The organism is Luteimonas granuli, assembly GCF_007795095.1.
Classification (GTDB): Bacteria; Pseudomonadota; Gammaproteobacteria; order Xanthomonadales; family Xanthomonadaceae; genus Luteimonas; species Luteimonas granuli.
Window position 1 is genome coordinate 628,749 of sequence record NZ_CP042218.1, and the last position, 225,169, is coordinate 853,917.

Annotated in this window: 207 protein-coding genes, 3 tRNA genes, 11 pseudogenes and 2 riboswitches (2 of these 223 only partly in view); of the genes and pseudogenes, 91 read left to right on the forward strand and 130 right to left on the reverse strand. The window is 70.5% G+C overall.

Annotated elements, in window-relative coordinates; genetic code table 11:
- The 3 genes in view from FPZ22_RS02790 to FPZ22_RS02800 are tightly spaced (at most 53 nt apart) and all read left to right on the forward strand, a layout consistent with a single transcriptional unit that may run on beyond the window.
- Positions 1-1,162, forward strand: partial view of a diguanylate cyclase gene (locus FPZ22_RS02790; RefSeq protein WP_425463030.1) — the 3' portion only. 251 nt of this gene lie to the left of the window's left edge; only the last 1,162 of its 1,413 coding nucleotides appear in the window; its start codon lies beyond the left edge, outside the window; the stop codon is at positions 1,160-1,162.
- 53 nt (positions 1,163-1,215) lie between these two features.
- A complete protein-coding gene (mutS, locus tag FPZ22_RS02795; RefSeq protein ID WP_144890048.1) occupies positions 1,216-3,816 on the forward strand; it encodes a DNA mismatch repair protein MutS in 2,601 nt (866 codons plus the stop codon).
- Positions 3,813-4,565: an MOSC domain-containing protein gene (locus FPZ22_RS02800; protein WP_144890051.1), complete on the forward strand. Its 753-nt coding sequence runs from the start codon at positions 3,813-3,815 to the stop codon at positions 4,563-4,565. Before mutS ends, FPZ22_RS02800 begins: the two co-directional genes overlap by 4 nt.
- A 29-nt stretch (positions 4,566-4,594) precedes the next feature.
- On the opposite strand, the gene FPZ22_RS02805 is transcribed toward FPZ22_RS02800, so the two are convergent.
- The 14 genes and pseudogenes from FPZ22_RS02805 to moaA all read right to left on the reverse strand — a co-directional run bounded on the left by FPZ22_RS02805 (position 4,595) and on the right by moaA (position 14,255).
- On the reverse strand, positions 4,595-5,011 hold the full coding sequence (locus FPZ22_RS02805; RefSeq protein WP_144890053.1) for an RNA-binding S4 domain-containing protein: 417 nt from the start codon (positions 5,009-5,011) through the stop codon (positions 4,595-4,597).
- Between the two features lie 178 nt (positions 5,012-5,189).
- Positions 5,190-5,618: a 50S ribosomal protein L19 gene (rplS, locus tag FPZ22_RS02810; protein WP_144890056.1), complete on the reverse strand. Its 429-nt coding sequence runs from the start codon at positions 5,616-5,618 to the stop codon at positions 5,190-5,192.
- 126 nt (positions 5,619-5,744) lie between these two features.
- The gene (trmD, locus tag FPZ22_RS02815) at positions 5,745-6,539 is read right to left on the reverse strand and encodes a tRNA (guanosine(37)-N1)-methyltransferase TrmD (protein ID WP_144893875.1); all 795 of its coding nucleotides are present in this window, start codon (positions 6,537-6,539) and stop codon (positions 5,745-5,747) included.
- A 26-nt stretch (positions 6,540-6,565) separates the two neighbouring features.
- Positions 6,566-7,078, reverse strand: coding sequence for a ribosome maturation factor RimM (gene rimM / locus FPZ22_RS02820; protein ID WP_144890059.1), 513 nt, complete (start codon positions 7,076-7,078; stop codon positions 6,566-6,568).
- 40 nt (positions 7,079-7,118) lie between these two features.
- Positions 7,119-7,382 (reverse strand): 30S ribosomal protein S16, encoded by a 264-nt coding sequence (gene rpsP / locus FPZ22_RS02825; protein WP_144890062.1) that lies wholly within the window; start codon positions 7,380-7,382, stop codon positions 7,119-7,121.
- Positions 7,383-7,500: 118 nt separating this feature from the next.
- Entirely contained in the window at positions 7,501-7,830 is a 330-nt protein-coding gene (locus FPZ22_RS13920) for an aminotransferase class IV (protein WP_144890065.1), read from the reverse strand.
- A complete protein-coding gene (locus tag FPZ22_RS13925) occupies positions 7,722-8,231 on the reverse strand; it encodes an aminotransferase class IV (RefSeq protein ID WP_144890067.1) in 510 nt (169 codons plus the stop codon). Before FPZ22_RS13925 ends, FPZ22_RS13920 begins: the two co-directional genes overlap by 109 nt.
- A 5-nt stretch (positions 8,232-8,236) precedes the next feature.
- Complete coding sequence (gene ffh, locus FPZ22_RS02840; protein WP_144890069.1) at positions 8,237-9,604, reverse strand: signal recognition particle protein; 1,368 nt, start codon at positions 9,602-9,604, stop codon at positions 8,237-8,239.
- A 187-nt stretch (positions 9,605-9,791) separates the two neighbouring features.
- Positions 9,792-10,175 (reverse strand): hypothetical protein, encoded by a 384-nt coding sequence (locus tag FPZ22_RS02845; RefSeq protein WP_144890072.1) that lies wholly within the window; start codon positions 10,173-10,175, stop codon positions 9,792-9,794.
- A complete protein-coding gene (locus FPZ22_RS02850) occupies positions 10,172-10,750 on the reverse strand; it encodes a molybdenum cofactor biosynthesis protein MoaE (protein WP_144890075.1) in 579 nt (192 codons plus the stop codon). Before FPZ22_RS02850 ends, FPZ22_RS02845 begins: the two co-directional genes overlap by 4 nt.
- A gap of 2 nt (positions 10,751-10,752) precedes the next feature.
- Positions 10,753-11,013, reverse strand: coding sequence for a MoaD/ThiS family protein (locus FPZ22_RS02855; protein ID WP_144890077.1), 261 nt, complete (start codon positions 11,011-11,013; stop codon positions 10,753-10,755).
- Positions 11,010-12,272: a molybdopterin molybdotransferase MoeA gene (locus FPZ22_RS02860; RefSeq protein ID WP_144890080.1), complete on the reverse strand. Its 1,263-nt coding sequence runs from the start codon at positions 12,270-12,272 to the stop codon at positions 11,010-11,012. Before FPZ22_RS02860 ends, FPZ22_RS02855 begins: the two co-directional genes overlap by 4 nt.
- Positions 12,269-13,236: pseudogene (moaCB, locus tag FPZ22_RS02865) on the reverse strand (bifunctional molybdenum cofactor biosynthesis protein MoaC/MoaB). Before moaCB ends, FPZ22_RS02860 begins: the two are co-directional and overlap by 4 nt.
- 38 nt (positions 13,237-13,274) lie before the next feature.
- Complete coding sequence (moaA, locus tag FPZ22_RS02870) at positions 13,275-14,255, reverse strand: GTP 3',8-cyclase MoaA (RefSeq protein WP_144890083.1); 981 nt, start codon at positions 14,253-14,255, stop codon at positions 13,275-13,277.
- Positions 14,247-14,386, reverse strand: a riboswitch (molybdenum cofactor riboswitch). Its footprint overlaps the gene before it by 9 nt.
- An 87-nt stretch (positions 14,387-14,473) precedes the next feature.
- Between moaA and FPZ22_RS02875 the strand changes: the two genes are divergently transcribed.
- Positions 14,474-15,256 (forward strand): cytochrome C assembly family protein, encoded by a 783-nt coding sequence (locus FPZ22_RS02875; protein ID WP_144890085.1) that lies wholly within the window; start codon positions 14,474-14,476, stop codon positions 15,254-15,256.
- 61 nt (positions 15,257-15,317) lie between these two features.
- Here the strand turns inward: FPZ22_RS02875 and radA are convergent, their stop codons facing one another.
- The 3 genes and pseudogenes from radA to FPZ22_RS14370 form a co-directional block, all read right to left on the reverse strand.
- Positions 15,318-16,709 (reverse strand): DNA repair protein RadA, encoded by a 1,392-nt coding sequence (gene radA / locus FPZ22_RS02880; protein WP_144890088.1) that lies wholly within the window; start codon positions 16,707-16,709, stop codon positions 15,318-15,320.
- Positions 16,710-16,832: 123 nt separating this feature from the next.
- Positions 16,833-17,123 carry an acyltransferase family protein gene (locus tag FPZ22_RS02885; RefSeq protein ID WP_144890090.1) on the reverse strand — a complete coding sequence of 97 codons (291 nt, stop codon included), beginning with the start codon at positions 17,121-17,123 and terminating at the stop codon, positions 16,833-16,835.
- A gap of 91 nt (positions 17,124-17,214) precedes the next feature.
- Positions 17,215-17,901 (reverse strand): annotated as a pseudogene (locus FPZ22_RS14370) (acyltransferase family protein); the annotation flags it as partial.
- A 197-nt stretch (positions 17,902-18,098) separates the two neighbouring features.
- On the opposite strand from FPZ22_RS14370, the gene FPZ22_RS02895 reads away from it, so the two are divergent.
- Positions 18,099-18,174: transfer RNA gene (locus FPZ22_RS02895), tRNA-Thr, on the forward strand.
- A gap of 71 nt (positions 18,175-18,245) precedes the next feature.
- On the opposite strand, the gene ispH is transcribed toward FPZ22_RS02895, so the two are convergent.
- The 5 genes from ispH to murJ form a co-directional block, all read right to left on the reverse strand.
- Positions 18,246-19,196, reverse strand: a complete 951-nt coding sequence (ispH, locus tag FPZ22_RS02900; protein WP_144890093.1) for a 4-hydroxy-3-methylbut-2-enyl diphosphate reductase — start codon at positions 19,194-19,196, stop codon at positions 18,246-18,248.
- Positions 19,197-19,223: 27 nt separating this feature from the next.
- Positions 19,224-19,721: a signal peptidase II gene (lspA, locus tag FPZ22_RS02905; protein WP_144890096.1), complete on the reverse strand. Its 498-nt coding sequence runs from the start codon at positions 19,719-19,721 to the stop codon at positions 19,224-19,226.
- Positions 19,712-22,495, reverse strand: a complete 2,784-nt coding sequence (gene ileS, locus FPZ22_RS02910; RefSeq protein ID WP_246120984.1) for an isoleucine--tRNA ligase — start codon at positions 22,493-22,495, stop codon at positions 19,712-19,714. The genes lspA and ileS overlap by 10 nt, the downstream gene beginning before the upstream one ends.
- 56 nt (positions 22,496-22,551) lie before the next feature.
- On the reverse strand, positions 22,552-23,502 hold the full coding sequence (locus FPZ22_RS02915) for a bifunctional riboflavin kinase/FAD synthetase (RefSeq protein WP_144890101.1): 951 nt from the start codon (positions 23,500-23,502) through the stop codon (positions 22,552-22,554).
- 122 nt (positions 23,503-23,624) lie between these two features.
- The gene (gene murJ / locus FPZ22_RS02920) at positions 23,625-25,139 is read right to left on the reverse strand and encodes a murein biosynthesis integral membrane protein MurJ (RefSeq protein ID WP_246120993.1); all 1,515 of its coding nucleotides are present in this window, start codon (positions 25,137-25,139) and stop codon (positions 23,625-23,627) included.
- A gap of 308 nt (positions 25,140-25,447) precedes the next feature.
- Here murJ and rpsT point away from each other — a divergent pair, with 308 nt between their 5' ends.
- Positions 25,448-25,717 (forward strand): 30S ribosomal protein S20, encoded by a 270-nt coding sequence (gene rpsT / locus FPZ22_RS02925; protein WP_144890104.1) that lies wholly within the window; start codon positions 25,448-25,450, stop codon positions 25,715-25,717.
- Positions 25,718-25,939: 222 nt separating this feature from the next.
- Here the strand turns inward: rpsT and cgtA are convergent, their stop codons facing one another.
- The 3 genes from cgtA to rplU all read right to left on the reverse strand — a co-directional run bounded on the left by cgtA (position 25,940) and on the right by rplU (position 27,666).
- The gene (gene cgtA, locus FPZ22_RS02930; protein WP_144890106.1) at positions 25,940-26,983 is read right to left on the reverse strand and encodes an Obg family GTPase CgtA; all 1,044 of its coding nucleotides are present in this window, start codon (positions 26,981-26,983) and stop codon (positions 25,940-25,942) included.
- Positions 26,984-27,075: 92 nt separating this feature from the next.
- Positions 27,076-27,336 carry a 50S ribosomal protein L27 gene (gene rpmA, locus FPZ22_RS02935; RefSeq protein WP_144890109.1) on the reverse strand — a complete coding sequence of 87 codons (261 nt, stop codon included), beginning with the start codon at positions 27,334-27,336 and terminating at the stop codon, positions 27,076-27,078.
- 12 nt (positions 27,337-27,348) lie between these two features.
- Positions 27,349-27,666 (reverse strand): 50S ribosomal protein L21, encoded by a 318-nt coding sequence (rplU, locus tag FPZ22_RS02940; RefSeq protein WP_144890112.1) that lies wholly within the window; start codon positions 27,664-27,666, stop codon positions 27,349-27,351.
- 268 nt (positions 27,667-27,934) lie between these two features.
- Between rplU and uvrA the strand changes: the two genes are divergently transcribed.
- Together uvrA and FPZ22_RS02950 are read left to right on the forward strand one after the other, a co-directional pair.
- Entirely contained in the window at positions 27,935-30,895 is a 2,961-nt protein-coding gene (gene uvrA, locus FPZ22_RS02945; RefSeq protein WP_144890115.1) for an excinuclease ABC subunit UvrA, read from the forward strand.
- Entirely contained in the window at positions 30,892-31,311 is a 420-nt protein-coding gene (locus FPZ22_RS02950; RefSeq protein ID WP_144890118.1) for an acyl-CoA thioesterase, read from the forward strand. The genes uvrA and FPZ22_RS02950 overlap by 4 nt, the downstream gene beginning before the upstream one ends.
- Before the next feature lie 6 nt (positions 31,312-31,317).
- Here the strand turns inward: FPZ22_RS02950 and FPZ22_RS02955 are convergent, their stop codons facing one another.
- Positions 31,318-31,794, reverse strand: coding sequence for a copper chaperone PCu(A)C (locus FPZ22_RS02955; RefSeq protein ID WP_144890121.1), 477 nt, complete (start codon positions 31,792-31,794; stop codon positions 31,318-31,320).
- A gap of 43 nt (positions 31,795-31,837) precedes the next feature.
- Between FPZ22_RS02955 and FPZ22_RS02960 the strand changes: the two genes are divergently transcribed.
- Positions 31,838-32,596, forward strand: coding sequence for an enoyl-CoA hydratase/isomerase family protein (locus FPZ22_RS02960; RefSeq protein ID WP_144890124.1), 759 nt, complete (start codon positions 31,838-31,840; stop codon positions 32,594-32,596).
- A gap of 10 nt (positions 32,597-32,606) precedes the next feature.
- Here FPZ22_RS02960 and FPZ22_RS13745 read toward each other — a convergent pair whose 3' ends face one another.
- The 3 genes and pseudogenes from FPZ22_RS13745 to FPZ22_RS02975 all read right to left on the reverse strand — a co-directional run bounded on the left by FPZ22_RS13745 (position 32,607) and on the right by FPZ22_RS02975 (position 35,129).
- Positions 32,607-33,467 (reverse strand): sulfurtransferase, encoded by an 861-nt coding sequence (locus FPZ22_RS13745; protein ID WP_144890127.1) that lies wholly within the window; start codon positions 33,465-33,467, stop codon positions 32,607-32,609.
- Positions 33,464-34,285, reverse strand: a pseudogene (locus FPZ22_RS13750) (CoA pyrophosphatase). The gene FPZ22_RS13745 and the pseudogene FPZ22_RS13750 overlap by 4 nt, the downstream one beginning before the upstream one ends.
- Positions 34,286-34,418: 133 nt before the next feature.
- Positions 34,419-35,129: an FKBP-type peptidyl-prolyl cis-trans isomerase N-terminal domain-containing protein gene (locus FPZ22_RS02975; RefSeq protein ID WP_144890130.1), complete on the reverse strand. Its 711-nt coding sequence runs from the start codon at positions 35,127-35,129 to the stop codon at positions 34,419-34,421.
- Positions 35,130-35,305: 176 nt separating this feature from the next.
- Between FPZ22_RS02975 and FPZ22_RS02980 the strand changes: the two genes are divergently transcribed.
- Genes FPZ22_RS02980 through nth form a run of 3 tightly spaced genes read left to right on the forward strand, consistent with a single transcriptional unit; the run spans position 35,306 to position 37,214 of the window.
- Positions 35,306-36,085, forward strand: a complete 780-nt coding sequence (locus FPZ22_RS02980) for an enoyl-CoA hydratase-related protein (protein ID WP_144890133.1) — start codon at positions 35,306-35,308, stop codon at positions 36,083-36,085.
- A gap of 2 nt (positions 36,086-36,087) precedes the next feature.
- On the forward strand, positions 36,088-36,543 hold the full coding sequence (locus FPZ22_RS02985) for a hypothetical protein (protein WP_144890136.1): 456 nt from the start codon (positions 36,088-36,090) through the stop codon (positions 36,541-36,543).
- 29 nt (positions 36,544-36,572) lie between these two features.
- Complete coding sequence (gene nth, locus FPZ22_RS02990) at positions 36,573-37,214, forward strand: endonuclease III (protein ID WP_144893879.1); 642 nt, start codon at positions 36,573-36,575, stop codon at positions 37,212-37,214.
- Between the two features lie 22 nt (positions 37,215-37,236).
- Here nth and FPZ22_RS02995 read toward each other — a convergent pair whose 3' ends face one another.
- Both FPZ22_RS02995 and FPZ22_RS03000 read right to left on the reverse strand, forming a co-directional pair.
- Entirely contained in the window at positions 37,237-37,923 is a 687-nt protein-coding gene (locus FPZ22_RS02995; protein WP_144890139.1) for a TonB family protein, read from the reverse strand.
- 70 nt (positions 37,924-37,993) lie between these two features.
- Complete coding sequence (locus tag FPZ22_RS03000) at positions 37,994-38,818, reverse strand: 2OG-Fe(II) oxygenase (protein ID WP_144890142.1); 825 nt, start codon at positions 38,816-38,818, stop codon at positions 37,994-37,996.
- 263 nt (positions 38,819-39,081) lie between these two features.
- On the opposite strand from FPZ22_RS03000, the gene FPZ22_RS03005 reads away from it, so the two are divergent.
- The 20 genes and pseudogenes from FPZ22_RS03005 to mfd all read left to right on the forward strand — a co-directional run bounded on the left by FPZ22_RS03005 (position 39,082) and on the right by mfd (position 62,528).
- Positions 39,082-40,590 (forward strand): hypothetical protein, encoded by a 1,509-nt coding sequence (locus FPZ22_RS03005; RefSeq protein WP_144890145.1) that lies wholly within the window; start codon positions 39,082-39,084, stop codon positions 40,588-40,590.
- 90 nt (positions 40,591-40,680) lie between these two features.
- Positions 40,681-43,413 (forward strand): TonB-dependent receptor domain-containing protein, encoded by a 2,733-nt coding sequence (locus FPZ22_RS03010; protein WP_144890147.1) that lies wholly within the window; start codon positions 40,681-40,683, stop codon positions 43,411-43,413.
- 213 nt (positions 43,414-43,626) lie between these two features.
- Positions 43,627-44,433, forward strand: coding sequence for a type II secretion system protein N (locus tag FPZ22_RS03015; protein ID WP_168198915.1), 807 nt, complete (start codon positions 43,627-43,629; stop codon positions 44,431-44,433).
- Positions 44,430-46,499 carry a type II secretion system secretin GspD gene (gene gspD / locus FPZ22_RS03020; protein WP_144890153.1) on the forward strand — a complete coding sequence of 690 codons (2,070 nt, stop codon included), beginning with the start codon at positions 44,430-44,432 and terminating at the stop codon, positions 46,497-46,499. The genes FPZ22_RS03015 and gspD overlap by 4 nt, the downstream gene beginning before the upstream one ends.
- The gene (gene gspE / locus FPZ22_RS03025; protein WP_144890156.1) at positions 46,496-47,992 is read left to right on the forward strand and encodes a type II secretion system ATPase GspE; all 1,497 of its coding nucleotides are present in this window, start codon (positions 46,496-46,498) and stop codon (positions 47,990-47,992) included. The genes gspD and gspE overlap by 4 nt, the downstream gene beginning before the upstream one ends.
- Complete coding sequence (gene gspF, locus FPZ22_RS03030) at positions 47,979-49,184, forward strand: type II secretion system inner membrane protein GspF (protein ID WP_144890158.1); 1,206 nt, start codon at positions 47,979-47,981, stop codon at positions 49,182-49,184. The genes gspE and gspF overlap by 14 nt, the downstream gene beginning before the upstream one ends.
- Positions 49,185-49,294: 110 nt before the next feature.
- Positions 49,295-49,678 carry a type II secretion system major pseudopilin GspG gene (gene gspG / locus FPZ22_RS03035; protein ID WP_246120995.1) on the forward strand — a complete coding sequence of 128 codons (384 nt, stop codon included), beginning with the start codon at positions 49,295-49,297 and terminating at the stop codon, positions 49,676-49,678.
- Between the two features lie 9 nt (positions 49,679-49,687).
- Entirely contained in the window at positions 49,688-50,140 is a 453-nt protein-coding gene (locus tag FPZ22_RS03040) for a GspH/FimT family pseudopilin (RefSeq protein ID WP_144890164.1), read from the forward strand.
- 13 nt (positions 50,141-50,153) lie between these two features.
- Entirely contained in the window at positions 50,154-50,528 is a 375-nt protein-coding gene (gene gspI / locus FPZ22_RS03045; protein WP_144890167.1) for a type II secretion system minor pseudopilin GspI, read from the forward strand.
- Positions 50,525-51,151, forward strand: coding sequence for a type II secretion system minor pseudopilin GspJ (gene gspJ, locus FPZ22_RS03050; protein ID WP_144890170.1), 627 nt, complete (start codon positions 50,525-50,527; stop codon positions 51,149-51,151). The genes gspI and gspJ overlap by 4 nt, the downstream gene beginning before the upstream one ends.
- Positions 51,148-52,161 carry a type II secretion system minor pseudopilin GspK gene (gspK, locus tag FPZ22_RS03055; RefSeq protein WP_144890173.1) on the forward strand — a complete coding sequence of 338 codons (1,014 nt, stop codon included), beginning with the start codon at positions 51,148-51,150 and terminating at the stop codon, positions 52,159-52,161. Before gspJ ends, gspK begins: the two co-directional genes overlap by 4 nt.
- A complete protein-coding gene (gspL, locus tag FPZ22_RS03060; protein WP_168198917.1) occupies positions 52,158-53,252 on the forward strand; it encodes a type II secretion system protein GspL in 1,095 nt (364 codons plus the stop codon). Before gspK ends, gspL begins: the two co-directional genes overlap by 4 nt.
- The gene (gene gspM / locus FPZ22_RS03065) at positions 53,249-53,734 is read left to right on the forward strand and encodes a type II secretion system protein GspM (RefSeq protein ID WP_144890178.1); all 486 of its coding nucleotides are present in this window, start codon (positions 53,249-53,251) and stop codon (positions 53,732-53,734) included. The genes gspL and gspM overlap by 4 nt, the downstream gene beginning before the upstream one ends.
- A complete protein-coding gene (gspN, locus tag FPZ22_RS03070) occupies positions 53,731-54,510 on the forward strand; it encodes a type II secretion system protein N (RefSeq protein WP_168198918.1) in 780 nt (259 codons plus the stop codon). Before gspM ends, gspN begins: the two co-directional genes overlap by 4 nt.
- 8 nt (positions 54,511-54,518) lie before the next feature.
- Positions 54,519-55,649: an OprO/OprP family phosphate-selective porin gene (locus FPZ22_RS03075; protein WP_246120910.1), complete on the forward strand. Its 1,131-nt coding sequence runs from the start codon at positions 54,519-54,521 to the stop codon at positions 55,647-55,649.
- 86 nt (positions 55,650-55,735) lie between these two features.
- Positions 55,736-56,887, forward strand: a complete 1,152-nt coding sequence (locus FPZ22_RS03080) for a glycosyltransferase family 4 protein (protein WP_144890187.1) — start codon at positions 55,736-55,738, stop codon at positions 56,885-56,887.
- Entirely contained in the window at positions 56,865-57,416 is a 552-nt protein-coding gene (locus FPZ22_RS03085) for a phosphatase PAP2 family protein (protein ID WP_144890189.1), read from the forward strand. The genes FPZ22_RS03080 and FPZ22_RS03085 overlap by 23 nt, the downstream gene beginning before the upstream one ends.
- A 44-nt stretch (positions 57,417-57,460) precedes the next feature.
- Complete coding sequence (locus FPZ22_RS03090) at positions 57,461-58,318, forward strand: 23S rRNA (adenine(2030)-N(6))-methyltransferase RlmJ (RefSeq protein ID WP_144890192.1); 858 nt, start codon at positions 57,461-57,463, stop codon at positions 58,316-58,318.
- A 405-nt stretch (positions 58,319-58,723) separates the two neighbouring features.
- On the forward strand, positions 58,724-58,951 hold the full coding sequence (locus FPZ22_RS14375; protein WP_425463031.1) for a hypothetical protein: 228 nt from the start codon (positions 58,724-58,726) through the stop codon (positions 58,949-58,951).
- A gap of 60 nt (positions 58,952-59,011) precedes the next feature.
- Positions 59,012-62,528, forward strand: a pseudogene (gene mfd, locus FPZ22_RS03100) (transcription-repair coupling factor).
- A gap of 37 nt (positions 62,529-62,565) precedes the next feature.
- On the opposite strand, the gene FPZ22_RS03105 reads toward mfd, so the two are convergent.
- The 5 genes from FPZ22_RS03105 to FPZ22_RS03125 all read right to left on the reverse strand — a co-directional run bounded on the left by FPZ22_RS03105 (position 62,566) and on the right by FPZ22_RS03125 (position 67,243).
- Positions 62,566-63,231 (reverse strand): DNA-3-methyladenine glycosylase family protein, encoded by a 666-nt coding sequence (locus FPZ22_RS03105; protein WP_144890198.1) that lies wholly within the window; start codon positions 63,229-63,231, stop codon positions 62,566-62,568.
- 4 nt (positions 63,232-63,235) lie between these two features.
- Complete coding sequence (locus FPZ22_RS03110) at positions 63,236-63,625, reverse strand: DUF423 domain-containing protein (RefSeq protein WP_144890201.1); 390 nt, start codon at positions 63,623-63,625, stop codon at positions 63,236-63,238.
- A 17-nt stretch (positions 63,626-63,642) separates the two neighbouring features.
- Complete coding sequence (locus FPZ22_RS03115) at positions 63,643-64,785, reverse strand: polyketide cyclase (RefSeq protein ID WP_144890204.1); 1,143 nt, start codon at positions 64,783-64,785, stop codon at positions 63,643-63,645.
- A 557-nt stretch (positions 64,786-65,342) separates the two neighbouring features.
- Positions 65,343-66,020: a response regulator gene (locus FPZ22_RS03120; RefSeq protein ID WP_144890207.1), complete on the reverse strand. Its 678-nt coding sequence runs from the start codon at positions 66,018-66,020 to the stop codon at positions 65,343-65,345.
- Positions 66,017-67,243, reverse strand: coding sequence for a sensor histidine kinase (locus tag FPZ22_RS03125; protein WP_144890209.1), 1,227 nt, complete (start codon positions 67,241-67,243; stop codon positions 66,017-66,019). The genes FPZ22_RS03120 and FPZ22_RS03125 overlap by 4 nt, the downstream gene beginning before the upstream one ends.
- Positions 67,244-67,430: 187 nt before the next feature.
- On the opposite strand from FPZ22_RS03125, the gene FPZ22_RS03130 reads away from it, so the two are divergent.
- From FPZ22_RS03130 to FPZ22_RS03155, 6 genes are read left to right on the forward strand one after another with little or no spacing between them, the layout of a single operon-like run.
- On the forward strand, positions 67,431-68,027 hold the full coding sequence (locus FPZ22_RS03130) for a GNAT family N-acetyltransferase (protein ID WP_144890212.1): 597 nt from the start codon (positions 67,431-67,433) through the stop codon (positions 68,025-68,027).
- The gene (minC, locus tag FPZ22_RS03135) at positions 68,027-68,824 is read left to right on the forward strand and encodes a septum site-determining protein MinC (protein WP_144893881.1); all 798 of its coding nucleotides are present in this window, start codon (positions 68,027-68,029) and stop codon (positions 68,822-68,824) included. Before FPZ22_RS03130 ends, minC begins: the two co-directional genes overlap by 1 nt.
- A gap of 23 nt (positions 68,825-68,847) precedes the next feature.
- Complete coding sequence (gene minD, locus FPZ22_RS03140; RefSeq protein ID WP_144890215.1) at positions 68,848-69,657, forward strand: septum site-determining protein MinD; 810 nt, start codon at positions 68,848-68,850, stop codon at positions 69,655-69,657.
- 3 nt (positions 69,658-69,660) lie between these two features.
- Positions 69,661-69,924: a cell division topological specificity factor MinE gene (gene minE / locus FPZ22_RS03145; RefSeq protein WP_144890217.1), complete on the forward strand. Its 264-nt coding sequence runs from the start codon at positions 69,661-69,663 to the stop codon at positions 69,922-69,924.
- 7 nt (positions 69,925-69,931) lie between these two features.
- Positions 69,932-70,429: a hypothetical protein gene (locus FPZ22_RS03150; RefSeq protein WP_144890220.1), complete on the forward strand. Its 498-nt coding sequence runs from the start codon at positions 69,932-69,934 to the stop codon at positions 70,427-70,429.
- A 43-nt stretch (positions 70,430-70,472) separates the two neighbouring features.
- Entirely contained in the window at positions 70,473-72,431 is a 1,959-nt protein-coding gene (locus FPZ22_RS03155) for a M2 family metallopeptidase (RefSeq protein WP_425463032.1), read from the forward strand.
- Positions 72,432-72,444: 13 nt separating this feature from the next.
- Here the strand turns inward: FPZ22_RS03155 and FPZ22_RS03160 are convergent, their stop codons facing one another.
- Positions 72,445-73,692 (reverse strand): multidrug effflux MFS transporter, encoded by a 1,248-nt coding sequence (locus FPZ22_RS03160; protein ID WP_144890225.1) that lies wholly within the window; start codon positions 73,690-73,692, stop codon positions 72,445-72,447.
- Between the two features lie 188 nt (positions 73,693-73,880).
- A riboswitch (glycine riboswitch) is annotated at positions 73,881-73,983 on the forward strand.
- Positions 73,984-74,030: 47 nt separating this feature from the next.
- Here FPZ22_RS03160 and gcvP point away from each other — a divergent pair.
- The 4 genes from gcvP (at position 74,031) to egtD (ending at position 81,414) form a co-directional block, all read left to right on the forward strand.
- A complete protein-coding gene (gene gcvP / locus FPZ22_RS03165) occupies positions 74,031-76,937 on the forward strand; it encodes an aminomethyl-transferring glycine dehydrogenase (protein WP_144890228.1) in 2,907 nt (968 codons plus the stop codon).
- Positions 76,938-77,026: 89 nt separating this feature from the next.
- Entirely contained in the window at positions 77,027-79,195 is a 2,169-nt protein-coding gene (locus tag FPZ22_RS03170) for a catalase (protein ID WP_144890231.1), read from the forward strand.
- A 96-nt stretch (positions 79,196-79,291) separates the two neighbouring features.
- A complete protein-coding gene (gene egtB / locus FPZ22_RS03175) occupies positions 79,292-80,455 on the forward strand; it encodes an ergothioneine biosynthesis protein EgtB (protein ID WP_425463033.1) in 1,164 nt (387 codons plus the stop codon).
- Complete coding sequence (gene egtD / locus FPZ22_RS03180) at positions 80,452-81,414, forward strand: L-histidine N(alpha)-methyltransferase (RefSeq protein ID WP_144890233.1); 963 nt, start codon at positions 80,452-80,454, stop codon at positions 81,412-81,414. Before egtB ends, egtD begins: the two co-directional genes overlap by 4 nt.
- 44 nt (positions 81,415-81,458) lie before the next feature.
- Here the strand turns inward: egtD and FPZ22_RS03185 are convergent, their stop codons facing one another.
- The gene (locus FPZ22_RS03185) at positions 81,459-82,073 is read right to left on the reverse strand and encodes a hypothetical protein (RefSeq protein ID WP_144890236.1); all 615 of its coding nucleotides are present in this window, start codon (positions 82,071-82,073) and stop codon (positions 81,459-81,461) included.
- Positions 82,074-82,185: 112 nt separating this feature from the next.
- Here FPZ22_RS03185 and arsC point away from each other — a divergent pair, with 112 nt between their 5' ends.
- A complete protein-coding gene (gene arsC, locus FPZ22_RS03190) occupies positions 82,186-82,551 on the forward strand; it encodes an arsenate reductase (glutaredoxin) (RefSeq protein ID WP_144890239.1) in 366 nt (121 codons plus the stop codon).
- Here the strand turns inward: arsC and FPZ22_RS03195 are convergent.
- The 3 genes from FPZ22_RS03195 to FPZ22_RS03205 form a co-directional block, all read right to left on the reverse strand.
- Complete coding sequence (locus tag FPZ22_RS03195; protein WP_144890242.1) at positions 82,541-84,445, reverse strand: FUSC family protein; 1,905 nt, start codon at positions 84,443-84,445, stop codon at positions 82,541-82,543. The genes arsC and FPZ22_RS03195 overlap by 11 nt on opposite strands.
- A 37-nt stretch (positions 84,446-84,482) precedes the next feature.
- Positions 84,483-86,543 (reverse strand): TonB-dependent copper receptor, encoded by a 2,061-nt coding sequence (locus FPZ22_RS03200; protein WP_144893885.1) that lies wholly within the window; start codon positions 86,541-86,543, stop codon positions 84,483-84,485.
- A 114-nt stretch (positions 86,544-86,657) separates the two neighbouring features.
- Positions 86,658-87,041 carry a DUF2946 family protein gene (locus FPZ22_RS03205; RefSeq protein WP_144890245.1) on the reverse strand — a complete coding sequence of 128 codons (384 nt, stop codon included), beginning with the start codon at positions 87,039-87,041 and terminating at the stop codon, positions 86,658-86,660.
- Positions 87,042-87,240: 199 nt separating this feature from the next.
- Here FPZ22_RS03205 and nirK point away from each other — a divergent pair, with 199 nt between their 5' ends.
- The 5 genes from nirK (at position 87,241) to FPZ22_RS03230 (ending at position 93,068) form a co-directional block, all read left to right on the forward strand.
- Positions 87,241-88,617 carry a copper-containing nitrite reductase gene (gene nirK / locus FPZ22_RS03210; protein WP_210412698.1) on the forward strand — a complete coding sequence of 459 codons (1,377 nt, stop codon included), beginning with the start codon at positions 87,241-87,243 and terminating at the stop codon, positions 88,615-88,617.
- Positions 88,618-88,757: 140 nt separating this feature from the next.
- The gene (locus tag FPZ22_RS03215; RefSeq protein ID WP_144890248.1) at positions 88,758-89,477 is read left to right on the forward strand and encodes a hypothetical protein; all 720 of its coding nucleotides are present in this window, start codon (positions 88,758-88,760) and stop codon (positions 89,475-89,477) included.
- Positions 89,478-89,537: 60 nt separating this feature from the next.
- Complete coding sequence (locus tag FPZ22_RS03220; protein ID WP_144890251.1) at positions 89,538-89,948, forward strand: hypothetical protein; 411 nt, start codon at positions 89,538-89,540, stop codon at positions 89,946-89,948.
- On the forward strand, positions 89,945-91,426 hold the full coding sequence (locus FPZ22_RS03225; protein ID WP_144890253.1) for an ATPase domain-containing protein: 1,482 nt from the start codon (positions 89,945-89,947) through the stop codon (positions 91,424-91,426). The genes FPZ22_RS03220 and FPZ22_RS03225 overlap by 4 nt, the downstream gene beginning before the upstream one ends.
- A gap of 25 nt (positions 91,427-91,451) precedes the next feature.
- Positions 91,452-93,068, forward strand: a complete 1,617-nt coding sequence (locus FPZ22_RS03230) for a diguanylate cyclase domain-containing protein (RefSeq protein WP_144890256.1) — start codon at positions 91,452-91,454, stop codon at positions 93,066-93,068.
- A gap of 23 nt (positions 93,069-93,091) precedes the next feature.
- On the opposite strand, the gene FPZ22_RS03235 is transcribed toward FPZ22_RS03230, so the two are convergent.
- Together FPZ22_RS03235 and FPZ22_RS03240 are read right to left on the reverse strand one after the other, a co-directional pair.
- Positions 93,092-94,522, reverse strand: a complete 1,431-nt coding sequence (locus FPZ22_RS03235) for an MFS transporter (protein ID WP_144890259.1) — start codon at positions 94,520-94,522, stop codon at positions 93,092-93,094.
- Between the two features lie 76 nt (positions 94,523-94,598).
- Positions 94,599-95,222 carry an HD-GYP domain-containing protein gene (locus tag FPZ22_RS03240; protein ID WP_246120917.1) on the reverse strand — a complete coding sequence of 208 codons (624 nt, stop codon included), beginning with the start codon at positions 95,220-95,222 and terminating at the stop codon, positions 94,599-94,601.
- Between the two features lie 203 nt (positions 95,223-95,425).
- On the opposite strand from FPZ22_RS03240, the gene FPZ22_RS03245 reads away from it, so the two are divergent.
- Positions 95,426-96,184, forward strand: coding sequence for a spermidine synthase (locus tag FPZ22_RS03245; protein ID WP_168198919.1), 759 nt, complete (start codon positions 95,426-95,428; stop codon positions 96,182-96,184).
- A gap of 37 nt (positions 96,185-96,221) precedes the next feature.
- Here FPZ22_RS03245 and FPZ22_RS03250 read toward each other — a convergent pair whose 3' ends face one another.
- The 16 genes and pseudogenes from FPZ22_RS03250 to rlmE all read right to left on the reverse strand — a co-directional run bounded on the left by FPZ22_RS03250 (position 96,222) and on the right by rlmE (position 110,648).
- The gene (locus FPZ22_RS03250) at positions 96,222-96,554 is read right to left on the reverse strand and encodes a thioredoxin family protein (RefSeq protein ID WP_144890264.1); all 333 of its coding nucleotides are present in this window, start codon (positions 96,552-96,554) and stop codon (positions 96,222-96,224) included.
- 26 nt (positions 96,555-96,580) lie between these two features.
- Positions 96,581-96,889 (reverse strand): hypothetical protein, encoded by a 309-nt coding sequence (locus FPZ22_RS03255; RefSeq protein WP_144890267.1) that lies wholly within the window; start codon positions 96,887-96,889, stop codon positions 96,581-96,583.
- 88 nt (positions 96,890-96,977) lie between these two features.
- Positions 96,978-97,616, reverse strand: coding sequence for a helix-turn-helix transcriptional regulator (locus tag FPZ22_RS03260; RefSeq protein ID WP_144890270.1), 639 nt, complete (start codon positions 97,614-97,616; stop codon positions 96,978-96,980).
- A gap of 10 nt (positions 97,617-97,626) precedes the next feature.
- Entirely contained in the window at positions 97,627-98,343 is a 717-nt protein-coding gene (locus tag FPZ22_RS03265) for a hypothetical protein (RefSeq protein WP_144890272.1), read from the reverse strand.
- A gap of 155 nt (positions 98,344-98,498) precedes the next feature.
- Entirely contained in the window at positions 98,499-99,005 is a 507-nt protein-coding gene (locus FPZ22_RS03270) for a protein tyrosine phosphatase family protein (protein WP_246120918.1), read from the reverse strand.
- A gap of 121 nt (positions 99,006-99,126) precedes the next feature.
- Complete coding sequence (locus FPZ22_RS03275) at positions 99,127-100,419, reverse strand: adenylosuccinate synthase (RefSeq protein ID WP_144890278.1); 1,293 nt, start codon at positions 100,417-100,419, stop codon at positions 99,127-99,129.
- Positions 100,420-100,525: 106 nt separating this feature from the next.
- A complete protein-coding gene (locus FPZ22_RS03280; protein ID WP_144890281.1) occupies positions 100,526-100,711 on the reverse strand; it encodes a DUF2065 domain-containing protein in 186 nt (61 codons plus the stop codon).
- Between the two features lie 13 nt (positions 100,712-100,724).
- Positions 100,725-101,588 (reverse strand): protease modulator HflC, encoded by an 864-nt coding sequence (gene hflC, locus FPZ22_RS03285; protein ID WP_144890284.1) that lies wholly within the window; start codon positions 101,586-101,588, stop codon positions 100,725-100,727.
- Positions 101,585-102,730, reverse strand: a complete 1,146-nt coding sequence (gene hflK, locus FPZ22_RS03290; RefSeq protein ID WP_144890287.1) for an FtsH protease activity modulator HflK — start codon at positions 102,728-102,730, stop codon at positions 101,585-101,587. Before hflK ends, hflC begins: the two co-directional genes overlap by 4 nt.
- 97 nt (positions 102,731-102,827) lie before the next feature.
- A pseudogene (hflX, locus tag FPZ22_RS03295) lies at positions 102,828-104,136 on the reverse strand (ribosome rescue GTPase HflX).
- Positions 104,137-104,207: 71 nt separating this feature from the next.
- The gene (hfq, locus tag FPZ22_RS03300) at positions 104,208-104,492 is read right to left on the reverse strand and encodes an RNA chaperone Hfq (protein ID WP_144890293.1); all 285 of its coding nucleotides are present in this window, start codon (positions 104,490-104,492) and stop codon (positions 104,208-104,210) included.
- A gap of 171 nt (positions 104,493-104,663) precedes the next feature.
- Positions 104,664-105,632, reverse strand: coding sequence for a tRNA (adenosine(37)-N6)-dimethylallyltransferase MiaA (gene miaA / locus FPZ22_RS03305; RefSeq protein WP_144890296.1), 969 nt, complete (start codon positions 105,630-105,632; stop codon positions 104,664-104,666).
- On the reverse strand, positions 105,622-107,100 hold the full coding sequence (putP, locus tag FPZ22_RS03310; RefSeq protein WP_144890299.1) for a sodium/proline symporter PutP: 1,479 nt from the start codon (positions 107,098-107,100) through the stop codon (positions 105,622-105,624). The genes miaA and putP overlap by 11 nt, the downstream gene beginning before the upstream one ends.
- A 63-nt stretch (positions 107,101-107,163) precedes the next feature.
- Positions 107,164-108,060, reverse strand: coding sequence for a dihydropteroate synthase (gene folP / locus FPZ22_RS03315; RefSeq protein WP_144890301.1), 897 nt, complete (start codon positions 108,058-108,060; stop codon positions 107,164-107,166).
- Positions 108,061-108,065: 5 nt separating this feature from the next.
- Positions 108,066-109,985 carry an ATP-dependent zinc metalloprotease FtsH gene (gene ftsH, locus FPZ22_RS03320; RefSeq protein ID WP_144890304.1) on the reverse strand — a complete coding sequence of 640 codons (1,920 nt, stop codon included), beginning with the start codon at positions 109,983-109,985 and terminating at the stop codon, positions 108,066-108,068.
- A gap of 30 nt (positions 109,986-110,015) precedes the next feature.
- Positions 110,016-110,648, reverse strand: coding sequence for a 23S rRNA (uridine(2552)-2'-O)-methyltransferase RlmE (gene rlmE, locus FPZ22_RS03325; RefSeq protein WP_144890306.1), 633 nt, complete (start codon positions 110,646-110,648; stop codon positions 110,016-110,018).
- A 69-nt stretch (positions 110,649-110,717) separates the two neighbouring features.
- Here rlmE and yhbY point away from each other — a divergent pair, with 69 nt between their 5' ends.
- Together yhbY and FPZ22_RS03335 are read left to right on the forward strand one after the other, a co-directional pair.
- Positions 110,718-111,023 carry a ribosome assembly RNA-binding protein YhbY gene (gene yhbY, locus FPZ22_RS03330; RefSeq protein WP_144890309.1) on the forward strand — a complete coding sequence of 102 codons (306 nt, stop codon included), beginning with the start codon at positions 110,718-110,720 and terminating at the stop codon, positions 111,021-111,023.
- 18 nt (positions 111,024-111,041) lie between these two features.
- On the forward strand, positions 111,042-111,419 hold the full coding sequence (locus FPZ22_RS03335; RefSeq protein ID WP_144890311.1) for an Mth938-like domain-containing protein: 378 nt from the start codon (positions 111,042-111,044) through the stop codon (positions 111,417-111,419).
- Positions 111,420-111,461: 42 nt separating this feature from the next.
- Here the strand turns inward: FPZ22_RS03335 and FPZ22_RS03340 are convergent, their stop codons facing one another.
- The 4 genes from FPZ22_RS03340 to surE are packed head-to-tail and all read right to left on the reverse strand — an operon-like array spanning position 111,462 to position 114,417.
- Positions 111,462-112,259 (reverse strand): peptidoglycan DD-metalloendopeptidase family protein, encoded by a 798-nt coding sequence (locus tag FPZ22_RS03340; RefSeq protein ID WP_144890314.1) that lies wholly within the window; start codon positions 112,257-112,259, stop codon positions 111,462-111,464.
- 36 nt (positions 112,260-112,295) lie between these two features.
- The gene (locus FPZ22_RS03345) at positions 112,296-112,937 is read right to left on the reverse strand and encodes an exopolysaccharide biosynthesis protein (protein WP_246120919.1); all 642 of its coding nucleotides are present in this window, start codon (positions 112,935-112,937) and stop codon (positions 112,296-112,298) included.
- A gap of 14 nt (positions 112,938-112,951) precedes the next feature.
- Positions 112,952-113,635, reverse strand: a complete 684-nt coding sequence (locus tag FPZ22_RS03350; RefSeq protein WP_144890320.1) for a protein-L-isoaspartate(D-aspartate) O-methyltransferase — start codon at positions 113,633-113,635, stop codon at positions 112,952-112,954.
- Complete coding sequence (surE, locus tag FPZ22_RS03355) at positions 113,632-114,417, reverse strand: 5'/3'-nucleotidase SurE (protein WP_144890323.1); 786 nt, start codon at positions 114,415-114,417, stop codon at positions 113,632-113,634. The genes FPZ22_RS03350 and surE overlap by 4 nt, the downstream gene beginning before the upstream one ends.
- Before the next feature lie 55 nt (positions 114,418-114,472).
- Between surE and FPZ22_RS03360 the strand changes: the two genes are divergently transcribed.
- Positions 114,473-115,021 (forward strand): Smr/MutS family protein, encoded by a 549-nt coding sequence (locus tag FPZ22_RS03360; RefSeq protein ID WP_144890325.1) that lies wholly within the window; start codon positions 114,473-114,475, stop codon positions 115,019-115,021.
- 1 nt (position 115,022) lies between these two features.
- On the opposite strand, the gene FPZ22_RS03365 is transcribed toward FPZ22_RS03360, so the two are convergent.
- The 10 genes from FPZ22_RS03365 to FPZ22_RS03410 form a co-directional block, all read right to left on the reverse strand.
- Positions 115,023-115,271: a hypothetical protein gene (locus tag FPZ22_RS03365; RefSeq protein ID WP_144890326.1), complete on the reverse strand. Its 249-nt coding sequence runs from the start codon at positions 115,269-115,271 to the stop codon at positions 115,023-115,025.
- Positions 115,272-115,379: 108 nt separating this feature from the next.
- Positions 115,380-116,420, reverse strand: coding sequence for a tRNA pseudouridine(13) synthase TruD (truD, locus tag FPZ22_RS03370; protein ID WP_144893891.1), 1,041 nt, complete (start codon positions 116,418-116,420; stop codon positions 115,380-115,382).
- Between the two features lie 62 nt (positions 116,421-116,482).
- Complete coding sequence (ispF, locus tag FPZ22_RS03375) at positions 116,483-116,962, reverse strand: 2-C-methyl-D-erythritol 2,4-cyclodiphosphate synthase (protein WP_144890329.1); 480 nt, start codon at positions 116,960-116,962, stop codon at positions 116,483-116,485.
- The gene (gene ispD, locus FPZ22_RS03380) at positions 116,959-117,660 is read right to left on the reverse strand and encodes a 2-C-methyl-D-erythritol 4-phosphate cytidylyltransferase (protein WP_144890332.1); all 702 of its coding nucleotides are present in this window, start codon (positions 117,658-117,660) and stop codon (positions 116,959-116,961) included. Before ispD ends, ispF begins: the two co-directional genes overlap by 4 nt.
- On the reverse strand, positions 117,657-117,989 hold the full coding sequence (ftsB, locus tag FPZ22_RS03385; RefSeq protein WP_144890334.1) for a cell division protein FtsB: 333 nt from the start codon (positions 117,987-117,989) through the stop codon (positions 117,657-117,659). The genes ispD and ftsB overlap by 4 nt, the downstream gene beginning before the upstream one ends.
- A gap of 10 nt (positions 117,990-117,999) precedes the next feature.
- Complete coding sequence (eno, locus tag FPZ22_RS03390; protein ID WP_144890337.1) at positions 118,000-119,286, reverse strand: phosphopyruvate hydratase; 1,287 nt, start codon at positions 119,284-119,286, stop codon at positions 118,000-118,002.
- Between the two features lie 195 nt (positions 119,287-119,481).
- On the reverse strand, positions 119,482-120,315 hold the full coding sequence (kdsA, locus tag FPZ22_RS03395) for a 3-deoxy-8-phosphooctulonate synthase (RefSeq protein ID WP_144890340.1): 834 nt from the start codon (positions 120,313-120,315) through the stop codon (positions 119,482-119,484).
- Positions 120,312-120,491, reverse strand: coding sequence for a hypothetical protein (locus tag FPZ22_RS03400; protein WP_144890343.1), 180 nt, complete (start codon positions 120,489-120,491; stop codon positions 120,312-120,314). Before FPZ22_RS03400 ends, kdsA begins: the two co-directional genes overlap by 4 nt.
- The gene (locus FPZ22_RS03405) at positions 120,488-122,152 is read right to left on the reverse strand and encodes a CTP synthase (RefSeq protein WP_144890345.1); all 1,665 of its coding nucleotides are present in this window, start codon (positions 122,150-122,152) and stop codon (positions 120,488-120,490) included. The genes FPZ22_RS03400 and FPZ22_RS03405 overlap by 4 nt, the downstream gene beginning before the upstream one ends.
- Before the next feature lie 149 nt (positions 122,153-122,301).
- Positions 122,302-122,808 (reverse strand): globin, encoded by a 507-nt coding sequence (locus FPZ22_RS03410; protein ID WP_210412699.1) that lies wholly within the window; start codon positions 122,806-122,808, stop codon positions 122,302-122,304.
- Between the two features lie 144 nt (positions 122,809-122,952).
- On the opposite strand from FPZ22_RS03410, the gene parE reads away from it, so the two are divergent.
- A complete protein-coding gene (gene parE, locus FPZ22_RS03415) occupies positions 122,953-124,842 on the forward strand; it encodes a DNA topoisomerase IV subunit B (protein WP_144890348.1) in 1,890 nt (629 codons plus the stop codon).
- A gap of 22 nt (positions 124,843-124,864) precedes the next feature.
- Here the strand turns inward: parE and FPZ22_RS03420 are convergent, their stop codons facing one another.
- Positions 124,865-125,239: a YciI family protein gene (locus tag FPZ22_RS03420; RefSeq protein WP_144890351.1), complete on the reverse strand. Its 375-nt coding sequence runs from the start codon at positions 125,237-125,239 to the stop codon at positions 124,865-124,867.
- A gap of 151 nt (positions 125,240-125,390) precedes the next feature.
- Here FPZ22_RS03420 and FPZ22_RS03425 point away from each other — a divergent pair.
- Positions 125,391-125,814, forward strand: a pseudogene (locus tag FPZ22_RS03425) (YciI family protein).
- A gap of 64 nt (positions 125,815-125,878) precedes the next feature.
- Complete coding sequence (locus FPZ22_RS03430; protein ID WP_246120920.1) at positions 125,879-127,135, forward strand: RNA polymerase sigma factor; 1,257 nt, start codon at positions 125,879-125,881, stop codon at positions 127,133-127,135.
- Positions 127,136-127,156: 21 nt separating this feature from the next.
- On the opposite strand, the gene hutG is transcribed toward FPZ22_RS03430, so the two are convergent.
- The 4 genes from hutG to FPZ22_RS03450 are packed head-to-tail and all read right to left on the reverse strand — an operon-like array spanning position 127,157 to position 131,107.
- Positions 127,157-127,936: an N-formylglutamate deformylase gene (gene hutG / locus FPZ22_RS03435; protein WP_144890354.1), complete on the reverse strand. Its 780-nt coding sequence runs from the start codon at positions 127,934-127,936 to the stop codon at positions 127,157-127,159.
- 18 nt (positions 127,937-127,954) lie between these two features.
- Complete coding sequence (gene gorA / locus FPZ22_RS03440; protein WP_246120921.1) at positions 127,955-129,319, reverse strand: glutathione-disulfide reductase; 1,365 nt, start codon at positions 129,317-129,319, stop codon at positions 127,955-127,957.
- Positions 129,316-130,566: an NAD(P)/FAD-dependent oxidoreductase gene (locus FPZ22_RS03445; RefSeq protein ID WP_144890357.1), complete on the reverse strand. Its 1,251-nt coding sequence runs from the start codon at positions 130,564-130,566 to the stop codon at positions 129,316-129,318. Before FPZ22_RS03445 ends, gorA begins: the two co-directional genes overlap by 4 nt.
- A 28-nt stretch (positions 130,567-130,594) precedes the next feature.
- The gene (locus FPZ22_RS03450) at positions 130,595-131,107 is read right to left on the reverse strand and encodes an FKBP-type peptidyl-prolyl cis-trans isomerase (RefSeq protein ID WP_144890360.1); all 513 of its coding nucleotides are present in this window, start codon (positions 131,105-131,107) and stop codon (positions 130,595-130,597) included.
- 116 nt (positions 131,108-131,223) lie between these two features.
- Between FPZ22_RS03450 and FPZ22_RS03455 the strand changes: the two genes are divergently transcribed.
- Both FPZ22_RS03455 and FPZ22_RS03460 read left to right on the forward strand, forming a co-directional pair.
- On the forward strand, positions 131,224-131,721 hold the full coding sequence (locus FPZ22_RS03455; RefSeq protein ID WP_246120922.1) for a C40 family peptidase: 498 nt from the start codon (positions 131,224-131,226) through the stop codon (positions 131,719-131,721).
- Between the two features lie 113 nt (positions 131,722-131,834).
- Entirely contained in the window at positions 131,835-132,506 is a 672-nt protein-coding gene (locus FPZ22_RS03460; protein WP_168198920.1) for a C40 family peptidase, read from the forward strand.
- 94 nt (positions 132,507-132,600) lie between these two features.
- Here FPZ22_RS03460 and FPZ22_RS03465 read toward each other — a convergent pair whose 3' ends face one another.
- From FPZ22_RS03465 to FPZ22_RS03475, 3 genes are all read right to left on the reverse strand, one after another.
- Positions 132,601-134,025 carry a M16 family metallopeptidase gene (locus FPZ22_RS03465; protein WP_144890365.1) on the reverse strand — a complete coding sequence of 475 codons (1,425 nt, stop codon included), beginning with the start codon at positions 134,023-134,025 and terminating at the stop codon, positions 132,601-132,603.
- A gap of 10 nt (positions 134,026-134,035) precedes the next feature.
- Positions 134,036-135,424 (reverse strand): M16 family metallopeptidase, encoded by a 1,389-nt coding sequence (locus FPZ22_RS03470; RefSeq protein ID WP_144890368.1) that lies wholly within the window; start codon positions 135,422-135,424, stop codon positions 134,036-134,038.
- Positions 135,425-135,495: 71 nt separating this feature from the next.
- Positions 135,496-136,830 carry a dicarboxylate/amino acid:cation symporter gene (locus FPZ22_RS03475; protein WP_144890371.1) on the reverse strand — a complete coding sequence of 445 codons (1,335 nt, stop codon included), beginning with the start codon at positions 136,828-136,830 and terminating at the stop codon, positions 135,496-135,498.
- Positions 136,831-136,973: 143 nt separating this feature from the next.
- On the opposite strand from FPZ22_RS03475, the gene FPZ22_RS03480 reads away from it, so the two are divergent.
- Positions 136,974-138,659 carry an alkaline phosphatase family protein gene (locus tag FPZ22_RS03480; protein ID WP_144890374.1) on the forward strand — a complete coding sequence of 562 codons (1,686 nt, stop codon included), beginning with the start codon at positions 136,974-136,976 and terminating at the stop codon, positions 138,657-138,659.
- Positions 138,660-138,754: 95 nt separating this feature from the next.
- On the opposite strand, the gene FPZ22_RS03485 is transcribed toward FPZ22_RS03480, so the two are convergent.
- Positions 138,755-139,207: a CopD family protein gene (locus tag FPZ22_RS03485; protein WP_144890377.1), complete on the reverse strand. Its 453-nt coding sequence runs from the start codon at positions 139,205-139,207 to the stop codon at positions 138,755-138,757.
- 97 nt (positions 139,208-139,304) lie between these two features.
- On the opposite strand from FPZ22_RS03485, the gene FPZ22_RS03490 reads away from it, so the two are divergent.
- The 3 genes from FPZ22_RS03490 to FPZ22_RS03500 all read left to right on the forward strand — a co-directional run bounded on the left by FPZ22_RS03490 (position 139,305) and on the right by FPZ22_RS03500 (position 142,711).
- Positions 139,305-140,645 carry an MFS transporter gene (locus FPZ22_RS03490; RefSeq protein WP_144890380.1) on the forward strand — a complete coding sequence of 447 codons (1,341 nt, stop codon included), beginning with the start codon at positions 139,305-139,307 and terminating at the stop codon, positions 140,643-140,645.
- Between the two features lie 30 nt (positions 140,646-140,675).
- Complete coding sequence (locus tag FPZ22_RS03495; protein ID WP_168198921.1) at positions 140,676-141,266, forward strand: class I SAM-dependent DNA methyltransferase; 591 nt, start codon at positions 140,676-140,678, stop codon at positions 141,264-141,266.
- A 113-nt stretch (positions 141,267-141,379) separates the two neighbouring features.
- A complete protein-coding gene (locus FPZ22_RS03500) occupies positions 141,380-142,711 on the forward strand; it encodes a polyhydroxyalkanoate depolymerase (RefSeq protein ID WP_144890385.1) in 1,332 nt (443 codons plus the stop codon).
- Here the strand turns inward: FPZ22_RS03500 and FPZ22_RS03505 are convergent.
- A complete protein-coding gene (locus FPZ22_RS03505) occupies positions 142,670-142,915 on the reverse strand; it encodes a GNAT family N-acetyltransferase (protein WP_144890387.1) in 246 nt (81 codons plus the stop codon). The two genes, FPZ22_RS03500 and FPZ22_RS03505, sit on opposite strands and share 42 nt — an antisense overlap.
- Positions 142,916-142,989: 74 nt before the next feature.
- On the opposite strand from FPZ22_RS03505, the pseudogene FPZ22_RS14215 reads away from it, so the two are divergent.
- Together FPZ22_RS14215 and FPZ22_RS03515 are read left to right on the forward strand one after the other, a co-directional pair.
- Positions 142,990-143,303 (forward strand): annotated as a pseudogene (locus FPZ22_RS14215) (DUF1153 domain-containing protein).
- Positions 143,303-144,121: an IS3 family transposase gene (locus FPZ22_RS03515; protein WP_168198922.1), complete on the forward strand. Its 819-nt coding sequence runs from the start codon at positions 143,303-143,305 to the stop codon at positions 144,119-144,121. The pseudogene FPZ22_RS14215 and the gene FPZ22_RS03515 overlap by 1 nt, the downstream one beginning before the upstream one ends.
- A 245-nt stretch (positions 144,122-144,366) precedes the next feature.
- Here the strand turns inward: FPZ22_RS03515 and FPZ22_RS03520 are convergent, their stop codons facing one another.
- Together FPZ22_RS03520 and FPZ22_RS03525 are read right to left on the reverse strand one after the other, a co-directional pair.
- Positions 144,367-144,639 (reverse strand): type II toxin-antitoxin system TacA family antitoxin, encoded by a 273-nt coding sequence (locus FPZ22_RS03520; protein ID WP_168198923.1) that lies wholly within the window; start codon positions 144,637-144,639, stop codon positions 144,367-144,369.
- Positions 144,640-144,801: 162 nt separating this feature from the next.
- Positions 144,802-145,925, reverse strand: a protein-coding gene (locus tag FPZ22_RS03525; protein ID WP_425463012.1) for an IS3 family transposase whose coding sequence is annotated in 2 segments (ribosomal slippage) — positions 144,802-145,673 and positions 145,673-145,925 — 1,125 coding nt in all. Because the reading frame shifts where the segments join, the coding sequence is not laid out codon by codon here.
- Between the two features lie 24 nt (positions 145,926-145,949).
- On the opposite strand from FPZ22_RS03525, the gene FPZ22_RS03530 reads away from it, so the two are divergent.
- A complete protein-coding gene (locus tag FPZ22_RS03530; RefSeq protein ID WP_144890396.1) occupies positions 145,950-146,132 on the forward strand; it encodes a hypothetical protein in 183 nt (60 codons plus the stop codon).
- On the opposite strand, the gene FPZ22_RS03535 is transcribed toward FPZ22_RS03530, so the two are convergent.
- The 6 genes from FPZ22_RS03535 to FPZ22_RS03560 form a co-directional block, all read right to left on the reverse strand.
- Positions 146,113-146,757, reverse strand: coding sequence for a hypothetical protein (locus tag FPZ22_RS03535; protein WP_144890399.1), 645 nt, complete (start codon positions 146,755-146,757; stop codon positions 146,113-146,115). The genes FPZ22_RS03530 and FPZ22_RS03535 overlap by 20 nt on opposite strands.
- Positions 146,758-146,819: 62 nt before the next feature.
- Entirely contained in the window at positions 146,820-147,728 is a 909-nt protein-coding gene (locus tag FPZ22_RS03540) for an RHS repeat-associated core domain-containing protein (RefSeq protein ID WP_144890401.1), read from the reverse strand.
- Positions 147,728-151,393: a wall-associated protein gene (locus FPZ22_RS03545; protein ID WP_210412700.1), complete on the reverse strand. Its 3,666-nt coding sequence runs from the start codon at positions 151,391-151,393 to the stop codon at positions 147,728-147,730. The genes FPZ22_RS03540 and FPZ22_RS03545 overlap by 1 nt, the downstream gene beginning before the upstream one ends.
- A gap of 149 nt (positions 151,394-151,542) precedes the next feature.
- On the reverse strand, positions 151,543-153,474 hold the full coding sequence (locus FPZ22_RS03550; RefSeq protein WP_144890407.1) for a hypothetical protein: 1,932 nt from the start codon (positions 153,472-153,474) through the stop codon (positions 151,543-151,545).
- A 258-nt stretch (positions 153,475-153,732) separates the two neighbouring features.
- A complete protein-coding gene (locus tag FPZ22_RS03555; RefSeq protein WP_144890410.1) occupies positions 153,733-154,653 on the reverse strand; it encodes a sensor domain-containing protein in 921 nt (306 codons plus the stop codon).
- Positions 154,653-155,033 carry a PadR family transcriptional regulator gene (locus FPZ22_RS03560; RefSeq protein WP_144890412.1) on the reverse strand — a complete coding sequence of 127 codons (381 nt, stop codon included), beginning with the start codon at positions 155,031-155,033 and terminating at the stop codon, positions 154,653-154,655. The genes FPZ22_RS03555 and FPZ22_RS03560 overlap by 1 nt, the downstream gene beginning before the upstream one ends.
- Positions 155,034-155,127: 94 nt before the next feature.
- Here FPZ22_RS03560 and FPZ22_RS03565 point away from each other — a divergent pair, with 94 nt between their 5' ends.
- Both FPZ22_RS03565 and FPZ22_RS03570 read left to right on the forward strand, forming a co-directional pair.
- A complete protein-coding gene (locus tag FPZ22_RS03565) occupies positions 155,128-156,075 on the forward strand; it encodes a peptidylprolyl isomerase (RefSeq protein ID WP_425463013.1) in 948 nt (315 codons plus the stop codon).
- A 92-nt stretch (positions 156,076-156,167) separates the two neighbouring features.
- On the forward strand, positions 156,168-156,464 hold the full coding sequence (locus tag FPZ22_RS03570) for a hypothetical protein (RefSeq protein ID WP_144890416.1): 297 nt from the start codon (positions 156,168-156,170) through the stop codon (positions 156,462-156,464).
- Between the two features lie 175 nt (positions 156,465-156,639).
- Here FPZ22_RS03570 and FPZ22_RS03575 read toward each other — a convergent pair whose 3' ends face one another.
- A complete protein-coding gene (locus FPZ22_RS03575; RefSeq protein WP_144890419.1) occupies positions 156,640-158,229 on the reverse strand; it encodes a serine hydrolase in 1,590 nt (529 codons plus the stop codon).
- Between the two features lie 148 nt (positions 158,230-158,377).
- Between FPZ22_RS03575 and FPZ22_RS03580 the strand changes: the two genes are divergently transcribed.
- Positions 158,378-159,208: a DUF72 domain-containing protein gene (locus FPZ22_RS03580; RefSeq protein ID WP_425463034.1), complete on the forward strand. Its 831-nt coding sequence runs from the start codon at positions 158,378-158,380 to the stop codon at positions 159,206-159,208.
- A gap of 84 nt (positions 159,209-159,292) precedes the next feature.
- On the opposite strand, the gene FPZ22_RS03585 is transcribed toward FPZ22_RS03580, so the two are convergent.
- Entirely contained in the window at positions 159,293-160,138 is an 846-nt protein-coding gene (locus FPZ22_RS03585) for a DMT family transporter (RefSeq protein WP_246120998.1), read from the reverse strand.
- A gap of 184 nt (positions 160,139-160,322) precedes the next feature.
- On the opposite strand from FPZ22_RS03585, the gene FPZ22_RS03590 reads away from it, so the two are divergent.
- The 7 genes and pseudogenes from FPZ22_RS03590 (at position 160,323) to FPZ22_RS03615 (ending at position 166,628) form a co-directional block, all read left to right on the forward strand.
- Positions 160,323-161,222, forward strand: coding sequence for a LysR substrate-binding domain-containing protein (locus FPZ22_RS03590; protein ID WP_144890427.1), 900 nt, complete (start codon positions 160,323-160,325; stop codon positions 161,220-161,222).
- Positions 161,223-161,248: 26 nt separating this feature from the next.
- Positions 161,249-162,190, forward strand: coding sequence for a DMT family transporter (locus FPZ22_RS03595; protein WP_144890430.1), 942 nt, complete (start codon positions 161,249-161,251; stop codon positions 162,188-162,190).
- Positions 162,191-162,236: 46 nt separating this feature from the next.
- A complete protein-coding gene (locus FPZ22_RS03600; protein WP_144890433.1) occupies positions 162,237-162,464 on the forward strand; it encodes an RNA-binding S4 domain-containing protein in 228 nt (75 codons plus the stop codon).
- 152 nt (positions 162,465-162,616) lie between these two features.
- Positions 162,617-162,715: pseudogene (locus FPZ22_RS14380) on the forward strand (hypothetical protein); the annotation flags it as partial.
- Positions 162,687-163,013 carry a LemA family protein gene (locus tag FPZ22_RS13935; protein WP_246120923.1) on the forward strand — a complete coding sequence of 109 codons (327 nt, stop codon included), beginning with the start codon at positions 162,687-162,689 and terminating at the stop codon, positions 163,011-163,013. The pseudogene FPZ22_RS14380 and the gene FPZ22_RS13935, both read left to right, overlap by 29 nt.
- Positions 163,010-164,776: a DUF2207 domain-containing protein gene (locus tag FPZ22_RS03610; RefSeq protein WP_144890435.1), complete on the forward strand. Its 1,767-nt coding sequence runs from the start codon at positions 163,010-163,012 to the stop codon at positions 164,774-164,776. The genes FPZ22_RS13935 and FPZ22_RS03610 overlap by 4 nt, the downstream gene beginning before the upstream one ends.
- 19 nt (positions 164,777-164,795) lie before the next feature.
- Entirely contained in the window at positions 164,796-166,628 is a 1,833-nt protein-coding gene (locus tag FPZ22_RS03615) for an ABC transporter ATP-binding protein (protein WP_144893903.1), read from the forward strand.
- Positions 166,629-166,712: 84 nt separating this feature from the next.
- On the opposite strand, the gene FPZ22_RS03620 is transcribed toward FPZ22_RS03615, so the two are convergent.
- From FPZ22_RS03620 to lexA, 5 genes are all read right to left on the reverse strand, one after another.
- Complete coding sequence (locus FPZ22_RS03620; RefSeq protein WP_210412702.1) at positions 166,713-167,891, reverse strand: COG3904 family protein; 1,179 nt, start codon at positions 167,889-167,891, stop codon at positions 166,713-166,715.
- Between the two features lie 82 nt (positions 167,892-167,973).
- On the reverse strand, positions 167,974-171,579 hold the full coding sequence (locus FPZ22_RS03625; protein ID WP_246120924.1) for an error-prone DNA polymerase: 3,606 nt from the start codon (positions 171,577-171,579) through the stop codon (positions 167,974-167,976).
- A 28-nt stretch (positions 171,580-171,607) separates the two neighbouring features.
- Positions 171,608-173,089 (reverse strand): Y-family DNA polymerase, encoded by a 1,482-nt coding sequence (locus tag FPZ22_RS03630; protein ID WP_144890438.1) that lies wholly within the window; start codon positions 173,087-173,089, stop codon positions 171,608-171,610.
- A gap of 7 nt (positions 173,090-173,096) precedes the next feature.
- The gene (imuA, locus tag FPZ22_RS03635; protein WP_168198924.1) at positions 173,097-173,825 is read right to left on the reverse strand and encodes a translesion DNA synthesis-associated protein ImuA; all 729 of its coding nucleotides are present in this window, start codon (positions 173,823-173,825) and stop codon (positions 173,097-173,099) included.
- The gene (gene lexA, locus FPZ22_RS03640; RefSeq protein WP_144890441.1) at positions 173,822-174,442 is read right to left on the reverse strand and encodes a transcriptional repressor LexA; all 621 of its coding nucleotides are present in this window, start codon (positions 174,440-174,442) and stop codon (positions 173,822-173,824) included. Before lexA ends, imuA begins: the two co-directional genes overlap by 4 nt.
- A 190-nt stretch (positions 174,443-174,632) precedes the next feature.
- On the opposite strand from lexA, the gene FPZ22_RS03645 reads away from it, so the two are divergent.
- Positions 174,633-174,872, forward strand: coding sequence for a type II toxin-antitoxin system ParD family antitoxin (locus tag FPZ22_RS03645; RefSeq protein ID WP_144890444.1), 240 nt, complete (start codon positions 174,633-174,635; stop codon positions 174,870-174,872).
- A complete protein-coding gene (locus FPZ22_RS03650) occupies positions 174,869-175,168 on the forward strand; it encodes a type II toxin-antitoxin system RelE/ParE family toxin (protein ID WP_144890447.1) in 300 nt (99 codons plus the stop codon). Before FPZ22_RS03645 ends, FPZ22_RS03650 begins: the two co-directional genes overlap by 4 nt.
- A 10-nt stretch (positions 175,169-175,178) precedes the next feature.
- On the opposite strand, the gene FPZ22_RS03655 is transcribed toward FPZ22_RS03650, so the two are convergent.
- The 6 genes from FPZ22_RS03655 to FPZ22_RS13570 all read right to left on the reverse strand — a co-directional run bounded on the left by FPZ22_RS03655 (position 175,179) and on the right by FPZ22_RS13570 (position 178,342).
- Positions 175,179-175,778, reverse strand: coding sequence for a YdeI/OmpD-associated family protein (locus FPZ22_RS03655; protein WP_144890450.1), 600 nt, complete (start codon positions 175,776-175,778; stop codon positions 175,179-175,181).
- Positions 175,765-175,968 carry a hypothetical protein gene (locus FPZ22_RS03660; RefSeq protein ID WP_144890453.1) on the reverse strand — a complete coding sequence of 68 codons (204 nt, stop codon included), beginning with the start codon at positions 175,966-175,968 and terminating at the stop codon, positions 175,765-175,767. Before FPZ22_RS03660 ends, FPZ22_RS03655 begins: the two co-directional genes overlap by 14 nt.
- Positions 175,969-176,064: 96 nt before the next feature.
- Positions 176,065-176,448 (reverse strand): fluoride efflux transporter CrcB, encoded by a 384-nt coding sequence (gene crcB, locus FPZ22_RS03665; protein WP_144890456.1) that lies wholly within the window; start codon positions 176,446-176,448, stop codon positions 176,065-176,067.
- A 1-nt stretch (position 176,449) separates the two neighbouring features.
- Positions 176,450-177,550 carry an alpha/beta hydrolase gene (locus FPZ22_RS03670; RefSeq protein WP_144890459.1) on the reverse strand — a complete coding sequence of 367 codons (1,101 nt, stop codon included), beginning with the start codon at positions 177,548-177,550 and terminating at the stop codon, positions 176,450-176,452.
- A gap of 9 nt (positions 177,551-177,559) precedes the next feature.
- Complete coding sequence (locus FPZ22_RS03675; RefSeq protein ID WP_246120925.1) at positions 177,560-178,009, reverse strand: carboxymuconolactone decarboxylase family protein; 450 nt, start codon at positions 178,007-178,009, stop codon at positions 177,560-177,562.
- Positions 178,010-178,078: 69 nt separating this feature from the next.
- A complete protein-coding gene (locus FPZ22_RS13570; RefSeq protein ID WP_281287425.1) occupies positions 178,079-178,342 on the reverse strand; it encodes a GNAT family N-acetyltransferase in 264 nt (87 codons plus the stop codon).
- Here FPZ22_RS13570 and FPZ22_RS14220 point away from each other — a divergent pair.
- The 3 genes and pseudogenes from FPZ22_RS14220 to FPZ22_RS03695 form a co-directional block, all read left to right on the forward strand.
- Positions 178,334-178,647, forward strand: a pseudogene (locus FPZ22_RS14220) (DUF1153 domain-containing protein). The gene FPZ22_RS13570 and the pseudogene FPZ22_RS14220 sit on opposite strands and share 9 nt — an antisense overlap.
- Positions 178,647-179,465 (forward strand): IS3 family transposase, encoded by an 819-nt coding sequence (locus FPZ22_RS03690; protein ID WP_168198922.1) that lies wholly within the window; start codon positions 178,647-178,649, stop codon positions 179,463-179,465. The pseudogene FPZ22_RS14220 and the gene FPZ22_RS03690 overlap by 1 nt, the downstream one beginning before the upstream one ends.
- Positions 179,466-179,492: 27 nt before the next feature.
- Positions 179,493-179,723 (forward strand): annotated as a pseudogene (locus FPZ22_RS03695) (integrase core domain-containing protein); the annotation flags it as partial.
- Between the two features lie 575 nt (positions 179,724-180,298).
- On the opposite strand, the gene FPZ22_RS03700 reads toward FPZ22_RS03695, so the two are convergent.
- From FPZ22_RS03700 to FPZ22_RS03710, 3 genes are all read right to left on the reverse strand, one after another.
- Entirely contained in the window at positions 180,299-181,396 is a 1,098-nt protein-coding gene (locus FPZ22_RS03700) for a RelA/SpoT domain-containing protein (protein ID WP_144890465.1), read from the reverse strand.
- 72 nt (positions 181,397-181,468) lie between these two features.
- Entirely contained in the window at positions 181,469-183,052 is a 1,584-nt protein-coding gene (locus FPZ22_RS03705) for an AAA family ATPase (RefSeq protein ID WP_144890468.1), read from the reverse strand.
- 176 nt (positions 183,053-183,228) lie between these two features.
- Positions 183,229-186,945: a class I SAM-dependent DNA methyltransferase gene (locus FPZ22_RS03710; protein ID WP_246120926.1), complete on the reverse strand. Its 3,717-nt coding sequence runs from the start codon at positions 186,943-186,945 to the stop codon at positions 183,229-183,231.
- A 92-nt stretch (positions 186,946-187,037) separates the two neighbouring features.
- On the opposite strand from FPZ22_RS03710, the gene FPZ22_RS03715 reads away from it, so the two are divergent.
- Entirely contained in the window at positions 187,038-187,361 is a 324-nt protein-coding gene (locus FPZ22_RS03715) for a YnfA family protein (RefSeq protein ID WP_210412730.1), read from the forward strand.
- Positions 187,362-187,396: 35 nt separating this feature from the next.
- The gene (locus FPZ22_RS03720; protein ID WP_144890472.1) at positions 187,397-187,777 is read left to right on the forward strand and encodes a DUF1761 domain-containing protein; all 381 of its coding nucleotides are present in this window, start codon (positions 187,397-187,399) and stop codon (positions 187,775-187,777) included.
- Here the strand turns inward: FPZ22_RS03720 and arsN2 are convergent.
- A complete protein-coding gene (gene arsN2 / locus FPZ22_RS03725; RefSeq protein ID WP_168198926.1) occupies positions 187,740-188,210 on the reverse strand; it encodes an arsenic resistance N-acetyltransferase ArsN2 in 471 nt (156 codons plus the stop codon). The genes FPZ22_RS03720 and arsN2 overlap by 38 nt on opposite strands.
- A 54-nt stretch (positions 188,211-188,264) precedes the next feature.
- On the reverse strand, positions 188,265-189,527 hold the full coding sequence (gene chrA / locus FPZ22_RS03730) for a chromate efflux transporter (protein WP_144890478.1): 1,263 nt from the start codon (positions 189,525-189,527) through the stop codon (positions 188,265-188,267).
- 23 nt (positions 189,528-189,550) lie between these two features.
- Here chrA and FPZ22_RS13575 point away from each other — a divergent pair, with 23 nt between their 5' ends.
- The 4 genes from FPZ22_RS13575 to FPZ22_RS03750 are packed head-to-tail and all read left to right on the forward strand — an operon-like array spanning position 189,551 to position 193,205.
- Positions 189,551-189,904 carry a hypothetical protein gene (locus FPZ22_RS13575; RefSeq protein WP_168198927.1) on the forward strand — a complete coding sequence of 118 codons (354 nt, stop codon included), beginning with the start codon at positions 189,551-189,553 and terminating at the stop codon, positions 189,902-189,904.
- A gap of 60 nt (positions 189,905-189,964) precedes the next feature.
- Entirely contained in the window at positions 189,965-191,014 is a 1,050-nt protein-coding gene (locus tag FPZ22_RS03740) for an NAD(P)-dependent alcohol dehydrogenase (protein ID WP_144890483.1), read from the forward strand.
- Between the two features lie 23 nt (positions 191,015-191,037).
- Entirely contained in the window at positions 191,038-192,375 is a 1,338-nt protein-coding gene (locus FPZ22_RS03745) for an APC family permease (protein ID WP_144890486.1), read from the forward strand.
- Positions 192,372-193,205: an SAM-dependent methyltransferase gene (locus tag FPZ22_RS03750; RefSeq protein ID WP_144890489.1), complete on the forward strand. Its 834-nt coding sequence runs from the start codon at positions 192,372-192,374 to the stop codon at positions 193,203-193,205. Before FPZ22_RS03745 ends, FPZ22_RS03750 begins: the two co-directional genes overlap by 4 nt.
- Positions 193,206-193,224: 19 nt before the next feature.
- Here the strand turns inward: FPZ22_RS03750 and FPZ22_RS03755 are convergent, their stop codons facing one another.
- The 3 genes from FPZ22_RS03755 to FPZ22_RS03765 form a co-directional block, all read right to left on the reverse strand.
- Positions 193,225-195,102, reverse strand: a complete 1,878-nt coding sequence (locus FPZ22_RS03755; protein ID WP_168198928.1) for a GGDEF domain-containing protein — start codon at positions 195,100-195,102, stop codon at positions 193,225-193,227.
- Positions 195,103-195,190: 88 nt separating this feature from the next.
- Positions 195,191-196,690, reverse strand: coding sequence for a catalase (locus tag FPZ22_RS03760; protein ID WP_144890494.1), 1,500 nt, complete (start codon positions 196,688-196,690; stop codon positions 195,191-195,193).
- Positions 196,691-196,790: 100 nt separating this feature from the next.
- A complete protein-coding gene (locus FPZ22_RS03765) occupies positions 196,791-197,735 on the reverse strand; it encodes a glutathione S-transferase family protein (protein WP_144890496.1) in 945 nt (314 codons plus the stop codon).
- Between the two features lie 180 nt (positions 197,736-197,915).
- Between FPZ22_RS03765 and FPZ22_RS03770 the strand changes: the two genes are divergently transcribed.
- The gene (locus FPZ22_RS03770; protein ID WP_144890499.1) at positions 197,916-199,508 is read left to right on the forward strand and encodes a M20/M25/M40 family metallo-hydrolase; all 1,593 of its coding nucleotides are present in this window, start codon (positions 197,916-197,918) and stop codon (positions 199,506-199,508) included.
- Between the two features lie 548 nt (positions 199,509-200,056).
- Here FPZ22_RS03770 and FPZ22_RS03775 read toward each other — a convergent pair.
- Positions 200,057-201,039: pseudogene (locus FPZ22_RS03775) on the reverse strand (NAD(P)H-quinone oxidoreductase).
- Positions 201,036-201,428: a hypothetical protein gene (locus FPZ22_RS03780; RefSeq protein WP_144890502.1), complete on the reverse strand. Its 393-nt coding sequence runs from the start codon at positions 201,426-201,428 to the stop codon at positions 201,036-201,038. The pseudogene FPZ22_RS03775 and the gene FPZ22_RS03780 overlap by 4 nt, the downstream one beginning before the upstream one ends.
- A gap of 160 nt (positions 201,429-201,588) precedes the next feature.
- On the opposite strand from FPZ22_RS03780, the gene FPZ22_RS03785 reads away from it, so the two are divergent.
- Positions 201,589-202,149: a BON domain-containing protein gene (locus FPZ22_RS03785; RefSeq protein WP_168198929.1), complete on the forward strand. Its 561-nt coding sequence runs from the start codon at positions 201,589-201,591 to the stop codon at positions 202,147-202,149.
- 637 nt (positions 202,150-202,786) lie between these two features.
- Here FPZ22_RS03785 and FPZ22_RS03790 read toward each other — a convergent pair.
- The 5 genes from FPZ22_RS03790 to FPZ22_RS03810 all read right to left on the reverse strand — a co-directional run bounded on the left by FPZ22_RS03790 (position 202,787) and on the right by FPZ22_RS03810 (position 209,753).
- Positions 202,787-204,589, reverse strand: a complete 1,803-nt coding sequence (locus tag FPZ22_RS03790; protein ID WP_144890507.1) for a DUF885 domain-containing protein — start codon at positions 204,587-204,589, stop codon at positions 202,787-202,789.
- Positions 204,590-204,634: 45 nt separating this feature from the next.
- Positions 204,635-205,660, reverse strand: a complete 1,026-nt coding sequence (locus FPZ22_RS03795; protein WP_144890509.1) for an ROK family protein — start codon at positions 205,658-205,660, stop codon at positions 204,635-204,637.
- A 5-nt stretch (positions 205,661-205,665) separates the two neighbouring features.
- A complete protein-coding gene (locus FPZ22_RS03800; protein ID WP_144890512.1) occupies positions 205,666-206,151 on the reverse strand; it encodes a pyridoxamine 5'-phosphate oxidase family protein in 486 nt (161 codons plus the stop codon).
- A gap of 177 nt (positions 206,152-206,328) precedes the next feature.
- The gene (locus FPZ22_RS03805) at positions 206,329-207,282 is read right to left on the reverse strand and encodes a ribonuclease H-like domain-containing protein (RefSeq protein ID WP_144890515.1); all 954 of its coding nucleotides are present in this window, start codon (positions 207,280-207,282) and stop codon (positions 206,329-206,331) included.
- Positions 207,279-209,753, reverse strand: coding sequence for a DEAD/DEAH box helicase (locus tag FPZ22_RS03810; RefSeq protein ID WP_425463014.1), 2,475 nt, complete (start codon positions 209,751-209,753; stop codon positions 207,279-207,281). Before FPZ22_RS03810 ends, FPZ22_RS03805 begins: the two co-directional genes overlap by 4 nt.
- 162 nt (positions 209,754-209,915) lie before the next feature.
- Between FPZ22_RS03810 and dbpA the strand changes: the two genes are divergently transcribed.
- Positions 209,916-211,304 (forward strand): ATP-dependent RNA helicase DbpA, encoded by a 1,389-nt coding sequence (dbpA, locus tag FPZ22_RS03815; protein WP_144890522.1) that lies wholly within the window; start codon positions 209,916-209,918, stop codon positions 211,302-211,304.
- Between the two features lie 968 nt (positions 211,305-212,272).
- Here the strand turns inward: dbpA and FPZ22_RS03820 are convergent.
- Positions 212,273-213,793, reverse strand: a complete 1,521-nt coding sequence (locus FPZ22_RS03820; protein ID WP_144890527.1) for an amino acid permease — start codon at positions 213,791-213,793, stop codon at positions 212,273-212,275.
- A 122-nt stretch (positions 213,794-213,915) separates the two neighbouring features.
- Positions 213,916-214,176, reverse strand: coding sequence for a hypothetical protein (locus FPZ22_RS03825; RefSeq protein ID WP_144890533.1), 261 nt, complete (start codon positions 214,174-214,176; stop codon positions 213,916-213,918).
- Positions 214,177-214,355: 179 nt separating this feature from the next.
- Here FPZ22_RS03825 and FPZ22_RS03830 point away from each other — a divergent pair, with 179 nt between their 5' ends.
- A complete protein-coding gene (locus FPZ22_RS03830; protein ID WP_144890535.1) occupies positions 214,356-214,883 on the forward strand; it encodes a DnrO protein in 528 nt (175 codons plus the stop codon).
- A gap of 71 nt (positions 214,884-214,954) precedes the next feature.
- Here the strand turns inward: FPZ22_RS03830 and hutU are convergent, their stop codons facing one another.
- The 3 genes from hutU to FPZ22_RS03845 form a co-directional block, all read right to left on the reverse strand.
- On the reverse strand, positions 214,955-216,619 hold the full coding sequence (gene hutU, locus FPZ22_RS03835) for a urocanate hydratase (protein WP_144890538.1): 1,665 nt from the start codon (positions 216,617-216,619) through the stop codon (positions 214,955-214,957).
- 159 nt (positions 216,620-216,778) lie between these two features.
- Entirely contained in the window at positions 216,779-217,090 is a 312-nt protein-coding gene (locus FPZ22_RS03840) for a hypothetical protein (RefSeq protein WP_144890540.1), read from the reverse strand.
- Between the two features lie 81 nt (positions 217,091-217,171).
- Positions 217,172-218,872: a type IV secretory system conjugative DNA transfer family protein gene (locus FPZ22_RS03845; RefSeq protein WP_144890541.1), complete on the reverse strand. Its 1,701-nt coding sequence runs from the start codon at positions 218,870-218,872 to the stop codon at positions 217,172-217,174.
- A 205-nt stretch (positions 218,873-219,077) separates the two neighbouring features.
- Here FPZ22_RS03845 and FPZ22_RS03850 point away from each other — a divergent pair, with 205 nt between their 5' ends.
- On the forward strand, positions 219,078-219,512 hold the full coding sequence (locus FPZ22_RS03850; protein ID WP_144890544.1) for a hypothetical protein: 435 nt from the start codon (positions 219,078-219,080) through the stop codon (positions 219,510-219,512).
- Between the two features lie 46 nt (positions 219,513-219,558).
- Here FPZ22_RS03850 and FPZ22_RS03855 read toward each other — a convergent pair whose 3' ends face one another.
- The 3 genes from FPZ22_RS03855 to uvrB all read right to left on the reverse strand — a co-directional run bounded on the left by FPZ22_RS03855 (position 219,559) and on the right by uvrB (position 222,666).
- On the reverse strand, positions 219,559-220,416 hold the full coding sequence (locus FPZ22_RS03855) for a PA4780 family RIO1-like protein kinase (RefSeq protein ID WP_144890546.1): 858 nt from the start codon (positions 220,414-220,416) through the stop codon (positions 219,559-219,561).
- Between the two features lie 91 nt (positions 220,417-220,507).
- Positions 220,508-220,582 (reverse strand) — tRNA-Val (locus FPZ22_RS03860).
- Between the two features lie 47 nt (positions 220,583-220,629).
- Positions 220,630-222,666: an excinuclease ABC subunit UvrB gene (gene uvrB, locus FPZ22_RS03865; RefSeq protein ID WP_144890549.1), complete on the reverse strand. Its 2,037-nt coding sequence runs from the start codon at positions 222,664-222,666 to the stop codon at positions 220,630-220,632.
- A gap of 169 nt (positions 222,667-222,835) precedes the next feature.
- On the opposite strand from uvrB, the gene FPZ22_RS03870 reads away from it, so the two are divergent.
- Positions 222,836-222,912: transfer RNA gene (locus FPZ22_RS03870), tRNA-Asn, on the forward strand.
- On the opposite strand, the gene FPZ22_RS03875 is transcribed toward FPZ22_RS03870, so the two are convergent.
- The 3 genes in view from FPZ22_RS03875 to FPZ22_RS03885 are tightly spaced (at most 57 nt apart) and all read right to left on the reverse strand, a layout consistent with a single transcriptional unit that may run on beyond the window.
- Positions 222,875-223,192, reverse strand: coding sequence for a hypothetical protein (locus FPZ22_RS03875; RefSeq protein WP_144890552.1), 318 nt, complete (start codon positions 223,190-223,192; stop codon positions 222,875-222,877). The genes FPZ22_RS03870 and FPZ22_RS03875 overlap by 38 nt on opposite strands.
- 57 nt (positions 223,193-223,249) lie before the next feature.
- The gene (locus FPZ22_RS03880) at positions 223,250-224,023 is read right to left on the reverse strand and encodes a LytR/AlgR family response regulator transcription factor (protein ID WP_144890555.1); all 774 of its coding nucleotides are present in this window, start codon (positions 224,021-224,023) and stop codon (positions 223,250-223,252) included.
- Positions 224,016-225,169, reverse strand: partial view of a sensor histidine kinase gene (locus FPZ22_RS03885; protein WP_144890559.1) — the 3' portion only. The gene runs 97 nt beyond the window's last position; the window shows 1,154 of its 1,251 coding nt (coding positions 98-1,251); its start codon lies beyond the right edge, outside the window; its stop codon occupies positions 224,016-224,018. Before FPZ22_RS03885 ends, FPZ22_RS03880 begins: the two co-directional genes overlap by 8 nt.

Consider the following 225,169-nt stretch of genomic DNA (forward strand, 5'->3'; position numbering starts at 1 on the left):
AGTCGAAGCCCTGCACGCCACCCAGGAGCACGTGGGGCACGTCCATGCCCGCATCGGCATTCCAGTGGACCTGGTCAGCCGCGGTGCACGCAGGCTCAAGGACGACCTCCACGCCGGCATCCGCCAGCGCGCCGGCAGCGAAGGGCTCGCCCTGGAGGCCATCCTCTGCGCCGACGGCCTGGTGGACATCGCCCTGGAATCGATGACCCGCGCCTACAGCCGCTCGCGCGACGCCGCCGGACAGGTCGACGGCGCCTTCCGCCTGTTCTCGCTGATCCAGAACATCGGCACCGAGCGCGAGCGCCAGCGCGCCCTGCTGCTGACCTGGGAGAACGCCCTGCTCTACGCCCTGACGTCGGACGCACCCGGCCCCGCGGCGCCGCTGCAGCTCTCGCGCTCGGAGTTCGGGCTGTGGTTCCTGCACAAGGGCATGGCCAGCTTCGGCGACACCGCCGAGACCCGCGAGGTCAACCTGATCGCCGCGCGCATGGACAGCACCCTGCGCGCCCGCCTGCCCGAGGCCACCACGGCCGCCGCGCGCCGCGAACTGCTGGACGAACTGCGCGCGGGCGCCGACGCCATCCGCAGTCTGGTGACGATGATGTTCGACGGCATCGGCGACCTCGAGTCCGGCCGCGACGCGCTGACCCGCCTGCTCAACCGCCGTTTCCTGCCCACCATCCTCCGCCGCGAGATCGCGCTGCAGGCCAATACCGGGCGCCAGTTCGCGGTGCTGATGCTCGACCTCGACCACTTCAAGTCGATCAACGACACCCACGGCCACGAGGCCGGCGACCGCGCCCTCAAGCATGTCGCCGCGCTGCTGGTCGAAAACACGCGCGGCAGCGACTACCTGTTCCGCTACGGCGGCGAGGAGTTCGTGGTGGTGCTCGGGTCCGTGTCCCTGGACGACGCCATCGCCATCGCCGAGGGCCTGCGCAACGCCATCGCGTCCTCGCCGGTGGTCCTGGCCGACGGCACATCGCTGCCGCTCACCGCCAGCATCGGCGTCGCCGTGCAGGACGGCCACCCGGACTATGAGCGCGTGCTCGCCCGCGCCGACGCGGCCATGTACCAGGCCAAGCGCGGCGGCCGCGACCGCGTGGTGGTGGACGACGGCGGGCTGCCCGATCCGCCGGGCGTTCGCGCCCTGCGCGGCTGATCGGCCCGGCCCACCCGGCTACAATCCGGGGCCCCTGCGCGCGAGCGCGCGCCATGCCGCCCGGACGAACGACGCTGGACAAGACGCCCGAACACACCCCGCTGATGAAGCAGTTCTTCGCCGCCAAGGCGGAGCACCCGGACGTGCTGCTGTTCTTCCGCATGGGCGACTTCTACGAGCTGTTCTACGACGACGCCCGCCGGGCGGCGAAGCTGCTCGACATCACCCTGACCCAGCGCGGCAGCTCCGGCGGCGCGCCGATCCCGATGGCCGGCGTGCCGCACCATTCGGCCGAGGGCTACCTCGCGCGGCTGGTCGCGCTGGGCGAGAGCGTCGCCATCTGCGAACAGGTCGGCGATCCCGCCACCAGCAAGGGCCTGGTCGAGCGCCGGGTCGTGCGCATCGTCACCCCGGGAACCGTCACCGACGAGGCACTGCTGTCCGAGCGCCGCGACACCCTGCTGCTGGCGCTCAGCCGCGGCCGCTCCGGCTATGGCCTGGCCTGGGCCGACCTCGCCGGCGGGCGCTTCCTGGTCAACGAGGTCGCCGGCGACGATGCGCTGGAGGCCGAACTGGCGCGCCTGGATCCGGCCGAGGTGCTGCTGCCTGACGAGGAGGGCTGGCCGCCCTGCGCCACCGCCCGCGGCGGCCTGCGCCGGCGCGCGCCCTGGCTGTTCGACGCCGACAGCGGTCGCCGCCAGCTGCTGCGCTTCTTCGGCCTGCACGACCTCGGTGCCTTCGGCATCGAGGACCGGCCGCAGGCGATCGCCGCGGCCGGCGCCCTGCTCGGCTACGTGGAAGAGACGCAGAAGCAGCGCCTGCCACATCTCACCTCAATCGCGGTGGAGTCCAGCGACGGCGCCATCGCCATGAACGCCGCTACCCGCCGCCACCTGGAACTCGACACCCGGGTCGACGGCGAGCAGAAGCACACCCTGCTCGGCGTGCTCGACAGCACGGTGACGCCGATGGGCGGGCGCCTGCTGCGGCGCTGGCTGCACCGGCCGCTGCGCGACCGCGGGGTGGTCGGCCAGCGCCAGCATGCGGTGGCGGCACTGATCGACGGAGGGGAGGAACGCGACCTGCGCGAGCGTTTCCGCGCGCTCGGCGACGTCGAGCGCATCCTGTCGCGCATCGCACTGCGCTCGGCGCGACCGCGCGACCTGTCGACGCTGCGCGACGCGCTGGACATGCTTCCGGACGTTCGCGCGCTGCTGGCGCCGGTGGACTCGCCGCGGCTGCAGGCGCTGGTCGACAGCCTGGGCGAGCACGCCGCGCAGGCCGCCCTGCTGGCGGACGCGCTGGTGGAGCAGCCACCGGTGCTGGCCCGCGACGGCGGCGTCTTCGCGGACGGCTTCGACGTCGAGCTCGCCGAGCTGCGCCGGCTGTCCACGCACGCCGACCAGTTCCTGCTCGACCTCGAGGCGCGCGAACGCGAAGCCACCGGCATCGCCACGCTCAAGGTCGGCTACAACCGCGTGCACGGCTATTACATCGAGGTCGGCAAGGCCCACGCGGCGAAGGCGCCGACGCACTACACGCGGCGGCAGACGCTCACCAACGCCGAGCGCTACATCACCGAGGAGCTCAAGGGCTTCGAGGACAAGGTGCTGTCCGCGCGCGAGCGTGCCCTCGCACGCGAGCGCCTGCTGTACGAGCAGTTGCTGGACGAACTGAATTTGCACCTGGAATCGCTGAAGCGCTGCGCCGCGGCCCTGGCCGAACTGGACGTGCTGGCAGGCCTGGCCGAGCGCGCGCAGGCGCTGGACTGGGCGCGGCCGGAGCTGGTCGACGCGCCCTGCCTCGAGATCGAGCGCGGCCGCCATCCGGTGGTCGAGACGGTGCGCGAGGAGCCCTTCGAGCCCAATGACCTGGTGCTCGACGGCGATCCCGCCGGCGACCGCCCGCGCATGCTGGTGATCACCGGCCCGAACATGGGCGGCAAGAGCACCTACATGCGCCAGAACGCGCTGATCGTGCTGCTGGCGTACATCGGCAGCTTCGTGCCGGCGGCGCGCGCGCGCATCGGCCCGATCGACCGCATCCTGACCCGCATCGGCGCCGGCGACGACCTCGCCCGCGGCCAGTCGACCTTCATGGTCGAGATGAGCGAGACCAGCCACATCCTCCACCACGCCACCGCCCAGTCGCTGGTGCTGATGGACGAGATCGGCCGCGGCACCTCGACCTACGACGGCCTGGCGCTGGCCGAGGCCTGCGCGCGCCACCTGGCCGAGCACAACCGCTGCTACACGCTGTTCGCAACCCACTACTTCGAGCTGACCGCGCTGGCCACGCCGGGTAGTGGCATCGCCAACGTGCACCTGGACGCGGTCGAGCATGGCGATGCGCTGGTGTTCATGCATGCGGTCAAGCCCGGTCCGGCCAACCGCAGCTTCGGCCTGCAGGTGGCGGCGCTGGCGGGGCTGCCGAAGCCGGTGCTGCGCCAGGCGCGCGCGCGGCTGGCGGAGCTGGAGCAGCAGGGGCCGGCCGCCTCGCCGCCAATGTCGCCGGAGACGCTGGACGCACCGCAGCAGTTCGGGCTGTTCGCGCCCTCCTCGGCTGCGCTCGAGGCGCTGGCCGGCATCGATCCCGACGAACTCACGCCGAAGCAGGCGCTGGAAGCGCTGTACCGGCTCAAGGCGCTGTCATGAACGGACAGCCGCCGGCGGCACCCTCCACCGGCCGCCGCACCGTCAGCGGGCCGACTGATGTGGCCGTGCGCATCGACGCGCTGCTCACCGGCGTCGCCGTGCCCTACACCCGCCCGGGCAGCCGCAGCGCCATCGCCAAGTCGCCGCGCGGCGGCCCGGTGCGGATCGGCGAGCTGGGCCTCGAGGGCGACGAACAGGGTGACACGCGCGTCCATGGCGGCGTCGACAAGGCCGTCCACCATTACCCCTTCGAGCACTACGCCGCCTGGCGCGCCGAACTTGGAGGGCCGCCGGTGCCGGAAGCGCCCGGCGCCTTCGGCGAGAACATCAGCGGCACGGGGCTGGACGAAGGCACCGTCTGCCTCGGGGACCGGTTCACCCTGGGCGGCGCGCTGCTGGAAGTCAGCCAGGGCCGGCAGCCCTGCTGGAAGCTCAACGACCGCTTCGGCGTGCGGGACATGGCGCGCCGCGTGCAGGACAGTGGGCGCACCGGCTGGTACTACCGGGTGCTGCGGCCCGGCGTCGCGCAGGCCGGCGACCTGCTCGCGCTCGTCGAACGCCCGTGGCCGGACTGGCCGCTGCAGCGGCTGATGCGCCTGCTGGCGACGCGCAGCACGGATCCGGAGCTGCTGCGCGCGGCGCTCGCGCTGCCGCTGGTGCCCTCGTGGCGGATGCTGATCGAGCGCCGGCTGGAATCCCGCCAGGCCGAAGACTGGACCCGCCGGATCGAAGGCCCACCCGGTCACTGAGGACACGCAAAGGGGGGAGCCCGGGCGCCCTAGGACGCGTCGATGTCCCCCAGCGCCCGGATCAGCCGCCGCGCGCGCTTGTCCGGCCTTCCCTCCGGCGGCCTGAAACCGTCGCGAGCCGCCTTGCGCAGCTCCAGCGCCTCCTCGCGCGCTGTGCGCGAAGCCTCCGATTCCCTGTACAGCGCCTGCGCGACGGGTGCCGGACCACGATCGTCCGACAGTCCCAGCACCTCGACCTCGAACACATCGTCGCCGCGGACCACGCGCAGGGCGTCTCCCACGCGCACGGCGCGCGAGGGCTTCGGCCGCTGGCCACCCAGCTCGACCTTGCCGGTTTCCACCGCCTGTCTGGCCAGCGTCCGCGTCCGGAAGAAACGCGCCGCCCAGAGCCAGACATCGATGCGCACGGAGACCCCGGCGGCCTGTCCGCTGTGTGCTGCAGTCATCGTGGGATTCTAACGCCGTCGTCCTCGCACCTGACGCGATCCCACCCAGGCCATCGGGGCGCAAGCGATCCCCTGCGGAGAGTCACGCACTCCCGCGCGACGTCGCAGACGTTCGCGATCCCGCAACGAAAACGGCCGCCCGATGGGCGGCCGTCAGTGACGCGTCGAAGCGGCCGGCTTACTTGGCAGCCGACTCCGCGGCGGCGGCGGCTTCGGCAGCGGCCTTCGCGCGCGCCTTGGCGTTGCCCGCCAGGTCTTCCTTGATGCGCGCCTTGCGGCCTTCCAGCTCGCGCAGGTAGTACAGCTTGCCGGCGCGCACGGCGCCGCGGCGCTTGACCTCGACCGAGTCGATCGCGGCGCTGTGGCTCTGGAACACGCGCTCCACGCCGTAGCCGTGGGAGATCTTGCGCACGGTGAACGAGGAGTTCAGGCCGGCGTTCTTCTTGGCGATGACCACGCCCTCGTAGGCCTGGACGCGCTCGCGGTTGCCCTCCTTCACCTTGACGTTGACGATCACGGTGTCGCCCGGGCCGAAGACCGGAAGCTCGCGGGTCGCCTGCTCGGTCTCGAAGTTCTGGAGCAGCGTGTTGAGGGAGGGCTTGTTCATGGTGGTGGGTGCCTGTTGGTAGTGCCCTGTGGGCTGTTCTAGCGCGAGTGCACGTGGACCCGCGTCTTGGCGTGGTTACAGCTAGCCGCGCATTGTAACCCGGTTTTCCCCTTCGGTGCCAGCGGCCTAGCCTGCGTCCGGGGGCAGCACGGCCGGTGGCAGGCCGGCCTCGGCCAGGGCCTCGTCGAGCAGGCGGCAGTCGGCTTTCGACAGCGCACCGGGGTCGATCAGGTCCGGTCGCCGCTGCCAGGTGCGCAGCAGCGACTGCTGCCGGCGCCAGCGGGCGATGCCGGCGTGGTTGCCCGACAGCAGCACCGGCGGAACGGCACCCAGCGGGTGCTCGACCGGGCGGGTGTAGTGCGGGCAGTCCAGCAGCAGCGGCCCGCCCGCTTCGCCCTCCGGCGCCTCGAAGCTGTCCTGGGCGGCGGACTCGGCGTCGTTCAGCGCGCCCGGCAGCAGCCGCGCCACCGCGTCGACCACCACCGCCGCGGCGAGCTCGCCCCCGGACAGCACGTAGTCGCCGATCGAGAGTTCCTCATCCACCTCGGCCGCCAGCAGGCGCTCGTCGACACCCTCGTAGCGCCCGCACAGCAGCACCAGCCGCGGCAGGCCGGCCAGTTCGCGGACCTTCGCCTGGTCGAGCGGCCGGCCCTGCGGGCTCATGTAGACCACGCGAGCGGGCGCGGGATCGGCGGCACGGGCCGCGGCCAGCGCAGCGCGCAGCGGGTCGATCAGCATCACCATGCCCGGTCCGCCGCCGAAGGGGCGGTCATCGACGCGGCGATAGTTGCCTTCGGCGTAGTCGCGCGGATTCCAGCCGTGCAGCGACAGCAGGCCGCGCTCGCCGGCGCGGCCGACCACGCCGTGCCCGGCCACCTGGGCGACGAAATCGGGGAAGAGGCTGACGACGTCGATGCGCATCGGCGCCGTGGCGTCGGCCGCCATGGCTAGAACTCCGGATCCCAGTCGACCGTGACCAGGCCGGCCTCGAAGTCGACCGAGACCACGTAGTCGGGCGTGACGAAGGGGATCATCCGCTCGCGGTCGCCCTGCGCCACCAGCACGTCGTTGGCGCCGGTGGAGAACAGGTGCGAGACCGTGCCGAAGTCGACGCCCTCGACGTTGGCCACGCGCAGGCCCTCGAGATCGACCCAGTAGTACTCGCCCGGGGCCGGCGGGGGCAACGCCGAGCGCGGCACCCAGACCTCGGTGCCGCGCATGGCCTCGGCGGCGTCGCGGTCCTCGATGCCGGGCAGCGTCGCCACAAGGCCTTTGCCGCCTTCGCGGCCCCGCGCGCCCGCGAGCTCGCGTTCGCGGCCCTGGGCGTCGCGCAGGATCCAGGGCTGGTAGCGGAAGATCGCCCGCTCCGGATCGGTGAACGACTCCAGCTTCAGCTCCCCACGCACGCCGAAGGCGCCGTGGACCCTGCCCAGCAGGATGCGGCGCCCTTGGGTGTCCATGATGCAGGATGCGGCCGCGCCCGGAGGCGCGGCCCGGGCATCAGGCGGCGGCTGCCGCCGACGCCTTGGCCGCTTCCTTGTACAGGTCGCTGACCTTGTCGGTCAGCTGCGCGCCCTGCGCGACCCAGTGGTCCACGCGGGCGGTGTCGAGCACCACGCGCTGCTCGGCGCCCTGGGCGACGGGGTTGTAGTAGCCCACGCGCTCGATGTTGCGGCCGTCCCGCGCGCTGCGCGAGTCGGTGACGATGATGTGGTAGAAGGGGCGCTTCTTGGCGCCGCCGCGGGTGAGGCGGATCTTGACCATGGTGATTTCCGTGTTGCCCAGTCGCCAGGATGGCGAGGTAAGCCGCGAATTGTAGCGCAGGGCGTTGCCATGTGCGACATCCTGCCGGCAGGGCGCAGGACCGCCCCCGGGCGGTGGTTCAGAAGGGCTCCCAGGGCGATGCCGCCAGCAGCGCACGCAGCCATGCGCCGAAGCGTGCGTCGCCGCCGAACACATGGCCGTCGATGGCCGCGATGTCCTGGATGCCCGTCGAGTTCAGCGCGAAGGCGGCACGGTACGCGCCGATCGCGTCGAGTCTCACGGGAATACTGCGCTGCGGGATCGCGGCCTGTGCCAGCGCCTGCCGGAGCAGGGACAGGGTCACGCCCGCAAGCACGGGGCCTTCCGGCCAGGTCGCGGTCTCGCCATCCCAGAGCGCGATGTTCCAGAACGTGCCTTCGGCGATGGACCCGTCGGCGGTGACGAACAGCGCATCGTCGCAGCCCCCTCCTGCGCCGCCCGGCGCGCTTCGAGCTGGTGGTCGAGGGCGAGGTGCTTGACCTCGGGCAGCGCGCGCGGCCCCGGGTGCGCACGCACCCGCAGCGGCTGCGGCGACGCATGCCGCGGCGGTTCGATGTCGACGTCGACCTGCAGCGCATCGCCCACGGACTGGATGCGGATGCGGAGGGTGCAGTCGCCTTCATCCATGCCCGCGGCGGCGAGGGCCCCGCGGGCACGCGAGCGCAGCGCGTCCGGTCCCGGTGCGGTTCCGTACATCCGCAGCGAGGCCTGCCGCAGCCGGTCGACGTGCAGGTCGCGCCCCTGCACGCAGCCCCCGCGCACCTGCAGGGTGGTGAAGTGGCCGGCCGCCGCCGGATCCCGTCCGGCCATCGGGCTCAGCGGAACGGCATCGCGCCGCGCCCGCCCATCATCCCCTGCAGGCCGCGCATCATGCCCTTCATGCCGCCGCGGCCCAGCTTGCCCATCATCTTTTCCATCTGCTGGTACTGCTTCATCAGCTTGTTGACGTCGGCCGGAGTGACACCGGAGCCGGCGGCAATGCGCTTGCGCCGCGAGCCGTTGAGCAGCGCCGGGTTGCGGCGCTCCTTCTTCGTCATCGAGTTGATGATGGCGACCATGCGCGGCACTTCCTTGCCGGTGACCTGGTTCTTCACCGCATCGGGGATCTGGCCCATGCCCGGCAGCTTGTCCATCAGGCCGTGGATGCCGCCCATGTTCTGCATCTGCTCGAGCTGGTCGCGCATGTCGTTCAAGTCGAACTTCTTGCCCTTGGCGACCTTCTCGGCGAGCTTCTGCGCCTTGTCCCTGTCGACCTGGCTCTCGACCTGCTCGACCAGCGACAGCACGTCGCCCATGTCGAGGATGCGGCTGGCGATGCGGTCGGGGTGGAAGACGTCCAGCCCGTCGACCTTCTCGCCGGTGCCGATGAACTTGATCGGCCGGCCGGTGATGTAGCGCACGCTGAGCGCGGCACCGCCGCGGGCGTCGCCGTCGGTCTTGGTCAGCACCACGCCGGTCAGCGGCAGCGCCTCGCTGAAGGCCTTGGCGGTGTTGGCCGCGTCCTGGCCGGTCATGGCGTCGACCACGAACAGGGTCTCGACCGGCTTGACCGCGGCGTGCAGCTCCTTGATCTCGGCCATCATCGCTTCGTCGATGGCGAGGCGGCCGGCGGTGTCGACCAGCAGCACGTCGATGAAGGACTTCCTCGCGTCCTCGACCGCGGCCCGGACGATGTCGGCCGGCTTCTGCGAGGCGTCCGACGGGAAGAAGCGCACGTCGACCTGGTCGGCCAGGGTCTTCAGCTGCTCGATGGCGGCCGGACGATAGACGTCCGCGCTGACCACCATCACCTTTTTCTTCCGCTTCTCCTTCAGGAGCTTGGCGAGCTTGCCGACGGTGGTGGTCTTGCCCGCGCCCTGAAGGCCGGCCATAAGGATCACCGCCGGGGCCGGCACGTTGAGGTTGAGGTCGGAGGCGGCCGCGCCCATGACCGCGGTCAGCTCGTCGCGCACGACCTTGATCAGGGCCTGCCCGGGCGTCAGCGACTTCAGCACTTCCTGGCCGACGGCGCGCACCTTGATGCGCTCGATCAGGGCCTGCACCACCGGCAGCGCGACGTCGGCCTCGAGCAGCGCGATGCGGACCTCGCGGGTGGCCTCGCGGATGTTCTCCTCGGTCAGCCGGCCGCGGCCGCGCAGGCGCTCGATGGTGCCGGAGAGGCGCTGGGTGAGGGATTCGAACATGCGGGGACCCGGTGCGTGGGAATGCGGACCGGCAAGTATAGCTTTCGCCCCCTCGGGAGCCGTCGCGCGCCCTGTGGGAGCCGTCGCGCCCTGTGGGAGCCGTCGCGCCCCGTGTGGGAGCGGCTACAGCCGCGATGCCCTGGGCCGATCGCGGCTGTAGCCGCTCCTACAAAAAGGGGGGGGCGGCTCAGTCGGCCTCGGGTTTCCGCCGCCGCGCCGGCGGACCGCGGCGGCGGACGCTGTCGCGGACGTCGACTTCGAAGGACAGGGCCAGAGGGGCGTCGCCGTCGCCATCGCTGTCGCCGGCCGGGAGCGTGAATTCCAGGGCGTCGCGGCACGGAAGACGCGAGACGTACCCGCGCACCGCCGCCTCGGGCAGGCCGAAGTCCCAGCCCTCGTCGCCTGCACTGAAGGCCGGTGCTTCGCCGGCAACCATCCGCAGCCGCTGCCGCAGCACCGCGCCGGCGCCGGCGGCAGTCGCATTCTCGACGCGCTCCCCGGCCAGCAGTCGCGCGAGTTCGTCCTCGCCGATGCGCAGCCGCAGCGACTGGCCCTGGAGCTGGACCTTCATCGCGTCCCCGGGGCGGAGCGCTGCTCCGCGTCCGACGCTCGCCCGCCAGCATGCCCGTGCGAATGACCATCGTGCGAATGGTCGTGGGACCCATCCGCGACTGCTGCTTCGTTCTGCCCGGCCTCATCGACGCCACACAGCGAGCAGCCTTCGCTCCAGACGCTGTCGCCGTCCTCGTAGTGCTCCTGCTTCCAGATCGGGCTGGTGTGCTTGACCCGCTCGATCAGCTCGCGGCAGGCACGGAAGGCCTCGTCGCGGTGCGGGGTGCCGGCGGCGATCACCACCGCCAGGTCGCCCACGCCCAGCCGGCCCTTCGCGTGCGCGACGTAGAGCTTCACTTTCGGCCCGAAGCGGGTGTCCATGTCCTCGCAGATGTCGCGGAAGCCGTTCAGGGCCAGCGGCTCGAACATGTCGTAGCTGACGCCGGTCACCACGCGGCCGTGGTTCAGGTCGCGCACCCGACCGACGAACATCGTCATGCCGCCGAAGCCCGGATCAGAGACGAATCCCATCGCCGCCGCCGGATCCAGCGGCCCCTCGGCGACGTCGGTGACCGCACAGTGGAAGCGTTCCATGCTCATCCTCCGCTCACCGGCGGCAGCACCGCCATGGCCACGCCGGGGACCAGGGCCTCGGTGTCGCGCATCACGGCTGTTTCGCTGGCGAAGGCCGAGACCTTGAGCAGCTCCGGCCGGTACGAGGGCCAGTGTTCGCGAGCATGCCGGTCCAGCGCCTCGCGCAGGTCGGCCACGCGCGCGCCCTCGGGAACCTCCAGCTCGATCCGCGCGCCGGGATCGTGCGCCTTGAATGCGCCAAACAGGCTCAGCTCGACCTTCACTCCAGCACCTCTCCGATCATCGGGGCCTCCAGGTGCCCCGGGCCGTATACGTCGACCATCTGGCCCGCCTCCAGCGCCATCGATTCCGCAGGCACGACGATCCAGGCATTGGCCACCAGCAAGGGCAGCACCTTGAACGACTCCTGCCCCTTCAGCACCCGTGCGCGCAGGCCGCCGTCGACCAGCTCGACCAGGCCCTTGAGGTGGAAGCGCAGCTCCGCGCGCTTGCTCCAGGCCGCGGCCAGCGGCATCCGCAGGGGGCGCTCCGGCGCCATGCCGGACATCGCGCGCAGCGCCGCCTCGGTGAAGAAGCGGAAGCCGACCGCGCCCGAGGCCGGATTGCCGGGCAGGCCGAAGAACAGCGCACCGCTGGCCAGGCGCGCGAACAGCAGCGGCCGGCCCGGGCGGATCCGGACCTTGTGGAAGAGGATGTCGGCGCCGACGCCGCGCAGGGCGTCGGGCACGAAGTCATGCCGCCCCATGGACACCGCGCCGGTGCTCAGCACCACGTCGGCGCCCGCGGCGAGCGCGCGCTCCAGCACCGCCAGGAAGACCTCCGGCTCGTCGGTGACCGTCTCGCGCAGCACGACCTCCGCGCCCGCGGCTTCCACCCGCGCGGCGAGGTAGGGTCCGTTGCTGTTGCGGATCTCGCCGGACGCCAGCGGCTGCGCCGGATCATCGACCAGCTCGCGCCCGGTGTTGATGATCGCCACCCGGACGCGACGCCGCACGGCGATCGAAGGCACGCCCAGCGAGGCCAGCACCATCAGCTCGTTCGCGCCGATGCGGCGCCCCGCGGGGACCGCCGGCGCGCCGCTGGCGATGTCCTCGCCGCGCAGGCGCACGTTGTCGCCCGGCCGCACGTCGGCGGCCAGCCGGATGCGGCTCGGGCGAGCCTCGCCAGTGCGCGCGAGGATCTCGACGCGTTCGATCGGCACCACGCTGTCCAGGCCGTCCGGCATTCGCGCGCCGGTCATGATTTCCCAGGCGCCCTCGCCCGCCGTCGCGGCGGCGTCGCCGGCGACCTGCGAACCGCGGACGTCGAATTCGCGGCCCGCTGCCAGCGTCTCGCCGGCCGCGCGCAGCGCGAAACCGTCCATCGCCGAATTGTCGAACGGCGGCAGGTCGACTTCGCTCGCGACCGCCTCGGCCAGCACCAGGCCCTGCGCGTCCTGCGGGGCGCGCTGTTCGACCGCCAGCGCCCGCGCTTCGCGCAGCACGATGGCCAGCGCCTCCTCGTACGCGAGGTCGCCGCTCACGGGTGTCCCTCGCCGTCGACCATCGCCAGCGCGTGCGCCAGCAGCGGCGCGAGGATGTCCATGCCCTGCTTCGCCGCGCGCTGGCTGCCCGGCAGGGCGAACACCAGCATGCGGCCCACCTGCACCACCTCGGCCCGGCTCAACCAGGCCATCGGCGTGTGCTTCGCGCTTTCGCTGCGGAACATCTCGGCCAGCCCGTCGACGCTGCGGTCGGCGGCCGCGCGCAGCGCTTCGGGCGTGGCGTCGTTCGGCCCCAGGCCGGTACCGCCGGTGCACAGCGCGATGCGCACGCCCTCGGCGGCCAGCGCGCGCAGGCGCCCGGCCAGCGGCTCGACGCCATCAGGCAGGAGTTCGGCATCGGCCACGCGCGCGCCCAGGCGGCGCAGGCCGTCCACCAGCACGGGGCCGGACCGGTCCTCGTACTCCCCCGGCTGGCGCGGTCGCTGAGCGTCAGCACCGCGCAGGGCACCTCGTCCAGGCGCGCGAGGTCGCGCGGCCGGTAGTGCGCGCGCTCCGCGTCGTCCATGCCTTCCGGATGCAGCCACAGTCCGCTCTTGCCGCCTTCCTTGAACAGCAGGCGGATGCCGCCGATGCCCAGCGCAGGCTCAACCGGCTTGGTCAGGTCGTAGAGCGTGAGCAGCGCGGCGTTCGCGCCGGCCAGCGCCTCCATCTCGACCCCGGTGCGGGCTTCGGTGGCGCATTCGCAGTAGACGCGGATGGCGTGGCGCTCCGGCACCGGCACGCAGCGGACCTGGACCAGTTCCAGCGGCAGCGGATGGCACAGCGGCATCAGCACCGAGGCCATCTTGGCGCCCTGCAGGCCGGCGATCTCGGCCATCACCAGGGCATCGCCCTTGGGAAGCCGGCGCTCGACGATCAGCGGGAAGGCGTCGCGACCGGCGGCCAGTTCGCCCACCGCCACCGCGCGTCGGCGGGTGGGCCGCTTGTTGCGGATGTCGGCCATGTGGAATGCGGCCGGACTGTCATTCGTCATGCTGTGGCTCATCCTCCGATGGATGCCAGGTGCGGGGTCAGGCCGGTCTCCCCCTGGTGCAGGCCGTGGCCGGCAGCCTTGAGGCCGAGCTGGGTGGTGATGCGCGCCACCAGGGCGTCGAAGTCGTCGTCGGACTGCAGCAGGTGGCGCAGGCCGATGCCGAAGTCGCCGAACAGGCACAGCCGCAGGTCACCGCGCGCGGTCACGCGCAGGCGGTTGCAGCCGGCGCAGAAGTCCTTCGAGTACGGCGCGATGATGCCGATGCGGCCCTTGTAGTCCGGATGGGAGTACTCGCGCGCCGGGCCGGCGTCGGGCGCTCGCGGGCGCTGCGTCCAGCCGGCGGCGGCGATCTGCTCTTCCAGCGCCTCGGCGCGCACGTGGTGGCGTTCGAAGAACTCGAGGTTGTCGCCGGTCCGCATGAGCTCGATGAAGCGGACGGCGACGTCGCGCCCGCGCAGGTACTCGAACCAGCCGGGCAGTTCATCGTCGTTGCGGCCGCGCAAAAGGACCGCGTTGAGCTTGACCGAGTCGAAGCCCAGGCCCAGCGCCATTTCCACGCCTTCCGTCACCTCGGCGAAGCGGTCGTGGCCGGTGATCTCGCGGAAGCGCTCCGGATCCAGGCTGTCCAGGCTGACGTTGAGCGCGGTCAGCCCCGCCTCGCGCCAGGCGGCGACGTGCCGCGGCAGGTGGGTGCCGTTGGTGGTGATGGCGATGCGCCGGATCCCCGGCACCGCCGCCACGGTGGACATGATGTCGAGGAGATCCTTGCGCAGCGTCGGCTCGCCGCCGGTCAGGCGGATCTTGCTCATGCCCACCGCGGCGAAGCCGCGCACCAGGCGGCGGATCTCGTCGAGCTCGAGGAACCGCGGCCGGCCGTCGGCGTGGTAGCCGTCCGGCAGGCAATAACTGCAACGGTAGTTGCACGCCTCCGTCAGGGAGAGGCGCAGGTACGGGAACGACCGCCCGAAACGGTCGACCAGGGCAGCCATGTTGTCGCTCCATTCCGATACAGGGGAAGCCGGCCCGTTTCCAGTCCGACCCGGTGGCCCGTGAAGGCCACGGCCCGGGCGCCATATCCCTGCTGGACACAGGCGGCCGGGCTTGAGTGCCACGGGGCACGAGGCCCCGCTTGGCGACAGCATAGCGCCTCCGCCGCGAGGCGGCGTCGCGCGTTCAGGCGGAAGGTGGCGTATGCGACACTTCGCGGATGATTCCCGTCCTCTTCGCGATCGCGCTCTATCTGGCGGCCGCCGGCCTGCTGGTGTCGCGGATCCGCCACGGCCGCTATGGCGGCGCGTGGCCGGCGCTGGCCGTAGGCGCGATGCTCGCGCACGCGCTCGAGCACGTGCTGGCCTGGCGCAGCCTCGGCGGCGCCGACATGCATTTCTTCGCCGCGATTTCGCTGGTGACGCTGGGCATGGCCTTGCTGACCACGGCGGTGGCCGTGCGCGGGCGCATGGCGTCGCTGGGCGTGGTGGTCTTCCCGATCGCGGCGCTGGCCCTGCTCCTGAACCATCTGCACGGCCACCTGCCGCCCGAGCCGCTGGACTGGCGCCTGCAGCTGCACGCCTGGCTGGCGCTGCTGGCCTACGCCACCCTCGCCGTGGCCGCCCTGCTGGCGCTGATGCTGTGGCTGCAGGAGCGCGCGCTCAGCCGCCGCGAGATACACGACTGGCTGCGGGCCCTGCCGCCGCTGGTGGAGCTCGAGAGCCTGCTGTTCCGCACCATCACCACCGGCTTCGTGCTGCTCAGCGCCACACTCCTGACCGGCGTGCTGTTCGTCGAGGACCTGCTGGCGCAGCACCTGCTGCACAAGACGGTGCTCAGCGTGATGTCGTGGCTCGTCTTCGGCGTGCTGCTGCTCGGGCGCTGGCGGCGCGGCTGGCGCGGGCGGGCGGCGGTGCACTGGACGCTGGCGGCGATGGTGCTGCTGGTGCTGGCCTTCTTCGGCAGCAAGTTCGTGCTGGAACTGGTGCTGCAGCGGGCCTGAAGCCACCCCGCGAGCCGACAGCGGCCCGCCTCTCCCGGTACCTTCCGGCGTGGAGGGCCGGCTACCCCGCGGCGTCGATGGCGTCGGCCAGGCGCTCGACCGCGACCACCTCCAGCCCCTTGTACATGCCCGACTTCGGCGCGTTGGCCTTAGGCACGATCGCGCGCACGAAGCCGTGGGTGGCCGCTTCCTTCAGCCGCTCCTCGCCATTGGGAACCGGACGGATCTCGCCTGACAGGCCGACCTCGCCGAAGGCGATGGTCTTGTCGGCCAGCGGCCGGTCCTGCAGCGAGGACAGCACCGCCAGCAGCACCGGCAGGTCCGCCGCGGTTTCCTGCACGCGGATGCCGCCGACCACGTTGACGAAGACGTCCTGGTCGCCCACCGCGATGCCGCCGTGGCGGTGCAGCACCGCCAGCAGCATGGCCAGCCGGTTCTGCTCCATGCCCACCGCCACCCGCCGCGGGTTCGACAGCGGCGAGCTGTCGACCAGGGCCTGCACCTCCACCAGCAGCGGCCGCGTGCCCTCGCGGGTCACCATCACGCAGCTGCCCGGCTGCCGGGTGGCGCCGGACAGGAAGATGGCCGAAGGGTTGGGCACTTCCTTCAGCCCTTTGTCGCCCATGGCGAACACGCCCAGTTCGTTGACCGCGCCGAAGCGGTTCTTGAACGCCCGCAGCACGCGGAAGCGGCTGCCGGAATCGCCTTCGAAGTAGAGCACCGCGTCGACCATGTGCTCGAGCACGCGAGGACCGGCGATGCCGCCCTCCTTGGTCACGTGCCCGACCAGGAACACCGCGGTGCCGGTCTCCTTGGCGTAGCGCACCAGGCGCGCTGCGGACTCCCGCACCTGGCTGACCGAACCGGGTGCCGCGGTCAGCGTGTCGGTCCAGAGCGTCTGTACGGAATCCGCGACGATCAGCTTCGGGCCCAGCTTCGCGGCGTGGCCGAGGATGTGCTCGACACAGGTCTCGGCCAGCGCATTCACGCCATCCAGCGCCAGGCCCAGGCGATGGCCGCGGCCGGCCACCTGCGCGAGGGATTCTTCGCCGGTCACGTACAGGCCGGGCAGCGCCGCCGACATGCTGGCCACCGCCTGCAACAGCAGGGTCGACTTGCCGATGCCCGGATCGCCGCCCACCAGCACCACCGCGCCCTCGACCAGGCCGCCGCCGAGCACGCGGTCGAACTCGCCGATGCCGGTGGTGACGCGGATCTCGTCGGCCTGGCGCACCTCGGCAAGCGGGGTGACCTTCGGTGCCTCGGTCTTGCCCGCCCAGCCACCGCGGCGCGCGGGAGCGGCCGCCTTCATCGAGGCCGCGCTCTCGAGCACGATCTCGGACACCGTGTCCCAGGCCCCGCAGGCGCCGCACTGGCCCTGCCACTTGCTGAAATCGGCGCCGCATTCGCTGCAGACGAAGGCGGTGCGGGCCTTGACGGTCGTTTTCGCCACGTCGGCGGTTCCTGCTCGAGGGCCGGGCAGGATAGCGGCCGCGAGTCGCGTGGTGCGAGACCTGGCGTACGCGGAAGTCGCAGGCCCGCGCGCGGCCACATGCCGCGAAGCAGGCCCGGGAGATCAGGGTTCGCGACTCGCGGACCCCGCCGTGCCCCCGGCTTGATTCCCGTCCCGTACGATCCACGGCCGCGGAAGGCCCAGCCACCCACGCACGCGCCAACGCTCGTAAAAGGACATCACCAGCCGGGCGCCGGGCTTCTCGACATGCCGGTAGCTCACATGCGCCAGGGCGACCATGACCACGCTCGCCACCAGGATTGCCGCGAGGTCGGACAGGCCCGTTTTGGTCAGGTACCCGATCACCGTGACCCCCAGGTTCTGGTGCAGCAGGTAGAGCGAATACCAGACCACCGACCCAGGCGAGCGCGCGGACAGCGGCAGGCTGCCAGTCCGGCGCGCGCCAGAGCAGTCCCAGGAACGCGAGGACGGCCGCCGCGAGCCCGGCATCGACCAGCCAGTCGCCCGGGCGGTGGATCACGTACAGGATCGCCGCCATGGCTCCGAGGCAGGCCGCCGGAACGACCCGCCTTTCGAAGATCCCGTACCAGCCGGCCATCCCGGCGAGGAGGTACGGCCACCAGTTGGCGATCAGCAGATAGGTCCAGGCCGACCCGAGGGGCAGCGACGCAACCGCGGCCAGCGCCAGCACGCCGATCCAGAAGCGCTCCTTCAGGCACGCCCAGGCGATGGCCACGTACACATAGAACCTGGCCTCGACGGCCAGGCTCCAGTAGGCCCCGTCCACATAGCGCTGTCCGAACAGCTTGGCGTCCATGGTCAGGCTGGCGAGCAGATCCGCCCGGCTCCGGTGGAAGGATTCCGGACCCCAGGCATTCAGGGTGAACGTGAGGAGCGCAGCGACGAGCAGCGCCGGATACAGCCGCCCGAACCTCCGCACGCCGAAATGCAGCGCCCCACGGGAACGCAGCACCGTCATCGTGATGACCAGGCCGGACACCACGAAGAACAGGTGCACGCCGTAGGCGCCGAGCTCGAACCATCCCGGGTACACCCGGTCGAAGCCGTACAGGTCCGGCCACCGGACGGTGTAGTGGAAGGCGAGCACCATGAGGATGGCGATGCCCCGGTAGGCGTCGATGATCTGGTTCCGGCCTGTCGGCGTGGTCATGGCGCGCTGTTCCCGAAGAGGAGCGCGGCCCGCGCAGGGGTGCGCGGACCGCCATCCGGGGACACGGTGACGCCGCCGGCGGCCGGCCAACAGCCGCCAGGAGGCTCGCAGCGGCCACAGATGCGTCCCCGCGCGCAGCTTGCCCGGCACCCCGTGCTTTGACCGCGCCGCGGCCACGCCCCTACAATGCACGGCCCGCCGGAATAGCTCAGTTGGTAGAGCGGCGCATTCGTAATGCGTAGGTCGTAGGTTCGATTCCTATTTCCGGCACCAGCACCACGGAAAAGGCCGCCCCCTCGGGCGGCCTTTTCCGTTCGCGCGCCGGCCGCGTGGACACCGCGGACTCAATCGACCAGCCGCAGCCTGAGCTCCTTCGGCAGCGCGAACACCATGCTCTCGGGCTCGCCGTCGAGTTCGTGCACGCCGCCCGCGCCCAGCTCGCGCAGTCGCGCAAGCACGCCCTCGACCAGGACGTCCGGGGCGGAGGCACCGGCGGTCACGCCCACGTGGTGGCGGCCTTCGATCCAGCGCGGGTCGATCTCGTCGGCGCCGTCGATCAGGTAGGCCTCCACGCCCTCGCGTTCCGCCAGCTCGCGCAGGCGGTTGGAGTTGGAACTGTTGGGCGAACCCACCACCAGCACCAGGTCGCACTCGGCGGCCAGCCGGCGCACCGCGTCCTGGCGGTTCTGGGTGGCGTAACAGATGTCGTCGTTCTTCGGCCCCTGGATCGCGGGGAAGCGCCGGCGCAGGGCCTCGATCACGCTGCGGGTGTCGTCCACCGAGAGGGTGGTCTGGGTGGTGTAGGCGAAGTTGTCGGGCTGTCCGACTTCCAGCGCCTCGACGTCGTCCACGTCCTCGACCAGGTAGATGTTGCCGCCGCCGCCCTCGCGGCTCCACTGCCCCATCGTGCCCTCGACCTCAGGGTGCCGGGCGTGGCCGATCAGCACCACGTCGCGACCGGCGCGGCAGTGGCGCGCGACTTCGAAGTGGACCTTGGTCACCAGCGGGCAGGTGGCGTCGAACACCTTCAGCCCGCGGCGCTCGGCCTCGTCGCGCACGGCCTGGGACACGCCGTGGGCGCTGAAGATCACGGTGTTGCCGTCGGGCACTTCGTCCAGTTCCTCGACGAAGATCGCCCCGCGCTGCTTCAGGTCATCGACCACGTAGCGGTTGTGGACCACCTCGTGGCGGACGTAGATCGGCGCGCCCAGGGTCTCGATCGCGCGCTTGACGATCTCGATCGCGCGATCGACGCCGGCGCAGAATCCGCGGGGGTTGGCGAGGATGATGTCCATGCCGTGATTCTACCCCCGCGGCCGGGCTCAGGCCCGCGGCTTCCCGGGCGCCAGGATCCCGAACAGGGCGATGCCGATCGCCCCGCCGACGATGGCCGAGTCGGCGAGATTGAAGGCCGGCCAGTAAAGATCGCGCCAGTGCCACTGGATGAAGTCGATCACGTGCCCGTGCTGCAGGCGGTCGATGACGTTGCCGATGGCACCGCCGATCACCAGCGAGAACGGCAGGGCCGTGCGCCAGTCGGCGCGCGGAGTACGGGCCAGCCAGGCCACCAGCAGCCCGCTGATGCCGAGGGCGAGCGCGGTGAAGAACCATTTCTGCCAGCCGCCGGCGTCGGACAGGAAGCTGAAGGCGGCCCCGGTGTTGTACGTGCGGTACCAGTTCCAGAAGCCCTCGATCACCGGGATCGGCGTGTACTCGGGCAGACTGGCCAGCACCCATTGCTTGCTGACCTGGTCGAGCACCAGCACCAGCAGCGAGACCAGCAGCCAGGGCAGCGCATTGGGCCGGGGCTTCAGAACCACAGGCGTTCCTCCCCGGAACCGTCCACGTTCGAGACGCAGCGCGTGCACAGCTGCGGATGCGCCTCGACCGCGCCGACGTCGGCCCGCCGCTGCCAGCAGCGCACGCACTTGGGCTTGCCGGTGGGCGCGGCGGCGACCGTGATCTCGCGCGCCGCGTCGTCCACCACCAGGGCGACGTCGCCGCTGATGAAGAAGAAGCGCAGTTCGTCCACCAGGCCGGAAAGCCGGTTCTGGTCGGCCACGCCGCAGGCCAGCGTGATCTCCGCATCCAGGGCCGCGCCGATGGCGCCGCTGGCGCGCATCGGTTCCAGCACCCTGGCGACCTGCTCGCGCAGGCGCAGCAGCTCGTCGAACTCGCGCGCCGACAGCGGTGCGTGCTCGTCGAGCGGCGCCAGGCCCGTGTACCAGGTGGCGAAGACCACGTTGTCCTCGCGCGCGCCCGGCAGGTGCCCCCACATCTCGTCGGCGGTGAACGCCAGGATCGGCGCGATCCAGCGCACGAAGGCTTCGGCCACGTGGTACATCGCTGTCTGCGCACTGCGCCTGCCGCGCGAGTCCTCGCGCATGGTGTAGAGCCGGTCCTTGGTGACGTCGAGGTACAGCGAGCCCAGGTCCACGCTGCAGAAGTTCATCAGCAGCTGCACCACCTCGGCGAAGTCGTAGCGTGCGCAGGCATCGACGATCTTCTGCTGCACTTCCCAGGCGCGGTGCACGATCCAGCGGTCCAGGGCGACCATGTCGCCAGGGGCCACCAGGTGCACGGCGGGATCGAAGCCGTGCAGGTTGCCGAGCAGGAAGCGCGCGGTGTTGCGGATCCGGCGGTAGGCGTCGGCGTTGCGCTTCAGGATCTCCTTCGACAGCGACATCTCGTTGCTGTAGTCGGCCGAGGCGATCCACAGGCGCAGGATATCCGCGCCCAGCGTCTTCATGATCTCCTGCGGCTCGATGCCGTTTCCGAGCGACTTCGACATCTTGCGGCCGTGCTCGTCGACGGTGAAGCCATGGGTCAGGCACTGCCGGTACGGCGCCGCGCCGTCGATGGCGATGCCGGTCAGCAGCGACGACTGGAACCAGCCCCGGTGCTGGTCCGAACCCTCCAGGTAGAGGTCGGCCGGCTTGCCCAGGCCGCGCGCGGCGAGCACGCATTCGTGGGTGACGCCCGAGTCGAACCAGACGTCGAGGATGTCGGTGACCTTGTCGTAGTCCGCGGCCTCTTCGCCCAGCAGCTCGGCCGGATCGAGGTCGAACCAGGCGTCGATGCCGCCCTGCTCCACCCGGTCCGCCGCGGCACGCATCAGATCGCTCGAGCGCGGGTGCGGCTCGCCGGTCTCGCGGTGCACGAACAGCGCGATCGGCACGCCCCAGGTGCGCTGGCGCGAGATCGTCCAGTCCGGGCGCCCTTCGACCATGCCGGCGATGCGCGCTTCGCCCCAGGCCGGGAACCATTCAACGCCCTCGATCGCGGCCAGCGCGTCACGACGCAGCCCCGCCTTGTCCATCGAGATGAACCACTGCGGCGTGGCGCGGAACGCGACCGGCGTCCGGTGGCGCCAGCAGTGCGGGTAGCTGTGCTCGATCTTCGCCAGCGCCAGCAGCGCGCCGCTGGCGCGCAGGGCGTCGACGATGGCGTCGTTGGCCTTCCAGATGTGGATGCCGGCCAGTCCGGTCCCGTCCGCCGCGGGCGTCGAGGGCAGATACACGCCGCGAGCGTCGACCGGGTTCATCTGCGCCGCCGTGTAGCGCTCGAGGATGCCGTACTGCTGCGCGGCGGCGAAGTCCTCCTGGCCGTGGCCGGGCGCAGTGTGCACGGCGCCGGTGCCGTCGTCGTCGGTGACGTGGCCGCCAGTGATCAGGGGGATGTCGCGCTCGCCGTAGAACGGATGCGCAAGCAGCTGGCCCTCGAGCGCGATACCGGCGGCATGGCCGTGCACCCGCACCTCGTCCACCCCGTAGCGTGCCAGCACCTTCGACGCCAGCGAGGACGCCACCACCAGCCAGCGCGCGCGGCCCGCGTGCGCCGGCCCTTCGACCAGCGCGTATCCGATCTCCGGCCCCAGGGACACCGCCAGCGAGGCCGGCAGCGTCCACGGCGTGGTGGTCCAGATCGGCACCGCGAGCTCGACGCCCCCGGGCAGGACGACGCCGAAGGCGCGCGCCAGCGCCGCGGGATCGCGCGCCGGATACGCCACGTCCACCGCCGGCGAGACCTTGTCCTGGTATTCGATCTCGGCCTCGGCCAGCGCCGAGCCGCAGTCGAAGCACCAGTACACGGGCTTCGCGCCGCGCACCAGGTGGCCGTTGTCGATCACTTTCGCCAGCGCGCGCATCTCGTCGGCTTCGAACCCCGGATCGAGCGAGAGATACGGATCCTCCCAGTCGCCGAGCACGCCCAGCCGCTTGAAGTCCTTCCGCTGCAGGTCGACCTGCGACAGCGCGTACTCGCGGCAGGCCTGGCGGAAGGCCGCCGCGTCAAGCTTCGCACCGACGCGGCCGTGCTTCTTCTCGATCGCGATCTCGATCGGCAGGCCGTGGCAGTCCCAGCCCGGGATGTAGGGCGCGTCGAAACCGGCGACCGTCTTCGAGCGGACGATGATGTCCTTCAGGATCTTGTTGACCGCGTGCCCGAGGTGGATCGCGCCGTTGGCATAGGGCGGGCCGTCATGCAGCACGAAGCGCGGGCGACCCGCGGCATGCCTGCGCAGGCGCTGGTACAGGCCTTCGGCCTCCCAGCGCGCCAGTGTGTCCGGCTCCCGCTTCGGCAGGTCGCCGCGCATCGGGAATGCGGTCTCGGGCAGGAGGATGGTGTGCTTGTAGCGCTGGCTGTCGTCGGTCACGCGGTCGCTCGCTGCGGGGTCTGCATCAGTATCTCGCGCGCCCGGACGGCGTCGCGCTCCATCTGCGCGACCAGGGTCGGCAGGTCGGGGTACCTCTCCTCGTCGCGCAGCCGCGCGACGAATTCCACTTCGATGCGACGACCGTACAGGTCGCCGTCGAAGTCGAACAGGTGGGCCTCCAGCAGCGGCTCGACGCCGTCCACCGTCGGCCGGGTGCCGAAACTCGACACCGAAGGCCAGGGCGCGTCGCCGACGCCGTGCACTCGGGTCGCGTAGATGCCCTGCAGGGCCGGCACCCTGCCGCCGAAGCGCAGGTTGGCGGTGGGGAAGCCGAGCGTCCGCCCGAGCTCGCGGCCGCGGACCACGCGCCCGCCGATGGCGTAGGGACGGCCGAGCAGGCGCGCCGCGGCGGTGAAGTCGCCGACGGCCAGAGCGGCACGGATGCGGGTGCTGGACACCCGCTCGCCATCGAGCCGCACCGGCTCGATTTCCCCGGCCGTGAAGCCCAGGCGCGCGCCCGCGGCCTGCAGGGTGCCGAGGTCTCCGGCGCGGCGGTTGCCATAGCGGAAGCCGGGGCCGACCCAGACCTCGCGCGGGCGAAGGCGACCGGCCAGCACGCGCTCGGCGAAGTCGTCCGGCGTCATGGCTGCGAACGCGCGGTTGAAGCGCAGCAGGCCCACCAGGTCGGCACCGAGGCCGCACAGGCCTTCGACGCGCGCCCGCGGCAGCATCAGCCGCGGTGGCGGCGCTGCGGGCGAGAAGAACTCCCTGGGCAGAGGCTCGAAGCTCAGCGCCACCAGCGGCAGGCCGAGGTCGCGCGCGCGCCCGGCGGCATGGCGCACCAGCGCCTGGTGGCCCAGATGCAGGCCGTCGAAGGCGCCGATGCAGGCCACGCTGCCTTCGGGGCACAGGGGCCCGCCGTCGACGTCGCGGAACAGCTGCTTCATGGGATCCAGGATGGTGTGGCGCTGCCGCCGGCGGCAGCAGGCCCGACCGGGGTCGGCCTGCAAGTATACCGGCGGCGGCGCGGCGCCCCCTGCCCGCGACGGAGGTCCGACAGGGCGCTGACTCAGTGGCGCAGGTCCCGCGGCCGCAGCCCCAGCGCCAGCATCGCGGCGGCGTAGGCCAGGGCGCCCGCGGCGACCACCGCCAGCAGCAGTGCCGCCCGCAGCAGCAGGCTCTCGATCGCCGTCCAGTCCCCGATCCAGATGCGCAGGGCCACCACCGCCGCGGCCATCGTCATGCAGGCCACGGCCAGCCGCAGCCAGAACACGCCCCAGCCCGGCTGCGGCCGCATGAGGCCGGCGCGCTTCAGGTAGCGCCACAGCAGCCAGGCATTGACGATTCCCGCCAGCCCCGTGGCCAGGGCGATGCCGCCGTGCGCGCCGGGCACCTGCCACAACCAGAGCGGCGTGGTGAAGGCGATGGTCATGAGTACGTTGGCGACGACGGTGATGATCGCCGCGCGCATCGGCGTCTTCGTGTCCTGCCGGGCATAGAACGCCGGGGCCAGAACCTTGGTCAGCATGAACGCCGGGACGCCGATGCTCATCGCCGCCAGGCTGATGGCCGCCATGCGGGTGTCGTGCGGGGTGAAGCGGCCCCCCTGGTAGACCACCGCGGTCAGCGGCTCCGCCAGCAGCAGCAGGCCGATCGCCGCGGGCACGCCGGCGAGCAGCGCCATGCGCAGCGCCCAGTCGAGCGCGGCGCCATAGCCCTCGCCGTCCTCCGCCGCGTGGCGGCGCGACAGGTGCGGCAGGATCACCGTACCGATGGCCACGCCGAACAGGCCCAGCGGGAACTCCACCAGGCGGTCGGACAGGTACAGCCAGGTCTGGCTGCCGGTGACCAGCAGCGACGCGAACACCGTGCCCACGAGCAGGTTGAGCTGTGCCACCGAGGACGAGAACAGCGTCGGCACCATCAGCTTCGCCACCCGCCGCACGTCGGGGTGCCTGAAGCCCGGCCTGAAGCGCGGCCGCAGCCCCAGCCGGCCCAGCGCCGGCCACAGCACCGCCAGCTGCAGCACACCGGCCACCAGCACGCCCCAGGCCAGGGCCATCACCGGCTCCTCGAAGTATCGCGACACCCAGACGATGGCCGCGATCATCACCAGGTTGTGCAGCACCGGCGTCGCCGCCGGCAGCGCGAAGCGGCCGAAGCTGTTGAGTACCGAGGCCACCAGCGCCATCAGCGAGATGAAGACGAGGTAGGGGAAGGTGATGCGCAGCATGTCCGCGATCAGCTCCAGCTTCGCGGGATCATCGATCGCACCCGGGGCGAACAGCCGCGCAAGCAGCGGCGCCGCCAGCATCCCGACCGCCGCGAACACCAGTACGGTGGCCAGCAGTGCGCCGGCCATCGCATCCAGGAACTCCTTGAGCGCGCGCTGGTCGCCGCGTTCGCGCAGTTCGTTGAACACGGGCACGAAGGCCATCTGCACCGAACCCTCGGCGAAGATCCGCCGCAGGTAGTTCGGGATGCGGTAGGCGATGACGAAGGCGTCCATGGCCACCGAGACGCCGAACACGCGCGACTGCAGCGCGTCCCGCAGGAACCCGGCGATCCGCGACAGCAGGGTCATCGCGCTGAACACCGCGGTCGAGCGCAGCAGCCCGCCACCGCGACGACCGCCGCCACCCGGAGGACCGGCGGCCTGCCCGGCCGGGGCACCGGCGGCGGGCATCGTCGCCGCCGGATCGAGCCCTGCGCAGGACGCGTCCGGAGGCGTCCGCCCGCCCTCGCCCGGCCCCTCCGAGCTGTCCCGGACGGTCCCGTTCATGCCCGCCACTCGCCTTGGACCCGATTCTTGACGCAAGCCCCTGATTCCCCCATAATTTCCGGCTCGCTCGACCCGAATTCCAACTTTACACCCGTTTCCAGGATCCCATCGTGGCCAACATCAAGTCCTCCAAGAAGCGCGCCAAGCAGGCCGTCGTGCGCAACCTGCGCAACAACAGCCAGCGTTCGCAGATGCGCACCGCCGTCAAGAAAGTGCTGAAGGCGCTCGACGCCAACGACGCAGCGGGCGCGCAGGAGGCCTTCAACGCCGCGCAGCCGCTGCTCGACCGCTTCAGCGCCCGCGGCCTGATCCACAGGAACAAGGCCGCCCGCCACAAGAGCCGCCTGATCGCGCGTATCAAGGCGATCAAGGCCGCCTGAGGCAGCAGCCCGCTCCGCGACGCCCGGAAGCCCGGCCCAAGCCGGGCTTTTCGTTTGCGCGCGAGAAGCATGAAAAGCATTTGCCACGGATTCACGCGGAAAAACGCGGATCCACGCGGATAGGGCAAAAGCCCTTGAAGATGCGTTTTGCTCCGGCCTCATCCGCGTAGATTTGCTTTTGTCCGCGTTCATCCGTGGCAAAAAAGCTTTGCGCGGCCGGGCTCAGCCTTCGACGGGGTCGGCTCCCACGGCGTCGCGCGCTTGTTCGTCGAGGAAGGCCTGGATCTTCAGCATCACGTCGCGCGTGCCCTCGCGCGCGAGGCCGGAAACGATGAACCAGGGCGCGGTCCAGCCGAGCTCGGCGACCACGCGTTCGGCATGGGCACGAGCGTCTTCCGCCGGCAGCAGGTCGGCCTTGTTGAACAGCAGCCAGCGCGGCTTGTCCATCAGGCCGGCGTCGAACTTCTCCAGCTCGCGCTCGATCGCCCGCACCTGGTCGGCGGCGTCCGAGCCGTCCAGCGGCTCGACCTCGACCAGGTGCAGCAGCAGGCGGGTGCGCTGGATGTGGCGCAGGAACAGCGCGCCAAGGCCGGCGCCGTCGGCGGCGCCCTCGATCAGGCCCGGGATGTCGGCGATCACGAAGCTGCGCGCGGGCTCCACGCTGACCACGCCCAGGTTCGGATACAGCGTGGTGAACGGATAGTCCGCGACCTTGGGCGTGGCCGCCGACACCGCGCGGATGAGCGTCGACTTGCCGGCGTTGGGGAAGCCCAGCAGGCCGACGTCGGCCAGCAGCTTCAGCTCCAGGCGCAGTTCGCGCCGCTCGCCCTCCGTGCCGGGCGTGGACTGGCGCGGCGCGCGGTTCACCGAGCTCTTGAAATGCATGTTGCCCAGGCCGCCCTTGCCGCCGCGGGCCACCAGCAGACGGTCGCCATCGGCCACCAGGTCGCCGATCAGCTCGTCCGTGTCGACGTTCACCACCTGGGTGCCGACCGGCACCAGGATCACGGTGTCGTCGCCACCCTTTCCATACCGCTGCTGGCCCATGCCGTCCTGCCCGCGCTGGGCGCGGAACATCCGCTGGTGGCGGAAGTCGACCAGGGTGTTGAGGTTGCGCGTGGCCTCGAGCCAGACGTCGCCGCCGTCCCCGCCGTCGCCGCCGTCCGGTCCGCCCAGCGGGATGAACTTCTCGCGCCGGAAGCCCACGCAGCCGTTGCCGCCGTTGCCGGCGATGACGGTGATTTCGGCTTCATCTACAAGTTTCATGGCTCGGGCTGCGTCCGGTGCGGAAAGGAGCGACGTTGCGGAAACGAAAAGCCCCGCCTGAGCGGGGCCCTTCACGGAACGTGGCGCGAGGCTCAGGCCTCGGCGATCACGTTCACGGTGCGGCGCTTCTTCGGCCCCTTGGTCGTGAACTCGACCTTGCCGTCGATCAGCGCGTACAGGGTATGGTCGCGGCCGAGGCCGACGCCCGAACCCGGGTGGAACTGGGTGCCGCGCTGGCGGACGATGATGTTGCCGGCGTCGATCGCCTGGCCGCCGTACATCTTCACGCCGAGGTACTTCGGGTTGGAGTCGCGGCCGTTGCGCGAGGAACCTACGCCCTTTTTATGTGCCATGGCTGCTGCTCCTTACTTGCTGCCACCGGCAATGCCGGTGATCTCGATTTCGGTGTAGTGCTGCCGGTGGCCCATCTGCTTGCGATGGTGCTTGCGGCGGCGGAACTTCACGATGCGCACCTTGTCGGCGCGACCGTGGCCCTTGACGGTGGCGGTGACGGTGGCGCCCTTGAGCGCGTCGCCGACCTTGATGCCATCGGAATCGCCGAGCATGAGCACGTTGTCGAACGTGATCTCCTTGCCGGCCTCGACGTCAAGCAGCTCGACGCGCAGGGTCTCGCCCTGCATCACGCGGTACTGCTTGCCGCCCGTTACCAGGACTGCGTACATGACCAGACTTCCTCTGTAGTTATTGTGGTCGCCTGCCCGCCATCGAGGGCGGACAGAAGCGGAATTCTAGCTGGGCCAATGACTTGGAGTCAATCCGGGTCCAGGCCGCGGCGGACGTGGCCCGACTGGACCGGGCCGCGCGTTCGCTGCCCCCCGCGGACGGGCCACGACGGGCCACGCTTCTGGAGATCGGGGCCGATTGCCCCCATCCAAGGGGCTCGGTAGGCTGGCTGATCGCCTTCCTCCCCCCTTTTCCCCCGGACACCCGATGGCGCTGGACCTCATCCGCATCCGCGGAGCACGCACCCACAACCTCAAGGACATCAGCCTCGACCTGCCCCGGGACCGCCTGATCGTGGTCACCGGCCTGTCGGGTTCGGGCAAATCCTCGCTGGCCTTCGACACCATCTACGCCGAGGGCCAGCGCCGCTACGTCGAGTCGCTGTCGGCCTACGCCCGGCAGTTCCTGAGCGTGATGGACAAGCCCGACGTCGACCAGATCGAGGGCCTGTCGCCGGCGATCGCGATCGAGCAGAAGTCGACCTCGCACAACCCGCGCTCGACCGTGGGCACGATCACCGAGGTCTACGACTACCTGCGCCTGCTCTACGCCCGCGTGGGCCAGCCGCGCTGCCCCGACCACCACTACCCGCTCGAGGCGCAGACCGTCAGCCAGATGGTCGACCAGGTCATGGCACTGGCCGACGATCCGGCCAGCGCCGAGCGCCGCTGGATGCTGCTGGCGCCGGTGGTGCGCGAACGCAAGGGCGAGCACGCCCAGGTCTTCGAGCAGCTGCGCGCCCAGGGCTATGTGCGCGTGCGCGTGGACGGCGTGGTGCACGAGATCGACGCGGTGCCGCCGCTCGCCCTGCGCCAGAAGCACACCATCGAGGCGGTGATCGACCGCTTCCGGGTGCGCGAGGACATGCAGCAGCGACTCGCGGAGTCCTTCGAGACCGCGCTCAAGCTCGGCGACGGCATGGCAGAGGTTCGGGTGCTGGACGACGACGCGGTCGCGCCGCTGCTGTTCTCGTCGCGCTACAGCTGCCCGGTCTGCGACTACGCCCTGCCCGAGCTGGAGCCGCGGCTGTTCTCGTTCAACGCGCCCGCCGGCGCCTGCCCCACCTGCGACGGCCTGGGCGTGAGCCAGTTCTTCGACCCGGTGCGCGTGGTGGTGCATCCGGAGCTGTCGCTGGCCGCGGGCGCGGTGCGCGGCTGGGACCGCCGCAACCACTACTACTTCCAGCTGATCGCCTCGCTGGCGAAGCATTACGGCTTCGAGGTGGACACCCGCTGGAACGAGCTGCCGGACGCGGTGCGCCAGGCCGTGCTCTTCGGCAGCGGCGAGGAACGCATCGCGTTCACCTACGTGACCGAGAGCGGCGTGCGCAGCAAGCGCAGCCACCGCTTCGAGGGCATCGTGCCCAATCTCGAGCGCCGCTACCGGGAGACCGAGTCCGCGGCGGTGCGCGAGGAGCTCGCCAAGTACATCAGCGAACAGCCCTGCCCCGACTGCGGCGGCGCGCGGCTCAACCGTTCGGCGCGCAACGTGTTCGTGGCCGACCGCGCCATGCCTTCGATCGTCGTGCTGCCGATCGGCGAGGCACTGGCGTTCTTCCGGCAGCTGGAGCTGCCCGGGTGGCGCGGGGAGGTGGCCGCCCGCATCGTCAAGGAGATCCGCGAGCGCCTGGGTTTCCTGGTCGACGTGGGCCTCGACTACCTCACGCTCGAGCGCAAGGCCGATTCGCTCTCGGGCGGCGAGGCCCAGCGCATCCGCCTGGCCAGCCAGATCGGCGCCGGACTGGTGGGCGTGATGTACGTGCTCGACGAGCCGTCGATCGGCCTGCACCAGCGCGACAACGAGCGCCTGCTCGGCACCCTCACCCGCCTGCGTGACCTCGGAAACACCGTGATCGTGGTCGAGCACGACGAGGACGCCATCCGCCTGGCCGACCATCTGGTCGACATCGGCCCCGGCGCCGGCGTGCACGGCGGCGAAGTCGTGGCCCAGGGTCGCTACGAGGACATCCTGGCCGAGCCGCGCTCGCTGACCGGGCAGTACCTGTCCGGCAAGCGACGGATCGAGGTGCCGGCCACCCGCCACGCGCCGGCCGCGGGGATGGAGCTGCGCCTGCTCGGCGCCAGCGGCAACAACCTCAAGGACGTGGACCTCACCATCCACAGCGGGCTGTTCACCGTGGTCACCGGGGTCTCCGGCTCCGGCAAGTCGACGCTGATCAACGACACCCTGTATGCGCTGGCGGCGAACGAGATCAACGGCGCTTCGCACAAGCCGGCTCCGTTCCGCGAAGTGCAGGGCCTGGACCTGTTCGACAAGGTGGTCGACATCGACCAGTCGCCGATCGGTCGCACGCCGCGCTCCAACCCGGCCACCTATACCGGCCTGTTCACGCCGCTGCGCGAGCTGTTCGCGCAGGTGCCGGAATCGCGCGCCCGCGGCTACGGTCCGGGGCGCTTCAGCTTCAACGTGCGCGGGGGCCGCTGCGAGGCCTGCCAGGGCGACGGCCTGCTGAAGGTCGAGATGCACTTCCTGCCCGACGTCTACGTCCCCTGCGACGTCTGCCAGGGCAAGCGCTACAACCGCGAGACCCTGGAGATCCGCTACAAGGGCCTGAACATCCACGAGGTGCTCGAGCTCACCGTCGAGGACGCGCTGGAACTGTTCCATGCCGTGCCGGCGCTCGCGCGCAAGCTGGAGACCCTGGCCGACGTGGGGCTGGGCTACATCCGTCTCGGACAGTCGGCGACCACGCTCTCCGGCGGCGAGGCCCAGCGCGTGAAGCTGTCGAAGGAGCTCTCGCGCCGCGACACCGGACGCACGCTCTACATCCTCGACGAACCCACCACGGGCCTGCACTTCCACGACATCGACCACCTGCTGGGCGTGCTGCACAAGCTGCGCGACGACGGCAACACGGTCGTCGTCATCGAGCACAACCTCGACGTGATCAAGACCGCGGACCGCGTGATCGACCTCGGCCCCGACGGTGGCCACCGCGGCGGCGAGATCATCGCCGAGGGCACTCCCGAGGAGCTCGCGGCCATGCCGCAGTCGCACACCGGACGCTTCCTCGCCAGGCTGCTCGCCGACGGTGCGGCACGCCCCGCCGCGCCGGCGGCGGCGAAAAAGACCACCCGCCTGCGCTCCAAGGGCAAGACCGGCACCCCCACCCGCCGCCGCAAGGCCAGGACGACGCCGAACGCATGAACCGGACTCCCGACGAACACGGAAACGTGCTGCACCGACTGCCCATCGAACTGCGCTGGCGCGACCTCGACGCCTTCAACCACGTCAACAACGCCACCTTCATGACCTACCTGGAGGAGGCGCGGATCCGCTGGTTCGAGTCGCTGGACGAGGACTGGGTGACCGATGCCACCGCGCCGCTGCTGGCCGCGGTGCAGATGAACTACCGCAGCCCGATCGCCTACCCCGGATCGATCGTGGTCGAACTCACCGCCGACCGCATCGGGACCAGCAGCGTCACCCTCGGCCACCGCATCATCGGCGCCGACAGCGCCACGTTGCACGCCGACGGGCACGTGGTCATGGTCTGGATCGATCGCGCCAGCGGCCGCCCGGTGCCGCTGCCGGAGGCCGTGCGCCGGATGGCCGCCGGCTGACCGCGGTCAGCGCGAGCCGGGAGCGCGGACCTCGAAGTCGGCGCCGATATGGCGCCCGTCCCCCAGTTCCAGCTCGACCCGCACCGTGTCGCCCGCCGCCAGCGGCGAGGCGGGGCGCATCAGCATCAGATGCAGGCCGCCGGGGCGCAGCACGGCTTCGGAGCCCGCGGCCACTGGCAGTTCCAGCACCGCCCGCATCCGGCTGACGCCGTCGACCACCCGCGTCTCGTGCAGCTCGACGCGTTCGAACGCATCGCTGCGCGCGCCGGTGACGGTGACGTCGCCCGCGCACGGATTCTCGATGCGGGCGAAGCCGGCCATCATCGGCATCGGCATCGGCGGCGGACGCAGCCAGCCGTCGACGACGCGCGGCGTGCAGGCGGCATCGGCCGGCGCGCCGCCTCGCCCCTCGTCCGCGGCGGAAGCGGTCGTCGCGGCGCACAGCAGCGCCAAGGAAAGCACGATGCGAAGGAGATCGGCCATGCGCCCTATGATAGGCCTCCCCGGCACGCAGGACCGCATGCGCATGACCACCCTCATCGAGACCATCGACCACGGCCGGATCACCGAGCTCAGGCTGGCGCGCCCACCGGTCAACGCGCTCGATCCCGCGCTGTGCCGGGCGCTGGCCGACGCCGTCCCGGCCGCGATCGCCGCCGGCGCCGACGGCCTGGTGCTGTCGGGAGGCGAGAAGGTGTTCTCCGCCGGACTCGACGTGCCCCACCTGCTGTCGCTGGATTCACGCGAGGCGCTGGGCGCGGCCTGGACCGGGTTTCTCGATGCGGCACGCGCGCTGGCGACCTCGGAGGTGCCGGTGGCGGCCGCGATCACCGGCCATTCGCCGGCCGGCGGCTGCGTGCTCGCGCTGTGCTGCGATTACCGGGTGATGGCCGAAGGCGCGTTCCGCATCGGCCTCAACGAGACCCAGGTCGGCCTGGTCGCGCCGGAAGGCATCCAGCACCTGATGCGCCGCGTGGTCGGCCCCCATCGCGCCGAGCGGCTGCTGGTCGGCGGCGAGCTGGTGGAAAGCGCGCGCGCGCTCGAACTCGGGCTGGTCGACGCGCTCGCCGGACCCGGGCAGGTGGTGGAGGCCGCCTGCGCCTGGCTGGAGGCGCTGCTGGCGCTGCCGCGCACGCCGGTGCTGCGCACGCGCCTGATCGCACGCGCCGACCTGCATGCCGCACTGGATCCGGCGCGCATCGACATCGACACCTTCATCGATGCCTGGAACGATCCCGACACCCAGGCCGGCCTGCGCGCTCTGGTCGCGCGCCTCGGCAAATAGCGCCGCCCGGTCAGTCCTGCCCGGTGGCGACCGGGCGCGCCGGATCCTCGATCCAGCCGCTCCAGGAGCCCGTGTACAGCCCGGCACCTTCCAGCCCTGCATGCGCCATCGCCAGCAGGTGGTGGCAGGCGGTGACGCCGGAGCCGCACATCGCCACCGTCCGCAAGGGGTTCCCCCCTCCGGGCAGCGCGGCGAACTCCTCCGCAAGCTCGCTGCGCGGCTTGAAGCGCCCGTCGGCGAGGTTCTCCGCATAGGGGCGCGAGGTCGCGCCCGGGACGTGGCCGGCGCGTGCATCGATCGGCTCGGCATCGCCACGGAAGCGTTCGGCGCCGCGTGCGTCCAGCAGCAGACCGCCGGCGTCGAGGTGCGCCTGCACGCGCGCCGCGTCGAAGAGCCGCGTCTGGTCGAACGTCACCGGATACGGCGGCGCCGGCTCCGCCTCCGGGACCGTTCCATCCACGGGATGGCCTTCCGCCCGCCAGGCGGCGAAGCCGCCGTCCAGCACCGCCACCCGCCTGTGGCCGGCCATGCGCAGCAGGCACCAGGCGCGCGCGGCGAAGGCGCCGTCGGCGGCGTCGTACGCCACCACCTGGTGTCCGGGCGTGATGCCCAGCGCGCCCAGGCTGCGGCCGAAGGCGCGGGCGTCGGGCCAGGGATGGCGCCCCGCGCCCGGGACGTGCGCGCCGGAGAGGTCGCGATCCAGGTGCACGTAGCGCGCGCCCGGGACATGGCCTTCGCGCCACGCCGCCTCGCCGGCGCCCGGGTCGCCCAGGGAGAAGCGCGCATCGAGGACGACCAGCATCGGGTCGTCCAGGGCCGCGGCCAGCTGCGCGGGCGACACCAGGGTGGTCCACGGGGGCGATGGGTTCATGGCAGTCCTCCGGCCGCGAGCAGGCGCTGGCGCAGGTTGTACAGGATCGAGGCGGTGGCGCCCCAGACGCGCTGCCGGGGGGGCCGCGGCATGGCGGCGGTATTCCAGCACATGGCGCTCGCGGCCGCCGAAGCGGATCGCGATCCGTGCCAGGTTCTCGGGCGCCATCAGCCAGGCCAGGGGCAGGCTGAAGACCTCGGCCACCTCGCCCGGCCGCGGCCGCGGCTCGAAATCCGCCGGTATCCGCGCCACCACCGGCAGCACGCGGAAACCGGACACGGTCGCGAGCGGGTCGAGATAGCCCAGCACGCTCACGTCCACGGGACGCAGCCCGATCTCCTCGTCGGCTTCGCGCAGGGCAGCGGCCAGGGGACCGGCGTCGCCGGGATCCACGCGCCCGCCGGGGAAGCTCACCTGTCCGCCGTGGTTGCGCAGGCCGTCGTCGCGGCGGGTCAGGATGACGCTGGTCTCGCGCTCCCCGACCAGTGGCACCAGCACCGCGGCATCCGCGAGCGCGGCGCGCGGCGGCAGCAGGCCGCGCAGTTCGTCCAGGTTCCAGGCCGGTCCCACCGGAACCGCGTTCGGCGGATCCAGCGCGGCCTGCAGCGCGGCGTCGGCAGGCATGGGCGCCATCAGCCGCGCCGCAGCTCGCGCGCGGGCAGCACGCTGTCCATCAGGTGCGCGCGCCGCGCGTCGTCCATCCCCAGCCAGCCGGCGATCTCATCGCGCGTCCGCAGGCAGCCGTCGCACAGGCCGTCGTCGTTGATGGTGCAGACGCCGATGCAGGGACTCTGCACGGCACGGAAGGCGGTCTCCATCCTCGTTCCCGGATCGCGGGCCTCCAAACGAAAACGCGCCGGCATGGGCCGGCGCGTCCTTGAACACGGGCGGGCGTCTGTCCTCGGACATGCGGCCCACCACCATGGCCGGGCGCCCTTCGGCGCCCCGCGGTCACTTGACGCTGACCAGCTTGACGTCGAACACCACCGCCTGGTTGGCCATGCGGCCGGCGCGGATGTCGGTGCCGTAGGCCTTGTCGCCCGGGAGCACGATCTCCCAGCGCGAACCGGCCGGCATCTGCAGCAGCGCTTCGCGCAGGCCGGTGAGCGGCACCTGGCTGACCTTCAGCTCGACCGGCGCCGGCGTCTGGCCCTCCGGCACCTGGTTGGTGTCGATCAGCACGGTGCCGTCCGGCAGCGAGCCCTTGTAGGTCAGGGCGACGTCGCTGGCCTGGGTCGGCTTGGCGCCCTTGCCGGCCTCGATCACGCGGTACTGCACGCCGCCGGGCAGCGTCTGCACGCCGGGCTTGCTCTTGTTCTGGGCCAGGAAGCTGTCGCTGGCCGCCTTGTTGGCGTCGGAGAGCTTCTTGAACTCGGCCTCCATCTTGGCCTGCTGGCGCTTCTGCATGTTCTCGACCGCGGTGCGCAGCTGGTCGACAGGCACCGCCGGCTCCTTCTTGCCGTAGGCGTCCTGCAGGGCCTTGACGACGGTGTCGATGTCGACCGCCTCGCCGCGCGCGGTCAGCTCGGCGAGCTCGGCGCCGGTGTTGTAGCCGATCGCATAGCTGAGCTTCCCCTTCTCGGAGGTGGTGTCCTGGGCGGCGGCGGTGCCGGCGACCAGCATGGTGGCCGCGACGGCGGCGGCGAGCAGGCGCAACTTCATTCGTGGGACTCTCCGGAAAGACGGATTGTTTGGGTCCGAACGCGGCGGGGCGGCCTGGCCGCCCCGTCTGGACACGCTAGGATACTGGCCCCAGTGCTTAACCGCCACTGACACCGCTGCTTCCGACACATACCGGCCCGGGAAGTTCCCCTGCCGGCTCCGACCGCGAGAATTTCATGTCCGAACTCATCCTGGCCGCCGACCACGGCGCCGTCCGCGTCCTCACCGTCAATCGCCCGGACAAGCTGAACGCGCTGAACCGGGCGACGCTCGAGGCCCTGCAGGCCGCCTTCGACGCCGCGGCGGACGATGATGGCGTGCGTGCGGTCGTCCTCACCGGCAGCGGCACCCGGGCCTTCGTCGCCGGCGCCGACATCGCCGCGATGTCGTCGCTGAGCGCGGTGCAGGCGCGCGATTTCTCCCTGCTCGGCCAGCGCCTGATGCGGCGCATGGAACGCATGCCCAAGCCGGTCGTGGCGATGGTCAACGGTTTCGCCCTGGGCGGCGGGCTCGAGCTGGCGATGTGCTGCCACCTGCGCATCGCCGCCGACACCGCGAAGCTCGGCCTGCCCGAGGTCACCCTGGGCCTGCTGCCGGGCTTCGGCGGCACCCAGCGCCTGCTTCGCCTCGTGGGCCGCGCGGCCGCCCTGGAGCTGACCCTGCTCGGCGCGCCGGTCGATGCCGCGCGCGCGCTCGAGCTCGGCCTCGTCAACCGCGTGGTGTCCGCCGCGGAACTCGAGGCGGAGACCATGGCTCTGGCGGCGAAGCTGGCGGGCAACGCGCCGCTGGCGATGCGGGGCATCCTCGACGCCATCCACGTCGGCGGCGAGTGTGGCCTGGACGACGGCCTCGAGTATGAAAGCGCACAGTTCGGCCTGGCCTTCGCCACCGAGGACGCGCGCGAAGGCATGACCGCCTTCATCGAGCGCCGCAAACCGGCATTCAACGGCCGCTGAGCATGTCCCGGCCCGACGTGCCCGATGCCGCGACGGCGCGGCGCATGCTGGCGCTGCTGCGCGAGGACGAGCTAGACGCCGCGATCGAAGCCGGCCTGACGCGCTTCGAACCGCTGGACGCCCTGGATGACGCGGACAACCAAACGCTCGCCGGCGCGCGCGACCGGCTGCTCGCCGCCTGGGCCGCGCGTGACCGCCACCGGACCCGCGCAGCCCGGCTGCAGCGAAACGCAGACGAACGCGTACGCGCGGCGCGACCGGCGCGCCCTCAGGCGCTCGCCGGAACCACTGCCGGCAGTGCGGGAACGGATACGGAGACGGTGGACGTCGACGCCGATACACCGCCCGCGACCGATTCCGCCGGCATGCATCCGGTCCCGCCGCGCCCCGCCCTGCCCGCCACGGCCGCCGCGGCGCTCGCCCGCGCCAGGGCGCGCGCATCGGGAAAGTCCCCGTGAGCGCCGCGCGCGAACGGCGCGGGCGCGTGATGCCCACCGCGCATGTGCACGAAATGTTCAGGCGCCTGCGCGAGCTCGATCCGAAGCCGGCCACCGAGCTCGAGTACTCGACGCCCTATGAGCTGCTGGTGGCGGTGACGCTGTCGGCGCAGGCGACCGATGTCGGCGTCAACAAGGCCACGCGGCGGCTGTTCCCGGTGGCGAACACGCCCGCGGCGATCGCCGCGCTCGGCGAGGAAGGGCTCAAGCCTTACATCAACACGATCGGCCTCTACAACGCCAAGGCCGCCAACGTGGCCGCCATGGCCAGGCTGTTGCTGGAACGGCATGGCGGCGAAGTCCCGCGCACGCGCGAGGAGCTCGAAGCCTTGCCGGGCGTGGGTCGCAAGACCGCGAACGTGGTGCTCAACACCGCCTTCGGACAGCCGACCATGGCGGTGGACACGCATATCTTCCGCGTCTCCAACCGCACCGGCCTGGCCCATGGCAAGGACGTGCGCGCCGTCGAGGACCGCCTGCTGAAACGAGTGCCGGAGGAATTCCTGAAGGACGCCCATCACTGGCTGATCCTGCACGGCCGTTATGTCTGCAAGGCGCGCCGTCCGGAGTGCGGACCCTGTGTGATCCGCGACCTCTGCACCTACCCGGACAAGACACCGGCCGGCGCCTGAGCGCCCGCCGGCAGGGGCGCGATCAGCGCGCCGCGGTCCAGCTCACGGTGACAGTGGGGTCCAGCGGCAGCACGCTCTTGCTGGAGAAGCGCTGGGCGTCCGGCCCGGTCCAGCTGCAGGCCGAAGGCGACGACCACGGACCGAGGTAGCAGACCGGCCACAGCAGGGTGGACGGCACCGCCTGCCCGGCGACCTGCTCGCTGGCGAACCGCCAGTCGCGCGAGGCCTTCGCCGCCGCGCTGGCCATCGCACGCGAGACGGTGCCGGTGGCCGCGTGGACGTCGGACCGGCGCACCGAACCATCGGGCGCGACCTCGAGGCGCAGCACCACCATGCCTTCGTTGCCGGCGAGCTGGTCGCGCATGGGGTATTCGGGCGGGGTCATCGACGCCAGCGCCGGCCCGGTGGTCGCCGAGATCACCTCATAGCCGCCGCCGACCGCCTCCTCGACCACGACGCGGAGATAGGTCCGCGATGCCGCCCCCACGTCGCCCGGGCTGAACACCCAGCCGCGGATCCCGGCGAGCAGGGCGTCGTTGGCGGCGCCGGGCACGGCGCCGTGCGGCTCCAGGCTGGCGATGCGGCCGTCGGCGTCAAGCGCCACGGCGTAGGTGTAGACCTGCTGCGTCGCCTGCGGCGGGGCGTCGGATGCCACCGCCGAGAAAGGCAGCGCCAGGGAAAGGAGAAGGGGGATCGCGATCCGCTGCATGTCAGTGCTCCCGCGCACGAGGCGCCTTCAGGTGATGGAGCGATCACACTACGTGCGCACATTGCGTGGGTTACACCTCGATGACAAAGCGGGTCCGCATGGATGAACGGCATGCAATGACCGACGAGCGGTCCAGGTGCGGGCGGTCGTAGGCGAAGAACACCGCATTGCCCTTCACCGCCGCCACCTCGAAGCGGGCGTCGGGGAACGTGGTCGCACCGCCGCGGGCGGGCGTGTTGAGGTACATCACGATCGACGCCACCCGCTGACCGCCGCGCGACAGCGCCACATGGGCGCCCGGGCGGTCCGGATCGAAGTAGTCATGGTGTGGCCGGTACTCCGCACCCGGGCCATAGCGGAGCAGCTGCAGACCCTCTCCGTTCTCGAGCGGCCAGTCGGCCAGGGCCGCCAGGCGACGCTCGATGCGGGCGCAGAGCGCGTTCTCGCCCCTGCGGAAGAACATGCCCTCGCTGCTGCGGGCCACGTGCGCCTCGTCGGCGCCGGTGTCCGGGTTGAACACCGCAGAAGGGCGCAGGCGCTGGCGCCCCATCTCCACCAGGGCGTCGCACTCTTCGTCCGACAGCACGCCGCCGAAGACCACCACCCGCGGATGCAGCATGTTCGCCAGCACCGCGACCCGACGGTCGCCCGCGTCGATCATCGACGGGCCGTTCATCACCACCGGTGCCGGCACCTTCTCCGGCAGGGGCAGGTCGTGCTCGCGCGCGTGCGCCGCCAGATGTCCGCGCATGGCGTCCTCCAGTGCGGTGACCGCGGCCTCTTCCTCCCAGCCCCGGTCGACCAGCGCCGCCACCACGTCCTCGGGCGACGCACCGGCGCGCACCTGTCCCAGCAGCCATTGCAGGAGCGCGTCGTCGATCACCGGTGTGTCCATGGGTCCGCCCTGGAAGGAGTCGTGCGACCGCCAGCAAGCATGCGCGAGATGACAGCCGGATGACATCCGACGCATTCCGGTCATCGGACCGCCACAAATGACAGCCGGGCGAACAATTCATTTCGATGAAAGAAAGCTGTCACGGGGGGTCTCTAGGCTTCGTCGCCGAACCATCGGAACGCAGCGGTCGTCGCCCCGCAGGGCGCGCATGGCCGCGGTTCCACCGCTGCGTCCGCAGTCCATTCCTCCCGGAGACCCAACCGATGTCCACGCGCCACAGTTCCAAGGCCCTCCTCACGACCTTCGGCGCGGTACTCGCGCTCAGCGCCTGCGGCGGCGGTGCCGACCGCGTCGCCTCGCCCGGCGAGGGTGCGTTCCCGCCGCCGCCGTCCACCACGCCTCCGCCGCCGACCACGCCTCCGCCGCCGACCAGCCCGCCGCCGACCAGCGGTCCCGCCGAGGGCTGCCCCGCGAACTTCAGGAACATCGGCACCATCGCCGACTTCCGCGCCTGCGAACTTCCGGCGCGCATCATCGGCGAGCTCACCGTCCCGAAGCGCGCCGGCACCGTCTACGCCATCAATGGCGCCGTGCACGTCGGCGAGGACATGGGTGGCGATGCCTCCGCTCCGCGGCCCGGCGCCCGCGAGGGCATCCTCAACATCGAGCCCGGCGTGACCCTGTACGCCTCGGCCGGTCCCGACGCGCTGATCGTCAACCGTGGTTCGAAGATCTACGCGCTCGGCACCAGGGCGGAGCCGATCATCATGACCGCCAAGATCGACATCGAAGGCGGCGCGGGACCGGAAACCGAAGGGCGCTGGGGCGGCCTGGTGCTCGCCGGCCGCGCGCCGGTGAACACCTGCATCGGCAACTTCCAGCCCGGCACCGCGCAGTGCGAGACCCGGATCGAGGGCGGTGACCTCGGCATGTACGGCGGCAACTCGGAGACCGACAACTCGGGCACCGTCCAGTACATGCAGATCCGCTACTCGGGCTTCGCCTTCTCCGGCGGCAACGAGCTCCAGGGCCTGACCATGGGCGGCGTCGGCAACGGCACCACCATCGAGTACGTTCAGGTCCACAACAGCTCCGACGACGGCATCGAGATCTTCGGTGGTTCGGTCAACGGCCGTTACATCGTGGTCACCGGCGCCAGCGACGACAGTCTCGACATCGACTCCATGTGGAACGGTGCCGTGCAGTTCGGCATCGCGGTCCAGCGCGACAGCACGGGCGACAACCTGAACGAGTGGTCCGGCACCAACAGCAGCAATCCCATCCCGCTGACCGCCGCGCAGTACTCGAACCCGCACGTCGCCAACTTCACCTACGTCGGTCGCGCCGGCGGCACCAGCGGCAACGGCTCGGGCTTCACCGTCAACCTGGGCACCCGCGCCGAGATCTACAACACCGTGGTCACCCGCAAGGCCGGCGGCACGGGCAAGGGCCTGACCTGCCTGAGCATCGAGCATCCGGATCGCGGCAGCGCGGCCGTCCTCGAGTCGGTCTTCTTCGCCTGCCCGAACAACTTCAACAACGCCGCCGCGGAAGCCGCCTTCACCGCCGGCACCAACACCGTCGCGGGCACCTCGACGCTCACCGACGTGTTCGTCAACGGGGCCAATGAGCGTGCCGTCCCGGCCGCGGCGAACCTGCCGGCCAAGCACAGCTTCTTCCGGCAGGTCGACTACATCGGCGGCGTGAAGGACGCGAACGACACCTGGTGGCAGGGCTGGACCTGTGGCCTGACGGCCGACACGCCCTGCTGATCCGGGCCTGACGCTCCAAGCAGGGGGCGGCCGGAGCGGCCGCCCCCACACCTATGCCCGGTCCCGTATCCGCATACCCAAGGTCCCACTATGAAGCGCACTCCGTCACGCAGCGGCCTGTCCGTCGCGATCACCACCCTCATCGCTTGCCAGGGCGCGTGGGCCCAGCAGCCTGAAAGCCCCGGCGGCCAGGTCCCGGTGCCGCCCCAGGCCACGATCGTGCAGGCCACGATGGCCCAGTCGGCCGCAGCGGCCGCGCAGCCGGCGCCGGAACAGGCGACCCGGCTCGATGCCGTCGAAGTGCGTGGCGAATACATTCCGGAGCCGATGCTGCAGACGGCCGAGGTCTCGTCGTTCGTGACCCAGGCCGACCTGCAGCGCACCGGCGACGCCGATGCCGCCGCCGCGCTCGCGCGCGTATCCGGCGTGAGCATCGTCGGCGACAAGTTCGTCTACGTCCGCGGCCTGGGCGAGCGCTATTCCTCCGCCCTGCTCAACGGCTCCCCCCTGCCCAGCCCGGAGCCCATGCAGCGCGTGGTGCCGCTGGACCTGTTCCCGTCCGAGGCACTGGAAGGCATGACCGTGCAGAAGACCTACTCGGTCAGGTATCCCGGCGAGTTCGGCGGCGGCGTGATCGACCTGCAGTCGCTGAGCATCCCGGAAAAATCCTTCTTCAAGCTCAGCGTCGGCGGCGGCGTCAACGACGTCACCACCGGCGAGAAGGGCCTGACCTACTACGGCGGCGGCGACGACGACTGGTGGGGCTACGACGACGGTACCCGCAAGATGCCGCACGAGCTCCGCAGCGCGATCGCCACCGGCAGGCGCATCGACCGCAACAATTTCAGCAACGAAGAGCTCGCGAGGATCGGCCGCAGCCTGGAGAACGCCAGCGTCAACGTCCTCCAGGAGAACGACAGCATCGATCCGGACGTCAATTTCGGCTTCAGCGCCGGCTACTCCGCCGACCTGGGCGACGACGCCCGCATCGGCTTCATCGCCGCCGCCGGCTTCGACAACCAGTGGCGCACGATCTTCGGGGACCAGGAACAGGGCGTGTTCCTCGGCGCGAACGAGGAGACGCTCTCGTACGCGAAGGACTACGAGTTCCTCTCCACCCGCAACAACGCCCGCGTCAACGCCCTGCTCGGCGCCGGCTACGCATGGGGCTCGCACAGGATCGACCTGACGACCCTGTACGTGCACGACACCCTGAAGGAAGCGCGCAGCCGCGCCGGCATGGACTACGTCAGCGGCTACGGCTACCGCGAGGACGACACCCGCTGGTTCGAGCGCGAGATGCTCAACAACCAGATCAGCGGTTCGCACGCCTTCGGCGAGTACGACGACCTGAAGATCGAGTGGCGCGCCGCCTGGGCCCGCGCGACCCGTGACGTGCCCTACGAGAAGCAGATCGGCTTCCGCGACGAGGGCGACGGCTACTGGGCGTACTCGGTGCGCAACCAGGAGAACTTCACGCGCTTCAGCCAGGTCGAGGACGATGTCGCCAGCGGCGGCGTCGACGTCACCTGGCGCCTGCCCGTCGAGCGCGACCTGACGCTCAGCGCGGGCGCCTCGTACATGGACAACGACCGCAACGCCTGGTCGCGCGAGTTCCGCTTCTTCGCCGGCGACGGCCCCGGCAACGGCGCCCAGCTGCCGTTCCATTTCCCCTACCAGCGCCCCGACTACCTGTTCTCCGACTACAACCTGAGCCAGGGCTGGCTGAGGCTGGAAGAGACCACGGGCCTGGGCGGCCAGGCGGCCTACGACGCCACGCTCAAGGTGCTCGGCACCTACGTGCAGGTCGAAGGCGAGATCACGCCCAACCTGCGCGGCACCCTGGGCGTCCGTTACGAGGACGCCACCCAGGCCGTGCACCCGTACGACATCTATACCGGCGCCCGCGTGGGCAGCCTGGTCCCGCTCGAGAACGACTATTTCCTGCCTGCGCTCACCCTGACCTGGAACGTCGCGGAGAACCAGCAGATCCGCTTCGGCGCCTCTCAGACCATCGCCAGGCCGCAGTTCCGCGAAATGTCGCCGCAGCTGTACACCGACCCGGACAAGGATCGCCAGATGTACGGCAATCCCTGGCTGGTCGACAGCGAGCTGACCAACTTCGACGCCCGCTACGAATGGTTCTTCGGCTCGGGCGAGTACCTCACCGCGGGCGTGTTCCACAAGCAGATCGACAAGCCGATCGAAGCCATCATGTTCACCGGCGGTGGCGACGTGCTCTGGCAGACCTTCGTCAACGCCCCCGAGGCCACGGTCTACGGTGCGGAGCTGGAGTTCAAGAAGTACTTCGACCTCGGCATCACAGCGGACTGGTGGGGCGACAACCGCCTCTACTTCGCGACCAACTACACCTGGTCGCAGTCCGAGGTAAACGCGGACGAGCAGGACACGGTCGCCCTGGACAGCGGCACCGGCCCCACCCAGCCCGCCCGCAGCCTGATCCTGGACGGCAGCGAGCTGCAGGGACAGTCGGAGCACATCGCCAACCTGCAGTTCGGCGTCGAGGACACCGAGAAGGACCTGCAGGCCACGCTGATCGCCAACTACGTCAGCGAGCGCATCTCGGCCCGCGGCAACAACCTGCGCCAGGACCTCATGGAGGAGCCCGGCCTGACCCTGGACTTCGTGCTGCGCAAGACCATGCGCTTCGGCCGGACCCCGGTGACCCTGGGCTTCGCGGCGCGCAACATCCTCGACACCGAATACGACGAGTACATCGAGGGCGGCGGCGGCCAGAAGATCCACGTGCTGCGCTACGACCCGGGCGTGTCCTACTCGTTCAGCATCTCGACCGAGTTCTGACGCCCCCGCTTCCCCGCCTCCGGGGAAGCGCGAACACGGAAGAACAGCCGCGCCGGATCCGTCCGGCGCGGCTGTTTCCGCGATGCGACCGGAATGTGTCAGCTGCAACGAGGCTGTCACGAAAGCTTCGCATGCTGTCGCATCGGCGCGAGCCCCGCGCCAGGACGATCCGCGCACGTGCCCATGTTTCCCGCTTTCCGAGATCCCCACGCGATGCCGGCCTGGCCGGGCGGCCGTGACGGGCTCCGGCGCGGCCTCGAGGTCACCATCGTGGTCCTGCTCGCCGTGCAGGCCGCGCGCCTGGCCTGGCTGCTGCTTCCGCCCGCCACCCTGGGCACCCTTCCCCGCGATGCGGCTCCGCTCGTCCGGCCGCAGCCGGAGCGTCTCGCCATCGACGCCTTCCATCCCGTCCGCAGCCACGTCGCCGCCGCCGATGCGTCCGGCCTGCGCCTGTTCGCGGTCCGGCCCGACGCCGCCGGCGGCAGCGCCATCCTGGCCCTGCGCGACGGGCCCCAGCGTTCCCACGCGGTCGGCGACGAAGTGGCGCCGGGCGTGGACCTGGTCGCGGTCGAAGCCGACCACGTGGTGCTCGACAGCGGCGGCCGGCGGAGCGAACTGCGCTTCGCCCGGCCGGATGCGACGGCCACGCGCACGGCTGCGATCGCCAGGGCCACGGCTCCCGCCCCGGCGCTCCCACCGTCTCCGTCTCCGTCGCGGGCTGCCGATGCGCCCGGCGCCGCGATCGACCCGGCGGAGCTCCTCGCCGGAATGGGCCTCAGCCCGGAACGGATCGACGGCCGGATCACCGGCTACACCGTGATTCCCCGCGGCGACGGCGCCGTCCTGCGCCAGGCCGGGCTGCAGGCGGGCGACGTACTGCTTTCGGTGAACAACGAGGCGCTGGACCCGGAGCGCCACGCCGCGCTCGCCGGAATCCTCGCCGGCGCATCGACCATCACCCTCACCTATCGGCGCGACGGCCAGGTCCGCAGCGCGACCCTGCAGGCCAAGACACCGTGAACCAGCGACTCCTCGCCACCGCCACCGCCCTCGCCCTCGCGCTGGCGATCCAGCCCGCGCCCTTCGCCTTCGCCCAGGCTCCGGCCGGCGTGACCGCCCAGGACGCCGACATCCGCGCCTTCATCCAGGACGTGGCGCGCGCCACCGGCATCACCTTCATCATCGATCCCGCCGTGCAGGGCAGCGTCAGCATCACCCGCGACGTGGCCATGGACGAGGCCGAGCTGCTGGGCGTGCTGCTGGCGGTGCTCCGCGCCAACGGTCTGGTGGCGGTGAGCGCCGGACCCGGCGCCTATCGCGTGGTGCCCGACACGGCCGCGGCACAGGCGCCGGGCGCCGGGAGGGGCGATTCGGCGTTCACCACCCAGGTGATCCCGCTGGCCACGGTCGATGCGCGCATCGCCGCGGAGACGCTCAAGCCGCTGGTCGGCCGCGGTGGCGTGGTGACGCCGACGCCACAGGGCAACGCGCTGCTGATCGTCGATTACGCCGACAACATCCGCCGCATCCGCGGCCTCGTGGCGCAGATCGACAGCGACACCGCCGGCATCGACACCGTGACCCTGCGCAACAGCTCGGCGCGCGAGGTCGCGGCCACGGTCAACCAGCTGTTCGGCGGCGGCGAGGGCCGCGGCGGCCAGCTCTCGATCCAGCCGGTGGAGGGCAGCAATTCGATCGTGGTCCGCGGCGCGCCCAGCGCCGTGCAGCGCGTGGTCCAGACCATCCTCGAGCTCGACCGCCGTGCCGAGCGCACCGGCGGCGTGCGCGTGGTCCGCCTGCAGCACGCCAGCGCCGAGCAGCTGCTGCCGGTCCTGCAGCGACTGGTGGGCCAGTCGCCCGACGCAGGGGACGACGCCGGCGCGGTGGGCGCCCCGGCCGCCGTTCCCGGAGCAGCCGAGGCGCAGGTGATCACCGCCGTGCCCGGCAAGCGCCCGACCATCGTCCGCTATCCGGGCGCGAACTCGCTGATCATCAACGCCGACCCCGAAACCCAGCGCCTGCTGGTGGACGTGATCACCCAGCTCGACGTGCGCCGCGAGCAGGTGCTGGTCGAGGCGATCGTGGTCGAGATCTCGGACAACGCCGCGCGCCGCCTCGGCGCCCAGCTGCTGGTGGCGGGCAAGGAGGGCAGCAACGTGCCCTTCCTCGCCACCCAGCATCCCGGCGCGGGCACCGGGATCATGCCGCTGGCCGGCGGCTGGTATGCGGAACAGCAGCGTCGCCGCGACGGCGGGGACGGCGGCGACGACGCCGTCCTGGACGTCGCGCGCCGCGCCGCGGTGCAGTCGCTGCTGGGCATCAACGGCGCGCTCGGCGGCATCGCCGGCAGCAACGACAACGCCACCTTCGGCCTGATCATCGACGCGGTGAACAGCGACACCGCCTCGAACCTGCTGTCCACCCCCTCGATCCTGACCCTCGACAACGAAGAGGCGCGGATCCTGGTCGGCCAGGAAGTGCCGACCACCACCGGCGAGGTTCTGGGCGACAGCAACAGCAACCCCTTCCGCACCATCCAGCGCCAGGACGTGGGCATCCAGCTCGAGGTCACGCCGCAGATCAACGCCGGCGGCGGGATCACGCTGACCCTGCGCCAGGAGGTGTCGTCGATCGCGGGGCCGGTGAGCGAGGACTTCTCCGAGCTCGTGCTCAACAAGCGCGAGGTCGAGACCCGGGTCCTGGTGGACGACGGCGAGATCGTCGCGCTCGGCGGCCTGCTCGACCAGAACGACCGCAACACCGTGTCCAAGGTGCCACTGCTGGGCGACATCCCGATCGTCGGCCAGCTGTTCCGCCACACGTCGCGCTCGCGCGACAGGACCAACCTCATGGTGTTCATCCGCCCGACCATCGTGCGCAGCACGGCCGACGCGCGGGCGATGAGCGCCGGCCGCTACGGGCACATCCGCAGCCAGCTGCCGGTGATGGGCGAGCGCGAGAACGCGCTGGACGAGCTGGTGCGCGACTACCTGCGGACTTCGCCGCCGACGATGCCGGCGCCGACCGCCGTCCCGCCGTCGGTGGAGGCCGCCATCTCCCCTTCCGGCAGCGACGCCGCGCGATGAGCGGGTCCCTGCCCGCCTTCGCCTACGGCTTCGCCAAGCACCAGGGCGTGGTGCTGCTGGGCCTCGACGACGATGGCGGTCGTGCGCGCGTGGGCCTGCGCGAGGACGCCGACCCGGCCGCGCTGCTGGAGGCGCGCCGCAGCCTCGGCATCGAACTCGACGTCGAGGTCCTGCCGCGCGCCGCCTTCGACCGCCGCCTGTCGGAGCTCTACGCCGACGCCGCGCTGGCGGGCGGCGCGGGCGAACTCGACCTGCCCGGCGACCTGGACGCGCTCGCCGGCGACATTCCCGCCACCGAGGACCTCCTCGACGCCCGGGACGATGCGCCGGTGATCCGCCTGATCAACGGCCTGATCGCCGAGGCCGCGCGCATCGGCGCCTCCGACGTGCACATCGAGCCCTTCGAGTCCGCGCTGGTGGTGCGCCTGCGCGTGGACGGAGTGATGCGCGAGGCGCTGCGCCTGCCGGGGCGCATCGCACCGCTGCTGGTCTCGCGCGTCAAGGTCATGGCGCGCCTGGACATCGCCGAGAAGCGCCTGCCGCAGGACGGCCGCATCGGTCTGGCGATGGGCAGCAAAGCCCTGGACGTGCGCGTCTCGACCCTGCCCGCCCGCGGCGGCGAGCGCGTGGTGCTGCGCATCCTCGACAAGGACCAGGGCACGCTCTCGCTCGACGGCCTGGGCATGGAGCCCCCCGTACGCGCGGCGCTGGAACGCGCGCTGCGGGTCCCCAACGGCATCGTGCTGGTCACCGGTCCCACCGGCGCCGGCAAGACCACGACGCTCTACGCCGCGCTGGCCGCGCTCAACGACGGCCGCCGCAACATCCTCACCGTCGAGGATCCCGTCGAGTACGCCATCGACGGCGTCGGCCAGACCCAGGTCAACGCGCGCGTGGGCATGACCTTCGCCGCGGGGCTGCGCGCGATCCTGCGCCAGGACCCGGACGTGGTGATGGTCGGCGAGGTGCGCGACCCCGAGACGGCGCAGATCGCCGTCCAGGCGAGCCTCACCGGCCACCTGGTGCTGTCGACGGTGCACACCAACGACGCGCCCGGCGCGGTGACCCGCCTGCGCGACATGGGCATCGAATCCTTCCTGCTCGCCTCCAGCCTGCGCCTGGTGCTCGCGCAGCGCCTGCTGCGGCGGCTGTGCACCGCCTGCCGGCAACCCCTGCCAGGCGATGCCGCCGCGCAGCGTCTGCTCGGCCCCGCCGCCGCCGGTTCGACCCTGTACCGCGCCGCGGGCTGCGCACGCTGCAGTCATACAGGCTATGCCGGCCGCCTGGGCATCCACGAAGCGCTCGAGGTCGACGAGGCGATGCGCCAGCTGATCGGCGCCGGCGCCGACGAGGACGCGATCGCGGCCCATGCCTTCGCCCGCGGCGGCCGCCTCGGCGACGCCGCGCGCGCCGCCGTGCTGCGCGGCGAGACCACGCTCGAGGAAGCCATGCGCGTCACCCGCCAGGAGCTGCAGGACCATGGCGGCGTTTGAGTACTCGGCGCTCGACGTCCAGGGCCGGAGCCGCGAAGGCGTGCTCGATGCCCCCAGCGCCGGCGAGGCCCGGCGCCTGCTGGAACGCCGGCGCCTGGTGCCGGTCCGGGTCGAGCCCGCGACCGTGCAGGGCGACGGGACGAAGCTCCTGTCCGGCCGCTTCGGCGCCCGGGACCTGACCCTCCTCACCCGCCAGCTCGCCACCCTGGTGGCGGTCGCGCCGCTGGAGGAAGCGCTGCGCACCATCGGCGGGCAGTCCGAGCGCGCGCCGGTGCGGCGCGTGGTGATGGCCACGCACGCGCGCGTGGTGGAGGGCTTCCGGCTGTCCGATGCCATGGCGCGCGAACCGCGCGCCTTCCCGCCGCTGTACCGCGCCATGGTCGCCGCCGGCGAAGGCACCGGCGCGCTGCCGCAGATCCTCGAACGCCTGGCCGACCTGCACGAGCGCGAACAGCAGGTGCGCGGCAAGCTGGTCTCCGCCCTGGTGTACCCCGCGGCGCTCGCCGTCACCGCGGTGCTGGTGGTGATCGCGCTGATGATGTTCGTGGTGCCGAAGGTCGTCGAGCAGTTCGAATCCATGGGACGCGAACTGCCGCTGCTCACCCGCATCGTCATCGGCGTTTCGGACGCCTTGGCGACCGGCTGGCTGCCGATGCTGGCGCTGCTGGCGACCGCCGCCTTCGCCGCCGCGCGCCTGCTGCGCCGGCCCGCGGTGCGCCGCCGCGTCGACGCCGCCCTGCTGCGCCTGCCGGTACTCGGCCGGATCCTGCGCGACGTCCACGCCGCGCGCATGGCGCGCACGCTCGCCACGATGTCCGAGAGCGGCCTGCCGCTGATCGAGGGCCTGGCGATCACCGCGCGCACGGTCGGCAACACCGTGCTGCGCGAGGCCACGGAATCGATGGTGGAGGTCATCCGCGAGGGCGGCAGCCTGTCCCGTGCCATGAAGCGGGCGGCGGTGTTTCCGCCGACGCTGCTCTACATGGCCACCAGCGGCGAGGACAGCGGGCGCCTGGCGCCGATGCTCGATCGCGCCGCCGACTACCTCGAACGCGAGTTCAACACCTTCACCACGGCGGCGATGAGCCTGCTCGAACCCCTGATCATCATCGTGCTGGGCGCGGCGGTGGCGGTGATCGTGCTCGCCATCCTGCTGCCGATCCTGCAATTCAACGCCCTCGTGGCCGGCTGATGGAGGCCCCCATGCACCACCGTACCCACCCCTTCTCTCCCTCCCGCCCCGCGCTCCGCGGCGGTGCGACCGGACGGCGCCCCTCCGCCGGCTTCACCCTGGTCGAGCTGATGGTCGCGATCGTCATCATCGGCCTGCTGTCGACGGTGGTGATGATCAACGTCATGCCCAGCCAGGACCGCGCCATGGCCGAGAAGGCGCGCGCCGACATCTCGGTGCTGGAGCAGGCGATGGAAACCTACCGCCTCGACAACATGGCCTACCCCACCACCGCGCAGGGGCTTGGCGCGCTGCTCGATCCTCCGGCGGGCCTGGCGCGGCCCGAGCGCTACCGCAAGGGAGGCTACATCCGCCGTCTGCCCGAGGATCCATGGGGCAACGCGTACCAGTACCGCCAGCCGGGCCGCGGCGGCGGATTCGACGTGTTCTCCTTCGGGGCCGATGGCGCCGAAGGCGGCGAAGGCGACAACGCCGACATCGGCAACTGGCGCTGAGGCGGGGACATGCGGCGCGCGCGCGGGTTCACCCTGGTCGAGCTGATGGTGGCGCTGGTCGTCGTCGGCCTGGCCGGTGCCGCCGTGGCGCTCACGCTGCCGGGGGAGGACGATGCGCTGGCGAAGGAAGCGGGAACCTTCGCCGGCCGCCTGGGCCATGCGCGCGACGAGGCCATCCTGGGCATGCGCACCGTGGAGGTGCGGGTGACCGCGGGCGGCTACACCTTCGCGCGCCGCCGCTTCGACGGATGGCAGGCGCTGGACGGCCGCGCCTTCGCCGCCGTGGACTGGGCGCCGGGGACACGGCCGGAGCTGCCGCGCAACGACGCCGGCATCGCGTTCCGTTTCGACCCCACCGGCGCGACCGGGCCGGCCAGCCTGGTCCTGGTGCGCGAGGGACAACGGGTGCGGGTGTCGGTGGCCGACGGCGGCGAGGTGGACGTCGATGGCGACCTGCGCTGAGCCGCGCCGGAGCATGGCCTCCGCGTCATCCGCCGCGGGCTTCTCGCTGATCGAGATGCTGGTCGCGCTGGCGGTATTCGCGCTTGCGGTCCTCGGCCTGCTCAACCTTGCCGGCGAGAGCACGCGCACCGCCGTGGCGATCGAGGAACGGATGCTGGCGGCGGTGGTCGCGGACAACGTCGCGGTGGACGCCGCCACCCTCGACGTGCGCGCCCTTGCCGACGACGCGCGCGGCAGCGAGGTGGCCGGCGGCGTCGCGTGGCACTGGACCCGCAGCACCACGCCCACGGCCGACCCGTCGCTGCTGCGCGTGGACATCGCGGTGTCGCCCGCGGGCGAGGCGCGCGTGGCCGCCGAGGTGTCGCTGTTCCGGAGCCTGCCGCGATGAGCGCCATCCCCGGGTTCCGAGGCGCGGCCGCCGGTGGCCAGCACGGCTTCACCCTGCTCGAGGTGCTGGCCTCGCTGGCGATCTTCGGCCTGATCGCCGCCGCCGGCGTCACCGTCATGGCCCATGCCGCGGACAGCCAGGGCGTCCTGCGCGAACGCATGGACCGCCTGGGCGAGTTCCAGCGCGCGCGCGCCCTGCTGCGCGCCGACCTGTCGCAGGCCGCGGTGCGGCTGGTGCGCGGCGCCGACGGCGGCAGCACGCGCCACGCCTTCGTCGGCAACCGCCCGGGCGAGGCCGGTCCGCTGTTCGCCTTCGTCCGCCGCGGCCTGGACAACCCCGATGGCCTGCCCCGCGCCTCGCTGGAGTACGTCGAGTACCGCATCGTCGACGGCCGCCTGGAGCGCAGCGCGCGCGCGTCCGTGGACGCCGCCGTGCCACCGTCGGCGCGTGTGCTGATCGACGGCGTCGGCGATGCGCGCGTCGCCTATCTCACCGGCGACCACTGGAACGACGGCTGGCCCGGAGGCGCCACGGAACTGCCCGCGGCGATCGAGCTGACCATGGAACTCGACGCGATCGGACAGGTGCGCCAGCGCTTCCTGCTGCCGGGGACCGGGCGATGAGCCCCGTCCCGACCGGCGCCTGGCCCCTCGTGCGCGACGCGCGCGCCGAACGCGGCGCGGCCCTGCTCACCGTGCTGCTGCTGGTGGCGGTGATGACCGTGCTGCTGGTGGCGGTGCTCGACGACATCCGCTTCGGCCTGCGCCGCACCGGCAATGCACAGGCGCTGACGCAGGCGCAGTGGTACGCGCTCGGCAGCGAGGAGCTGGCGCGCGCGCGCATCGCCCGGCTCGACGCCGGGAACGGCCGCACCACGCTCGAGGGCGGCTGGAACGGCCGCCCCTTCGTGTTCCCGATCGACGGCGGCGCCATGCGCGTTCGGGTGGACGATGGCACCGCCTGCTTCAACCTCAACAGCGTGGTCGAGGGCGCCCCGAACCACTGGACACGGCGCGAGGCCGGCGTGCGCCAGTACCTGGCCCTCCTGCGCGCCCTGGAGTTCACGCCCGCGCAGGCGGCGACGATGGCCGATGCCCTGGTCGACTGGATCGACAGCGATCAGTTGCCGGGGCCCGCTGGCGCCGAGGACGCCGCCTACGCCGACCGCGGCCCCGGGCTCCGCACCTCCGGCGCCCTGCTCGCCGAAGCCAGCGAGCTGCGCGCGGTCGCCGGCCACGACGCCGCCGCCTACGCCCGCCTGCGCCCGCACGTCTGCGCGCTGCCCGATGCCGCGCTGTCGCCGGTGAACGTCAACACCCTGGAGGCGCACGACGCCGTGTTGCTGACCATGCTCAGCGACGGCGCGCTCGACACCGGGGCGGCCCGGCGCGTGCTCGCCTCGCGTCCGGCCGGCGGCTGGCGCGACGTGCCCGCGTTCGCGAGCCAGCCGCTGGTACTCGCCGCCGGCCTGTCCGATCCCGTGCTCGAGCAACTGCGGGTGCGCACGCGCTACTTCAACCTGCGCACCGAAGTGGAATACGACGGCGCGGAAGTGGTGCTGAGCGCCCTGCTCGACGACGACTCCCAAGGTCCCATGCGCCTGGTGGCGCGACGATGGACACACGACGAATGAACCACCGCATCCTGTTCCTGCCCGCCGACCCGGCGACGGCGGCCACCTGCCTGGACGTGGACGACGACGGCCGCGTGCTCGCGCGCACTCCGCTCGCGCCCGGAGCGACCATGCCACCGGTGCCGGCCATGGGGCGCACGGTGCTGGTCGTGGCCGGCGATGCGGTGCGCATCGAGCGCATCGAACTGCGCGCGCACAGCGCGGCACAGGCGCGGGCGGCGGCGAAGGCCCTGCTCTCCGCACGGCTCGCACGCCCCGCCGAGCTGCACGTCGCCCTCGATGCCGATGCCACCGCCGCCGAACGCACCGTGGCTTCGCTGGAGCCGGCGCTGTTGCGCGGATGGCTCGCGCGCGCCGAAGCCTTCGGCCTGCGGGCCGGAGCGGTAGTGCCGGAGCCGCTGCTGCTGCCGCGCCCTGCCGACGACACGGATCCGGTGCAGGTGCTCGACGCCGGCGACCGCTGGCTGGTGCGCGGCCCGCGGCTCGCCTTCAGCGCCGCACCGGCGCTGGCCTCGCAGGTGCTGGGCGATCGCCCGCGGACGTTCGTCGAGGGCGGCATCGAAGCCCTGGCCGCGGGCGCCCTGCGCCCCGAAGTGGATCTGCTGCAGGAGGCCTTCGCCCTCGACTCGGCCCGCGCGCGTCCGATCGCGCGGCGGCGCCTGGCCTGGCTGGCGCTCGCCCTGCTCGCCTCACCGCTGGTGCTGGAGGGGGCCCAGACGCTGCGGCTGGAGCTGGCCGCCCGCAGCCTGGACTCCCGCGCCCGGGCGGTGCTGCGCGACGCCCTGCCCGGCGCGGCGGGCGATGCCGGCGCGCTCGCCCGGCGGCTGCGGGAGGTACGCGAGCCGCAGGTCTTCGCCGCCGCGACCGGTGCCCTGTTCGCCGCCGTCGCCGCGCGCGCCGGCACCCACCTGGTGGAACTGGAGTACCAGCGCGGCGACCGCGTGCGCGCGGTCGTGTTCCACCCCGGCCCCGACGACATCGAGGCCCTGCGCGCCGCGCTTGCCGCCGATGGCTGGACCCTCGTCGAAGGCGGCAGCACCGAGACCCCTGGCGGCCTCCGCACCGGCCTGGTCCTGGAGCCCTCGGCATGAGCGCCCTCGGACGCATCCTCGCGTGGTACCGCGGCCGCGGATCCCGCGAGCGCGCGATGCTGGCAACGATGGCCCTGCTGCTGGCGGCCTTCGCCTGGTGGTATGGCCTGCTGTGGCCGCTGCGGGCGCTGCGCGACGGCACCGAGGCCCGCCATGACCGCGCCGCCGCGGCGCTGCAGGCGATCGAGGCCGAGGTCGCCGCGCTGACCGCTTCGGGAGCGGCGGTTCCGCCTCCCTCCGGCGGCGAAGCGCTGCAGCGGCGGATCCTCGACGACGTCCGCGATGCCGGGCTCGCCCCCAGCCGCCAGCGCAGCGCCGCCGACGGTGCCTTCGTGCTCGAATTCGAGCGCGTTGGCTCTGCGGAACTGTTCGGATGGCTGGGCGGACTGGCCGGACACGGCCTGGCGCCTTCCTCCCTGCGCGTGGAACGCGCCGACGGCCAGCTGCGCGCCGAGGTCGGCTTCGGCGGGGTGGCGCCGTGAGCGGCCGGAACCTGGCCGGGTGGTTCGCGGGCGCGTTCGCGCTCGCACTGCTGCTGGCCGCGCCGCTGCAACTGGTCCTGCCGCGGCTGCCCTTGCCCGCCGGCCTCTCGGCGGCCGAGGTCGGAGGCAGCCTGGGGCGCGGCCGGCTGCGCGCGGTGCACTGGCACGGCGTCGACCATGGCGATGTCGATGCCGGACTGTCCCCGTTGCCGCTGCTCACCGGCCGGCAGCGGCTGTGGCTGCGTGGCGACGACGCGCGACTGGCGCTTGCCGGCGGCCGGCTGCGCGGCCTCGACGGGGGCGACGGCGTGCTGCCTCTGCCACCGCTGGCCGGCCTGGCCCTGCGCGTCTCGCTCGAGGACGCGCGCCTGCTGTTCGACGACAGCGGCTGCCGCCAGGCCGGTGGCCGGGTCCGGATCGAGATCACCCTGCCGGGAGACACGCTGCCACCGCAGCTCCTCACCGGCACGCCGGCATGCGAAGGCCGCACCGGCAGCCTGGTCCTGGTCACGGAGGGCGCCGGCGGTCCGCTGTGGCTGGGAAGCGACGCTCGGGGTCGAAGCCGACGGCCGCTACACGCTGCAGACCACGGCCCGCAGCGACGACCCCGCGGTGCGTGCGGCGCTGGTCGCCGCGGGCTTCCAGGAGGCTCCCGGCGGCCTCAGCCGCGTGGACGGCGGACGGCTGGGCGGCTGATTGCAGGAGGTCGCGGGAGCCCACCGGGGGCGCGCTACACTGCGCCCCCCGAATGTGACAGGACCGCGACATCCCCATGAAACTTTTCATGCTCCCCGTCATCCTGGGTGCGGCCTGCTGCCTGCCTGCGCGCGCCGAGATTCCGCTCGGAACGGTGGCCGGCTCGGACCTGGCGTTCGAGGGGATGTTCCAGGTCGACGGCTACCGGTTCGACAACGACGTCCTCGATCTTGACGGCCGCGCCGACGGCCGCGACCGCGCCACCGGCGTCCGTCGCCTCGAACTCGTGCTCAAGGGCAGCGGGCCCCGCGGACTGTCCTGGGTGCTGGGCTACGACGCCGAGAACGAGAGCTATCTCGACAACAACCTGTCCTGGAGCTTCGGCGGCGACGGCGCGGCGACCCATACGCTGCTGGTCGGCCAGTCGAAGCAGCCCAACAGCATGGAAGAGCTGTCCTCGAGCAGGAACAACGACTTCATCGCCAAGGCGGCCGCCACCGGCACCTATGCCGTCGGGCGCCGCCTGGGTGCGTCCTGGAGCTACGACGCCGGCAGCCACGGAGCCACGGCGGGATGGTTCGGCCGCAACCTCGACAATGAGGTGCACGGAGCAGGCTACGGCCTGCGCACCTGGTGGGCGCCGGTGAAGGGCGACGGCCGTGTGCTCCACCTGGGCCTGAGCCACGTCGGCCGTGACACCGAGGACGACCGGCTGCGCCTGCGCGCGCGCCCCAACGCCGACTTCGCGCAGCGCCTGGTCGACAGCGGCACCCTGTCCGACGTCGACCGCCTGGCGACCACGGGCGTCGAAGCACTGTGGATCGGCGGCCCGCTGAAGCTGCAGGGCGAGTATTTCCGCGCCTCCGGCGACCGCACCGGCAGCGGCAGCTACGACACCGGTGGCGGCTATGCCAGCGTGCTGTGGAACCCGGGTGGCGAGACCTGGGGCTACCGCGGCGGGCTGCCGCGCACCCGGGTCGGCGACGCCGGCCTCTGGCAGCTCGGCCTGCGCTACGACCAGATCGACCTGGACGACGGCGCCGTGCGCGGCGGCCGCATGGAAGCCTGGACCGTGGGCATGAACTGGTACTGGCGGAAGAACGCCAAGCTCATGCTCAACTACGTCGACGTCGCCAGCCGACGCACCGATGCCGCCAGCGGCGCGATGATCGACGACGACCCGTCGATCATCGAGGCGCGCCTGCAGCTGCACTGGTAGCCGGGAACAGCGTCACGCGCCTGTCACTCCGGTGCAACAGGCGCGACACCGCCGATCGTCAGGCTTCGGTCAAACCGGAGCCCCGCATGCGCTACACCATCGTCACCGAGACCTATCCGCCCGAAGTCAACGGCGTGGCGCTCACCGTGCGGGAGCTGGAGCGCGGCCTGCGCGCCCGCGGCCACGAGGTGGAGGTGGTGCGGCCACGACAGCAGCATCGGGAGCGCGAAGCCGCCGGCCATCTGCTCACCCGCGGCGCCCGCCTGCCCTTCTACGCCGGCCTGCGCTTCGGCCTGCCCGCGGCCGGACGCCTGCGCCGTCGCTGGCGCCGGCAGCGGCCCGACGCGATCTACATCGCCACCGAGGGCCCGCTGGGCTGGTCGGCGATGCGCGCGGCCCGGACGCTCGGAATCCCCGTGGCCACCGGCTTCCATACCCGCTTCGACCAGTACATGCGCGACTACGGCGCGGAGTTCATGCAACCGGTGGCCCTGGCCTGGATGCGACGCTTCCACAACGGCTCGGCGGCCACTCTGGTGCCGACCATGGAGCTGCGCGCCGAACTCGAGCGACTCGACTTCGGCAACGTGGTGCACCTGCCGCGCGCGGTCGACACCCGGCGCTTCGATCCCGCGCACCGCGACGAGGCCCTGCGCGCACGCTGGGGCGTGGCGCCCGGCGACCTCGCCGTGGCCTATGTCGGCCGCGTGGCCGCGGAGAAGAACCTCGACCTCGCGATCCGCGCCTTCCGCGCGCTGCAGGAACTGCGCCCGGACGCGCGCTTCATCTGGGTCGGCGAAGGCCCGGAGCTCGCCGCCATCCGCCAGGCCAACCCCGACTTCATCTATTGCGGCCTGCAGCGCGGCGACAGCCTCGCCCGCCACTTCGCAAGCGCCGACCTCTTCCTCTTCCCCAGCCTGTCCGAGACCTTCGGCAACGTCACGCTCGAAGCCATGGCCAGCGGCGTGGCGACGGTCGCATACTGCTATGGCGCCGCCGCTGAACACCTGCGCCACGGCCTGCACGGCGCGGCGGTCACGCCCCACGACGAGGACGCGTTCATCGACGCCGCTTGCCGGCTCTCGCTCGAGGACGCGGCGCGCCGCGACATGGGCGACAACGCGCGCCGGGCGGTGCGGTCGCTGCGGCCGGCGCAGGTCGCGGCCGATTTCGACGCCATCCTCGAGGGCATCGCCCGCCGTCGGAGCCTTGTCGATGTCCACGCTGCCATCGCCTGAGCGCCGCCTCGGCGCGGACCGCTTCCTCTGCCTGCGCACCAATGAGTGGTGCGCGCACGGCGGTGTGCTGCGCGCCTTCGCCGCGGTCAGCCGGCTCGGCGACGGCGTGGCCTGGTACGTGCTGATGGCGGCGATGATCCTGGCCGACGGCATCGACGGCCTGCGCGCGTCGGCGCACATGGCCGCCACCGGTGCCATCGCCCTGCTGCTCTACAAGGGACTCAAGCACTGGACGCGGCGGCCGCGGCCGTTCGCCGCCGATGTCCGCATCCGCGCCTGGATCGCACCGCTGGACGAGTTCAGCTTCCCGTCCGGCCATACCCTGCATGCGGTGTCCTTCAGCATCGTCGCGCTGGCGTACTACCCGGAGCTGGCCTGGCTGCTGGTGCCGTTCACGGCGATGGTGGCGCTGTCGCGGGTGGTGCTCGGCCTGCACTGGCCCAGCGACGTGCTCGCCGCCACCGTGATCGGCAGCGTGCTCGGGGGCGGCACGCTGTGGCTGGGGTCGCAGGTTCCGGGCGTGGCCTGAGCCGTCCGCGGGGCGGGGCGGCGGCGGAGCGGTATCCTGCCGCGATGAACTACCGTCACGCCTTCCATGCCGGCAACCACGCCGACGTCCTCAAGCACGTCGTGCTGCTGGCCCTGTGCGACGCCCTGGTGGCCAAGCCGGCGCCGCTGTTCGCGCTCGACACCCATGCCGGCCGCGGCCTCTACCGCCTCGCCGGCGCCAGCGCCAGGCGCACTGGCGAGGCCGACGATGGCATCGGGCGGCTGATCGCCGAGTCCCCGCGCGAGCCCCTGCTGCGCCGCTACCTCGCCGCGGTGCGCGCCTGCCGCGAGACGCACGGCGCCGACGCCTACCCCGGCTCGCCCTGGCTGCTTGCGCACGCGCTGCGCGAGGGCGATCGCATCGCCTGCTGCGAGGTGCAGCCGGAGGAGGCGGCCGCGCTCCGGGACGGTTTCGCCGGCGACCGCCGCGTGCTCGTCCGCGAGGGCGACGGCTACGCCGCCATGCGCGCCCTGCTGCCCCCGCGCGATGGCGAGGCCCGCATCGGACGCGGGCTGGTGCTCATCGACCCGCCGTACGAAACCCAGCTCGCCGAATTCGACGATGCCCTGGCCGCGATCCGCGACGGCCTGCGGCGCTTCCCGCAGGGCGTGTTCGCGCTCTGGTACCCGATCAAGCTGCGACGCACGCTGATGCCCTTCCAGCGTCGCGCGGCCGACCTGCCGGCGAAGTCGGCCCTGCTGGCCGAGCTGATGGTGCGCGCCGACGACTCACCGCTGCGCATGAACGGCAGCGGGCTGCTGCTGCTCAATCCACCGTGGAAACTGGACGCCGCGCTGGCGCCTGCCCTGGAAGCGCTGGCCGCGATCCTCGGCGAACGCGGAGCGCGCGCGCGCGTGCACTGGCTGCGCAGCCCGCCCTGAGCCGGGACCTGCATGTGCAGGTCGGCTTCACTCCTCGCGTGCCAGCATCCGGGCCATGGCTGCGAGAAACCGCCTCCCCCGTGGCACGAGGAACTCCGCCTCCGCAACGGGCTCGACGTCCTGGTCCGCCCCATCCGTCCCGAGGATGCGCCGGTCCTCAGCGCGGGCTTCGAACTCCTGGAGCCGCGCGAGACGGCGCGTCACCTGCTGCGGGGCGCCCGGTCCGTCGACGCCGACGACGCCAGCCATCTGGCCCAGCCTGATGCCCGCACCACGTTCACGCTGGTGGTGGCCGAGCGCCTGCCTCCAGGCGAGGCCATGATCTCGGCCCTGGGCCATGCCACCATCGCCGCGGACGCGCGCGAGGCGCGGTTCACGCTGCTGGTCGGACGCAACGTCGCGGGAATGGGCCTGGGTCGCCACCTCCTCCGCAGGGTGGTGCGCTGGGCACGCGGCAAGCGCCTGGCCGCGGTCCACGGCGACGTGCCGGAAGGCAACGGGCCGCTGATGGACCTCGCGCTGTCGATGGGCTTCGGCGTGGTGGAAGGCGCAGACCCCGGCTTCGTGCGGGTCCGCCTCCCGCTGGCGGCCGCGACGCCCGTCGTCGTCGGAGCGGACGGACCTCCGGGTTAAACTGCGCGCCCCTGCGCCGGCGGCACGACCGTCCGGATGCCACCGTTCCCACGCGCGTTGATGACCGACCAGCCCACCTCCGGCAAGACCCTCCCCCTCCCGCTTTCCCCGCCGCCGCTGCCCGGCCCCGGCCGCCCGCGCGCCTGGTGGCGCGCGCCGGCATCGCGCTCGGCCCTGGCCTGGTTCGTGGCCGCTGCCGCACGCGCGCACGAGGGGGTGGTGCTGGCGGTGACCCGCGACAACCATGCCGCCACCCAGCTGGAAGCGGACCTGCAGACGCTGGTCGGGCCGGAGCCGGCGCTGCCGGTACTGGCCTTCCCCGACTGGGAAACCCTGCCCTACGACCGCTTCAGCCCGCACCCGGAGATCGTCTCGCAGCGCCTGGCCACCCTGCGCCGGCTGCCGTCGATGACGCGCGGCGTGCTGGTGGTGCCGGTGCAGACGCTGATGCAGCGCCTGCCGCCGCTCTCCTACGTGATCGGCAACAGCTTCGACCTGCGCGTGGGCCAGCGCCTGGACCTCGACGCCGAGAAGCGGCGCCTGCAGGCTGCCGGCTACCGCAACGTGCCCCAGGTCTACGACCCCGGCGACTTCGCCGTGCGCGGCGCCCTGCTCGACGTCTATCCCATGGGCGAGGCGGCGCCGTTCCGGGTCGAACTGCTCGACGACGAGGTCGACACGATCCGCGTGTTCGACCCCGAGAGCCAGCGCTCGCTGGAGAAGGTCGACGCGATCCGGCTGATGCCCGGCCGCGAAGTGCCGCTGGACGAGACCGCGCGCACCCGCGCCCTGGATGCGCTGCGCGACCGCTTCGACATCGACACCCGGCGCAGCGCGCTGTTCCAGGACCTCAGGGCCGGCGCCGCGCCCGCCGGCATCGAGTACTACCTGCCACTGTTCTTCGAAGGCGAGGCCACCGCGACCCTGTTCGACTACCTGGGCGAAGGTGCCCTGCCGCTGGTGGATGAGGGCACGCCCGCGGCCGCCGACCACTTCTGGGCCCAGGCCGGGCAGCGCCACGAGCAGCGCCGGCACGACATCGAGCACCCGGTGCTGGCGCCGGGCGCGCTGTGGCTGGCGCCGGACGAACTGCGCGCGCGCTTCAACGAGGCGCCGCGGATCGAGGTGGCCGGGTCGACCCATCCGCGCCATGCGGACGCGGTCGCGCTGGGCGAACAGCCCGCGCCTGAACTCCCGGTCTCCGCCCGCCACGACGCCACCGCGGTCCCGCTGAAGACCTTCCTCGGCAGTTGGCCCGGCCGCGTGCTGGTCGCCGCCGATACCGCCGGCCGCCGCGAGGCGCTGCTGGAGGTGCTCGACGCCGCCGCCCTGCACCCGCCGGTGCTCCCCGGCTTCCGCGCCTTCGCCGCCGGCGACGCCCGCTTCGCGATCGCGGTGGCGCCGCTCGAGGACGGCTTCGTGCTCGACGCCGAGGCCGCCGGCGGCGTGCCGCTGGCGGTGCTCACCGAGCGCCAGCTGTTCCCCGAGCGCGCGGCCGCGCCGCGCCGGCGCAAGCGCGCCGGCCGCGAACCCGAGGCCATCATCCGCGACCTCGGCGAACTGTCGGAAGGCTCGCCGATCGTGCACGAGGACCACGGCGTCGGCCGCTACCGCGGCCTGGTGACGCTTGAAGCCGGTGGCATGCCGGCCGAGTACGTCGAGATCGAGTACGCCAAGGGCGACCGCCTGTACGTGCCGGTCGCGCAGCTGCACCTGATCAGCCGCTACTCCGGCGCTTCGCCGGAAACCGCGCCGCTGCACTCGCTGGGTGGCGAGCAGTGGACGAAGGCCAGGCGCAAGGCCGCCGAGAAAGTGCGCGACGTGGCCGCCGAGCTGCTGGAGATCCAGGCGAAGAGACAGGCGCGCGCGGGGCTTGCGATCGACGTCGACCGCGGCATGTACGAACCCTTCGCGGCCACGTTCCCCTTCGAGGAGACGCCCGACCAGCATTCCGCGATCGAAGCCGTGCTGCGCGACCTGCAGTCCTCGCAGCCGATGGACCGCGTGGTCTGCGGCGACGTCGGCTTCGGCAAGACCGAGGTCGCGGTGCGTGCGGCCTTCGCCACCGCCGCAGCGGGCAAGCAGGTCGCGGTGCTGGTGCCGACGACCCTGCTGGCCGAGCAGCACTACCGCAACTTCGCCGACCGCTTCGCCGACTGGCCGATCCGGGTCGAGGTGCTGTCGCGCTTCAAGACCCCGAAGGAGATCAAGGCCGAGCTGGAGAAGGTGGCCGAGGGCACGATCGACGTCATCATCGGCACCCACCGGTTGCTGCAGAAGGACGTGCGCTTCAAGGACCTCGGCCTGGTGATCGTGGACGAGGAGCAGCGCTTCTGGCGTGCGCCAGAAAGAGGCGCTCAAGGCGCTGCGCGCCAACGTCCACCTGCTCACGCTGACCGCGACGCCGATCCCGCGCACGCTCAACATGGCCATGGCCGGCCTGCGCGACCTGTCGCTCATCGCCACGGCGCCGGCCAACCGGCTCGCGGTGCAGACCTTCGTCGTGCCCTGGGACGACGCCCAGCTGCGCGAGGCCTTCGACCGCGAGCTCGCGCGCGGCGGCCAGCTCTACTTCCTGCACAACGACGTCGAGTCGATCGGCCGCATGCAGCGCCAGCTGCAGGAACTGGTGCCGGAGGCCCGCATCGGCGTCGCCCACGGCCAGATGCCCGAGCGCGAGCTGGAGCGGGTGATGCTCGACTTCCAGAAGCAGCGCTTCAACGTGCTGCTGGCCTCGACCATCATCGAATCCGGCATCGACATTCCCAACGCCAACACCATCGTCATCAACCGCGCCGACAAGTTCGGCCTGGCTCAGCTGCACCAGCTGCGCGGCCGCGTCGGCCGCTCGCACCATCGCGCCTACGCCTACCTCGTGGTGCCCGACAGGCGCTCGATCAGCGCCGATGCGAAGAAGCGCCTGGATGCGATCGCATCGATGGACGAGCTGGGCGCCGGCTTCATGCTCGCCACCCACGACCTCGAGATCCGCGGCGCCGGCGAGCTGCTGGGCGAGGACCAGAGCGGGCAGATGGCCGAAGTCGGCTTCAGCCTCTATACCGAACTGCTGGAGCGCGCGGTGCGCAGCATCAAGCGCGGCGAGCTGCCCGACGTCGATGGCACCGCCTCCCGCGGCGCCGAAGTGGAGCTGCACGTCCCGGCGCTGATCCCCGAGGACTACCTGCCCGACGTGCACACGCGGCTGACGCTGTACAAGCGCATCAGCTCCGCGCGCGACGCCGACGCCCTGCGTGAGCTGCAGGTGGAAATGATCGACCGCTTCGGCCTGCTGCCCGACCCGACGAAGTTCCTGTTCGCCATCGCCGAGCTGAAGCTGCAGGCCACCGGGCTCGGCATCCGCAAGATCGACCTCGGCGCGAACGGCGGGCGGATCCAGTTCCTCGAGAAGCCCTCGGTCGATCCGATGGCCATCATCCGGCTGGTCCAGGGGCAACCGAAGAGCTATCGGATGGACGGCCCCGACAGGCTCCGGCTCACGCTCGAACTGCCCACGCCGGAGGAGCGCCTCCAGGCCGTCCGCGGGCTGCTGGCGATGCTGGCGCCTGCGCGGGCATAGCTCACGCCCGCTGCCTCGCCTCTTCCCCGAAGCCGCCTCAATCCTGTGAGCGATTGACCGGTTTCGCCCCGGAGTCCGCAATGCGCCAGAGATAGAAAGCGGCATGCGTCCGGAACGGCCCCCAGCGCTCGCCGCGCACCGCCAGCTCGCGCGGCTTCGGCATCGCCTCGGCCCGATCCAGGAGTTGCAGCCCCTTGCGGATGCCCAGATCGTCCACCGGCAGCACGTCGGGCCGTCCCAGCCGGAACATCAGCATCATCTCCACGGTCCAGCGCCCGATGCCCCGCACCGGCACCAGCGCCGCCACGATCGCATCCGCGTCCATCACCGACATCCGCCTCAGGTCCGGGATCTCCCCGTTCGCCTCCCGTGCCGCCAGGTCGCGCAGCGCCAGGGTCTTGTTGCCGGAGACTCCGCATGCGCGCAGGGTCGCGTCGTCGATGCGGCCCAGGGTGTCGCAGTGGAAGCGCGTGCTGCCGATGGCGGCCTCGACCCGGGACACGATGGTGGACGCCGCCTTGCCGCTGAGCTGCTGGAACAGGATCGCCCGCGCCAGCGCGTCCACCGGATCGAAGCCGCGGCGCCAGCGCGGATCCGGCGCGATCGGACCCAGCCGGCGGATCCAGGTCGCCAGACGACGGTCGCGTCGCGCCAGCCAGGCCTCGGCCTCGAGGGTGTCGTAACCGCGGGCGTGGCGCGGCATGGCCTCAGTCCCGCAGCGCGGCCGCGGCATGGACCAGCCAGCCGAGGATCATCAGGGATCCACCCACCGGCGCCAGCCGCGTCGACAGGTCGAGGAAATGCGCCCCGGCCAGCGAGCCGGCAAACAGCAGCACGCCGGCCAGCAGCAGCCACAGCGCCCCGACCTTCAGGCGCCCCGCGGCACCTGGCGCCAGCGCGGCCAGCGCAAGACCGTGGCCGAAGGCGAAGGCCGCGGCCAGTCCCAGGCGGGCTCCGGCATCGGGCCCCGCGGCGTGCGAGGCATAGGCCGCCAGCGCCACCGCGGCCGAAGCCAACAGGGCGCCGGCCGCGGCGAGCGCCCGGCGGAAACGCGAAACGCCGCATCCGGGGATGCGGCGTTCCGTGCGGACCTTCATCGGACCGGCCTCGCGGCTCAGCGCTTGATGTTCCAGAACACCTTGAACTGGCCGTCGGCGGTGAATGCCGCGTCGATGCCGTTGAGGTAGTACTCGTAAGGACGGCCGATGGCCTCCTCGCCCTGGGTCATCGCCCAGGCGCGGGTGGCGCTGCGGACCGCGTCGAGTTCGGCCATGTAGCCCTTGTAGTTGCCCTGGACGACGCGCGTCGGCTCGCTGCGGACGTAGGTCACCGGGCCCTGCAGCTTGATCGACGCCGGGTCGATGGGCTCGGACTGCGTCGCCGCCACCGCCGGGGCGGCGGCCGCCTCCTCACCTTCCACGGCATCGGCCGGGGCCTGGTCGGTGCCGGTGCCCTTCGGGCGCACGGCCTGGACCACGTCGAAGGTATAGGTGTCGCGGGCGAACTCGGTGGTCACGATACGCACCGGGCCGACCGGCTCGAGGCCGCTCTCGTCCATGGTGCGCTTGATCCACTCGACGTTGTCCTTCATCGCCTTCTTGATGACTTCGTTGTTGCGCTCGATCGCGCCGGCATTGACCACCAGCAGGTTCTCGGCCGGAATCTCGGCGAACTCGAGGCCCGTCAGCATCGAACCCTCGACGCGGTAGTCGTAGTTCGGCACCGAGGCCAGCATGTTGGTCAGGCGGCCGAGCCCGAACTTCATGCTGTCACCGACGTTGCGGCTCACGTACAGGCCGGCATAGCGGCCCAGCAGGTCCCAGCCGTAGGTGACCTGGTAGTTCTGGGTGATCTCGATGTTGCGGCCGCCGCGACCGGTCGGCTTCAGGGTGAAGCTGGTCTGCTTGTTCCTGCCGCGCTTGTCGTCCTCGATCCGGTAGACAACGCGCGAATCCTGCTCGGACTCGATGATCTCCCAGCTGCCCTTGCCCACGCCCGACACTTCGGAGTCGTAGTCGATGCGGGCGCCGACGCCCGAATCCGGGCCCGAGCGGTTCAGGCTGACCTGGCCCAGTGCGAAGGGATGCCAGTCGTCGAAGCGCTTGAAGCTGTTGAGCGTGTCGAACACGATCGCCAGGCGGCGATTGGTCTCGACGCTCTCGGTCAGGGAGCGGCTGGACGGCAGCATCACGCCGACGATCACGAACAGCACGGCGACGATCGCCATGGAAATCAGGAGCTCGAGCAAACGGGTCATTCAGGGTTCTCCGGGACCAGGACCGGCCGAGGCCGGGGCGCAGACCGGCAATCCTAGCAAGATTGCCGGCGTCGCCGCGACCTTCCCGGACGCATTTTCCAGGTTCTTGTCCCGGTCGAGGTAACGCTTCGTTGGAGTCCGGCCCGCCCGCCACGGACGCTCCGTTCGAGTCCTGGCCGCCCGCCACGGACGCAGGGGGGATGCCCAGCCGGATTCTCCGCGTCCTGCTCCCGGATCCGGCCGCCGGCCATCCATGGCCGGCTCTGGGTATCCCCCCCTGCATCCGCGGCGGGCACGACCTTTGGTCGGTCGGGACGAGGGCTACGTCGACGTTCGCGTCGAAACGGAGGGCGTCATGACCGGGAGCTGCCCGGTTCCGCCGCTTTGGATCTTGCGTCCGAAGCCGCAGAACGTCGGAGCCCGTCCCGTGCACAGGGGGTGTGCGGACAGTCGGCCATGGATGGCCGGCGGCCGGCCGATGGGAGCAGGACGCGGAGACGGCCGGGGGAGCACGCCCCTGTGTGCGGGACGGGCTGCGCGGACCCCAACGAAGCGGCTCAGACCAGCTGCAGCTCGAAGGCCTTGAGCACCGCGCGCGTCCGGTCGCGCACCCCCAGCTTGCTGAGGATGTTGGACACGTGGTTCTTGATCGTGCCTTCGGCGACGCCCAGGGAGTTCGCGATCTCCTTGTTGGAGAAGCCCGAGGCCATCAGCCGCAGGATCTCGGTCTCGCGGTCGGTCAGCGGATCCGGACGGTCCAGGCTGACGAAATCGTTGCGCATGTGCTCGAGGCCCGAGAGCAGGCGCTGGGTCACCGCGGGCTGCACCAGCGAACCGCCGGAGGCCACGGTGCGGATGGCGCCCACCAGCTGCTCCAGCGACACGTCCTTCAGCAGATAGCCCTTGGCCCCGGCCTTGAGCCCGGCCAGCACCAGCTGGTCGTCGTCGAAGGTGGTGAGGATGATGGTGGGCGGCAGCGTCCCGGCCCGCGACAGGGCCTGCAGCGCCTCCAGCCCGGACATCGCCGGCATGCGCATGTCCATCAGGACCACGTCCGGCGCGGCCTGTGGAATCACTTCCACCGCCTGGCGGCCATCCACCGCCTCCGCCACCACTTCAATGCCGCCGTCGAGCGCAAGCAGCGAGCGGATGCCCTGTCGCACCAGGGTCTGGTCGTCGACCAGGCAGACGCGGATGGCACGGCCCGGATCCGCCGGGGTTGCAGGGCTGGTCATGTCGCCTCCGTTGTCGTTGACGGCGGGCCGGACGGCTCCGCCACGGGCACCGCGATGTCCGCCACGCCGTCCAGCGGCAGCCGCAGGCGGAGGGTGAACCCCTGCCCCGGCGCGGTCTCGGCCTCCACCTCGCCACCATACGCCGACAGCCGCTCGCGCATCCCGCGCAGGCCATTGCCGGCGATGAAGCCGTCGGCGCCACGGCCGTCGTCGCGGGCCACCAGGCGCACCGCCCCGCGCTCCAGAGCGTACTGCAGGTGCAGGACGCTGGCCTGGGCATGGCGGACGGCGTTGGTGATGATCTCCTGGGTGCAGCGCAGCAGCACGTGGGCGCGCTCCGGGTCCTCCATCGGGAACGGGCGCGGAAGGCGCATCTCCACCTTCAGGCCGGGCACGTTGCCGGCCAGGGGCTCGAGGGTCGCGGCCATGTCGATGGTCTCGTTGCCGCGGATCTGGCTGACCGCTTCGCGGACGTCCGAGAGCAGGAGGCGGGCCAGGGTGTGGGCCTGGCCCACGTGCTCCTGGGCGCGGCCGCTGGTGAGATGGTTGGCCACCTCCAGATTCAGGCTCAGCGCCGTGAGGTGGTGGCCGAGCAGGTCGTGCAGCTCGCGCGAGATCCGCGTGCGTTCGTTGACCCGGACGCTCTCGGCGAGCAGGGCGCGGGTGGCGCGCAGTTCCGCGTTCAGGCGCCGCTGCTCGTCGCGAGCCTGGGCCTGCTGCCGGGCCACCAGGCCGGTGACGAAGGCGAAGCCGGTGAAGCCGACGTACAGGCTGGCCTGGAGGATGGCCTCGCCCCAGGAGAAATCGAAGCCGCGGACGTAGACCGGGACGATCACGAACTCGCACAGCACCAGCAGCGCCACCCCTTGCCAGACCGGCAGCAGCCAGGGCAGCACGCTGGCCACGACCATCAACAGGATGCTGCCCAGCCCGCTCTGGCTGTAGTAGCTGATGGCGATGGCGCCGCCCGCCAGCCCGGCCAGGAGCGCCCGGTCCAGGGATCCGACCCGCTGCCGCCCCAGGCCGCGGGTCAGCCAGGCGTAGCTCGCACCGAACACGGCCCAGGCCAGCCAGGCCTGCACCGCCCCGGGGACCGCCGCAAGCGGCACCCCGTCGCCGCCCTCCTGCGGCAGGGTCAGCAACAGCAGCGGCAGGCCGATCACCGCCCAGGTGAACAGTCCGGCATAGCGCAGCAGGCGGTTGTGGTCGAAGCGCTGGAGCATGCCTGCATGGTAGGGGCAGACGCCGCCGCGGCGACGTCCGGAAGTCATGTCCCGTTGCCGGCCCGTTTCCGGGGCCGGTGCAGCCAGGCGACCGGGCCGTGCGATAATGCGCCGCCCCACGCGCGACGCTGGCCCGCCCGCCCCGCGCGCGACGTTGAAGGTCATTGGCCACACCACGGAGTCTGGAATGTCGATTGTCGTCCGCGACGTGCGCGAGCACGAGCTGGATTCCGTCCTTGCCCTGAACAACGCCGCCGGTCCCTCGATCCTGCCGCTCGATTCCGCCCGGCTGGGCCGGTTCTTCGACACCGCCGACTATTTCCGCGTCGCCGAGCGCGACGGCACGCTGGCCGGCTTCCTGGTCGGCTTCGGATCGCGACGCGGCCACGACAGCAGCAACTTCGCCTGGTTCGCCGAGCGCCATCCGGACTTCATGTACATCGACCGGGTGGTCGTGGCCAGCCGCCGCCGCGGCGGCGGCGTCGGCCGCACCCTCTACGCCGACATCCAGAGCTACGCCGAGCTCCGCTATCCGGTGCTGGCCTGCGAGGTCTTCATCGAGCACGACAACGACGCTGCGCGCATCTTCCACGGCAGCTTCGGCTTCCGCGAGGTCGGCCAGCACGTGATGCCCGGCACCGGCATCCGCGCTTCGATGCTGACCAAGGAGCTGTGCAGCTATCCCTGGGTGCGCGAGACCTACGGCGACGCGCTTCCCGACCAGCCCTGGCTGGCGCGCCCGCGGCCGCTCGGCGAGGCCTGCCTGGCGACGGGCACCCGATGATGGCGAAGGCCCAGGGCGCGCCCGCCCCCGACTTCGAGCCCGCCGGCGAACTCAAGATCGGCCAGGTCGGCATCGCCAACCTGCGCATCCGCACCCTCGACGTCGGCCGTCTGGCCGCGGAGATGCGCGACCGGGTGCAGCGGGCGCCGAAGCTTTTCGCCCGCGGCGCGGTGATCATCGACTTCGGCGGCCTGCCGGCGCTGCCGGACGCGGCCACCGCCCGCGCCCTGCTCGAGGCCCTGCGCGAGGCCGGCGCCCTGCCCGTGGCCCTGGCCTGGGGCAACAGCGAGAACGAACAGCTGGCCGTCGAACTGGGCCTGCCGCTGCTGGCCCGGTTCCGGGCCCAGTACGAATCGTCGGCGGGAGCGACGGCCCCGGCAATGCCGGACCCCGCTCCCCCACCCGCGGCGCCGGCGGCCACCGAACCACCGCGCGCCGCCGCGGGCGCTTCCCGCCAAGGCAGCGGCGGACCTGGCCTGATCCAGGCCTCCGCGGTGCGTTCCGGCCAGCAGGTCTATGCCGAGAACCGCGACCTCACCGTGCTGGCCGCCGTCGGCGCCGGCGCCGAAGTCATCGCCGACGGTTCCATCCACATCTACGGCGCGCTGCGCGGACGGGCCCTGGCCGGCGCGCAGGGCAACGCCCGGGCGCGTATCTTCTGCCGGGAGTTCCATGCCGAACTCGTGGCGGTGGCGGGACACTACAAGGTGCTGGAAGAGATCCCGGCGGAGCTGCGCGGCAAGGCCGTGCAGGTCTGGCTCGAGGGCGACCAGCTGAACATCGCAACGCTCGACTGAAACGCGGGCACAGGAGAGAGACTTTGGCCGAAATCATCGTAGTCACGTCCGGCAAGGGCGGCGTCGGCAAGACCACCACCAGCGCGAGCCTGGCCTGCGGGCTGGCGCGGCGCGGCAAGAAGACCGCGGTCATCGACTTCGACGTCGGCCTGCGCAACCTCGACCTGATCATGGGCTGCGAGCGCCGCGTGGTGTACGACTTCGTCAACGTCACCCAGGGCGAGGCCACGCTGCGGCAGGCCCTGATCAAGGACAAGCGCTTCGACAACCTGTTCGTGCTCGCCGCCTCGCAGACGCGGGACAAGGATGCGCTCAACCGCGACGGCGTGGAGAAGGTGCTGAAGGAGCTCGACGCCGACGGCTTCGACTACGTCGTCTGCGATTCGCCGGCGGGCATCGAGAAAGGCGCGTACCTCGCCATGTACTTCGCCGACCAGGCGGTGGTGGTGGTCAACCCCGAGGTCTCCTCGGTGCGCGACTCCGACCGCATCATCGGCCTGCTCGACTCCAAGACCCGCCGCGCCGAGGCCGGCGAGCCGGTGAAATCGCACCTGCTGCTGACCCGCTACAACCCGGCGCGCGTGGAGAGCGGCGAGATGCTGTCGGTGACCGACGTCGAGGAGGTGCTGGGGCTGAAGACCATCGGCGTGATCCCGGAGTCCGGCGACGTGCTCAACGCCTCGAACAAGGGCGAACCGGTCATCCTCGACATGGAGTCGGGGGCGGGCCAGGCCTACGACGACGCGGTCGCCCGCATCGCCGGCGAGGAGCGGCCGATGCGCTTCGTCCAGCTGGAGAAGAAGGGTTTCTTCAGCAAGCTGTTCGGAGGTTGAGGCATGGGTATGTTCGATTTCCTGCGGGCGAAGAAGAACACCGCGTCGATCGCCAAGGAACGGCTGCGGATCATCGTCGCCCAGGAGCGCAGCACGCGCGGCGCGCCGGACTACCTCCCCTTGCTGCAGCGCGAGCTGCTGGAGGTGATCCGGAAGTACGTCAGCGTCGACGTCGACGCGGTCAAGGTCGACCTGACCAAGGACGGCGAGCACGACGTGCTCGACATCACCGTGGCCCTGACCGACGAACGCACCGCCGCGGGCTGAGGCCGGCGTGCTGCTGCTCGGCGACATCGGCTTCGCGGACGCCGCCGCCCTCCTCGCCGGCCACGGGCTGGACCTTGTGCGCGTCGACGACGGCGCGCCGATCCCGGGCAGCTACTGGGGCGAGCCGGAGGCCGGGATCATCGCCTCCACCGTCTATGCGCGCGCCGACACGCCCGTGCATTCCCTGCTGCACGAGGCCTGCCACCTGATCGTGCTGCCGCCGGAGCGCCGCGCGCAGGTGCATACCGACGCCACCGACTCGGTGCCGGAGGAAGACGCCACCTGCTACCTGCAGATCGTGCTCGCCGACGCCTTGCCCGGCGTCGGCGGCGGTCGGCTGATGCGCGACATGGACGCCTGGGGCTACAGCTTCCGCCTGGGCTCCACGCGCGCCTGGTTCGAGCGCGATGCCGATGACGCGCGTGCGTGGCTCGAGGCGCGCGCACTGCTGCCCGCGGCGGCATCGCGCCCGGTGCCACTTGCGGCTGCATCGGGCGCCTACTAGCCTGCGTGGGTTTCGCGCCGCCACCCGGCGCCACCGGAGATCCATCGTGAACCAAGCCACCCGCATCGCCCTCGCCGTCGCCGCCGGCCTGGCGCTGGCCGCCTGCAGCCGCGCGCCCTCCACCGCCCCCGGCCCCGACGGCACGCCGTCCCAGGCGCAGCTGGAGAAGGAGACCGCGGACGAGTTCATCGCCCGGGTGAATACGGAGTTCGCGCAGCTGATGCCGGAGTACACGGCCTCGCAGTGGGTCGCCTCGACCTACATCAACGGCGACAGCGAGCTCCTGGCCTCCAAGGGCAACGAGCGCTTCCTCGCCCGCACCCAGCAGTGGGTGGAGCAGTCACGGCGCTTCGAAGGCAAGGAGATGTCGCCGGCCACCGAGCGCGCGATCGGCCTGCTCAGGCTCGGCACCGCGATGCCGCCGCCGCGCGATCCCGCGAAGCTGTCCGAACTGACCCGCCTGGCCAGCAGGATGGAAGGCATGTACGGACGCGGCGAATACTGTACCGGCGAAGGCGAGGCCCGCAGCTGCCGCCAGCTGGGCGCGCTCGAGGACGTGCTGCGCGACAGCCGCGACTACGACCGGCAGCTCGACGCCTGGCAGGGCTGGCACACCATCTCCATGCCGATGCGCGAGGACTACACGCGCTTCGTCAGCCTGGTCAACGAGGGCGCGCGCGACCTGGGCTTCGCCGACGCCGGCGAACTGTGGCGCGCCGGCTATGACATGACGCCGGTGGAGCTGTCCGCCGAGACCGACCGCCTGTGGAGCCAGGTCGAGCCACTGTACGAACAGCTGCATTGCTACGCCCGCACACGCCTCGAAGCGAAGTATCCGGGCCGCGGCTCGATCAACGGCATGCTGCCGGCGCACCTGATGGGCAACATGTGGCAGCAGGACTGGAGCAACCTCTGGTCGCTGCTGGCGCCCTACCCGCGCGCCAGCCAGCTGGACGTCAGCGGCGCGCTGGAGCGCCAGTTCCAGGCCACGCTGAACGAGCACCTGGTCCGCGAGAGTGCGCTGCTCGAGACCGACGGCCGCGTGGAGGTCGCGCGCGGAGCGCACCTCGAGCACGCCAGGGCCATGACCCGCAAGGCCGAGGAGTTCTACACCTCGCTGGGCATGCCGGCGCTGCCGGATGATTACTGGACGAACACGCAGTTCATCAAGCCGCGCGACCGCGACGTGGTCTGCCACGCCAGCGCCTGGCAGATGGACGCCGATGCCACCGACGTCCGCACCAAGATGTGCATCAAGCCGAACGAGGAAGACTTCACCACCATCTACCACGAGCTCGGCCACGTCTATTACTACCTGGCCTACGGCCACCAGCCGCCGCTGTTCCAGAACGGCGCGCACGACGGCTTCCACGAGGCCATCGGCGACACCATCGTCCTGGCGATGACGCCCGCGTACCTGCAGTCGATCGGGCTGGTGGAGGGCCAGGCGCCCGGAGAGGAGGCGCTGATCAACGCACAGATGCGCATGGCGCTGTCCAAGGTCGCCTTCCTGCCCTTCGGCCTGATGATCGACCGCTGGCGCTGGGGCGTGTTCGATGGTTCGATCACTCCCGACAACTACAACCGGGCCTGGTGGGAGCTGAAGGCGCGGTACCAGGGCGTGGCCCCGGTCACGCCGCGCGGCGAGGAGTTCTTCGATCCGGGCGCCAAGTACCACGTGCCGGGCAACACGCCCTACACACGCTATTTCCTCTCGCACGTGCTGCAGTTCCAGTTCTACAAGGCGCTGTGCGACGCCGCCGGCCACCAGGGCCCGTTGAACGAGTGCAGCTTCGCCGGCAACGAGGCTGCCGGAGCGAAGTTCTGGGCGATGCTCTCCAAGGGCAACAGCCAGCCCTGGCAGCAGACCATGCGCGAACTCACCGGCGGCGAGCAGATGGACGCCTCGGCGGTGCTGGAGTACTTCGCGCCGCTGCAGACCTGGCTGGTCGAGCAGAACGAGGGCAGGACCTGCGGCTGGAGGGCCTCCGCAGGCATGTGAGCGCGCTCTGCCGCTAGACGTGGTCGGTGGGCTCTGGAAGGCCAGGCCCGCAGGCCTCGACAGGAAGCTGGCGGCCACGATGGCGCTCCAGCCGCCAGACCAGCCAGGCCGCCAGGGTGAAACCGGCGGCCACGATCGCCAGCGTCGCCATCGAACCGCTGGCCAGCGGCGAGAGCAGGCCCGCCACCGCGGCGTTGAGCGCCAGGCTGGTGAAGGCCTGCAGCGACGAAGCCGCGCCGCGCTGGCGCGGATACATGTCCAGCACCGCCAGCGTCAGCACCGGGAACACAAGGGCCACGCCGAAGGCGGTGAGCGCCGGCGGCAGCACGGCCCAGGGCACCGAGGGGTCCGTCACCAGCAGGCCGTAGGCGACGTTGCCGGCCGCGGCCAGTCCGCAACAGGCGAAGCCGGCATTGACCTGGACGGCGTGGGACAGCCGCCCTGCCATGCGCCCGGAGGTGAACGCGCCCAGCATCATGCCGCCGATCATCGGCATGAAGAACCAGGCGAAGCTGCGCTCGTCGAGCCGCAGCAGGTCGAGCACGAACGCCGGCGCCGAGGCGATGTACAGGAACAGCGCGGCGAAGTTGAGCGCGCCGGTCGCCGCCAGCCGCTGGAACCGGCGATTGCTCAGGATCAGCACGTAGTCGCGCAGGAGCCGCACCGGCGGAATGCGTTTCTCCGGCGGGTGCGTCTCCGGCAGCCAGGCCCAGGCCGACGCGGACAGCAGCACGCCGAATCCGACCAGGAACCAGAAGATGTCGTTCCATGCGCCCCAGCCCAGGATCCAGCCGCCGATCACCGGCGCGATGGCCGGGGCGATGCCGAAGATCATCGACACCTGGCTCATCAGGCGCTGGGCGTCGTCGCCGTGGAAGATGTCGCGGATCACCGCGCGGCCCACGATCAGGCCCACGCCGGCCGACAGCCCCTGCAGCACGCGGAACGCCAGCATCGTGGCCAGGTCGTCCGCCAGCGCGCAGCCCACCGAAGCGGCGGTGAACACCACAAGGCCGCCCAGGATCACCCGCCGCCGCCCGAGTGCGTCCGAGGCCGGCCCGTGCACCAGGCTCATCAGCGCATAGGCCACCAGGTAGGCGCTGATGGTCTGCTGCATGGCCAGCTTGTCGGCGCCCAGCGAGGCGCCCATGGCCGGGAACGCCGGGAAGATGGCGTCGATCGAGAACGGGCCGAACATCGACAGCCCGGCGAGCAGCAGCGCCAGCCGGCCTGTGGATCGGGGAAGATGCGGCGCGGCCATCAGCGGGGCGCACCCTGCGCGGCTGGCGGCATGGTGAGGTCTGGGATCGGGGGAGGCGGCTCAGGATATCAAGCGCCGGGCTATAATCCCGGTGCTGCATCCCACCCGCGGGAGAAGCCGCCCGGACCGCCGGGCCGGCTGCCGAAGGCGCAACGCCCGTAATCGCTCAGGCCCACGTACCGCAGGCGGGGAACAACTCTGGAGAGACCGGTCAAACCCGGCGCCGAAGGTGCATGGGGCGGGGCGTCTGCCCGGCCCTGAACTCTCAGGCAAAAGGACAGAGGGGCGCCCCGCGTGCGTGCACGCGGCCCTTCCGCGCCCGCCAGAGTCCGATCGCCATGTCCAAGCCCGCCTCCCTCCGCTCGCTCGAGCACCACGACGCCTTCGTCTCGCGCCACATCGGCCCCAACGACGCCGAGGTCGCGCACATGCTGCGCGTGGTCGGCCACGAATCGCTCGACGCGATGACCGACGCCATCGTGCCCGGCTCGATCCGCTCCGGCACCGCGCTCGACCTGCCGCCGCCGATGAGCGAGGTCGACGCGCTGGCGAAGATCCGCGGCATCGCGAAGCGCAACACCGTCTTCCGCAGCTTCATCGGGCAGGGCTACTACGGCACCCATGTCCCCAACGTCATCCTGCGCAACATCCTCGAGAACCCGGCCTGGTACACCGCCTACACGCCCTACCAGGCGGAGATCTCGCAGGGCCGCATGGAGGCGCTGATCAACTTCCAGACCATGCTGGTCGACCTGACCGGCATGGAGATCGCCAGCGCCTCGCTGCTGGACGAAGCCACCGCCGCCGCCGAGGCGATGACGCTGGCCAAGCGCTCGGCGAAGTCGAAGTCGAACGTGTTCTTCGTCTCGAAGAACGTGCACCCGCAGACGCTCGAGGTGCTGCGCACGCGTGCCGACGGCCTCGGCATCGAGCTGCAGGTGGGCGACGACGCCGACGCCGCCACCGTCGACAGCTATGGCGTGCTGATGCAGTACCCGGACACCTTCGGCCGCATCCACGACTACCGCGCCGTCGCCGGGGCCGTGCATGCGCGCGGCGGCGTGGTGGCGGTGGCCGCCGACCTGCTCGCGCTGACGCTGATCGCCGCGCCCGGCGAATGGGGTGCGGACATCGTGGTCGGCAACACCCAGCGCTTCGGCGTGCCCTTCGGCTTCGGCGGCCCGCACGCCGGCTACATGGCCTGCCGCGACGCGTTCAAGCGCCAGATGCCGGGCCGCCTGATCGGCGTCTCCGTGGACGCCGAGGGCAATCCCGCCTACCGCCTGACCCTGCAGACCCGGGAACAGCACATCCGTCGCGAGAAGGCGACCAGCAACATCTGCACCGCGCAGGTGCTGCTGGCCGTGATGGCGGGCATGTACGCCGTCTACCACGGCCCCGAGGGCCTGGCGCGGATCGCGCGCCGCGTGCACCGCTTCACCGCGATCCTCGCCGACGCCCTGCGCAAGGCCGGCGCGTCCGTTGGCGGCGACTTCTTCGACACCCTGCACGTCACCGGCGTCGACGCCGCCGCCGTGCACGCCAGGGCCCGCGAGGCGCGCATCAACCTGCGCCACTTCGACGATGGCGCCATCGGCATCAGCCTCGACGAGACCACCACCCGCGAGGACGTGGCCGCGCTTGCCGCGCTGTTCGGCGGTTCGATCGACGACATCGACGCGCTCGACGCCACCACGCCGGACGCGCTGCCCGCCGGGCTGCCGCGCGGCACGCCGTTCCTGACCCACCCGGTGTTCAACACCCACCACAGCGAGCACGAGCTGCTGCGCTACATGCGCGCCCTGGCCGACAAGGACCTGGCCATGGACCGCACGATGATCCCGCTGGGCTCGTGCACCATGAAGCTCAACGCCACCGCCGAGATGATCCCGATCACCTGGCCGGAGTTCAGCCAGATCCACCCGCTGGCGCCGGCCGACCAGACCGAGGGCTACGTGGAGCTGATCGACGGCCTGGAGGCGATGCTGGCCGAGATCACCGGCTATGACGCGGTCAGCTTCCAGCCCAACTCGGGCGCGCAGGGCGAGTTCGCCGGCCTGCTGGCGATCCGCGCCTGGCACCGTTCGCGCGGCGAAGGCCATCGCGATGTCTGCCTGATCCCGGAATCCGCCCACGGCACCAACCCGGCCTCGGCGCAGATGGCGGGCATGACCGTGGTCGTGACGCGTTGCGACGCGAACGGCAACGTCGACGTCGAGGACATCCGCCTCAAGGCGGAGAAGTACGGCGACCGCCTCGCCGCGATCATGATCACCTACCCCTCCACGCACGGCGTGTTCGAGGAGGACGTGGTCGAGATCTGCGAGATCGTGCATGCCCACGGCGGCCAGGTGTACACCGACGGCGCCAACATGAACGCGCTCGTCGGCGTCGCGAAGCCCGGCACGTGGGGCTCGGACGTCAGCCATCTCAACCTGCACAAGACCTTCTGCATCCCGCACGGCGGCGGCGGCCCGGGCGTCGGTCCCTGTGCGGTGAAGTCGCATCTCGCGCCGTTCCTCCCGTCAGCCGTGCCCGCCACCGGCGACGAGGCCGGCGACGCCCCGCGCGTGGGCATGGTCTCGGCCGCAACCTACGGCTCGGCCAGCATCCTGCCGATCAGCTGGATGTACATCACGCTCATGGGCGCGGAAGGCCTGCGCCGCGCGACCCAGGTCGCCCTGCTCAACGCCAACTACATCGCCAGGCGCCTCGAGCCGCACTACCCGACCCTCTACACCGGCCGCAACGGCCTGGTCGCGCACGAGTGCATCCTCGACCTGCGCCCGCTGAAGGACGCCACCGGCATCGGCGCCGAAGACGTGGCCAAGCGCCTGATCGACTTCGGTTTCCACGCGCCGACGCTGAGCTTCCCCGTCTCGGGCACGCTGATGGTGGAGCCGACCGAGAGCGAGAGCCTGCACGAGCTCGACCGCTTCATCGACGCCATGATCCAGATCCGCGAGGAAATCCGGGCGGTCGAGGACGGCCGTCTGGACCGCGAGGACAACCCGCTCAAGCACGCCCCGCACACCGCGGCGCAGGCCTCGGCCAGCGAGTGGTCGCACGCCTACCCGCGGGAGCTGGCGGTGTTCCCGCTGCCTTCGCTGCGCCAGCAGAAGTACTGGCCGCCGGTGGCGCGGGTGGACAACGTGCACGGCGACAAGAACGTGTTCTGCAGTTGCATTCCGATCGGCTCGGCCGAGGACGAGCCGGAGGCGTTCAGCGAACCCGACGTGGTGTAAAAGCGGGCTGCGGGCGGGAGGCCGGGGCACGACGTCGGCTTTACGCACGGCGGAACAGGATGGTTGCTCCCCCCGCAAGGAGCAGCCCCATGGCCAGGGCCCGCACACCGACCGCAGCGTCGCCCCGTACGCAGCCATCGACTGATCGCAAGCCCGCGAAGGCGAAACCCGCGGGCAGCGCGGGCCGCCCCGCCGGCCCGGACCCCGAGTTCGATGCACCGCGCGGCAACGGCGGCGAGTACCAGCAGCAGGCCGGCGGCGAGCGTCCCCGGCTGACCACCAACCAGGGCGTGGTCATCGCCGACAACCAGAACTCGCTCAGGCAGGGCCCGCGCGGCCCGGCGCTGCTGGAGGACTTCATCCTCCGCGAGAAGATCATGCACTTCGACCACGAGCGCATCCCCGAGCGCATCGTGCATGCGCGCGGTTCGGCCGCGCACGGGTACTTCGAGCTCACGAGGTCGCTGGCGGAGTACACCCGGGCGAAGCTTTTCACCGAGGTCGGCGAACGCACGCCGGTGTTCACGCGATTCTCCACCGTGGCCGGCAGCAAGGGTTCGATCGACACCCCGCGCGACGTACGCGGCTTCGCGGTCAAGTTCTACACGAAGGAAGGCAACTACGACCTGGTGGGCAACAACGTCCCGGTGTTCTTCATCCAGGACGCGATCAAGTTCCCCGACCTGGTGCACGCGTTCAAGCCCGAGCCCGACCGTGGCTTCCCGCAGGCGACCAACGCGCACGACACGCTCTGGGACTTCATATCGCTCACGCCCGAGTCGATGCACATGATCATGTGGGCGATGAGCGACCGCACCATCCCGCGCTCGCTGCGGATGATGGAAGGCTTCGGCGTGCACAGCTTCCGCTTCCTGGACCACGAGGGGCACAGCACCTTCGTCAAGTTCCACTGGCGGCCGAAGCTGGGCGTCCAGTCCACGGTCTGGGACGAGGCGATGAAGCTCCAGGCCGCGGACAACGACTACCACCGCCGCGACCTGTTCGAGTCGATCCAGGCGGGCGACTTCCCGGAGTGGGAGTTCGCGGTGCAGCTGTTCACGGAGGAGGAGGCCGAGGCCTTTCCCTTCGACCACCTCGACCCGACCAAGATCGTCCCCGAGTCGCTGGTGCCGCTGCAGGTGGTCGGGCGCATGGTGCTCGACCGCTGGCCGGACAACTTCTTCGCCGAGACCGAGCAGGTGGCCTTCTGCCCCGCCAACCTCGTGCCGGGGATCGACTTCAGCAACGACCCGCTGCTGCAGGGGCGGCTGTTCTCCTACCTGGACACGCAGCTGATCCGGCTCGGGGGCCCGAATTTCCACCAGATCCCGGTCAACCAGCCCAAGTGCCCCTTCGCCAACCAGCAGCGCGACGGGCACATGCAGACGCAGGTGCCGCGCGGGCGGGTGAACTACGAGCCCAGCTCGCTGCAGGAAGACAGTCCGCGGGCCGACGCCGCGACGGGCTTCCACAGCCACGCCTCGGTGGACGACGGCGCCAAGGGCCGCATCCGGCCGGAGAGCTTCGCCGACCACTTCAGCCAGGCACGGATGTTCTTCCGCAGCCTCGAGGCGCCGGAGCAGGCGCACCTGGCCTCGGCCCTGGTGTTCGAGCTGTCGAAGGTGGAGACGCCGAAGGTGCGCGAGCGCCTGGTCGGTCAGCTGCGCAACGTCGACGGATCACTGGCCGAGCGGGTCGCGGACGGCCTCGGCATGGACATGCTGCCGCCCGGGGTGCCTGCCGCGATGCCGGCACAGGACATGCCTCCCGCGCCCGAGGTGCGCATCATCGGGCGCATGAAGGACACGCTGGAAGGCCGCCGCATCGGCATCCTCATCGACGAGGGCAGCGACGCCGCAACGCTGAAGGCCTTGCGCAAGGCCGCCGAGTCCGCCGGCGCCACGGTCAAGGTGGTGGCACCGAAGCTGGGCGGCGCAACCCTGTCGGACGGCAGGAAGCAGGCGGCCGACGGCCAGCTCGCGGGCACGCCTTCGCAGGTGTTCGACGCCGTCGCGGTGCTGTTGTCGGAGGCCGCGGGCAGGAAGCTGGCGAAGGAATCGGCGGCGGTGGACTTCGTCGCCAACGCATGGACGCACCTCAAGGCGATCGCATCCGATGACGGCGCGCTGCCGCTGCTCAAGGCCGGCCACGTCGGCCGCGACGCGGGCATCGTCGACGCCGCCGACGCCAGGGCCTTCATTGCCGCCGCCAAAACGCGGCAATGGGCGCGCGAGCCGAAGCTGCGCAGCCTCGCCTGAGTGACGCCGATGCGCGCGGCGACGCTTCCGGACCCCGTATGCGGCGGCGGTGAGCCCCCGGACATCGCCACGGACCTTGCCGCCCGCTACGCGGACATGCGCGCCCGCACCGTCGCGCTGGCCGCGCCCTTGTCGCCCGAGGACGCGCAGCTGCAGTCGATGCCCGAGGCCAGTCCCGCGAAGTGGCATCTCGCGCATACCACCTGGTTCTTCTCGCGCTTCGTGCTGGGCGACGCCCCCGGGGAAATGCCTGCGCGTTGGGATTTCCTGTTCAACAGCTACTACGTCGGCGCCGGCGAACGCCACGAGCGCGCGCATCGCGGACTGGTCTCGCGGCCCGCGCTCGCCGACGTGCTGGCGTGGCGCGACGCCATCGACGCGCGCATGCTCGAACGCCTGGCGGCCGGCGGCTTCACGCCGCACCAGCTGGACCTGCTCCTCCTCGGCGTCCACCACGAGCAGCAGCACCAGGAGCTGTTGCTCACCGACATCAAGCATGCACTCTGGTGCAACCCGCTTCAGCCGGCCTATGACCCCGGCTGCACGATCGAACGGGCGCACCTTGGCCGTGCCGACGATGCCGACGCTCCGGCCGGTGCGCCGGGCGGATGGATCACCTGCGGGGAGCGCATCGTCGACATCGGTGCGCCGCCATGGCCCGGCGCCGGCTTCGCCTACGACAACGAGAGCCCGCGCCACCGCGTGCTGCTCGGCGCGCACGCGATCGCCCTCCGACCGGTGGACAATGCCGGGTACGCCGCCTTCGTCGCCGACGGCGGCTACGCGACTCCGGCGCTGTGGCTGAGCGACGGCTGGGACCTGGCCCAGCGCGAAGGCTGGCGGCGCCCGCTGTACTGGCACGAGGACGGCGCGCGCGAGTTCACCCTGGCCGGCTGGAGCGAGCGCGATCCGGAAGCGCCCGTGCGCCACCTCAGCCACTACGAGGCCGACGCCTTCGCCCGCTGGTCCGGCGCACGCCTGCCGACCGAGTACGAGTGGGAGCATGCGTCCCCCAGGCTCGCGGGCATCGGCCAGGCCTGGGAATGGACGTCCAGCGCGCACGCTCCCTATCCCGGCTTTCGTCCCTTGCCGGGCACGCTCGGCGAGTACAACGGCAAGTTCATGAGCGGGCAGCTGGTGCTTCGCGGAGGCAGTTGCGCCACGCCTGCGGGACACGCGCGCTCGAGCTACCGCAACTTCTTCGCACCGCACGCGCGCTGGCAGTTCTCCGGCCTGCGCCTGGCAAGGGACACCGATTGAGCAGCAGGCTGCGGATCACCGACCTTCACCCCAGCGTCGACGACATCGCCGGCGACGTGCTGCGCGGGCTGTCGTCGGATCCGAAGCACCTGCCGTCGAAGTACTTCTACGACCAGCGCGGCTCGGAGCTTTTCGAGGCCATCACCCGGCAGCCGGAGTACTATCCCACGCGCATCGAGCTCGCCCTGCTCGCCGAACGCGGGCCGGAAATCGCGGCCGCAGTCGGACCGCGCGCGCATGTGGTGGAGTACGGCAGCGGCAGCGGCCGCAAGACGCGGCTGCTGCTGGACGCACTGGACGATCCCGTCGCCTACACGCCGATCGAGATCTCCCGTTCGGCGCTGACCGCGAGCGCCGAACGCCTGGACCGCGAGTTCGGCGACGTGGAAGTTCTGCCCGTGCTGGCGGACTTCACCCGCGCGGTGCCGCTGCCCGCGCCTTCCCGCGCCGCCCGCTCCGCCCTGGTGTTCTTTCCCGGATCGACCCTCGGCAACTTCAGCCACCGCGAGTCGCTGCGGCTGCTGTCGGCCATGCGGGACACCATGGGGAGCAGCGGCGCCGCCCTCGTCGGCCTCGATCTCGAGAAGGATCCCGCGGTGATCGAGGCCGCCTACAACGATGCCGCCGGCGTCACCGCCGAGTTCACCCTCAACCTGCTGCGCCGGCTCAACCGGGATATCGGCAGCGACTTCGACCTGGGCGGCTTCGCGCACCGCGCGCGCTACATCCGGGCCGAAGGCCGGGTGGTGACCACGCTGCGGAGCCTGCGCGACCAGATCGTCACCGTCGAGAGCCGCGAATTCAGGTTCGCGCGCGGCGAGGAAATGCAGGTCGAGCAGAGCCGGAAGTACACCGATGCCGGCATCGAGGCGCTGGCCGCCGAGGCGGGCCTGAGCGTGGCAGGGGCCTGGAACGACCCGCGCGACTGGTTCGGCCTGCGCCTGTTGCGGCCGGCCTGAGCGTGGCACGCCGCGGCATCCGGCCGCGGCCCTGCCGTGCCCGGTCAGTGCTTGCGCATCTGGTCGCGCGCGCTTTCGGCGCGCGCGGCGCCGATCGCGGTCTCCACCTTCCTGACTTCCTCGGGCGGCGGCAGCACCGCCGCCAGCCCCAGGGACTGCAGCCACAGCTCCCGGGTCCAGCCCTTGGTGTGATACAGGTGGTGGTCTTCCTGCGATTCGACCTCTTCGTACGCGGCCATGAGCGCCTTGCCGACGTCGCCGGAGGCCTTCTTCGCCACGTAGCCGACCAGCTCCCAGTTGAGATGGTCCTTGGTCTCGGCGAGCACCACGCATTCGGCGGCGACCAGTTCCGCGGCCGCCGGATCATCCGCGTCCCGGGCCATCTCCATCGCTTCCACCAGGGCCCTGCCGTGGTGGGCGACGATCTCGCGGCCCGGCGTGCGCACCTCGGGGTCGAGTCCGAGCTGCTCGAACAGGGCCAGCAGGACTTTCTGGTGCTCCCTGGTCTCCTCCAGGTACTCGTTCCACTCCTTGCGCAGGTCGTCGTTGACCGCGCACTCGATCGCGGCCAGGTAGACCTCCTCGCCGCCGATTTCCGTTTCGAGCCCCTGGTACAGGAGTTCGTGCAGCTGTGCCTTGTCGTAGCTCGCGCGTGCCATCTCGCGCTCCTCTGATCCGGATGGGGGAGGGTCCACCTTCGGGGCATCGGCGTTGCGCGGCGGTGAAGCCCGCTGTCCTACCATGTCGCCACCATTCATGTCGGGACCCGCGATGAAGGCCGTGATCTACCACAACCCCCGCTGCAGCACCTCGCGCAAGGCGCTGGCAATGATCCGCGACGCCGGCATCGAGCCGGAGATCATCGAATACCTGCTGCATCCGCCTGGACGCGAGCGGCTGGCGGCGCTGATCCGCGACGCCGGCCTGAGCGTGCGCGAGGCGATCCGCGCCAAGGAGCCCGCGTACGCGCGACTCGGCCTCGACGACCCTGGCCTGGACGACGAGGCGCTGATCGACGCCATGGTGCGCGAACCGGTGCTGATCCAGCGGCCCTTCGTGCAGACCGCGCTGGGAACGCGGCTGGGCCGGCCGGTCGAGGCGGTGCAGGAGATCCTGCCGCCCGCGGTCACTCCCTGAGCGTCGGCTCCGGCCCGGCCGGCTGCCGTCCCGGCTCTCCGCGCAGGCAGTCATGCAGGTGCCGCAGCTCCCGCTCCAGCAGCGGCGGCAGCAAGGGCAGCGCGGGCGGCGGGTTCTCCTTCGTTTCCGCGGCCGTCGCGAGCACGCGCAGACTCTCGCGCAGCCCGGTCTCTCCGCCCTCGCCAAAGAGTTCGCGCGCCCGCTCCCGGGCGGCCGCGTCGTCCAGCCGATCGAACATCCAGCCCGCCGACAGCGCGCGGTATGCCAGTTGCAGGGTGGCGGCCACTGCCGGCCATTGCCGCTCGGCCTCGCTGCGCTGCGCGGGCCCTGCGGCCAGTGCGCTTTCGTAGGCATCCTCGAGCGCGAAGCCCTGGCGCTGCAGGTCGCGGGCCGCGACCCGCGCGGCCCGCGTGTCCACGTCCCCGCGCGCCAGGTGCGGTGCCAGGGCATCGACACCGCGGATCGTGCCGGCCAGCAGCGGCGGCAGCACCGCCGCCGGCTTCGACGGCAGCAACCGGAACACCAGCAGCGCCACCAGGCAGCCCACGGCGGTATCGACCCCACGTGCGAGCACATAGGCGCCGGGCGAATCCACCGGATGCCCGCCCGATGCGAGCAGCAGCGCGGCGCTGGTGATGAACACCACCGCCGCGGCGTAGTTGCGCACCACCAGCATCTCGACCGCGAACTGCAGCGCCATCACCGTCAGCACCAGCCACGGCCCCTGCGGATACAGCAGGATGATCGCGCCGCCCAGCAGCAGTCCGACCCAGGTACCGAGCAGCCTCTCGGCCGAGCGCACCAGGGTGCGGTTCCAGTCGAAGCCCTGGTGCAGCATCAGCACCGCCGCCGCCACCGCCCAGTACGAGCGCTCGAGGTTGAACTGCGCGCCCAGCCAGCCCGCAACCAGCGCGGCAAGCCCCACGCGCAGCACCACCCCGCGCGAGAGCGAGCCCGGCCGCAGCGCCTCCGCCAGCACCGTGAGCGCGCCCGGATGGCCCAGCGGCACCATGCCGGGCACCACGCCTTCGGGGAGCTGGCCGGCGTGCACCAGGGCACGCGCCTGCGCCTGCAGTCCGCGCACCTCGTCGATGGCCGTCGACGAGGGGTCGCCGCGGTCCGGCCGCCATATCGCGTCGGCGAACAGCGTGTGCAGTCGGCGATTGATCGCGCGCAGCGCAGTGAGGCGGCCGCCGGACGTGGCGCGCTTGTGCTGGTAGGTGACCAGGGTGCTCCAGGCGGCATGCAGGGCGCGCGCCGCGGCGTGTCCGGCGCGCCGCTGCCCGGGCGTGCCGATGGCCGCGGCATGCTCGGCCACGGCATCGCCCGCCCGCACCACCGCCGCCTTCTCCGGGCCGCGTGGATCGACGAGGACGCCCAGCATGTGCACGCACCATGCGAAAGAACCGCCACCCAGCACCAGCAGCGCCGAGTGCAGCGGTCCGCCGGGCGGCTCGCGCATGCCGCTGGCCGCGGCGCAGGCGAGCAGGAACATGTAGGCCCCCGGCGGACCGATCTGGAAGGCGTTGCCCATCCAGGTGGCCACCATCGCCAGCGCCGCCACCACGGGCACCACGACCAGTGCGCCCGCTTCGGCGGCCGCCATGCCGAGGCCCACCGCCAGCGCGAACGCGAGCGCGATACCGGCCAGTTCCCGCGCGCGGTCGAGGTATGGCCGGTCGCTGCCGTACAGCGCGGTGAAGCCGCCGGTGGCGGCCATCATCCCCGCGGTGACGTCGCCGGCCAGCCAGCCGGCGAGGATCGGCATGCCCATGCAGAACGCGGCGCGCAGCGCGAAGCGCCAGCGCCGCGGCGGTCCCCGGCGCACATGGAACACGCCGCGCAGCTGCTTGCGCAGGCCGGGCGGCTCCGGGCTGTGGGTCGCGGTCGACACGCAAGGATTCTAGCCCCGCATGCCGACCGCGGCCGGCTCACCAGCCGTAGCCCGCGCGCAGCCAGAACGTGCGGCCGGGCTCGTTGATGCGCACCGCATCGGCCGGATAGCCGAAGTCCGCGTTGCCGGCCAGGTTGAGATGCTCGCTGTAGGCGCGGTCGAACAGGTTGTCGACGCCGGCAGTGACCTGCAGGCGCGCGTTGACCCGGTAGCCGGCGTTGAGCGCCAGGGTGGCGAAACCGGCGCTGGGCCCGATGTCCTGGCCCACCACGTTGCCGTAGCCCTCCGCCACCCGGTCCTGCCCGTCGACCACGCGCAGCAACACGCCCGCCGACCAGGTTCCGTTGTTCCAGTCGGCGCTGAAGCGGCCCTCCAGGGGCGGCATCTGCGGCAACGGCCGGCCGCTGTCCCGGTCCTCGCCGCGGGCGTAGGCCAGGCTGCCGCCGAGCTTCCAGTCCTGCGCGGGCCGGTACTCGACGCCGAGCTCGGCGCCGCGGGTCTCGGCGTCGATGTTCGTCACCCGGGACCTCTTCCCCATCATCGTGTCCATGTAGCGGAACTGGATGAAGTCTTCGACCCGGCCGGCATAGGCCGAGACCCAGGCGCTGAAGCGTTCGCCGCGGTATTGCAGCCCGACATCGAGCTGGGTGGTCTTCTCGGTGTCGAGGCCGGCGAAGGCGTTGACCGCTCCCATCGGTCCCATGTCGGCCGAGAACATCTCCCAGTAGTCGGGCATGCGCTCGGTGTGGCCGACGCCCGCGTACCAGCTCAGCCTGCGGTCGATGTCGCGCTCGTAGCGCACGAAGCCGGCCTTGAGCGTCTCCTCGCGCGACTGCCCCGCCGTCGGGTTGTGCATCGGCGGATTGCCGTGCCCGCCGGACACCGTCATGCGCTCGTCGTCGACGCCCGCGCGGTCGACGCGCGCACCCGCGATCCAGCGGCCCGCGTCGCCCTGGAACCATGTGCCTTCGGCGAACACGCCGAGGTTGTCGAAGCGCGCGTCCACCACCCGGGGCAGGGCGAGGTAGGTGCCGCGGCCCACGCCGCCGCGGCGGCGGTGGCGGCTGTCCTGGGCGTCGATGCCGGTGGCGAGCTCGAACGTCGCGCCGCGCCAGGTGGCCACCGCGCGACCACCGCTGGTGCTGCGCTCGACGTTCGACGCCATCGGCATCGGCATCGGACCATCGGGATTGGGGTCGCGCAGGCTGTAGTTGTCCATCACGTGGTCGGCGATGTTGCGGTAGACGCTGGCCTCGAAGGCCTGCAGCGCCCCGAGCCCGAGGTCCGTCTTCTCGAAACGCAGGCTGTAGTTCGTGCGGTCGAACTGGCTGCCGTCCATGGCGCGCGTGGCGTAGCGCGCCTCGCCGTCGCCGATGCCGATGCCGAGCTCCAGCAGGGTGTCCTCGTCCGGCGTCCAGCCCAGTGCGAGATCGGCGTTCCACTTCTTCCAGGCCGAGCCGACGCGGTCGCCGTTGCCGTCGTCGTAGTCGCCCGACTCGGAACGGTTGGCGCTGATGCGGGCGTAACCCGACGGTGCGCCATACGTCGCATCCAGCACCTGGTCGTTGCGGCCCCAGCTGCCGGCGAGGGCGCTGCCTCCGACCTTCCAGTTCGGCTCGACATGGTGCTCTCGGTCGCGCTCGAAGCGCACCGTGCCCGCGGACGCGCCCGGGCCCCAGAGCACGGTCTGCGGTCCCTTGATCACCACCAGCGCGTCATAGGTCTCCGGCGCGATGTAGGACATGGCGTTGTCCATGCGCGAAGGACAGGCGCCGGGCATGGCGCCGTCGTTGGTGAGCAGGTTCAGGCGCGAGCCGAACATGCCGCGCAGCACGGGGTCGCCGTTGCTGCCGCCGTTGCGCACCGCGCTGAAGCCGGGGATGGTCTTGAGGTAGTCGGCGCCGTCGCTGGCAGGCACCGGCTGCCGCGGCAGCTTCGGACTGGTCTCCCAGGTGAGCGCGGACACCGGGGCCGCGGCGGTCACCACCAGGGCGTCGAAATCGACGGTGCGAGTGGCGTCGGCATGGATGTGGGCCGCGTCCTCGGCGGCTTCGACCGCGAATGCGGCGGGGCTGGCCAGCGCCGCGGCGATGGCCATGAACAGGGCCGACGAACGGATCGCCGGGCAGAACGGGATCGACATGGTGGAACTCCATGGGAGGGATATCGTGGGGTTTGCGCCGCGGGCGTACCCGCGCGGCGTGGTGTCGGCTCAGCCCCGCCGGGGCGGCCCGCGCGATCCCAGTCCACTGGGATGCCACCAGCGCAGGCGCGGTGCCTGCGTCGCGATCGCCGGCGCTGCTGCGCGCGGCACGTGCACGATATCGAACGCCACGCCCGCGGCGACGGCCATCGAGGCCAGCAAGGGGCAATAGTCGCACTCGGGATCACCGATGGCCGGGCGTCGTTCGCCGTCCCCGCCGCCACCATGCTGCGCGTGCGATGCATGGCCATGCTGCGCATGCGTTTCCTGATGGTGGATCACATCGGCCACGGCGGCGTGCGCCACCCGTCCGACCGTGGGCACCATGACCAGCAGCAGCGCGGCGGCCAGGCCGATCCGCGACATCCAGCGATTGAAGGCACTGTGCTTCATGGTGCAGCGGATTATCGCGGATCACCTGCGGAAAGACGGATGACACAGGTCAAGCGCAGTCGATTCCCGTACGCGAATGTACGTGCTTGACTCAAGTCATGGAGACGCGCGCGGGCGCATCGGTATCGTCCGCTCCAACGGCGGAAGAGCCCCCGCCCCGATCCTTCCAGATTTCATTCAACCGCTGAGGAAACATCCCATGAGGAACCTGGTACTGCTGTTCGCACTTGCCACCGCCGGTGGCTTCGTCCCGTTCGAGGCCGCCGCCCAGGGCCAGGCTTCGGTCGACATGATCGCCGACGTCACCTTCAGCCTGCGCACCGAAATCGCCAACGGGAAGATGGTGTTCATCGGCAACGCGGGCCCGATCAAGGACGTGGTCAATCCGGAACTGCGCGTGGCCGAGGGCGCGGTGGTGGCCATCACCGTCACCAACAACGACGGCGCCATGCACGACATCGCGGTCCCCGAGTTCGGCGCCCAGTCCGACCAGCTCGTCGGCGTCGGCGCAGCGACCACGATCGTGTTCCGCGCCACCAAGGCTGGCACCTTCGAGTACATCTGCACCATCCCCGGCCACAAGCTCGCCGGCATGGCCGGCAACCTGATCGTCGGCGACGTGAAGAAGGAAGTGAGCACGGCGATCAACGTGGCCAAGAACCCGGCCGAGGTCGGCAAGCCGGTTGGTGACCGCGGCCCGCAGCACGTCACCTACGACCTGCTGACCACCGAGGTCGAGGGCCGCCTGGACGACGGCAGCACCTACCGCTACTGGACCTTCGACAACACGGTCCCGGGCCCGTTCCTGCGCATCCGCCAGGGCGACACGGTGACGATCAACCTGAAGAACGCCGAGAACAGCGTCAACATCCATTCGGTCGACTTCCACTCCGTGACCGGCCCCGGCGGCGGCGCGGCGGTGACCCAGGTGCGCCCGGGCGAGACCAAGAGCTTCACCTTCAAGGCGCTTCACCCCGGCCTGTTCGTGTACCACTGCGCCACGCCGATGATCGCCCACCACATCTCCAACGGCATGTACGGGATGATCCTGGTCGAGCCCGAGGGCGGCCTGCCCAAGGTCGACAAGGAGTACTACGTCATGCAGGGCGAGCTGTACACGGCGCAGAAGCATGGTTCGCGCGGCCTGCAGGAGTTCTCGGTCGACAAGCTGCTCGACGAGAAGCCCGAGCACCTGATGTTCAACGGCTCGATGGACGCGCTCACCAAGACCTTCGACATGACGGCCAACGTGGGCGAGGAAGTGCGCATCTTCTTCGGCGTCGGCGGTCCGAACCTGATCTCGAGCTTCCACCTGATCGGCGAGGTGTTCGACCGGGTCTACGACCTGGCCTCCTTCACCAGCCCGCCGCTGAAGGACGTGCAGACCACGCTGGTGCCGCCGGGCGGCGCGACCATGGTCGAGTTCAAGGTCGACTACCCGGGCAAGTACATCCTGGTCGACCATGCGCTGTCCCGCGCCGAGAAGGGCCTGACCGGCATCCTCACGGTGCACGGCAAGGCGGACGCGGCGATCTTCAGCAGCAAGGAAGCGATCGACGCCTCGTCCGGCCACTGACCGCAGGCCGTCCACTCTCCCACGTGCAGGGCCCCGCTTCGGCGGGGCCCTTTTTTTCTCGGGCGAGTCAAGCCCCCGCTTGCACACAAAGGTCATGCCGCAGTCACGCCGCGTGAGACGAAGCAGCGGACAATGACCGCATGCACCAGATGATCGAACTCCACCCCAGGCCCGACGCCCTCAGCGGCCTCGGCCTGCCCGCCATCCCCTATCCCGTCGCCCTCCAGACTTTCCAGGCCGCCGTCGCCAACGACGGCGAACTGCCGCTGGCCGACATGCTGCACGGCCTGCAGCTGCGCGCCGCCCGTCCGGGGGCGGACTGGCAGCGCATGGAGCCGGCCATGGCACGGCTGGCCGAGCTCCTGGCGCCCGACGACCCGCGCGAATCCATCATCGCCCAGGGCGAGGACTGGTGGCTTGAGCTCGGACCGGTCGAGCCGGAGGAGGCCGACGCCCTCGCCCTGCAGCGCGGGGACGCCCTGCTCGCCGCCATCGCCCCGCGCGAGGACGGCCGCCTGCGCGTGGCGGCGTATCGGCCGCTGGACGGCCGCGCCCTCGAGATCCTGCTGGCGCTTGCCAGCGTGCCCGGCGCGTCGGCGGAGGCCACGGACCCGCGGACCTGCTGGGAGCGTGCGCAGGAAGCGGCTTCGGGCACCGGTCCCCATGCTTCCGCCCTTGATGGCCTGGCGCGGCTGTCGCGCGGCCAGCCGGCCGACGCGGACCTGGCTCCGCGCAAACCGGCCTGCGTGGTCGCGGAAATCGGCACCTTCCACATGCTCCACCGCGCGCAGGGGGCTGAACGCCGCATCGCGCGGCCCTGGGCCAGGCGTCCGGCAACGCCGCGCAGAGCGATGGCGTAGGATGCGGATGACCCGCATGCGCGGGGCATCAGGCGGCACATGCAAGCCCAAGTGCACCAAGTGGACAGCGTGCTGCGCGACATCGCGGCCGAAGGGCGCGGCACGGAAGCCATCTGCGCCCGGACGGTCTCGCTGTGGACCGGAGTGGCGCACGCCCTCGTTCCCATCATCGGCCAGCGCGGCATGTCCGCGCTGTACGAGCGCGCCCTGCACCTCGCGTCCGCGCAGCACAAGTGGCTGGAGCAGGCGCGTGGCGCGGATGCCGACGACGGACTGCCCGGCTTTTCCCTGCTCGCTGCCGCCGCCTCCAACCAGAGGCAGGACGACGCCATCGCGGCGATCGCCATCCTCTTCGAAACCTTCGACCGCCTGCTGGTCACCTTGATTGGCGCATCGCTCACCGAACGCTTGCTGCAGCCGGTCTGGGACGTCCCGTCCGCCAGCCCTACCCGACAGGACACTGCCCCATGAGCACCAGGAACGCGACCATCCGGCGCCTGCCCACCGGCGTCAAGGGCCTCGACGACATTCTTGGCGGCGGCATCCCGGAGTTCTCCTTCAACCTCATCGCAGGCTCCCCGGGCGCCGGAAAGACCACCCTCGCGCACCAGATGATGTTCGCGATGGCGACGCCGGAGCGGCCGGCGCTGTATTTCACCGTGCTCGGCGAGCCGGCGCTGAAGATGCTGCGCTACCAGCAGCAGTTCGAGTTCTTCGATCCCGCGCGCATCAACTCCTCGATCCGCTTCGTCAACCTCGCCGACGACACCGTCAACGGCAACCTGGACAAGGTGCTCGCGCGCATCGTGGACGCGGTGCGCACCCATGCACCCGGCTTCGTGTTCGTGGATTCGTTCCGCTCGGTGATCCTCGCCAGCCAGGGCGCGGGCGACACCTTCCTGACGCTGCAGGAGTTCATCCAGCGCCTGGGCATCCTGCTGACGGGCTGGGAGGCGACGACCTTCCTGCTGGGCGAGTACTTCAGCGACGCCGATCCCAACCCCATCTTCACCGTGGCCGACGGCCTGATCTGGCTGAGCCAGAGCGCGCAGCGCAACTCGGTGGTGCGCAAGATGGAAATCGTGAAGATGCGCGGGCAGCCGACCCTGCCGGGGCTGCACAGCTTCCGCATCACCGGGGCCGGGCTCCGGGTGTTCGCGCCGCCGCGCACCACGCCGGCGGCCGTGCCGGGCGCGGTCCCGCCGCTGCAGGACCGGCGCAGCGTCGGCATCCCGGGACTGGACGAGATGATGGGCGGCGGGTTGCCGCGCGGCTATTCGCTGCTGGTGGCAGGGCCGTCGGGCTCGGGCAAGACCATCCTCGCCTCGGCCTTCCTTGCCGAAGGCGCGCGCCGCGGCGAGACCGGCGTGATCGCCGCCTTCGAGCAGCGCTCGCGGCAATCGCGCGGCCCGCTGATCGCCGGCCTGATCGAAGCCGACCGCATCGGCGTCATCGACACCATGGGGCCGACGCTGTCGGTGGACGAGATCGCCGTGCTCCTGATCGAGGAGGTGCAGCGGCTGAAGGCGACGCGCGTGGTCATCGATTCGCTGTCGGGCTTCGAACTCGCGCTCGCGCCGACCTTCCGCGACGACTTCCGCGAATCGCTGTCGCGCCTGGTTTCGGCGCTGGCGGACACCGGCGCCACGGTGCTGATGACGTCCGAGCTCGAGGACCGCTACGACGAGCTGAGCTTCAGCCCCTACGGCACCGCCTTCCTCACCGACGCGATCATCGTCCAGCGCTACATCGAAGTGGACAGCCGGCTCCAGCGGGTGCTTGCCGTGGTCAAGGTCCGTGGCAGCGCGCACTCGCACGATCTGCGCCTGTTCGACATCGACGACGACGGCCTGCAGCTGGGCGAACGCCTCGCAGGCCATGAGGGCCTGCTGGGTGGCCACCCCATGCGCGTGACCAGGCCCGCGCCGGCGGGCGCGGCGCCGGGATGAACGCGCCGCCGCAGGTGCGCTTGACGTGACCGGGCCGGAGCCCGGTTCGCGGCGCGCGGCGGCGACGCAGTCGCTGGCCACGCTCGAGGCCCACGCGGTACAGCTGCGCGCGGAGGTCGCCGGCCTGCAGAAGGTGCTCGCCACCCTGCGCGATCGCGCACCGCCGAGCAGTGGCAATGACCTGCTCGAAGCCAACGAGCAGCTGGTGCTGGCGGCCCTGCGGGCACAGGCCGTCGCCGAGGCGGCCGAGCGCCACCGCGACGAGGCCGCGCGCGCTGGCGAACGCGATCCGCTGACCGACCTTCCCAACCGGACCTCGATGCTCGAACGCCTGCACCTGGCCCTGGCCTCCGCGCAGCGGCGGCAGGCGCAGCTGGCGGTGCTGTTCATCGACGTCGACCGCTTCAAGGAGATCAACGACAGCTACGGCCACCCCGTCGGCGACCAGGTCCTGCAGTCCATGGCGCGCCGGCTGGAATCGAACCTGCGGGAGACCGACACCGTGGGGCGCTTCGGTGGCGAGGAATTCCTCGTGCTGCTCGAAGACCTGGCATCGACAGACGACGTGCCGGGCATCGTGGAGCACCTGCTGGATGTCATGGCCAGGCCGGAAACGATCGCCGGCCATGTGATCGAGCTGTCGGCCAGTCTGGGGATCGCGTTCTATCCGGACGATGCCACCGATGAGGCCGGCCTCATCGCGTGTTCGGATGCCGCGATGTATCGCGCCAAGCGACGGGGGCCGGGGGGCTACGAGTTCTGCCACGCGATCGAGCGCGGAGCCGATGGCCGGCCGATGGCTGCGCCCCTGGCCCCGGATGATGGCGAGGACCAGCGGCTGCCCGGGCCTGCCGGTACCCGGGCGCGGCAGGCCGCCCTGCAGGAAGCCAACAGCGCGCTGGTGGTCTCCGCCCTGCATGCGCAGGCACAGGAAACACGCGCACTGGAAGCGCACGCACGGGCGCTGGGATCGATGGCTGCGGCCGCGCACGAGCTGCGCAATCCCCTGACCCCCATCCGGATCGCCGCCGGCATGCTCGGCGAAGCGCGCGACGACCTGGTGCGCTTCACCCGGCTGCGCGACATCATCGAAGAGGAAGTCCTGCACATCGCGCGCCTGGTCGACGATCTTGTCGACGGGTCGCGCGTGGTCAGTGGCAAGCTCAGCCTGCAGCGTGAAGAGGCCGCGCTCGCCCGCGTGCTGGAAGCCGCAACGGCGAGCTGCCGCCCGGCGATGGAGTCGCGGCGGCAGCAGCTGGTCGTGGAGCTGCCGCCCGACGATGCCATGCCGCTCACCGGAGACCACACCCGCCTGGTGCAGGTGTTCACCAACCTGCTCGACAACGCCTCGAAGTACACCCCGGAGGGAGGGAGCGTCCGCCTGGTCGCGGTGCGCTCGCCGGACGCGATCACGGTGAGCGTCCACGACACCGGCATCGGGATCCCCGCCGACGCCCTGCGGCGCATCTTCGACATGTTCGTGCAGGACCGCACCGCGGCGGCGCTGCGCCCCGGCGGACTCGGCATCGGCCTGGCGATCGTGCGCGAGCTGGTGGAGGCGCACGGCGGAACGGTCGTGGGCAGCAGCGACGGCCCGGGCCTGGGGAGCAGCTTCGTGGTCACGCTTCCGGTCGCTGCCTGAGGGCAGGCCGGTGGGTGGGGGGCTCAGTTCTGCGGCCGCGCCTCCACCTTCGGCTCGGCCACTTCGCGCCCGGCTTCGGCGCGGCCCGCCATGTCGGCGCCCGCGTCGGGCGCGAGCCGGCGCATCTGCCGCATCGAGGCCAGCGAGATCAGGCCCACAGTGAGGAAGGCGAAGGTGAAGTTGATCGCGGCATTGCCGGGCTGGCCGGTCAGCCGCCCCGCCGCGCTGAGCGCGAATCCGCCGATGGTCACGCCCAGGGCCAGCGACAGCTGCTGCGCCATCGCCGCCAGGCTGCTGGCCTGGCTCATCCGCGCCTGGTCGATGTCGGCATAGGCCACGGCGTTGATGCTGGTGAACTGCAGCGAGCGGAAGAAGCCGCTGGCCAGCAGCACGCCCACCATCAGCGGATAGGGCGTGTCGGCGCGGAACAGGCCGAAGCCGCAGAGCATCAGCGACGCCACCAGCCCGTTCCAGACCAGCACCGGCCGGAAGCCGAAACGATGGATGATGCGCGGCGCGACCGCCTTCATCACCATCGCGCCGGCAGTGGACGTGAAGGTGACCAGCCCCGATTCCAACGGATCGAGGCCGAAGGCCATCTGCAGCATCAGTGGCAGCAGGAAGGGCGTGGCACCGGTGCCGATGCGGAACAGCGAACCGCCGAGCACGCCCACCCGGAACGTCGGCACCCGGAACAGGTCCAGCCGCAGCAGCGGATGCGGGTGCCGGCGCGCATGCCACACATAGGCGGCGATCAGGGCGCCACCGGCCAGGATGCAGCCGGCGATCACGGCCCTGGGCACCAGCGCGGAACCGATCGCCGCCAGCCCCGACATCGCCAGTACCAGGCCGCCGGCGGACAACAGGAAGCCCCGCCAGTCCAGCGGCCCCACCGGCTGCTTCAGCATCGGGATATGCCGGTAGGCCAGCCAGATGCCCAGCAGGCCCATCGGGATGTTGATGAGGAAGATCCAGCGCCAGTCCGCGTAGGTCGTGATCGCGCCGCCCAGCACCGGCCCCAGCATCGGCCCCAGCAGCGCCGGGATCGTGAGCCAGCTCAGCGCGCGCACCAGCTCGGACTTCTCCACGCTGCGCAGCAGCACCAACCGCCCCACCGGCACCATCATCGCCCCGCCTATGCCCTGCACGAAGCGGCCGACCACCAGCTGGCCGAGCCCGTCGCTGGCGGCGCAGCCCAGCGACCCCAGGAGGAACACGCCGATGGCGGACATGAACACCGGCTTCGCACCGAAGCGGTCCGCGACCCAGCCGCTGACGGGAATGAACACCGCCAGCGCCAGCATGTAGGTGGTGAGCGCGAGCTTGAGCGCCACCGGCTCCACGCCCAGGTCCGCCGCGATCTGCGGCAGCGAGGTGGAGATCGCCGTCGAGTCCATGTTCTCGATGAACAGCGCGGTGGCGATGATCAGGGGGATGAGGCGGTGCGGGGGCAAGGCGGCTCGCGTGCGGCGGACAGCGGAGCATTGTCGCCCTTCCGGCGGGCGGGCGGCGTGAGCGGCCGACCCGGGATCAACCGGAATGGTCCCGCGGACCCTGCGCCTCCATCATCCTTGCGAAACGGTCGAATACCGACGGATCGCTCTTGATGCCCCGCTCGCCGTGCATGATCTCCATCGCTTCCGCATGCGTGCGCCGCGGCTGGTACGGGCGCTGCGAGGTCATGGCATCGTAGCTGTCGACCACGCCGATGATCCGCGCGCCCAAGGGGATGTCCTCGCCCCCGAGCCCGTCGGGATAGCCGCTGCCGTCGAACCATTCGTGGTGGTGGCGCACCAACCTGGCGAGCATCGCGGCATCCGCGCGATCCAGCTGTTCGCAGATGCGCGCGCCGGCACCGGCGTGGCGCCTCATGATCTCGAGTTCGGAGGCATCCAGCCTGCCGGGCTTCAGCAGGACATGATCGGGGATGCCGATCTTGCCGATGTCGTGCAGGCGCGCGGCGGCGCGCAGGGTGCCGATTTCCGCCTCGTCCGTGCCGCAGCAGCGCGCCAGCGCGACGCAGAGGAGTTCGACCCGGCCACCGTGCTCCTGCGTATACGGATCGCGCAGGTACAGCGCCGTGCTCAGCGCACCGCGCGGACCTGAAGAACCGCCGATCATCCCGGCCTCCCGCACTTCATCCCGCGGGCGCACGCGAACAGCCCCCTGCGTCATTGATCGAACATGTGTTTCCATCGACATCGGCGGCCCGCTTCCCAGGCGATCCGCCTGCGAGAAATATAACCGCGTTGCGAGCGATGCGGACTGACCGGAATCAATACGCTGCGGGCCGTGACTTGAAGCCAACGGCGCGATTGCCGAGCATGGGTACCCACATCCATCATCAGGAACCCAGATTGCACGCATTCAACGGCCTCAGCGCCGGTTTCCGCCCGCATCCCGCACCATCCCTTCCGGACGCGACCTCCCTGCTCGCCGACGAGCACACCGGCCTCCAGCACGCCGTCGTCAACCGCCATCCCCGCTATGGCGCGCAGCTCTTCCTCGACGACGACCTCCAGATCTCCGAATCCGACACCGCCTACGGCGTGGCCATGGCCAGCCCGTTGCTGGCCCTGCGTCGCCTCGAGCGCGTCGCCATCCTCGGCGGGGGCGATGGCGGCGTGCTCAACGAACTGATCCGCACGCTCGAACCGCTGGACGCTCTGCCATCCGAGCTGACCATGATCGAGATCGACCCGCGGGTGATGGAGCTCTCGCGCGAACACCTGCCGGTGCTGTGCGGCGATGCCTTCGACAGCCCGCATGCCCACGTCGTCACCGGCGACGCCTTCGCCTGGATCGCCAAGGCCCGCGACCTCGACGCGGTCATCTACGACCTGACCATGGACCCGGTGCGCGAAGGCCAGACGCGCGCCGACTTCATCACCCGGATCATCGGCCACATCGCCCGCGCCCTGCGCCCCGGCGGCATGCTGAGCATGCAGTGCTGCGGCCACGGCCGGGAGGACGCCGCCGACCGCGCCACCCGCCGCGAAGTCCTGCCGCTGATCCGCGCGGCGGTGGACGAACACTTCAACGAACGCTGCGAGCAGGACGTGCTGGTGCCATCGTACCGCGACCTCTGGACGTTCCTGAGCGCGCGCAAGGCCTGATCTCCGCGCGGACACGCATCCGCGACCGCTGGCGCGCTCAGATCCGCGCCAGCGCGTCGCGCAGCGGCTCCAGGTCGGCATCGGACACCGGGCGCACCACGCGCGCCAGCTCCATCCCCGAGCGCATCACCACCAGCGTCGGCCAGAGCCTGACGGCCAGCGAGCGCCCCAACGGCCGCCCCCGCCCGTCCTCGACCTTGAGGTGGGTCACGTTGCGGCTGCCGGCCAGCAGTCGGCGGATGCTCGCCTGCGCCGCCTGGCAGTGGCCACACCAGGGGGCGCCGAACTCGAGCAGGAGCGTGCCCTCCATCGCGTCGACGTCGTCGCGGGCGGGCTCGGTGGCGAGATAGTCGGATGCGTAAGCGGACATCTCCGGCTCCATGGCTCCGGGTGGGATCACAGCCGCTCCACCGCCGTCGCGCGCACCAGAACCTCGTCCTGGCGGAAGCGCGATTCCAGCGCTTCTCGGTAGCCGCGCCACCAGGCGTGGTCGACGTTGTCGACCATCACCTCGAACAGCACCACGTCATCGCGCTGCACGTCGCCTTCGTCGTCTTCCCACAGCCCCGTCGCCGGCGCGCGGGTGAAGGCGGTGACGCCGCCGTGCAGATCGGCCAGCTCGGTGCGTACGGTGTCGTAGAGCGTCTTCGGGAAGGCGGTGCCGGCGTGGTCGCGGAGCGGGAGGAAGATCTCGACGAGATGCACGGCGCCCTGCCTGCAGCCTTGACCGGGGCATTCAGCATCCCGCCGCAGGTGTCGGGCGGTCGTGAAGTCGGCAAAGCCCGCATCGTGGTCAACTCCCCGCCACCTGCCCCAGCCTGAACCGGCAAACCTTCCCGCCCCGCACCATGCACTCCATGTGGTGCACACGCCTCCCCGTGGCCGCCTCCATGTAGGCGAGATCGAACCTGCAGACCTGCGGATGCTGCCTGGCCAGTCCGTGGAAGACGCAGTTGAAGGCCTCGACCTGCCAGTCGTCGTCGTGCCTGGCCGGCAGGGCCTCGTAGCCGAGCGCGTCGAGCCGCTGCGCCAGCGCGCGCGCCAGGGCCTCGCCGTTTTCGGAGCGCATCGAGGCCTGGGTGGCGGCCACCGTCGCCCCGAGCTCCTGCAGCATCGCGCCCATCTCCTCCTCGCCCATGCGCTCGAGCAGCTGGGAGATGAGCGCCGCGGCGATCGCGCCATAGTTGCGCGGGAACAGTTCGCGCCCCGCGGCCGTCAGCGCATAGCGCGCCTGCGGTCGGCCGCCGGTGGCCCGGGGCTCGACGCGTTCCACCAGGCCGTGGACGATCAGCGGCGTGAGGTGCTGGCGCACGGCGTTGTGGCTGACGCGCAGGCGCTCGCACAGCTCTTCGACGCCCGCCCCGTCCCGGGCCAGCAGCAGCTGCCTCAGCAGCCGCTGCCGGGTGTCGCCGAACTGCGAAAGTCCCTGCATCGTCGTGGCCTCAGCTGGCCTTGTCGGGGAACTGCTTGGCAATGCCGGCGGCGAGCGCGTCGGCGATCATGTCCATGTGCGACTGCATCGCCGTCCACTCGGCCGCCTCGCCCGCGGTGTCACCGGCAAGGATCAGGTCCACCTGCTTCGAATGGTGCGCTCCGTGGGCCAGCAGCATGCCCTTGAGCGTGTCTTCGGGCCAGTTCGGGTTGGCGCCCGCCAGGAAGCCCGCGATCTCGCCGGCGTTGGCGGTGAGGTCGTCCATCGCCTTGGCCGCCGCGTCGGCGTTCCCGGCCGTGCGGCCGTCGGTCATGGCCTTCACCGCGCCCCAGTGGCCGCCGAGCAGGGTCAGCATCCGGCCGCCGGCGGCATCACCATAGAAGCCGGCCACCGCGTTGCTGATCTGCCTGGCGTTCTCGACCACGGCGTCGGCAGCGGCCGCGGCGTCGGACGCGTTGCCCGCGTGCATTGCCAGCGCGTAGTCGCGGGCATGCACGATGTGGCCATGCCAGAGCTCGCGCATCGTTGCCTGCAGCTGCGGCGCGGCCACGTCGTTGGCACCGGCAGCGGCCGCGGGGGACGGTTCAAGCGCGACGGAGGCGTCCGCCACCGCGTCGGCTGCCGCGAGGTCGGCGGCCGCGGTGGCTTCTTCCTGCGGTGGCGCCTGGTTGCAGCCCGCGAGGGCAAGCGCGAGGGCGAGGGCTAGCGTTGTGGCTGGCGTGTACATGGGAGGCTCCCGGATGCGTCGCGGATTGCGACAGATGCACATCCTCGATCCTGGAACCATGTTTTACATTTTCATATGTGTAAAGCGCGCGCGCTGCGGATTTGACGACCCTGCATCGCCGTTCGGCAAGCGCGGGAAGAGGCGGCCGGCCGCTTTCACCCACCCGCCGCACAGCGCGCCAGCGCTTCTTCGCCCCGTGCCGTCGCCAGGCAGCGCTCCCGCTGCAGCCGCCCGCGCACCTCGCCTTCCAGCCCGCGCAGGCCCCAGCGCCGGCCTTCGGCCACGGCGGCCTCGTCGTCGGCACCATCCAGCCACGCCGCCCGCAGCGCGGCCAGCGCACCGACGCGATTGCCGCTCGCGCAGTGCACGAGGGTCGGCCCGTCGATGCCTTCCAGCAGCCGGTCGAACGCGACCACGTTCTCCCGGGTGAGACCCTCTGCACCACGGACGGGCAGGTTGTCGTAGCGCATGCCCGCGGCGCGCACCGCCGCGGCCTCGTCGAAGTCCGGCGTTTCCCCGTCCGCGGTCAGGTCGATGACGTGGCGCACGCCCGCGGCGCCCAGGGCGGGCAGGTCGGCGGCCGAGATCCGGCCGCCGGAGTGGATCCCCTCGGCGGGATTCGCGAAGCCTTCCAGGGCCGAGGCCGCGACCGCTTCTTCCATGCCTGTCACCTCCGCGCCGCCCTGCCGGCCGGCCTGCAACGCGCAGCCCGCGCCCGCGGCGGCGAGAGCTGCCACCAGTACGATCCCGACGACGGCATGGCCTGCCCGCATGCGCAATTCCTCAGGCGAAGGGATCCTGCAGCACCATCGTGTGCTCCCGGTCCGGACCGGTGCTCACGATCGACAGCGGGCAGCCCGCCAGCTCCTCCAGCGCGCGCAGGTAGGCGCGCGCCGCCGGCGGCAGCCTGTCCCATTCGGTGATGCCGTGGGTGTCCTCGGTCCAGCCCGGGAACTCCAGGTACACCGGCTCGCACTCGGCCCAGCCCTGCGCGTCCAGCGGCGCATACTCGGTGCGCTTGCCGCGGTACTGGTAGCCGATGCACATCTTCAGCGTGTCGAAGCCGTCCAGGACGTCGAGCTTGGTGATGCACAGGCCGTTGATGCCGTTGATCGCCACCGCGCGCTTCAGCGCGACGATGTCGATCCAGCCGCAGCGGCGCGGACGGCCGGTGGTGGCGCCGTATTCCTGGCCACGGTCACGCAGGCGCTGGCCCACCTCGTCGTCGAGCTCGGTCGGGAACGGACCGCCGCCCACGCGCGTGGCGTAGGCCTTGCAGATGCCCAGCACGTAATCGATCGCGTCCGCGCCCACGCCGGTGCCGGCCAGCGCGCCGCCGACGGTGGTGTTGGAGCTGGTGACGTACGGATACGTGCCGTGGTCGATGTCGAGCAGCGAGCCCTGCGCGCCTTCGAACAGCACCTTCTTCCCCTGCTTGCGCAGGTCGTGGAGGATGCCGGCGACGTCGGACTTCATCGGCTCCACGTAGTCGCCGAAGGCCAGGGCCTCGTCATAGGTCTGCTGGAAGTCGATCGCGTCCGCGTCCAGGTACCGGGTCAGCACGAAGTTGTGGTAGTCGAGCGCGGTGCGCAACAGCTCTTCCAGCTGCTTCGGGTAATGCAGGTCGGCCACGCGGATGCCGCGGCGCGCGACCTTGTCCTCGTAGGCCGGGCCGATGCCGCGGCCGGTGGTGCCGATGGCCCTGCCGCCGGCGGCCTTCTCGCGCGCCTGGTCCAGTGCGATGTGGTACGGCATGATCAGCGGCGTCGCCGGACTGATCCGCAGTCGCGAGCGCACTTCCACGCCCGCTTCCTCCAACTCGGCGATCTCCTTCATCAGCGCCGCCGGGCTCAGCACCACGCCGTTGCCGATCAGGCACAGCGCGTCCTCGCGCAGGATGCCGGAGGGAATCAGGTGCAGAACGGTCTTCCTGCCGCCGATCACCAGCGTATGGCCGGCGTTGTGGCCGCCCTGGAACCGCACCACGCCGCCGATGTCCTGCGTCAGCAGGTCGACGATCTTGCCCTTGCCCTCGTCGCCCCACTGGGCTCCCAGCACCACCACCGACTGACCCATTTCCACGCTCCTGACAGACGAAAAGCCGGCGGGGACGGCCCCCGATCCGGCTTTTCGGCATTCTACAGGAGCCGGTCGCGCGGGGGCATCCACCCCCGCCCGTGCCTCACCCGCGCACCAGCATCAGCGCCAGCAGACCGCCGGCCGCGACCACGCCGCCGATGGTGCGCAAGCGCCCGTCAGGCGTGCCCAGCATCTGCGCCACGGCGCTCTTCCATGCGCGCGGGGCGACGAACAGCAGCAGCCCTTCCAGCACCGCCACCAGGCACAGCGCCGACCACAGTTCCTTCATGGCCGCGCCCGGCTCAGCGGTCGCTGCGCAGGTACTGGAGGAACGGGTCGTTGCGCTCCAGGACCATGACCGCGTCGCCGGACTCGAAGGCACGGCGATAGGCGTTCAGGCTGCGCTGGAAGGCGAAGAACGCGGGGTCGCGGTTGGCCGCCTCGGCATAGATGCGGGTGGCCTCGGCATCGCCCTCGCCGCGCAGCTTCTGCGCATCGCGCTCGGCCTCGGCCAGCAGCACCGTCTGCTCGCGGTCGGCCTCGGCGCGGACGATGCGCGCCTGTTCCTCGCCCTCGGCGCGCAGCGCGGCCGCCACCTGGCGGCGCTCGGCGCGCATGCGGTCGTAGACCTGGCCGATCACTTCGCTGTCGGTGGGCAGGTCGATCTGCTTGAAGCGGATGTCGACCACCTGCATGCCCAGCGTGCGCGCACCTTCGTTGATGCCGGGCAGCTGGCGGTCGATCAGCTCGGCGCGGTTGCCCGAGACCAGCTGGGTCAGCGTCTGCGAGTTGATCTCGTTGCGCAGCGATTCCTTGATGATCGGCGCCAGACGGTCGGTGACCAGCTCCTCGTTGCCGCCGGTCGCGCGGTAGAAGTCCGCCGCATCGACGATGAAGCCGATGGCGACGAAGTCCACGCTCACGTCCTTGCGCTCCGAGGTCAGCGAGCGCTCGGGCGGGAACTCGTTGGCGGTGAAGCGGCGGTCGAACACGCGCGCGCTCTCGACCAGCGGGATCTTGAAGTGCAGGCCCGGCCCGAGGTCGGTGCGGGCGACGCGGCCGAGGTTCAGCACCAGGCCGACCTGGCCCTCGCGGACCACGAACACCGAGCCGAGCAGGCCCAGCAGCACGACCAGGACGATGGGGACGATCAGTTGCGGCTTCATCGGATGGCTCCCTCACGCGGCGGGCGCGGCAGGTTGCCGGTCGCCGCGGGCACCGGCTCGGATTCGGGGCGCGCGTCGGGGGACGGCGACACCATGTCGGGGGTCAGCAGCGGCGGCTGCGCGGCGCCCTGCCCGGGCATCGGCACATAGATCAGCTGGCGGCCGTCGCCGCCGACCACGGTGCGGTTGTCGGCCAGCACTTCCTCCACGGTCTCCAGCCACAGGCGCTTGCGGGTGACCTCCGGCGCCTTGCGGTACTCGTCGACCAGCAGGGTGAAGCGTTCGGCGTCACCGGTGGCGCGGGCCACGGCGGCGGTCTTGTAGCCCTCGGCGGTGGTGCGTACGCGCTGCGCCTGGCCGCGGGCCTCGGGAACGATGCGGGCGGCGTAGGCCCGGGCTTCGTTCACCAGGCGCTCGTTCATCTGCTGCGCGCTGTTGACCTCGTCGAAGGCGGGCTTGACCGCTTCCGGCGGGCGCGCGTCCTGCAGGCTGAGCTCGGTCACGATCAGGCCGGTGCGATAGGTCTCCAGCGAGGCCTGCAGCGAGGTGGCCGCGGCGGCCGACAGCGGGCCGCGGGCGTTGAGCGCGGAGTCCAGGTTGGAGCGGCCGATCTGCTCGCGCACGGCGCTCTGCGCCACCTGCTCGAGCACTCGGTCGGCGTCGCGCGAGCCGAACAGGTACATCTGCGGGTCGCTGATGCGGTACTGCACGTTGAACGACACGGTGACGATGTTCTCGTCGCGGGTCAGCACCGGCAGGCTGTTGCTGAAGGTGCGCACGCCGGTGGTGTTGATCTTGGTGACGCTCTCGATCGGCCACGGCAGCTTGAAGTTCGGGCCCGGCTGCATGACGCGGGCGAACTTGCCGAAGCGCAGCACCACGCCGCGGTCCTGCTCGCCGACCAGCACGAAGCAGTTGAAGGCCAGCCACAGCGCGAAGACGATGCCGATCCAGCGCAGCGGATTGCCACCGCCACCGCCGAACAGGCCGCGGAGCTGCTCCAGGATGCCGTCGAACGGCCCGCGGCCGCGGCCACCGCCGCCGCTGCGGCGCGGCGGCCAGGGATTCTGGCGGCGGTCATTGCCGCCGTCGCGGCCCGAACCGCGGTCGTCGTTGTTCTTGCCGGGGATGTTCCAGGCCATGCTGGCTCCAGTCTGGGGATCCCGCCGCCGGGTGCCGGCGACGACGGGACATTCTACAGGGTGTCCACGCACCGGGTCCGCCCGCGCGGGGAACGCATCAGACGGCCGGCAGCAGCGGCCGCAACGGCGCGCCGTCGCCCTGTGCCGCCAGGCGGCGGGCGTCGGCCAGGGGCAGGTCGATGTCCAGGGTCCAACCGTCCTCGTCGTGCGACTCGCCGCGGATCGCGTCGATGGCATGCAGGCGCGCGCGCAGACGTCCCGCATCGGACGGCAGGCGCAGCTCGGCGTGCAGCCGGCGCAGACCCAGGCGGCGGCCCAGGGCCTCGCGCAGCAGGTCCAGGCCGGTGCGGTCGCGGGCCGAGATCCAGACGCGCTCGCGGTCGGCCACCTCGTCGGCGTGGTCGCTGGCATGCGGCAGGTCGTGGCGCGGCGGCATCTCCAGGCGATCGATCTTGTTGTAGACCAGCAGCTGCGGGATGTCGCCGGCGCCGATCTCGGCCAGAACCTCGTCCACCTGGGCCACCCGCTCGTCGCGCAGCGGGTCCGAGGCGTCGATCAGGTGCACCAGCAGGTCGGCCTCGCGGGCCTCGCTCAGGGTGGAGCGGAACGCCGCCACCAGCTCGTGCGGCAGGTCGCGCACGAAGCCGACGGTGTCGGCCAGCACCACGTGTCCGCCCGGCAGCGTGATCTTGCGCACCGTGGGATCGAGGGTGGCGAACAGCTGGTCGGCGGCATAGGCGTCGGCGCCGGTCAGGGCGTTGAACAGCGTCGATTTGCCGGCGTTGGTGTAACCCACCAGCGCCACCCGCGGCAGTTCGCTGCGCACCCGGGCCCGGCGCATCTGGCCGCGCTGGACCTCGACCTTCTCCAGCCGCTTCTGCAGTGCGTCCACGCGCTTCTGCAGCAGCCGGCGGTCGGTCTCGAGCTGGGTCTCTCCGGGCCCGCGCAGGCCGATGGAGCCGCCGCGCTGGCGCTCGAGGTGGGTCCAGCCGCGCACCAGGCGGGTGGCCATGTGCCGCAGCTGGGCCAGTTCGACCTGGAGCTTGCCTTCATGGCTGCGCGCGCGCTGCGCGAAGATGTCGAGGATCAGGCCGGTGCGGTCGACGACGCGGCGCTCCAGGAACTTCTCGAGGTTGCGCTCCTGGCCGGGCGTGAGCGGGTGGTTGACCAGCACCAGGTCGGCGCCGGTGGCCTCGGCCGTGGCCTTGACCTCGTCGAGCTTGCCGCTGCCCAGCAGGGTGGCAGGATTCGGGCGGTCGATGCGCGCGGGCATCACGTGGGCCACGCTGGCGCCGGCCGAGCGTGCGAGTTCTGCGAACTCCTCCAGCACGCCCTCGTCCGGCGGACCGCCGGCATGGGGCTGGATCAGCAGGGCGTGCTCCCCCCTTCCGGGAACGTTCAAACAGCTGGGTCGGCATGCGGGCGGCGGACGGGTGTCATGGCCCTGACATGGGGCCGGGAGCCGCCGACGCAAGCCTCATCCGGCTCCGTCGCCATCCGCCGCTTCGGTGGCACCCTCCTCGCCGGCCTGGACCACGCCGCCGCCCGGGCCCACGCGCACGTTGCGCGCCGGCACCACGGTGGAGATGGCGTGCTTGTAGACCATCTGGCTGACAGTGTTGCGCAGGAGCACGACGAACTGGTCGAAGGACTCGATGGTGCCCTGGAGCTTGATGCCGTTGACGAGATAGATCGACACCGGCACGCGTTCGCGGCGCAGCGCGTTCAGGAAAGGATCCTGCAAGGACTGTCCCTTGGACATTCGGTTTCCCCGACTGGTTCTTGTTGTTATGGATGCAGCGGCCCGGCGGACCGCGTCGCCTGACCGCTCCCCGGTGGCGACGGGCCCGATCTTATACGACCCGGGCCGCACGGGGCCGGTTCGGGCGTCGATCGCGTGACGAGGCGCACCCCCGGGCACGCTTCCGATCGCTCATGCGAGGAAATCCGCCACCGCACGCGCCAGCTGCCGGCTTCCGGTCGCGGGATCGAACCAGCGTGCGTCGAGCTCGCCGCGCAGCCAGGTGGACTGGCGCTTGGCCAGCTGGCGGGTGGCGGCGATGCCGCGCTGGCGGAACTCCGCGGCGTCGCCGCGGCCGTCGAGGTGCTCCCAGGCCTGGCGATAGCCGACGGCGCGGATGGCGGGCAGGTCGAGCGGCGCGGGGTGCGCGCGCAGGGCGGGAAGCACACGCAGTGCCCGGACCTCGTCGAGGAAGCCGGCGGCGAGCATGGCGTCGAAGCGGCGCGCGATGCGTTCGTGCAGCACGGCGCGATCGGCGGGCGCGACGACGACCTTGAGCACCTTCAGCGGCAGGCGGCGGATCCGGGCGGAGCCGGCCTGCCAGTCGCTGAGCGCACGTCCACTGACCCGCCAGACCTCCAGCGCGCGCTGGATGCGCTGTGGATCGCCGGGACCGATGCGTGCCGCGGCGGCGGGGTCGACCCGCGCCAGCTCCGCATGCAGCGCGGGCCAGCCGCGTTCGCGGGCCTCGGCCCCGATCGCCGCGCGGACGACGGGCTCGGCGGCAGGCATCTCCGCCAGCCCCTCCAGCAGCGCACGGAAGTACAGGCCCGTGCCGCCGGCCAGGATCGGCAGGCGGCCGCGGGCGACGATGCCATCGATGGCGACGCGCGCGTCGCGGGCGAAGTCGGCGGCGGAATACGCCTGCCACGGGTCGCGCAGGTCGAGCATGTGGTGCGGTGCGCGGGCCTGCTCGAAGGCATCCGGCTTCGCCGCGCCGATGTCCAGGCCGCGGTAGACCAGGGCCGAGTCGACGCTGACGATCTCGCCGCCGAAGCGTTCCGCCCAGTCCAGCGCCAGCGCGGTCTTGCCCGAGGCCGTCGGCCCCATGAGCGCGATCGCGCGCGGGCGCCGGTCCTCCGCGGCTGCGTCAGTAGCCATGTTCCTTCAGCTCGCGGCGGACCTCGCGGTGCGTCGCCTGCACGGCCTCCGACGGGGTGCGGCCCAGCAGGCTCACCACGATGACGGCGACGGTAGCGGCGATGAAGCCGGGAACGATCTCGTACAGCGCGCTGCCGGTGTGCTTCCACAGCACCACCGTGGCCGCGCCCGCGAGCACGCCGGCGAGCGCGCCGTTGCGGGTCATGCGTGCCCAGGTGAGCGACAGCAGCACGACGGGTCCGAAGGCGGCGCCGAAGCCGGCCCAGGCATAGGCCACCAGGCCGAGCACGCGGCTCTCCGGGTCGCGGGCGATCCAGATCGCCAGCAGCGCCACCGCCAGCACCGAGGCGCGTCCGAACCAGACCAGTTCACGCTGCCCGGCCTGCGGGCGGACGAAACCGCGGTAGAAATCCTCGGTCAGCGCGCTGGAGCACACAAGCAGCTGGCAGGAGAGCGTGCTCATGATGGCGGCCAGGATCGCCGACAGCAGCACGCCGGCCACCCAGGGATTGAACAGCTGCTGCGACAGGTTCACGAACACGCGCTCGGGATCGACCAGGACCAGCTCCGGATGGGCGGCGTACCAGGCGATGCCGAACACCCCCACCGAGACCGAGCCGAGCAGGCACAGCACCATCCAGGTCATGCCGATGCGGCGCGCGCGCGGGATCGCGGCCAGCGACTCGGCGGCCATGAAGCGCGCCAGGATGTGCGGCTGGCCGAAGTAGCCCAGGCCCCAGGCCAGCGCCGAGACCACCGCGACCAGGCCACCGGCGCCGACCCAGTCCAGGCGCGAGGGATCCACCTGCTCCACCAGCGCCAGGCCCTCTCCCACCCCGCCGACGCCCACGATCACCATCACAGGCACCAGCAGCAGGGCGAAGATCATCAGTGTCGCCTGCACGGTGTCGGTCCAGCTGACCGCCAGGAAACCCCCGATGAAGGTATAGGCGATGGTCACGGCCGCGCCCCACCAGAGCGCCTGCGCGTACGGCAGCCCGAACACTTCTTCGAACAGCTTGGCGCCGGCGACGATGCCCGAGGCGCAGTACACCGCGAAGAACACCAGGATCACCAGCGCCGACACCACCCGCAGCACGCGCGCGCGGTCGTCGAAGCGGTGGGTGAAGTAGTCCGGCAGCGTGAGCGCGTTCTTCGCGCGCTCGGTGTAGACCCGCAACGGCCCGGCCACGACGTGCCAGTTCGCCCAGGCCCCGAGCACCAGCCCTACGGCGATCCAGCCCTCCGACACACCGCCCAGGTATGCCGCGCCGGGCAGGCCCATCAGCAGCCAGCCGCTCATGTCCGAGGCGCCCGCCGAGAGCGCCGTCACCAGGCTGCCCAGCGAACGGCCGCCGAGGATGTAGTCGTCGAAGGTCTTCGTGCGCCGGTATGCCCACAGGCCGATGCCGATCATCAGCAGCAGGTAGCCGGCGAAGGTGGCGATCAGCGGCAGGCTTGCGGTCATGCGGTGTCCCCCTGGCCCCGAGGGCCGGGGCGTGCACCGCCGGCACTTTACGCGAGCGCGCGCTCAGTCGGGCCAGTCGATGGTCATGCCCGGCGACTGCGCGGCGCGTGGCACGGGGACCGCCTCGACTGCCGCCAGCACCTTCAGCGCGTCGACCGTGGCGGCCACGTCGTGCACGCGCAGCAGCATGGCGCCGCGCTGCGCCGCGATGAGGTGAGCGGCCACCGAGCCGTGCACGCGCTGGCGCGGGTCGTCGCGGCCGGTGAGGGCGCCGATGCTGCGCTTGCGGGAAAGCCCGGCGAGCACCGGCACGCCGAGTTCCGCGAAGCGCTCGAGCCGCGCCAGCAGGGTGACGTTGTGCTCCACGGTCTTGCCGAAGCCGAAGCCCGGGTCGGCGATCAGCCGCCGGCGCGGGATGCCGGCCATCTCGGCTGCGAAGATGCGCTCGGCGAGGAAGCGGTGCACCTCACCGACCACGTCGTCGTACTCGGGCGCCTCCTGCATCGAGCGCGGCTCGCCGAGCATGTGCATGAGGACGACGGGGACGCCGAGCTCCGCGGCCGCATCCAGCGCGCCCTCGGCGCGCAATGCGCGGATGTCGTTGATCATGCCGGCACCGGCCTGCACGGCCGCGCGCATGGTCTCCGGGCGCCAGGTATCGACGCTGACCGGCAGCGCGGTCCCGCGCACCAGGCGCTCGATGACGGGCACGACGCGGCGGATCTCCTCCTCCGCGCCCACCTCCTCCGAGCCGGGGCGGGTGGACTCGCCGCCCACGTCGAGGATGTCGGCGCCCTCCTCCGCCAGCCGCAGGCCGTGGGCCACGGCGGCATCGGCGTCGAAATGGTCGCCACCGTCCGAGAACGAGTCCGGGGTGACGTTGACGATGCCCATCACCCGCGGCCGGTCCAGGCGCAGCGGCCGGCCGGCGCAGTCCAGGGTGGGGACGGTGTCGAACACCGGGATCAGGCCTGCGGCGCCGGATCCCCGCTGATCGGGGGCAGCGGCCGCTTGCCGCCGCCCTCGCCCTCGTCGTCCCCCTTGGAGGACGGCTTGTTCCAGCCCATCGGCGCCGGCGCCTCGCGGCCTTCCATGATCGCGTCGATCTGCGGCACGTCGATGGTCTCGTACTCCAGCAGCAGCTTCGCCATCGCGTGCAGCTTGTCGATGTTGTCGGTCAGGATCTGCGAGGTGCGTGCATAGGCACGGTCGAGGATGCCGCGCACCACTTCGTCGATGCGCCGGGCGGTGTCGTCGGAGACGTTCTTGTGCTGGGTCACCGAGCGGCCCAGGAACACCTCGTCCTCCTCCTCCCCGTAGGCGATCGGGCCGAGCTCGTCGGACAGTCCCCACTTGGTGGCCATGTTGCGGGCGATCTTGGTCGCGCGCTCGATGTCGTTGGAGGCTCCGGTGGTGACCTTGTCCTCGCCGAAGATCAGCTCTTCGGCGACGCGGCCGCCGTACAGAGAGCACAGCTGCGACTCCAGCGCGACCCGGTTCATCGAGTAGCGGTCGCCTTCCGGCAGGTACATGGTCACGCCCAGGGCGCGGCCGCGCGGGATGATGGTGACCTTGTAGACGGGGTCGTGCTCGGGCACCAGGCGGCCGACGATGGCGTGGCCGGCCTCGTGGTAGGCGGTGAGGGTCTTCTCGTCCTCGCTCATGGCCATCGAGCGGCGCTCGGCGCCCATCAGGATCTTGTCGCGGGCCTTGTCGAAGTGCTCCATGCGCACGTCCTTGGCGTTCTCGCGCGCGGCGAACAGCGCCGCCTCGTTGACGAGGTTGGCCAGGTCCGCGCCGGAGAAGCCCGGCGTGCCGCGCGCCACGACCATCGGCTCGACGTCGTCGGCCAGCGGCACCTTGCGCATGTGCACCTTGAGGATCTGCTCGCGGCCCTTGACGTCGGGCAGGCCCACCACGACCTGGCGGTCGAAGCGGCCCGGACGCAGCAGCGCGGGATCCAGCACGTCGGGACGGTTGGTCGCGGCGATCACGATCACGCCCTCGCCGCCCTCGAAGCCGTCCATCTCGACCAGCAGCTGGTTGAGGGTCTGCTCGCGCTCGTCATGGCCGCCGCCCAGGCCGGCGCCGCGATGGCGGCCGACGGCGTCGATCTCGTCGATGAAGATGATGCACGGCGCATGCTTCTTCGCCTGCTCGAACATGTCGCGCACGCGGCTGGCGCCGACGCCGACGAACATCTCGACGAAGTCGGAGCCCGAGATCGAGAAGAACGGCACCTTGGCCTCGCCGGCGATCGCCTTGGCCAGCAGGGTCTTGCCGGTGCCCGGCGGGCCGACCATCAGCACGCCGCGCGGGATCTTTCCGCCCAGCTTCTGGAAGCGCGAGGGATCGCGCAGGAATTCGACCAGTTCGCCGACCTCCTCCTTGGCCTCGTCGCAGCCGGCGACGTCGGCGAAGGTGATCTTGACCTGGTCGTCGCCCAGCAGCTTCGCGCGCGAACGACCGAAGGACATCGCGCCCTTGCTGCCGCCCTGCTGCATCTGCCGCATCATGAAGAACCAGAAGCCGATGATCAGCAGCACCGGCAGGAAGTTGAGCAGCAGCGACCACAGGGTGACGCCCGACTCCGGCGGCGCCTGCTTGATCTCCACGCTGTGGTTCATCAGGTCGTCGACCATGCGCTCGTCGCGGCGCGGCGCGGTGGTGATGCCGGTGCTGCCGTCCTTGCGCTGGAACTTGACCGAGCGCTCGTCGCTGGCGATGTCCACCGACTTGATGCGGTCGTTGCGCACGTCGGTCATGAACTGCGAGTACATGACCTCCTGGCTGCCGGGCACCGTGGGGCTGAAGCTGTTGAAGACCACCATCAGCACGACGGCGACCACCACCCACAGCATCAGATTCTTGACCAGGTCGTTCATTCCACTCTGCTCCGCGGCGAGGCCGCAAGATTACTTGATTGTCGCCAGCCTGCCCTGCGCCAGGGCATAGACTTCCGGCGAGCGCTGGCGCGACGCCGCCGGCTTGCGGATCGCGACCTTCGCGTACCGCCGGCGCAGTTCGCGCACGTAATCGTCGAAACCCGTCCCGTGGAACAGCTTGATCAGGAAGGCGCCGCCCGGACGCAGGTGCCGGTCGGCGAAGTCCATCGCAAGCTCGGCCAGGTACATGGCCCGGGGCTGGTCGACGGCATTCACACCACTCTTGTTGGGGGCCATGTCGGACAAGACAAGGTCCACCGGCGCACCGTCGAGCATCGATTCAAGCGCCGACAGCACCGCATCGTCCCGGAAATCGCCATGGAGGAACTCGACGCCGGCCAGCGGCGGCATGTCCAGGATGTCCATCGCGACCACCCGGCCGCTGTCGCCCAGCTCCTGGCGGACCCACTGCGACCAGCCCCCGGGGGCCGCGCCGAGATCCACCACGGTCATGCCCGGCCTGAGCAGGCGATCGCGGGCCACCAGCTCCTGGAGCTTGTACGCCGCCCGCGAGCGCATGCCTTCGGCCTGCGCCTTCTTCACGAAGGGGTCGGCGAAGTGTTCCTGGAGCCAACGATGGCTGCTTTTACTGCGGGTGGCCATCGCGGAGCGCGGCGGGTGCGGGACGCCATGATACCCTGCACATCCCTACGGACCCTGACTGCAGCCCCGATGATCGTCGAGCTCACCCCCGCCCAGAACCGCTTCCTGCGCGGACAGGCCCATGGGCTCAAGGCGATGCTCCAGGTCGGCGGCAAGGGCATCACCGACGCCCTGGTCGCCGAGGTCGACGGTGCGCTGGAACACCACGAGCTGATCAAGGTGAAGGTGGCCGCGGCCGACCGCGTCGAGCGCGAGGCCCTGATCGGCGCGCTGGCGGCGCGCAGCGGCGCCGCGCTGGTGCAGCGCATCGGCCATGTCGCCGTGCTCTACCGCCCCAACCGCGAGAAGCGCCAGATCGTCCTGCCGCGGGCCTGAGGCGCAGGAGGAAACACCTTGGACCTCGTCCACGAACGCCCCGACTACGACTATGTGCTGCGCGGCGCCGATGGCCGCTCGGCGCTGGTGAACGATCGTCGTCTGAGGGCGAGCTTCATCATCGCGCCGGATCGCCTGGTGGAGGCCTGGGAAGTCGGCCCGGCCACCGCGATCACGCCGGCCCAGCTGGAGCCCCTGCTTGCCCTGGACCCGGAGCTGGTGCTGCTGGGCACGGGCGAAGCGCAGGGCTTCCCGCCGCCGCAGGCCATGGCGGCCTGCCTGACGCGGGGGATCGGCCTCGAGGCCATGACCAACGCCGCCGCGGCCCGCACCTTCAACGTGCTCGCCAGCGAGGGCCGGCGCGTGGTGGCGGGCTTCATCCTCGCCGGCGACTGAATTCCCGCTGCCGCGCAAGCATGGCGCGGCGGGTGCCTGCGCTCAGCGCTGCGGCAGGTAGCGCATCGGATCGACCGGCTTGCCGTTGTAGCGGATCTCGAAGTGCAGCATGTCGCGGTCCGCGCCCGTCCGGCCCATCTCGGCGATCTGCTGGCCGGCGCGGACGCGTTCGCCTTCGGACACCATGCGACTGCGGTTGTGGCCGTAGGCGGACAGCCACTGCTCGTCGTGCTTGATGATGACCAGCTCGCCGTAGCCGACCAGGCCGGAGCCGGAATACACGATCACACCATCGCCGGCCGCCCGCACCGGCTGCCCGGCGCTGCCGGCCAGGCCGATGCCCTGGCGGGTGGGATCGTCCTCGGCATAGCGGCTGACCAGCAGCCCGTCGGCGGGCCAGCGCCATGGCACCGCGCTCTGGACCGGCGCCGGACCCGTGGGCTTCGGCGGCGTCTTCGTGGGCTGCACCGTGCGGCCGCTGCTGTCGGTGGACGCCCGGGCGGCGCCGGCGGCCGTTGCGCTGCGGCCCGCGGTCGCCCCGGAGCGACGCGCGGCCGCGGACGAGGGATGCAGCCGCAGCGTCTGGCCCGGATAGATGGTGTAGGGCGGCTGGATGCCGTTCCACACCGCCAGGTCCAGCGGGCTGATGCCATTGCTCATCGCCAGCCGGTAGAGGGTGTCGCCCCGGCGCACCGTGACCGTCTGTCCCGGCCTCGGCGTGGACGTGCGCGCGCTGCCGCTTTCGCGGTAGACCTTGCTCGTGCCGCAGCCGGCGAGCACCAGCATCGCGGCGACGGCGGGAACCAGGGCGATGCGGGCGAGGCGACGGATCGGGGGCATGCGCGGAAAGACCTCCATGGACTGCGGACGGGTGGCTCAGCCGGCGAACCGCTGCCAGAGCTGCTGCACGGCCAGTCCGCCACCGCCGATCAGCACGCTGAAATACAGCATCGTGCCGATCGTGGCCAGATGGCCCAGCAGCACCGCGCCGCCGTCGCGCTGGATGAAGCCCACAGCGTAGAGCAGCAGTGCGATCCCCGGCAGCGTGTTGCTGAACGGGACGAATCCGAACGGCGCCATCAGCAGCAGCGCGGCGAGGATGAAAGCGAGATTGTTGAACACCCCCTGCGCGCGACCGTCCACCAGCAGGGCCAGGCGGTGCGGGCGGCTCACGCGCTCGAGCCGGCGCACCCAGGACATGCCGCTGACGAGGGCGGGGCGGAGGCGGTCGGCCGGCAGCGGACGCCGGGCCAGTCGCCGCGGCAGCCACAGCGGCCGACCGGACAGCCGGCTGATGCCGACCAGCAGGATCGCCGCACCGAACACCGTGCTCACCCCCGGGATCGACACCGGGATGAGGAACACCAGGGTCAGCAGGATCGAGAGCACCAGCAGGCCCTCGTCGCCGATCACGCCGAGCAGCTCGCCCAGGCTCATCGAGCCGCTGGGCAGCCGCGCGATCACCGCCTCCAGCTGGACCCGCAGGGAGACCTCGCCGGCGGGACCCGAAGGGGGCAATGGTGCCGGCATGCTCAGTCGACCAGTCCGGACAGGAGCGGCACGAACGCGACGCTGGCCAGCGTGTCCTGGGTGATCCGGCCCTCGACGTCCTTGCGCAGGCGCAGCAGCGACTGTCCGCCGCCTGCGCCCACCGGTGCGACGAGGGTGCCGCCCGGAGCGAGCTGCGCGGTCAGCGCATCGACCAGGGCCGGCGCGCCGGCGGTCACCAGGATGCCGTCGAACGGTGCTTCTTCCGGCCAGCCCACGCGGCCGTCGTCATGCTTGCTGCGCACGTTGAGGCCCAGTGAGCGGAAGCGCTTGCGTGCGATCCGCAGCAGGTCGCCGATGCGTTCCACGGTATAGACCTCCAGGCCGAGGGCGGCGAGGATCGCGGCCTGGTAGCCGGAGCCGGTGCCGACCTCGAGCACGCGCCGCGGCTGCGCGCCGCCGTCGAACAGCGCCTCGGTCATCTTCGCCACCACCCACGGCTGGGAGATGGTCTGACCGTGGCCGATCGGCAGCGCGGTGTCCTCGTAGGCGCGGGTGGCCAGGGCCTCGTCGACGAACAGGTGCCGCGGCACGGTGCGGATGGCGTTGAGCACGCGTTCGTCGGCGATGCCGTTGCCGCGCAGGCGCTCGATCAGCCGGTCGCGGACGCGCTGCGAGGTCATGCCCACGCCCAGGGCTTCGGGCTGGAGGCGGATCCGCGGCGTCATGCCGTCGCCCCGTTGCGAAGGGCCTCCTCCAGGCCACCGACCCATGCAGCGACCTGGTCCAGGGCCTGGTAGCGCGTCAGATCGACCTGGATGGGCGTGATCGAAATGTGCCGGGTGCGGATGGCGTGGAAATCGGTGCCGGGGCCGGAGTCCTGCTCCGGGCCGGAGGCGCCGATCCACCAGAAGTGGCGTCCGCGCGGATCCTGTGCCGGGACGCAGGCTTCGGCGCGGTGCCGGTTGCCCAGGCGCGTGACCTCGAAGCCCTCGACTTCGGCCCACGGGATGTCGGGCACGTTGACGTTGAGAATGGTGTCCGCGGGCAGCGGATCCGCGCGCAGCCGGGCCACGATCTCGACCGCGGCGCGCGCGGCGGTCCCGTAGTGCAGGCCGACGTGGTCGCGGGTGGCCAGCGACACCGCCACCGCGGGCAGGCCGAGGAAGCGGCCTTCCATCGCCGCGGCGACGGTGCCGGAATAGATCACGTCGTCGCCGAGGTTGGCGGTGTTGTTGATGCCCGAGACCACGATGTCCGGCTCGCCCTCGAGCATGCCGGTGATTGCGACGTGGACGCAGTCGGTCGGCGTGCCATGCACGCGCCAGGTGGTCGCGTCCATCTGCACGGCCTGCAGCGGCAGGTCGAGGGTGAGCGAATTGCTGGCACCGGAGCGGTCGCGATCCGGCGCGACGACGATCACCTCATGGCCGGCGGTACGCAGGCCTTCGGCGAGCGCGCGGATGCCGGGGGCGTCGACGCCGTCGTCGTTGCTAACGAGGATTTTCATTGCGTTCATGATAACGGAAGGCGACGGCGGCGGCCCGCCGCGCTAGGCTTCCACCATGTCGGGTACAGATGGAAAACGCGACGACGACGACGATGCGGCACTGTTCCGCGCCGCCGTCGGTCCGGTGCGCGAGCTGCCGTCCGCACCCGAGCCTCCACGGCGTCCGGCGCCGCGACCGCGGGCGCGCATGGCCGAACGCGACGAGGCGCAGGCACGCGAAGACTTCCGACTGGGCCGCGGCGAGGCCTTCGCCATCGGTCGCGGCGACGTGCTTGCCTACCGGCGGGACCAGGTTCCGCCGCGCATGCTCAAGCGGCTGTCACAGGGGCTGTATGCGGCCCAGGACGAGCTCGACCTGCACCATGCGGATGCCGCGGCGGCGGAAACACTCCTGCGCCGCTTCCTGGCCGGGGCGCTCGACGCAGGCCACGGCTGTGTGCGCGTCGTGCATGGCAAGGGAATCAATTCCACCGACAGCCTGCCGGTGCTGAAAAACGTGGTCGACCGGATCCTTCGCCAGCGTGCGGACGTACTGGCGTTCCACTCCGCGCCGCCGGCCCAGGGAGGGACCGGCGCGGTGCTGGTCCTGCTGGCGCGGCGCTGAGCTACTGGACGTCCGGCTCGTCGGGCGGGCCGACAGCAAGGCGCTTCAGAGGCGGATTGAGCCAGTGCACGCGCACGCCTCGACGGCGCGCCACGTGCTCGACCGCCGCCACGTAGGCCGTGTCGGTCGTCACCTCGTCGGGTGCCTGGTACGGCTGCGGTGCGGCGGACGCCATGCCCCCGCTGCTCGCGCAGCCGGCGAGGACCATCGCGGGGATCGCCGACAGGACCACTCTGGACATCGCTTTCATGGGTCACCTCCCTCGGATGCGCGCCGGCGCCACCGGCGCACACCACATCTATACCCGCGGATGAACCCTTTCCAGTGCCCGCCCGGCATTTTCCGACGGGCGGGCCGCTCAGTCCGGCTGGCGATCGGCGACCTCGCCGAGCTCCGCCAGCACGGCGGTCGCGTAGGCTCCTGCCGGCAGCGAGAAATCCAGCGCGAGGACATCGTCCGCCAGCCACCGCCAGGCCAGTCCCTCCGGTCGGAGACGGGTCGCGCGCCGCTCCTGCCTCAGGCCCGCGGCCTCCAGGCCGGCGCGAAGCGCCAGGCTGTCCGCATCCGCGAGCGCCGCCAGTTCCAGCGCCCTCGCCTCGCCGTCGCTGCGCGGATCGCCGCGGCCCCACAGCGGCGCGGTGGGATGGATGTCGAAGGCCGCGAGCCGCGCCGCGAGCGCCACGCTCCAGGGTTCCGGACCGAAGACGCTGCGGCTGCCGTCGAGCATCCACGCCTCGCCCTCCAGGCCGCGGTCCCAGCTGCCGTCCGCCACCCGCGCGGCGAGCACCCGGTTGAACAGGGCGGACCGGGCGGCCGACAGCAGCAGGGCGCGCTCGTCGCGGCGCACGCGCAGCCCGGCGAACATGCGCCGCGCCCTGTCGACGTTTCCGCCGCCGTGACCGAAACGCTGTGCGCCGAACCCGTTCGGCACCCCGCGCTCGGCGATGGCCCGCAGGCGCGCGTCGATCGCCGCGGCATCGCCTTCGACCCCGCGCAGCACCAGCACGAACCGGTTGCCGGCGAGTGCGCCGCGCGGCAGCTTGCGGGCGTGCCTGGCCTGCCCGAGCACGCGCAGCGACTGGCCGGTGGCCGGGTCGTCGCGCTCGAGCGCGGCGATGTCGGGCGCCTCGCGCCCGGGCAGTTGCAGGCTGAAGCGCTGGCGGGTGACGGCATGGCGGTCCTTGAGCCCCGCGTAGCCGATCGCACGCTCGTCCACGCCTGCCCAGTCCGCCAGCAGGCGGGCGACGAAGGCGGTGTTCATGCCGCGCTTCTCGATCGTCAGCAGCAGGTGCTCGCCGGCGCCGCTGGCGGCGAAGCCGTCGATCTCGGTGACATCGAAATCCTCGGGCGTGGTCCGGATCCGGGCGCGCAGCACCGGCGCACCGTGGGCGCGCGGCAGGTCGGCCGCGTTTCCTTCCTTCCCGGCCCCGGCCGGGCCGCGGGTATCGCCCGGACCGGCGTTCACGCCGTCACGAGCAGGCAGACCGCCTGCGCGGCGATGCCCTCCTCGCGGCCGATGAAGCCGAGGCGTTCGCTGGTGGTGGCCTTGACGCTGATCGCGTCCAGCGCCACGCCGAGGTCGGCGGCGATCGCCTCGCGCATCGCCAGGGCGTGCGGGCCGACCTTCGGCCGCTCGCAGACCACGGTCGCATCGGCATTGCCCACCTTCCAGCCGCGCTCCGCGGCCAAGGCAGCGCAGTGGCGCAGCAGCACTCGGCTGTCGGCGCCCTTCCAGCGCGCGTCCGAAGGCGGGAAATGCACGCCGATGTCGCCCAGCGCCAGCGCGCCGAGGATCGCGTCGCAGAGTGCGTGCAGGATCACGTCCCCGTCGCTGTGCGCGACCAGGCCGCGGTCGTGCGGCACGCGCACGCCGCCGAGCATCACGTGGTCGCCGTCGCCAAAGGCGTGGACGTCGTAGCCCTGGCCGATGCGGATGTTCATTCGCCTTCCTCCATCGTCCGGCGCGCGAGCAGGAACTCGAAGTACGCCAGGTCGGCCGGCGTGGTCACCTTGATGTTGTCGGCGGCGCCCTCGACCAGCAGCGGGCGCAGGCCCTGGCGCTCCATGGCCATGGCCTCGTCGGTGACCTCGATGGCGTCCGCCGCGGCGGCCTCCAGCGCGCGCCCGAGCTGCAGGCGGCGGAACAGCTGCGGCGTCAGCGCGCGCCACAGGCGCTCGCGGGGCTCGGTGCCGTCGATGCCGCCGTCGTCCCCGGCGCGCTTGAGGGTGTCGCGCACGGGCGTGGCCAGGATCGCTCCGACCGGGTCCTCGCGGCCGCGCTCCAGCAGCGCCGCCAGGTCGGCCTTGCGGAGGTTGGGGCGCGCCGCGTCGTGCACCAGGACGAAGCCGTCGGCGCGCACCTCGTCGGGCAGCGCGGCCAGGCCGGCAAGCACCGACCGGGCACGGGTGTCGCCGCCGGTGCAGGTGATGACCGGACGGCCGCTGCCGTCGCTCCAGCCCCGCCAGCGCGCGTCGTCCGGCGCGAGTACGACGACCGCACCCTTCACGCCCGGATGCGCGAACAGCGCGCGCAGGCTGTGCACGACCAGGGGCTCGCCCGCCACCTCGAGATACTGCTTCGGCACGTCGCCGCCAAAGCGCGCGCCGCGCCCGGCGGCGGGAACCACGGCCCAGGTCATCGCTCCACTCCATCGTTCCCGCGGGCCTCGCCGGGCGCCGCCTGCGGCGCACGCTCGACCACGCGGTAGAAGGTCTCGCCCGGCCGGATCATGCCGAGCTCGGCCCGCGCGCGCTCCTCGATCGCGGCCTCGCCGGACTTGAGGTCGGCGACCTCGGCGGCGAGCGCCGCGTTGCGTTCGCGCAGGCCCTCGTTCTGCCGCGCCTGCTGCTCGACCTGTGCCTGGAGCGCGGCCACCTCGCCGTTGCCGCCGCTGCCGAACCACAGCCGGTACTGCAGCCACGCCAGCAGCGCGACCAGCACCACCAGCACGATCCGCAGCGTGCGCATGCCCCGTCCGTCAGCGCTTCAGCGAAACGAAGGCGTCGCGGCCGGCGAAGCGCGCCTTCGCGCCCAGCGATTCCTCGATGCGCAGCAGCTGGTTGTACTTCGCCACGCGGTCGCTGCGGCACAGCGAACCGGTCTTGATCTGGGTGGCCGTGGTCGCCACGGCGATGTCCGCGATGGTGGTGTCCTCGGTCTCGCCCGAACGGTGCGAGACCACCGCGGCGTAGCCGGCGGCATCGGCCATGGCGATGGCCTCCAGCGTCTCGGTCAGGGTGCCGATCTGGTTGACCTTGATCAGGATGGCGTTGGCGGTGCCGCTGTCGATGCCCTGGCGGAAGATCGCCGGATTGGTCACGAACAGATCGTCGCCCACCAGCTGCACGCGGTCGCCCAGGCGCTGCGTCAGCAGCTTCCAGCCGTCCCAGTCGGCCTCGGCCATACCATCCTCGATGGTCACGATGGGGTACTGGTCGCACCACGAGGCGAGGAAATCGGTGAACTGTTCGGCCGTCAGGCGCCTGCCCTCGCCGACGAGGTGGTACTTGCCGTTGTCGTGGAACTCGCTGGACGCGACGTCGAGGCCGAGCAGGATATCGTCGCCGGCGCGGTAGCCGGCCTTGCCGATCGCCTCGAGGATGGTGTCGAGCGCCTCGACGTTGCTGCGCAGGTCAGGCGCGAAGCCACCCTCGTCGCCGACCGCCGTCGACAGGCCGTGACCCTTCAACACCGACTTCAGCGCGTGGAAGATCTCGGTGCCCGCGCGCAGGCTCTCGGAGAAGGATTCGAAGCCCACCGGCAGGATCATGAATTCCTGCAGGTCGACGTTGTTGTCGGCGTGGGCGCCGCCGTTGATGATGTTCATCATCGGCACCGGCAGGACCGGCGCGCGATCGCCGGCCAGCAGCTGCCAGAGCGGGATCCGGCGCGAGGCCGCCATCGCGTGCGCCGCCGCCATCGAAACGCCCAGCAGCGCATTCGCGCCCAGGCGGCCCTTGTTGTCGGTGCCGTCGAGGTCGATGAGGCGCCTGTCCAGGCCGGCCTGGTCGGCGGCGTCGAAGCCCTTCAGCGCCTCGGCGATCGCGCCGTTGACGTGGGCCACCGCGCGGGTCACGCCCTTGCCCAGGTAGCGGGTCTTGTCGCCGTCACGCAGCTCCACCGCCTCGCGGGTCCCGGTCGAGGCCCCCGAGGGCACCATGGCCCGGCCGAACGCGCCGTCGACGAGGGTCACCTCGGCCTCGAGCGTGGGATTGCCCCGGCTGTCGAGGATTTCACGGGCATGGATGCTGGAGATATTGGTCATGGTCTCGCTTTGTCGCTTCGTGGGTGGGACTGCGGGAAGAGCATTTTCTGCCACGGATCTACGCGAACGAGCGCGGGTCTGCACGGATAGAGCAGATGCATGAGTGGGTCGTGGCGGCCTGATGCGGCGCTTGTTCACCTGTATCTGTTCTATCCGCGCGAATCCGCGTGATCCGTGTCATCCGTGGTACCGCCTCTAAAGGTCGTTCTCGAGGAAGCCCGAACGCTTGGTCACCGCATCGAGTTCGAGCAGGGTCTCGAGCAGCGCGCGCATCTTCGGCAGCGGCCATGCGTTGGGGCCGTCGCTGAGCGCCTTCGCCGGGTCCGGGTGGGTTTCCATGAACACGCCGGAGACGCCCACGGCGATCGCGGCGCGCGCCAGCACCGGCACGAATTCGCGCTGCCCCCCGCTGGACGTGCCCTGCCCGCCGGGCAGCTGCACCGAATGGGTGGCGTCGAAGACCACGGGGCAGCCGGTGTCGCGCATCACTGCCAGCGAACGCATGTCGCTGACCAGGTTGTTGTAGCCGAAGCTGGCGCCACGCTCGCAGACCATGATCTGCGGGTTGCCGGTCGACTTCGCCTTCTCGACCACGGGCTTCATGTCCCAGGGCGAGAGGAACTGGCCCTTCTTGATGTTCACCGGCTTGCCGGCCGAGCACACCTTGCGGATGAAGTCGGTCTGGCGCACCAGGAATGCGGGCGTCTGCAGCACGTCCACCACCGATGCGACCTCGTCCATCGGCGTGTACTCGTGCACGTCGGTGAGCACCGGCACGCCGATCTGGCGCTTCACCTCGCCCAGCACGCGCAGGCCCTCCTCCATGCCCGGGCCGCGGAAGGCGGTGCCGGAGGTGCGGTTGGCCTTGTCGAAGCTCGACTTGAAGATGAAGTTGATACCCAGCGCCGAAGTGATTTCCTTCAGCTGGCCGGCGACATCGAGCTGCAATTGCTCGCTCTCGACCACGCAGGGCCCGGCGATCAGGAAAAACGGCTGGTCCAACCCGATTTCAAAGCCACAGAGGTTCATGAAAAAGCCTTTTTTGCCACGGATTTACGCGGATCAAAACGAATTTGCGCGGATAGGGCAAACGCGGGTGCAATGGAAAGAGCAGGTGCGGCCGAAGGTGCCGCAAACCATTCCAGCCCTGTTCTATCCGTGCAAATCCGTGCACATCCGCGCAGATCCGTGGCAAGGCTCTTCACGCCGTCGCCTCCTTCAGCAGCTTGCCGCCGGCCTTGCGCTCGCGCGCGGCGCGGACGAAGCCGACGAACAGCGGATGGCCGTTGCGCGGAGTGGACAGGAATTCCGGATGCGCCTGGCACGCGATGAACCAGGGATGGTCGGCCAGCTCCACCATCTCCACCAGCAGGTCGTCCATCGACTTGGCGCTGATCACCAGGCCGGCGTCCTCGAGCTGGGTGCGGTAGCGGTTGTTGAACTCGTAGCGGTGGCGATGGCGCTCGGCGACCACGTCCCTGCCGTACAGCTCGCGGGCCTTCGTGCCCGGCTTCAGGCGCTGCTCCTGCAGTCCCAGGCGCATGGTGCCCCCGAGGTCGCTGTCCTCGCCGCGGCGCTCGACTTCGCCTGCCTTGGTGCGCCACTCGGTGATCAGGCCGATCACCGGATGCGGGGTCTGGCGGTCGTTCTCGGTGCTGTTGGCACCCTCCAGGCCGGCCAGGTTGCGGGCGACGTCGACCACCGCCGCCTGCATGCCATAGCAGATGCCGAAGTACGGCAGGCCGGTCTCGCGCGCGTGCTTCGAGGTCAGCACCTTGCCTTCGAAGCCGCGGTCGCCGAAGCCCCCCGGCACCAGCACGCCATCGACGCCGGCCAGCGTGGCCGCGGCGCCGTCGCGCTCGACGTCCTGCGACTCCACCCACTTCAGGTGCACGCGCGTGCGCTGGCGGATGCCGCCGTGGCGCAGGGCCTCGGCCACCGATTTGTAGGCGTCCTTGTGGTCGACGTACTTGCCGACGACCGCGATCGTGACCTCGTCGATGGGATGCTCGGTGGCGTCCACCACGGCCTCCCATTCGGACAGGTCGGCCTCGGGCGCGGCCCGGTCGGCCAGGCGCAGGCGCTCGAGGACGAAGGCGTCCAGGCCCTGGCTGTGCTGCCAGGCCGGGATCTTGTAGATGTTGTCCAGGTCGACGACCGAGATCACCGCCTTCTCGGAGACGTTGGTGAACAGGGCGATCTTGCGGCGCTCGCTGTCGGGCAGCGGCTGCTCGCTGCGGCACAGCAGCACGTCGGGCTGGATGCCGATCGAGCGCAGTTCCTTGACCGAATGCTGGGTCGGCTTGGTCTTGAGTTCGCCGGCAGCGGCGATGTACGGCACCAGCGTCAGGTGCATGAACAGGGCCTTCTCCGGCCCCCGCTCGGTGCGGATCTGGCGGATCGCCTCCAGGAAGGGCAGCGACTCGATGTCGCCCACGGTGCCGCCGATCTCCACCAGGGCCACGTCGAAGCCCTGGGTGGCGGTGTCGATGCAGCGCTTGATCTCGTCGGTGATGTGCGGGATCACCTGCACCGTGGCGCCCAGGTAGTCGCCGCGGCGCTCCTTGCGGATCACGCTCTCGTAGATCTTGCCGGTGGTGATCGAGTTCTTCCCCGACAGGCGCACGTTGACGAAGCGCTCGTAGTGGCCGAGGTCGAGGTCGGTCTCGGCACCGTCGTCGGTGACGTAGACCTCGCCGTGCTGGAACGGGCTCATGGTGCCCGGGTCGACGTTGATGTAGGGGTCGAGCTTCATCATCGTCACCCGCAGGCCGCGGGCTTCGAGGATGGCCGCGAGCGACGCCGCCGAAATGCCCTTGCCTAGCGAGGACACCACGCCGCCGGTGACGAAGATCAGGGGAGTCATGGATCGTGCTGCCGCAGGAAAGCCATAGTCTAGCGGCTGGTGGTTGCAGGGGCGACCTTGACATCGCCGCCCGGGCCGCCCCGAGTCCGATCGCGGCTGTAGCCGCTCCCACAAACCGCCCTGTAGGAGCGGCTACAGCCGCGAAGGGCTCAGCGTGACACCGGCCGCAGCCCCTGCATCACCCGCGAGAACAGGCCACGGGCACCCGCCTGGGCGGGGGATTCCGGCGTGGCCTGCGCGGCGTCGCGGCCCTGGAAGGTCCCCACGACCACCCCCAGGGCCTCGCGCCAGCGCGCCATCAGCGCCTCGTCGGCTTCGGGATCGGCCTCCTCCACCACCTTGAGCAGGCTCGCGACCCAGTCCTTGTACAGCGCCGCGGGCACCGGGCAGCGGCCGCCACTGGCATGGACCGCGGCCATCTCGTTGATCCCCCGGTCCACCACCCTGCTGCCCCCGGCGTGGAAGATCGCCATGGTGATGCCGCGGCGCAGGGCGAGGCGCTGCTTGCTGAAGTCGGTGTGGGCGAACATCGCCGGCACCTCGGGGTTGCTGGCCAGGAACACGTCGTAGAAGCGACCGATGAACTCCTTGTCGCGCAGGCAGCGCCCGTAGCTCTGGTGCAGGTCGGCGTAGGGGTCGGTCACTGCGGTGTCCACGGGGGCGCTCTCCGGAAGTCGGGGCTTCGATCTTCGGCGGTCCGCGCGGGGCGGGGCTTGATTCCGGTCAACATCCGCCTTGACCCGACCCTGCCGCGCCGCCATTCTGGCCGGCTCCCGCCCTTCCGCCGTGCCGCCACGCGAATGAGCTCCCGCTACGACGCCGCCGACATCGAAGTCCTGTCCGGCCTGGATCCGGTCAAGCGCCGGCCCGGCATGTACACCGACACCTCGCGCCCCAACCACCTGGCGCAGGAAGTGGTCGACAACGCCGTGGACGAGGCCCTGGCAGGCCACGCGCGCGCGATCGCGGTGACCCTGTTCAAGGACGGGAGCTGCGAGGTCTCCGACGACGGCCGCGGCATGCCGGTCGACATCCATCCGGAGGAAAAGGTCCCCGGCGTCGAGTTGATCCTCACCCGCCTGCACGCCGGCGGGAAGTTCAGCAACCGCAACTACGCCTTCTCCGGCGGCCTGCACGGCGTGGGGGTGAGCGTGGTCAACGCGCTCTCGACCCTGGTGGAAGTCCACATCAAGCGCGAGGGCAACGAATACCGCATGACCTTCCGCGACGGCGACGTGGCCAGTCCGCTCGAGGTCGTGGGCACCGTCGGCCGGCGCAACACCGGCACCCGGCTGCGCTTCTGGGCCGACCCGAAATACTTCGACACGCCGAAATTCAGCCTCCGCGCGCTGCGCCACCTGCTGCGCGCCAAGGCGGTGCTGGCGCCGGGCCTGACGGTCACCCTCTTCGACGAGGCCACCGGCGAACGCGACGAATGGCACTACGCCGACGGCCTGCGCGACTACCTTGCCGGCGCGCTCGCGGGCCGCGAGCCGCTGCCGCCCGAACTGTTCCTCGGCAGCCTGAAGAAGGACACCGAGATCGTGGAATGGGCCGCCGCCTGGATCCCGGAAGGCGAACTGGTGCAGGAAAGCTACGTCAACCTGATCCCGACGCCACAGCACGGCACCCACGTCAACGGCCTGCGCTCGGGCTTCACCGACGCGCTGCGCAAGTTCTGCGAGTTCCGCAGCCTGCTGCCGCGCGGCGTGAAGCTCGCGCCTGAAGATGTCTGGGATCGGGTCAGCTTCGTGCTCAGCCTGAAGATGACCGACCCGCAGTTCAGCGGCCAGACCAAGGAGCGGCTGAGCTCACGCCAGGCCGCCGGCTTCATCGAGGGTGCGGCCGAGGACGCGTTCACGCTCTGGCTCAACAGCCACGTCGAGCTGGGCGAGAGGATCGCGCAGCTCGCCATCGACCGCGCCAGCGCGCGGCTGAAGACCGAGAAGCAGATCGTCCGCAAGAAGGTGACCCAGGGGCCGGCGCTGCCGGGCAAGCTCGCCGACTGCATCAGCCAGGACCTGTCGCGGACCGAGCTGTTCCTGGTCGAGGGCGACTCCGCCGGCGGCAGCGCCAGGCAGGCGCGCGACAAGGATTTCCAGGCGATCCTGCCGCTGCGCGGCAAGATCCTGAACACCTGGGAGGTCGCCTCGGGCGGCGTGCTCGCCTCCCAGGAAGTGCACGACCTGGCGGTCGCCATCGGCTGCGACCCCGGCAAGGACGACATCTCCGGCCTGCGCTACGGCAAGGTGGTGATCCTGGCCGATGCCGACTCCGACGGCCTGCACATCGCCACCCTGCTGGCGGCGCTGTTCCTGCGCCACTTCCCGGCGCTGGTACGCGCCGGACACATCTTCGTGGCCATGCCGCCGCTGTACCGCGTGGACGTGGGCAAGCAGGTGTTCTATGCGCTCGACGAGGAGGAAAAGCGCCTGCTGCTGGAGAAGATCCAGCGCGAGAAGATCAAGGGCGCGGTCAACGTCACCCGCTTCAAGGGCCTCGGCGAGATGAACCCGCCGCAGCTGCGCGAGTCCACGATCCACCCCGACACCCGCCGCCTGGTCCAGCTGACCGTCGACGATCCCGAGCAGACGCGCGCGCTGATGGACATGCTGCTGGCGAAGAAGCGCGCGTCCGACCGCAAGTCCTGGCTCGAGGAGAAGGGCGACCTGGCGTCGCTCGAGGTCTGACGCCCCGGCGGCGGCGACGGCCTCAGGCGCCGACGCGGATCCGCTCGGCGCCCATGTCGTCCACGGGCCGCACCTCGATGCTGCCGTAGCGGTACCAGGGGAAGTCGCGGGCGATGCGCATCGCCTCCTCGGGATCGCGTGCGTTGACGAGGTTGAACCCGGCCAGGATCTCCCGCGTCTCGGCGAACGGTCCGTCGGTGATCCGCACTCCGCCATCGCGCTCGCGCAGGGTGCGCGCGCGGTCCACCGGCTGCAGCTTCTGCGCCAGGACCAGGGTGCCTTCGGCCTGCAGCCGGTCGGCGTGGCGGATGCAGTCGCGCATCAGCGCGTCGTACTCCGCCGCGGGAAGCGCGCCGAGCAGGGCTTCATCGATATAGATCACGAGCAGGAACTGCATGGCGGTGGTCGTCGGGCCGGGGGCTCCATGATGCCAAAGCCGCGCACCGGCCGCGTCCGCCGGGCGGATGCGCCGGACTGTCGATCCGCGCGGCCCTGGCTCGTCGGCATGGGTGAAGGCCCCGATGCCCGGGGCCACGCGGAGAAACGCCATGAAGGTCATGGTCCTGGTCAAGGCCGACGCCGAGACCGAAGCCGGCCGCATGCCCACCGAAGGGGGAGATGCGCGCCATGGGCGAATTCAACGAACGACTGGTCGAAGCCGGGATCATGCTCGCAGGCGAAGGCCTGCACCCCAGCAGCCGGGGGCGCCGCGTGCGCTTCGATCCGGGCGGGCGCCACACCGTCATCGACGGTCCGTTCGCCGAGGCCCGCGAGCTGCTCGGGGGCTACTGGATGTGGCAGGTGCGCTCGCTGGACGAAGCCACCGAATGGATCAAGCGCGCGCCCTTCCCTCCGGGCGCCGAGCTGGAGCTGCGGCCGGTCATGGGCATGGACGACTTCGGCGAGGCCTTCACCCCCGAACTCCGGGCGCGCGAGCAGCACCTGCGCGAACTCACCGGCAGCAGCGACTGACGCCGTGCCACCAGTACCCCGCCCGGGGTTGTCGCCCGGGTCCGGCGATGGTGTGATCGCTGGCATGGACGCGGACACGCTGCGCCGGACCCTCGACACGCTCTGGCGGATGGAGTCGCCGGGGCTGATCGCGCGCCTGGCGCGGCAGCTGGGCGACATCGGCCGCGCCGAGGAGCTGGTGCAGGACAGCTGGGTCGCCGCGCTCCAGCGCTGGCCCGCCGACGGCCTGCCCGACAACCCGGCCGCATGGCTGGCGACGACGGCGCGCAACCGCGGCATCGACGAACTCCGCCACCGCGCGCAGGCGCGGGAGAAGCTCGAACTCTGGTCGCATGAGGTGGAACCCCCGCCCATGGCCGCACCCGACGACAGCGATGCGCTCGAAGACGACATCGGCGACGACCTGCTGCGGCTGATGTTCGTGGCCTGCCACCCGGTGCTGGCCGCGGATGCCCGGGTGGCTCTGACCCTGCGCCTGCTCGGCGGCCTGTCCACCGACGAGATCGCCCGCGCCTTCCTGGTGCCGACGGCCACCGTCGCCCAGCGCATCGTGCGCGCCAAGCGCACACTGGCCGACCGTCAGGTGCCCTTCGAGATCCCCCGCCACGACGCGCTGGGCGCGCGGCTGGAGTCGGTGCTCGAAGTGGTCTACCTGGTGTTCAACGAGGGCTACGCGGCCAGCAAGGGCGACGACTGGCTGCGGCCGGCGCTCTGCGAGGAGGCGCTGCGCCTGGGTCGCATCCTCGCCCACCGGCTGCCGGAGCAGCCCGCGGCGCACGGCCTGCTCGCCCTGATGGAACTGCAGGCGTCGCGCAGCGCCGCACGGGTGGCGGCCGACGGCAGCGCGGTCCTGCTGCCCGACCAGGACCGGCAGCGCTGGGACCGGACGCAGATCGCACGCGGACGGGCGGCGCTGCGGCGCGCGCTGGCGCTCGGTGGGGACGACGACCGCTACGTGCTGCAGGCGGCCATCGCCGAGTGCCACGCGACCGCCCGCCGCCACGAGGACACCGACTGGCCGCGGATCGCGGAGCTGTACAGCGTGCTCGCCCACCACCATCCGTCACCGGTGGTGGAACTCAACCGCGTGGTCGCCGTGGCGCAGGCGGACGGAGCCGCTCCGGCCTGGGTGCTGCTGCAGCCGCTGTTCGACGATGCGCGCCTGCGGGATTACGCGCCCTTGTGGGCGGTGCGCGGCGACCTGTTGCAGAAACTGGGCCGCCCGGCCGAGGCCGGGGACGCTTTCATCCGCGCCGCAGGCCTGAGCGCGAACACACGGGAGCGCGCGGTGCTGCAGGCACGCGCGGCCGCGCTGGGATGACCCGGCACAGCGGACGCGCGACTACTCCGACAGGGCGGCCTCGAGCAGCGCCCGTAGCACCGGTTGCAGACGGCGGGCCAGGGCCTCGTCCCATCCGGTCGTGGCCTCGTCCATGTAGCAGCGCTGGCTGATCTCGAGCTGGACGGCCTCGACGCCGAGCTCGGGGCGGCCGTAGTGGCGGGTGATGTGGCCGCCCTTGAAGCGGCCGTTGGCGACCCAGTCGTAGCTGTCCTGCGCCGCCAGCACCAGGCCCAGGCGCCTGGCCAGCTCTGGCGAACAGCTGCCGCCGCCGGCGGTGCCGAGGTTGAGGTCCGGCAGGCGGCCCGGGAACAGCCAGGGCAGCTCGCCCCGGATGGAATGGCCCTCCCAGAGCACCACGCGGCCATGCTCCGCGCGCAGCCGCTCGAGCTCGGCGCGCAGCGCGGCGTGGTAGGGCCGCCAGTAGCGGTCCACCCGCGCGACCACCTCCTCCGGCGTGGGCTCGGCGCCCTCGAGGTACACCGGTCCGCCGTCGAACCGCCGCACCGGGCACAGGCCGGTGGTGTTCTGTCCGGGATACAGCGAGGTGTCGTCCTCGGCGCGGTTGAGGTCGACCACGTAGCGCGAGTGTGCCGGCACCAGGATCGATGCGCCCAGCTCGCGGGCGAAACCGTACAGGCGCGCCACGTGCCAGTCGGTGTCCGGGACGCGCCGCGCCTCCGCGGTGAACCGGGTGGCGATGTCGTCGGGGACCCGGGTCCCGTCATGCGGAAGGCTGACGAGGAGGGGCGCGCTGCCGCGGTGCAGGGTGAACGTGTCCATGCCGGTGATGCTACCCGCTCAGCGCAGCAGCACGATCTCTTCGGCGCTGGTGGGGTGGATGGCGACGGTCGCGTGGAAGTCGGCGAGCGTCGCGCCCATCTTCACCGCCACCGCGAAGCCCTGCAGGATCTCGTCCGCGGCCTCGCCCACCAGGTGCAGGCCGACCACGCGCTTTTCCGCGCCCACGCAGACGGCCTTGAACATGCTGTGCTGCTGCACGTCGGCCAGCGCGTGCAGCATCGGCCGGAACGTGGTGCGGTGGCAGCTGACCGCTTCGTCGCCGAAGCGCAGGCGGGCCTCGGCCTCGGTCAGGCCGACCCTGCCCAGCGGCGGGTGCGAGAACACCACGGTGGGCACGTCGGCATGGTCGATGCACGCGTCGGGCTGGCCACCGAAGACGCGGTCCATCAGCCGCCGCGCCTCGGCGATCGCCACCGGCGTCAATGCAAGGCGCCCGGTCACGTCGCCGACGGCATACACGCCCGCGGCACTGGTGGACTGGAACCCGTCCACCTGCACGCGACCGTCGGCATCGGTGCGCACGCCGGCGGCTTCCAGGCCCAGGCCGTCGGTGTTCGGCCGCCGCCCGGTGGCGAAGATGACGGCGTCGAAGGGATTGCCCGCGTCCCCGCCCCGTTCCCGCAGGCGCACGCCGCCTTCGCAGGCTTCCAGCGCGGCCACCGGATAGCCGAAGTGCAGCGCGATGCCGGCCTGGTGCATGTTGCCCTGCAGGCGCTCCACCACCTCCGGGTCGAAGCCCTTGAGCAGGGCGTCGCCGCGCACGAACAGCTCGACCTGGCTGCCCAGCCCCTGCAGCACGCCGGCCAGCTCCACGCCGATGTAGCCGCCGCCGACGATCGCCACCCGCGCAGGCGCCTCGCCGAGCGCGAAGAAACCGTCGGAATCGATGCCCAGCTCCGCGCCGGGGATGTCCGGGCGCACCGGCCGGCCGCCGGTGGCGACCAGGACGTGCTTCGCCTCCACCTCGGTGCCATCGTCGCATTCCACCATGCCTTTGCCGGCCAGGCGGCCGCGCGCGGGCAGCAGGACGATGCCGGCCTCGTCCAGGCGCCGGCGGTAGCTGGCATGGATGTTGGCGATGTAGCGCTGGCGGCTGGCGACGAGCTGCGCCCAGTCCGGACGGGCCGGTTCGACCGGAAAACCCAGGGCCGCCGCCAGGCCGATGCGGGCACCGAGGTCGGCGGCCAGCCACATCGCCTTCTTGGGCACGCAGCCGACGTTGACGCAGGTCCCGCCGAGTTCGCCCGGCTCCAGCAGCGCGACCCGCGCCCCGTGCCCGGCGGCGCGGAAGGCACCGGCCAGGCCTCCCGAGCCGCCGCCCACGACGACGAGGTCGACGTGGATGCGGCGGGCCGAGTTCACCGGAAGCGCTCGGGCGAATACGGCGCGGGATCGATCCTCGTCTCGCGCCCGCAGATCAGGTCGGCGACGAGCTGGCCGGTGGAGGGGCTCATGCTGACGCCCATCATGCCGTGGCCGGTCGCGACCCAGGCGTGGCGGCGTCCCGGGACCCGGCCGATGATCGGCACGTCGTCGATGCTCAATGGACGCCAGCCGTACCACTCCTCGTGCTTCACGGGGCCGACGGGCTCGTGCAGGAAGGTGGCCGCGCCGCGCTCAAGGGCGTCGAGCCGGCGCCGGTTCAGGCTGGTGCTGTAGCCGGAGAACTCCATGGTGCTGCCCAGGCGGTAGCCGCTGTCCCAGACGGTGACGCAGACGCTGGGCTCGTGCAGCACCACCGGCCGGCGCGGCGCCAACGCGGGCCGATCGTAGGTGATCGAATAGCCCTTGCCCGGCTGCACCGGCAGCGCGCCAAGGCCGGCGGAGCGCATCAGCGTGGGCGACCATGCACCGGTGGCGAACACCACCTCGCGCGCGCGGATGCGGCCGCGGCTGCCGTACACGACCACGCCATCGGCGTCCTCGTCGACGCCCTGCACCTCCCAGCCCTCCTCGATCCCGCCGCCGAGCGCGAGAAGCGAGCGGGCCATGCCCGCGACATAGCGGTCGGGGCGCAGGCGGGCGTCGCCCGGGAAGCGGAGCGTGGCGTGGATGCCCGGCCTGAACGCCGGGTCCTGGCGCTCGTAGTCGGCGCCGGCGATGACTTCGGCCGGGATCCCGACGGCTGCCAGGTGCGGGATGTCGCGCGCGGCGATGTCGAACTCGCGCGCGGTCCGGAAGACGTAGTCCACGCCCTCCTCCGCATACTCGGCGTCCGGCGCGTGCCGCGCGACCCAGGCCGCGTAGGTCTGGATCGAGTCGTTGAGGATGGCGGCCCTCGGCACCAGCGCCGACCGCCAGTCGCGCAGGTTGCAGCGCCGGGCGAAGCCCAGCATCCAGCGCCAGAGCCCCGGGTCCAGCCGCGGCGCGACGTAGAAGGGCGCGTCGGGCGTCAGCATCCAGCGCATCGCCCGGGCGATGGTGCCCGGCGCCGCCAGCGGCGCCGCGTGGCTGGGCGTCAGCGTGCCGCAGTTGCCGTGCGAACTGCCGCTGCCGATGGTGCTCGCCTCGAGCACGCGCACGCTGCGCCCGGCCTCCAGCAGCGCCAGCGCGCTGCAGAGGCCGATGACGCCGGCACCCACCACGACCACATCGACCTGTTCGTCCATGGCGGAAGTGTAGCGGCGCGCAGCGCGGTCAGTCAGCCTTGCCGGCGTCGGCGTCGTGGCCGTGGTCGTGGCCGCCGTCGCCATGCACGTGGCCGTGCTCGATCTCGACCTGCTGCGCCTCGCGCACCTCGACGATCTCGATGTCGAAGTGCAGGTCCTTCCCGGCCATCGGATGGTTGAGGTCGACGTCGACCACGCTCATGCCCACCTTCTGGATGGTCACCGCGCGCGGGCCGAAGTTGGTGTTCAGCACCACCTGCTGGCCGACGCCGAGCTTCTGGCCGCCGAAGTGCTTCTTCGGGACGCGCTGGCTCAGGCCGTCGCGGCGCTCGCCGTAGGCCTCGGCGGCGGGAACCTCGGCGGAGAAGCTGTCGCCGGCGGCGCGCCCTTCCATCGCCTTCTCCAGGCCGGGAATGATGTTGCCATGGCCCATGAGGATGGCCAGCGGTTCGCCGCGGTCCTTCGAGCTCTCGACCGGCTCGCCGCCCTGCTCGGAGACGGTGTAGTGGAAGCGGACGACGCGGTCTTTCTCGATCTTCATGGGCAATGGGTCCGTTGGCGCGGCGCGCGGCCGCTTGTAGGGAAGATGCCGGCTCGGCCAAGATGCGGCCGATGGACAGGGGCAGGCATTATCCAGACACCGGCCGCCGCGCGCCAATGGCGGCGGGCCTCGCCATCCTGCTGCTCGCGGGCTGCGGCCGCGACGATGTCCGCCCCGCCTCGCCGCCCCCGGTCGTCGACCAGCGCGAATGGCCGCAGGTGACCCCCGCCGATCCGGCCGCCGCCAACGCCGTGCTGATGCGCGCCATCAGCCTGGTCGGCACGCCGTACCGGTACGGCGGCAACACGCCGGAGGGCGGCTTCGACTGTTCCGGTCTGGTCAACTATGTCTACCGCGACATGCTCGACCTGAAGCTGCCGCGCACCTCGCGGGACCTGGCCGCCTGGCAGGGGCCGAAGATCGAACCGATGAAGCTCGCCACCGCCGACCTGGTCTTCTTCGGCAGCCGAGGCAACGTCACCCACGTTGGCATCTACGTGGGCGAAGGCCGCTTCGTCCATGCGCCCAGCACCGGCGGCACCGTGCGCCTGGACCATCTGGACGCCAGCTACTGGCGCAGCAACTACAGCGGCGCCAAACGCATCCTTCGCTGAATACCGGACGGCGTGTCCGCGTCCTTTCACCTGCCGCTGATGAAACGTTAACAATCAGGCCGGGGCGCTGCGGCACCATCACGCGCTTCCGTCGAAGAGCCCGTGTACACCGCGTGATTCCCGCCGCCCCCTCCGACCTCCTTCGCCGCCCCCTCCGCGGGGTGCGTCCCCTCCTCCTCTCCAGCCTGCTGCTTGCTGCCGGAGGCCCGGCGCTCGCTGCCCCGCTGGCCGCGGATTCCGCCGACACCGTGGCCACGGGCTCCGCCAGCCGCGCCCTGGTCGGCAGCGCCTTCGCACCCGACCGCAGGATGCTCAGCGCATCCGACGTCAACCAGCTCATCGAGGCGCGCGGCCACGCGGCCGCGGCTGACTCCAGCCCCGAACACGCCGGCCCCGCCGGCCGGATCCAGACCCTGCTGCAGCGGGCGATGGCCCTCCTCGGGACGCCCTATCGCTGGGGCGGCAGCTCGCCGGACTCGGGCTTCGACTGCAGCGGCCTGGTGGGCTATGTGTTCCGCACCGCGCTCGGCATCGAACTGCCGCGGGTCTCGCGCGAAATGGCCGGCAACGGCCAGCGCATCGAACGCGCCGCCCTGGCCGCCGGCGACCTGGTGTTCTTCGGCCGCCGCGGCAAGCGCGTCGACCACGTCGGCATCTACGTGGGCGATGGCCAGTTCGTGCACGCGCCCAGCCGGGGCCGCGATGTCATGGTCTCGAGCCTGGACTCCGGCTACTGGGCCGGGAGGTTCCTCCAGGCCCGGCGCGTGGACGGCCTGGGCAGCTAGCCCGGAACACCCGTTCACGCCTCTCTGCCGAAAGCCTCCTGCCCCCCGCGCGCGGGGAATGACGCGGCGGCCGGCGCAAGGCGCCGGCTCCGCCTCACTCGACGGCCGTGAACTCGCCCCACTCCGCCAGCTGGCCGGAAATGGCGCCCCCGTCGCCCACGATGACGATGCTCTGCCGCTCCGGCGCGAAGTACTTGGCCGCCATCGCCTGCACTTCGCCGGCGGTCACGGCACGCACCCTGGGCACGTACTCGCCGAGGTATTCCGGCGGCAGGCCCACCAGCCAGTTCGAGGCCAGGGTCGAGGCCACGGCGCCCTGCAGCTGGTTGGCGATCAGGTAACCCCCGGCGACGTAGCGCTTGGTGTCGTCGAGCTCTGAGGCGGGGACGGGTTCGCTGCCGATGCGCCGGTATTCCCGGAAGAACTCGGTCAGCGAGGCCCCTGTGACCTCGTTGCGCACGTCGGCCGCACCGCTGACGTGGCCGCCCTGTGCGGACACGCTGGCACCGGCGCGGGCGCCGTAGGTGTAGCCCTTCTCCTCGCGCAGGTTCTGCATCACGCGGCTGGAGAAGCTGCCGCCGAGCACCGTGCCCGCCAGCTGCAGCGGGATCGCGTCGGGGTCGGTCGCCGCGACCGCGGGACTGGCCAGGCGCAGGGTCGACTGCACGCTGCCGTCGCGCTGCAGCAGGAGGCGGCTTGCGGCGGCCTGGCGGGGGGCCGGCGACGTCGCGACGACGTCGGGCGCACCGGCGGTGCTCCAGTCGCCGAAGGCGCGCTCGGCCAGCGCGAAGGCCGCGTCGGCGTCGATGCGCCCCGCGACCACCAGCAGGCTGCGGTCGGGGTGGAAGCGGCGCCGGTGCTCCGCGCGCAGGCGATCGGGCGTCACCGCCATGATCGACGCTTCGGTCTGCTGCGTGCGCGCATAGGGATGGTCGCCGTAGACGGCGGACAGCATCGCGCGGTTGGCGCGGAAGCCCGGCTGTGCCTCGGCCGCCTTCAGCGCCTGCAGGGCGTTGGCCTGGGCCAGCCTGACCTCGTTCTCGGGGAAGGAGGGCGCGCGCACCACCTCGGCCAGCAGCGACAGCATCGGGCCGGCATTGGCGGCCAGCGCGTTGCCGTAGACCAGCGCGCCGTCGCTGCCGACCCTGGCGCCGATGCTGCCGCCCTGGGCCTGGGCGAATTCGGCGATCGCGCGCGAGTCGCGCGTGGCGGTGCCTTCGGAGAGCAGGCCGGCCAGCAGCGACGCGAATCCCGGCGCATCGGACGCGTCGGCGACATGGCCGGCGTCGCGCACCGCGAACACGTAGTCCACCCGCGGGATGCCGTCGCGCGGCACCACCCAGACCTCCAGGCCGTTGGCCAGGGTCTTCCTGGCGATCTCCGGCACGGGCAGCGGCTTGTCCGCGGCGTAGGGCGGCAGGTCCCTCGGGAGGTCGGAGGCGAATGCGCCCGCGGCGGCGCCCGCGGCCAGCGCGGACACGGCCAGGGCGAGCAGTGAAGTCTTGAAGAAGCGGTTCATGGTCGTCTCCTCAGTCCTGGCCGGCGTCGGCGGCGGTGCCGGCGGCCTGGAGCATCGCCTCGGGCCTGCGGTCGATCACGGTGCGGTTGTCCCGCGTCAGATAGGTGCGTGCGGCACGCTGCACGTCGGCCGAGGTCACGCCCTCGATCCAGCCCGGGATCCGGTTGACGACGCCGGCGCCGTCCCACATCAGCTGCAGCTTGGCCAGGCTGTCGGCGCGGGACAGGAAGGATTCCAGGCCGTTGTACCAGTCGGCGAGCATGCGGGTCTTGATGCGCGCGAGCGTGGCATCGTCGACGCCTTCGGCGACCACCTTCGCGATTTCCTCGTCGATCGCGGCCAGCACCGCGTCGGCATCGGTCGTGGGCTTGTACAGCGCGAACACGGTGAACAGCGTCGGGCCGTCGTACTCCCACTCGCTGGTCAGGCCATAGAGCGAGTCGACGTTCAGCGCCAGCTCGCGGCCCTTGACCAGGCCCTGGTAGAGGCGCGAGGCGTCGCCGTTGGCGAGCAGCGCGCCCAGCACCGCCATCGGCGCCTGGTCGCGGCTGCCGCGCTCGGGCATCTTCCACGCCGCCGCGATCGCGGGCACCTGGGCCAGCCGGTCGCCCTGCTGGATGCGCTTCTCCTGCGTGTTGAGGCCTTCGCTGAAGTCGGGCGCCGGCGGCGTCGGGCGCCTCGCGATGTCACCGAAATACTTCTCGGCCAGCGCGAAGCCCTCTTCGGGCGAGATGTCGCCGGCCATCGACAGGATCGCGTTGTTGGGGCCGTAGTAGTCGCGGTGGAAGGCCTTCACGTCGTCGAGGGTCGCGGCCTCCAGGTCCTCGAAGCTGCCGTAGCCGTCGTGGTTGTTCTCCCACTTCGCGAAGGCGTGCATGCCGATGTCGATCCACATGAAGCCGCCGTAGGGCTGGTTCTGCACGTTGTTGCGGATCTCCTCCTTCACCACGTCCTGCTGGTTCTTCAGCGTGGACTCGGTGAAGTCGAGCATGCGCATGCGGTCGGCCTCGAGCCAGAGGATCGGCTCGATCGCCGACGAGGGCGCGATCTCGATGTAGTTGGTGAAGTCGGCGCGGGTGGAACCGTTGTTGCGGCCACCGCCGCCGGTGATCACGCGGTCGAACACGCCCTCGGGCGCGTTGGCGGAGCCTTCGAACATCAGGTGTTCGAACAGGTGCGCGAAGCCGGTGCGGTTGCGCGGCTCGAGCCGCATGCCGATGCCGTAGACCACGCTGACGCCGACCACCGGCGCGCTGCGGTCCTCGGACACCACCACGGTCAGGCCGTTGTCGAGGGTCTTCGTGGCGACCGGGATGTCCCAGCGGTCGGTGGCGGCGGCGAAGGCGGGCGCCGCGACCAGCAGCGCGGACAGCCACGCGGTATGGCGGACGGATCTCATGAGTTCCCTCTCCCCTTGTGGACGGGATCAGAACATACCGCGGATGCCGGGACCCGGGGGGCAGCCGGAAGTCACGCCCCGGCCTGGTCACCCTCCTCGACGCCGACGTTGCTGGAGGCCCGCTCGTACACCTCGCGGTCGAGCAGCCCCGTTTCCTTCGCCACCAGCACCGGCACCAGCACCTGGCCGGTGACATTGGTCATGGTGCGCATCATGTCGAGGACGCGGTCGATGGCGTAGAGGATGCCGATCGCCTCCAGCGGCAGGCCGGCGGCGCTGATCACCACGGTCGCCATGATCACTGCCGTGCCGGGCACGCCGGCGGTGCCGAAGCTGCCCAGCACCGAGGCCAGCGCGATCAGGAAGTACTGCCCGCTGGACAGTTCGATGCCCATGAACTGGGCGATGAACACCGCGCCCAGCGCCGGGTAGATCGCGCCGCAGCCGTCCATCTTGATGCTCGCGCCCAGCGGCACCGCGAAGCTGGCGTAGTCCTTCTGCACGCCCAGGTTGTGGGTGGCCGAGGTCAGCGAAAGCGGCAGCGCGGCGTAGCTGCTGGAGGCGACGAAGCCGATCTGCATCGCCGGTGCGGCGCCGCGGAAGAACTTCAACGGGTTCAGCCCGTGCGCCAGCAGCAGCCCGCTGTACACCACCACGATGTGGAAGGCGCAGGCCGCGTACAGCGCGATCACGAACTTGCCCAGCGGCACCAGTTGCTCGAAGCCGTAGCTGCCCACCAGCGCCGCGATCAGGCCGAAGGTGCCCAGCGGCGTGGCCTCGAGCACGAAGCGGGTGACCTGGATCATCATCTCCCGCGACTGGTCCATCAGCGCGCGCAGCCCGGCGGTCTTCTCGCCCAGCTTCACCAGCGCGAAGCCGACCAGGCCGGCGAAGAAGATCACCTGCAGGATGGTGAAGTTGCTCGGCACGATGACGTTCGCGCCGTCCCCGGTCTTGCCGGCGCCCAGCGCGGCCAGCGCGCGGAACGGGTTCTCCGGGACGATGTTGATCAGCACGTCCAGCGGACCGGGCACGTCGCGCTGCCGGTAGTTCTCCGCCACCTGCAGGCTGGCCGCATCGACGCCGACGCCGGGCTTGAGCACCAGGCCGAAGGCCAGCCCGACGGCTACCGCCAGCACCGCGGTGATCGCGAACCAGACGAAGGTGCGCGCCGCCAGCGCCGCGATCGAACGCTGCCCGGCCAGCGAACCCACCGCGCTGACCACGGCGAAGAACACCAGCGGGATGGCGATCATCTTGATCAGGTTGACGTAGACCGTGCCCAGCGGGCCGAACCACGTCTCCGCGGCCGGTCCGAGCAGCCATCCGGCGAGCGCACCGAGCACGAAGCCCGCGGCCACGCGCTGCCAGAACGGGATCTTGAACCAGGCAGTGACCAGCTTCATCGGCATCCAGGAAAACGGCAATGGCGCACAGTAGCCCAAGGTCCGACCGGCGGCGACCGCCGCCGCGGAACGGCGGGTGTCATCAGCGGGACGCTGCGCAGCGGCCATAATGCGCGCTCGCCACCCGTCCGTTCAGGATCCGCATGCCCCGCCCAGCCCTCCCGTTCCTTGCCGTCCTTGGCGCCTGTCTCATCACCGCCTGCGCCACCGGGCCCGCCGGCACCGCCGCGCCCGCCACCGGCCCCGCGACCGCCGCCGTCCACGTCGAAGTGCCGGCGATCCGTCGCCCGGAGGGCGAGACCCCGCAGTGGTGGTACCGGAGCGGGGCCGCGCACGCCGCCGCCAACGGCGCCATGGCCGGACGCGCGAAGAACGTGATCCTGTTCGTGGGCGACGGCATGAGCCTGACCACCGTGGCCGCCGCGCGTATCTTCGCCGGCCAGCGCGAAGGCGGCACCGGCGAGGAGAACCTGCTGTCCTGGGAGCACTTCCCCGCGACCGCGTTCTCGCGGACCTACAACACCAACGCGCAGACGCCGGACTCGGCCGGCACCATGACGGCGATGGCCTCGGGCGTGAAGAGCCACATCGGCGCCATCGGCGTCAGCGCCGGCGGCATCGACGACTGCGCGGAATCCCGCGGCAACCGCGTGCAGAGCTGGCTGTCGCTGGCCGCCGATGCCGGCATGGCGACGGGCATCGTCACCACCGCGCGCCTGACCCACGCCACCCCGGCGGCGATGTACGCGCACGTGCCGAATCGCAACTGGGAGAGCGACGCGTCGACCCCGGCCGAAGCCGTCGCCGCCGGCTGCAGCGACATCGCCAGCCAGTTCATCGACTTCGTCCGCGCCACCGGCGGTCCGCAGGTCGTCCTGGCCGGCGGCGCCCGCGAGTTCCTTCCGGCCGGTGAGGCGATGCCGGGCATGCGAGGCCGCCGCAAGGACGGCCGCAACCTGGTGGCCGAGTGGCAGGCACTGAACCCCGGTGGCGCCTTCGTGCACACCACGGGCCAGTTCGAGGCCGCCCGCGGAGCGTCGCCGGTGCTGGGTCTGTTCGAGTCCAGCCACATGCAGTACGAGCACGACCGCGACCGCGGCCCGGACGGCGAGCCCGACCTCGAAGCGATGACCCGGTTCGCGATCGAGTCCCTGTCGCGCGGCGACCAGGGCTACGTGCTGCTGGTGGAAGGCGCGCGCATCGACCACGCCAACCATGAAGGCAACGCCTACCGCGCGCTCGACGAGACCGTGGCCATGGCGCGCGCCGTGCAGGCGGCGGTGGAGATGACCTCGGCCGAGGAGACCCTCATCGTGGTCACCGCCGACCACTCGCACGTGCTCAGCTTCGCGGGCTATCCACGGCGCGGCAACCCGATCCTGGGCAAGGTCCGCGAGCATGGCGACGGGCCGGCGCGCGACGCCCTGGGGCTCCCCTACACGACGCTGAGCTACGCCAACGGCCCCGGCTACACCGGCGCCAGCAGCGACCAGCCCGAGGGACCGAAGCGCCACTACCACGACCTCAAGCGCGCGCAGGCCGCCCGCGGCCGCCCCGACCTGACCGACGTCGACACCACGCATCCCGACTACCTGCAGGAAGCGCTGGTCCCGCTGGGCTCGGAGACCCACGGCGGCGACGACGTCGGCATCTGGGCGCTCGGCCCCGGCAGCCAGGCGTTCCGCGGCACGATGGAGCAGAACGTGATCTACCACGTGATCGTGCAGGCGGCGCCGAAGCTGCGCGGACAGCTCTGCGCCACGGGAAGCTGCGATGCCGCGGGCGTGCCCGTGGAGCTGCCGCAAGTCCGGGCCGGAGGGCAACTGTAGGAGCGGCTACAGCCGCGACCGGGCGAATCGCGGCCATGGCCGCTCCTGCACCGACCGGGCGATCGCGGCCATGGCCGCTCCTGCAGGGGCGGCGGTCAGAACGGCTTCGCCAGCACCAGCCAGACGATCGCGAGCAGGACGAACACCGGCAGCTCGTTGCGGATGCGGAGGGCCTTCGTCGAAGGCAGGGTCCCGCCCTTCACCACCCCCTTGAGCGCGCGGCCGTCGAGGATGTACAGCGCGAACATCACCGCGACCAGCAGCAGCTTCGCGTGCATCCAGCCGGTACCGGGGCCGACCATGGTCGGGAAGTCCGGGACCACCCGGTAGCCCAGCCACAGCACCAGTCCCGCGACCACCGCCAGCCCGAACATCACGTGCCCGAAGCGGTACAGCCGCCGGCCCATCAGCAGCAGGCGCTCGCGGACCGCGGCGTTGCCGCCGTCCTCGACGATGTTGATCAGGATCCGCGGCAGGTAGAAGGCGGCGGCCACCCAGGCCATCACCAGCACGATGTGCACGGACTTGATCCACAGGTAACTCTGCATTGCGACGGTCCCCGGATGATTCGATCGGCGCAAAGGATGCCACGTTCGCCGCCGCGGCTCGCCTCTCTTGAACCCTGCCCTGGGCCACACTGACGCCGTGAACACCTCGATGAAGCTCTACCACCGGCTGGTGAAGGCCGATCGCTCCGGCCAGGACCCGACGGCGCAGCAGGCCACCGCGCGCAACGCACTGCGCCAGGTCGCGGCGAATTCGCTGCAGGAGATCGGCGACCAGGTCGTCAACGCGAAGACGGTGCTGCCCTGGCTGTTCGCCTCGCTCGGCGTGCCGCCGGTGCTGATCGGGCTGCTGGTGCCGATCCGCGAGTCCGGGTCGATGCTGCCGCAGGCCGCGCTGACGCCGATGATCCGGCGGATGCCGCGCCGGCGCACCGCCTGGGTGGCCGGGGCCATGGGCCAGGCGCTGGCCACCGCCGCCATGGCCTTCGCCGCGGCGGGGCTGTCCGGCACGGCCGCCGGCCTGGTGATCCTGGGCGCGCTCACGGTCTTCGCACTGTCGCGTTCGCTGTGTTCGCTGGCCGGAAAGGACGTCATGGGCCGGAGCGTGCCCAAGGGCGAACGCGGGCAGATTTCCGGCATCAGCACGGTCCTGTCCGGGGCGGTGGCGGTCACGCTCGGGCTCGGCATCCGCCTGCTCGGCGGCGACGAGGTGTCGTCGACGGTGCTGGCGGCGCTGCTCGGCGCGGCCGCGCTGGCGTGGACCCTGGCCGCGGCCGTGTTCGCCGGCATCCGCGAGCCGGCCGACGCCGACGCCGGCACCAATGCCGATGTCCATGCCGACGCCGACGTCGGGCCGCAGACCGGTGATGGTCGCGGCGGCTGGCTACGCTCCTCCTGGCGCCTGCTTTCCGACGACGCGCCGTTCCGCCACTTCGTGCTGGCGCGCACCCTGCTGCTGGTCTCCGCGCTCAGCCCGCCGTTCGTGGTCGCGCTCGCGGCGCGCGCGGGCGGCGTCGGGCTGGACGGGCTGGGGCCCTTCGTGCTCGCCCAGGGCCTGGCCAGCCTGGTCGGCGGCAGGTGGTTCGGGTCCTTGGCGGACCGCTCCTCGAAGCGGCTGATGGTCGGCGGCGCCGCCTTCGCGTCCATGCTCGTGCTGCTGTTCCTCGCCGCCCTGGCGGTGCCCGGGATGCGCGCGCAGTGGTGGCTGTATCCGCTGGTCTACCTGTTGCTGGTGCTGACCCACACCGCGGTGCGGGTGGCGCGCAAGACCTACGTCGTCGACATGGCCGAAGGCGACCGGCGGACGGAGTACGTGGCGGTGGCAAACACCGCGATGGGCATGCTGCTGCTGGTGGTCGGCGGCGTGTCGGGCGCACTGGCCGCGCTGGGGACGGAGGTGGCGCTGGCCTTCCTGGCCCTGCTGGGGCTTGCGGGCGTACAGGTGAGCCGCCGCCTGCCGGAAGTCAGCCACCACGGGTGACAATGGGGGCCTGCTCAAGGGATCCCGTGCATGGAAAAGCGCTACGACCGCGACTACTTCGACCGCTGGTACCGCCGCGGCGGCATCGGCGGGCGCCAGCGGCTGGCGCGCAAGGTCGCGCTGGCGGTGGCCACCGCCGAGTACCACCTGGAGCGCCCCGTGCGCACCGTGCTCGACGTCGGCTGCGGCGAGGGCGCCTGGCGCGCGCCGCTGCTGAAGCTGCGGCCGAAGCTGCGCTACATCGGCTTCGACAGCAGCGAGTACGCGGTCGGTCGCCATGGCGCAAGGCGCAACCTCCACCATGCGCGCTTCGCCGACTTCGAGCACCTGCGCCCCTGCCCGCCCGCCGACCTCGTGGTCTGCGCCGACGTGCTGCACTACCTGCAGGCACGCGAGCTCGACCGCGGCCTTCCGGGCCTGGCCGAACTGTGCGGCGGCGTCGCCTTCCTCGAGACCTTCGCCCGGGAGGATGCCGCCGAGGGCGACGAGGACGGCTTCTTCGGCCGGCCGGGCGCCTTCTACCGCCGGCGCTTCGAGGCGGCCGGGTTCCGCGCGCTCGGCTCGCACTGCTGGCTGTCGCCGGCGCTCGTGCCCGGCGCGACCGCGCTCGAACTGGCCTGAGCGGCGGCCCTCGCGGCGGAAAACTGAACGCGGCGGCCTGTCCCCATGGTCACTTCCGCGCGTCCGAGCCTGCGTTATGCTGCGGCGCATCAGGAACAGGGGCTCCACCGCCGATGATGTACCAGCTCCACGAACTCAACCGCAGCCTGCTCGCGCCCTTCACCGAGCTGGCGCAGGCGAACGCGAGGATCTTCGGCGCCGACGGCACCTGGCTCTCCTCGCTCCCCGGCGCCGCCCGCGTGGCCGCCGGCAACGAGCTGCTGCACCGCATCGGCAAGGACTACGAGAAGCCGCCCTTCGCCATCCACCAGGTGGTGAAGGACGGGCACGACGTGCCAGTGGTGGAGAAGGTGGCCCTGGACCGGCCGTTCTGCCGCCTGCTGCGCTTCAAGCGCTACACCGACGACGCGCGGAACATCCTCGGCATGAAGGACCAGCCGACCGTGCTGGTGGTCGCGCCGCTGTCGGGCCACCACGCCACCCTGCTGCGCGACACCGTGCGCACCCTGCTGCCCGACCACAAGGTCTACATCACCGACTGGGTCGACGCGCGCATGGTGCCGAAGGGCGCCGGCGCCTTCACGCTCGACGACTACATCGCCTACATCCAGGACTTCATCCGCCACATCGGCGCCGGACGCCTGCACGTGGTGAGCGTCTGCCAGCCGACGGTGCCGGTGCTGGCCGCGATCTCGTTGATGGCCTCGCGCGGCGAGGACGTGCCGCGCTCGATGGTGATGATGGGCGGCCCGATCGACACCCGCGAGTCACCGACCGCGGTCAACAACCTCGCCGCCAAGCGACCGCTGTGGTGGTTCGAGAACAACCTGATCCACGTGGTGCCGCCGAACTATCCCGGCCGAGGCCGCCGCGTGTACCCCGGCTTCCTGCAGCACACCGGTTTCGTGGCCATGAACCCGGAGCGCCATTTCATGTCGCACTGGGATTTCTACCAGGACCTGGTCAAGGGCGACCTCGAGGACGCGGCCTCGCACCGCCGCTTCTACGACGAGTACAACGCCGTGCTCGACATGCCCGCCGAGTACTACCTCGACACCATCCGCGTGGTCTTCCAGGACCACCTGCTGCCGCACGGCACCTGGGACGTCGCCGGCGAGCGCGTCGACCCGGCGGCGATCCGCGGCAGTGCACTGATGACCATCGAGGGCGAACTCGACGACATCTCCGGCCTCGGCCAGACCCGCGCCGCGCACGGCCTGTGCACCGGCGTCGCCGACGCCGACCGCGAGCACCTGACCGTCGAGGGCGCCGGCCACTACGGCATCTTCAGCGGCCGCCGCTGGCGCACGCAGGTGTATCCGAAGGTGCGCGACTTCATCGCGGGGCACGACGTGGAGGCGGCGACGAGGCGTGCAGCGCCGGTTCGACCATCGCAGCCAGAGCTACCCGAGCGGCAGCATCACCGTCATGTCGTGGATGGGTGACTCCATGAAGCCGTGCTTGAGATAGAACGACTTCGCTGCGTCATCAATGGCATGGCAAAGCAGCGCACGGGCGCCGACCTGCTCACTGGCCTGCAACGTGCGCAGCACGGCATCCTTGAGCAAGCCCCGGCCGATGCCTTGGCCAACCCTGTCCACGTGCACGGCCAGACGCCCCAGCACAATGACGGGGATTGGATCAGGCATGTTGCGACGGATGCGACCAGGTGTAATGACCCAGTGATTTCCTGCTCAGGTGCTACCTTTTCACGGAGAGCACGATGAGCCAAGTGATGGAAGAAGAGATCAAGCGTTGGACGGCACGGCGGAAGTCGGCGCTGGTTCTGGAGATCATCCAGGGCAAGACGACAGTGGCCGAGGCCAGCCGGCAGTTCGACCTGACGCCGTCCGAGATCGAGAGCTGGGTCGAGGACGGCAAGCGGGGGATGGAGAACGCCCTGCGGGCGAAGCCCGAGGACGTACGCGAACAGTACGAGCGTCAGCTCAAGGACCTCCAGGAAGCCTACGGCGAAGCCATGCTGGAGCTGCGCGCCCGAAAAAATTGGCGTCCCTGTTGGGCAAGGACGAGACCTGATGGTCTCGATCCAGCAGGGACTGCGGGACGATGGGTTCGAGGTCTCGATGGTGAAGCTGTGCCGGTGGTTCGGCGTGGCGCGGCGGACCGTGTACTACCAGCCGACCAAGGCGCCGCCCAAGGTCCGGCCGGAGCTGGCGGAGCCGATCAAGGCACTGATCGAGGCCGAGCCGTCGTTCGGCTACCGGACAGTGGCGGGGCTCCTGGACATGAACAAGAACACGGTACAGCGGATCTTCCAGCTGATGGGCTGGCAGGTCCGCAAACGGTCTGTTGGCTGTCGCCCCCGGATCCAGGCGTTGCCGTCGGTGGCGCAAGCGCCCGACGAACGTTGGGCGACCGACCTGTGCCGGATCTGGGGTGGCAGCGACAACTGGTTGACCTTGGCCCTGGTGATCGACTGCTATACCCGGCAGCTGCTCGGCTGGCATCTCTCGCGCAGCGGCAAGGCCAGCACCGCGGCCGCGGCACTGGAGCAGGCGCTGATCACCCGCTTCGGGACCCTCGGGCGGGTGCAGAGTCCCTTCCTGCTGCGCTCGGACAACGGCCTGGTGTTCACCAGCCGCGACTACACGCGGCTCGTGCGCAGCTACGGCCTGCGGCAGGAGTTCATCACCCCGCACTGCCCGCAGCAGAACGGCATGGTGGAGCGCGTCATCCGGACGCTGAAGGAGCAGTGCGCGCACCGCCACCGTTTCGAGAGCCAGCAGCACGCCAGCCGCGTCATTGGCGACTGGATCCAGTTCTACAACCACCGGCGCCCGCACCAGGCGCTGGGCATGAAGACCCCCGCCGAGGCTTATGCTTTAGCGGCCTGACCTGTGCAGAAACCGCTGGGTCATTACACAGGCGCGTGCTCGTGCATCACCGCACCGGCTGACAAGGCGTAATAGCCCACCACGTCCTGTTGTCCGTCACAGACGACGAAGCACCGGGACGCACCAGAGGCCTGGTTCTGACGGGCGCGCTCCAACAGCCACCTGGTGAGCTCCGGAGCCGTGCATTGGAAGTCGTCCAACCGGTGCCCGTCACCAAGCGGGCCAGGGGCGCCAAGTGGCAAGGCTCAGCGCTCCCAAGGCGCGGGCGAGGCCAGCAGGCGACGGATCGCGGCATTGCCGGCAAGCGGTGCATCGAGCAGGGCATTGAAGCGCTGCAGGGCCTTCTGGCTCAGGGCGAATCGAGTCTGGTCGGCCAGCACCTCGCGCGCCTTCTCGCAAACCGCATCCAGGATGAACTCCGTGCGGTTCATGCCGCTGACTTCCACGGCATGGTCGATGAGCGCCTGCTTGGCGGCAGGTGCCCGGAAATTGATGACCTTGCTGGCGGCGGTGCTCATGACGGGTGCTCCTGTTCTACCGATCCATGCGCGTTTGTATGCACAATGTACACACATTCCGCAGGCTGCTCAACTGTTGCTCGCCTGTGCCGGGTTGACGTCCTCCCCTCGTTAGGACCGGCCGGAACTGGAAAATTCGGCGCTGGTGACGTCCTCCCCTCGTTAGGACCGGCCGGAACTGGAAAATTCGGCGCTGGGTTGGAGAGCGAAACGGGCCGCGAACTCCGCGGGCGGGATATCGCCGAGCGATGAGTGCGTCCGGAAATGATTGTAATCCAGTCTCCAGCTTTCGATCTTCTGGCGAGCATCGTCCAAGGACAGGAACCAATGAATGTTCAGGCACTCATCCCGGAGGCTGCCGTTGAAAGACTCGATGAACGGGTTGTCAGTCGGCTTGCCGGGCCTGGAGAAATCCATCGTGACACCGTGGTCGTATGCCCAGCGATCCATCACCAGCGAAATAAACTCGCTTCCGTTGTCCGCCTGAATTCGCTGTGGCAAGCCGACCTCATGACGTAGCTGATCCAGGGCAGCGACTACGTCTTCGCCATTGAGCTGCTGGTCGACCTTGATCGCCAGGCTCTGTTTGGTGAAGTTGTCCACAATCGTCAGGGCCCGGAACCGGCGGCCGTCGAACAATGCATCGGCTACGAAGTCCATGCTCCAGCACTGGTTTGGGGCGGTCAGAACCGGTCGTTCCAGCCGATGGGCAGCGGCCTTGCGCCGGCGTGGCCGCTTCCGCCGCAGGTTGAGTCCCGCTTGGCAGTAGAGCCGGTATACGCGCTTGTGGTTGTCTGTCCAACCCTCCCGGCGTAGCAGGACGAAGATGCGCCAAAAGCCGTAACGCACGCGTGTGGCGGCGATCTCTTCCATCCGCCGGAGCAGCGGCGAATCATCCCGCTCTCTGGGCAGGTAGTACCATGCCGACCGGCTCTGTTTGACCACGCTACAGGCCCGACGGACCCCGACGCGGTATCGATCCATCAAGTGGCCCACGAGCGCTTTGCGCTGCGCGGGCCTCAGAGCTTTTTTGCCAGTACGTCCTGCAGCATGGCCTTGTCCAGGCTCAAGTCGGCAACCAGCTGCTTCAGCTTGCGGTTCTCCTCCTCGAGCTGCCTCAGCCGGCGCAGCTCGGAAATCCCCAAGCCGCCGAACTTCTTGCGCCACGCGTAAAAAGTGGCCTGGGAGATTCCCATCTTGCGGCAGACCTCCTCGACGCGGGTGCCGGACTCGGCCTGCTTCAAGGCGAACGCGATCTGCTCTTCGGTGAACTTCGACTTCTTCATGGCGACGGGCCTCCTTGGGCCTGAGTGTCGCCGAATCCTCTAGTTCTGGCTGGTCCGAATTATCGGGAGGACGTCACGCGCACCGCCCGCAAGCGGGGGCCGCAGCCGAAGATCGCGCAGCAACTGCAGCAGATCGAGGCGCTACCCAAGGCCAAGCAGCGCGCCATCAGCCAGGTGCTGGACTCGGTCATCGCTGCGCACCAGTAGCGGCAACGACAACCTCCACAACGACAAGGCCCGCATCTGCGGGCCTTGTCCTATTAGCAGTTGATCTACGGGTGCTGGCTGAAAGCCCCCGCGCTCCATTGAAGATCACCAGGAACGGGCTTGTGAGTGTGGCAATTAGATGTGCAAAGGACGCTATGACGCTATTACCGTCATTCTTCTGTGAGTCTGCATAGTACCGAAGACCCCACGGCAGTCCGCCACGGTAAGCCGACAAGTACCACTTTCTTGCCTTTTTTGAGTTCATAAGAACCTTCTGATTCAGCAATCCAAGCAGCATCTTGGCATGCACATGCTGATCAATACTCACCGCCTTTAGGCACAGCCTCTCTATCTCGTCTTTGTTTTCTTGTCCATCCATATCAAAGAGTACTCGTGCTGCGCTGACAAGCACATCGCTGCCGAGTATAGGTGTCCATTCCTCCAGCGCCTTGTAGTCAGCGTAAGCCTTGTCAAGATCAATACCTCCTGGATAGCCTCCCCATTCATAGGCATTCCCGCGCAAGAAGCGCAACGTGACCCCATCCAAGGATGACGGCCGTTCTTCAATAGCCTGATCGACCAAAGCCTGAGTTAGCTCTACATCCCCAGCTTCAAAGGCCTTCATTGCGCGATCGTAAACACTTGATGTCATAAGGCTGGCCAAAATTTCATGCGCCAATCATGGATCTACTTTCCCTTTAGCTCTCTGTCTAAACGCCGAGAATCGATCCTGCCTTCCACGCGAAATACGCCTTGGAATCCACTTGTTCTGTCGCCGCCACCTGTCCCCTGCTGAGCACCGCCTTCTCTTGTGGATTTGCTCGCCGTATCGTTCTGTTCCGCTCTTCGTCTCAAAGCATCAACAGCATCCTTTGTGGGCTCGCGCCTGATCTGCCCTGAGGCCTCCCTTGGCTTAGCCGGATCAACGGTCTTACAACTAAGGAGTAAACAGAGTACAGCCCTGCCTGTATCGCTCCGTGCGCCGCTTATAGCCCTCGCTGTTCCTGCAACCGCAGCAGGCCCAGCCTCGACAGCTGCCACCCCGGCGACAGGAGCCACCATTGGGATGGCCACCATATAAGCATCTCTCGCAGTCGCCTGATCTGCTGCTACATGCGCTGGATTCAAGTTCCTCTGTTGATGCTCACAAGGCAGTCCGCCCACCAAGCCATTGATGAACTGGCTACAGCGACCATCAGGGTCCTTGAACGAGTACGGATTGTTGAATGCGTACGCATATCGGTTGAAGTGCCGCATGTCGCCGTTGTCATAGGCGGTGACAGGATCGACCGAAAGGAACCTCGGGATCTCCGGATCGTAATAGCGCTGCTGCATATACGTCAGCCCGGTCGTTGCATCCTGCACGTGTCCCGCATACCCCGGCCCATCCACGATCGCAGGCACGAGCTGCCCACCATACGGCTCGTACTCCCGCGCCGCCTCCAGGACCAGACCGCTGGCGTCCGTCATCGCCACCACGCTGCCCAGCGCATCGGTGTGCACGTACTTCACCGTCGTCTGCGCCCATCCCGGCTGCGGCAGCGACCACGCCAGCGCCGCCAGCACCATCACGAAGCCGATCCCTGTCCTCGCCATCACCTGCCTCCTGGAGAAGGCTCGATGTCGCAGGGATGTACCGGGCAGTCACCACCGCCAGGTTCGACGACGATGATGCTCTCAGCTGTCCACGCCGAACAGCCGGCAGCGTTGCATGCCCGCAGCTGATAGCGGTAGATGCCGTAGGGCTTGGTGAAGCTCCTCGACGTGGCCGGTCCGTCATACACGGTCGACCACGGCCCGGGCAGCACCCGCTCCTGCAGCTGGTAGCCGGTGGCGCCAGGCGCGCTCGTCCAGCTGGCCGTATAGCTGCCCGGACTGGTGGCTGGCAGTACCAGCACCGGCACCGTGGGCGCGGACATCGTCACCGCCACCGTCGCCACCGGTGACCACGCGCCACACCCGGCAATATTGCAGGCCCGCACCTGGTAGCTCCAGCTCTCGCCACCCACCTTGCCGCTGATCGCGACGCTGGTGCCGGCAGCATCGTGGATCGTGGTCCAGCTTCCAGCGCCCGGCCGTTCCTGCAACTGGTAGCCGGTGGCGTGAGTGACCGCCGTCCAGGTCACCAGGTAGCTTCCCGTCGTATTGGTCGCAGGTGCAGTCAGCGTCGGTGTGCTGGTGGGTGGGCGTGTCACGGACACGACCGCCGTGGCCGACCAGGTGCTGCAGCCGGCATCGTTGCAGGCGCGTACCCGGTAGGCCCAGGCGCCGGTCGCCTTTCCGCTGACCGCCTTGGCGGTCGCCGCGGCGTTGTGGATTGGCGTCCAGCCGCCGTCGTTCAATTGTTCTTCCAGCTCATAGCGCGTGGAGCTGGTCACGCTGTTCCAGCTGACCGTGTAGTCGCCCGTGATACTGGCACCCGGCACTGCCAGTACAGGCGCACTGCTCGGCGAGTGGATGACCTGCACCGTGGCGATGGAGGACCAAACGCCACAGCCGGCAGCGTTGCAGGCCCGCACCTGATAGCCCCAGCTGCCAGCCGCCTTGCCGCTGACGGAGGTGCTGGTGGCGGCCGCATCGTGCACCGTGCTCCAGCTCCCCGTGCCCGACCGCTCCTGCAACTGGTAGCTGGTCGCCGCGGCGACGCCGGTCCAGCTGACGGGGAAGTTGCCGTTGTGAGCGACGGACGGCACGTTCAACGTTGGCGCGCTGGTCGGTGCCAACTGCACGGTCACGGAGCTGATCGGGCTCCATGTGCCGCAGGTCGTCGCGCTGCAGGCGCGCACCCGGTAACCCCAGACGCCCGCGGCCCTGCCGCTGACTGCCTTGCTCGTGCCGGTGCCATCGTGGATCGTTGTCCAGCTTCCGCTGCCCAGCCGCTCCTGCAGCTCGTACTTGGACGCGATCGGTGAGACGGACCAACTGACCGTGTAGCTCCCGGTCGGGCTGGAGCCCGGGACGAACAGCGAGGGGGTCGCTAACGGGACCGCGTTCTCCACCTGGGCGACCAGGCGACCGCCCAGATGCACGTAGTCGATGGTCTTGCCGGTGCGCTCGTCGCGCTGGAAGCGCAGCACGCCATCCTGCCCGTAGAGGGAGTAAAGGTTCTGCCCGTTGCGCACGGCCAGCACTCGGCGGCCATGACCGTCGTAGCGATACGACTCGCCGCTGAGTTCCCGAAGTCTGTTTCCGTGGTCGAACGCGTGCAACACACCATTTCTGTTGGCGAGGTTGCCGCGCGCGTCATAGCCAAGGCCGATGACCGTGGGGCCCCCGACCGTATTGGTGACATTGGTCAGGCGGTTGCTGGCGTCATACACATAGCCGTGGTTGCGCGCCCGGCTTCCGCCTGTCACCTGCACGCTCGTGAGATTGTCCAGCACGTCATACCCGTAATTGGCCGTACCGAACATCGGCGAGACCACTTGGGTCAGACGGTCCAGCGCGTCGTAGCTCATGCTGCGATCACCCCGGTTGCCAGTACGGCCGTCGCTGATCGCGAGCAGATTGCCGTGCTGGTCGTAGTCGTAGCCGTCGCGAAGCACGGCGTTGGCGGTGCAACCCCCGCCGATGAAGTCACAACGGGTGTCGGGCAGGCCACGACCGTTCTGGGTCAGGACGTGCCTGATGCCGTTGCCATAGGTGAACTGCTGGATGGCGCCATCGGGATGATGGACCACGGCCGTCGCGTAGGTTCCGGCCTGGGTCGGCTGCCCGAGCGCGTTGGGTGCGTAATCGACGATCAGGCCCGGCGTGATATGACTGCGCAGATGCCCTAGCTGGTTGTAGTCGTAGCCGATGCTCCACAACTGGGTGCCGACGCTGAATGTCTCGCCGACGGGTAACCCACGCCGGTTGTAGGCATAAATGTTGCTGACGACGTCGCCGCCATCGCTGTTGTTTGTCGTGATCGTGGAAGGCAGCCCGGTGCCGGTATAGGTCCATGCCTGGTTGCCACGACCATCGGGAAACATGAGCGTCTGCAGACGATTGCGTGCGTCATAAGTGCGGATCGTGCGCTGCCCGGCCGGAATGTCCTCGGTGTTGCATGCGAAGATCCCCGTCTGCGTTGCCCCGGCCATGCTCCAGGCGAGATTGCCCGCACCGTCGTAGGCCATGATGGTGGCGCCTGTCTCCGGCTCCACCGATTTGCACAACTGCTGGTACGCGTCGTAGACGTAGTTCCGCGCAAGCGCCGTGGAACCGGAGGCGTTGCGCCGCACCAGCGCCATGGGCTTGCCGAATGCATCACGCGCGATATCCGTGTACGCGCCGGCCGGATGCGCGATGGACACCGGGTAGTCCGTGGTCGGCTGCTCCCAGGCGAGGTAGGCGACCGTCGTCCGTGCGGCCGCGCCCCGGGGCGGGGTGACCTGCGTCTGGAAGCCTGCAAGGTAGTCGGTGCTGGTCACCAGCTGACCCGTTCCTTCCCAGTCCTGCGCAGTCCGGATGACCCTGCTCAAGGAGTCGTACGTGGTATGGGTGCCCTGCAGGCTGGCCGAAGCGTAGTGGCCAGGATCCGAGACGGGATACGACTGAAAAACGAGGCGCCCGGCAGCATCGTAGCGCTGTACCGTCGCGCTGCGGGTGATGACGGCATTGCCACTGTCGAAGCGCTCCGAAACGACGGGGCGCCAGAGAGCGTCGAAATAAATGACCTTCCGGTTCGCGCCCGTGGAAACGCTCTGCTGCCAATGTCCCGCCGGCAATCCGTACTGCGCCGCACCGCTCCTGCCGAAGCTGGCCGTGGTTGCCGTCCAACTGCTGGTGTCGCAGACGTTGGCCGAGGACTCGGACGGGTAGGTGACCGTTGTGATTCTGCCCATCACGTCATAGTCGTAGCAGGTCCTGGAGCCCGCCTCGTCGCTGATTGCCGTGATCCAGCCGTGGTCGTTGACCGTCGCGGAACGGACCGCTCCGGAAGGGGCTTCCGGAGTTCCCGGGTAACGGATATTGCGAGGGGCGCCCCGCTTCCAGCTGGTTGCCGTGATGACGTTGTTGTTTCCGTCCACCACCGAGCGCACCGTGCCTCTCTGTCCGGACGCGACCGAGGACACCGTATCCCACTCCAGGGCCTGGACGACTTTTCCAAACTGCTTGCTGGCCAAGGGTAATGCGTAGCCGGAATCGTATGTCGTTTCAGAGATCACGGAGTCCGACCCGCCGTCGCATGCCCAGTGCGCGGGCGTGGACGCAACGCACGTCGTCCTCCTCGCTTGCCCGACCACCCACAGCGTCGCGTTGTCGTGGTATTCGATCACTTCGGTCCGGCTGTAGGTGACGGCGGATGCAGCGGCCGTCCACCCTATGCCGATCAACAGGAGTGCCGTACGGCACAGGACGAGCCCGCGGCGCGACCTTTGCTTCTGCTTCCATGCACTGTTCCCAGACATGTCGGGCACTCCCTGGGTCAGGGTGAAGGACTGCTGCCGCGCGTCACGTGCGTTGGCCGTACGTAGTCGTCAAAGCAATAGTTGCCCGCGCAGACGGCATCGACCTGCCAGAAAAAATCCCGCCCCTGCTGCGTCGTCACCGTGGAGATCAAAGGCCGGATGTAGTCGGCTGAGGAGCTGTCCGTGAAGACGCGAAGCGAGCTTCCGAACCTCACCGGGTACGGGCGCCCGGCGCGGGCATAGTCATAGCTGTGCCGGACGGTTCTCAGAATGTCCGAGGGACCCGACCCGGTTTCGACCCGCAGCAGCTTGCCTTCGTTATAACGGAACGAATTGCCGAACGTATAGCGTTCCCATTGCCCTTCCGGTCCAGCAACCGTCGTCTGGCTGGTCCCGGCGCAGGCATCGTCCGTGCATGGAGGCTGGTAGCACTGCGCGCCCACGATGCAGATGGGCGAGGCCCAGGTCGTGCCTGGATACATATGTATCGAAGAAGGGGAGTGATAGGTGTAGCTCCACGTGGCCGGCGTCACCCCCGGGCCGGACACCTGCTTCGACCTCAGCGCGAATGACTGATACATGATCGTGAACAGGTTGACGTCATCATTGGGGTCATTCCCCATACCTCCTCCGCCGGACACCACCCAGACGTTGGCGCAGCTGTAGGGCACGTTCGTTCTTCCGTGCTCCTGTATTGAAGCGGAGAAGATTCCCGTCGCGCCGGACGGATGCGTAATGGTCCCCACCGGTGCCAGGCTGGCATTCTGGGGCTGTTCCAGCCCGTCGCAGGTCCGCACGACCTCGCCCGGGGGATACGTCAGCAGGTACTTGATCTCAGCATTGGTGAACTGACTGAAATCGATCAACCACTGCGTGGCATCCGGCAGCGTTACCGATGCCAGGGTGCTGCGGCCGGATCCTGTGCTGCCATATGCATACGTCCAGGTTCTGGCGGGCCCGTCTGTCGCGGTCGCTGTCACCGACGCGATCCTGTTACCGGAATAGGCGATCGTGATTTTCCGGCCGTCGCTGGCATTGATCTCGGTCAGCCTTCCGGGAACATTCCAGGTGTTAGCGTAAGCGTAGGTCACCCAGTTCCCGAGCCTGTCTTCCACCCGAGTGGCATAAAGCACGTTCTTGCGACGTGGGAAGACCCATTGAATGCCCCCCAGCCCCAGTATCGGCGGAGGAGACACCTGTTTGCTGCCGGGCAGATAGTACTGGGCCATCCACGTGAACCAGTACCTTGTACCGTCCGGGGCGACCGCGACGAATCCTTCGCCTGATCCAGGTTCGTTCGCAACCGCGTCCACGCCGGTCAAGCAAGCCACGCGGACGAGGTCGTTGGTCACCCACGGGTACGATCCGCTGGAGGGGGCTGGCGTCCCCGGCAAAGCCGGCATCAGCTCTCCGGAGGCCTTCCCTGGTATCTGGAGCTGCAGTCCCTGCCAATACGCCATCACGGTTTCCGATGGCTGTGTGTCGTACGGAGATTGCACGCTCGGCGGCACTCCGCCCGTCGAGCACCGCCCCGCGATGGACCCCGTGCTATCGACCCAGTTCGGCGCATAGGTGCCGCTGATGCGCGGAACGTCTACCTCCCAGTCCGCCAGCATCTCGTCGCTGTCGTGATATTCCCGGTTGAAGAGGCTGTAAGTGCGCCTGAACTCGACCGGAAGGGCGTCGTTTCCGGGAATGCTGACATCGGTTGCCGAGAATGACAGCGCGCCATCCTGCAGGCTCACCTGATCCCCGAACAGATCGGGGCCGAGAGTCTGGATCTCCCGTGCCGATGTGATGGTCTGTTCGAACTCCTGCCACGGATACTTGCTTGCGAGCGCGGGAGTCGCCGCGAAGATCACGGCCAGCAAGGCCGTCGCCGCCAGCCCGTCTGTCAATTGCGCGGAAGTACGTGCCCCGGCCCGTCCATGCCTGATCCGATCACGCATTTCCTTCCCCCCTTCGCAAGGTGGCTGCGCGCCTGGAAAGTGATCAGGCGTGATCGCCAATTCCGTTTGTCATGCCTTGAAACGAGCGACGAAGCAAGGGGGATTATCTGTCAAAACAATCCAGATATCGTGAGCCACTTCACAATTTTCACAGACGGCACGGGCGAACTGACACATTCGACCGCGACTTCGATGCTTGCAGGGGTAATCCACTTCTCCGGGCCCGGCGACGACCCCCCACCTGTGCCGCAGAACCGCTCAGGAATGCTGCGCCGTCTTCACCAGCAGGTGCTTGGCCAGCAGGCCGTGGCCGCGGCCGATGGCGCGCGCCAGGTGCAGGGTCGCGAACACCAGCAGCACGCCGCCCAGCAGCATCGGCAGCAGCGCCCAGCCCTCCAGCACGTAGCCGTCGAAGCCGACGACCATCACGTCGTGGCGGTCCATCCACGCCGCGTCCAGGCCGGTCCAGGACACGATCGGAGCCAGCACGAAGCCGAGGCCCACCGCCAGCAGCGTGGTCGCCAGCGTGAAGTAGACGATGCCCAGCGGCAGCATCAGCAGCATGTACAGCATCGTGCTCCAGGTGCGCGGGTCGGTGAACATGTCGCCGATGCGCCGCCAGATGCTGCGCCCGCGCACCGTGTACAGCGGCCGCCGCGGCATGCGCTCGCCGAGCATCACCTCCACGATCCGGCCCTCGACCAGCGACAGCACCCGCACCGAGCCGAAGAACAGGATCAGCAGCGGGATGCCGACGATCGTCACCGACAGGCCCAGGGTCGTGGAGAAACCCGCCACCACCCAGGTGAAGTAGAAGATGCCGGTCGCCAGCGCCAGCACCATGTAGAACAGCGAGGCATAGGTGCGCGGGTCGGCGACCACGCCGAAGAAGCGGCCGACGGCGGACGTGCGCCGCGGCGGTGCCGGGGCGCGCAGGGCGGTCTGCACCGTCGCCTCGGTGTCGCGGTAGATGTCGGCGACCTCGTCCGGCGCGCCGTAGCTCGAGGCCACCGAGGCGATGACCTCGGCCTCGGACCTGCCGGGGTTCTCCGCGAGTTCGGAGCGCAGGTATTCCTCGGCGTCGTAGAGCGCGTCCTGGATCATCGCCGGATCGGCGCCGGCCAGGGCGCGGCGCAGCTGGTCCAGGTACTCGGGAATGGTGCGGGGCAGGCTGTTCATCACGGGGTCCCCTCCAGGACGGTATCGACGGAGTCGCGGGTCGCGCGCCATGCGGCGGCCCATTCGCGCAGGACGGCATGCCCGGCGTCGGTGATGCGGTAATAGCGTCGCGGCGGCCCCGCATCGGAGGGTCCGACGTGGCTGGACAGCAGGCCGCCGGCCTCCAGGTTCCGCAGCACCGGGTACAGAGCGCTCTGCTTGCCGCTGAGCACGCCCTCGCCGAAGCCCTCCAGGGTCTTGGCGATCTGGTAGCCGTACATCGGCTCGGCGGCCCGGGACAGCACCGCCAGAAGGGCCAGCGCCACCACCCCCGAGCTCAGCTCGCGCTGGAACTTGCGGAGGGTGGCTTCGATGTCCGGAAGGGGCGGCTGTTCGACCATGGGCGCATGCTAGTACTAACTTCCATATAGTGAATGTGCCGATAGTCAGGCGGGCCGCCGGATCGGCAACAATCGGGGCATCCAGACCGGAGCCTTGCCCGTGCATCCAGACCGCTTCCGCGCCGCGACCCTGTCCCTCGCCCTGCTCTGCGCCGCTGGCGCCGCCGCTTCTGCCAGCGATCCGGTGGGCAGCGGCGACGGCGGCGCCCTGCGTCCCCGCACGACCCAGGAACTGCTGGACGCCTCCACTCCCGCCGACTGGCGCCGCCCGGACCCCGCCAGCACGCTCTACATGGAGCTGGAGGGCGGTCGCGTGGTGATCGAGCTCGCGCCCGACTTCGCGCCGGAGCACGTCGCCAACATCCGCACCCTGGCGAAGGAAGGCTTCTGGGACGGGCTGACCATCTACCGCTCGCAGGACAACTTCGTGGTCCAGTTCGGCGACATCACCGGCGAGGGCGAGGCGCCGAAACCGATCGGCGGCGCAAGGGCCGCGCTGCCGGCGGAGTTCTCGCGCCCGATCGAAGGCCTCGCCTTCCACGCCCTTCCCGACCGCGACGGCTGGGCGCCGGAAACCGGGTTCGCGGGCGGCTTCCCGGCCGCGCGCGACCCGGCCGAGGGCCAGGCCTGGATGGCGCACTGCTACGGCACCCTCGGTGCCGGCCGCGACATGGCCGCCGACTCCAGCAACGGCACCGAGCTCTACGTCGTCATCGGGCAGGCGCCGCGCCAGCTCGACCGCAACATCACCCAGGTCGGCCGCGTCCTGCACGGCATGGAGCTGCTGAGCGTGGTGCCGCGCGGCACCGGCCCGCTGGGCTTCCACGAAGACCCCTCGCAGCGCGTGCCGATCAAGGCCGTGCGCCTGGCCTCCGAGGTACCGGAAACGGAGCGCACCGACCTCCAGGTGCTGCGCACCGACACCCCGCTGTTCGACGCCGTGGTCGAGTCGCGCCGCAACCGCCGCGACGACTGGTACCTGCGCCCGGCCGGACACATCGACCTGTGCAACATCGCGGTGCCGGTGCGGGTCGTGGACTGAATGCCTTGGCCGTCACGCGGTCTTGGCCGCGGGCTTCCTAGCCTGAGGCCCGGCCCGATTCCGCCGCGGCACCGACCAGAGGATTTCCCGCAATGCCCATGCTCCGCATCCGCCTCACCGGCAGCGACGACACCGCTCGCGCCGTCATGAACCTGCTGCAGAGCCTGGACGGCATCGAGCACGTGGAAGAGATCGACGACCTGATGCCGCAGCTCGACGACGCCGACTCGAGTTCCGCGGGCTTGAGCGATGTCGAAGGCCCGCAGGGCCACACCATCGAGATCGACGCGCCCAACCCGTCGACCGCGCGCCGGGTGCGCGACGCGGTGGAAGCGCTGGCCTTCGACCTCGACGCCGTGGTCGAGTTCGAGGAAGACGACGAAGAGTGAGCCGACTGTAAGAGCCGCGTAACTGCAAGAGCCGCGTAGGAGCAGCTACAGCTGCGACCCGGGCCAGCACGGATCCACGCAGGTCGCCGCTGTAGCGGTTCCTGCAGGAGCGGTGGATGGCGCCGTTGGGTCCCCGGGTGGGCGCCGCCCGGACTCCGGGTGGGCAGTGCGGGTTTCATTCCACCGGCGCCAGGCGCAGGTCGTGGAAATCGAAGCTGAAGTCGGTCAGCGGCGACACCGCCTCCATCCGCGCTTCGCGCACCTTGCCGTCGTGGTCGAGGCTGAAGTCGACGAAGGCATCGGCATTCAGGGTGCGGTCGCGCCAGCGGACGATGAAGCTGTCGTGCTGCCAGTGCTCGAGATCGCCGACGAGCTGCGGCGTACGGCTGAAGCGCATCTCCAGGCCCTTGCGGCCTGCCGCCACCACGACGTCGCCGTACCAGGGGTCGCGGTAGGTGGCGGCATAGCCCGACAGCGGCAGCGAGGGCTTCGAACGCGCATCGCGCGCGGCCAGATGTTTCTTCCAGTCCTCGGCCTCACGGTCGCTGCCCTTGCCGACGGCCGCGGCATAGGCCGCGACCCAGTCGGTGGCCGGCGCCTCCATGTACGCATCGAGCACGTGCATGGTGACGGCGTTGAAGGCCGCACCCGCCTCCTGGTTGGTCAGCACCACCACGCCGAGGCCGAGTTCGGGCACCAGGGTCAGGCGCGAGACCATGCCCGGCCAGCCGCCGGTGTGCCACACCAGGCGGCGGCCGCGGTAGTCGCTCAGGCTCCAGGCTTCGCCGTAGCCGGCGAAGTTGGGCTTCGTGGCCGCCAGCTCCGGCACGGCCGGCTCGCGGATCGGGATCGGCGTCACCAGCGACCACATCGCCTCGTGGCGCTTGGCGCTGAACAGCCGCTTCGCCTTTTCGCCCTCGCCTTCCAGCACGCCGCCGTCCAGCTGCACGCGCATCCACTTCGCGAGGTCGTTGACGCTGGAATAGATGCCGCCCGCGGCGGTGTTGTTCGACCAGGACATGTGCGGCACCGGCACCGGGTCGCCGGTGAAGCCCGGGCGCGCGTGGCCGGTGGCGACGTTGGTGTCGCCGGGGCGCAGCGCGTTGCTGTCGATGCGGGTGTCCACCATGCCGACCGGCTCGAACAGCCGCTCGCGCACGAAGTCGCCGTAGGACTGCCCGGACACTTCTTCGATCACCAGCTGTGCCACCGCGTAGAGCACGTTGTCGTAGGCATAGCGGTCGCGGAAGCCGCCCTCGATCGGTACCTGCGCCAGGCGCCGGACCACGTCGCGGGTGCTGTAGTCGCTGGGCGGCCAGAACAGCAGGTCGCCGGCACCCAGGCCCAGGCCGCTGCGGTGCACCAGCAGGTCGCGGATGCGCATCTCGCGGGTGACGTAGGCGTCGGACATCCGGAACCAGGGCAGATGGTCGATGACGCGGTCGTCCATCGCGAGCCTGCCCTCGTCGGCGAGGATCGACAGCGCCGCCGAGGTGAAGGCCTTGGTGATCGAGGCGATGGAAAACAGGGTGTCGCCGTCCACCGGCTCCGCGCCGCCGACCTCGCGCTGGCCCCAGCCGCGGGCGAGCACCACGTCGCCGTCCTTGATCACCGCCACGGCGATGCCCGGCACCCTGAAGGTTTCGCGGACCGCTTCGACGTGTGCGTCGAGCCGCGCCAGTTCCGGCGGTGGAGCCTGCTGCGCAATGGCCGGCGTGGAGAAGGAAAGCAGCAGCGAAAGGACGGCCGCGACCCGCTTCGTCATGTCCTGGGATCCCCGATGGAAGGCGGCCAGTATCGATGCCGGCGCGCGGCGCGCCAAGCGTGCGCCCTGCCGCGGACTGCCCTACCCTGCGTGCCTGAGCTTTCGCAGGAGCCGCGCCATGGCACGAAGCACTGCAACCGACGCGCCCATCGAAGGCCTGGCCGAAGCCGGCGTGCCGCCGGTCGACGGCATCCGCACCGGGATCGGCGGCTGGACCTTCGCGCCGTGGCGCGACAACTTCTATCCGAAGGGCCTGGTGCAGCGGCGCGAGCTGGAATACGCCAGCCGGCGGCTGTCGGCGATCGAGATCAACGGCACCTGGTACGGGGCGCAGAAGCCGGCCACCTATGCGAAATGGCGCGACGACACGCCGCCCGGTTTCATGTTCTCGGCCAAGGCGCCGATGCGCATCACCCAGTCGCGGGCGCTGGCGAAGACCGGGACGCAGGTCGAGGACTTCGTCGGCGGCATCGCGGAACTCGGCGACCGGCTCGGTCCCCTGGTCTGGCAGTTCGACCGCGGCACGCGCCCGGACCGCGCGGAGTTCGCCGCCTTCCTCGACCTGCTGCCGCGCGAGGCCGGCGGCCGCCCGCTGCGCCACGTGCTGGACGTGCGCGACCCCGATTTCGTCGACGCGGGATACATCGCGCTCGCGCGCAGCCAGGGCATGGCGACGGTGTTCACCGATTCGCCGGAGCACCCGTCGTTCGCCGACGTCACCGCCGGTTTCGTCTACGCCCGCCTGATGCGCGCACGCGCGGGGTCCGCGACCGGCTATCCGCGGGACGAGCTCGAACAGTGGGCGGGGCGCGTCCGCACCTGGGCCGCCGGCGGTGAACCCGACGATCTGCCGCGGATCGATCCCCAGCAGGTTCCCTCGCCGGTCGCGCGGGACGTCTTCGTCTTCTTCATCGCCGCCGCCAAGGAACGCAATCCCGCGGCGGCCATGGCGCTGCACGCGCTGCTGGAGGCGCGCTGACCTCGCGTCGAACACGCGTCGAGCGCGCGGCCGGACCGGCGCGCCGGGTCGCGACCGCGATCGCGGACATCACGCGCGCTTGCGTCAGCGCGCGCCCCCGCGCTGGCTGAACGCCACGCTGCCGAGGATCGTCGCGCCGGCCACCGCCATCGTCCAGGTCACCGGCTCGCCCAGCAGCCACCAGGCCCAGGCCACGCCGAACACCGGGATCAGGTAGGTCACCGTGGACGCCCGCGTCGGTCCGATGCGTGCGATCAGGCGGTAGTACATGACGAAGGCCGCGCCGGTGCACAGCACGCCCAGCGCCACCGCCGAGGTCCAGGCCGCCGGCGTGACCGGCTGCGAGGGCCAGGTCGCCACCGCGAACGGCAGCACCAGCAGCGCCGAACATCCCAGCGTGGCCGCGGCCACCGCCGCCGGGGGCAGGCCGGTCAGATGGCGCTTCACCAGGTTCAGGCCGACGCCGTAGAGGAAGGACGCCAGGCCGCCCGCGACCACCGCCCAGCCGACGCTGACCCCGGCCGACTTGCCGCTTGCCAGCACCACGACGCCGGCGAAGCCCGCGAACAGCGCCACCGCGCGGCGGCGCCCGATCTTCTCGCCGAAGAACAGGAAGGCGACCAGGGCGGTGAACAGCACCGTCATCGCGTTGGCGATGGCGCCGATGCCCGCGGGGGCGCGCTCGGCCGCCCACGCGAACAGGATGAAGGGCAGCGCCGAATTGATCGCGCCGATCAGTGCCAGCTTCGGCCACAGCGCGGGCGGGAACGCGGCCCGCGAACGCCACAGGAAGGGCAGCAGCACGAGCGCGCCCAGCCCCAGCCGCAGCTCCACCAGCGGCACCGCCCCGAACTGCGGCGCGGCGATGCGCATGAAGAGGAAGGAGGCGCCCCAGATCGCGCCCAGCAGGGTGATCTCGAGCGGCGTCATCCAGGCCGACAGGGCCCCCGGGGCTGAAGGAGAGGCAGGTGCGGCCCGGCCGGGCAGGCTGTTCATGGGGAGTCTCCGGAGCGGCGCGCGCCAGGTTTCATGGTCAGCGAGATTCTCCGCGCCCGCCGCCCGCTCGCAAGCGCATACTTTCCGGCCAAGACACAAACCTGGCTTGAGGCTCGCCTTGACCCTTCGTTCGGACTGGCTCCCGGCGCTGGCGGCATTCGAAGCCGCCGCCCGCCACCAGAACTTCGCCCATGCCGGCGAAGAGCTGCACCTGACCGCCAGCGCGGTCAGCCACCACGTGCGCAAGCTGGAGGCGCGGCTGGGGGTGATGCTGTTCCAGCGCCATGCCCGCGGCGTGTCGCTCACCGCCGAGGGCCGCCGCCTGGCCGACGCCTCCGGCAACGCGCTGGCCGAGCTCGAGGACGTGCTCTCGGGACTGCGCACCTCACAGGGCGACGGGGAGCGGGTGCGCGTGACCGCGCTGCATTCGTTCACGACGGCCTGGATCGTCCCGCGCCTGCCGGACTTCGCCGCGCGCCATCCGGACATCCGCATTTCCTTCGAGACCGAGATCGCGCTGACCCGCTTCGACGACCAGGGCCCGGACCTCGGCGTGCGCCATGGACCCGGCCACTGGCCCGGGCTGTCGGCGCAGCGGCTGCTGGAGGAACCGCTGTTCCCGGTGGCGTCGCCGGCGTTGGCCGGCGTGGACCGGATCGCAGACCCCGCCGACATCGCCCGCCTCCCCCTGGTCGGCGACCTGTCGCGGCATGGCTGGAGCGACTGGTTCCGCGCCGCCGGCGTGCGGGGCGCGCGGCCGATGGAGCGCTTCACGTTCAGCGACAGCACCGACATGCTCGAAGCGGCCGCCCACGGCCTGGGCGCCGCGCTGGCGCGGCGGCTGGTGGTGGTGCCGTGGCTGGCCTCCGGCCGCCTGCTGCGCCTGCCCGGCCCCGAACTGCCCAGCCGCTACGCCTATTTCATCGTGCACCCCTCGCACCGGCCGCTGCGGCCGGCCGCGCGCCTGTTCGCCGAGTGGCTGATGGACATGGCCGCGGACGCCCTTCCCGGCCGATAATCCCGGCCCCTGTCGCGACCACGCCCATGACCCCGACCACGCGCGCCCAGCTGCAGATCCACCTGTGCGTGTTGCTGTGGGGCTTCACCGCCATCCTGGGCAAGCTGATCACGCTGCCGGCGCTGCCGCTGGTGTGGTGGCGGATGCTGCTGGTGGTCGCCGCCCTGGCCCTGCTTCCGCGGGTCTGGCGCGGCGTGCGTGCGCTGCCGCGCCGCCTGCTGCTGGCCTATGCCGGCATCGGCGTTCTGGTGGCGCTGCACTGGCTGACGTTCTACGGCGCGGTGAAGCTGGCCAACGCTTCGGTGGCCGCGACCTGCATGGCGCTGGCCACGGTGTTCGTGGCCATGATCGAACCGAAGCTGGCGAAGCGGCGCTTCTCCCGCGCCGAGCTGGCGCTCGGCATCGCGGTGCTGCCCGGCGTGGCGCTGGTGGTCGGCGGCATTCCCGACGGCATGCGCATCGGCGTGGCCGTGGGCGCGCTGTCGGCGCTGTTCGTGGCCCTGTTCGGCTCGCTCAACAAGCGCCTGGTCGAACACGCCGACCCGCTGGTGGTGACCGCGGTCGAACTCGGCGCCGGCGCCATCGCGCTGACCCTGCTGGCGCCGGTGATGCCTTACGTGTTCCCGGCGTTCGCGGGGCCGTTGTTCGTGCTGCCAGGCGCCCAGGATGCCGCCTGGCTGCTGCTGCTCGCCTTCGCCTGCACGCTGTTCCCGTTCGCGCTGTCCCTGGTCGCGCTGCGGCACATGAGCGCGTTCTCCGCCCAGCTCGCGGTGAACCTGGAGCCGGTGTACGCCATCGTGCTGGCGATCGTGCTGCTGTCCGAACAGCAGGAGCTGAGCCTGCCGTTCTACCTCGGCGTGGTGATCATCCTCGCGGCGGTGCTGGTGCACCCGGTGCTGGCGCGGCCGCAACGGATCAGCCATCCCGAGACGCTGGCCACGGGCGAGGCCCGCGACGTCACCGACTGACGGCGCGCTGCGTTACGCTCCCGCATCCCCCGGTCGCGGAACGCGCATGCAGCACATCGATTTCGAACTCGAGGGCGACTTCGTCGAGCTCAACCAGCTCCTCAAGCTCGCCGGCCTCTGCGACAGCGGTGGCGCCGGCAAGGCACTGGTGGCCTCGGGCGCGGTGCGCGTGGACGGCGCGGTGGAATCGCGCAAGACCGCCAAGATCCGTGCCGGCCAGATCGTCGCGCTGGGCGACGTCGAGGTCCGCGTCCACGCGGGTGCGGGGCCGTGACCGGCCTGGTCGCGGCGCTCGTCGCCGTCGTCCTCGGAGCCTGGGCCGTGTTCGCCTACAACCGCCTGGTGCGCCTGCGCAACCAGGTGGCCACCGCCTGGTCCGACATCGACGTGCAGCTGCAGCGCCGCCACGACCTGGTGCCGCAGCTGGTGGCCGCCGTGCGGGGCTACGCGACGCACGAAGCGGCCACGCTCGAAGCCGTGACCGCGCTGCGCACGCGTGCGCTGGAGCTGCGGGATCCCGGCGAGCTGGGCCGCGTCGAGGCCGAACTCGAGCAGGCGCTGGGCCGCCTGCTGCTGCTGCGGGAGGCCCTACCCGGACCTGAAGGCCAGCGAGAACTTCGCCCGCCTGCAGGACGATCTGGTCGACGTCGAGGAACACCTGCAGTACGCGCGCCGCTACTACAACGGCGCCGTCCGGGACCTCAACGACGCCGTGCAGCGCGTGCCCGACGTGCTGGTGGCGCGCAGCTTCGGCTTCGGCGAAGCCGCCTTCTTCCAGGCCGCCGCCGACAGCCGTGCGGCACCGATGGTGGAGCTGTCGTGACGGGCCGGCGCCGTCCCGCGGCCGTGTTCGGCTGGCTGTTCGCGGCCGCGATGGTGCTGCTGCCCGGGCTTGCCGCGGCCGACGAACGCATCCTGGCCTACGACAGCATGGTCGAGGTGCGGGCCGACGGCAGTCTCGAGGTTACCGAACACATCCGCGTGCGCGCGGAAGGGTCCGACATCCGCCGCGGCATCTACCGCGACTTCCCCACCCGCTACCGCGACCGCGACGGCAACCGCGTCGTCGTCGGCTTCGAGGTCCTGGGCGTCGAGCGCGACGGACGTCCTGAGCCCTGGTTCACCGGATCCGTCTCCAACGGCGTCCGGGTGAACACCGGCAACGACGACGTCCTGCCGGTGCCGCTCGAAACCACCTACACCTTGCGCTACCGCACCACGCGGCAGCTCGGTTTCTTCGAAGGCCACGACGAGCTCTACTGGAACGCGATCGGCCACGGCTGGGCCTTCCCGATCGACAGCGGCAGCGTCGAGGTCCGCCTGCCGACGCCGGTGCCCGCGAACGCGCTGGTCGCGGAGGGCTATTCGGGCCCGCAGGGCGCGCGGGAGCAGGGATTCGAGGCCACCATCGCCGGGCCCGGCGTCGCGCGCTGGACGCTGGTCCGGCCGCTGCGGCCGCGCGAGGGCCTGACCATCGTGCTGTCGTTCCCGAAGGGGATCGTGACCCCGCCCTCGCGCGCGGACGAGGCCAGGTGGCTGCTGGCCGACAACCTGTCGCTGGGCGCGGCGCTGGCCGGCCTGCTGGCGCTGCTGGCGTACTGCCTGAAGCGCTGGCGCGCGGTGGGCCGTGATCCGGAGCCGGGGGTGATCATCGCCCGTTACGAGCCGCCGCGCGGAGAGTCGCCGGGCGCGCTGCGCTACATGGCCCGTCGCGGCCACGACCACATCTGCATGTCCGCCGACCTCCTCGCCTGCGCGGTGCAGGGCGCCCTGCACATCGACCACGACAGAGGCATGCTCGGCGATCGCTGGACCCTGCGCCGCGGCGACGTGCCCGCCGCGGACCTCGCCAACGCCGACCAGAGGCGCCTGCTCGAAGCGCTGCTGCCGCCTTCGCGTCCGAGCCTGGAGCTGGGCAAGGAGAACGCCCGGCACTTGCTGGAGGCGCGGACCCGCCACGGCGAGGGCATGAAACGGCGCTTCCAGCCGGCGATGTTCAGCCACAACGGGGGCAGCATCGCGATCGCCTTCGCGATCTTCTTCGTCACGGTGGTGGCGACCCTGCTGCTGGTGGCCGCCGGCGACGGCGGCGGCATGCCCTGGGCGCTGGCGCCGCTGGGGCTGGCGTTCGCGGTCGCCCTGGCCTTCGCCTTCGCCATCGGCGCACCGACGCCCGAGGGCCGCCGGCTGCTCGACGAGATCGAAGGCTTCAAACGCTATCTCTCGGTCGCCGAGCAGGACGACCTCGCGCGCCTCGCAGGGCCGGCCTCCGCGGAACCGCCGCCGCTGGACGCCGCGCGCTTCGAAGCCCTGCTGCCCTACGCGGTGGCGCTGGGAGTCGAGAAGGCCTGGACCGGAAAGTTCACCGCGGCCGTCGGCACCGCCGCCGCCGCGGCCGCCACCGCCGGCATCGCCTGGTACCACGGCAGCGGCGGCGCCGACATCGGCAGGTTCACCAGCTCGATCGGCAGCGCGCTGAGTTCGCAGATCGCGTCCTCGTCGACCCCGCCCGGCAGTTCGGCGGGCGGCGGCGGCGGCGGCTTTTCCGGGGGTGGCGGCGGCGGTGGAGGCGGCGGTGGACGCTGAGCGCGGCCCGCGTCGCGGCCTGTTCGGCTGGTTCGAGTCGCGCCTGGAGCCGTTCCCGGACGCGCCGCCGCGTCAGCCGCCGCGCGGCCTGGTGGCCTTCTGCCTGCACTACACCCGCGGCGCCGGCGGCTGGCTTTCGCTCATGGCGCTCACCGGTGCGCTGATCGCGATCGGCGAACTCGGCCTGTACGTCTACCTCGGCGCACTGGTCGACCGGCTGGGCGAGCACACGCCGGCGAGCTTCCTCGAAGCCGAGGGCACCCGCCTGGCCTGGATGGCCCTGCTGGTCGCGGTCGGGCTGCCGCTGCTGGTCTGGCTGGACAACCTGGTCCAGCTGCAGGTGCTGCTGGGCAACTTCCCGATGCGCATCCGCTGGAACGTGCACCGCTACCTGCTGCGGCAGTCGATGGGCTACTTCCAGGACGAGTTCGCCGGGCGCATCGCCACCAAGCTGATGCAGACCTCCCTGGCGGTGCGCGAGACGGTGATCAAGCTGATGGACGTGGGCGTCTACGTCAGCGTCTACGTGGTCGGCGCGATGGTGGCGATGGCGGCGACCGACTGGCGGTTGATGCTGCCCTTCGCCGGCTGGGCGGCGGGCTACGGCGCGCTGATGGTGTATTTCGTGCCGCGCATGGAGCGCGTCTCGCGCGAGCAGGCCGACGCGCGCTCGGACATGACCGGGCGCATCGTCGACAGCTACACCAACATCGCCACGGTGAAGCTGTTCTCGCACTCGCGACGCGAGCAGGCCTATGCCCGCGAGGCGATGGACGGTTTCCTGGGCACCGTCTACCGGCAGATGCGCCTGGCCACCGGCGTCAGCGCCGGCAACTACGCGCTGAACATGGCGCTGGTGTTCGCGGTCTCGGCGATCGGCCTGTGGCTGTGGCGGGGCGATGCGATCAGCGCTGGCGCGGTGGCCGTGGGGGTCGCGCTGGCGCTGCGGCTGGTGGGCATGAGCCAGTGGATCATGTGGGAGCTGTCGGCGCTGTTCGAGAACGTCGGCACGGTGCAGGACGGCATCAACTCCATCTCGCTGCCGCCCACGGTCGACGACGCGCCGGGCGCGCCGGAACTGCGGGTGGTGAAGGGCGACATCCGCTTCGAGGGCGTGGCCTTCCACTACGGCAAGGGCTCGGGCGTGATCGAGCGCCTCGACCTGCACGTGCGCCCGGGCGAGCGCATCGGCGTGATCGGGCGCTCGGGTGCCGGCAAGTCCACCCTGGTCAACCTGCTGCTGCGCTTCCACGACGTCGAAGCCGGCCGGATCCTGGTCGACGGCGTCGATATCGCCAGCGTGCAGCAGGACTCCCTGCGCGCCTGCATCGGCGTGGTGACCCAGGACACCTCGCTGCTGCACCGCTCCGTGCGCGAGAACATCCTCTACGGCCGCCCCGACGCCAGCGAGGAGGAGATGGTCGAGGCCGCGCGCCAGGCCGAGGCCCACGACTTCATCCTCGAACTCTCCGACGCCGCCGGCCGCCGCGGCTACGACGCCCAGGTCGGCGAGCGCGGGGTGAAGCTGTCCGGCGGCCAGCGCCAGCGCATCGCGATCGCCCGCGTGCTGCTGAAGGACGCACCGATCCTGGTGCTGGACGAGGCCACCTCGGCGCTGGACTCCGAGGTCGAGGCCGCGATCCAGGGCAACCTCTACCGGCTGATGGAAGGCAAGACCGTGATCGCCATCGCCCACCGCCTGTCGACGATCGCGGCGATGGACCGGCTGGTGGTGATGGACCAGGGCGCGATCGTCGAACAGGGCACGCACGGGGAGCTTGTGGCCCGCGGCGGCATCTACGCCCAGCTGTGGCGGCACCAGTCCGGCGGCTTCCTCGCCGAGGTGCCGTGATCCGTGATCCGTGATCCGGGATCCGGAACTCGGGATTCGGGATCGCGGCCTCCTGTGGGAGCAGCTACAGCTGCGACCGGCCCATCACTCCGGCGACCCGCCGGTCGCAGCTGTAGCTGCTCCTACGGAGGGTTTTTTACCGATCCCGAGTCCCGATTCCCGGACTCCGGCCCCCGCGCTGTCCGGGCGCTCCTCGGCCGGCGGTTCGTCCGCGGGCGCCCGGCGCTGGAAGAAGGCGCTGCGCACCGCATCGAACTCGCTCATGGGACTGTCGTCCGGGCAGGTTCCGTCCGGGAAACCGTATTCCTCGCGCAGCGCGAGGCCGCAGTCGTTGAGTTCCTCGAGCTCGCGGTCGGGCACCTTGCACTGGCGGTCGAAGCTGCGCTGGAACGCGTCGCGCCGGCGGACGAAGTCCTCGCCGCACTTGCGCATCAGCTGCAGGCGGTCGAGGTCGTCCTGCGCAGGGTTCGTGCCGTCCAGACCGTACTCCAGCAGTTCGTCGGGCGTCAGCAGGCGCAGGTTGCGGTTGGGCACCGCCATCATCATGTCGGCCACCGCGACCGCCACGCCGTTGCGGGCGAGGTATTCCTTCACCCGGCCGTAGACCGCCTGGAGTTCTTCGTTGAGCTGCGCGCGCGAGGTCGCCGTGGAGCTCATGCGGATGATGCGGTGGATGCCCACCGGCCCCGAGATCATGCGCACGTCGCCGGCGCCGAGGATCAGCACGCAGGCGCTGTGGCAGCTCGCGCCCTCCCGCACCCAGATGGTCCAGCCCGAGGCGCCGATGGCGTCGCCGGCGCGGATCGCGTCCTCCACCTGGCCGCCGGTGGAGTCGATGTCGAGCACGCGCTTGCCGATCTCCATCCGGTCGGCGATGGCCGAGACGCGCTCAACCAGTGCGGTGAAGCCGGCGTTGATCTTGCCCTGGTAGCGCAGGCGCACCAGGCCGACCTCCTGGCAGGGCCTGATGGCGTCGGCGACGCTCATGAAGGAGAGGTGGGCCAGCGCTTCGCCGTCGCCCTGGTTGGCGTAGTCGAGTTCGCAGCTGACCATGGCGACGCCATCGGCAAGGGCAGCCTCCGGCCAGTCGGTGCCCTTGCGAACGTCGTAGGGCTTCGGCGCCGGTTCCACCGGAGTACTGATGAACTCGCCCATGCCGTTGGCTTCCGCGACCGCTTCCGCTGCAGCCGGAGCATCCGGCTGCGGCGCCCCGCATCCGGCGAGCAGGGCACACAGGGCGATGGCGCGGAACGGGATCGACATTCGAGGGAGGGCGGCACGGGGATGCTCCAGTCTAGGGCCTGCCCGTGCGCGCGGAAGAACGCGGGATGAACCCGCCTGCGCTTCAGCGGAAATCGCGGGACTCGGCGTGCAGGCCGCCCAGCAGGGACGACAGGTCCTCGAGGTCGCCGGCGATCAGGTGCTCCACGCCATCGACGCGCTCCCAGCGCCCGCGCACCGCCAGCAGGGTCGAGCCCAGGAGCGCCTTGCGCCGGCGCTCGGCCACGCGCGGCCAGACCACCACGTTCACCATGCCCTGCTCGTCCTCCAGGGTGACGAAGATGGTGCCGCTGGCGGTCTGCGGCTTCTGGCGCTGGGTGACGATGCCGGCCACGGCCACGTGGCTGCCATGGCGGCGGCCGTGCAGGTCGCGCGAGGCCAGCAGGCGGCGCGCCTGCAACTGCCCGCGCAGCAGCGCCAGTGGATGCGCGCGCAGGCTCAGGCCCAGCGCGCGGTAGTCGGACAGCACGTCCTCGCCCGTCGTCGGCGCCGGCAGCGCGACGGCCTCTTCGTCCGGGCTGCCGGGCAGCAGGGGCCGCTGGCGCTCGATGCCGGCGACCTGCCAGCGTGCGTCGTGGCGGTGGCCGGCGAGCGATTCGAGCGCGCCGGCCTCGGCCAGCGCCGTCCGCGCCCTGTCATCCAGGCCGGCGCGGCGGCAGAGGTCGGCGACGTCGCGGAAGGGGCGCTGCGCGCGCGCGGCCACGATGGCTTCGCCCACGGCCGGGGAAAGGCCGGCGACCTGACGGAGGCCGAGGCGGATGGCGGCGTGGGAGCCGCCATGGCCGCGATCCGCACGATCACTGTGGGAGCGGCCATAACCGCGATACGCGACTTCCGCGAAACCCCGATCGCGGCTGTAGCCGCTCCTGCAGGGTGGAGGCGGGGCTTCGACCAGGGTGTTGTCCCAGTCGCTGTGGATGACATCCACCGGCAGCACCTCCACGCCCGGGCGCGCGCCCCTGCCACGGCGCGCGTCCTGCACGATCTGGCTGGGCGAATAGAAGCCCATCGGCTGCGAGTTCAGCAGCGCGCAGGCGAACGCCGCCGGCTCGTGCCGCTTCAGCCAGCAGCTGGCGTAGACCAGTCCGGCGAACGAGGCCGCATGGCTCTGCGGGAAGCCGTAGGAACCGAAACCCTTGATCTGCTCGAAGATCTGGTCGATGAACTCCGACGCGTAGCCCTTGCCTTCCATCAGTTCGCGGATCCGCAGCCGGTGCGGCTCCATGTCGCCGCCGTGGCGCCAGGCGGCCATCGAGCGGCGCAGCCCGTCCGCCTCCTCGGGCGAATAGCCGGCATGGATCACCAGTTCCATCACCTGCTCCTGGAACAGCGGCACGCCCAGGGTGGGCCCGAGGATCTCCTCGATCCCCGCGGACGGATAGGCCACCGGCTCCTGGCCCATGCGGCGACGCAGGTAGGGATGCACCATGCCGCCCTGGATCGGCCCCGGGCGCACGATCGCCACTTCCACCACCAGGTCGTAGAAGGTTCGCGGCTTCAGCCGCGGCAGCATGGTCATCTGCGCCCGCGACTCGATCTGGAACACGCCGACGGTGTCGGCGAGCTGGATCATGGCGTAGGTGTCCGGGTCCTCCTTGGGGATCGTCGCCAGCTCCAGGTCGCGGCCGCGGTGCCGGCGCACCAGGTCCAGCGCCTTGCGGATGCAGGTCAGCATGCCCAGCGCCAGGCAGTCGACCTTGAGCAGGCCCAGCGACTCGAGGTCGTCCTTCTCCCACTGGATCACGGTGCGGTCGGCCATGGCCGCGTTCTCCACCGGCACCAAGTTCCACAGCGGCGCGTCCGAGATCACGAAGCCGCCGACGTGCTGCGACAGGTGCCGCGGCTTGCCGCGCAGCATCGCGGTCACGGCGAGGATGCGGGCGATCAGTGGATTGTCGATGTCGAAGCCGGCGTCGGCCAGGCGCCGCTCCATCGGCGTCTCGCCGTTGCCCCAGCCGAAGCAGCCGGCCAGCAGCGTGACCTGGTCGGGCGGCAGCCCGAAGGCCCTGGCGACGTCGCGCACCGCGCTTTTTCCGCGATAGCGGATCACGGTGGCGGCCAGGGCGGCACGCTCGCGGCCGTACTTGGCGTAGACGTACTGCATCACCTCCTCGCGCCGCTCGTGCTCGAAGTCGACGTCGATGTCGGGCGGCTCGTTGCGCTCCTTCGACAGGAAGCGCGCCATCAGCAGCCGGCTCTCGGCGGGGTCGACCGAGGTGATGCCGAGCGCGAAGCACACCGCCGAGTTCGCGGCCGAACCCCGGCCCTGGCAGAGGATGTTCCGGCCGCGGGCGAAGCGGACGATGTCCTCGACGGTGAGGAAGAAGGCCTCGTACTCCAGGTCCGCGATCAGCGCGAGCTCTTCCTCGATCTGTGCGGCGACCCTGGGCGGCACGCCATCCGGCCAGCGCCTGCGCATGCCGGCCACGGTGAGGCTGCGCAGATGGCTGGCGGGGGTTTCGCCCGGCGGCACCAGTTCGGCCGGATAGCTGTACTTCACCTCGGCCATGGAGAAGCGGCAGCGGCGCGCGAGCGCGGCGGCGTTGTCCAGCAGCGCGCGCGGATGGATGTTGCCCAGGGTGTAGCGGTGGCGCAGGTGGCGTTCGCCGTTGCGGAACAGGTGCGCGCCGGCCCCGGCCAGCGGCAGGCCGTGGCGGATGGCCACCATCGTGTCCTGCAGCACGCGCTGGCGGCGGGTGGCCATGTGCACGTCCCCGGCGGCGACCGGCGTGAGATCGAGGCGCTCGGCAAGCGCGAGCAGCCGGGCCAGGCGGGCGGCATCGTCGTCCTCGCGGTGCAGCTCGACGGCGAGGTGGGCGCGGTCGGCGAAGACGCCCCTCAGCCAGGCGCCCTCCTCCGGATCCGGCTCGCGGCCCGGGAGCCACAGTGCGAACAGCCCATCGCCCGCACCTGCAGGAGCGGCTACAGCCGCGAATGCAGGGTCCGCAGCCATTCCATGGCACGAACCTGTAGGAGCGGCTATAGCCGCGAATGCCGGATCCGCAGCCATTCCATGGCGGTTTTCGCGGCTGTAGCCGCTCCTGCAGGGAACATCCAGTTGGGCTTCGACGTCGGCGCGCGACAGGCGGTACTCCCCTTTCGGCGCGGCCCGGCGCGCGGTGGTGATCAGCCGGCACAGCCGCGCGTAGCCGACGGCATCCTCGACCAGCAGCACCAGGCGCAGGCCGTCGTCGAGCTCGAACTCGGCGCCGACCACCAGCTTCACGCCGGTGATCTTCGACGCCTCGTGCGCCCGCACGATACCCGACAGCGAACACTCGTCGGTGATCGCCAGCGCCTCGTAGCCGCACTGCGCGGCGCGGGCGAACAGCTCCTCCGCGCTGGCCGCGCCGCGAAGGAAGCTGAAGTCGGAGAGACAATGGAGTTCCGCGTACGCCGGCAGCCCAGCGCCCACCTTCCCTGCCCCCGTGGGAGCGGCTATAGCCGCGATGGCCCTGCATTCCGGATCGCGGCTGTAGCCGCTCCCACAGGAGGTGCTCCCACAGCAGCTGTTCCCGGGGGAGGAATCGTTCGCCGCCTCCAGCCGCATCGGCAGCTGCATCTGCCGCTGCATCTGCCGCTGCATGCGAACGATGCGCGGCGGACGCGCGCCCGGCGTGTCCGGCACCACGCCCGGCGGCAGGTCGTCGTGGTCGCCGTCGCGGCTCATGGCAGCTCGCCGTACTGGTCGTCGCGGCTCATGCGAACCACCCGTGCAGCATCCAGCCTTCGCGCTCGCCCGGCGGCGCGAAGGCCCAGGCGCGCTGCCCGCGCGAGGTTTCCAGTACGTAGTAGTCGCGACGCGCGTCGTCGCCGTCCCACCAGCCGCTTTCCAGGCGCTCGGGTCCGGAGACGATGCGCAGCCGCGGGTCGCGCAGCGGCACCGGACGCGGCAGCAGCCAGGCCGGGCGCGGCGGACGCCGCGGCGCGGGCGCGAGACAGGCCGCATCGCCGTCCTCGCCCGCGTCCGCGCGCCGCCAGGCGCGCTCGGGACGCGGGTCGCCAGAGGGCGCGACCCGGTGCACGGCCTCGTCGCCCAGGCGCGCGCGCAGGCGCTCGCGCAGCTGTGGCCAGGGCACCGCCTGCGCCGGCCGCGTGTCGAACAGATCGCGTTCGGCGGGGACGAAGGGCGGCAGCTCGCGCGCCAGCAGGCGCAGGCCGATCACCGGGGCCGGCAGCGCCACCTGCTCCAGGCGGTTGCGGGTGAGTTCGAACAGCAGCCCGGCGTCGCGCTCGGCGGCGAGCAGCCCGACCGGCACTTCGGTGAAGCGCACGGCGTCGTGCTGCACCTGGTCGGCCTCGTGCGAGGGCAGCGCGTGGCGCGCCTCGTGCTCCAGGCGGAGCGTGAAGCGCTGCACGCCGCCGTCGCGCGCGGAGAGGTAGGTGGCGAGATCGACGATGAGCCGGCGCAGCGGGAACAGCAGCGCCTGGTGGCTCTCGACTTCGAAGCCGAGATCGATGCGGCCGTCGAAATGATCGGGCGGCGCGTAGAGCGCGAGCGGATCGTCGGCGTCGCCGTGCAGTCGGTCGAGGTGCTCGAGCAGTTCCACGCCGAAGCGCCGGCGCAGGCCGTCGCGCGGCAGCATGCGCAGGTCGCCGAGCGTGTGCACGCCCATGCGCTGCAGGCGCTCGCCGGCATTGCCCGGCAGCGCCGCGCGGCGCACCGGCACCCGCGCCAGCGCCTCGCGCATCGCGCCTTCGCCGGTCACCGCGAAACCGTCGCGCAGCCCCGCGAACACCCGCGCCGCGCGCGGCGTCGGCGCCAGCGCGATGCGGTGGCTGAAGCCGAGACCCTCGAGTTCTTCGCGCAGCCGCGCCTCGAAGCGCGGCCACGGGCCGAACAGCCGGAAGCTGGCGCGCACCTCGAGCACGATCGCGCCCGGCCACCGGGCGCTGACCTGCGAGCTGTGGCGGTAGGCCCAGGCGGCGAGGAAGCGCTGCCAGCGCGCCTCCGAGGCCGGATCGTATTCGACCATCGCGACGTCGGACAGCAGCGCATGCGCCGCCGACAGCCGCATGCCCGGTTTCAACCCGGCTTCGGCGGCGGCGGCATTGACCGCGTGCAAATGGCGCAGCTGCGCAGGCCCGGACACCAGCGCCAGCGGCCGCGACGGATCCGGCACGCGGCGGAGGACGGCGTCCAGCGCCAGCCGCGGCAACGCAATGCAGGCCCAGAGCATGGTGGCCTCAGGAAAAAGGAACTGTAGGAGCGGCTATAGCCGCGATTGCGCCGCGGGTCGGGATCGCGGCTATAGCCGCTCCTACAGGGCGATGGGGCACGAAGGATTGCGACGGCGGATTGGCGCCGCGGCACTTGCGGATGTGCCAGCCGCCCTCGCCCGCCGCCGAATACTCCATCCGCAGCGCCGCCGGCGAGGGGTTGGCCGCGTGCTTCGCATCGCGGAAGGCGAAGCCCAGGCTGTCGCCGCTGTCGGCCGCCACCTGCAGCCGCCGCAGCGCCTGCGCATCGGCCTGCAGCGGCCAGCCCAGCACCGCCGCGCAGGCCGCGCTGCGCAGGCACTGCTCGAAGGCCCACAGCGCGCCGCGCGCATCGGCCTCGATGACTTCGAGGTGACGCAGGTCCACGCCCGCCGCCTGCCACGCTGGCGCATACGGCAGGTACGGCGGCGCGACCAGCGCGACGATGCCGCCGGCCTGCGTCAGCCGCGCCAGCGTCGGCAGCAGCAGCGACAGCTCGCCCACGCCATCGGCCGGCAGCAGCAGTTCGGTCAGCGCTGCGCGCGGCCAGCCACCCTGGGGCAGCAGCGCGTCCAGCGCCGCGTATCCGGTGGGCTCGCCATCGGGCCGGACCACCGGCGCACGCCCGGCGCGCCACACCGTGCGCGCCGACAGCATGGCGTCGAGCCCGGGCAGCGCCGCGATGGGCGGCATCGCGATGGCAGGCAGCGCGTTCATTCCGCGCGCACCAGCCCGCAGTAGATGCCTTCGATGGCGAAGTCGCTGCCCGGCGGCACCTCGATCGGCGCGTAGTCGGGATTGCGCGGCAGCAGGCGCAGCCGCGAACGCGTGCGCTCCAGGCGCTTGATGGTGATCTCGCCGTCGATGCGCGCCACCACCACCTGGCCGTTGCGCGCGTCGCTGGCGCGCTGCACCGCCACCAGGTCGCCGTCGAAGATGCCGTCGTCGCGCATCGAATCGCCCTTCACCCGCAGCAGGTAGTCGGGCCTGCTGGAGAACAGCGCGCGGTCGAACAGCAGGTGGCGCTCGATGCCGGCGTCGGCGCCGATCGGCGCGCCCGCGGCCACCCGGCCGAGCACCGGGAGTTCGAGGCGGTCGTCGCGGACTTTCAGCCGCGTGCCACCGATCACCCGGATTCCGCGGGCCTCGTTGGGCCGCACCTCCAGGTAGCCCGCCTGCTGCAGCCGGCGCACGTGCTTGTGCGCCGCGCAGGCCTGGCGGAAGCCGAAGGCGTCGGCGATCTGCTGCAGCGTGGGCGGCGCGCCCTCGGCCCCGGCATGGGCCTGGATGAAGCCGAGCACGTCGCGCTGTCGGGGAGTGAGGTCGTCGGTCATGGGTAAAAATCTATTTACCTTTGCGGGCAAGGGCAAGCCCGGCTGTCGGATGGATTCCGGCACCGGGCGGTCTCAGGGAGTGAGAGGGGTTTCAGATCAACAGCTTGGCGGGCGATCGATCGGACCTGAACGGGGCGGATTGACAGCCGCCACCTCCACTACCAATATCTGGTACACGCAGGAGACAGCCATGGCCAAGAACACGAGCGTCAGCCTGGGTGACCATTTCGAGGAATTCATCGGCAGCCAGATCGACAGTGGCCGATACGGGTCGGCGAGTGAAGTCGTCCGAGCCGGGCTGCGCCTGCTCGAAACCGCCGAAAACAGGCTGGAAGTGCTTCGCCAGGCGCTACGCGAGGGTGAGCGCAGCGGGCGTGCCGACTACAGCTACGAGTCGCTGGTTTCCGAACTGGACGCCGAGCGGCCGTGAGCTCTTTTGGCCTCACCAGGGCCGCCCGAGCTGATCTCAAGTCGATTGCGCGCCTCACGGAAGCCCGGTGGGGCGTACGACAGCGCAATGCGTATCTGAAGGAAGTCGACCGGATCTTTCATGCACTGGCCAGGAATCCCGCGATGGGGCGTGCATGCGACGACATTCTGCAAGGCTACCGAAGACTCCCACACGGGGCGCACGTCATCTACTACAGGCAGATCGCTGGGCAAGAAGTCATGATCGTCCGCATCCTGCACGGTGCGATGGACGCAGAGGCGTATCTGGACACCTGAGGGCTGCCGTTCAACATTTCGCGTACTTCCAGTTCCGCGTCCTCCCCTCCGCGATCCATTCCACCGCCTGCGCCACGCGCCGGGCGCGCGTGTCCGCGCCCTTGGCGCCCATGATCCAGTCGGCGTACTCGCGCTGCTTGCCGGGGGTGAACGCATCCCAGTGGCCGCGCGCCGCCTTGTTGCCGCGCATCGCGGCCGCCAGGTCGTCAGGCAGCGACGGCGGCGGCTTGGGCGCGCGCGCGGTCGCGGTGGTGGTGCCGGCCTCCACCAGCGCCATCGCGGCGCGGATGTGGGCGGTGGTCTCGCGCTTCGCGGGGAGATCCTTCAAGGACGTGATGCGCCCGTACTGGCCCATGCCCTCCTGCACCGCGGCGTCCTCGCCCACGATCTGCTTCCCGTGCCACAGGTTGAAGGCCGCGTGCTGCTTGAAGCCCGCCATCACGCCGAGCAGCTTGTCCCGATACGTGAACGCCGGCGCGCCCCACTTGATGGTCTCCACGGCCTCCGGGCAGGCCGCACGCACCCGGCGGCGCAGCTCCTCCAGGATCGGCCGGGCGAAGTCCGCCTGGCGGGCGATGTAGGCATCGATGCGCGGGTCATGGCGGGTCATGGTGATCTCCGGATGGCGGGCTGGCCTTGTCCCGCAGCGCCAGCTGCTCCGGCCGGAGCGCACCGCTGCTGTAGGCCAGCTGGATCATCTCTTCGAAAAAGTCCACCTTCGCCGCCGTGCTCAGCGCCACCCACTGTTGAAGCTGGAGGCGCTCGAGCGCGGCGAAGTCCAGGGGCTCGTCAGCGGTCATGCCGATCGGCCCCGGCGTCGTTGTGCGCAATGAAGGTCTGGCGGACGTTGAAGGCATGCCGCACTATAAGTGAGCTGCTCGACGACGGCGCCGGCGTCACCTGGATCCCAGCCCCACCAGCTTCAGCCCCAGCCACACCGCGGCGATGCCCAGCACCACGCTGCCGCCCGCGTACAGCGCGGCGGTCGCGAGCTCGCCGCGGCGGAGCAGGTACACCGCCTCCAGGCCGAAGGCCGAGAACGTGGTGAAGCCGCCGAGCAGCCCGGTGAACAGGAACAGCCGCGCGTCGGGACCGAAGGCCTGGTGGCGCTCGGCCAGGCCTGCCAGCACGCCCACCACCAGGCAGCCGAGCACGTTCACCGCGAAGGTGCTGAAGGGGAAGCGCTCCTGCACGGTCAGGTGCAGCACCAGCCCGCCGAGCTTGTAGCGTGCGACCGCCCCGAGGAAACCGCCGAGGCCGACCAGCAGGACCGGATGCATGTCAGGGCTCCACCGCCAGCGGCCGCACGTGTTCCAGCAAGGCCAGCAGCGTCCGCCCCGGCTCCTCCCACGGGATCATGTGCGCGGAGTGCTCGAACCACACCGCGCGCCTGTAGGGCGCCCGCACCTGCTCCAGCCACTCCACGGTCGGCGCCGAGGGCGTGGTGTAGTCGTGGCGGCCGAGGAACATCACCACCGGGATCGGGAACTCGCGCACGCCGCTGAAATCCACCTGCAGGAACTCGTCGAGCACGTGCTCGAGGGTGAACACATTGCCCGCGAAGAAGGCGCGGCGGTCCTCGCAGTCGTAGGCCGGCGACAGCAGCGAGGCTCCGTAGTAGTAGTCCTGCTCCGCGTCGCGGTACGCATTGAGGCCGCCGTAGTGCTGCGGCCACTTGCGCGCGATGATGATGCGCTCGCGGGTGATCGGCGCATCGCCCGGATACGGTGCGATCGACTCCAGCTCGGCGACGGCGGCGGCATTGCCCTCCACGCGCGCGCGTTCCAGCCCGTACTCGAAGCTCAGCCGTTCGTTGCGCCGGGTGTCGATGACCTGGCCGATGCCGACGTAGGCGTGGAACAGGTCCGGGCGCCGCAGCGCCGCGTGCATCGCCACCACCGTGCCCCAGCTGTGGCCTGCCAGCACCAGCTTGTCCTTGCCGTAGCGCGCGCGCAGGTGTTCGGCCACCTCGATGGCATCGTCGACGAAACGGCCGATCGCCATGTCGCCGGCGACCGCGTCCGGATCGTTCGCGCGATGGGTCTTGCCGGCGCCGCGCTGGTCGTAATGGGCGATGGTGAAGAACTCCTCCACCGGCCGCTGCCACTGCCACGCGCTGGGCATCGCCGGCGACGACGGCCCGCCGTGCACGAACAGGATCATCGGGTTCGCACGGTCCTTGCCGCGCACCTGCATCCACTGGTCGATGCCGCCGATGCGCTCGGCGTAGGTGTCCTGGACGCCGGCGGGGGTGACGATGCGCTGCAGGTCGGCGACCACGGCGCGGGCCTTGTCGAAGGATTCGCCCGAGGGACAGGCCGGCTGGCCGTGGGCGAGCAGGGGCAACGCGAGGAGCAGCAGGGCGGCGAGGAGGCGCGTCATGGCCAGCGCCTACGGCTCGACCGTGCGGCCGGCGATCGCGATGCGGTTCCAGGCGTTGATGACCACGGCCAGCCATTCGACCGCGGCGATCTCCTCGCCAGACAGCACCGCCACCGCCTGCGCGTAGACCGCGTCCGGCACCTGGTCCGCGGCAACCAGGGTGATCGCCTCCACCAGGGCCAGCGCGGCGCGCTCGCGGGCGTCGAAGCAGCCCGCCTCCTCCCAGGCCGCGACCAGCGCCAGGCGGTCGGCGGATTCGCCACAGGCCAGCGCGTCGCGCGCGTGCATGCGCACGCAGTACGCGCACTTGTTGATCTGCGAAGCGCGCAGCCGCAGCAGGTGCGCGAAGCCGTCGGCGAGGCCGGCCGCCGCCACCGCCGCCGACATGCGCTGTTCCAGCTCGAGCATCGCCGGGAACAGGCCGGGCGGGGAACTGCCGAGATTGATGCGTTGGCTCACGTCAGGGCTCCTGGTGCGGGGATGGCCGGAAAGGATCGGCGGATTGTAGGTGCCGCCCGGGCCTGCCGCTCACGCCGCGCCGGATCGCGATGCCACCCAGGCCATGTGCAGGGTTCCATCGATCACCGCCTCCTCCGCGAACCCCAGGCGCGCGTAGAGCGCACGCGCCGGGTTCTCCGCGTAGACGCGCAGCTGCAGCCGCGGATGGCCGCGCTGCCGCGCGATCGCCCGCGCCTGCCGCACGGCCCAAGCGCCGATGCCTTGGCGCTGGTGTAATGACCCAGTGATTTCCTGCTCAGGTGCTACCTTTTCACGGAGAGCACGATGAGCCAAGTGATGGAAGAAGAGATCAAGCGTTGGACGGCACGGCGGAAGTCGGCGCTGGTTCTGGAGATCATCCAGGGCAAGACGACAGTGGCCGAGGCCAGCCGGCAGTTCGACCTGACGCCGTCCGAGATCGAGAGCTGGGTCGAGGACGGCAAGCGGGGGATGGAGAACGCCCTGCGGGCGAAGCCCGAGGACGTACGCGAACAGTACGAGCGTCAGCTCAAGGACCTCCAGGAAGCCTACGGCGAAGCCATGCTGGAGCTGCGCGCCCGAAAAAATTGGCGTCCCTGTTGGGCAAGGACGAGACCTGATGGTCTCGATCCAGCAGGGACTGCGGGACGATGGGTTCGAGGTCTCGATGGTGAAGCTGTGCCGGTGGTTCGGCGTGGCGCGGCGGACCGTGTACTACCAGCCGACCAAGGCGCCGCCCAAGGTCCGGCCGGAGCTGGCGGAGCCGATCAAGGCACTGATCGAGGCCGAGCCGTCGTTCGGCTACCGGACAGTGGCGGGGCTCCTGGACATGAACAAGAACACGGTACAGCGGATCTTCCAGCTGATGGGCTGGCAGGTCCGCAAACGGTCTGTTGGCTGTCGCCCCCGGATCCAGGCGTTGCCGTCGGTGGCGCAAGCGCCCGACGAACGTTGGGCGACCGACCTGTGCCGGATCTGGGGTGGCAGCGACAACTGGTTGACCTTGGCCCTGGTGATCGACTGCTATACCCGGCAGCTGCTCGGCTGGCATCTCTCGCGCAGCGGCAAGGCCAGCACCGCGGCCGCGGCACTGGAGCAGGCGCTGATCACCCGCTTCGGGACCCTCGGGCGGGTGCAGAGTCCCTTCCTGCTGCGCTCGGACAACGGCCTGGTGTTCACCAGCCGCGACTACACGCGGCTCGTGCGCAGCTACGGCCTGCGGCAGGAGTTCATCACCCCGCACTGCCCGCAGCAGAACGGCATGGTGGAGCGCGTCATCCGGACGCTGAAGGAGCAGTGCGCGCACCGCCACCGTTTCGAGAGCCAGCAGCACGCCAGCCGCGTCATTGGCGACTGGATCCAGTTCTACAACCACCGGCGCCCGCACCAGGCGCTGGGCATGAAGACCCCCGCCGAGGCTTATGCTTTAGCGGCCTGACCTGTGCAGAAACCGCTGGGTCATTACACCCGGCCCTACACGCCGCGCACCAACGGCAAGGCCGAACGCCTGGTCCAGACCGCTTTGCGCGAATGGGCCTATGCCCGTTCCTACGACAGCTCGGAGCAGCGCCGGCACGCTCTTCCTCGCTGGCTGCACCAGTACAACTGGCACCGGCCGCATGCCAGCCTGGGATACCAACCCCCAATCAGCCGTCTCCAGCTTCCACTGAACAACGTCCTGGGTTTACACAGCTAGTCGCCCAGGTCGATTGTTACGGCTAACACCAGAATTAATCCGTGCCGCGAAGCGGCGCCGGCTTGAATGAATTGTTAGCCGGAGCTGATTAGATTTTCCGCGCCCACGGGCTCTTAACTACGCAGCTCCCTTTGTGACTCTTCTTGACGCCAGCGATATCCGTTTCCTCACTAAAGGTGAGGTCAACACGATCGATTGTTCGCGCGACCGATGTGAACCTGGAGTTGCTACCCCACGTTATCGTCTCAGGTCCGAACACAGCCTTCTCAACATTTGTCGCGTTCGCGTCCTTAACGTAGAAGGTGACAGTGCTGCTCGCTTCGTCCAAGGTGAAGTCAAAGACACGACCAGGATTGCCATCGCTACCTGGGACATCGCATGTAAGGTAAGTAACGTCAGCCGCTGACGCAGAACCTGATAGAAGCATGGTCAAGAAAATCGATGCCGCGATTTGATTCTTCACTTGTCTCTTCTCCCCAAGCACAGTGTTTGAGCTTAATGTGCGATTAGGCGCGCGGTGCTGCGCCTAACGCCAGAATTAAGCCATGCCGCGCAGCAGCAACGGCTTGAATGAATCAGGGGGCCCGCCGATACTTGCGCACGAAACTCTCCACGTTATTCAAGAAATGCTCAGTATCTAGGTAATAGTTGGGATAGGAGTCCCGTAGCGACTTGAAGGACTCCGCTCCCACCAAGACCGCTTGGGCGCCTGTGTAGTTCGCGAGGTCAGGAAAAAGTGGCAGTTGCGGTTCGTCTGGCTGCAAAGGTAACAGCCGTTCATATCGCTCGTACTCGCGGTACGCATCCTCGGCGTTTCGCTTTGCAAAGTAGAATATTTGCAACTCTGGCTGGGCAGGAAGAAGAATCAAGAGAAAATAGCCGTCCTTTCGGAGCGCCGTATTTTCTGTCGCCCGAAGCGCGTCTCGGTACGAGTTTAGCTTCTTGGCAACTTGGAGTTTCTTGTCCAATGCAGCAAGATTTCGAGCGATCGTGCCGAGTGACTGTGGAATAATTGTAGTAAAGATTGGCTTCTCTACGTATTCAAGCGCAAGCGACGCGTTCTGAAAGTATGAGAGCCAAGCATCTTCTCCCTCGCTTGACTTCAACGCCTGCCCAAGAACGGCGCCGACAGTTTCGACCGCGGTTGCCCAAGCGTGCTGCGTGAGAGTGCGAGCCTGAACTTCTAGCAAAAGATTATCGTACTGCGGATACTTCTTGCTCTTGTACTTCAGAACCAGATGCAGACTGCGGTAGCCTGACTGCTTAGGTGCGCGAATGTAATCATCAATGTGGACTACCTCGTACTGCCCTTTATTGTCGAGGTAAGACTCTTTTAACCGATAAACGGACTCAATAGAGCTAAATACTGCGCGGCAGCCGCCTATATCTTGCATTTGAGTCAAGCGCATGCTCTGTTCCCGAACGAGCTTTCCCAAAATGGAACGCGCGCGCTTCAATCGCTGCACTACGAGTGCATCGTTCTGAATTCGCCGAGCTTTTTGCTTAAGCACAACAGTTATAGAGTTGAGCGGGAACGTATGGAACGACCGCCAGTTGTTGATGATAGCGAGGGAATCCTCGGGCACTTCACTGCTTTCAGCTGCAGCGACAAGCTCGCGACCCGCTTTGTCCACGCGGCTGCGGCTGTTCTTTTTGCTTGCATGCAAAGTCATCCGCGCCCCCCCCCTAACACCTGAGTTAAGCCGCGCCGCGAAGCGGCGTCGGCTTGGACGAATTGTTATGCGTCATTCGCGGTTGAACACCGACTGCTCAAGCTCAGAAAACACTTGCGTATCGGGAGTAATGTGCACGGCAAGCTTCAGCTTAAAAACCTCCGCGTTGATGCTCGTGCTTATGCCGCAAGCCGCCTTGATTCGTCCAATCTCATCCTTGACATTCTGATTGACGATATCCGTCACAAACGAATCATAAGCACGTTCATCAAACTCAGTTCCGGTAGCGGCGCAGTACTTTGCGAGTACTTCCTTGTCGAACAAGTAGTTCTCGATCTCAAAGCGGTTCAGGACACGATGATTGGGAGGATTGTTCTGTAGGTATATCTCCCGATCGCGCATGGTGGCGCGGGCTCCCGAGGCTACATCGCGATCTTTAAGTACCAGGATCGATAGATCTGTAAAAACCTTTCCAAGAATGCGAATAGCTATGTCGCTACGCTGGTCAAGTTCAGTGTTACCGCCACTCGATATGAACAACGTGTCGGGCCGCGCAGAGGAAAAGACGGTGTTGTAGACCCGCGCATCCAAACCGCGCTCATTGCCAGATGCTCCCGGAAGATCTCGTCCCTCGCAGTAGACGATAACTCGGGGGCTCACCAACCCCGTCAGGTCTTCCAGTGCAGTAGAAAATATTCGTTGCCAGTTCGTTCTGTTAGGAGCGATCGGCATAATGACATGCGAGCCGGAGAAATACTCCTTCTCCGAAAAGTCCAAAATCTGTGACTTATGAGCGAGCTCTTCTTGCATTGCCCGCAGGAACCCGATGCTGTGGGTCGCAACCCAAAGCTGGCAGTTTTCCGGTATCAGCTTTTCAATCTCTACCAGTAGCTTGCGTTGTATTGCTGTATTCAGATGAAGCTCTGGCTCGTCAATACAGAAGACAGACTCGTCATACTCAGGGATCTTCACGAGAAGGTCGACAATGATATCAATCACCTCTTTCTCGCCAGATGAAAGATTCGCGTAGGGGAAGTTGTGCGAATTTCCCTTCTTGAAGTAGAGCTGCCCCCTTCCGTTCAAGATATCGCCTAGATCGGAGATCTCTACATCGATGATCTTGTTGAGAATGGCATTGATCTTTCCGATCAATTGGTCCTTCACCTCGCTTCCAGCTTTTTCGCCCCTGAAAAATTCGGAATACGCGGTGCCGAGTAGGCGCTTGTAATTGCTTTCAAGTCTCGTATCTAGGGCAATCGTGCTGATAGGTTCATCTCGATGCTCGAGGATGCCTGGAACTTGTGCAATGTGATCAACCTTGATCTTGGATGTGAATCGATAGGCTGTTCGAATGTAGAAGCTCTTGATGCCGAAAGCGTTGGTAGTGGTTTCGATCTGAACCGCTTGATGTTGGTTGTATGGGGTGTTTCGCAGACTCTCATCAATTGAGAATTTACTTTTTGAGAAATAATCGTGATCCTCATTCCCCCGGCTTCGATAGTTCTTCATCTGAATCTCGAAGGCATCGAACACGGAGCTCTTTCCGCAACCGTTCGGCCCTACCAGAGCAACAAGCTTGCGCGGATCATCCCCAAGATCAATTGTCAGGTCGTCGAAACGCTTGAATTGCGTGAGTTTTATCTTTCGGACGCGCATATTTTTCCTTGACGCATAACGTTGACTATGCTGCAGTTGCGAGCGGTAAAGGTCGCACTACAGTTCATGGATGAGACGGTATGCAATACCGCCCCGGACATTGCGGTATGTCGCGGTGAACATGGGTCGCCATAAGCGCAGCGACCGCATGACCCGGTGAGCAAGGAATTGCGCAATCAACCTGCGACATAGCCACCCTCCTGCTCCTGCGCTCTCCCCAACGCCACGAGCATCTCCACCAGCTTGGGCAGCCGCTTCTTCCACGGCCCGCGCGCAGTAAACCTTGTGGCGATCTCATCGATTGAGAGCGGCACCGGACTCGCAGCAAGGAGGTCGGCAACGGCCCGCACCTGGTCCACGGTGTCCTTCGGCCATGGCAGGGGTTTGACCGCCAGGGGGACCGACGATTCATCGATCTTCTCTGCTGCTTCCCCAGCATCGTCACTTGTGAACCGGGCTTGCTCTGGCGCCTTCTCGCGCGCCACTTCGGGATTCTGGAACTCCGGGCGAAGCCAGCGGATGTGCCCGCGGGCTTCCTCCGCGGCGCGCTCGGCGTTGAGGGCAACCAGGCGTTCGAGGACGGCTTCTTCGAAGGCGCGCTTGGCTTCTTCGCGCGTGGACGCGGGGCCACCATCGAGAGGGCGCTCGGTCGGCCGCAGGTCGCGTTCGGCTTCAGCGAACTGCTGCAGCGTGTCGGGCGACTCGTTGCCGTGGGCGACGCGCAGCAGCGGAATCAGGTCGCCCCAGTTGTAGGCGTAGAGTACGGCCTCATCGAGCTCGTCGTGTAGCTGGCGCAGCACGGAGACCAGGCCCTGCTCGCGGATGGTGCGCTCCTTGGCGGTCAGCACCTCGCCGCTGCGCAGCTTGTCGAGCACGTTGTACATGCCGGTCAGGGTCAGGCCGGGATGGGCGGACTGCTGGCGCTTGCGGTGGGCGTCGAGCTCCTCTGCGAGCTTGCAGATCCGATCGGAAGGGTATTCGCCGAACGTTCTTACCTCGCCTGTGGTGCCGTCGGCGTTGACAAGGGAGACCCCGACCGGCCCACCGAACTTGTCGGCGGCGTTGAGGTTGGGAAAAGGGAAAGTTTCGAAGCAGCGAGATTTGTTGTAACGAGGGTCATTTCCGACGCCCAAACGCCCGCCGGTGGCAAGCGCCCACACAACGTGAAGCACGCTCGACAGAACACCGAGAGTCTCTCCTCTCGGATCGGCAATGGTTACAAGCGAGCTATCGGGTGTCTTATCGATAGGCAGAAAGCTGAAGAAGCGATGCTTCGACGTTTCCAGCGTCGCGATGTAGCGCGACAGTTCTTCAGTCGCCGCTCGGAATTGCTGACGAGGATGCCCGATCACCCACCATCGATCTCGGAAAAGCGCATTGCGATTCTGGTCCCGCTCCGGCTTCGCACGTTCCAGCAGATGCTGATAAGCGGCTGGGTATCGCGCTCGCACTTCCTCGGCCTCCAAACCGTAGAAGTCGATGACGAAAATTTCTCGTGGCGTCTGTGAGAGATCGCGACCATTGATGTATGGACGAACATGCGCTTCCAAACCCGGAATCGAGAATAGCCCCAGACCGACCGCGGACTGGCGATCTATTTGAAAGGCGGCGCCAATAGTCTTCATGCCGACTGAACTCAGTTCGGCATTGGCACGCAGTGCACGGGCTTGAGTCACATCGACGCCGACTGTGAGGTCGGCATTGATTCGTCCCGTCCGCGTCGACATGGCTGCGACGAGGTCATCGCTTCCACTGCTTGCCTCGCCGTGCTCCTCGACTACCGCTCCAACTCTACCCGTTCTGCGACCACCCTCACCCACCGTCATTGCGATACGCACCGCAGCACCGTCTGCGGTGTCTACCCAAGGATGGTCAGGTATCGCAGCAACCAACGAGAGCGGCGGCTCGCCTTTAAGATGCGGCTCGACCGCGCGGCGGACATACGCTTGCCGCAAGCTGTTGGTCGTGATAAAGCCAAAGCGTTGGATAGCACCCTTCCGGGCAAGTAGAGCTGCGTGATGCCACCAACGCATCACGAAGTCGGTTGCCTGGGGCACTTCTGGCCATGCTTCTTGCAACGCATCGACATAGCCGTCCCCAAGCAGCTCACGCATGCGCTTGGAACCGATAAACGGCGGATTCCCCACCACGAAATCCGCCTCCGGCCACGCCGCCTTCCGCGGATTCCGATACCGCTCCACCGGCTTCCGCGCCGCCTCGTCCGGCACCTGCTCCCCGGTCACCGGCGACACCTTCATCGTCTCCCCGTCCCACCGCGTCACCGGCACGCCGCGTTCGTCGGTCACGAACTCCACGCCGTCATGCGCCAGCACCGCATCCCGGTTCTCGATGTTCCGGAAATCCCGGATCACCGGCTGCGGCGGGTGCACGTCGCCGCGCGTCCGGTAGTGCCACTGCAGGTAGCCGATCCACAGCACCACTTCGGCGATCGCGGCGGCGCGGGGGTTGAGCTCGATGCCCAGCAGGTTGTGCGGGTCCACGGTCTCGCCGGCGGCGGCGTCCGCGCGTTCGCCGCCCAGGGCCAGGCCGGTCTGGCGGTCGCCGAGTTCGTCCAGCGCGTTGAGCACCTCGCCTTCCAGGCGCTTCAGGTGCTCCAGCGTCACGTACAGGAAGTTGCCCGAGCCGCAGGCGGGGTCGAGCACGCGCACGGTGCACAGGCGGTGGTGGAAGCGCTTGAGCTCGGCGATCGCCTCGTCCGCCTTGCCTTCGTCGGCCAGGGTGCCGGCGGCGGCCTGGGCGTCGCTCCATTCGCGCCGCAGCGGTTCGATCACGGTCGGCAGCACCAGGCGCTCGACGTAGGCGCGCGGGGTGTAGTGGGCGCCGAGCTTGTGGCGGTCCTTGGGGCTCAGCGCGCGCTCCAGCAGGGTGCCGAAGATCGCCGGCTCCACGTGCTTCCAGTCGGCGCGGGCGGCGTCGAGCAGCAGGGCGATCTGGGCCGCGTCCAGCGGCAGCGTGTCGGGCTGCTTGAACAGCTTGCCGTTGAAGCGCAGCACGTTGCCGGCCAGCACGGCGGAGAAGCCGCCGGCGTCCATGTCGCGCCAGAGCTGGGCGAGCATGCGCATGGCGACGTCGGGCTGTTCGCCATGGCGGGCCAGCAGGTCGCGGAAGCTGTGGGCCGGCAGCAGCTTCACGTCCTCGGCGAACATGGTGAACAGGCAGCGCATCAGGAACTGGGCCACCGCTTCGGCATCGAAGCCGCCCTGCTCCAGGCTGCGCGCCAGCGTCGCCAGGCGGTCGGCGATCTGGCGGGTGACGCGGGCGGATTCGCGGCTGGGGTCCAGGCCCAGCGGATCGGTCCAGACGCGGCGCAGGCGCTCGCGCAGCTCCGGGCGGCGCAGGTCGGCCAGGGCGATGCGGTGGCTGCGCGGGTCCGGGAACGGGACGTAGGTGCCGCCGGAGCGGCTGAACTCGGAATACAGCTCGATGCGCTGGCCCACGTCCACCACCACCACGAACGGCGGCCGGCCCTCGTCGGCGGGCAGCGCCCGGGCATAGGCCTCGGCCTGGCTGCGGGCGCGCAGCAGGGCGTCGTCGAAACCCTTGGTATGCGCGCCCAGACGCACCTTCTTCGACTCGAGCACGAAGGCGCCGCGGCGGTACAGGTCGATGCGCCCGGCGCTGCGGCCGCCGTCGCCGTGGCGGAAGGTGATCGGGCGCTCGAACATGTAGTCCTGTTCGGGCGTGGGGTGCGGGACCTCCACGTCGAGCAGGCGGCAGAGGTCGATCAGGAAGCTCTGCGAGGTCGAGAGCTCGGAGGCGGTGACGCCCTCCCAGCGCGCGATGAAGGCGTCGGTGGCGGCATCGCTGGCGGCGTCAGCGTCCGTGACGGTGGCGGCCGCGACGGCGGCCCGTGTCTGTGCTGCGTCCTGCACGCGCCCCCCTTCCCTGCGCGTCCTGCGGACGTGCAAGCATACCCGCCACGGGGCGCCGGGGCGCCGCCGGCCGGAGCCAGCGCGTGGAGATCCTGAAGATCCTCGGACTGTTCATCGTCACGGCCCTGGCCGAGATCATCGGCTGCTACCTGCCGTGGCTGTGGCTGAAACAGGACCGATCCGCGTGGCTGCTGGTGCCGGCGGCGCTCAGCCTGGCGGCGTTCGCCTGGCTGCTGACCCTGCATCCCCAGGCGGCCGGGCGCGTGTACGCGGCCTATGGCGGCGTCTACATCAGCGTCGCGCTGATGTGGCTCTGGGCGGTGGATGCGGTGCGACCCACGGCCACCGACTGGATCGGCGTGGGGCTGTGCCTGACGGGCATGGCTGTCATCATGCTGGGCGCGAGGCCGGCCTGAGCGCAGGGCCGGCATGAACAACAAGGGGGAAAATCATGAATGTCTGGATCGTGCTGCTCGCAGCAGCGTCGAGTTTCCTGGTGGGCGGGCTGTGGTATTCGCCCGTGCTCTTCGGCAAGGCCTGGAACCGGGAGAACGGCGGCGCCGTGGGCGAAGGCCACCCGGCGAAGGTGTTCGGCGCCAGCTTCGCCTTCTCGCTGGTCTCGGCGGTGTGCTTCGCGGTGCTGGTGGGGCCGTCGCCGGAGTTCGCGGCGGCGGTGCGGACGGGCGCACTGGTCGGCATCGGCCTGGTGGCCGCGAGCTTCGGCATCAACTACCAGTTCGCGCAGCGGAGCTTCCGGCTCTGGCTCATCGACGGCGGCTACCACGCGGCGCAGTTCATGCTGTTCGGTGTGGTGTTCGGGCTCTGGGGCTGAGGAAGTCCAGCGGCTTGTGCATGCAGGTGGCGGAGGCGGGGCAGATGGACCGGAACTCGGCACTCTGCTTCAGCGCCTCGGGAGCATCATCGCGGGCGATGACCGCGTAGCCACGCCGGGCGAAGAACGGAGCCGCCGTCAGCGTGAGGAGGGTCAGCGAGTCAAGGCCGAGGGCCTCCGCGGCACCCTCGCAGGCCGCCACCAGCCGCGAGCCGTGGCCGCTGCCCCGCAGGTCGTCGCGGACCACAAGTGAACGCAGCAGGCCGGCACCGTTATGGACCTCGATTCCGACCGCCCCCGCCAGCCCCTGCGCGTCGGACGCGACCAGGAACGTGACGGGCGCATGGTCCAGATCGGCGACGGGCAGCCCCGCGTCCTGCAGCAGGCGATGCAGCGACTGCGTTTCGGCCGCGGAAGGCGCATGGATATCCATCGGGTGCATCAGGTGTCCTTCTTCGGGTTGGCGCGCCGCGTCCGCGCAACGACGCTACCCCATCAGATGCATCGCGACCTTGGCACCCACGCACCAGAACACGATCCACAGCGCGGAAATCCGCGCGGACACTAGCAGGACGAAGCCGATCGCGGCAATGGCCGCATCCGCCGGCGCGCGCATGCCCCCCGTCCAGACCGGGTCGTAGAACGCCGCCGCCAGCAACCCCACGACGGCGGCGTTGGTCCCGGCCATGGCGCTGGCGGCCAGGCGGTGCCGCGCCAGCCGCGCCCAGACGGGCAAGGCCGCGAGCAGGAGCAGGAAGCCCGGCAGGAAGATCGCCAGCAGGGCGACCACCGCTCCCACCACCGCCGGCACGCCCAGCGGAACCTCGGCGCCAAGGAAGGCGGCGACGGAGAACATGGGACCGGGCAGCGCCTGCGCGGCGCCATAGCCGGCGAGGAAGGTGTCGGAACCGACCCAGCCCGCGTCGACCACCGTGTGCTGCAACAGCGGCAGGACCACGTGGCCGCCGCCGAAGACCAGCGCGCCGGCCTGGTAGAACGCGCCCGCCACCGCGGCGATGGTCGGCGTGGCCGAAGTCGGCAGCCACAGCGCGGCTCCCAGCCCGGCCAGGAACACGGCAAGAAAACCGCCTGCAGCGCGGACCCCGAGGCGCACGGGAAACGTCGCGGCAGCCGGCATGCGCACGTCCCGGCACAGCCGGAGCCCCAGCACCCCGCCCAGCGCGATCGCGATCAGCTGCATCCATGCGTTGCCCGCCGACAGGATCAGCGCGACCGTGCCGATGGCGATCAGCGCGCGCGGCAGATCCGGCGTCAGCTGCCGCATCATGCCGATGAGGCTGTGCGCGACCACCACCACCGCGACCAGCTTCAGTCCGTGCACGGCGGCCGCACCGGTGCCATGCCCGAGGTAAGGCGCGAGGGCGGCGAAGCCGGACATCAGCAGCGCCGACGGGAGGGTGAAGGCCGCGAACGCGGCCAGCGCCCCGCGCCAGCCGCCGCGGAACAGGCCGATGGCGAAGCCCATCTGGCTGCTGGCCGGCCCCGGCAGGAACTGGCAGACCGCCAACAACTGCGCGAAGTGCGCCTCGTCCAGCCAGCCGCGGCGTTGCACGAACTCGTCGCGCAAGTAGCCCAGGTGCGCGACCGGCCCGCCGAACGAGGTCAGGCCGAGCTTGAGGAAGGCGCGGAAGATTTCGGCGGAGCCGCCCTCCGGTCGTCCGCTGCTGCCGGAGTCAGGGGCGGCATGCAGCTCGTGGGGGTCGCCCGGCCGTGCGTCTGTCCCACTCATCTGAAGAAGAACTCCTTTGAGACTTGTCCGTCCTGATCCGGACGGCGCGTTCCGCAGATGGGAAGCAGGTGCTGGAGGGTGTGATGGTCCCGATCATGTGCAACAGGGGACACTGGCGCGACCCCCGACTCATCGAGTGCCCACGATGCCTCGAGGAAGATCGACAGTCACGCACGCCGTCAACCTCGCTTGTCCATGTGCTGTTCGGCATCGCCGTCGGTTGGTACGTCTGGCACAGGACCGGCAACACCTTCGTCACTGCGGGGGCGGCGTTCGCGACCGCGTGGCTTCTTCAGACCAGGGTCGGGCGCTTCGTCGCTCTGGCGTCGATCCTGATGGCAGGCATCCTTCTCGCGGGCATGTTCGCAGCCCGGTGACCAGGGGGTGCGCAGGTATCCTGAACCGATCACTACGCTGGAAGACCTGAGAGACATCCCATGACCGTCAAAGCCTACGGCGCCCACGCCGGCGACCAGCCGCTCCAGCCCATCGACATCACCCGTCGCGCACCCGGTGCGCATGACGTCCAGATCGACATCGCCTTCTGCGGGATCTGCCACTCCGACCTGCACCAGGTCCGCGCCGAGTGGGCCGGCACCGTCTTCCCCTGCGTGCCGGGGCACGAGATCGTCGGCCGGGTGTCGGCCGTGGGCGACCACGTATCCGCGTTCCAGCCCGGCGACCTGGTCGGCGTGGGCTGCATGGTCGACAGCTGCCGCGACTGCGACGAGTGCGCGGAGGGGCTGGAGAACTACTGCGACGGCATGATCGGCACCTACAACTCGCCCACGGCCGATGCGCCCGGCCACACCCTGGGCGGCTATTCGCAGCGGATCGTGGTGGACCAGCGCTTCGTGCTGCGCATCCGCCATCCCGAGTCCCAGCTGGCCGCGGTGGCGCCGCTGCTGTGCGCGGGCATCACCACCTGGTCGCCGCTGCGCCACTGGAAGGTGGGCCCGGGCAGCAAGGTCGGGGTGGTCGGCATCGGCGGCCTGGGGCACATGGGGTTGAAGCTGGCGCACGCGCTGGGCGCGCACGTGGTGGCGTTCACCACATCGGAGTCCAAGCGCGGAGACGCCCTGGCGCTGGGCGCGAACGAGGTCGTGGTCTCGCGCAACGCCGACGAAATGCGCGCGCACAGGAAAAGCTTCGACTTCATCCTGAATACCGTCGCCGCGCCGCACGACCTCGACGCCTTCCTGGCGCTGCTCAAGCGCGACGGGGCCATGACCCTGGTCGGCGCGCCGGCCACGCCGCATCCGTCGCCGAACGTCTTCAGCCTGATCCTGAAGCGCCGTTCGCTGGCGGGCTCGCTGATCGGCGGCATTCCGGAGACGCAGGAGATGCTCGACTTCTGTGCGGACCACGGGATCGTGGCCGACATCGAAATGATCCGCGCCGACGGGATCAACGAGGCCTACGAGCGGATGCTCACGGGCGACGTGAAATACCGCTTCGTCATCGACAACGCCTCGCTGGCGACCTGATCCGTGGGGCCGGCGGAACGGCCATGACCGACCAGGGAGGCTCCCGGCCACGGGCCGTGCTGTCGGTCTTCCATGCCGTCACGATCATGGTCGGGCTGGTGGTCGGCATCGGCATCTTCCGCACGCCCTCGATCGTCGCGGCCAGCGTCGACTCGGACTGGATGTTCATCGCCGTCTGGATGGCGGGCGGGCTGGTCACCCTGGTCGGTGCGCTCTGCTACGCCGAACTGGCGGCCGCGCATCCGGACACCGGGGGCGAGTACCACTTCCTGTCGCTCGCCTGGGGCCGGCCGGTGGCGGTCCTGTTCGGCTGGGCCCGGTGCACGGTCATCCAGACCGGGCAGATCGCGGCGGTGGCCTTCGTACTCGGTGACTACCTGTCGCAGCTTGCGCCGCTGGGCGCGCACGGCGCCTCCCTCTATGCCGCGGCCGCGGTGGTGCTGTTCACCGGCGTCAACGTCGTCGGCACCGTGCAGGGCAGGAACCTGCAGCTCGTGGTCACCTTCATCGAAATCGGCGCCATCGTGGCCATCATCCTGTCGGGGCTGCTGGGAAGCGGGGCCGCCGGGAACACGCCGGGAGCCACAGCCACGACCCAGGCGACGTCCGCGCCCGGCATGGCGATGATCTTCGTGCTGCTCACTTACGGGGGCTGGAGCGAGGCGGCCTACCTCAGCGGCGAACTCAGGGATCCGCGCCGCAACGTCGTCAGGGTGCTGGTCTCGGGCTCGCTGATCCTGATGACGCTGTACACCCTGGCCAACGTGGCGCTGCTGTCCGTGCTCGGGTTGGAGGGGCTGCGCGGCTCGGACGCGGTGGCCGCCGACATGATGCGCGCTGTCGCCGGCCCCACCGGCGAAGTCATCGTCACGCTGGCGGTCGTGGTCGCGGCGGTGTCGACCCTCAACGCGACCATCCTCACCGGCTCGCGCGTGTTCCATGCGCTGGCGCGCGACCTGACGGTGCTGCGCTGGGCCGGGGTCTGGCGGGAGCGCGGCACGACGCCGGCGAACGCACAGATCGTGCAGGCCGTGATCGCACTCGCGCTGATCGGCCTCGGTGCCATCACCCGCGACGGTTTCAAGGCGATGGTCGATTACACCGCGCCGGTGTTCTGGGGATTCATGCTGCTGGTTGGCCTGGCGCTGTTCGTCCTGCGTCGCCGCGCACCGGATCGACGGCTGCCGTACCGCGTGCCGCTGTACCCGTTCACGCCGCTGGTCTTCTGTTTCACCTGCCTGTACATGCTGTACGCGAGCATCGCCTACACGGGGTCCGCGGCACTGGTCGGCCTGGCGGTGCTGGCGGCGGGCCTGCCGCTCCTGCTGTTCCAGCGGCCTTCCAGAGGAGAACCACGATGAGCGTCCTCCGCAGCATCCTCGTCGCCGCGCTCGCCTGCACGATGACGCTCGCAGGCGCGGCGATGGCGCAATCCGGCACCGCGTCCGCGAAGCACGACTACACGCCGAAGGTCGGGCAGATCGGCAAGGACGTGGTCTGGGTGCCGACGTCGCAGGCGATGGTCGACCGCATGCTGGACATGGCGAAGCTCACGCCGCGCGACCGCCTGGTCGACCTCGGCTCGGGCGACGGCGTCACCGTGATCACCGCCGCGAAGCGCGGCGCGAAGGCCCGCGGCATCGAGTTCAACCCCGACCTGGTGGCGCTGGCCAGGCGGCGCGCGAAGGCTGCGGGCGTGGCCGACCGTGCGAGCTTCGAGCGGGCCGACATCTTCGAATCCGATTTCTCCGAAGCCTCGGTCGTCACCCTGTTCCTGCTCCCGGCCCTCAATCTCAGGCTGCGGCCGATCCTGCTGGAGATGGCGCCCGGCACGCGCATCGTGTCCAACTCCTTCGACATGGGTGACTGGGAACCCGACGGGACCGCCGAAGTGACCGAAGGCTGCGCGACCTACTGCCACGCCATGCTGTGGATCGTGCCTGCCCGGGTGGCCGGGATGTGGTCGATCGGCGGCCGCTCGCTGGAGTTCGCGCAGAGCTACCAGAAGGTCGGCGGCGTACTCCGCGACGGCGCTTCGATGCAGATCCTCGCCGACGGGCGCATGGACGGCGCCCGGATCCGGTTCACCATCGGCGGCGACCGGTACGTGGGCCAGGTCGACGGCGGCGTGATGCGGGGGACCGTCAACGGCTCGCGACCGTGGCGGGCGACGAAGGACCCGGGTTCCTGAACGAGACCGTGGGCGACACTCAGGTGGCGGGCGCCCGCCAGCACACGGGCAGCCGGCTGGCGACCACGTCGACGTCGCCGCGTTCCACGTGAGCCGCCGGATCCGCGGCCACGTCGGCGATCGCGGTGTCGCTTCCCGCGCGACCCCAGACCCCGACCCAGGCGTCCCGGCCGCCGTGCTTGCCGGCGTACAGCGCGCGGTCGGCCAGGGCGACCGCGTCCTGCCAGTCGCCGGGTGCCGCCGCACCCGGGAAGAAGGGAAAGCAGGCGAAGCCGATCGACACCGACAACCGCGGCGGCTCGCCCGTGACATCCTCCAGCACGATCCCGGATACGGCCGTGCGCAGGCGCTCGGCGACCTGCTGCGCACGCGCCAGGTCCAGCTGGCGGCAGCCCACCAGGAACTCCTCGCCGCCCCAGCGCGCCACGATGTCCTCCGGCCGGCAACAGACGCGCAGGTGCCGGGCAACCTCGGCCAGCGCGGCATCGCCGGCGGCGTGGCCATAGCGGTCGTTCCGGGCCTTGAAGTGGTCGATGTCGATCAGGAACACCACGTCACGCCGGTCGCCGCCTTCCGTCGGATCCGCGCATTCGGCCTCCAGGCTGTGCGTCGCCGCGCGCCGGTTGAGCAGGCCCGTCAGGGGGTCGACCCGGCTCAGTCCGGTCAGCCTGCGGTTCACCCGGCGCTGGTAGCCGGCGAACACACCACCAAGCAACAGCAGCAGCAGGAAGGCGCCGATCCACACGTTGCGCAGGCGGCGCGCGTTCTGCAGGCGTAGCGCTTCGATCCGCTGCGCGCCCTGGAGCCGCTGGACCTCGTGTTCGCGCTCGGTGTCGTTGAGGCGTGCCTGCAGGCCGGCCAGGTTGTCCAGCGTCTCTCGGCGCAGGCTCGAGACTTCCCTCTCGCGCAGAGCCTGGACGCCTTCGTAGGCCAGGCGCCAGTCGCCCTGCGCGGCATGGGCGGCGACCTTCGCGGCCAGCGCCTCCTGCTGTTCGATGCGGGGTGCAGTGCCCGCGACCAGGGCCGCCGCGTGTTCGGCATGCGCCAACGCCTCGTCCGGCGCCTGGTCGCGGAGCGCGAGTACCGAGAGCCGCAGCAGCGTCGTGGCGGCGCCCGCGGGATCGTCCAGGCGCTTCTGTTCCTGGACGATGGTGGCCAGCGCCTCCCTTGCCGCCGCCAACGTCACGCCGTCGGCCTCCAGCGCGATGCGCTCGGCGCGGGCGCGGTACTCGACGACGTGGTGTCCGGCGGCCGACGCGATGCGTTCGGCGTCCCTGAACCGGGCCAGGGCCTCGGGGCGGCGGCCCATGCGGAGGAAGTTGATGCCGCGGTTGTACGGGAGCAGCGGGGTGGTACCACCGGCGCGGACGCGCGCGGCGTGCGCCTGCGCGTAGAGCGCCTCCGCCTGTTCGTGGGCGCCAAGCGTTTCACTGTGGATGCTCGCCACGTTGGCCAGGATGGTGGCCTGTGCCTCGTCGGAGTCGCTGCGCGTGGCCGCGTCATGCGCGCGCCGGTAGTAGTCCAGGGCGCGATGGGTCCAGCCCAGGGTGTGCAGGGTCGCGCCCGAGTTCGACATCGCGCGGAGCACGAACTCCGGCGGCATCGGGTGCTGTTCGAGAAGCGCGTCCACGCGCCTGACTTCGGCTTCCGCACGCCCTGCGTCGCCGGTCAGCGCCAGGGAGCGGCCGAGGCAGGCACGCAGCTTCATCTCCACGTCCGGCGTCAGGCCGCTTTCCGCCAGCGCCTCGTCCGCGTGCGCCACGGCGGCGGCGGGATGGCTGTCGCGCAGCTCGAAGCAACGACCGACCGCGGCCTCGCCCGGCCCGACGGCCGAAGCGGCGGTGGCGGCGAGGATCAGGCAGGCGATGCAGGCGGGCTGGATGAGTCGGCGAAGCATCGCCTGTCGGACCTGGGCACAATGTCCGCATTCTAGCCGGACGCCGATGCGCACCGTCCCCGGCATCGACGCCGGGGGAACCCGGCCCTCAACTCTCGCTCATGCCCGCCGCCGGCTCCGCCGCGCCGCCGCTGCGCACCTTTTCCGCGATCCGCTGGCCCACGTCCATGTCGATCGCGCTCCAGTACTCCAGCGCGCGCTCCAGCACGGGGCTGCGCACGCCGCCCAGCAACGAGCCGGACACGGTCTCCACCAGCGCCGCGCGTTCGGCGTCGTCGAACACCTCGCGCACCAGGACGCCGGGCTGGCTGAAGTCGTCGTCGTCCTCGCGCAAGGTGTAGGCGCTGCGCACCATGGCGCCGTCGGCTTCCCAGCCGTCGGCAACCGCACCGGTCCCGTCCGCCCAGGCGCGGCCACCGCTGTTGGGGACGTACATGGGTGCCGCACCGCTGTGGTGGTACGCCATCTGCCCGTCCATCATGTAGGTATTGACCGGCACCTTCGGCTGGTTGACCGGGAGCTGGTGGAAATTGGTGCCGATGCGGTTGCGCTGGGCATCGTTGTAGGCGAAGGCGCGGCCGAGCAGCATCTTGTCCGGCGACAGCCCGATGCCGGGCACCGTGTTGCCCGGCGAGAACGCGGCCTGCTCGATCTCGGCGAAGAAGTTCCCGGGGTTGCGGTCCAGGGTCATCGTGCCGACGCGGATCAGCGGATAGTCGGCGTGCGGCCAGGTCTTGGTCAGGTCGAAGGGATTGATGCGGCAGGTCCGGGCGTCTTCATACGGCATCACCTGCACGCTCAGCACCCACTTCGGGTGCTCGCCGCGGGCGATGGCATCGAACAGGTCGCGGCGGTGGAAGTCGGCGTCGCGGCCGGCCATCTCCATCGCCTCGGCGTTGCTGAAGAACTTCATGCCCTGCTGCGTGTGGAAGTGGTACTTGACCCAGAAACGCTCGCCGGCCGCGTTGATCCACATGTAGGTGTGCGAGCCATAGCCGTTCATGTTCCGCCACGTGCGCGGCAGGCCGCGCGGGCCCATCAGGTAGGTCACCTGGTGCGCGCTCTCCGGGTTGCTGGTCCAGAAATCCCACTGCATGTGGTTGTCGCGCAGGCCGGAGTCCGGCAGGCGCTTCTGGCTGCGGATGAAGTGCGGGAACTTCATCGGGTCGCGCACGAAGAAGATCGGCGTGTTGTTGCCGACCAGGTCGTAGTTGCCTTCGCTGGTGTAGAACTTCATGGAGAACCCGCGCACGTCGCGCCAGGTGTCGGGGCTGCCCATCTCGCCGGCCACCGTGCTGAAGCGGATCAGCATGTCGGTCTTCGCACCTGGCTGGAACAGCGCCGCCTTCGTGTACTTCGACACGTCCTCGCTGGTCTCGAACACGCCGAACGCGCCGCCGCCCTTCGCATGCGGCTGGCGCTCGGGTACCTTCTCCCGGTTGAAGTGCGCCATCTGCTCGAGAAAGTGCACGTCATGCAGCAGGATCGGGCCGTCGGGCCCGATGGTCAGCGAATTGCGGTCGCTGGGCGCGGGAGCGCCGGTGCTCATCGTTGAGCCGGTCCCGCCCCTGTCGTCGCGCTGTGCCATGGCGTGATTTCCTCGTGAAGGTCACGCGATGCTGCTCCGGCCGCCGTTAAGGTCCCGTGGCCGATCGACACGCCCGTCGCGAGATCCGCCCCGTCCGCCCTCAGTAGGATTCGATCGGCCCCAGCGGCACGATCCCGGTCGGATTGATGGTGCGGTGGCTCTCGTAGTAGTGGCGCTTGATGTGGTCGAAGTGCACCGTCTCGCGGACGCCGGGGATGTCCATCATCCTCGCCGTGAAGGCGTGCAGCGCAGGGTAGTCGGCGATCCGCCGCAGGTTGCACTTGAAGTGCCCGTGGTAGACGGGATCGAAGCGGACCAGGGTGGTGAACAGCCGGATGTCGGCCTCGGTCAAGCGCCCGCCCACCAGCCAGTCCTCGGCTGAAAGCCGTTCCTCCAGCCAGTCCAGGGTGTCGAACAGAGGCCGCACCGCGTCCTCGTAGGCCGACTGCGTGGTGGCGAAACCGGCGCGGTACACGCCGTTGTTGAGCGTGGGGTAGACCCGGTCGTTGACGCCATCGATCGCCCCGCGCAGGGGCTCGGGGTAGAAGTCGCCGGGCCGCGCGCCCAGGCCGTCGTACGCGGCGTTGAACATGCGGATGAGCTCGGACGACTCGTTGCTGACGATGGCGTCCGACGCATGGTCCCAGAGCAGGGGCACGGTCACCCGGCCGGTCATGCCGGGCCGCGCGCGGGTGTAGAGCTGGTGCAGGTACGTCGCGCCCATCACCGGCTCGGGCGTGACGCCGAGCCCCTTCTCGAACGTCCAGCCGTGTTCGAGCATGCGCCAGTGCACCACGGAAACCGGCAGCAGGTCCTCGAGCCCCTTCAGGGCACGCACGATCAGGGTCCGGTGCGCCCAGGGGCAGGCGTAGCTGACGTACAGGCGGTAGCGCCCCGGCTCGGCCCGGTGGCCGCGCTGGCCGTCCGGACCCGGGCCGCCGTCGGCGCTGAGCCAGTCCCGGAACGTCGCCTCCTCGCGGCGGAATTCACCGTCGGAGGTCTCGTACCACCTGTCCTGCCATTCGCCGTCGACCAGCAGGCCCATGGCGCGTCCTCCGCGTGCGTACCGGTCCCCAGCCTAGCGCCCGCGGCGCAGTGCGGCGTGGACGCCACCGGGACACAGTTCCGCCACCCCGTGACCAACGGCCGGGGAAGACCGCCGCGGCGACCGCTAGAGTCGGTTCCTTTGGACGCGCCGGTCCCTCGGCGCAGAAGGGGAATCCCGATGTTGAAGCGTTGCGTGATGGTGGCCGCCCTGGCCCTTGGCGGCACGGCCGTGGCCCAGGAGCCGGTGGACCTGGACATGGTCAGCCGGATCCGCCAGGAGGCTTTCCACAATTCCCAGGTGATGGAGACCTTCAGCCACCTGACCGAGAACATCGGCGCGCGGCTGACGAACTCGCCGCGGATGGCCGAGGCCAACGCCTGGACGCGCTCGAAGTTCGAGGAATGGGGCCTGGCCAACGTCCACGACGACGCCTTCGCCGACTTCGGCCGCGGCTGGGAGTTCAGCTCGGCCAGCGTCGAGATGCTCAGCGAACGCGTGCAGCCGCTGCACGCCCTGCCCAAGGCCTGGACCCCGGGCACCGACGGCCCGGTGGAAGGCGAGCTGGTGCACGTGGAGATCAAGAAGCTGGCCGACATCGAGAAGTACCGCGGCACGCTGGGCGGCAAGGTCCTGCTGCTGGGCGAGGCGCGCGAGTACAAGCGCGGCACCGAACCGGATTCGCACCGCCACGACGCCACCTCGCTGGAAGGCCTGCAGCAGTTCACGGTGCCGAAGACTGCAGCCGCGGACCGCGCGAAGCGGGTCAGGGAATACCGCGAGCGCCAGGAACTCGCGCGCGCCGTCAACACCTTCTTCGCCGAGGAAGGTGCGCTGGCGGCGATCAGCATCAGCAGCTGGGACAACGGCATCATCCGCGTGGCCGGTGGCGGCTCGCGCAAGGCCGGCGAGCCGGTGGGCATCCCCGAGCTGGCGATGATCGCCGAGCACTTCAATCCGCTGGTGCGCGCGCTCACGGCGGGACAGACCGTGCGCCTGCGCGTGAACGTGGCCGCCCGCTTCACCGACGAAGCCGACCAGCCCGGATACAACACCATCGCCGAGATCCCCGGTCGCGGCCGCAAGGCCGCCGAGATCGTGATGCTCGGCGCGCACATGGATTCCTGGCACACCGGCACCGGCGCCGCGGACAACGCCGCCGGCGTGGCGGTGATGATGGAGGCCATGCGCATCCTCAAGGCCGTGGGCGCACGCCCGGAGCGCACGATCCGCGTGGCGCTGTGGAGCGGCGAGGAACAGGGCCTCATCGGCTCGCAGGACTATGTGGCGCGCCACTTCGCGGCGTATCCCGAGCCCACCGATGCCGCGCAGAAGGCGCTCCCTGCGTCGCTGCGCGAGCCGACCGGTCCGCTGCAGAGGAAGCGCGACTACGAGCGCTTCTCGGTCTACTTCAACATGGACAACGGGTCCGGCCGCTTCCGCGGCATCTACGCCCAGGAGAACCTGGCGGCGATGCCGATCTTCGAGGCCTGGCTGAAGCCCTTCCATGACGTCGGCGCCACCACGGTGGCCACCCGCAACACCGGCAGCACCGACCATGTGTCCTTCGACCGCGTCGGCCTGCCCGGCTTCCAGTTCATCCAGGACCGGCTGGACTACTTCACCAACGTCCACCACACCCATCTGGACACCTGGGACCACATCGAGCCCGAGGACCTGAAGCAGGCCGCGGCCATCGCCGCCACCTTCGCGTACCACGCCGCGATGCGCGAGGAGCGCATGCCGCGCAAGCCGGTGCTCGCCCCGAAGTAAGGTTCTTCTCCAGACTCCGGGGGCGATGGCGTGCAGTTGGCGCGCTGTCGCTGCTTGAAGCCGAGCTTCGTTGGGGTCCGCGCCGCCCGTCCCGCGCACAGGGGGTGTGCTCCCCCGGCCGTCTCCGCGTCCTGCTCCCATCGGCCGGCCGCCGGCCATCCATGGCCGACTGTCCGCACACCCCCTGTGCACGGGACGGGCTCCGACTTTCCTCGGCTTCGGGAGGGAAGATCAAGAGCAGGAGCGGCCGCGAGCAGGGCCGCTCCTGGTCATGACGCCCCGTTTCGACGTCGACGTGGCCCGCTTCCCGACCGCGACCAAAGGTCGTGCGCGCCGCGGATGCAGTGGGGGGGATGCCCAGAGCCGGCCATGGATGGCCGGCGGCCGGATCTGGGAGCAGGACGCGGAGAATCCGGCTGGGCATCCCCCCCTGCGTCCGTGGCGGGCGGCCAGCACTCGAACGGAGCGCCCGTGGCGGCCGACCCGGACTCGAACGGAACGTCCCCTCGGTCGGGAGAAGAACCCGAAGTGAGGGGCCGGCGGGGCAGTCAGTTCCCGGCGACCAGCACGACCTTGCCGGCGTGCCGGCCGCCCTCGAGCCATGCATGGGCCTGCGCAGCGTCCGACAGCGCAAACGTGCGGTCGACCACGGCGCGCACCTGTCCGGCCTCGATCCAGGGCCAGACCACGCGCTCGACCGCCTCCGCCAGCGCCGCCTTCTCGGTAGCGCTGCGCGGCCGCAGCAGTGAACCGGTGATCACCGCGCGCTTGCGCATCACCGTCCCCAGCGGCAGGTCCAGCGTACCGCCACCCTGGGCCGCGATGTAGACGATGCGGCCGTCCGGATTGAGCGCATCGAGCGTGGCGGCCAGATAGGGCGCGCCGACCATGTCCAGCGCCACGTCGATGCCGCCGGCCGCCTTCGCCGCCGCGCCGAAGTCCTCGCGGGTGGTGTCGACCGCCACGTCCGCGCCGAGCGTCCGCGCCAGCGCCGCCTTCTCCGCGCCGCGGCTGGTGGCGACCACGCGCGCGCCGGCGGCCTTCGCCATCTGGATCGCGGCCACGCCGATGCCCGAAGTGGCGCCGTGCACCAGCAGGGTCTCGCCGGCTTTCAGCGCGCCGTGCACGAACACGTTCGCGTACACGGTGAACACCGTTTCCGGCAGCGCCGCCGCCTGGACGAAGTCCAGCCCGGCCGGAACCGGCAGCGCGTGGCGCGCATCCACCGCGGCGTACTCCGCATAGCCGCCACCGCCCAGCAGGGCGCAGACGCGGTCCCCGGGACGCCAGCGGCCGGCTCCGGTCACCACCTCGCCCGCCACCTCGAGCCCAGTCCTTCGGGCGCACCCGGCGGCGGCGGATAGCGGCCCTCGCGCTGCAGGATGTCGGGCCGGTTCACGCCGGCCGCGTGCACCCGCACCAGCACCTCGCCCTCGCGCGGCACCGGCCGGGGAACCCGGACCGCATGCAGTGCCTCGGCCGGCCCGGTGCCGCCCCGGATGGCGATCGCGGTCATCATGGCGTCCATCAGTCGCCCGCCTGGTACTGCTTTTCCTCGATGAACGCCGAGCCCGACAGCCGGTTGATCTCGTTCTTGATCGCGACCCGCTCGCCGTTGCGCACCGCCACCGCGCGCGCCAGGCGGATGAATTCGTCTCCGAAGTCCTGGGCCGCCTCCCTGGCGCGCAGGCCGTCCTGCACATCCCACATCAGTTCGTTCACCGCCTTCAGCCGGGCGTAGGCGTCCTCGAGCTCCGGACGGCCATCCGCCACCCCGCCCCAGAGCGGGCGCAGCCCCTCGAGCTCGGCCGCGACGTGCGCCCGCTTGGCGGCATCGGCGATCCGCTCGTGCTTGATGTGCAGGATCGACAGCTTGTCCGCCAGTTCGCCCACCGACATCGGCACGCTGATGGTTCGCATGAGTCACTCCGTCCGTTCGATGGCGCCATCGTGGAACGCCGCCGCGCGGGGGGCAAGCGGCCGGCCGGGACGGGACGGCCATGACATCGCTTGAACGCGGGACACCGGACACTGCATGCGACCGGCCAGCGCGCCGCCGCATTCCGATGGAGGCAATCCCATGACCCGATCCACCACTGGCAGCACCACCGACGAACTCCGCGACGTCGCCCGCGACGCGATGAAGCTGGGCGGTCGCTGCGTCGGCGTCGCACGCGACTGGTTCGAGGAGAAGCGCGACGAGTTCAAGGCCGGTCGCGCCGCCGGCACCGCGACCGGCGTGACCGCGCACGGCTACCGTGGCGTCGGTCCTCGGGGCTATCGCCGCGACGACGCGCGCGTGCGCGAGGACGTCTGCGATGTGCTGACCGACAGCGACACCCTCGACGCCAGCGACATCACCGTGACCGTGCAGGATGGCGTCGTGCGCCTGGCCGGCACCGTGCCGCACCGGATGATGAAGCGCCTGGCGGAAGACCTGGCCGAGGACTGCAGCGGCGTGCGCGACGTCGAGAACGCGCTGCGGGTCGGCCCGCCGCCGCAGGCGGCCCGTTCCGGCATGGGCGCTTCGGCCAGCGGCGTCTCGACCACCGGCGCCACCTCCGCCGGCAGCGGCGGCGTGGGCGGTTCCGCGACCGGCACGCCCACGGGCGGATCGAGCGGCCCGACGGCGAACATCTGACCGCTCCGTCGCGTCACCCAATGCGGGGCCGCGATCGCGGCCCCGCCCTTTTTCCGGTTCATCTCCCAACTCCGGGGAACGCTGCCCGGATCTTGAGTAGGCGTTGTCGCGCTTCTGGCGCACCGTCGCGCCTTGAAGTCGCCTCGTTGGGGGTCCGCGCAGCCCGCCCCGCGCTCAGGAGCGGCTCCGTTGGGGCCCGCGCAGCCCGTCCCGCGCACAGGGGGTGCGCTCCCCCGGCCGTCTCCGCGTCCTGCTCCCATCGGCCGGCCGCCGGCCATCCATGGCCGGCTGTCCGCACACCCCCTGTGCACGGGAGGGCTCCGACGTTCTGCGGCTTCGGGAGGGAAGGTCAGGAGCGGCTGAGCCGGGCTGCTCCCGGTCATGACGCTCTCCGTTTCGGCGTAGCGTCGCTCTTGAACTTCCAGACCGCACCAAAGGTCGTGCCCGCCGCGGATGCAGGGGGGATGCCCAGAGCCGGCCATGGATGGCCGGCGGCCGGATCTGGGAGCAGGACGCGGAGAATCCGGCTGGGCATCCCCCCTGCGTCCGCGGCGGGCGGCCCGGACTTCACCGGAGCGCCCTGGCGGCCGACCCGGACTCGAACGGAGCGTCCCCTCGATCGGGAGAAGACCTTTGTTCAGCCGGCGCGGGATGCCTGTTCCTTCGCCGAGGAGATGAACGCCCGCACTTCCTCCTCCAGCACCGGCAACGGCACCGAGCCCAGGCGCAGGATGGTGTCGTGGAAGGCCTTCTGGTCGAAGCCGGCGCCGAGTTCGCGCTCGGCCTCCGCGCGCAGGTCGCGGATGGTCCGGTAGCCGATGTAGTACGACAGCGCCTGGCCTGGCCAGGAGATGTAGCGGTCGACCTCGTTGACGATGTCGTGCCGCGCCAGCGCGGTGTGGTCGGCCAGGTACTCGATGGCCTGCTCGCGGCTCCAGCCGAACTCGTGGATGCCGGTGTCGATCACCAGCCGCGCCGCGCGCCACATCTCGAAGGTCAGCCGGCCGAAATCCTCGTAGGGGGTCTCGTAGATGCCCATGCGCGTGCCCAGCCACTCGGTGTACAGCGCCCAGCCCTCGCCGTAGCCGGAGAAGTAGGTGCTGGAGCGGAACTCCGGACGCTCCGGTGCCTCCAGCGCCAGCGCCGCCTGCAGGCTGTGGCCCGGCGAACATTCGTGCAGCACCAGCGCCGGGAGGTTGTACAGCGGCCGCGACGGCAGGTCCCATGTGTTGAACCAGCACGCATCCAGCCCGCCGCGGCCGGCGGTGTAGGTGGGCGCGATGTCGTCGGCCACCGGCAGGATGGTGTAGCGATAGCGTGGCAGCGTGCCCAGCACGTGCTTCAGCTGGCCGTCGACCTTCTTCGCCACCCAGGCCGCGGTGGCCAGCAGCTCGCGCGGGGTCCGGGCGTAGAACTTCGGGTCCGAACGCAGATAGGCCAGGAATTCCTCGAACGAACCCTCGAAGCCGGCCCGGGCCATGACCTCGCGCATCTCCGCCGAGATCCGCGCCACTTCGGCCAGGCCGAGCTCGTGGATCTCGCGCGGCTCCATGTCGCGGGTCACGTACTCGCGGATCTGCGTGCGGTAGAACGCCGCGCCGTCGGGCAGCGCGCTCGCTGCGATGGTGGTGCGCGTGCGCGGCAGGTATTCCCCGCGCATGTAGGACAGCAGGCGGCGGTAGGCCGGCACCACCTGCTCCAGCACCACCTGCCGGCCTTCCTCGCGCAGCCGCGCGCGCACGGGTTCCGGCAGCGAAGAGGGGATGGCGTCGAAGGCATCCAGGAGCGGGTTGCCCGCGCCTTCCAGCGTGTAGGGCTCGATGGTGGTGTCGCGGTTGTCGAGCGTCGCGCGCGGCACGCTCCAGCCACGGGCGAGCCCGCGCTCCATGTTGTCGATGTGCTCGCCGAACAGGCGCGGCAGGTCGCGCAGGCGGCCGATGTAGTTCCGCCACTCGCTCTCGTCGTGCCAGGGCTGGCGCGGGGCGAAGCCGGCCCAGAAGAAGGTGTCGCTGTTGAACGGCGCTTCCCAGGTGCGGCGAACCGCGTTCTCGTGGTCGGCCGCGATGGTGGCGCGGAAGACCTCGAGGTTGATCCGGTCCTCGCGCGAGAGGCCGTCGACGGGAATCGCGTCGAGCTTCGCCAGGGTGTCGGCCCAGTACGCGGCCCGGCGCGACCAGGCCTCCGGCGTGTTCGAAGGCAGGCGGTCGCCCGCGCGCCGGCGGCCGTCGACGCGGGTATAGCCGTACTCGCGCTCGCTCCAGGCGCTGTGGGCGTCGAACAGCGCGTGCAGCGCCGCTGCCGACGCGTCCACTGCAGACGCGGCCTGCGCACCCGGCGCGGGATCCTGCGCCTCTGCGCCATGGGGCATGCCCGCCGCGGCGAGCACCGAGAAAACGAGCAGCGCGGGAACGCGCAGGCGGCTGTGACTGCTGGACAGCATGCAAGGTCTCCTTCGACAGGAGGACGAGTATGCCCAATCCGTCGCCTAGCCGTGGTTGGTGTAGGACGCGTTTCCCAGCCCGGTGCCGATCGTGAGCACGCCCCAGCGGCGCAGCGCGCGCATCCGCGGCCGCTGGCTGAGCCCCTGCACCACGGCATCGTTGTGCAACAGCACTCGCGGCGCTCGTCCGCGAACCGGCGCCAGCCATGCGCCCAGCGCCTCGGCGATGAAGAAGTCGTCGGACTCCCAGTCGCCCGGCAGGTTCTGGGTGCCGTTGCGCAGGTGGCCGCCACGGTCGACCTCGCCCGGGCAGGCGATGCCCACGAACGGCGCGAGGTCGATGCCCCGGGTGCGTGCGTGCGCGGACAGGCCGTTGAGCATCGCGGCCAGCCGGCGCATGGCGGCGTCGCGGTCCGGCGCGTCGTCGGCATGGCGCCACTGCGCATGCTCGAGCACGCGCGCCCGGCCGCCGCTGCGGTCCTCGTCCAGGCGCGGCTCCACGATCCCGCAACGGATGTTGGTCCCGCCGATGTCCACCGCGAGGAAGGCCTGCCGCCTCAGCGCGCTGTCCGGCGCCAGCTGCACCCAGCCCAGCAGCCCGCCCTCGTCGCTGTCGTGGCCGAGCAGGCGCAGGCGCACACCCGTCCGCGCGAGACGCAGCAGGCGCGCCGCGCGGCGGATCGCCAGCCGCCCCGCCTCGTGATCCGGGAACCCGCCGCCCAGGACGATGTGGCGCACGCCGCGCCATTCCGGCTGCGCGATGAAGGTGCGCACCACCGCCGCCAGCGAGCGTGCATATTCCTCCACGGCCAGGTGCACGATGTGTGCGGCATCCGGGTCGCCGCCCACCAGGACCATGTCGATGTCGCGCTTGCCCACTTCCTGGCTGGGCGTGCGTCCGAAGGGATCGCGTACGCAGGTGCCGTGCAGGCGGCGCGCCTGGTCGAGCAGCTCGCGGAACGCGGTCTGGCTGGCGCGGTCGCCGACGAAGCCGCCGTCGGGATGGCTCAGGGGCAGGTTCCAGCTGTCGATGCTGACGCCCCTGCCACGGGTCGCCGCATGTCGCGCCATCGCGTTCAGCCCAGGTCGACCCGGCCGACCTTGTCGCGGTACTCCTTCTTCGGATCCGCGCCCAGCAGCATCTTCACGCCGGCGAGCATGCTGCTGGCGTCCATCCAGACTTCCGCGTCTTCGGCGTCCAGGCGCAGCAGGCGGATCTTCGGATCCTCCTTGCCCTCGAACCAGGCGGCGATGAAGGGATTCCACAGCCGCTCGATCACGGCGCGGTCGGTGTCCACGCGCAGCGCGCCGCGGATGCTGGCGAACAGATCATGGCCCTTCGACGCGAAGCCGGCGATCGCGCGGCCGCTGCCGGTTCCCAGCTGCTTCACCAGCGCGTTGTCGGTCGAGGTGAAGAACCAGATCGGCGAGCGCCGTTCCTCGGACAATGCAGTCATCGGACGCGCGTGGCCGTCCTCCTGGCCGTCGAGGCCGAGCAGCATGGTGCGGTCGCCTTCCAGCGCCTTCCAGAACTTCTCTTCGAGTTCGCGGGGGTCGGTCATCGTGGGCTCCAGTGGTGGGGTCTCCCATCCAAGCACCGCAGCGGTGACAGCGACGTTGGCAACACGCGCTACTGCCTCCGCACCGCCCATGATCTGCAGGAGCGGCTATAGCCGCGATCGCCTGCACCGGAACGTCACGCATTCGCGGCTGTAGCCGCTCCTACAAGGGCGGAGAGGTCAGGCGATGTCGGGGAGCGGGCACACGCGGGTGTCCGCTTCATCCCGGTCCTGCAGCGCCTCAAGCAGCCCGCACAGGCTGCGCAGGTCCTGGGCGTTGTGCAGACCGACGCGGCGCAGCTTCGCCGCGCTGCCGCCGCGCAGGTAGGACAGCCAGGCACCGGGAGCTTCCGCGCCCGGCAGGTCGTCCTCGCGCAGCACGCCGAGCAGTTCGCGCTCCGCGGTGGCCAGCCGGCAATTGGCCCAGACGCCGCGGTAGCGCCGGCGCACCGGATGCAGCAGGTCGATGTGCCGCCGATCGATCACCGGATCCGACAGCCGGGCCAGGCGGTAACGCGTGGACAGCAGCGGCCGGTCGTAGCTCTTGCCGTTGTAGCTGACCAGCACCGTCTCCGCGTCCAGCCAACCGGCGAAGGCGCGCAGCATCGCCTCCTCCGCGGCCAGCCGGGTGATGCAGAGCTGGCGGATGCGCAACCCGCCGCCGCGCCAGTCGGCGGCACCGATCATGAACGCGCGGGTGCCGGTGCCGCCCGCAAGACCGGTGGTCTCGGTGTCGAAGGCCAGCAGGCGCTCGCGGACGATGGCGTCCTGGCCGATGCCCTGCAGGGGCAGCACACCCTCGCCCTCCGGCCATGGCGTCCACTGCTCGTGGTAGCGCAGGCCGGGCGCGATCTCTTCGCCCGGCAGCGCGCGGTCGATGCTGCGCGGCGCCGCAGCGAGCGTCGGCGCGCGGATCTTCAGCAGCGTCCGGAGCTGGGCGATCGTGGCTTCGCGCGCGCTCGCGCCGGGCGTGCCGCCGGGTCGGTACCGCGCCGTGGCTTCGTGCAATGACACCGGGACCCTGGCGTCGTCGCGAGGCGTCTCGTTCGCCGCATCCGCGACGCGCCCCGCGGCGGCAGGGCCGACGCCGGCCTGCCGGCGCAGGCCGGCCAGCTTCTTCGCCAGCGCGCTCATGCCGCGGCCAGCAGGTCGAGCACGCGCAGGGCCAGGTCACGCGGCGTCGCCGCGGCGCCCTCGTCGGCTTCGAGGATCGGCCCCACGCAGGCCGGACAGCCCGCATGACAGTCGCAGTCCGTTACCACGGCGCGCGCACGGGCGACGAGTTCGTCGCGACGCTCGTACAGCGGCGAGGACAGACCGACACCGCCGGGGTAGTTGTCGTAGAGGTACAGCGTGGGCGTGAAGCGGCCCGCGCCGTCGAGCACCTGCAGGCCGTCTCCCGCATTGGCGCCCGCATCGCCTGCGCCCGCCCAGGGCATCGCGTCGTCCTGTGGCAACCGACCACCTTCCGCGCCGCGCAGTTGCCCGCGGCCGCGGGCGTCCCGGCCCGCGAACCACGCACCATCGCCGCTGCCCACCGCCTTCAGCAGGTCGCGCGACTCCGCCATCACCGACACCTGCGCCACGAGATGCAGCGCGTGCGCCGCCCCCAGGAAGCCGTCCAGCGCCTCGTGCCGCATCGCGAACGCATCCTCCAGCACCCGCTGCGGCAGTTGCCACCACACCGCGCTGGTGTGCAGCTCCTGGTCGGGCAGCGTCACCGGCCCGTAGCCGATGTTCTCGTGGGTGTGGAAGCGGATCTTCTTGTAGCCCGACACCCGGCGCAGCACGTGCACTTCGCCCAGGTGCGCCGAGCCCTGCCCCGCCGGCGCCTGCTCGGCGTCGTCGAGCACCTTCAGCTTCGTGTAGTCGATCGCGTCGGTGTAGTAGTCCACGTGCGTGCGCTGCACGTAGGCCTTGCGGCCCTCCCAGTCCAGCCGCTCCACCTGGAAGGGCTCCGACTGGATCATGTGGATCGCGCCCTCGTACAGGGTCAGTGCCGCGGCGGAATAGTCGACTTCGGCCACGATCACCTGGCGGCCGTCGGTGCGGTCGACGACCACGAAATTGCCGTCGGCCACCGAGCGGAGGTTCACCGCCTGCGCGGGGTAGCTGTCGGCGATCCATTCCCAGCGCTCGCCCTCATGGTGCAGCACGCCGCTCTCGGCCAGCACCTCCAGCCAGGGGCCGGGATCGACCGGGCCGAACGCGTCGCCGTCGCGGAACGGCAGCTCGAAGGCGGCGCAGCGCACGTGGTCGAGCAGGATCAGCGGCTGGTCGGGTTCGATCCGCGCGTGCTCCGGGTTCGACGCGGCGAAGAATTCCGGATGCCGCACGACGTACTGGTCCAGCGCTTCCGAACTCGCCACCAGGACGCCCAGCGAGGGCTGCTGCCGGCGCCCGGCGCGGCCGAAACGCTGCCAGGTCGCGGAGATGCTGCCCGGGTAGCCGTTGAGCACCACCACGTCCAGGCTGCCGATGTCCACGCCAAGCTCCAGCGCGGACGTGCTGACGATGCCGTCGATACGCCCCGCGCGCATGTCCTGCTCCACCGCGCGCCGTTCGGTCGGCAGATACCCGCCGCGATAGCCGCGGATGCGCTTCGGCTTGCGCGGGTCGTGGTCGAAGACCTCCTTCAGGTACTTGGTCAGCACCTCGACCATCAGCCGCGACTGGCAAAAGACCAGGGTCTTGAGCCCGGCGCGGATCGCCAGCCGGGCGATGCGGTTCGACTGCGAGCGCGCCGAGGCGCGGATGCCGAGGTCGGGGTTCACCACCGGCGGGTTCCACAGCAGCACGTGCCGGTCGCCGCGCGGCGCGCCGCTGGCCTCGATCACTTCGACCTCGTCCACGCCGGCTTCGATCAGCGCGCGCCCGTGCTCCCCGGCGTTGCCGATGGTCGCCGAGCACAGGATGAAGGTCGGCGAGGCGCCGTAGAAGTCGCACACCCGCCGCAGCCGGCGGATCACGTTGGCGACGTGGCTGCCGAACACGCCGCGGTAGGTATGGATCTCGTCGATCACCACGTAGCGCAGGTTCTCGAAGAACTGCGCCCACTTGGTGTGGTGCGGCAGGATGCCCTGGTGGAGCATGTCCGGATTGCTGACCACGATGTCGCCGCTGTTCCGGATCGCGCGCCGCGCGTCGCCCGGCGTGTCGCCGTCGAAGGTGGCCGCGCGCAGGCCCAGGCCGCCGGCGTGGTTGAGCTCCAGAAGTTCGGACACCTGGTCCTGCGCCAGCGCCTTGGTCGGGAACAGGTACAGCGCCTTGCCGCGTTCGTGGAGCGCGCTGGCGACCACCGGCAGCGTGTAGCACAGCGACTTGCCCGAAGCGGTGGGCGTGGCGACGACGAGGTGGCGGCCCTCGCGGGTCGCCTCCCAGGCCCGCGCCTGGTGGCTGTACAGGCGTTCGATGCCGCGCGCGCGCAGGGCGCGGGCCAGGGGTCCGGGCAGGTCGTCCGGCAAGGGCGCGTAGTCGCCATCCTGGCCGGGCACGACCAGGCTGCCCGTGACCCGTCCGGGGTACTTCGCCTCCAGCTTCGCGGCGAGGGTGTCGCCACCGATGGGGGCCAGCCCCACGGCGGCGGGTCGGACGATGGCGTTCAAGGAGGAGAGGCTCCGGCGTGGCTGGGGCAGGCAGCCTGCGCAGGGGCGGTCTCACGTCCTGCGACTGCGCTCCCCTGCGGTCCGCGCACGGCCCGGGCGCGGCGCAACGGCATCCGTGACGACGAGGCGCGCGGGCGGTGCCGATGCTGCGATCATGGCGCCATGGACAATGCCGCCGCACCCGCCTTCTCGACCCTCCCGCTGCCCGACGCGCTGCTGCGCGGCGTGGACGCGCTCGGCTACACCGCAATGACGCCGGTGCAGGCCCTCTCCCTTCCGCCGATCCTCGAAGGCCGCGACCTGATCGCCCAGGCCCCGACCGGCAGCGGCAAGACCGCCGCGTTCGGGCTGGGACTGCTGCATCGGCTGGATCCGGGACGCGTATCGACGCAGGCGCTCGTGCTCTGTCCCACGCGGGAACTTGCCGAACAGGTCGGCGGCCAGCTGCGCCGGCTGGCCAGCGGCGTTCCGAACGTCAAGCTGAGCGTGCTGTGCGGCGGCATCCCGCTGGCGCCACAGCTGGCCTCGCTGGCGCACGCGCCGCACGTGGTCGTGGGCACGCCGGGCCGCATCCTGGAGCTGCTCGGCCAGGGCGCGCTGGAACTCGGCGGCGTGCGCGGCTTCGTGCTGGACGAGGCCGACCGCATGCTCGACATGGGCTTCGAGGACCAGATCCGCGACATCGCGCGCCATGTTCCGCGCGCCTGCCAGCGGCTGCTGTTCTCGGCCACCTTCCCCGACGCGATCCGCGCGCTGGGCAAGGCGATGCTCCGCGACCCGGCCGAGGTCAGCGTGCAGGGCGCCGCCCACGCCCCGGCGATCGAACAGCGCATCGTCGACGTCGACCCCGCGCGCAAGGCGCCGCTGCTGGCGGCGCTGCTGCTCGAGCACCGGCCGGAGTCCTGCGTGGTGTTCTGCAACATGCGCCGCGACGTCGACGAGGTCGCCGGCTCGCTGGCGCACTACGGCTTCGACGCCCTCGCGCTGCACGGCGACATGGAGCAGCGCGACCGCAGCGAGACCCTGCTGCGCTTCGCCAACCGCAGCTGCAACGTGCTGGTCGCCAGCGACGTCGCCGCCCGCGGCCTGGACATCGACGACCTGGCGGCGGTGGTGAACTACGACGTGCCGTCGGACCCCGATACCTACCTGCACCGCATCGGCCGTACCGGCCGCGCCGGCCGCGAGGGCCTCGCCCTGACCCTGTGCACGCCACAGGAACTGAAGCGGATGGAGGCCATCGAGGACCGTCTCCAGCGCATGCTGCCGCGCGACCGCGTGCAAGCGGCCGAGGGCCGGCCGAAGGGCGTGCCCCGTGCTGCGATGCAGACCCTGCGCATCGACGCCGGCAAGGGCGACAAGCTGCGCCCCGGCGACATCCTTGGCGCGCTGACCGGTGACGCCGGCCTGTCGGTCAAGGCGGTCGGGAAGATCGACGTCCTGCCCACCCGGTCCTACGTCGCGATCGCTCGCGCGCAGGCGCCGCAGGCGCTGGCGCGGCTGCGGGAAGGAAAGGTCAAGGGGCGGCGCTTCCGGGTCGCCGCGCTCTAGGGCGCGTCCCCCCCGGACACGCGGCCGGCCGGGTGTTTCAGAGCCGCGCGCGCAGCGCCTGGCGAAGGCGGCGCCCCGGCCGGGGTCGACGCCCAGGTAGAAGTCGGGCTCGATCAGCTCGGCCTCCATCAGCAGCCAGCGACCGTCGACGTCCGGCACCATGTCGATCCGCGCGTAGAGCAGCGGTCCGTCGATGGCGGCCAGCGTGCGTCCGGCGAGCTCCAGCGCATCGGCCGGCGGTTCCGCGACACAGGTGTACTGCCCGCCGAACGTGCTCTGGACGCGAAAGTCTCCCGGCACGGGACGCTTGTTCACCACGTGCGAGAGCCGGCCGCCGAAGTACAGGAACGAGGTTTCTCCCTCGGTGGCGATCGTGGGCAGGAACGGCTGCACCAGCATCTCCGGAGCCTCGTGGCCGGCCCCGCAGCCGCCCCCGCCGTCGCTGCCGACATGCACCTCGACTCCATACCCGGCGACCACGGCGTCGATTTCGCCGCGGCCGAAGCGTCGGGTCTTCCAGGCTCCGCCCGACACGGAAGGCTTGATGATGAGTTCCTCCGCGCCGGTACGGTCGAACATGCGCTCCAGCTGCGCCCGTTCCGGCCGCGTCGTCCACTCGGTGCACGGTATCGCGACGCCGCGCTCGGCCAGTTCCGCGAGGTAGCGCTTGTCCGAGTTCCAGGCCAGCACCTCCGGCGGGTTGGAGACGGGCAGGCGAGCCTGTCGCCAGGCCGCGCATGCCCGCAGCCAGCGGGCATGGTCGACGTGGTAGGACCAGGCCAGCAGCGGCAGCACGTGGGCGAAGTCGCGAAGCGCGCCGGCGTCGTCGATGTGCGCCGTCCATGGCAGCGGCGTGGTGTTGATCCCCTCCTCCGCGAGCGCCTGCTGCAGTCGCGCCAGCACGACCGGCCAGTCGTTCGCATACTCGGTCCTGGAGGGATCCGGCGTCAGGATCGCGACGTCGGCGCTCATGCCTGCCCGCCCGCCGGTGCCCGGCCCACGCGCGCGTGGCTTCGCCCGTAGGCGAAATAGATCGCCGCGCCGATCGCCAGCCACACCGCGAAGCGCACCCAGGTGAGCGTCGTCAGGTTGAGCATGAGATAGAAGCACAGCAGCGCCGAGATGATCGGCAGCACCGGCGAGAACGGCACCCGGTAGCCGCGCTTGAGCTCCGGCCGCGTGCGCCGCAGCACCACCACCGCCAGGCTCACCAGCACGAAGGCCGACAGTGTGCCGATGTTGATCATCTCCTCCAGGATCTCGACCCGGGTGAAACCGGCCAGTAGCGCAACCGCGGCGCCGCTGATCAGTTGCAGCCGCACCGGCGTCTTGCGGGTATCCGAGGTGACGCTCAGCCAGCGCGGCAACAGGCCGTCGCGGCTCATCGCCAGCAGCACGCGCGACAGGCCCATCAGCAGCACCATGATCACCGTGGTCAGGCCGACCAGGATGCCGACCGAGATCACCTGCGCCGCCCAGGGGGCGCCGACGGCGATGAAGGCCGTGGCCAGCGAGGGATTCTCGACCGATGCCAGCAGCGTGTACGGCACCATGCCGGTCAGCGCGATGGCGACGCCGATGTACAGCAGGGTCACCAGCGCCAGACCGCCGAAGATGCCCAGCGGCAGGGTGCGCTGCGGGTCCTTGACCTCCTCGGCCGAGGTCGCGACCACGTCGAAGCCGATGAAGGCGAAGAACACCAGCGCCGCGCCCGACAGCACGCCGGCCACCCCGTACCTGGCCGGCGCCGCACCCGTGAGCCAGGAAAACAGCGACTGCGACCACGCGTCCGCGCTGCCGCCGTCGGTCGGCACCGAAGGCGGGATGAAGGGCACGAGGTTGTCGGCGTTGAAGTAGGTCAGCCCGACCACGATCACGAACACCACGATGCCCACCTTGATCACGGTGAACACGTTGTTGACCCGCGCCGACATCTTGGTGCCCAGGATCAGCAGCGCGGTGAACACGCCGACGATGAACAGCGGACCCCAGTCCACCGCCAGTCCGAACACGCTGACCGTGGTCGGTATGTGCACGTCGAACAGCTCGAAGACCGTCGCCAGGTAGATGCCCCAGTACTTGGCGATCACCGCGCCCGCGGTGAGCAGCTCCAGGATCAGGTCCCAGCCGATGATCCAGGCCAGGAACTCGCCCAGCGTGGCGTAGGTGTAGGTGTAGGCGCTGCCCGCGACCGGGATGGTCGAGGCGAACTCGGCGTAGCACATGATCGCCAGCGCGCAGGCGAGCGCGGCGAGCATGAAAGACACGGTGACCGCGGGACCGGCGAAGCTGCCGGCCGCGCGGGCGCCCACCGAGAAGATGCCGGCACCGACCGCCACCGCCACGCCCAGGATCATCAGATCCCAGGCGGTGAGCGAGCGCCTGAGCTCCCGCCCCGGCTCGGTGGAGTCGGCGATGGTCTGTTCGATGGATTTGGTACGGAAGAGGCTGCGCGAAGGGCTGGCCTGTGCGCGGTGGGGCTGGTTCATCCGGAAGCGGCTCGCAGGGGGGACATTCCGCGCGCACCGACCGGGGTCGATCGCGGGGGACAAGCGGTCCAGCCTACGCCCTGCACCGAAGCCGGGACAATGCCGAAAGTGCCCTCGGACGATCAGCCGATGCGGAACATCCGCGGGCTGATGCCGGCGGTCCGGTGCGGATGGGAGACATAGCTGGCGCTGCTGTAGCCGGCATGCGTGCGACGGCGGCGGCGTGCGGTGTTGGCCTGGTCAGGCGCCGGACGCGCCTGGGGCATGCCGGCCTGGATGCGGGTGATGCTGGTCGGCGCCGGCTTCGACCTTGAGCGCGTACGCTTGGCCGGAGAGGCCGCGCGGGGGAAATAAAGGGACCTGAGCGAATTCCTGATTTGCATGGCAAGTGTGATGGCAATCCTCCAAATATTCATTGTTTACAATAACTTACGGCGCATATTATAGCACGTATTCATGTTCACCGCCAGGGCGCGGGATCGCGCGCGCTTGACCCGGGTCATGGTCGGCCACCGGCCGCCCTTCGTACGATGCAGGACGCACCCCCACTCAAGGAACGCCCATGAACTGGAAGCAGATCCCCCTCGCCGCGGCACTGGCGCTGGCCCTCGGCCTGACTGCCGGCTGCAGCCAGGAGGCGCCGCCCGCGGCCGATACCGGCACGGAAGCCGTCGCTGAAACCGCTCACGCGGACGAGCCCGCCGGCGCCGATGCGCATGATGCCGCCCACGGCCACGCCGAGGCCCTCGGCGTCGACTTCCCCGTGCCCGCAAACCACGAGCCCTGGGCCCCCGACGCGCCGCTGATCGAAGGCATGTCGCGGGTGCGCGCGGCCATCGCCGGGCTCGAGACGGGTCCCGACGAAGCCACCGTGGTCGCACGCGCCGCGGACGTCGACGCCGCGGTCGAGTACATGTTCGCCAACTGCAGCCTGCCGACCGAACCGGACGTCGCCCTGCACGCGATCCTGGCCCGGCTGATGGCCGGCAGCGAGGCGCTGAAGGACAACCCGTCCGACACCGCGGCGGTCGCCGACATGCACGGCGCGGTCGCCAACTACGAGCAGCTGTTCGACGACCCGAACAGCTGAGGAGGCATCGAAGCGGCCGCCGGGATGATGGCTTTCCGGCGGCCCCGCGGCCCGTGCCGCCGGCGGATGGCTCAGGCCATCGGCAGCTTCAGCCCCTGCTCCCTCGCGCACTGCTTCGCGATGTCATAGCCGGCGTCCGCATGGCGCATCACGCCGGTGCCGGGATCGTTCCACAGCACCCGCGCGAGGCGCCGGTCGGCGGCCTCGCTGCCGTCGCAGACGATCACCACGCCGCTGTGCTGGCTGTAGCCCATGCCGACGCCGCCGCCGTGGTGCAGGCTGACCCAGGTCGCGCCGCTGGCGACGTTGAGCATGGCGTTGAGCAGCGGCCAGTCGCTGACCGCGTCGCTGCCGTCCTTCATGGCCTCGGTCTCGCGGTTCGGGCTGGCCACACTGCCGCTGTCGAGGTGGTCGCGGCCGATCACCACCGGCGCCTTCAGCTCGCCCTTGCGGACCATCTCGTTGAAGGCCAGGCCCAGGCGATGGCGCTGGCCCAGGCCGACCCAGCAGATCCGCGCCGGCAGGCCCTGGAAGCTGATGCGCTCACGGGCCATGTCCAGCCAGGTGTGCAGGTGCGGATCGTCGGGGATCAGCTCCTTCACCTTCGCGTCGGTCCGGTAGATGTCTTCGGGGTCGCCGCTCAACGCCACCCAGCGGAACGGGCCGACGCCGCGGCAGAACAGCGGGCGCACGTATGCGGGCACGAAGCCCGGGAAGTCGAAGGCGTTGGCGCAGCCCTCGTCCTTGGCCATCTGGCGGATGTTGTTGCCGTAGTCGACGGTCGGGATGCCCCGGGCGTGGAAGGCGAGCATCGCCTCGACGTGCACGCGCATCGACTTCTTGGCGGCGTCACGGACCTTTTCCGGGTTCGCCTCCTGCTCCGCCAGCCACTGCTCCACCGTCCAGCCGATCGGCAGGTAGCCGTGCACGGGGTCGTGGGCGCTGGTCTGGTCGGTGACGCAGTCCGGGCGCACGCCGCGCCTCACCAGCTCGGGAAGAACCTCCGCGGCGTTGCCCAGCAGCGCGATCGACTTCGCCTCGCCGGCGGCGGTGTACTTCGCGATCCGCGCCAGGGCGTCGTCGAGGTCGGTGGCCTGCTCGTCGACATAGCGCGTGCGCAGGCGGAAATCGATGCTCGCCTGGCGGCACTCGACGGTCAGCGAACAGGCGCCGGCCAGGCTCGCCGCCAGCGGCTGCGCCCCGCCCATGCCGCCCAGGCCGGCGGTCAGGATCCAGCGGCCCTCCAGGCTGCCGCCGTAGTGCTGCCGGCCCATCTCCACGAAGGTCTCGTAGGTGCCCTGGACGATGCCCTGGCTGCCGATGTAGATCCACGAGCCCGCGGTCATCTGGCCGTACATCATCAGGCCCTTGCGGTCGAGCTCGTTGAAGTGCTCCCAGTTCGCCCAGGCCGGCACCAGGTTGGAGTTGGCGATCAGCACCCGCGGCGCATCGGCGTGGGTCGGGAAGATGCCGACCGGCTTGCCGGACTGCACAAGCAGGGTCTCGTCGTCGCCCAGCGAGCGCAGCGCGCCGAGGATCGCGTCATAGCTCTCCCAGTCGCGCGCGGCGCGGCCGATGCCGCCGTACACCACCAGGTCCTCGGGCCGTTCGGCGACATCGGGATCCAGGTTGTTCTGGATCATCCGGTACGGCGCCTCGGTCAGCCACGAGCGGCAGCTGAGCGTGGTGCCGCGCGGCGCGCGGACGGTGCGGGACGGGTCGTGGCGGGTGGACATGCGCGGCATCACCAGTGGCGGGGTGGACGCTGGATTATCGCACCGTGCGGAAAGAAGACGCCCGGCACGAAGCCGGGCGACGCCGAGGCCAACACCGGGCCTCAAAACCACGGACGCCCGGCGATGGCCGGGCGTCCCGATGCCGGTTCCCCGGACCGGTCAGCGCAGCCTGGGGTCCAGCCGGCGCAGCGCGTCCTGCAGGTCGACCGAGCCGGTGCGCTCGATGTCCTCGCGGGTGTAGACGCGGCCGCCGGCGTTCACGCACTCCTTCTCGTCGGACTTCGAGCGTGCGTTGCGCGCCGCGACGATGCGCGAGCCGGTCTGCTCGATGCAGAAGCGGTCGTCGGCCCTGCGTGCCTCCTTGGCGCGCGTGCGCGCTGCCTCCTCGGGCTCGTCCTGCGCATGGGCGGCGGCGGGCGCGGCGGCGAACACCAGCGCGGCCAGCGCGGCGGTAACGAAGACGTGCTTCATGGCTCACCTCTTTCGGGTCGGGATTCCGGAGTCAACGATACCCCGCCCCCGCACGCGCCCATCGGGCCCGACAGCCCGCGTTCACCCGCTCGTCAGACTCGCGGGAAGCAGCGGCGCCACAGCCGGCGGAAGCAGGCGGCCGCGATAGCGACGGTCGGCGTAGTAGCGGATCTTCCTGCAGCGCACCGCATGCGCCATTCCCTCGCAGAACAGGATCTCGCGGCCGTCGCCCATCGCCTTCAGTTCCTGCGGCAACATCAGTGCTCGCCGCTCCTCGGTCTCGCTGCGGCTGACGTCGCCGCGACGGCGACCCCGGGTGAGGTTGCGGCGGCGCAGCGTGGTGTAGCCCAGCATCTCGGAGTATTCGCTGGCGTCCTGCTGCTCCCGCGGCGCGAACACCACCTGCAGCGCGTGGTTGGTGACCAGCGCGCGCGCCACGTCCTTGCCGTACACCGCGTCGAGCTGGGCCATGCTCTGGATCACCGGAAGCAGGCGCAGGTTGTAGCCGGCCATGTACGCCATGGCGGTGGCGATGATGTCGACCCTGCCCAGGGCGGTGAATTCGTCCATCAGCAGCAGGCACTGATGCCGCAGCGAAGGATCGTCCTGCGGCAGGACGCGCGTGTTCAGGTTGACCAGCTGGCTGAAGAACAGGTTCAGCAGCGGCCGGGCCTCGGCCAGCCGGTGCGGCTGCACGCCGACGTAGATCGACATCGGCCGGCGCCTGAGGTCGTCGAGCAGGAAGTCGTTGCCGCTGGTGGCGGCGTCGAGCACCGGATCGATCCACGGGTTGAGTGGCTCGCGGAAGCTGCCGAGGATCGAAGCGAAGGTCTCTTCCGCCTGCGACAGCAGGTTGCCGAACGCACGCCGCGCATGCTCGCCCAGGAACGGCCGCGCCGCGAGGTCCTGCAGGTGCTGCCGCGCCGGCGCACCTTCGGCCGACGACAGCCGGAACACGTGGCCCAGCGTCGGGAACAGCAGCAGCTCCTCCGGCATACCGTCCTGCCGCTGCGCCTCGTAGTGGTCGAACAGGTACAGCGCGAAGGCCGTGAAGGCATTGCGCGCCTGGCTGGTCCAGAACTTCTTTTCGGTGCCGACATCCGGGTACAGCAGGTTGGCGATGCCCTGCAGGTCGGACACCCGCTGCAGCGGCTCGGTGGACACGTACGACAGCGGGTTCCAGCGGTGCGTGCGCCGGTCCTCGGCGAATGGATTGAACAGATACACCGCTTGCCCCCGCGCCGCGCGCCAGCCGCTGGTGAGCGCGAAGTTTTCCTGCTTGATGTCGAGCACCACGACCGAACCGAGGTAGTCGAGCAGGTTGGGCACCACGACGCCCACGCCCTTGCCCGAGCGCGTGGGTGCCGCCAACAGCACCGACTGCTGGCCGCCGAACCGCAGCAGGCGCCCGCACCAGCGCCCGACCACGATGCCGTGGGCGGAGCGCGTGAACAGCCCGCGCCGCGCGATCTCCAGGGCCGAGGCGAAGCGGGCCCGGCCGTGCAGCGCGCGGCGCCGGGGGCGCAGCAGGAGGAATGCGGCCCCGCACGCCGGCAGCAGCGGCAGCCCCATGCCCAGGCCGAGGGCAAGCCGGATGCGGCCGGCGTATGGCGCCAGCTCGGGATGGCCGATGGCGCGCAGGTAGCGGTACCAGGTCGTCCAGTCGGTCTGCACGTCGCCCAGGCCGAGCAATCGCGGCACCAGCATGCCCGCGAGCCACGCTCCCCCGGCCAGCGCCGCGCCCAGGCACGCGAGCGCCAACGTCATCCTGATCCTGTCCATGCCAGCTTTCCTGATGCCCCGGTCGGCGCGTTCCAGCCTGGCGCGGGCCGTGCCGGCTTCCCACGTGGCATCGACCGACTGCTTTGTGCGATTACTCCGTATCCACATGTACCGGAGAAGCCCGATGCAGGCACGGTGGCCCGGATTCACGGAGGGTGGCGGCCTGATCCTGCCACTTGACCCCGCTGCCCACTTCGCACCGGAGATGCCGCAGCGGCTCCGCCTCGACGACCACGTGCTCGAACGCAAGCACGAACTCCACCTGACGCTGCTCGACCGGGAACGGGGCACGGCGCTGCGCCGGCGCCTCGGCGAGGGACGCATCCGTGCACTGTTCGAATCGCTGGAGTGGGCACCGCACGGCACCGGCCGCTACGCCCTGCTGCACAAGGTCAAGGAGGGAGCGGGCGACCCGCTGCAAGCCTGGTCGGTGATCGAACACCTGCAGGAGCCGGCGCTGTCCGCGTTCCGCCAAGGGCTGGCCCAGGCCGGCGGCCTGGGCCTCGCCTGCGGTGTGCCGCACGTGACCCTGTACGTGGCGGGCGATCCGTCGGGCATCGGAGTGCCCGACATCGCGACCTACCGCGCCTGCTTCGTGCGCGAAGCGACTGCCGCGGAATTCCGCGGCCTCGTGATGTGACCTCCGGGCAGTGCCGGGGCCACAGGCGTGACGCCGGCGGAGCGGCTCAGTCCAGTTCGGCGGCCGCCTCGCGGCCCTGCTGGCGGATCAGCGCCTCTTCCCGGGCATCGTTGATGGCGTGGCGCACGCCATCGATGTCCGGGATCGATTCGTCGTGCGCGAACACGCCGGTGAGCTCGCCGTCGGGCCGCAGTTCGCCGGCTTCGAACAGCGCCCAGATCTCCTCGCCGTACCAGGTGTCGAGCAGCTCCGGTGCCCACGCACCGAGGCTCGCCGTGAGGTTGTTGACGTCCCGCAGCAGCATCGTGCGCGCAGCGTTGTTGCCGGCGGCGCTGACCACCTGCGGGAAATCGATGACCACCGGGCCGTCGGGCGCCACCAGCACGTTGTATTCCGACAGGTCGCCGTGGATCAGGCCCGCGCACAGCATCCTCACCACCTGCCGTACCAGGAAGCGGTGGAAGCCGCGCGCTTGGTCCGCCGACAGCTCGACCTCCGCAAGGCGCGGCGCGGCATGGCCGTCGGCGTCCACCACGAGCTCCATCACCAGCACGCCATGGAAGTAGCCATGCGGCTCGGGCACGCGCACGCCGGCGTCGCGCAGGGCGTACAGCGCCTCGACCTCGGTGTTCTTCCACTCGGCTTCCTGCTGGCGACGGCCGTACTTCGTGGCCTTGCCGATCGCGCGCGCCTCGCGGCTGCCGCGGACCTTGCGGCCCTCCTGGTACTGCACGCGCTGCTGGAAGCTGCGGTGCGCCATGTCCTTGTAGACCTTGGCGCAGCGGATGTCGTGGCCGGCGCGGACCACGTAGACCGCGGCCTCCTTGCCGCTTTTCAGCGGCCGCATCACTTCGTCGATCACACCGTCGTCGATCAGCGGCTGCAGGCCGCTCGGGGTCTTCATGGCGCGGGGTAACCTGATGCGTGGGCCGCGCAGTCAATCACGCGCGGACGCTCGGCGCCACTGAGGCCGACGGACACCACGCCTGCCGGCGTGGTGGGCGGTACAGGGTTCGAACCTGTGACCCCTACCATGTCAAGGTAGTGCTCTACCGCTGAGCTAACCGCCCCGAAGGGACGCGAATTCTAGCCCCTGGGCGGGCCCGCGGCAAGCAATCTAGCGGAAGGCCAGCATGGCCTCCTTCAGGGCGTGGATGCGGTCGCGGACGGCGGCGGCCTCCTCGAACTCCAGGTCGCGGGCATGCTGGAACATCCGCTGTTCCAGCTCCCGGAGCTTGCCGGCGGCCTTGGCCGGATCCAGCCGCGCATAGTCCTCCCCGGCCTCGGCCACCTTGCGGCCCTTGCCGCGGCCGCTGGCGCGCGCCTCGGCGGCGTCGCTGCGGGCGCCTTCCATGATGTCCATGACCGGCCGCGCCACCGAGCGCGGGGTGATCCCGTGCTCGAGGTTGTACTCGACCTGCTTCTGGCGCCGGCGGTCGGTCTCCTCGATCGCGCGCTTCATCGAGTCGGTGACCCGGTCGGCATAGAGGATCGCCTTGCCGCGCAGGTTGCGCGCGGCGCGGCCGATGGTCTGGATCAGCGAGCCGGTGGACCGCAGGAAGCCTTCCTTGTCGGCGTCCAGGATCGCCACCAGGGAGACCTCGGGCATGTCCAGGCCCTCGCGCAGGAGGTTGATGCCGACCAGCACGTCGAACACGCCCAGGCGCAGGTCGCGGATGATCTCCACCCGCTCGACGGTGTCGACGTCGGAGTGCAGGTAGCGCACGCGCACGTCGTGTTCGCCGAGGTACTCGGTCAGGTTTTCGGCCATGCGCTTGGTCAGCGTGGTGATCAGCACGCGGTCGCCCATGGCCACGCGCTGGTTGATCTCGCCCAGCACGTCGTCGACCTGGGTCGCCACCGGGCGGATCTCGACCTCGGGGTCGACCAGGCCCGTCGGCCGCACCACCAGTTCCACGATCTCCTCGCCGGACTTCTCCAGTTCGTACTTCCCGGGCGTGGCGGAGACGAAGATCGTGCGCGGCGCGCGCTCCTCCCATTCCTCGAAGCGCAGCGGCCGGTTGTCCAGCGCCGAGGGCAGGCGGAAGCCGAACTCGACCAGGGTCTCCTTGCGCGCGCGGTCGCCCCGGTACATGCCGCCGATCTGCGGCACGGTCACGTGCGACTCGTCCACCACCAGCAGGGCGTCGGGCGGCAGGTAATCGAACAGGGTCGGCGGCGGCTCGCCCGGCTCGCGCCGGGTCAGGTGGCGCGAGTAGTTCTCGATGCCGTTGCAGTAGCCGACCTCGGCCATCATCTCGATGTCGAACCGGGTGCGCTGCTCCAGGCGCTGCGCTTCCACCAGCCTGTTGTTCGCGTAGAGATGTTCGAGGCGCTCCTTGAGCTCCACCTTGATCGTCTCGATCGCGTTGAGAACGCTCTCCCGCGTGCTGGCGTAGTGGGTCTTCGGATAGACCGTGTAACGCGGCACCTTGCGCTGCACTTCGCCGGTGAGCGGGTCGAACAGGCTCAGGTTCTCGACCTCGCCGTCGAACAGCTCGATGCGCAGCGCCTCGCTCTCCGACTCCGCCGGATGCACGTCGATCACCTCGCCGCGCACGCGGTAGGTGCCGCGGCGCAGCTCGGTGTCGTTGCGGGTGTACTGCAGCTCGGTCAGGTGGCGGATCAGCTGGCGCTGCTCGATCGGCTCGCCGCGGGCCAGGATCAGGCGCAGCTTCAGGTAGTCCTCGGGGTCGCCCAGGCCGTAGATCGCCGAAACCGTGGCCACGATCAGCGCATCCGGCCGCGACAGCAGCGCCTTGGTCGCCGACAGCCGCATCTGCTCGATGTGCTCGTTCATCGAACTGTCCTTCTCGATGAAGGTGTCCGACGAGGGCACGTAGGCCTCGGGCTGGTAGTAGTCGTAGTAGCTGACGAAGTACTCGACCGCGTTGTGCGGGAAGAAGGACTTGAACTCGCCGTACAGTTGCGCCGCCAGGGTCTTGTTGGGGGCCATGACGATGGTGGGCTTCTGCACCGCAGCCACCACGTTGGCGATGGTGTAGGTCTTGCCGGAGCCGGTGACGCCGAGCAGGGTCTGCTGCGCCAGGCCGTTCTCGAAGCCGTCGATGAGGCGCGCGATGGCCTGCGGCTGGTCCCCGGCCGGGGTATAGGGCGAGACGAGCTCGAAGCGTGGAGACGCGGCGTCCTTCATCCGCGCATTGTCGCCCATCGGTCCTGCAGGGGCCGTCATCCGGCCGTCGATCCCGGGGGCCGGGGACGGCCGCCCGGGGTCGGTCGCGGCGGTCGGCCCCGCCCCTGAACCCGGCCGGCGGCGGTTTTGCCTTGACCGGACCGAAACAGGCACTAAAATGTGCGTCCCCGCCCGAATAGCTCAGCCGGTTAGAGCACTTGACTGTTAATCAGGGGGTCGTTGGTTCGAGTCCAACTTCGGGCGCCAGACACCGGAAGGGCCGCGGGATCGCGGCCCTTCTTCCGTTCGGGGATCCACGGACGCCGTCGTGCGCCGCCGGCGCGCAGCCACGGGGATAGAGCGTGTAGTGGCACTGCCCGCCCGCGCCGCGCACGCACCCGATGCGGACCCCGCCGACCTGCACGTAGGCCACGCTGTAAAGGGTGTCGCCGTCGTCGGCGCCGGCACGGTGCACGAAGGGGATGGCGCCGCCATCGCACCCGAACAGCGAAAGCACGAAACAGCACAGGGCGATGAGTATGTTCACCGGGTCACCTCGCATGGTTTGTGATGCGGCAACGCACTGCCGGGCGGCGGGCGCGCGCTACATGTGACGGAACAGCGGCATGAAGGTCTGGCTGACGACCAGCGTTTCCGGTCGCGACTTGAGGCGCACCGTCCCGCGCCCGCTGTCGTCGCGGGTGATACCCGCGATGGCCTTGAGGTTGACGATGGTGGACCTGTGGATCTGCTTGAACATCGCCGGATCCAGCATCCCGAGCAGCTCGCGGATCGGCGTGCGCAGCAGCGCCTCGCCTTCGGCGGTCACCACCGTCGTGTACTTGTTGTCGGCGCGGAAGTACGCCACTTCGTCGACCAGGAGCAGCCGCGTCTCGCGGCCGGCGCTGGCGGTGATCCAGGTCAGGGGCGGGGGCGCATCCTCGCGCGGGCGCGTCGAACCCAGGCGCTCGATCAGCGCCGCCAGCGCGACCGCGTCGCTGCCACCGCGCGCCTGGAGGCGCTGCACGGTCGCGTCCAGCCGCGCGGGGGAGATCGGCTTCAGCAGATAATCGATCGCGCCACGTTCGAACGCATCGATGGCGTACTGGTCGTACGCGGTGACGAAGACGATGCGCGTGTCCGGGCTGGCCTCCGCCGCGGCCGCCGCGACCTCCAGCCCGCTCAGTCCCGGCATGCGGATATCGAGGAAGGCGACCTCGGGGCGATGCTCCGCGATCGATTCCAGCGCATCGGCACCGTTGTCGCACTCCGCGACCACGCGCAGCGCGGGCCAGGCGCGCTGCAGCTGGTCGAGCAGCGAGCGCCGCAACAGTGCTTCGTCCTCGGCGACGACGCAGGTCCAGGAAGGCTCAGACATGGCTGTGGACTCCGTCCGTGGCGGGCACGGTGATGGTGGCCGCGACGCCCGCCGGGAAATTGGCCACCACGGCCAGGGCCGCCTCGCCGTCGAACACCAGGCGCAGGCGCTCGCGCACGTTCTTCAGGCCGATGCCGGTGCCGTTGGTCTTCGCGTTGAAGCCTTCGCCATCGTCGGCCACGGTCACCGCGACCATGCCTTCGCTACGGCGCGCACGGATCCACACCGTGCCCCCGGCGGTACGCGGCTCGAGCCCGTGCTTGATGGCGTTCTCCACCAGGGTCTGCAGCACCATCGGCGGCAGCGGCGTGGCACGCAGCGGTTCGGGCACGTCCACCTGCACCGACAGCCGCGGTCCCATGCGGATCTTCAGGATCTCGAGGTAGGCCACCGCGCGCTCGAGCTCCTCGCCGAGCGTCGACAGTTCGTCCTCGGTGCGCGGCAGCGAATGGCGCAGGTACTGGATCAGGTGCCCGAGCATCTCCTCCGCGCGCGGCGGGTCGCTGCGCGCGAGCAGCTGGGCGCTGGCCAGCGTGTTGTAGAGGAAGTGCGGCTCGACCTGCGCATGCAGCAGGCTCAGGCGGGCCACGGCGAGCTCCTTCTCGGTGGCTGTCTGCATCGCGGCGGCCTTCTCGCCACGCCGGTGCTCGGCCACTCGGCGGCTGATGGCGCGGGTGATCGCCTCGGCGTTCTCGAAGTTGGTGCCGTCGTCGACCAGGAACCAGTCGCTCCACGCCGGCGATTCCGGCTCGCAGATCAGCGTCACGCTGCTGCTGTCGTGGCCGGGGGTGACCGTCGCCAGGATCTGGTTGCGCGGGATGCCGAACCACAGCAGCGGGTTCCAGCGTCCCAGGGGATGCTCGCCATAGGTCTGCGGGCGCGCGACCTTGGCGCGCAGTTGCAGGCTGTCGCGCGCGGCCTCGACCTGCTCCACCCGTGGCAGCTCGCGGATCGCGGCCTCGAGCAGGTCGAAGGCCTCGCCCGCCTCGAAGGGGATCTCGACCTGCCGCCGCTGGCGGTTGGACAGCACGGTCTTGTCGACGTGGCCGGCGATCAGCCGCACGCGGCCGAGGTGCGAGAGCGCTCCGGTGACCACCAGCGCCATCGTCGCCATGCCCAGCAGCACGACCGGCCACTCCAGGCGCC

Excerpts from the sequence above, each read along its gene's own strand:
- FPZ22_RS03830 (WP_144890535.1), top strand. The coding sequence starts at position 214,356 with ATGAACTGGAAGCAGATCCCCCTCGCCGCGGCACTGGCGCTGGCCCTC.
- FPZ22_RS03120 (WP_144890207.1), bottom strand. The coding sequence starts at position 66,020 with ATGACCAGCCCTGCAACCCCGGCGGATCCGGGCCGTGCCATCCGCGTC.
- FPZ22_RS03660 (WP_144890453.1), bottom strand. The coding sequence starts at position 175,968 with ATGACCGCTGACGAGCCCCTGGACTTCGCCGCGCTCGAGCGCCTCCAG.
- FPZ22_RS02995 (WP_144890139.1), bottom strand. The coding sequence starts at position 37,923 with ATGCAGCGGATCGCGATCCCCCTTCTCCTTTCCCTGGCGCTGCCTTTC.
- FPZ22_RS03720 (WP_144890472.1), top strand. The coding sequence starts at position 187,397 with ATGAATGTCTGGATCGTGCTGCTCGCAGCAGCGTCGAGTTTCCTGGTG.
- ftsB (WP_144890334.1), bottom strand. The coding sequence starts at position 117,989 with ATGCGCACGCTGCGGATCGTGCTGGTGGTGCTGGTCGCGCTGCTGGCG.
- FPZ22_RS02850 (WP_144890075.1), bottom strand. The coding sequence starts at position 10,750 with ATGGAACGCTTCCACTGTGCGGTCACCGACGTCGCCGAGGGGCCGCTG.
- FPZ22_RS03790 (WP_144890507.1), bottom strand. The coding sequence starts at position 204,589 with ATGCTGTCCAGCAGTCACAGCCGCCTGCGCGTTCCCGCGCTGCTCGTT.
- FPZ22_RS03820 (WP_144890527.1), bottom strand. The coding sequence starts at position 213,793 with ATGAACCAGCCCCACCGCGCACAGGCCAGCCCTTCGCGCAGCCTCTTC.
- FPZ22_RS03600 (WP_144890433.1), top strand. The coding sequence starts at position 162,237 with ATGCAGCACATCGATTTCGAACTCGAGGGCGACTTCGTCGAGCTCAAC.
- FPZ22_RS03520 (WP_168198923.1), bottom strand. The coding sequence starts at position 144,639 with ATGAGCACCGCCGCCAGCAAGGTCATCAATTTCCGGGCACCTGCCGCC.
- FPZ22_RS03360 (WP_144890325.1), top strand. The coding sequence starts at position 114,473 with ATGTCGGGTACAGATGGAAAACGCGACGACGACGACGATGCGGCACTG.
- FPZ22_RS03215 (WP_144890248.1), top strand. The coding sequence starts at position 88,758 with ATGCACCAGATGATCGAACTCCACCCCAGGCCCGACGCCCTCAGCGGC.
- FPZ22_RS02805 (WP_144890053.1), bottom strand. The coding sequence starts at position 5,011 with ATGACTGCAGCACACAGCGGACAGGCCGCCGGGGTCTCCGTGCGCATC.
- trmD (WP_144893875.1), bottom strand. The coding sequence starts at position 6,539 with ATGCGCATCGACGTCGTCAGCCTCTTCCCCGATTTCGTCGCCCAGGTG.
- uvrA (WP_144890115.1), top strand. The coding sequence starts at position 27,935 with ATGGCGCTGGACCTCATCCGCATCCGCGGAGCACGCACCCACAACCTC.
- FPZ22_RS03080 (WP_144890187.1), top strand. The coding sequence starts at position 55,736 with ATGCGCTACACCATCGTCACCGAGACCTATCCGCCCGAAGTCAACGGC.
- FPZ22_RS03465 (WP_144890365.1), bottom strand. The coding sequence starts at position 134,025 with ATGAACCGCTTCTTCAAGACTTCACTGCTCGCCCTGGCCGTGTCCGCG.
- gspJ (WP_144890170.1), top strand. The coding sequence starts at position 50,525 with ATGAGCGCCATCCCCGGGTTCCGAGGCGCGGCCGCCGGTGGCCAGCAC.
- gspG (WP_246120995.1), top strand. The coding sequence starts at position 49,295 with ATGGTCGCGATCGTCATCATCGGCCTGCTGTCGACGGTGGTGATGATC.
- hflK (WP_144890287.1), bottom strand. The coding sequence starts at position 102,730 with ATGGCCTGGAACATCCCCGGCAAGAACAACGACGACCGCGGTTCGGGC.
- FPZ22_RS03570 (WP_144890416.1), top strand. The coding sequence starts at position 156,168 with ATGCCCATGCTCCGCATCCGCCTCACCGGCAGCGACGACACCGCTCGC.
- FPZ22_RS03795 (WP_144890509.1), bottom strand. The coding sequence starts at position 205,660 with ATGGCGCGACATGCGGCGACCCGTGGCAGGGGCGTCAGCATCGACAGC.
- FPZ22_RS03760 (WP_144890494.1), bottom strand. The coding sequence starts at position 196,690 with ATGGCACAGCGCGACGACAGGGGCGGGACCGGCTCAACGATGAGCACC.
- imuA (WP_168198924.1), bottom strand. The coding sequence starts at position 173,825 with ATGAACGCGCTGCCTGCCATCGCGATGCCGCCCATCGCGGCGCTGCCC.
- chrA (WP_144890478.1), bottom strand. The coding sequence starts at position 189,527 with ATGAGTGGGACAGACGCACGGCCGGGCGACCCCCACGAGCTGCATGCC.
- FPZ22_RS03085 (WP_144890189.1), top strand. The coding sequence starts at position 56,865 with ATGTCCACGCTGCCATCGCCTGAGCGCCGCCTCGGCGCGGACCGCTTC.
- FPZ22_RS03475 (WP_144890371.1), bottom strand. The coding sequence starts at position 136,830 with ATGAAGCTGGTCACTGCCTGGTTCAAGATCCCGTTCTGGCAGCGCGTG.
- FPZ22_RS03010 (WP_144890147.1), top strand. The coding sequence starts at position 40,681 with ATGAAGCGCACTCCGTCACGCAGCGGCCTGTCCGTCGCGATCACCACC.
- FPZ22_RS03115 (WP_144890204.1), bottom strand. The coding sequence starts at position 64,785 with ATGACCCGTTTGCTCGAGCTCCTGATTTCCATGGCGATCGTCGCCGTG.
- FPZ22_RS03800 (WP_144890512.1), bottom strand. The coding sequence starts at position 206,151 with ATGACCGACCCCCGCGAACTCGAAGAGAAGTTCTGGAAGGCGCTGGAA.
- FPZ22_RS03040 (WP_144890164.1), top strand. The coding sequence starts at position 49,688 with ATGCGGCGCGCGCGCGGGTTCACCCTGGTCGAGCTGATGGTGGCGCTG.
- FPZ22_RS02915 (WP_144890101.1), bottom strand. The coding sequence starts at position 23,502 with ATGAAGCAGCTGTTCCGCGACGTCGACGGCGGGCCCCTGTGCCCCGAA.
- hfq (WP_144890293.1), bottom strand. The coding sequence starts at position 104,492 with ATGTCCAAGGGACAGTCCTTGCAGGATCCTTTCCTGAACGCGCTGCGC.
- FPZ22_RS03670 (WP_144890459.1), bottom strand. The coding sequence starts at position 177,550 with ATGACGCGCCTCCTCGCCGCCCTGCTGCTCCTCGCGTTGCCCCTGCTC.
- FPZ22_RS13745 (WP_144890127.1), bottom strand. The coding sequence starts at position 33,467 with ATGAACCCATCGCCCCCGTGGACCACCCTGGTGTCGCCCGCGCAGCTG.
- FPZ22_RS03105 (WP_144890198.1), bottom strand. The coding sequence starts at position 63,231 with ATGCCGCGCCACGCCCGCGGTTACGACACCCTCGAGGCCGAGGCCTGG.
- FPZ22_RS03005 (WP_144890145.1), top strand. The coding sequence starts at position 39,082 with ATGTCCACGCGCCACAGTTCCAAGGCCCTCCTCACGACCTTCGGCGCG.
- eno (WP_144890337.1), bottom strand. The coding sequence starts at position 119,286 with ATGACCAATATCTCCAGCATCCATGCCCGTGAAATCCTCGACAGCCGG.
- FPZ22_RS03765 (WP_144890496.1), bottom strand. The coding sequence starts at position 197,735 with ATGGGCCTGCTGGTCGACGGCGAATGGCAGGACAGGTGGTACGAGACC.
- FPZ22_RS02975 (WP_144890130.1), bottom strand. The coding sequence starts at position 35,129 with ATGAAGTTGCGCCTGCTCGCCGCCGCCGTCGCGGCCACCATGCTGGTC.
- FPZ22_RS03170 (WP_144890231.1), top strand. The coding sequence starts at position 77,027 with ATGGCCAGGGCCCGCACACCGACCGCAGCGTCGCCCCGTACGCAGCCA.
- FPZ22_RS03130 (WP_144890212.1), top strand. The coding sequence starts at position 67,431 with ATGTCGATTGTCGTCCGCGACGTGCGCGAGCACGAGCTGGATTCCGTC.
- FPZ22_RS03620 (WP_210412702.1), bottom strand. The coding sequence starts at position 167,891 with ATGTCGATCCCGTTCCGCGCCATCGCCCTGTGTGCCCTGCTCGCCGGA.
- FPZ22_RS03270 (WP_246120918.1), bottom strand. The coding sequence starts at position 99,005 with ATGGAAGAAGCGGTCGCGGCCTCGGCCCTGGAAGGCTTCGCGAATCCC.
- ffh (WP_144890069.1), bottom strand. The coding sequence starts at position 9,604 with ATGTTCGAATCCCTCACCCAGCGCCTCTCCGGCACCATCGAGCGCCTG.
- FPZ22_RS03110 (WP_144890201.1), bottom strand. The coding sequence starts at position 63,625 with ATGAAGGTCCGCACGGAACGCCGCATCCCCGGATGCGGCGTTTCGCGT.
- FPZ22_RS03455 (WP_246120922.1), top strand. The coding sequence starts at position 131,224 with ATGGCGGCGGGCCTCGCCATCCTGCTGCTCGCGGGCTGCGGCCGCGAC.
- FPZ22_RS03090 (WP_144890192.1), top strand. The coding sequence starts at position 57,461 with ATGAACTACCGTCACGCCTTCCATGCCGGCAACCACGCCGACGTCCTC.
- FPZ22_RS03470 (WP_144890368.1), bottom strand. The coding sequence starts at position 135,424 with ATGAGATCCGTCCGCCATACCGCGTGGCTGTCCGCGCTGCTGGTCGCG.
- FPZ22_RS03750 (WP_144890489.1), top strand. The coding sequence starts at position 192,372 with ATGAGCGTCCTCCGCAGCATCCTCGTCGCCGCGCTCGCCTGCACGATG.
- egtB (WP_425463033.1), top strand. The coding sequence starts at position 79,292 with ATGCGCGCCCGCACCGTCGCGCTGGCCGCGCCCTTGTCGCCCGAGGAC.
- FPZ22_RS03365 (WP_144890326.1), bottom strand. The coding sequence starts at position 115,271 with ATGAAAGCGATGTCCAGAGTGGTCCTGTCGGCGATCCCCGCGATGGTC.
- FPZ22_RS03495 (WP_168198921.1), top strand. The coding sequence starts at position 140,676 with ATGGAAAAGCGCTACGACCGCGACTACTTCGACCGCTGGTACCGCCGC.
- FPZ22_RS03840 (WP_144890540.1), bottom strand. The coding sequence starts at position 217,090 with ATGAAGCACGTCTTCGTTACCGCCGCGCTGGCCGCGCTGGTGTTCGCC.
- FPZ22_RS03480 (WP_144890374.1), top strand. The coding sequence starts at position 136,974 with ATGCCCCGCCCAGCCCTCCCGTTCCTTGCCGTCCTTGGCGCCTGTCTC.
- FPZ22_RS03000 (WP_144890142.1), bottom strand. The coding sequence starts at position 38,818 with ATGGACACACCGGTGATCGACGACGCGCTCCTGCAATGGCTGCTGGGA.
- FPZ22_RS03805 (WP_144890515.1), bottom strand. The coding sequence starts at position 207,282 with ATGAGCGCGCTGGCGAAGAAGCTGGCCGGCCTGCGCCGGCAGGCCGGC.
- FPZ22_RS03265 (WP_144890272.1), bottom strand. The coding sequence starts at position 98,343 with ATGTACACGCCAGCCACAACGCTAGCCCTCGCCCTCGCGCTTGCCCTC.
- FPZ22_RS02950 (WP_144890118.1), top strand. The coding sequence starts at position 30,892 with ATGAACCGGACTCCCGACGAACACGGAAACGTGCTGCACCGACTGCCC.
- FPZ22_RS02985 (WP_144890136.1), top strand. The coding sequence starts at position 36,088 with ATGTCCCGGCCCGACGTGCCCGATGCCGCGACGGCGCGGCGCATGCTG.
- rplU (WP_144890112.1), bottom strand. The coding sequence starts at position 27,666 with ATGTACGCAGTCCTGGTAACGGGCGGCAAGCAGTACCGCGTGATGCAG.
- hutU (WP_144890538.1), bottom strand. The coding sequence starts at position 216,619 with ATGTCCACCCGCCACGACCCGTCCCGCACCGTCCGCGCGCCGCGCGGC.
- minE (WP_144890217.1), top strand. The coding sequence starts at position 69,661 with ATGGGTATGTTCGATTTCCTGCGGGCGAAGAAGAACACCGCGTCGATC.
- lexA (WP_144890441.1), bottom strand. The coding sequence starts at position 174,442 with ATGACCGACGACCTCACTCCCCGACAGCGCGACGTGCTCGGCTTCATC.
- FPZ22_RS14375 (WP_425463031.1), top strand. The coding sequence starts at position 58,724 with ATGGGCCTGGGTCGCCACCTCCTCCGCAGGGTGGTGCGCTGGGCACGC.
- yhbY (WP_144890309.1), top strand. The coding sequence starts at position 110,718 with ATGATCGTCGAGCTCACCCCCGCCCAGAACCGCTTCCTGCGCGGACAG.
- FPZ22_RS03160 (WP_144890225.1), bottom strand. The coding sequence starts at position 73,692 with ATGGCCGCGCCGCATCTTCCCCGATCCACAGGCCGGCTGGCGCTGCTG.
- hflC (WP_144890284.1), bottom strand. The coding sequence starts at position 101,588 with ATGAAGCCGCAACTGATCGTCCCCATCGTCCTGGTCGTGCTGCTGGGC.
- FPZ22_RS03625 (WP_246120924.1), bottom strand. The coding sequence starts at position 171,579 with ATGAGCCGCGACGGCGACCACGACGACCTGCCGCCGGGCGTGGTGCCG.
- gspL (WP_168198917.1), top strand. The coding sequence starts at position 52,158 with ATGAACCACCGCATCCTGTTCCTGCCCGCCGACCCGGCGACGGCGGCC.
- FPZ22_RS03515 (WP_168198922.1), top strand. The coding sequence starts at position 143,303 with ATGGTCTCGATCCAGCAGGGACTGCGGGACGATGGGTTCGAGGTCTCG.
- mutS (WP_144890048.1), top strand. The coding sequence starts at position 1,216 with ATGCCGCCCGGACGAACGACGCTGGACAAGACGCCCGAACACACCCCG.
- rpsP (WP_144890062.1), bottom strand. The coding sequence starts at position 7,382 with ATGGTCAAGATCCGCCTCACCCGCGGCGGCGCCAAGAAGCGCCCCTTC.
- FPZ22_RS03430 (WP_246120920.1), top strand. The coding sequence starts at position 125,879 with ATGGACGCGGACACGCTGCGCCGGACCCTCGACACGCTCTGGCGGATG.
- FPZ22_RS03535 (WP_144890399.1), bottom strand. The coding sequence starts at position 146,757 with ATGAAGGCCTTTGAAGCTGGGGATGTAGAGCTAACTCAGGCTTTGGTC.
- FPZ22_RS03405 (WP_144890345.1), bottom strand. The coding sequence starts at position 122,152 with ATGACTCCCCTGATCTTCGTCACCGGCGGCGTGGTGTCCTCGCTAGGC.
- FPZ22_RS03655 (WP_144890450.1), bottom strand. The coding sequence starts at position 175,778 with ATGACCCGCCATGACCCGCGCATCGATGCCTACATCGCCCGCCAGGCG.
- FPZ22_RS03250 (WP_144890264.1), bottom strand. The coding sequence starts at position 96,554 with ATGTCCGCTTACGCATCCGACTATCTCGCCACCGAGCCCGCCCGCGAC.
- FPZ22_RS03200 (WP_144893885.1), bottom strand. The coding sequence starts at position 86,543 with ATGGCCATCGCCGCGGCGCTGGCCAGCCCCGCCGCATTCGCGGTCGAA.
- FPZ22_RS03700 (WP_144890465.1), bottom strand. The coding sequence starts at position 181,396 with ATGACTTTGCATGCAAGCAAAAAGAACAGCCGCAGCCGCGTGGACAAA.
- rpmA (WP_144890109.1), bottom strand. The coding sequence starts at position 27,336 with ATGGCACATAAAAAGGGCGTAGGTTCCTCGCGCAACGGCCGCGACTCC.
- FPZ22_RS03630 (WP_144890438.1), bottom strand. The coding sequence starts at position 173,089 with ATGCTCTGGGCCTGCATTGCGTTGCCGCGGCTGGCGCTGGACGCCGTC.
- ileS (WP_246120984.1), bottom strand. The coding sequence starts at position 22,495 with ATGCGCGGCGACCTGCCGAAGCGGGAGCCGGACACACTGGCGCGCTGG.
- minC (WP_144893881.1), top strand. The coding sequence starts at position 68,027 with ATGGCGAAGGCCCAGGGCGCGCCCGCCCCCGACTTCGAGCCCGCCGGC.
- surE (WP_144890323.1), bottom strand. The coding sequence starts at position 114,417 with ATGAAAATCCTCGTTAGCAACGACGACGGCGTCGACGCCCCCGGCATC.
- gspI (WP_144890167.1), top strand. The coding sequence starts at position 50,154 with ATGGCCTCCGCGTCATCCGCCGCGGGCTTCTCGCTGATCGAGATGCTG.
- FPZ22_RS02875 (WP_144890085.1), top strand. The coding sequence starts at position 14,474 with ATGATTCCCGTCCTCTTCGCGATCGCGCTCTATCTGGCGGCCGCCGGC.
- FPZ22_RS03855 (WP_144890546.1), bottom strand. The coding sequence starts at position 220,416 with ATGAAGACCCCGAGCGGCCTGCAGCCGCTGATCGACGACGGTGTGATC.
- FPZ22_RS03560 (WP_144890412.1), bottom strand. The coding sequence starts at position 155,033 with ATGGTCGAACAGCCGCCCCTTCCGGACATCGAAGCCACCCTCCGCAAG.
- FPZ22_RS03825 (WP_144890533.1), bottom strand. The coding sequence starts at position 214,176 with ATGCAAATCAGGAATTCGCTCAGGTCCCTTTATTTCCCCCGCGCGGCC.
- gspM (WP_144890178.1), top strand. The coding sequence starts at position 53,249 with ATGAGCGCCCTCGGACGCATCCTCGCGTGGTACCGCGGCCGCGGATCC.
- hutG (WP_144890354.1), bottom strand. The coding sequence starts at position 127,936 with ATGGACACGTTCACCCTGCACCGCGGCAGCGCGCCCCTCCTCGTCAGC.
- FPZ22_RS03880 (WP_144890555.1), bottom strand. The coding sequence starts at position 224,023 with ATGTCTGAGCCTTCCTGGACCTGCGTCGTCGCCGAGGACGAAGCACTG.
- FPZ22_RS03690 (WP_168198922.1), top strand. The coding sequence starts at position 178,647 with ATGGTCTCGATCCAGCAGGGACTGCGGGACGATGGGTTCGAGGTCTCG.
- miaA (WP_144890296.1), bottom strand. The coding sequence starts at position 105,632 with ATGGCTACTGACGCAGCCGCGGAGGACCGGCGCCCGCGCGCGATCGCG.
- cgtA (WP_144890106.1), bottom strand. The coding sequence starts at position 26,983 with ATGAAACTTGTAGATGAAGCCGAAATCACCGTCATCGCCGGCAACGGC.
- FPZ22_RS03485 (WP_144890377.1), bottom strand. The coding sequence starts at position 139,207 with ATGCAGAGTTACCTGTGGATCAAGTCCGTGCACATCGTGCTGGTGATG.
- arsC (WP_144890239.1), top strand. The coding sequence starts at position 82,186 with ATGAAGGCCGTGATCTACCACAACCCCCGCTGCAGCACCTCGCGCAAG.
- moaA (WP_144890083.1), bottom strand. The coding sequence starts at position 14,255 with ATGGCTGCCCTGGTCGACCGTTTCGGGCGGTCGTTCCCGTACCTGCGC.
- arsN2 (WP_168198926.1), bottom strand. The coding sequence starts at position 188,210 with ATGGATATCCATGCGCCTTCCGCGGCCGAAACGCAGTCGCTGCATCGC.
- FPZ22_RS13925 (WP_144890067.1), bottom strand. The coding sequence starts at position 8,231 with ATGGCCGGACGGGATCCGGCGGCGGCCGGCCACTTCACCACCCTGCAG.
- FPZ22_RS03075 (WP_246120910.1), top strand. The coding sequence starts at position 54,519 with ATGCTCCCCGTCATCCTGGGTGCGGCCTGCTGCCTGCCTGCGCGCGCC.
- FPZ22_RS03260 (WP_144890270.1), bottom strand. The coding sequence starts at position 97,616 with ATGCAGGGACTTTCGCAGTTCGGCGACACCCGGCAGCGGCTGCTGAGG.
- murJ (WP_246120993.1), bottom strand. The coding sequence starts at position 25,139 with ATGACCCTGCTGTCGCGGATCGCCGGGTTCCTGCGGGACGCGCTGCAG.
- FPZ22_RS03015 (WP_168198915.1), top strand. The coding sequence starts at position 43,627 with ATGCCGGCCTGGCCGGGCGGCCGTGACGGGCTCCGGCGCGGCCTCGAG.
- FPZ22_RS03585 (WP_246120998.1), bottom strand. The coding sequence starts at position 160,138 with ATGACGCCGCTCGAGATCACCCTGCTGGGCGCGATCTGGGGCGCCTCC.
- uvrB (WP_144890549.1), bottom strand. The coding sequence starts at position 222,666 with ATGAAGGACGCCGCGTCTCCACGCTTCGAGCTCGTCTCGCCCTATACC.
- FPZ22_RS03645 (WP_144890444.1), top strand. The coding sequence starts at position 174,633 with ATGGCCAAGAACACGAGCGTCAGCCTGGGTGACCATTTCGAGGAATTC.
- FPZ22_RS03125 (WP_144890209.1), bottom strand. The coding sequence starts at position 67,243 with ATGCTCCAGCGCTTCGACCACAACCGCCTGCTGCGCTATGCCGGACTG.
- FPZ22_RS03845 (WP_144890541.1), bottom strand. The coding sequence starts at position 218,872 with ATGGACAGGATCAGGATGACGTTGGCGCTCGCGTGCCTGGGCGCGGCG.
- FPZ22_RS03780 (WP_144890502.1), bottom strand. The coding sequence starts at position 201,428 with ATGCGAACCATCAGCGTGCCGATGTCGGTGGGCGAACTGGCGGACAAG.
- ispD (WP_144890332.1), bottom strand. The coding sequence starts at position 117,660 with ATGACCTGGGCCGTGGTTCCCGCCGCCGGGCGCGGCGCGCGCTTTGGC.
- FPZ22_RS03185 (WP_144890236.1), bottom strand. The coding sequence starts at position 82,073 with ATGGCACGCGCGAGCTACGACAAGGCACAGCTGCACGAACTCCTGTAC.
- FPZ22_RS03740 (WP_144890483.1), top strand. The coding sequence starts at position 189,965 with ATGACCGTCAAAGCCTACGGCGCCCACGCCGGCGACCAGCCGCTCCAG.
- FPZ22_RS03505 (WP_144890387.1), bottom strand. The coding sequence starts at position 142,915 with ATGCCTGATCCAATCCCCGTCATTGTGCTGGGGCGTCTGGCCGTGCAC.
- ispF (WP_144890329.1), bottom strand. The coding sequence starts at position 116,962 with ATGAACATCCGCATCGGCCAGGGCTACGACGTCCACGCCTTTGGCGAC.
- crcB (WP_144890456.1), bottom strand. The coding sequence starts at position 176,448 with ATGCATCCGGTCCTGCTGGTCGGCCTCGGCGGTTTCCTCGGGGCGGTC.
- FPZ22_RS03540 (WP_144890401.1), bottom strand. The coding sequence starts at position 147,728 with ATGGCGAGGACAGGGATCGGCTTCGTGATGGTGCTGGCGGCGCTGGCG.
- FPZ22_RS02960 (WP_144890124.1), top strand. The coding sequence starts at position 31,838 with ATGACCACCCTCATCGAGACCATCGACCACGGCCGGATCACCGAGCTC.
- nth (WP_144893879.1), top strand. The coding sequence starts at position 36,573 with ATGCCCACCGCGCATGTGCACGAAATGTTCAGGCGCCTGCGCGAGCTC.
- FPZ22_RS02980 (WP_144890133.1), top strand. The coding sequence starts at position 35,306 with ATGTCCGAACTCATCCTGGCCGCCGACCACGGCGCCGTCCGCGTCCTC.
- FPZ22_RS03275 (WP_144890278.1), bottom strand. The coding sequence starts at position 100,419 with ATGGGTCAGTCGGTGGTGGTGCTGGGAGCCCAGTGGGGCGACGAGGGC.
- FPZ22_RS03550 (WP_144890407.1), bottom strand. The coding sequence starts at position 153,474 with ATGCGTGATCGGATCAGGCATGGACGGGCCGGGGCACGTACTTCCGCG.
- gcvP (WP_144890228.1), top strand. The coding sequence starts at position 74,031 with ATGTCCAAGCCCGCCTCCCTCCGCTCGCTCGAGCACCACGACGCCTTC.
- FPZ22_RS03595 (WP_144890430.1), top strand. The coding sequence starts at position 161,249 with ATGACCCCGACCACGCGCGCCCAGCTGCAGATCCACCTGTGCGTGTTG.
- FPZ22_RS03205 (WP_144890245.1), bottom strand. The coding sequence starts at position 87,041 with ATGAAGCACAGTGCCTTCAATCGCTGGATGTCGCGGATCGGCCTGGCC.
- FPZ22_RS03350 (WP_144890320.1), bottom strand. The coding sequence starts at position 113,635 with ATGACGCCGCGGATCCGCCTCCAGCCCGAAGCCCTGGGCGTGGGCATG.
- FPZ22_RS02955 (WP_144890121.1), bottom strand. The coding sequence starts at position 31,794 with ATGGCCGATCTCCTTCGCATCGTGCTTTCCTTGGCGCTGCTGTGCGCC.
- FPZ22_RS03785 (WP_168198929.1), top strand. The coding sequence starts at position 201,589 with ATGACCCGATCCACCACTGGCAGCACCACCGACGAACTCCGCGACGTC.
- gspE (WP_144890156.1), top strand. The coding sequence starts at position 46,496 with ATGAGCGGGTCCCTGCCCGCCTTCGCCTACGGCTTCGCCAAGCACCAG.
- ispH (WP_144890093.1), bottom strand. The coding sequence starts at position 19,196 with ATGGACATCATCCTCGCCAACCCCCGCGGATTCTGCGCCGGCGTCGAT.
- rlmE (WP_144890306.1), bottom strand. The coding sequence starts at position 110,648 with ATGGCCACCCGCAGTAAAAGCAGCCATCGTTGGCTCCAGGAACACTTC.
- FPZ22_RS02845 (WP_144890072.1), bottom strand. The coding sequence starts at position 10,175 with ATGAAGGTCCAGCTCCAGGGCCAGTCGCTGCGGCTGCGCATCGGCGAG.
- FPZ22_RS03450 (WP_144890360.1), bottom strand. The coding sequence starts at position 131,107 with ATGAAGATCGAGAAAGACCGCGTCGTCCGCTTCCACTACACCGTCTCC.
- parE (WP_144890348.1), top strand. The coding sequence starts at position 122,953 with ATGAGCTCCCGCTACGACGCCGCCGACATCGAAGTCCTGTCCGGCCTG.
- kdsA (WP_144890340.1), bottom strand. The coding sequence starts at position 120,315 with ATGAACCTCTGTGGCTTTGAAATCGGGTTGGACCAGCCGTTTTTCCTG.
- FPZ22_RS03755 (WP_168198928.1), bottom strand. The coding sequence starts at position 195,102 with ATGCTTCGCCGACTCATCCAGCCCGCCTGCATCGCCTGCCTGATCCTC.
- FPZ22_RS03745 (WP_144890486.1), top strand. The coding sequence starts at position 191,038 with ATGACCGACCAGGGAGGCTCCCGGCCACGGGCCGTGCTGTCGGTCTTC.
- FPZ22_RS03340 (WP_144890314.1), bottom strand. The coding sequence starts at position 112,259 with ATGCCCCCGATCCGTCGCCTCGCCCGCATCGCCCTGGTTCCCGCCGTC.
- FPZ22_RS03420 (WP_144890351.1), bottom strand. The coding sequence starts at position 125,239 with ATGCAGTTCCTGCTCGTGATCTATATCGATGAAGCCCTGCTCGGCGCG.
- FPZ22_RS03445 (WP_144890357.1), bottom strand. The coding sequence starts at position 130,566 with ATGGACGAACAGGTCGATGTGGTCGTGGTGGGTGCCGGCGTCATCGGC.
- FPZ22_RS03770 (WP_144890499.1), top strand. The coding sequence starts at position 197,916 with ATGTTGAAGCGTTGCGTGATGGTGGCCGCCCTGGCCCTTGGCGGCACG.
- gspK (WP_144890173.1), top strand. The coding sequence starts at position 51,148 with ATGAGCCCCGTCCCGACCGGCGCCTGGCCCCTCGTGCGCGACGCGCGC.
- FPZ22_RS03705 (WP_144890468.1), bottom strand. The coding sequence starts at position 183,052 with ATGCGCGTCCGAAAGATAAAACTCACGCAATTCAAGCGTTTCGACGAC.
- dbpA (WP_144890522.1), top strand. The coding sequence starts at position 209,916 with ATGGACAATGCCGCCGCACCCGCCTTCTCGACCCTCCCGCTGCCCGAC.
- rplS (WP_144890056.1), bottom strand. The coding sequence starts at position 5,618 with ATGAACAAGCCCTCCCTCAACACGCTGCTCCAGAACTTCGAGACCGAG.
- FPZ22_RS03500 (WP_144890385.1), top strand. The coding sequence starts at position 141,380 with ATGATGTACCAGCTCCACGAACTCAACCGCAGCCTGCTCGCGCCCTTC.
- putP (WP_144890299.1), bottom strand. The coding sequence starts at position 107,100 with ATGACCGCAAGCCTGCCGCTGATCGCCACCTTCGCCGGCTACCTGCTG.
- FPZ22_RS03280 (WP_144890281.1), bottom strand. The coding sequence starts at position 100,711 with ATGAAGGAACTGTGGTCGGCGCTGTGCCTGGTGGCGGTGCTGGAAGGG.
- FPZ22_RS03850 (WP_144890544.1), top strand. The coding sequence starts at position 219,078 with ATGCCGCAGCGGCTCCGCCTCGACGACCACGTGCTCGAACGCAAGCAC.
- FPZ22_RS02800 (WP_144890051.1), top strand. The coding sequence starts at position 3,813 with ATGAACGGACAGCCGCCGGCGGCACCCTCCACCGGCCGCCGCACCGTC.
- FPZ22_RS03575 (WP_144890419.1), bottom strand. The coding sequence starts at position 158,229 with ATGACGAAGCGGGTCGCGGCCGTCCTTTCGCTGCTGCTTTCCTTCTCC.
- FPZ22_RS03225 (WP_144890253.1), top strand. The coding sequence starts at position 89,945 with ATGAGCACCAGGAACGCGACCATCCGGCGCCTGCCCACCGGCGTCAAG.
- ftsH (WP_144890304.1), bottom strand. The coding sequence starts at position 109,985 with ATGAACGACCTGGTCAAGAATCTGATGCTGTGGGTGGTGGTCGCCGTC.
- FPZ22_RS03555 (WP_144890410.1), bottom strand. The coding sequence starts at position 154,653 with ATGAACAGCCTGCCCCGCACCATTCCCGAGTACCTGGACCAGCTGCGC.
- gspF (WP_144890158.1), top strand. The coding sequence starts at position 47,979 with ATGGCGGCGTTTGAGTACTCGGCGCTCGACGTCCAGGGCCGGAGCCGC.
- nirK (WP_210412698.1), top strand. The coding sequence starts at position 87,241 with ATGAGGAACCTGGTACTGCTGTTCGCACTTGCCACCGCCGGTGGCTTC.
- rimM (WP_144890059.1), bottom strand. The coding sequence starts at position 7,078 with ATGGACACCCAAGGGCGCCGCATCCTGCTGGGCAGGGTCCACGGCGCC.